Source organism: Sphingorhabdus sp. Alg239-R122, assembly GCF_900537065.1.
GTDB lineage: Bacteria > Pseudomonadota > Alphaproteobacteria > Sphingomonadales > Sphingomonadaceae > Alg239-R122.
The window spans coordinates 1-230,686 of sequence record NZ_UNRC01000003.1 but is presented as its reverse complement, the minus strand read 5'-3'; the positions used below and the strand labels follow the sequence as shown (position 1 = coordinate 230,686).

Genomic DNA, 230,686 nt, shown 5'->3' with positions numbered 1-230,686 from the left:
GGAACGAACACATTGTCAAATGTCGCCGGCTCCGGATTTGTCACAACCACCTCAAACTGCCTCTTAACCTCGGCCATGGAGGCCTCAAACGCTACCGGGAACAATTCTGCATCCAGCTTGTCCCACGCGGGAACACCTTCAAAGGGACCCGTCCATTCTTCGGTCAGGATATTGCCAGCAGGCTGCACCATTTGCGGATCAGCCGATGCAGTTTGAGTATCAGACACAGATGCTGTCTCCTCTGTATTGGGCACGCATCCCGCCACACCCAATGCAAGGGCAAGCGTAGATACGGTAGCAATGATTGATGTATATTTGGGCGACGAACGCATAAATGTCTCTCCTAATTATAGAACGCAAACCTTTACCAGGCGCGAGATGAACGGAGGTTTAGCCATATTTGCGCGCCAGCGCAAAGGCTGGATGCATATGCAGCGATCAGTAAACCATATATTTCGACAAAAACCGGCAGAATGGCCTATTTGGGCCGCTCGGCGATCAGGCTGCGCACCAGAGGTTGCATTTTCGCATCATAACGGGCCAGCATTTCATGCTCTTCGGCTGTATTGAAATGACTGATAAGCTCACGCCCATTCCACCAATGCAGCGCATAGGCGGGCGGCGCGGCGACTATCATGTCGCGGTTATCCGGTGCCTCTGGATCAATCGGTTTCAGATTCAGCGCCACCTGCGGTGCAGTGGAAGGACATACGGACAGTGCCATCCCTTCCCATTTACTCATGATCGGCCGATGAACATGGCCGCATAGCATGGCAATCACATTATCGCGGCCTTGCAGGCATTCAGAAAGCCGTGCCACCCACGGCTCACAAGGATGTGTATTCATCCAGGCTATGCCCACCTCAACCGGCGGGTGATGCTGTACAATGATGGTCGGTATATTTGCCTTTTCGGACAACCGCGCATTCAACCAGTTGGCCCGTGCCTGACAAAAAGCGCCGCCATGGCGGCCTTCCTCCAGGGTATCAAGCACCAGGAAGCGCAGCCCATCGGCGACAATTTCATATTGCAGATAATCATCATGAAAGCCCTCGTCGCCAAACACCTTGCGGAAATTAAACCGCATATCATGATTGCCCAGACACATGTGCACTGGAAAGGGTAATACTAAAAAAGCCTCCTGCAGACGGTGATAGCTTTGCTCATCACCGCGATCGATCAGGTCGCCCGTGGCAAAAAGAAGATTCGGCTGCGGATCAAGACTGACCAGTTCAGCGAGTGTCCGGTCGAGCCGTTGGCGGTTAAACTCGCGTGGGTTATCGGGGTCAAAGCCCAGATGGATATCAGTTATCTGCGCGATTAACATGGCATCGTCTCGCGCCATATTTCATGCCATATTTCATGAATATCAGCCTCCCGAACGATCATTTCGCACCCCCCCCTGTCTGCGCGCCACTTTTTCGGTCTGGCCGCGCGGTGCGGCCTTTTTATCTGGTGCACTGATTGTTTTCGGCTTGTTCTGATTGCGGATCAGCCATGGTGCGCCTTCATCGGCGTGATAGTCATGGCACATGGCGCAGCTTGATGGCACGTCGCTGCTGGAAGCTTCACCACCATGGCATTCGCGGCAGGTGGAAATGCCGGGCAACAACAGGTCGCTTGCCTTGCCCGATGTCGCGGCCACATGACAGCTTTCACAGCTTTCGTCATTATGCGCCTTATGGCTGAACCAGCCCTTGTGCATATAGCGATCTGTCTGACTGACCGGCATGATGCCATAATTGAGCCCGCTGCGCGATGTTGGCTGCGTCACTCCGTGACAGTCATAACAGGCACCCCCGCGCGAAAATACCGCACGGATGGCCTGTGCCGCCCGTGTTGGACGGAAACGGACAGCACGTGCATAGTCGGACGCCGTACGCGCGGCATTCACGTCTCCGGGTCTTCTGCGCGGATTATTGCTATTCCCGCGGCTACCCAGGTTGATGGGCCGGTTGGGCCGGGTGGAGCGGAAATAGGCGCGCAGGTCCGCGCGCACCAGATCAGGCTTGCCATGTGGAAGTTGCCGGAATGTGCCGCCAATCTCATCAAAAGCAAGGCTGTGGCACATTGAACAATTCTTCTCCATATCCACTGGCTGGAAACGCACATTGTCATTGTCGGGCGTATGGCAATCCTTGCATTCAAGTGATGCGCCAAAGCCATATTTGCCCGCAAGCCGCCGTCCCATCTGCGCAACACCACCGGTTTTTGACAGATGCAGGTTATGCGGGAATTTCAGGCCATTATCCTCGGTAGGATTATCATCGAGTGAAATACGGCGAGTCGGCGGATTATCTCCACCTGGCTTTGTCATCACCGCAGGACGGAATTGGGGATGGGAATCCCCGAAGTCTGCGGCATTGAGAAGCTTTGTATCTGTCAAACGCGTATCCATCCCGTCATGGCATTCAGCGCAAAATTGCTGCGCAGTGGGTTGCATAGCACCTGCACCCTCATGCTCGGTGTGACATTCCACACACCTGCCGGGTGGTTTATTGAATGTGATGGCCACGTTGCGGCGGAATTTGGCAAAGCCTTTCAGCTCACCACGGCTCACAAGCTGGCGATCAGTGGGCGCATGTTCATGCGCATCTTCTGTATGGCAAGTCAGGCAGGCATTGTCGCGCACCGACACGAACGCATCGACATGACATGCCTGACAGTCATCCTTCAGGCTTTGGTGCGCCAGGCTCAACTTGCCGCTCGACCACATGGTGTCAGCATGGAATTTGTCCGGGCGTTCCTCGACCCCGCGATATGTCGCCCATGTGTAAATCGGCCAGGCCAGACAGGCCGCAAGCACCAGTATCACAAACCCCCATGCGCTCAGCCGCTTGCTGGGCAGCTTGCCGGTCAGTGAATATATTTTCGCCTGGTCCTTTTCTTCCGCGCTGTCAGACAATGCCTCGACGCGGCGCACGGTACAGACAATACCGCTTGTTTCCGCATCTTTCCCCACCGCGATCACATGCCCGCCAAAACGCAGCTCCCCACCGCGTGCCGGGTCAATTGTACCTTTGGAGACACTGCGGCCATTCAGTTCAAATTTCAGATCAGAAACAGATTGAACCTGTACTTTGCCATCATCATCGCGTGTGATGGAAGCATGCACCGGATTAACGGCAAGATCAGGCAAATGAATCTGGTTTTCGCTACTGCGTCCAACGAGGATTTCATCCTGCACATGGTTTTCGGCACGGACAATTTCACTGCCATCGCTCTTGAGCGCAATCTGGCGGACGATGAAGCTCATGCCGCCCTTCCCCGCTTCATGCTCCATAAAGGGTCATATGATATTTTCTTCATAAGCCCCTCACCAATAGAAAAATACGCTGACAATATGCGCTGACAGCGCCGCGATCAGCGCAAATGTCATTGGCACGTGGATATAAAGCCAAACCTGCAGCATCGCTTTGATCTGCAGGTGTTTGCGCAGCCGCCACATCGTGTCTTCCTTGCGCTCCAGCAACTGTTCGACTTTTTCGGTCGGATTATCATCAGTGCGCGGCGCATAGGTGCGCGCGCGGCGCAGCTCAGCAATGGCATAGCGCGTCTTGCAGCCCGGATATTTACCGGTAATCCGCTTGAAGAACCCACCGCTGAACGGATCCTGTTCAAGCGAACCCTGCACCAGTGCGGCATGCTCCGGTTCCAGCGGCTGCGCGGCATCATGCAGCTGCCGGTCAAATGACCGCAGCGCCTCAATCATCTGCGTTTCGGTCATCTCTTCACGGTTGCTGCTGAGCTTTTGTGGCTGTGTCGCATAAAGATAGATGCCAAACATGCCCGATATGATGACAATCATCATCAATGCATAAGCAAGCGTGTGGATATTCCAGCCTAATTGGAACCCGGTGTGCAGCGTGCCGATAACGATCAGACTAAGCCCCAGATAGACATGCGCGGAAGTCCATGCCTTTAACGACCAGCTACCCGCAGTCATCGCACGTTTGCGAAGGCCCAGCATGGTGAGCCACAGGATCAGCAGCGCGCCGATCGTACCCAGCGTATAGCCGTACCAGCTGCCGCCATTATGACGCGGCTGCACATCAATCCAGAAATAGCTGGCAATCGAGACAAGGCAGATCAGCACAAATATCTTGAGCCAGCGATAACCTGCATGGCGCAGGAAACCGTCATGCGCACTATTACGCTCACGGCCTGCGGTTTTTTGCCGCTTTTTCGGGCCAGTCAGATTGGCGAACAAGCTAGCCATTAGCCATCCTCCCTTTCCAGTCGCGCAACAGTCAGGAATTCATCGGGTGCCACGCGGATAGCCGCGCCGGTCGGGCATGCCCGTACACAGGCCGGACCACCGCGTATTCCGGCGCACATGTCGCACTTGATCGCCTTTTTGGGCTTTTCTACGTCAGGATCGGATTTCTTTTTCACCCATGCCTTGTCCGGTTCACCAGGGCCCGGGCCAAGGCCAAAGAACAACCAGTTGAGCAAGCCCGGTTTTTTGGGCGGCACCTTGTCCATGCGGATCACACCATAGGGGCAGTTGCGCTGACAATTGCCACAGCCGATACAGGTATCATCAATAAAGACTTCACCGTCGGGGCCGCGGTGAATGGCATTGGGCGGGCAGTCGGCCATGCAGTGCGGATGTTCACAGTGACGGCAGCTGGTAGGCACATGCAGGTGCGCATAGCTGCGCCCCGCTTCACGGTCGAGCCGGGACAGTCCTTCATGGCTGTCCGCACATGCTTTCTCACAGTTGTCACAGCCGACGCACAGGTTTTCGTCGATCAGCAGCACATCGGTCGCTTCACCTATGCCATTTTCAACCAAGAAATTGGCAACTCCCGAATACATGTCAACAACGCCCGAAAAACTATCCTTTTTGGATTCGACATAGGCATTGATGTCCTGCCGCGAAGCCATATCCCGTTTCGCACGCTCCATAAGGCCGGGATGCTGGTCGAGCACTTTTTGAAACGCCTCTCCGTCAATACGGATGACTTCGGACTTGATAGCCGCTTTCACAGTCGCCGTGCGCTGCCCGCCCGCGATCAACGCCATTTCACCGACATAGGAACCGGCAGGAAGATAGGAGAGGAAGACCGGTTTGCCGCCAATTTCCTTCTCGACAATCATAGAACCGACGCGGATCACGTAAATGTCTTTACCTTCCTCGCCTTCCGTGATGATTGCCTCACCTGCTTTGACCTGCCTGATTTCACTGGTGTCCACCACTTCGGCAATGTCATCTGGCGTCAGGCCAGAACCAAACATCTGAAGTAATTGCCTTTCCGTCGAAATCCGCTCAATCGCCGCTTTTGCTGCCGGCACCTGGCTTTGCAGCTTCAGCGCCGCCGTGCGCGAAATTTCGACACAGACACAGTCTTCAGCCGCTACAATGGTCGCCCCGCGTTTCCGCCCGGAAATCAGGCCGACTTCGCCAAAAATAGACCCTTGTTCAATCGGAACCGTTATAGAGGAGTTTGTCAGATCAACCTGTACTGCAACGCTACCGTCAGCAATTCCGAACAGTGATGAGCCAGGTTCATTGCGTTTGAAAATTACATCGCCCTTGCGATAATAATGGACGTTGCTGTCAAGCATGAATTCACGCATTTGCAGCGGGTTCATGCCGTTCAATATGCTCACGTTCTCGCGCAAGAATTCCAGCCATTCTGCCACGCCCCGTTTGCCAGGAAGATTGGCAAACTTTTCCTCAAGTATCGGTTCATCCGCCGGTTTCAGTTCGCTATTGCCATTGATGAACTCGATAACATCATAGCCCTGGTTCATGCAGTGCTTGATCAATGGATAGCCAGCCAGTGCACCAATGATAAAAATGCCTGGCGCAGTCGATTCAAACACAGGCGAGAGCTTCGGAAAGGCGAGACGGTCATCGCTGGCAAACTCAATGCCGCACTGTTCGACAAAGGCACGCGGCGGGGCAGAGCCAATCCGCGCAATTACCCGGTCGCACTGTATTTTTTCTTCACCATCTCGGGTGTTGAGCGTAATCCAGCCCGGCTCAATCGACGCGGTTTCGGTTTCCAGGCGAACGTTAAGCCTACCCGCCTCACCATCGGCCAGAAGCGCCTTAACATTGGCGTCCTTTGCCGTAGCAAAATCGGTCTTGCGATTGAGAATGGATACAATATTGCGCTGCGCAGAATCTTCGGCCAGCCCGCGCGCATTTTCGATACCCGCATCGCCCGTTCCCACCACGATAATATGCTCGTCAATATATTCGGTCGGGTCATCCAGCTGATACTGCACATGTGGCAGGTCGCCGCCGGGACAGCGCATACGATTGGGATTGCCCTGCGTACCAATCGCAAACACAACGGTCTCGGCAATGATTTTTTCACCGTTCGTCAGTTCCAGCTCATACGGTGCTTCGTGCCGCTGTATCTCCTGCTCGTTCGTGCTGCCATCGCGTTTACGTGTCACGATTTTATGGATGCTGCCGGGGATTGCCGGTCCAGTGCCCCGGATCGCCTTGACCTCGGCACTATATTTCACATTAACTTTCAGCGCTGCTGTCTGTTCATCCCAAGCACCCAGAATTTCTTCACGCTTGCCAGCATCAAAATCCATGTCAGAGCGCAGGATGAGCTGACTGGGCGTCGCCATCACATGCTTACCCTTTTGATATTTATAAATTGTATCAGAGAGGTGGTCGGTCTTTTCAAGCAGGATATGCGGTATGCCAAGCTCAGCTGCGCGGCCTGCGGCACTCATGCCCGCTGGCCCCGACCCGATTATGGCAACGCGATATATCTCGCTCACAAGTCCGCATCCCCCAATGCCCTGTCAAGGGCGCAAACACCGGCGCTATTGCCAGCTCTTGGCCCTTCAGTCCGGTTTTCCGGATACTGGGCGGGGCCAATCCAAATAATATCGTGCGAACCCTAGAGTGCTTTTTTACTGCAAAATGTGATCAATGCCACTTATTATTTTACAAGTGTCTCACATAGCCGGTTGTCAGCCGCCGCAAATTGCGGGATGTTAGTGGGATACAGGTCATTTGAACATGACCGTTTACAGGAGCAAGAAATGGCGAATGAAGAAGGTGCATCAGGTATAAAAAGACCATCTTTGGGCCTGATAATATTGATTATTGCTGCCCTTGTGGCAGCGGTGGCAATAGCAATCGCCCTTACCCGTAGCGATGATATTACACCTTCTGATGCTACCGCAAACGCTCCTGCGGCAGAAGCCCCTGACGTGGATACAGTCATTGCAAACCTTGAAAAGAAATTACAGGAAGAGCCGGATAATGCCGAAGGCTGGCGTATGCTGGGCTGGTCCTATTTCGAAACCGAGCGGTTTGCCGAGGCAGCCACTGCAATGAAGCGGGCCACCACACTTGACCCTGAAAATGCTGAATATTTTTCCATGTTAGGCGAAGCACTGGTTCTAGGCGGCAATAACCCCAATATCGCGCCTGATGCTCGCGCCGCCTTTGCCCGCGCGCTGGAACTTGATCCGGAAGATGCCCGTGCCCGGTATTTTGTTGCTGCCGCGAAGGATATTGATGGCAAGCATACAGAAGCAATAGACGACTGGTTTGCGCTGCTCGCTGATACACCGGCTGATGCACCCTATGCTGAGGATATTCGCCGCGTCATCCGCAATGTCGGCAAAGAACGTGGTATTGAGGTCGAAAAACGCCTTGCGGGAACCAGCAATGCGCCGCCCCCGCCGCCTTTCAAAACCACCGGCCCGGATGTGGCAACGGGCGCTATTCCGGGACCAACACAGCAGCAAATGCGCGATGCCGCGCAATTACCGCAGGGACAACAGGAAAAAATGATCCGCGACATGGTGGAAGGCCTTGATACGCGTCTTTCGAAAAATCCCAATGACGCACGCGGCTGGATCATGCTGATGCGCAGCCGGGTTGCGCTGGGTGAAACAGCCAAGGCACAAAAAGCCTATACAGATGCGCAACGTACCTTTCGAAACAATGGTGCTGAGTTGAAACAGATAAAGGAAGCTGCAGCGGCTCTCGGAATCGAATAGAACTCGCTATTTTTTGGGGACTTTACGAACTTCTTCGCCTGCACTGCTTTTCCATGGCAGCGCCGCCATATCCGACTTGGCCAACTGATTGACAAAAGCCTGCGCTGTGCGAGCATCTTCAAATGGTCCGGCAAGCAGGCGGTTGGTCTGGTTGACCGGCACCATCCAGCCTCCCACACCCTCAAACGCCTCCGGTGCCTTGCGTGACAGGCGGCGCCATTCAGACGGAAAAAGCGATGTTTTCTGGCCTATGGCTATCTGTACCCAGTGCCGCGCAGGATGTTGTGGCGGCGCAGTTTTGGCAGGTACGGGTTTTGGTTTCGGCTTGGGTTTGGCCGGCGTGATAGTCGCAAGATCAACAGCCCGGCTATCGCGCTTCAACTCTGTCTCAGGCACATTTATATCCGACATAAGCGTTTCGAAACTGGGGCGCTTTGCTGCCAAAGACTGTTCGCGTTTAACTTTATCCAGCGCAGAAGCTGACGGAGTGTAACCCGCATTCGTGCTGGAACTCGGTGTAGTTGCGAGATCAAAACTATTTGCCGAAGAAGCTACTCTGACGCCGGACGCCACCGGCTTTTTGCCTGCACTTTCGTTGCCACGCTTTACGGTCTGTGCAGTCTGCACTGCTTTGTTTTCAAAGGGTTTATCCTTGACAGCCGCTACTGCCTTGGCAAGATCATTGTTCGGTTTCGAAGCTGTGTTGGCATTCTCCGTTACCGGTTTGTCCATGACATCAGCAACAGCAGTGGAAAGCGATTTCGGTTTTGCAATAGCCTGACCCGGTGGCGGCACTGGAACGGTTGTGGCTACGGCCGCTGTCTGCTGCCTATTGCTGCGGTTCTGCTGATTGGTTGACCGTGTACTTTCGCTCTTGCTGCGCCGCCAGCTTGCCCGGCGATCACGCCCAGGTCTGCGCCGTTTCTTCTTGCTTGCCTTTTTCTTTGCGTTCCGGCCCTTTGGATTTGCTCCGAGCGGTTCACCGGCGGGTATCAATCCGGCATCGGCACCGGTTCCGCCGCGCACACCCGCATATCTGGCATTACGCGGATCTTGCCGGCCTATATTTGCGGTTTTCGGGAAATGGCCAAAATGCGCTGCTGCTGCCTGCTGCGGTTTGGTCAGTTTCGGCATATAGTCAAGATAGGGTTGAACAGAGGCGGCAAGACGCGGGGGCATAGTCCCGCGTGCCACCTTGCGGGCTTCGCGGCGATCGCCATTAATCGCCAATATGAATGCGCGCATACGCCAGGCCGCAGCGTTATTTTTCCGCAGCATGGGGTTGAGCAACCTTGCGGCACCATCTGTGTCTCCGGTTATGCCCAGCGACAGTGCATAGCGCAGCTTGACCTCGTCCCCGCCCCCGCGGTTAAGTGCAAGCGTATAATCGCGCTGTGCCTGCGCATTATTGCCAACCAGGTCATAGGCTAGCCCGCGATCCGCAGCGATAAAGCTTTCTGCCATGCCGAGCCGCAATGCCTCGTCAAACAGCCGCAATGCTTCATATGGGTTTTCAGTGCCGAGCAGCGCCGAAGCAAGCCCTGCTTTCACGCGCGCATTGCGCGGATTCAGTCGCTCTGCACGCGCAAAAAAGCCCAGCGCTCCATCTGCATCCTTAAGGCGGAGAGCGGCATTGCCAGCATCAATCAGCGCATCCAGGTCTTTCGAATTACGAGCAAGGCGATTCAAGGCATTGCTGAGTTCGACAGTGCCACTACCCTGAACAAGCAGCACTGGCAGGGCAGGCATATTGCTTTGCTGTGCATGGAGCGGCGCAGAAGTAACTGCGGCAACACCTGCCATTAACAGTGCCGGCTTCCATCTGCCTTGCCTAATAATCTGCTGCAACTGCATAAATCCCAATACCCATATCGCCTTAGTGCGATAATCCTGAAAGATTCACCCTGAACAATCGCTGAGTCACCGCCATATGATCGGCAGTCTCACACGATATTCCATGTTTCTTTTTCAAATAGAGAGGGGGCCGCAAAGCCCCCTCCCCATATACTCTTACTGGTTGTTTTGCCGGTTAAGGAAGCGCGGGATATTGAGCGGATTGTCGTCATCGCTGTCTTCCTCATCCTTTTCCGCTGTCTTGCTGCCACCGCGTGACAGATTGGCCATTCTTTCAAACAGAGTGCCTCCGCCAGAGTTGCCCGTATTTATGCGCGGAGCGCGGGGCTCTTCAACCGACTGGGATGCGTCAAGCAGGAGGTCATCGCTATCGTTTGCGCTGCTTTCTTCCAATGCATCATCAACATATGTCGCAATGGCAGGTTTTTCAGTCTCTGCTTCAGCTTCAACTTCGTTTGCAGCTTCTGTTACAACACCTTCATCTTCCGCATCATCCGCCGGAAATGTAAGATCAAGCGGTTCTTCCTCACCTGCATTGTCCAGTGACTCCATACCTGGTGCAGCAGTTTCGGCTTCTTCCGCAACCACTTCGGGCTCGTCCAGACTTACAGGCTCATAATCACTCGATACCGTCTCATCAGCGGGCATGTCATCAAGAGACGTCTCCGGGGCATTCAATTCCACCATTTCCGGTTCGGGAGCAGGTGCAATTACCGGCTCCGGTTTCTCTTCGGTTTTTGTACCGGACATGCTGTTAAGTGAAAATGCGCGCGCAGGTTCAGCCTGCACACTGCCATCATTATCAATGCCGGTCGCCACAACAGACACACGAATTTTACCTTCCAGATCATCATTAAAGGCACTACCCCAAATGATGTTTGCATCGGCATCGACCAGTTCACGGATATGGTTGGCAGCTTCGTCGACTTCCATCAGGCGCATGTCCTCACCACCCGTAATCGAGATGATCACACCTTTGGCGCCCTGCATCGACACACCGTCAAGCAATGGGTTGGCAATGGCTTTTTCGGCTGCTTCAAGCGCGCGGTTGTCGCCTTCGGCTTCACCTGTACCCATCATCGCCTTGCCCATTTCACGCATAACCGAACGGACATCGGCAAAATCAAGGTTGATAAGGCCTGGCATCACCATCAGATCGGTGATCGAACGTACCCCCTGCTGCAATACTTCGTCCGCAAGGTGGAATGCTTCCTTGAACGTGGTGTTCGGGTTGGCAACCAGGAACAGGTTCTGGTTTGGAATGACGATCAAAGTATCGACATTTTTTTGCAGCTCATCAATGCCTGCATCTGCCGAACGTGCACGGCGTGTGCCTTCAAACGTAAACGGCTTGGTCACAACACCGACAGTCAATATGCCTTTTTCGCGTGCCGCCTTGGCAATCACAGGCGCTGCGCCAGTGCCAGTGCCACCGCCCATGCCAGCAGCGATAAAGCACATATGCGCACCTTCCAGCGCGGCATCCACATCAACAATGGTCTCTTCTGCAGCTGCACGGCCAACTTCCGGCCGCGATCCTGCGCCTAACCCCTGTGTTATTTCAGGGCCAAGCTGGATCCGCCTTTCGGCAGGTGAACTGTTCAGTGCCTGTGCGTCGGTATTGGCAACGATAAAATCAACGCCTTCAACGCTGGCGGCGATCATGTTGGCGATGGCATTACCACCCGCCCCGCCAACGCCGATTACGGCAATGCGCGGGCGCAATTCATCAACTGTGGGTGGTCCGATATTGATACTCATGTGCTCTTTGTCTCCCCTGCTTCAGCTATTCATACGAAGCAAATTTTTTACAGTCCCTTATTGGCACAGAATGATTCACCGAATCACCTAAAAAATTAACCTTTTTTACAAAAACCGGCTTTTTTCCCCAGTTCATCGGCGAACCGTTCAAAAATAGGCCTTAATCGCATTCAACACACGCTGAAAAAGCGCACCGCCAGCCATTTTATGAACGGATTGATATCCCTTTGGTATCGTGCGGATATCAACCGGCGCATGAACCGCGAACTGCACCAACCCGGCCAGGGTTGTGAAAGCAGGACCGCCATGCGCTTCAGGCAATCCGCCAAGCCCGCGCGGCCTACCCACACGCACAGATCGGTCAAGTGCCGCCTGGACGTAATCGGCAATGCCTTTCATTTCCGCACCGCCGCCTGTCAACACGATCTGCCGGCCGCCATTTCCGGTAAAGCCCAGCTCTTTAAGGCCTTTGCCAATTTCGCCTATGAGATAATCCAGCTGTTGCTTGATAACTGAAATAAGCTCTGCACGGGCGATGCGGTTCTGATCGTCGCCGGCCGCCACCGGTTCATTGGGGCCGCCAACGGGTATCATGTCACGGTGGTCGGTACGGCTGGATGTAGCCGAACCATAAAAACACTTCATCCGTTCAGCCTGATTGCGGCGAATACCAAATGCCGATGCAATCGCATCCGTAATATCGTTGCCTCCATAAGGAATGGCGAAAAGCCCGACCAGCATATCACCCGCATAGAGCGAAATATTGGTGATACCGGCACCCATTTCGACCAGCGCGACGCCAAGCTCACGTTCTTCTGTACTTAGGCTAGCCATACCTGCCGCAATTGGCGATGCGACAATCGACTCCACGTTCAGATGCGCGGCGCGAACACATGTGTCCATGTTACGCAGCGGCGCGCCATCAGCAAGTATCACATGGATATCAACTCCAAGTTGATCGGCATGCAAGCCTTCAGGATTTTTCACACCTGACAGGCCATCCAGCGTATAAAGCGTAGGCTGTGCATGCAGCACCGTGCGACCGGCAGGGTCAATTGTTTCACGCCCGGCATCAAGCAGCTGGTTGATATCGTCTTTTTCAACGCGTCCGCCGCCCAGGTCAATCTCAACACTGGCCACGCTGCTTGACAGGCCGCCGGAGGAGCAGCCCACCCAGACGTCCTCAATATTCACGCCAGCAATTCGTTCCGCCTGCTCCACAGCCGTGCGCACAGCCAGCTCGGTGCGTTCCATATCGGCAATATAACCGCGCTTCACACCTTCACTCGCGCGCTGCCCGGTGCCCAGCACAACCAGTTCACCGCTATCTGTCTGCCCCGCGATCATCGCGGACACTTTGGATGATCCAATATCCAGTGCCGTAAAAATCTTTTCAACGCGCTGCGTTGCCATTTGCCCTTACCCCTCTTGCGTCGTTTGCGACCGGCCTGAACGTTTTTCCGGCGCCTTATCATCTTCTTTTTCCTTGCGCGGCATCCGCAGGTAAGCGCGCTCCGGATCGCGCAGGTCGAAATACGTCACACCCTTGCCCAAAAGCCGGTTTATTCCATCCATCCGTGCAAAATTAATCCATGCGGCGGCGGCTTCCGCCCTGCCCTCTGGCAAGGCCAGCGTTTCGCCTGATTTGAAACTGATATTCCAGCGGCGATTGCCAATCCATTCGGCCTTTGTAACCAGTGGAATAAGCGCGGGTGCTTCTTCAAGCAGCGCGGACAGGTCCTCTGCTCGCTCATTTGCGCGGTAACCGGCGATAAGCGGAAATTCGCGCGCTTGCGCCGCACTTACTTCGCCCAACACCGCCCCGCCCTTGTCGATTAACGTCAATGACTGGCCATTATCCCATGCTGCATGCGGCACACGCTCGACAATATCGACAATCAGTGTGTCGGGAAGCTGGCGTGACACGCGTGCATCCTTGATCCAGCCAAATTCCATCAGATCACTGCGCAGCTTTTCCACATCAACCAGCGGCATGGCCCGATCTTTTTCATTCAACACGATTTCATAGACTTTAAGCTCGTTGACACGGTCCACGCCGCGTACTTCGATACGTTTGACTTCAAACCCTGCACGGCCTGCGGCTTCTGCAAATTCCTGACGTGCAGCTGCTGGCGCGCCAAAAAATTCTGCCACACCATAACCGACAACAGCAATCAGCAGCAAAACACCCCAGGTCGCGCCGCGCTGTATCTGGCTTTCTGTGAAAGGCAGCATCTGCAGCAGCTTGTCCAGCGGTGAAGCCTTCCGGACCTTTTTCCTGGGCGCTGCACGTTTACGCGGTGCGACTTTCTTACGGGTGGTCTTCGCCTTGGCCATATGCTTTTGCGTCACGCTTTCGCGAGCGCCTCCTCCACAATTGCCTCTACCAGATCGGCATAGCTCATACCCATATGCTTCGCCTGTTCAGGCACAAGGCTATAGGGTGTCATGCCGGGCTGCGTGTTGGTTTCCAGAAGGAACAGACCGTCTGATCCCAGTTCATCATCCCACCGAAAATCGGACCTTGAAGTACCTTTGCACCCAAGTAACCGGTGGGCCTTCAGTGCATATTCGCGGCACAGCTCCGCTATATCTTCGGGAATATCCGCCGGGCAGATATGCTCGGTCAGTCCATCCGTATATTTGGCATCATAATCATAGAAGCCCGATTTGACCTGCAGCTCCGTCACGCACAATGCCTTGTCGCCAATAACAGCGGTCGTAAGCTCACGGCCCTTAATGAAAGGCTCGGCCAGCAAATGGTCAAAATCCTGCCATGGTCCCTTGCTGTCACGCGCAATAGGAGAACCGTAATTGCTGTCATCACGGACTATCGCAATGCCGACAGAAGACCCTTCATTTACGGGCTTAAGTACATAAGGCCGTGGCAGTGGATCGCCCTTGTACAGCGTCGCGCACTCCACAACCTTGCCTTCGGGCATGGGGATACCTTGCGGCACCAGCGCCTGCTTGGTAAGCTCCTTGTCAATCGCAATCACTGATGTCACCAGCCCGCTATGCGTATAGGGGATCTGCATCAGGTCGAGCATGCCCTGCACCGTGCCATCTTCACCCGGCGTACCGTGCAGCGCATTGAACACCGCATCGGGTTTTATGCCATCCAGCACCATGGCCAGGTTGCGGTCCATATCGACCCGCGTCACTTTATGTCCGCGCGATTCCAGTGCATCGGCCACACCATTCCCGCTCATAAGCGACACTTCACGTTCGGCGGACCACCCCCCCATCAGCACTGCGATATGCAGTTTGGAAAGGGTCATGGCTTTTCCCCCACACGCTGGATTTCCCATTGCAGTTCAACGCCCGAGTGGGCTTTGACGCGTTTGCGCACTTCCTCACCCAACGCCTCAATATCCGCCGATGTCGCTTCGCCCAGATTGAGCAGGAAGTTACAGTGTTTTTCCGATACCTGCGCATCGCCAATCCGCAGGCCGCGGCACCCGGCCGCGTCAACCAGCTGCCATGCCTTGTGTCCCTCAGGGTTTTTGAATGTCGATCCGCCCGTGCGCGAGCGCAGCGGCTGCGATGCTTCGCGTTCGGCGGCGATGCGGTCCATCTCCGCGCCGATTTCTTTGGGGTCGCCAGCAATCCCTTTGAACGTTGCCCCCGCCACAATCGCGCCCTTGGGAAGTTCGCTATGGCGGTAGCTATAGCCCATATCTTCCAACTGCACCGTGGCCAGACTGCCATCGCGCAGCACCAGATCGGCACTCACCAGTATGTCGCAGACTTCACGGCCATAAGCGCCCGCGTTCATGCGCACCGCGCCGCCCACCGTGCCAGGTATACCCCGCAGGAATTCAAGGCCCGCAATGCCATTGTCACGCGCCTTGCTTGCCACCGAAATACCCGGGGCTCCTGCGCCGCTAGTCAGTACAAGCTCATCCGCGTAGCTCGTATCAATAGCAGCAAAAGCTTTGCCGAGCCGGACCGTCACGCCGCGCTTGCCGCCATCGCGAATAATCAGGTTGGAACCAAGCCCCAGCGGCCACGCCTCAATATCATTATCCAGATTGGCAAGAAAATCCTGTAAATCAGCCACGTCTTTCGGTTCAAACAGCCAGTCCGCCCGGCCGCCGCTTTTGAACCAGACAAGCGGTGCAAGCGGGGCTTCCGGCTTTAACTTGCCGCGCACATCGGGCATAAAGGCGGTATCAACACTCATCCGCGCTTCGCCTTGATCGCATCGGCAAGGCCTGCCGCCCATTTCGTGATATCCCCCGCGCCCAGGCACACGACCATATCACCTGCCTGCACCGTATCGGCAAGCTCTTTGGCCAATGCATCAGCATCGGCTATGGTTGCCGCCGAACGCAGCCCACGCTGTTTCAGGCCCGCAACCAGAGCTTCGGCATCAACACCTTCAATCGGATCTTCGCCCGCTTCATAGACTGGCGTTACATAGACAATATCAGCATCGTTAAAACACTGCTGGAACTCATCCATCAAATCACGCAGGCGGGTATAGCGGTGCGGTTGAACCACAGCGATAATGCGGTTTTGGGCGCCCTCACGCGCCGCGGCCAGAACGGCTTTAATCTCGACCGGGTGATGGCCATAATCATCAATAATGACTGCGCCATCCACCTCACCCACTTTGGTAAAACGGCGCTTGACGCCGCCAAAAGTGGCAAAGCCGTTCTGCACATCTTCGTCGGACATGCCCATTTGCAGGCCGATCGTGACGGCGGCCAATGCATTTTGTACATTATGCCGCCCTGGCATCGGTAATTCGATGCCTTCAATCTTGCGGCTGGTACCATCTGTTTCACTCACGGTCACATCAAACCGGTTGCCGCCCGGAATTGGTGTCACGTTTTCACCGCGCACATCTGCCTGCGCACTAAAACCATAAGTGATAATCCGGCGGTCTTTCACTTGCGGCAAAATCGCCTGTACTTCGGGATGATCGAGGCACAATATGGCTGCACCATAAAAAGGTACGTTCTCGACAAATTCGATAAACGCCTTTTTGAGGACATCAAAGCTGCCATAATGCTCCATATGTTCAGGATCGATATTGGTGACGACGGCGAGCGTGCCATCAAGCCGCAGGAAACTGCCGTCGCTTTCATCAGCTTCAACCACCATCCAGTCGCCATCGCCCAGCCGCGCATTGGAACCATAAGTATTGATGATACCGCCATTGATAACCGTCGGATCAATCCCGCCATGGTCAAGCATCGCCGCCACCATTGACGTCGTTGTCGTCTTGCCATGCGTGCCCGCGATGGCAATGGTAGATTTCAGCCGCATCAGCTCGGCAAGCATTTCCGCCCGCTTCACGACAGGGATGCGGTTTTCCAACGCATAGACGACTTCCGGGTTGGTACGCTTGATCGCGGTGGATGTGACAATCACCGCCGCGCCTTCGACATTTTCGGACCTTTGCCCGATCATCACCTTGATGCCGCGATCGCGTAAACCCTCGACCACATAGCTTTCGGCTATATCGCTGCCCTGCACATCATAGCCAAGATTGTGCATGACTTCGGCAATGCCTGACATGCCTATGCCGCCAATGCCCACAAAATGGATTGTGCCAATATCGGTGCCTACCGCCTTCATGCGCTGTGTCCTTCAACTGTATCTTTTGCAAGTGACGGGCTACCGGTAGCGCGCCTCTCGCGCTCCGCTCCGCTTATCCTGATCACATCTGTAAGCGGTGCACCACCCATGCTTTCCACCAGATCGGCAAGGTCGCGCACCGCATTGGGCAACCCGCAATTCCACGCCCCGCGCGCTGCATTGGCCAGTGTTTCGGGGTTAAGCGCCATCTTCTGTATCTGCTTGGCAAGCTCGGTCGCGGTAAAATTGGGTTGCCGGATCGCGCGCGCACCGCCTGCTGCCACCATTTCGCGCACATTGACAGTCTGATGGTCATCCATGGCACCGGGCAGCGGGATTAATATCGCAGGACGCCCCGCGGCCGTCAGTTCGGCTATGGTCGACGCGCCTGCACGGCCAATCACCAGATGCGACCAGCCCAGTTTGTCAGGCAGGTCCTCAATGTAAGTGGCAAGCTGTGCTGGAATATCATGATCAGCATATTTCGCGCGAACTGCTTCGATATCCTCAGCACGGCATTGCTGTGTCACCTGCAGCCGCTGCCGCAGGTTTACAGGCAGCATGGCGAGACCATCCGGCACAACCTCTGATAAAATTTTTGCGCCCTGACTGCCACCTGTTACCAAAACGCGAAACACACCGCCTTCAAGAAACGGCGGATAATCTTCACCGCGCAGCGCCAGCACTTCTTCACGCACAGGATTGCCGACAAGATGTGTTTTTGGCAGATATTTGACGTCAAGCCGCTCGACATCCTGATAGGACGTGGCAATTGCATCCACCTTGTGCGCCATGAAACGGTTCACCCGGCCCAACACCGCATTTTGCTCATGAATCACGGTCGGGATTTTCGCCTTTTGCGCGGCGAGTAGCGTTGGTAGCGCCGGATAACCGCCAAAACCCACTACAGCAGAGGGCTGAAAATTCTCAAATAATTGCCCCGCCATTTTACGACCCGCCATAATGCCGCGAAAGCCGCGCAACCACCCGAGCAGGCCACCCGCCATCCGGCTTTCAGGCAGGATATGCATTTGTCCTTTTTCAAAAATCCCAGGGATCTTGGCGCCGCGATCATCGGTCATCAGTGCGACATGGTGACCGCGTTGCATTAGCTCCGCACCGAGTGCATAGGCCGGAATCATATGTCCCCCGGTCCCGCCTGCCGCTAAAACAAAATGCTTTGTCACTGTCATTTTGATTCCCCGCTCGTTTGGCCGCTTATATGACTGCCTTTCTGGCCATTCATCTGAAATCCATCTTTCGCATAGGATGAACGGTTCAGATAGGGGTTTCGCCGCGTCAGCGCCAGCAGCAATCCAGTGCCAAGGCACAAAGCAATCATTGAAGAACCGCCATAACTGATGAATGGAAGCGTCATACCCTTGGATGGGAACAGCTGAAGGTTGACGGCCATATTGATAATCGCCTGCCCGCCCAGCTGCGTTGTCAGGCCCGTCACTGCCATAATCGTGAACACATCTTCTTCATCAAGCAACCGCATCAGCACGCGCGCGATGATGGCAAAAAATACAATCGCAACGCCTGCACAGGCCAGCAAGCCAAATTCTTCGCCGATGACTGAGAAGATATAGTCAGTGTGCGCTTCGGGCAGTTTGAATTTTTCCGTACCCATGCCTGGGCCCTTGCCAATAAAACCGCCACTGGTCAGTGTACGGTGTGCAAAGGCAACCTGGTCATATTCCCCGCCGCCAAATATCCATGTATTGATCCGCTGTGTAGCAACAGGATAAAAGAAATAGGCGAGCACCAGCCCACCTAGCCCGCCGGCAATTGATATACCTATAATCTGCGCCGACAGGCCCGCGAGCAGGATCAGCACGAACCAGATGCCGCAAAAAATAATGGTCGCACCCAGATTGGGCTGCATCATCAATAATATACCAATCGTGCCGGTCAGGATCATCGACAACCCCACTACAGGCATAGTTGCATCCTTGGCCTTCCAGGATAATACCCATGCCAGCGTCACCGCGAACACAGGCTTCAGAAATTCTGAAGGCTGAATGGTCAGGCCATAGCCGATCCAGCGCCGCGCGCCATTGACCGATGTCCCGATAAGCGGAACGAGCAGCAGCAGAAACAGGAAAACCGCACACAATATTATGGCCAGACGCCGCGCCTGTGTCTTGGGCAGCATGGACACGAACAGCATGACCGGCACACCCAGGATAAGCCAGACAAGCTGCTTATAAAAATAGAGAAGCGGATTGAGCGTGGTTGTCGTATCGGACAGACGCTGAGCCGTTGCGGGAGATGCAGCGGCCACCGCAATCAGGCCAATCGCCATCAGCACGAATATGAAAGTCAGCAGCACACGGTCAAGTTCCCAAAACCAGACCGCAAGGTGTGACCGGTCCGAGCGTCCCAAACGCCCCGACAGGTTAAGCTTGCGCTTATATTTGAGGACGGGAGATTCAGGGGCAATTGTATGTTCAGGGGCGCTGGCCATTATGCCGCTTCCCCATTTGCCGACCCATTTATTGGCCCCGGCATTTCGCCATCTTCATCCGGATTGATCAATGCATTCACAATCTGCCGGAAATGCTCACCGCGCGCCTCAAAATCGCGGAACTGGTCAAAGGATGCACAGGCGGGCGATAGCATGATGACATCACCGGAGGATGCATTTTCCAACGCCTGAATAACCGCCGTACACAGCATTTCGGATGCGTCTACCGCAACACCTTTCTGCGCCAGTAGCTTTGCATAGGCCGGACCCGCCTCACCAATCGTATAAGCATGTTTCACATTACCAAAATATGGTTCGCACTCATCAAGCCGCTCACCCTTGGGCAAGCCTCCGACTATCCAGTGTATATTTGTATAAGCAGCAAGAGCCGGCGCGGTGGAGGCAGGATTTGTCGCCTTGCTATCGTTGATAAACAAGATGCCTTCATGTTCCGCCATACGTTCCATGCGGTGCGGCAATCCAGTGAAGCTTCCCAGCGCTGGCCGCCACTTTTCCTCACCTATGCCCAGCGCCTCTGCTGTGGCAATAGCAATAGCAGCGTTTTCAGCATTATGCGGTCCCTGCAACGAAGACCATTCATCTTGCCCCTTGAGAGTATCGGCGTTGATACGCGTTACTTTGGGGTTCTGTTCGCGCGCTGCGACGTCCGCGGCAATGCCCTGTGTTACATCGTCTCCATTACCGAATATCGCGTTATGGCCAGAAGACTGCATATCAAAAAGCCGGGCCTTGGCCGCTGCATAATCCTCAAAACCATCATAGCGGTCGAGGTGATCAGGCGTAACGTTAAGCAATACCGCAACTTCACAATCCAGCGTCCGGGTAATGTCAATCTGGTAGCTCGAAAGCTCAAGTACGTAGACACCGCCATCAGCAAGCGGCTCCTGACTCATGATCGGCAGGCCTATATTTCCGCCCATCAGTGACGGCACGCCCGCTTCTTTCAGAATGTGATAGATGAGCGCAACCGTGGTCGATTTACCATTAGTGCCTGTTACGCCTACCACGCGATGCCATGGCAAGGCTGCGCGTGCCTGCGCAAACAGTTCAATATCGCCAATCAATGGCACACCGGATGTTTCGGCCTTCTGCGCTATCGGGTGTGTGTTGATCGGAACACCGGGCGATACGACTATGCCATCATAACCTGTCAAATCTGCCGTTAATGGATCTGCAATCTCAGCCTTACCTGCAGCGGCTTCACGTGCTTCCTCCCGGTTATCCCAGGCCATGCAGTGTGCGCCGCTCGCCACCAGCGCATCAAGCGTTGCCATGCCCGAGCGCGCCAGCCCCAGCAGGGCATATTTTTTATGGGCAAAGGCGAGGCTGGTAATCATCTGAGCTTCAGCGTCGCCAGTCCGGCCAGTGCAAGCACAAGTGAAATAATCCAGAAACGGATAACAACAGTAGATTCCGCCCAACCCAACTGCTCGAAATGATGGTGAATAGGGGCCATTTTGAAAACCCGCTTACCCGTACGCTTGAAATAGAACACCTGGATAAAGACCGACACCGCTTCCAGAACAAACAGCCCCCCCACAATGGCCAGTACGATTTCGTGGTGCGATACCACAGCAATGACGCCCAATGCCCCGCCCAGTGCCAGACTGCCGGTATCCCCCATGAAAATCGCAGCGGGCGGTGCGTTGAACCACAGGAATGCAAGGCACGCGCCAATAACTGCAGCGCAGAATATCGCCATCTGCCCCGCGCCTTCCACATAAGGAATGCCTAGATATTCGGAGAAGTCCTCACGCCCGACAAGGTAAACAATCGCCATGAAAGTGCCCGTTGCAATCACAACTGGCATGGTCGCAAGGCCATCTAGGCCATCAGTCAGGTTGACGGCATTGCCCGCGCCCACAATCACGAACGCAGCAAAGGGTATGTAGAAATAACCAAGATCGATCGAAATATTATTGAAAAACGGGACATAGAGCATGGTGCCTGTCTGCCGCAGGATGAACCAGCTGGCCGCACCTGCGATGATGAATTCCAGCAGTAATCGAGTTCGGCCTGAAACGCCCTTATGGCTGTTTTTCGTAACCTTGTCATAGTCATCCATAAAGCCAATCAGGCCAAAACCAAAAGTCACCGCGAGGCAGGCCCAGACAAATGTGCTGGTCAAATCCATCCAGAGCAGGACAGAAATAACCAGTGATGTCAGTATCATGAGTCCGCCCATTGTCGGTGTACCCACTTTTGCAAGATGCGTTTGCGGACCATCTTCGCGGATCGGTTGCCCCTTACCCTGACGCACACGGAGCATGGAGATAAAGCGCGGGCCGATAAACAGGCCGATAATGAGCGCGGTGAAAATCGCCGCACCGGAACGGAAGCTCAAATAGCGGACAAGGTTGAATATCCCTTCAAATTCCATCCATTCGCCAAGCCAATAGAGCATATCTTTCCCAATCCTATCCCGCGCGCTTCAGGCCCGCATCTGTTAGCGAACCGACCACAGCTGCCAAACCCATGGCATTTGAACCTTTGACCAGCAATGCATCCCCGGCGCATAATTGAGTTTTCAACAGCTTTTCTGCTTCCAGCGCGTCCGCGACATGCACCGCCTTGGTTGCATGATCCGGATCCGCGGCAATGGTGTCCGCCAGGATTTTCATTTCATCGCCGACCAAAATAGCAAGATCGACCTGCGCCGCACGGAGCGGCACGGCGAGTTCGGCATGATAGGTATCGCTGGCCGCACCCAGTTCCTTCATTGCACCTAGTAGCACGATCCGCCGGTCAGCGGCCTCTGCGCCCAGTGCGGCAATGGTCACGCCCATCGACGCCGGGTTGGCATTATAGCTTTCGTCAATGACAAGTGCCGTGCCGCCTTCAATTGCGATTTTGTGCCGTGCACCGCGCCCTGCCATGCCGGGAAGTTCTGCCAATGCAAGGCCCGCCGCAGCCATATCGCCGCCGACTGCCTGCACCGCCGCCAGAACGGCAAGTGAATTGAGAACCCAGTGCTCACCCGCCTCTGCTACTGTATAGCAAAGATTGGCGTTACGGATTTTCGCGGTTACGAGTGTGCCACCACCTATCGCGGGCACCATATCTATTGCGCGCGCATCTGCATCAGCATGCAGGCCAAATGTGACGACTTCGCCAGCATGCTTTTCCGCAGCCTTGCGCAGACGTTCATAATGCGGACTGTCGTGCGGGATAATGGCAGTGCCGCCTTCTTCAAACCCTTCAAAAATCTCTGCTTTCGCGTCCGCAATTTCCTCTTCGCCCGAAAAGTGGCCGATATGTGCGGGGGCAATGGTCGTGACTATCGCGACATGCGGCCGCACCAGCTTCGTCAACTGAGACAGTTCGCCTTTATGGTTCATGCCCATTTCGAAAATGCCGAAGCTGGTGTCAGCGGGCATACGTGACAGGCTGAGCGGGACTCCCACATGGTTGTTATAGCTCTTAACTGAACGGTGCGCTTTGCCGTGCGAGGAACGGTTGAGCGCAGCAAAAAGGGCTTCTTTCGTGCCAGTCTTGCCTGCAGAGCCCGTCACGCCGATAATTTTGGCATTAACACGCGTCCGCGCGGCTTTGGCCAGATCATCCAGCGCTTTCGTGCTGTCCGCCACACGGATATGCGGGTGCACGCAATCCTGCTCACTCACTGCGCCATTGGCACCATTTTCAAAAGCTTTGTCCAGATAGAGATGCCCATCGCTCTGTTCACCTTTCAGCGCCAAAAACAGATCGCCTTCGCTCACTTCGCGTGAATCAAATTCCACACCGGTTACATCAAAATCCATGCTGGCCTTTCCATTTATCGCTTTTTCAATGTCGGATGATTTCCATAGAGTCATTGCGCGTCATCCTTATCAGAGCGGGATGCAGCACCACTCCGCGCAATCTCCATCAAGCCGCGCAACGGGAGCGTCAAAAGGCCCAGCGCAGTAGTTGCACGGCGCACACGGCCCTTTCTGATTTCCGAACCTTTTGGATAGGACGCGTAAAAATTATATTCCATCATGCCGCACACTCCCGCGCTACTTCCACGTCATCAAACGGGAGCACACGGTCTCCCACAATCTGTCCCTGCTCGTGCCCCTTGCCCGCCAGCAAAATGATATCATCGCCTTGCGCCAAAGCGATGGCATGCGCAATCGCCGTGCGGCGATCAGCAATTTCCTCTCCATTGGTAACCGCCGCCATGATTTCGGCGCGTATGGCCGCCGGATCTTCACTGCGCGGATTATCATCAGTGACAATCACGACATCGGACATTTCACTGGCAATCTTGCCCATTTCGGGCCGCTTGCCAGTATCACGGTCGCCGCCAGCCCCAAATAATGTGATGAGCCGCCCTTTCACATGTGGACGCAGCGCCTCAATGGCGGATTTGAGTGCATCGGGCGTATGTGCATAATCGACATAAACAGGCGCGCCTGATTTACAGATAACCGCACGTTCGAGCCGCCCGCGCACCGGCTGCAGGCGGCCAACATGGTCGAAAACCTCATCTGCCCTGCCGCCTGTTGCCAGTGCCAGTCCTGCCGAAGTCAGCGCATTGGCGGCCTGATACGCGCCGATAAGCGGCAATGTGATACGCCGCGTTTGTTCCTCGTGCTCAACCATCAGGACCTGGCCCAATTGTGTCGGCGTACGCGACAAAAGCTGGATAGTGTCGCCTTTTTCGCCAACCGTAAGCAGCTTCAGTCCATGATCTTTGACAATATCAATAACCTTGTCCGACCATGCATCATCGGCCCAGATGACCACGCTGCCATTATCCTCTACCACTTCACGAAACAGCCGCATTTTTGCGTTGAAATAACTGTCCATATCGCCGTGATAATCGAGGTGATCACGGCTCAGATTGGTGAAACCAGCGGCATGTACCGGCAGGCCTTCGGTACGATATTGCGACAGGCCATGGCTTGACGCTTCAAATATCGCATGGGTCACGCCTTCGCGCGCCAATCCAGTCATATTTGACAGGAAAGTGACAATATCTGGCGTGGTGAGGCCCGTGTAATTTTGGTCCTTGGACGTGGTGATGCCCAATGTACCGATGGATGCCGCTACATTGCCGTCCATGTGCCAGAGCTGCCGTGTCATTTCCGCGCAACTGGTCTTGCCATTGGTACCTGTAATCGCAGCGGTCATTTTCGGAACTGGTGTGAAAAAGCGTGCAGCCAGCTGTGCAAACGTACGGCGCGGTTCTTTCGAAGCAATATGCACCGCGCCTTCTACAGTAGCTTCCGGGCGTGCGATAATGGCAATTGCACCGCTCGTTACAGCCGCCTCTATAAAATCTTCGCCGTTGAATTTTGCACCCTGAAATGCGCCAAATACTGTGCCCGGTGCAACTTTCCTATGGTCAATGGCGAAACCGGTGACAATGCGTTCGGCATCATCGCCAATGGCCAGCGATGACAGGCTCGACAGTTTCATCAGCTTTCCCCTTTTGGCCGCCAGAGCAGCGGGGTAAGCTCAGACACATCGACATCGCGGCTTTCATCAGGCACAACGCCCAGCATCGGCCCGATACGCGGCACGAGGCGCTTTACAACCGGTGCGGCAGTCCAGCCTGCCGTGCGCTGGCCAAATGTCTCGGCAATACCCTTAGGTTCATCGAGCATGGTGATGACCACATATTTTGGATCGTCCATCGGGAACGCTGCCGCAAAAGTCGATACCAGAGAGCTTTTGCTGTAACCGCCACCTTTGGGCTTTTCGGCAGAGCCTGTTTTGCCGCCAATCCGGAAACCAGGTGCATCCGCCTTGCGACCCGTGCCGTCGGACACGATCATACGCAGCAGCTGCCGTATCCGAGCGCTGGTCGACGCCTTGAACACACGGCGGCCCGGATCGGCTTTGTCAGGACCCACTTTCTCCAGAGTAGCGGGACGCCAGATACCGCCATTTACCAGCGCAGCATAAGCGCTCGCCAAATGCATGGGTGTAACAGCGATGCCATGCCCATAGGACACGGTCATGTTTGTGACACGGCCCCAGTTTTGCGGCCAGAGCGGGCGGCCTGCTTCAACCAGTTCAATTTCCGGACGATCATCGAAATCCAATTTGCGGAACATTTCCTCCATCCGCTCCTTGCCCAGATTGTCCGCCAGGCGCGCCGTCACAATGTTCGAGCTGTGCACGAGCGCTTCAGGAACATTGAGATAGCGCCCCTGCGCGTGGTCATCCTTGATCCGGAAACGACCGACTTTGAGAGGTTCAGTTGCATTATAGCGTGTGGCGAGATTGGTCACGGTCCCAGCGTCCAACGCGGCCGCTACTGTAAGCGGCTTGAATGTAGAACCAAGCTCATACACGCTATAGGTCACGTCATTGACCTGATGGCGCAACGCAGTCGCATCAATCTTGTTGGGGTTGAATTCAGGCAGCGAGGCCATCGCCAGCACTTCACCAGTATGCACATCCAGCACAACACCGGTCGCGCCGCGTGCCGAGTGTTTTTTCATGGTTGCGCCCAACTCGCTTTCCAGCGCGGCCTGCACGCGGATGTCAATGGAAAGCGCCGCTGGCTCAGCCAGCTTGGCAGGATCTACAAGGCGTTCTTCCAGTGCTTTTTCCATGCCCATAACGCCCTTGCGGTCAGCATCGACATAACCCAGTACATGCGCGGCCAATCCATGCTGCGGATAGAAGCGCTCATCCTCACGCGGGAATTCAAAGCCGACTTCGCCGAGCGCATGCACTTTATTGGCATCCTCTGGCACAAGACGGCGACGCAGATAGCTGGGCCGATCCTTTTTCATTGCCTTTAGGAAGGTCGAAGCAGGTGTATCCGGAAAAATCTCGGCCAGTTGCATAGCCAGCTTATTCTTGTCCCCCAGTATCTTTTCGGGAATGACACGCAATGCACGCATTTTCATATTGCGCGCCAGCGGAACGCCATTGCGGTCCACAAGGTCAGCCCGCACCGGAATGACATCGGTGGAAACCAAGCTACGCTGAACCTGCCCTTCGAAAGCACCATAATAAAATAGCCGCAGCAGCAATGTTGTGATCGCCAAGGCGAAAAGGCCCAAAACGACAATCAGCCGCACTTGCGCGACCAATGTGACTTTCTGTTTGATGTTGGCGAGGCGGGGGCGTCCGCCATTCCCGACCAGCGCCGTCATTCACTAGTCTCCTTTTCAAGAGGAGAAGGTTTTTGCGTCAGCAGGTTGATATCCATCTTCGCGGCAAACTGCTCGCGCCGCTGCGTCGCCTTTTGCGCTTCAGTAAGCGGCTCTGCTTTTGGCGCCTCGGCCTGGATGACCTCAGCCAGATCCCTGCCCACCACATCGTTCGTATCCGATGCGGTGGGCGTATCGGCCACAACCGGCGCAGAATCGATATCTACACCGTCCCCAAAAGGAGAGCCGATAATGCCCGCGGGGCTAACGCCATCAAGCGTCAGCGATGCGACCCGGACGGGCTTTTTGATATTCTCATGCCCCTGCCCCAGATTGGCAAGCGCGCGCTCGCCATCCAGATATTGCGCCGCAGTGGGCGCGACATATCCATAATCCAGCATGTTCCACTGCTCGAGCTGTTGCATGCTGGCGCGGGTGGCAAATTCGGTTTCAAGGTAGCGCATTTCCTTTTTCACACGCACTATCTCTCGTTCGGTCTGGCGCAGGTCACTGCGCAGCGCCCCCACACTAAGCGAAAGCGGATAAAGTGAAATGAGCACAATGGCGACCAGCGCAACCCAGCCAAGGTTTTTCAGGCGTTTCACTGCAAGTATCATGCTGCCATCCTTTCACTGTCATTTGGCTGTCCATCCCACGGCGCAGCGTCACTGCGCACCGCCCAACGCAAGGTTGCTGAACGTGCACGGGGGTTGCGTGCGCATTCACCCTTGTCGGCGCGAATAGCCTTGGAAGGTTTTTCAAATGTCGGCGCAGGACCAGCGTCCGCCATGACCGGCATATGCCGCGACTGATTACCGGTGGAGCCGCTGCGCATGCGCAGGAACCGCTTGACGATGCGATCTTCAAGGCTGTGGAAACTCACCACAACCAACCGGCCACCAGGACGCAGCATACGCTCAGCCGCCTCCAGCCCCTGTTTCAGTTCATCCAGCTCCTGGTTGATATGAATACGAATGGCCTGAAATGTCCGGGTGGCAGGATCCTTGGGTGCGCCAGGGCGATGTCCGAGCGCTTTGCGCACGACATTTGCCAGCTCGCTCGTGCGGCCAAGCGGACGTGCAGCGACAATTGCTCTTGCCACACGCCGTGATTTACGTTCTTCGCCATAGAGATAAATAATGTCGGCAATTTCGCTTTCGTCAGCTTCATTCACGAAATCCGCCGCGCTCATGCCATCCTGTGCCATGCGCATATCGAGCGGTCCATCTGACTGAAACGAAAAGCCCCGCTCGGCCTGGTCAAGCTGCATAGATGATACGCCAATATCAAATACGATGCCATCAACCTGCTCAACACCTGCTTCCTCAAGCACAGTGTCAAGGCAGGCAAACCGGTGCGGGTGGAGCACCAGTTTGCCGTCTCGTGAAGCGGCCAAAGCCGCGCCGTTCGTTATTGCATCAGGGTCACGGTCAAATGCGTGCACCAATGCACCATGATCCAGCATAGCCAGCGTATAACCGCCTGCACCGAAAGTCGCGTCAACATGACGCTCGCCAGGGGTGATGGCGAGAGCGTCAAGCACTTCTTCAAGCAAGACGGGAATATGCGGAGCATCTGTTTTAGGCATGTGCGTCATTTTTTCTTCTTCCCGCCTCCGGAAGACTGGCCAGCGAGAAACTCACGCACATTCATCATCGGTCCCGCATACGTTTTCTCATCCTGCTGCAGGAAAATTTCGGGATTCCAGATGGTGATGGTTTTCATGCTGCCAAGGAAAACGGCCGTTTCGTCAATATTGGCAAGCTTGCGCAGCAGCGGCGGGAAGGTGAATCGGCCGCTGGCATCAAAGCTTACTTCTTCGATCATCGAACCCATATTGATTTCAGCGGCGTCACGGTCAAAATCGAGGCCCTGCGCAATCGCGCGCGCTTCTGCCTTGTCAATCTCCGCCTCCATAAAGCCGATATAACTCTCGCCAAATGCCGTCAGGCAGGGCTTATTGGGGTGCTGAGAAAGAAAAAGATAACGGCCGCCGCTGCTTTCAGTGACAATCTTGCGGAAACTCGCAGGCAGCACAAAACGGTCTTTTTCCCCGCGTACGGAGAAACTCGTGCCCGTATAATTATGCTTCCTTTGCTGCACTTACCAGATCCACCCCGAATACAGGCGAACTTCCCCGACCGGAAAAGCGCAGAAACACGCTTCCGGCACGCCCGTCTGGCATGCGGAAATATTCACCCCTTATTTAAGTTAGGGGTATCAAGTTATGGTGCGGGATAAAAGGGGAAAATCTGTGAAACTACGTTCTGAAATTTTAACACATTGTTTTACAACAAAATTTATTTTCCCCGTTTAAAGGGTTTTACAGTTAGATTTGTACGTTCGCATAATGTTCTATATGTTTCAGGTGCTTGCTGGAAATTCCTGCGACTGTTTTTATAGGGAAACAGGCGAATCATGGGAATCCCAAAAATAGGCAGTATTAAAATTCAGGCCGGCTGGCTGTCCTATTTGCTCTTGTCTGCGTCCATCTGCACTTCCTGCAGCAACTGTGCGACAAAAGCACCATTGTCGGATCGAGCCATCAGCTCGTTATCAAGCATATCAGCATCAGCAACCAAAATAACCCTGCCCTTGCCGATATCGCAGCGTGCCATCACAGCGAGAGAACCGACCTGACAATCGGCAATTGTGATATCCTGCTTGGCACGGCGGACATAGCCACCGACATCGACTGCAAGTATCTTATGGGGTCCGGCTTCCAGGGTGATCGGGCCCGTACCCTTCACTTCATCAAATACGAAATCGAGACCCCAGCGCTTAAAAAGTGGGGTCATCAGCGAAACAGCCTGTGGGCGGCGCTTGTCTCCAATTGGATAACGGCTTTCCATGCGAAGCATCGGATCCGCGAAGATCAATGCCCTGCCCCCGGAACGCACCCAGCCATCAACTGCCACCAGCTCTTCAGGCGTCAACGGACGCGGCTGCGCCAGCAGCAATACGTCAGGATTGGATACTGCCAATTGATAGCCACCCTCAACCAGGCTGTCGGTAGGTGTTACGTCATAATCCTGGGATAACTGGGTATAAAAAGGATGCTGCGTGGTATCGCCAGACAGCATTTCTTCCATACTTTGCGCCTCGCCCCATATGAGCGGCAGGCTGGTCATTAGCATGAGACTGGATTTGGCACCGCCATTCGTGGCAGGTGCGCCGCGTACAGACATATGGTTATATAGCCCGGCCAGCAACGCTATGCCCGCCAGTATAGCCAATATCCAGATTGCCCTGACACGCATTAGAGTGTCAGCCACCCGTTATTGCGGGTCATTGGCTATATCCGATTTCGGTTCCAGGTCGGGAACCAATTGGCCACTTGGGATAGCTTCCTCCTTGGAAGCTTCCTGCTCCTCTTCGCTCGCGGGCAGGTCAGGCACCACGCCCAGTTCGGCAAGCGGTTCGGTATTGCCATCATCCTGCGCAACCGGATTGGGTTCTGTCGCCGTTCCGCCATCGCTGACCGCAGTTTCAAACGGTTCCTCATTGCTGGCCCGGTTCAACAGCATGGATGCACCACCTGTCAGGACAGTTACAATCACAAGCCCTGCGATACCGATGCGCAACCTGTGCATCGCCTGTCCTTTGGGTTCACTGTCACCTTGTATATTAATAGCCATATCAATCCTTAGAGCTATCTAGAGCCATGGCAGCACGGGCAGGTTTTTCGACTTGAGCCAGTCTGCATTATAAAGTGTCGACAGATAACGAAATCCCGTATCGCACAATATCGTGGCAATGCGCTTGCCGGGGCCCAGCTGCTTTGCCAGTGCCACTGCCCCTGCAACATTTATACCCGATGACAGGCCCAGACACAAACCTTCCTCAGATAGCATGCGGCGGACCCATTCCAGGCCTTCCTCATCACTAATGCGGAACTGTGTATCTATCGGTGCACCTTCCAGGTTGGCGGTTATGCGCCCTTGTCCTATGCCCTCTGCAACGGAAGAACCTTCCGATTTCAATTCCCCATTGGCAAAATATTCATACAGAGCCGCGCCATGCGGGTCGGTCAGCGCTATCGTTACTTTTTCGTCTTTTTCTTTCAAACCAAGTCCGACACCCGCAATCGTACCACCTGTGCCCGCTGCACAGGTAAAACCGTCAACCTTCCCGTCGAGCTGGGTCCAGATTTCCTGCGCAGTTGTTTCAATATGCGCTTTGCGATTGGCTATATTGTCAAACTGATTGGCCCAGACAGCTCCATCGGTTTCCTCGGCGAGACGGCGTGAGGTATGTACGAAATGTCCAGGATTGGCATAGGGAGCCGCCGGTACAGTTACCAGTTCCGCGCCCAGCGCGCGCAATGTATCCATTTTCTCTTTCGACTGCGTTTCCGGCATGACAATAACGGTTTTATACCCCAAAGCATTCGCCACCAGCGCCAAGCCAATACCAGTATTTCCTGCCGTCCCTTCAACAATCGTCCCGCCGGGCTTGAGAAGGCCGCGCGCTTCTGCATCGCGCACGATGTACAGCGCGGCCCGGTCTTTTACCGAAGCGCCCGGATTGATATATTCGCATTTGCCGTAAATGTCACAGCCAGTTTCCTCACTGGGCCCTTTCAGGCGCACCAGCGGCGTATTCCCGATCAGGTCCAATGTATTTGATATCATATTCATGGCATCAAGATAGGCGCCGCACGCAGCAGCGGCAAGCTATCATCTCTTTGGACGGACCAAAGTTCAGCTTTCTGCACCAGCCACCCAGCGCTCAAATACTGCTATTTCCTCATCGTCCATATGCAGTCCGCATTTGGTACGCCGCCACAATATATCTTCGGCATGACGCGCCCATTCATGGGCCATCAGGTAGCGCGCTTCGGCTTCGTACAGGCCCGCACCAAAATATTGACCCAGCTGCCCCGCCGATGTGCAATTGCCAATCACCGCATGCAGCCGCGTGCCATAACAATGCGCCATACGTTCGAGATGCGCCGGGTTCATCCATGGATAACCCGTTTGTACCTCAGCAAAAAATGCATCAAAGTCGGCGTTCGGAATATGCCCACCGGGCAAATGTGCCTCCGATGTCCATGGTTCACCGCCATCGTCCAGATAGACACCCAGTTTCTGCATCGCATGTTCGGCAAGGCGGCGGCAAGTCGTGATCTTGCCGCCAAAAATTGAGAGCAACGGCGCGCCCTCGCCATCTGTCTCGCTGTCACGCGTGTTGAGATCGAACACATAATCACGCGTCACGGTCGAGGCATTGTCGCTCTTGTCATCATAAAGCGGCCGTACCCCGGCATAGGTCCATACTATATCACCGCGCGTGACTGGCTGTTTGAAATATTCGCTCGCCACGTCGCACAGATAGTCAGTTTCTGCTTCGGAGATTTTAACTTCTCCGTCCGAGAGTTTGTATGGCGCATCGGTAGTGCCGATCAGTGTAAAGTCATTCTCATAGGGAATGGCGAACACGATCCGCTCATCGGCATTCTGGAACATGTAGAGATGGTCACCATCATACAGCTTGCGCGTGACGATGTGACTACCCTTCACCAGGCGCAGGTTCTGTCGTCCGTCGCCTGGAAGTGCGCGGTCCAGTATATTGTCCACCATCATCCCTGCCGCATTGACGGCGATGCGGGCACGGATTGTTTGCGCTGTTCCGCCTGGCTGCATCAGTGTTGCCGTCCAAAGTCCTTCCTCACGGTGCAGCGCGGTGCATTCGGTCCGGGTCCGGATCTGCGCACCTTTTGCATGCGCATCAAGCGCATTGAGCGCCACCAGCCGCGCATCATCGGCCCAGCAATCGGAAAACTCAAAACCTTTGGTGAGCCGGTTCTGCAATATCCCAGCATGGGGCGCTTTGGACAGTTTGACTGTTTTTGTGCCCGGCAGGATTTTGCGCGTACCCAGGTGGTCATAGATAAACAGACCGAGCCTGAGCAGCCAGGCAGGACGCAGCCCCTTGTCATGTGGCAGCACGATACGCAGCGGCCAAATGATATGCGGCGCAGACTTGAGTAATATCTCACGCTCCTGCAGTGCTTCGCGCACCAGCCGGAATTCCATATGCTCCAGATAGCGAAGTCCCCCATGCACCAGCTTACTGCTTGCCGAGCTGGTTTCCCCTGCCAGATCGCCTTTTTCGCATAGCAGCACGGAAAGCCCGCGCCCCGCCGCATCGCGTGCGATCGCTGCGCCATTAATGCCACCGCCAATAATCAGCAGGTCGTAAATTTTATCTGTCATATCATTCCCGTAATGCACGTATCGCCGCGCCTGCTGCAAACGGCGCAATGGCAACAAGCACCAGTGACGCCGCCGCTAGCAAGAGCAACCCGTTTTCACCGTCCGGGAGCACGCTTCCCGCTCCGAAAATCAGCATTGGCACGGCAAGCGGCAACAGCATCAGCCCGCCCAGCGCAGATCCGCCCTTCAGCCCCGCAGTCAGCGCCGCAATCATCACGCCCAAAGCCGCCAGGCCAGGTGTCCCAAGCGCCAGCCCGGCCTCCACAGTGCGCAGCTGCGCTGCATCCAGCCCAAGCAAGCCCGCAGCGATTATGGTCGCGAGCATAAGCGGCGGCCCGAAAGACAGCCAGTGCGCGACAATCTTGGCCAGCATAATCCATTCTTCTGAAAGTCCGCGCACTGCCCACTGGTCGAAAAACCCGTGCTCAACGTCAGGCTGAACTAACCGGTCAAGCGGCAGTATCGCCGCCAGCAATGCCGCAACCCATATCACACCGCCACCCGTGCGCGCCAAAAGCTGCGCATCCGAACCCACGGCAAAGGGATAGATGGCTGCCACCGCCAGAAAGAATATGACCGGCAATATGAAACCGCCACGCCGCGTCCCGGCTTTTGCTCCCTGTGAGCCGCCAAAGCCATAAGCATGGGAAAGGTCACGCCAGATCAATATGCCAAGCAGCTTCATCATGGCCGGAAATCCTCAAGCGGAAGCTGGATCGGATGGGCCAGCGGCAATGGCTGATGCGACGCGGCGATTATGATGCCGCCACCATCCAGATGCGCCTGCATGAGCGTGCCCAGCCGCTCCACTGAAGCAGTGTCGAGCCCGTTGGCAGGCTCATCAAGCAACCAGATGTCCGCGCCGCTCACCATCACCCGCGCCAGTGCCGCGCGTTTGCGCTGCCCCGTTGAGAAATAACGTACGGGTACATCGGCAAGGTCCGGCATATCAACGGCCTCAAGTGCTGACGCAATTTTCATTTTATCCGCACCATCAATCTGCGCCCAGAAGCCCAGTGCGTGTTCCAGTGTCCAATGCGTGTCGAGCGCCAGGCGTTCATCGCTAAGCGCCAGTGGCCCAGCCGTATGCACAGCCCCTGCATAGGGCCTCAGCAGGCCAGCCAGAAGCCGCATCAGGCTGGATTTACCCGTGCCATTTGCGCCCGTAACATGCAGCGCGCTTCCCGCTTCACAGGTAAAATTCAGGTCGCGAAAAAGTAGCTTTTCGCCGCGTACACAGGCAAGGTTTTCGGCCGCAATATGCGCGCCGCCGCTGCTTTCGCCCTTGGCAAGTGAAGACAAATTCCCCATGTCTGTGACGCATAGGCCGAAACATGTCGGCGCGACAAGACAAGACAGCATGGCGGAGAAATTTAATGGTCACAAAACTTGACGATGCAGCACGCAAGGCGGCCTTTGCCGAACTGCCTGATTGGACGCATGAACCTAACCGTGACGGCATTACCCGTACGTTTGAATTTGACGATTTCGTGAACGCTTTCGGCTTTATGTCATCCGTCGCGCTGCTGGCTGAAAAAGCCGATCATCATCCCGAATGGTCGAACGTCTATAACCGGGTCGAAATACTGCTTACCACCCATGATGCCGATGGCCTGTCACAGCGTGACATTGACCTGGCCCGGCAGATTGAGGCGTTGGTTTAGGGCGTATCGCTTTCCACCACATCTTCAAGCCCGCTTGCCAGTCCTGCAGCGCGTTTGCGTAACAATTTGGGGAACCAGCGCGCCATGAATGCAAGCTGTTTTGCGGTTTTGTTGACAGTCGTGTGCAATTTTTTACCATGTACCGCATCCCATGCTGCCTGACCGATAATTTCGACCGGGCTGACTTCAATGCCCACCGATTCCAGTTTTTCCTTGCCTGTCTGGTTGCTGCCATTCGGCACTGCGCTCAGGATATTGGTGTCAATAAAGCCGGGCATCAGCGAGCGCACCTTGATGTCAAATGGCTCCCATTCAATATCCCATGCCTCGGTCATGCCGCGCACCGCGAATTTCGTGCCGCTATAAACGCTCAGCCCTGCCGAACCGTAAATACCCGCTGCCGATGCGGTGTTGAGCAGGCATGATCCGGGCGTCGCCTCAAGCATTTTGAAACAGGCTTGCGCACCGCTCACCACGCCAGTGAAGTTGACCGCGATCATTTTATCGATTTCTGCCGGCTCCATATCCTGAATCGGGCCACCGCTACCAATACCGGCATTGTTGAACATGACATCCATACGTCCGTTCGTGGCGGCACCAAATTCCTCCACCGCACGCGCCCACTGGTCCCGGTCAGTAACGTCGAGCAGATGCCGTGAACTCATGCCATCCGGTAGCATGGCCGCGGTTTCCGCTATGCCCGCTGCATTGATATCGGCAATCCCGACAAACCAATCCTTGTCCGCAAAATAGCGCGCCACTTCGCGGCCCAGCCCTGATGCGCCCCCGGTGATAAAGATGGTTTTTGTAATGGACATCGGCATGCTCTCATTTTGTTATTAACACTGATGCAAGTATCTATAGGCTAGCCAGCCGCACACGACAATGGTTATAGTGCCGCTCACATGCCGGACACACTCCTAAAAAAACGCGGACCTTCGCTCGAATTTATCGGACTGTCACGCCATTACGGCAATGTTGTCGCAGTCGACAATATCAGCCAGCATATCGAACCAGGCGAATTTATCGCGCTCGTTGGCGCATCGGGATCAGGCAAGTCCACGCTGCTCAAAATGGTCAATCGCCTGATCGAACCGACATCAGGCCAGGTCGAAATTGGCGGTGAGGATGTGACGACGCACGAAGTGCATGAGCTACGCCGTTCCATCGGTTATGTATTCCAGAATATCGGCCTGTTCCCGCATATGGATATTGCGCATAATATTGCCATCGGTTCGCGTATTGGCAGCCGCCCGGTCCTGCCCACAGGTGAAATTACCGAGTTGCTCAAACTCGTAGACTTGCCCACTGAAATGGCGTCACGCATGCCCGACCAACTTTCCGGCGGGCAACAGCAGCGCGTCGGTGTGGCCCGTGCACTATCGACAAAACCGGGATTAATGCTGATGGACGAGCCTTTTGGCGCGCTTGATCCGATTACCCGTGAAAATCTGGCGACAAGCTACCGCGCACTGCATGACCGGCTCGGCCTCACCACCATCATGGTGACGCACGACATGGCCAAGGCCTTGCTTATCGCAGACCGTATCTGGGTAATGTCAGCAGGCAAGATTGCAGCTGATGCCAGCCCCGCGCAATTGCTAGCGGGCGGATACGGAGATGAGGCCGAAAGCCTGGTTGCGGTGCCGCGCGGACAGGCCGAACGATTGCTCGCCAGAAAGGCAGACGGCTGATGCATGAATGGCTGAATAATATCGCTCCCGCATTTCAGCGTGTACCCGAATTGCTCGCACAGCATCTGCAGCTCAGCTTTGCCGCGCTCGCGCTGGCACTGCTTATTGCGCTGCCACTGGCGGTCTGGGCCTCGCGCAACCGGCATGTCGCGAATGTCGCACTCGGATTTGCCAGCCTTGTTCAGACAATCCCCGCACTGGCCCTGCTTGCCCTGTTTTACCCACTGTTGCTCGCCCTCACTGCCCTGTTTGGCGACCTGATACAGCCGCTTGGTTTCCTGCCCTCCCTGCTTGCACTGACGCTCTATGCCCTGCTGCCCATATTGCGCAACGCAGTGACTGGCCTGAACGGCGTGGATGCGGCCATTGTTGAGGCTGCGGACGGGGTCGGCATGACCCGGGCACAGAAATTGCGGTTGGTCGAAGCACCGCTCGCCGCACCCACCATCATGGCAGGTATCCGCACGGCGGCGGTATGGACCATCGGCGCGGCCACGCTGTCCACCACCGTAGGCCAACCGAGTCTGGGCGATCTTATCTTTGCCGGACTACAGACACAGAACTGGTCGCTGGTACTTGCAGGGTGCCTGACATCGGCGGCGCTTGCCATCATTGTCGACATGCTGCTCGGCACAATCGAAAATGCGATTGCCACACGGCGCAAACGCCGCGGCTGGACCGCGGCGGCATTACTGGCGGGCGGGCTTGTCTTTGCGCTCGCGCCTATAGGGGCCAGCGGCGATGGTAAAGATACTGTCATTATCGGTTCAAAACGGTTCGGCGAACAATATATATTGGCCAAACTCATCGGCCATAGGCTGGAAGATGCGGGCTATAATGTGCGTTACCGCGAAGGCCTGGGTAGCGCAGTCATGTTCCAGGCGGTAACCAATGATGACGTAAATATCTCGATCGACTATGCTGGCACGGTCTGGACCAATGAAATGGATCGGACCGACAGCGTACCGCGGCCCGAAATGATCGACACCATCACTCGTTGGTCGCGCGACACATATGGCGTCAATGTTGCAGGGCCACTGGGTTTTGAAAACACCTATGCGTTTGCGGTGCGCCCGGATGATGCAGAAAACCTCAATATTAAAACAATGGATGACCTTGCCCGTGTCTCTCCCGATTTCGTATTCGGCACTGATCTGGAGTTCCTGGAACGTCCTGAATGGCAGATGGTGAAAGACGCCTATCCACTCCGGTTTAAAGGTGAACGCGCGTTTGAACCGACATTTATGTACAAGGCATTGTCGAGCAGGCAGGCAGACGTCATTTCCGCCTTTTCCAGCGACGGACGTATTGCCGCCAATAATTTTGTCGTGCTGGATGATCCCAAAGGCGCCGTGCCCGCTTATGATGCATTACTAATGGTCTCCCCCAAATATGCGAACGATGCAGAATTTATCGCCACTATCCAGCCGCTCTTAAATGCGATTTCAGTGGAAAAAATGCGCAAAGCCAACTACATGGTCGATCGTGAAGATGACAAGAAAAGCCCCGCCGAATCTGCCCGCTGGCTGGCGGGACAACTGGAAAACAAGGAATAATATGCGCACCTGGATTTATGCTGCCCTGATTTTACCGTTTCTGCTTTTTGCACATACGGCGCATGCAGCTGTCACCATCACTTTTTACAGCCATGATTTTGGCAGCCACTTTCCGCACGCCTTTATCGTACTGAAAGGTACTCTCGACAGCACGGGTGAGAAAGTGGACACCAATTACGGCTTTACCGCCGTCAACATCTCCCCCGGAATCCTGTGGGGCCGGGTCAAGGGCAAGATAGAAACTTCCAAACCCAAATATGTTGCGGACAGCAACCGGCATTTCTCCATCGTGCTCACCGATGCACAATATGCCCGCGTCATTGCCAAGGTTGAGGAATGGCGGAATAGAAAGCAGAAAAGCTATAGCCTGAACAAAAGCAACTGTGTCCATTTCGTAGGTGAGGTCGCACGGTTATTGGGCCTGAAAACCAACCTGAAAAGCAAGTATTTCAAAAAGCCCAAAACGTATCTGCGCGAAGTGGAAAGCCTGAATCCTGATCTCAGCACCTAGGCAGGACAAACCTGCCTAGGCAAAGCCGCGCCGCACCGACACTACTGTACCCACAACAAAATATACGGAAAGCATAACGAGAACGACATCAAGCGGATTGAAGCTGATGCCGAAACCGAAAATTGACGCTGCAGCCCATAAAATAATGATCATTTCAATCAATATGTAGGAAATACCAGCGGTTTCACGCATGATAGCTTTGTATAATTCATCGTGCCGTATCCATAATAATATATTTACACCCAACTGCACTGCAACCATGACCGCAATGATCAGTAGATGGCCCAGATGCGAAGAACCATTCACATCACCTGAAATAGTGCTGAGCAGCCACAATATGACGGCATATGCGCTCATGGCCAATGCACTCAGGCGGAGCATGGGAGTCATTTCCTTCAATTCGGCTTCGTCCAGCTCTTCGCCATCGGGCAGGTTTGCAGATAGGGCTTTTGCGCTAAAACTCAGTGCCAGTAAAATAACTGCAATGAGCACGAACAGCACGGACATCAGCATCGCCAGAAGCTGGGCGGTGGAATAGCCCTGCATAGCTGCCTTTATGTCTACACCAACGACATTATCCAGTAACCAGATCGCGGAATAGCCGAAAATTGCACCAATTATCATCGGGATCAACCATCTGCGCAGCCACGACTTTTTTGTGTTCTCGGTACTCATCTCAATCCTCCTCAGGCTGCCAGTAGTCGATGAATATTTCATCAACAGGCACACCGAATAATTTTGCCATATGCAAGGCGAGCGGCAGGCTGGGATCATATTTGTCGGTTTCCACCGCGTTGATCGTCTGGCGCGATACACCCAGGCGGCGAGCCAGTTCTCCCTGGCTCCATTCCCGCTGCATGCGCAGATCTTTCAACCGGTTTTCCAACCTGACCTCCTATCGAATCGACCTGTAAAGAGTTCTTTACTGTAAAGAACTCTTGTCTGTCAATAACTCTTTACAATCACTATGCTTGGTAACAGTAACTACAGCGCCGGATTATTATAGCTGTGCCAGGTGAATATCGCGACTGCCCCGCGGTGCGGAGACCAGGGTTCAGCAAGCGCGCGCGCTTCCTTTTCGCTGGGGCGTTCGGGCAGGTTCAGTATTTTACCAATGCCCGCCTGCACGGCAAGATCACCGGCGGGCCATATGTCGGCACGGCTTTCAGCAAATAACAGGTAAATTTCAGCGGACCAACGCCCGATACCCTTCACTCTGGTCAGATATTCAATGGCCTTTTCATCATCGGCCGGCAGATTATCCAACGGCAATTCACCCGTGGTGATAAGCTCCGCCAGCGAACGGGCATAGCCCTGTTTCTGGCGTGACAGACCGCAGGTGCGCAATGCATCAAAATCGGACTCCAGCACAGCTTCAGCCGGACAGCCATCCCCCAGATGCGCCTCCAACTTGTTCCACACTGATGATGCCGCCGCGACGCTAACCTGCTGACCCACAATGGTGCGTAGCAATGTCTGGTATCCCCGCTCCCTGATACGCGGCTCAGGATAGCCGGTGCGCTCAATCGCATCCGCCAACAAGGGTTCGTTTTTGGAAACTGCGGTTAAACCGTCAATTATCTGTTGTTTGCTGAGCCCCATTGCCTTGCCTTTCCCGGCACAAGACACTCTTGCCATTTGCCGCACAAAAAGTCATAGCAGCGGCAAGTACGCAATTGAAACTTTATTCGAACAAAGGCCCAACCATGCCCAATATTATCGTCGTCAGCCGTGACGGAACCGAAAAGACAATCGAAGCCGAAAACGGCCTGAGCGTGATGGAAGTTATCCGCGACAATGGCTTTGATGAGCTACTTGCGCTGTGCGGTGGCTGCTGTTCCTGCGCCACGTGCCATGTCCATGTGGATCCGGATTTCAATGACAGGCTGACACCCATGGACGAAGACGAGAATGACCTGCTCGACAGCAGTGACCACCGCAATGAACAGTCACGGCTGAGCTGCCAGATCACGGTCGAAGATAAACTCGAAGGTTTGCGTGTGCAAATTGCGGAGGAAGATTAAATTCCGTCCGGAAAAGTCTCATATCCGTCGTCATTCAATCCCTTGATAAGCGCGATCAAGCACGCTTCCATATCGTCTTGCGAGGTCGAACGGACCACGAAATTGGCACCGACCTTACCTTCGCGAAAGAAGGGGTAGCTGCCGATCTGGCATGTTTCATACGCTTTTTCGGTTTTGCGTAGCAGGCTCGCCACTTCACTTTCAGGAATCCAGCAACCGACCGTGGCGGACAATAGCGGTGCACCGCCCTTCAGCTTGCCAGTAAGGGCATCCAGCATGCCTGCCGTGATATGCGGTACACCTGCCATGATAAACATATTCTCAATCTGAATACCCGGCGCACCCGACATGCGGTTTTCAATGAGGTCGGCGCCATCGGGCACACGCGCCATACGCAGACGGCCTTCATTCACACCGCCCTTGTCAGCATAATATTTTTCCAGCACGGCCACCGCTTTTGGATGATGCACAACATCCACGCCCAACGCTGCAGAAACAGCATCCACGGTAATATCATCATGCGTCGGTCCAATGCCGCCTGTCGTGAACAGATAGTCATTGCGCGCACGCAATATGTTCACCGCCTCGACAATTGATTCCTGCACATCAGCCACTACCCTTACCTCGGCTAGACGGATGCCCTGTACATTGAGCCAGGTCGCAATCTGCGCGATATTCTTGTCCTGTGTCCGTCCGGAAAGGATTTCATCACCAATTACGATCAGTGCGGCGGTGTAGATGCGGTGTGCTGTCATGCAGTGACACTAATTAACCCATGCACCGTGGTAAAGCGCCAAGTGCATTTACCGTGCACGATAAAGTGGATACGAATGCACCCCCACCTACGCTGCCTGTCAAAGCTGTCAGGGCGTTATTCGGTGTCCTGGCGCACAGCCATCAGGATAGCAATGCCGCCGATAAAGGCCGCTGCCGTGCCCGTCGCCCCTGCCGGGAAAACCAGCCCCGTTCCCTGCGGCAGGGCAATGATATTGACAATTGTGGCAGCAACACCGCTGAGCAGCGCCAACCCGCCAACAGTTTTGGCAGCGATGCCCGCACTGCGTAGCAGGGACATTCCAAATCCGGCGGCGGCAAGGCCGATGAGCACTTTGGCAAGAAAGTAAAAGAAAAACGCACCGGCCACAACAACACGAAACAGCGGGAAAAATTCTTCACCTGCACTGATTATGGCAGGGAAGAACGATAGGCCCATGGCAACCTGTATCGCATTGAACACACCTGAAAGCGCCAGTGCCGCCCATGCCGCTGGCATAGCGCATTGTCGTGCCAGAGCGGTCAGCGCCGCGACTGTCACAAGCGTGAACGCGGCAAGTTCAATCATCCACACCGTGCCAATTTCAGCACCGCGCTCCGCAAAATAGGCTGTATAACCGGCATGCGTAGGCTCATCTGCCCCGCCCAGCGTCATCATGTAAACAATCTGCGTAACAACACTGACAATCAGTGCACCACCCGTTAGCAAGCCTGCATTTTTTAAAGTAGACGACATATTCCCTGCTCCCCTTATAATGTTTGGTCAAAGTTATTCGCTCGCTACGGCGCGATGGTTACAAAGGGTACATAAAACCGGGCGAGCCATCCTGCGGTCAACATGTCTCCATTATCACATAACTATCTTCTCGCAATTCGTGCGTAACGGCATTATATCGCTTGGCATGAACGAATATCAGATTGTAGATACAGACACCGATGTCACCCGTGATGGGACCATTAAACTGCACGGACCAGACGGTTTTGAGGGCATGCGCAAGGCAGGCCGCCTGGCCGCAGAAGTGCTCGACGCGCTGGTCCCGCATGTTGTCCCCGGCGTTACCACAGGTGAGCTGGATGACATGGTGCGAGACCATATGCTGCGCGAAGGCGGTGCACCTGCAACGCTCGGCTATCGCGGCTTCACGCATAGTTGCTGCATCTCGCTTAATCACGTTGTCTGCCACGGCATCCCGTCTGACAAAAAACTGAAAAAAGGCGATATTGCCAATATCGATGTGACTGTCATCATTGATGGCTGGCATGGTGACACTTCGCGGATGTTCCTGGTGGGTGATGTGCCGATCAAGGCACGGCGGCTGGTCGATGTGACCTATGAAAGCCTGATGTTGGGCATAGAGCAGGCCAAGCCCGGCAACCATCTGGGCGATATCAGTCACGCAATTCAGACATATGCAGAAAAACACCGTTATGGCGTTGTGCGTGATTTTTGCGGGCATGGCCTGGGCCGCCTGTTCCATGATGCGCCCGAAGTGGTGCATGTGGGACGGCCAGGCACAGGGCCCGAGCTGAAACCAGGCATGTTCTTTACAATCGAACCGATGATCAATGTCGGCAAGCCGGGCGTCAAATTGCTGGATGATGGCTGGACAGCGGTTACGCGTGACCGCTCGCTGTCTGCGCAGTTTGAACATAGCATCGGCATTACTGAAACCGGCTGTGAGATATTTACCGAAAGCCCCAAGGGCCTTCATAATCCGCCCTATTGAGCGTTGCTGATCTGGCAAGTGATAGCGGTGGATAATGTAAAATAACGGCTGGACCTTTACCCCGCATCATGGCTAAGCTTTTCCCCTGAAACACAGGAGAAGCAGGCATGCCCAGCGGGCGCGGCATTTTAGTTGGCATGATGGCGGCGGCGCTTGCGCTGACAGGCTGTGAAAAAGTACAGCAGACACAGCAGGAACGTAGCGAAACCACCACAGTCGATGCTGCTTATCTTGCGAATCCAGGTGATGGCAAAAACTGGGCAGCGACCGGTTACAGCTATGATGAACGGCGCTATAGCCCGCTGACGCAGATCAATACCGACAATGTCAGCGAGCTTGGCATAGCATGGTATGCTGACCTGCCTGATGCGCGCGGACAGGAAGCCACGCCAGTCGTAGTGGATGGCCGGATGTATATTTCCACTGCCTGGTCAAAAGTGTTCGCCTATGATGCAAAAACTGGTGAGGAACTATGGTCCTATGATCCCGAAGTGCCGGGTGAAACGGCAGCCAAGGCGTGCTGTGACGTTGTCAATCGCGGCGTCGCATTCTGGAAGGGCAAGATTTATGTCGGCACGTTGGATGGCCGGCTGATTGCGCTCGACGCGCTCACTGGCGCGCAGTTATGGGTGAGTGAAACGACGCCAGAGGACGGCAATTACACCATCACCGGGACGCCGCGTGTGGTGAAAAACATGGTGCTGATCGGTAATGGCGGCGCGGAATTTGGCGTACGCGGTTATGTCAGCGCCTATGACGCGAATGACGGCACACTCAAATGGCGGTTTTATACAGTTCCCAATCCGACCGGCGAAGCCGATGGTGCGGCCAGTGATGATGTATTGCAAACCGCACGCAGAACATGGTCGGAAAGCGGCGACTGGGTTGAATCAGGCGGCGGCGGAACGGTGTGGGATGCCATCGTTTACGACCACAAACTGGACCAGATCTATATCGGCACCGGCAATGGTAACCCATGGAATCACGGTGCACGCTCCAATGGCGAAGGTGACAATCTTTTCCTCTCTTCCATCATCGCGCTGAACCCTGAAACCGGTGAATATATCTGGCATTATCAACAGACACCGGCAGACAGTTGGGACTTCACCGCTACCCAGCCGATAATCCTGGCCGACCTTACCTATGAAGGCGTGGCCCGCAAGGTATTGATGCAGGCACCCAAAAACGGGTTTTTCTTTGTGCTCGACCGCGCCGATGGATCGCTGGTTTCCGCCGAACCGTTTATCGACGGTATCAACTGGGCGACAGGATATGATCTGGAAACCGGACGCCCCATCGAAAACCCTGATGCGCGCTATTACCGGACGGGCAAACCTTTTCTGGCCATGCCGTCCGCGCTTGGCGCGCATAACTGGCATCCAATGAGCTACAGCCCGGACACAGGCCTAGTCTATATCCCGGCGCAGCAGATTGCGGCGGCATACCTGCCGCCGATGAATGATCTGGACAAGGCACGCAAGCCGATCGGTTTCAATACCGGCGCGAGCGGCGAAGGCTTTACCCTGCCCGATGACCGTGCCGCCGTGAAGGCTGCTATCGCGGCAACAACAGGGCGGCTGGTCGCCATCAATCCGGTTACAGGAGAGATAGCATGGAAGGTTGACCAGGAAACGCCATGGAACGGCGGCACCATGACAACAGCTGGCAATCTGGTGTTTCAGGGTACAGCGCTGGGTCAAATGCGCGCTTATGCGGCCGATAGCGGTGAACAGCTCTGGTCCTATAACGTACAATCGGGCGTGCTGGGCGGGGCATCCACCTATATGGTGGACGGCGAACAATATATCGCTTTTCTGACCAGCAAAGGCGGCGTTTATCCACTCACTATCGGTGAAGGCGGCGGCGCGGCCAATGCCATTCCCAGTATTCCGCGCCTTATTGTCATGAAGCTGGGCAGCAGTGCCCAATTGCCTGCCCTACCCGCGACTGAACCTGCAGAATGGAACCCACCCGAACGGATAGGCGGAGATGCACAGGTTGCACAGGGACGCCAGTTATATATGCGTTATTGCTCGGTATGCCATGGCGGCGGTGCAGTAGGCGGCGGCGTGCTTCCCGATCTGCGTCGTTCAGGTACGCTTGCCGATAAAGACACATGGGACCGCGTCGTGCTGGAAGGGCTGCTGAAACAGGGCGGCATGATCAGTTTTGCCCCGGTGCTGTCAGAGACAGAAAGTGAGGCAGTGCGCGCCTATGTCATTGACCGCGCTCATTACGGCGCTGAGCATAGCGAAGCACCGGCCGCAGAATAACACATATCCCTGCCCAAATAATAGGCAGGGATAGGATATGACTGCCTATTATTCGTGCACAAAATCCATGTATCAGAGCCCGAAACCCTGCATTTCCGCTTACCACGCATTTGGCATGCTATTTGAAAGGGAATGACGCATCAGGCGCGGGCGCTTCATGCGCGCGCGGATTTTTTGCAAGATTCGGGCGGCTGCGTGGTTGCCACATAGAGAAACGAGGCCATCAGATGAAAAAAATTGAAGCGATCATCAAGCCATTCAAACTCGACGAAGTAAAAGAGGCGCTGCACGAAGTCGGCGTGTCCGGCATTACCGTGACCGAGGCCAAGGGTTTCGGGCGACAAAAAGGTCATACCGAGCTGTACCGCGGCGCAGAATATATTGTCGACTTTCTACCCAAGGTAAAACTTGAGGTTGTGGTGGATGATGAACTTTCCGAACGTGTTGTCGAAGCCATCGCAAATGCAGCGCAAACCGGGCGTATCGGTGACGGCAAGATTTTCGTGATTCCGATCGAAGCCGCCATGCGCATCCGCACCGGCGAACGCGATTCCGACGCAATTTAAGTTTCCAAATCTCAACCAGCAGGCAATGCCGACAAAAAAAGGCACTGCACAGAAAGGGCTAACATGGGCAAATCGCCAGCAGACATAGTAGACTTGATCAAGGAAAATGACATTGAATGGGTCGATGTCCGTTTCACCGACCCGCGCGGCAAGTGGCAGCATCTATCTATGTGCGCGGATGCCATTGACGAAGACGCGCTGGAAGATGGCCTGATGTTCGATGGATCCTCCATCGCAGGCTGGAAAGCGATTAACGAATCCGACATGATCCTGCGCCCTGACCTGGATGCGGCCTATATGGACCCGTTTTCTGCAACGCCAATGCTTATCCTGTTTTGCGACATTGTCGAACCTGGAACCGGACAGCTTTACGCGCGCGACCCGCGTTCCACCGCAAAACGTGCAGAGGCCTATCTCAAATCCACCGGGATTGGTGATACAGTCTATGTTGGCCCTGAACCTGAATTCTTTATGTTCGACGATGTCCGCATCGAAGATGGCTATGCGGGGTCGGGCTTTCAGCTTGACGATATAGAGCTGCCGACCAACACGGCTACCGAGTATCCGACCGGCAATATGGGCCACCGCCCGCGCGCCAAGGGTGGATATTTCCCGGTCGCGCCTGTTGACAGCGCCGTTGATATTCGCGGTGAGATGGTTGCGACCATGATGGAAATGGGCCTGCCGATGGACAAGCATCATCACGAAGTCGCCGCGGCGCAGCATGAACTCGGCCTGACATTCGGCACACTGGTTGAGACCGCCGACCGTATTCAGGTGTACAAATATGTAGTGCATCAAGTCGCCCATGCTTACGGTAAAACCGCGACTTTCATGCCTAAGCCTATCAAAGATGACAACGGCAGCGGTATGCATACACATATGTCGATCTGGAACGGCAGCAAGCCTCTATTTGCAGGCAATGGCTATGCCGGCCTGTCCGATATGGCGCTGCATTACATTGGCGGCGTGATCAAGCATGCCAAGGCATGTAACGCGTTCACCAACCCCGCGACCAACAGCTATAAGCGCCTCGTTCCAGGTTTCGAAGCACCGGTGCTGCTCGCCTATTCGAGCCGCAACCGCTCGGCCTCTTGCCGCATTCCCTATGGCAGCGGTGAAAAGGCCAAGCGTGTCGAATTCCGCTTCCCTGATCCGCTGGCTAACCCCTATCTTTCCTGCGCCGCATTGCTGATGGCCGGGCTGGACGGTATCCAGAACAAGATTCATCCGGGCGAGGCAATGGACAAAAACCTGTATGATCTGCCGCCTGCTGAGCTGGCCGAAGTACCGACTGTATGCGGTTCTCTCCGTGAAGCTCTTGAAGCACTCGAAGCCGATCATGAATTTCTGCTCAAAGGTGATGTATTCACAAAAGATCAGATCGATGCCTATCTCGAACTGAAATGGGAAGAAGTCAGTCGGTTGGAAACAACGCCATCACCGGTTGAATTCGATATGTATTATTCGTCGTAAGCACGGCATTACCTAATATTGAAAGGCCTCGGTTTGCATTCTTGCAGACCGGGGCTTTGCTTTGTCACGCTTCATTCTTTGGTACATATGCCATGGACAAGACATGCATACACGGTTTATCTTCTTTACACGCATTAAGATGCGTGGGGGTACAGATGGGTATTTGGAAATATGCGATTACCGGTGCCGCAAAATCAACCATGGCAGCCGCGCAAATGCCCGATTTCAAACCGCACCCGTTTTTGACCTTTGATACGGCGAAAAACTACACTGTCGATGTCGAATTGGCCGACGTGGATGGTGATCTTGACATCTTGGCAGCCCATGGCCGCCATTATCGAGGGCAGTGAACTAACCAACGCCTCTTGAACTTGTTATTCACTATTCTCTGTAAAATAACAGTTATGATTATAAAGTAGTTATTTAAATTTCATTACATAGATAAATATTCACATAGCATGAAGTATTATTCTATTTTTAAATAACATTAAAAATTTTTAATTAAATGTTATGTAAAAATACGATTAATAAGGATTATGTTATGCATGACATAACTTAAATTATAAAGAAAATCATTCAGGTCGCATATTAAAATTAATTTAGTCAGGAGAATTACCTTGTCTGAATTCGATGATTTGCGCGAATGGTCTGACGTACAAGAAAAAGACGTTTTGGTACTTAATACTACCATGACATGTCCGCTTAGCTGCGATTTTTGCTGCTATGGCTGCAATCCTAAACGTAAAGAGAAAATGCCTCTCGCAGAAGCTTTACGGCTTATCGATCAGGTTGCTGAACTGGACTGCTTTTCATCGATAGGTTTCACTGGCGGTGAACCATTATATTACCTGGACGAGTTCCTTAAGATGACCGATCGAGCTGCGCTGCATGCCATTCCCTACACTGTTGCAACATCTGGTTTTTGGGGGGCGGACTCTGCACAGGCAAAAATAACTGCAGCTCATTTGAAAGCAACTGGCTTACGCCGCCTCAATATAAGCTGCGATCCCTCCCATGCAGAGTTTGTTACGCCTGAAGCGGTTAGCACCGCAGCCAAATTGGTCGCCGCAACTGGCATCCCTGTTTATATTGTAGGAACTTTCACAAACCCGGAAGATACCCTAAAGAATTTTGTGCCTGATCTGACCGAAGTCAATAATGTCCATCTGGTAGACAAGATCGTTGCGAAAGTGGGCCGCGCTACCAAATGGGACGTTAATTATGGTGCAGCCGCCACAGATAAAGTGAAGACATGTTACCGCAGAGTATATCATGATCTAGTAGTTTTTTGGGATGGGAAAACCTATCCTTGTTGCTCGACATTTAATCGAGCAACACCAGGGCTCGTTGTCGGCAATGCATTTGAAGAAGGCCTTTCGGCGATCAGAACACGGGTTGAGGCCTCGCTCCTGTTCCGGGTTATCAAACGCGAAGGTTTTCCTGAACTCTACAAGATAATCAAACGACTTGATCCTGAGCTATTTGCCAGAATGCCAAAATTCGATGAATATCCAGGAGCTTGCAGTGCATGCAATGCCATCTTTAAAAAAGATGATATCGCGCAGAGGGTTTACAAGGTTTTTGATCTTTATCGTACACAGGAAATCTTGAAATCAATGGACAAGGTTGACCAGATTCTTGGGAAGGAGAATGCTGCTGCCTTCTTCGAGAACATGTTGGTTGAATGCAGCTGATTACACAGGAGAGAAAAATGTCTAGATCACGGAAAATATTGCGTACAAAATTGGAAACAAGCCCAACCGCCAGAGTAACGTTCATGAGCAGTTTTTTGAACTTGCTCAAAGAGCAGGGTGTCGATGTCGATGATGATGCGACAATAGCTGACTTTGGCCTGCATTTGGACCTGACAGACGGCAAAAGATGGTTCAATGGCTCTGCAGCATCATCAGCTATCATTACGATAACCGAATAATGCACCTGAAGCAGAAAACCTGAAATACGCCAGCTATCAGTCTATTATTTCTGTACATATATAGACGGCGTACCAATATCGGCGGCACCATGGTTAAACGATGCCAATCCAGGATACGGGCCGTAGTTCGTATGAAAACCGCTGGCGAGTTGAAACAAAAAGTCCGGAACACAGCAATGTGAACCGGGTTTTTTGCATTCTTGAAACCTGATACTATCCCACTAGAGTCATGCCGGTGACGGGTTAATGTCGCCTTCGTGTCGTGGTAGGCGCACGCTCCAAAAGTCATAAGGTTTGCACCAGCACAGAAAGGTAAAACCGATGAGTATTCAAAAACGACGTCTTGATAGCGGGTGGTCACAAGAAGACCTAGCCCTGCATTCCGGCCTAAGCGTGCGCACAATCCAGCGTATCGAGAACGGGAATCATGCGAGTCTGGAATCTCTAAAATGCCTAGCTGCTGTTTTTGAAACCAGCGTCAGCGAACTGATACAGGAGCAAACCATGACGAATACATCTATAGCCAATCAAATTGACACGCAAAAGACCGAAAAAGAGGCCATAACCTATGTGCAGAATTTAAAGGCATTCCATATGAATTGGATTGTCTTTATCATCTTGATGCCGTGCCTTTACATTTTGAACATCAAACTCAGCCCTGACTTTCTCTGGGTCATAATTGTGGGCTTGGCTTGGGCTTTTGCAATTGCACTACACGCGCTTGTGATATTCGGTCTATTTTCAGTGTTCAACGGAAAATGGGAACAGCAGCAATTTCAAAAGTTTATGAGCTCGCGTAAAAATTAAACTTTCATCACAAATGCGGCATATATCGCAAGGCAAGGTCCGCCAGTAATATTACTGGCGGACCTTGTCATTTATTCGTGACCTGGATGATTATGCTAGATCAAAACGGTCCAGGTTCATCACCTTGTCCCATGCCGCCACAAAAGCGTGTACGAATGCTTCTTCTGCGTCCGCTTCGGCATAGGCTTCGGCCAGAGCGCGGAGCTGTGAATTGGACCCGAAAATCAGATCCACACGGCTGGCACTGTGCTTTTGCGTGCCATCCTTGCGGTCATGCGCGGTAAATGTGCTGTCATCCTGCGCTTCCCATTTCATGCTCATGCTGGTTTCCAGCAGCTTTGCAAAAAAATCGTTGGTCAAAGCGCCGGGACGATTGGTGAACATGCCAAGGTCACTGCCACCATGGTTGGCGTCCAGCGCGCGCATACCACCGACAAGAACGGTCATTTCCGGCGCGGTGAGCGTCAGCAACTGTGCCTTGTCAACCAACATTTCCTCTGCCGAGCGACCAAGAGCATCGCCGCCAGCCCGCATGTAATTGCGGAAACCATCTACTTTGGGCTCCATTACGTCAAAGGATTCGGCATCCGTCTGCTCATCGCTGGCATCGGTACGGCCCGGCGCGAACGGGACAGTCAGGTCATAACCCGCATCTTTCGCCGCTTTCTCCACCGCCGCACAGCCGCCAAGCACAATGATATCTGCGAGCGATACTTTCTTGCTGCCGCTTTGTGCATCGTTAAATGCCGTCTGTACGGCTTCCAGCTTTGCAAGCGCATCAGCCAGTTCAGCCGGCTCATTGGCTTCCCAGTCCTTTTGCGGGGCAAGACGGATACGCGCGCCATTGGCGCCGCCGCGCTTGTCACTACCTCGGAAGGTGGAGGCAGACGCCCATGCGGTTGCCACCAGACGCGATACAGATAGGCCGCTATCCAGCAGTTCCGCTTTGATATCCGCAATGTCGGCATCGTCGATGAGGCCGTGATCTACCGCTGGTACAGGGTCCTGCCAGATACGTGCATCGGGCACTTCATCGCCCAGGCAGCGTGACACCGGTCCCATGTCGCGGTGCGTCAGCTTGTACCAAGCCTCCTGATACGCGGTGCGGAACTCGTCCGGGTTCTCATAAAAGTGGCGTGAGATTTTTTCATATTCCGGATCCATGCGTAGCGCGAGATCCGCTGTCGTCATCATCGGCGCATTGTGTTTGTCCGGGTCATGCGCGTCGGGAACGGTGCCATCGCCTGTCGCGCCAACGGGCTTCCACTGTTGCGCACCGGCAGGGCTTTTTGTCAGTTCCCATTCATAGCCGAACAGGTTTTCAAAAAAACCATGGTCCCATTTCGTCGGGTCGTTGGTCCATGCGCCCTCGATGCCACTGGTGATCGTGTCACCGGCATTACCGCTGCCTATGGAATTGAGCCAGCCCTGCCCCTGCGCTTCAATTGGCGCGCCTTCGGGTTCAGCGCCCACATATTTACCCGGATCGCCCGCACCGTGCGCCTTGCCAAACGTATGTCCGCCCGCAACCAGCGCCACGGTTTCATAGTCATTCATCGCCATCCGGCCAAATGTGTCGCGGATATCATAGGCGGATTTGAGCGGATCTGGTTCACCATTCGGGCCTTCGGGATTGACGTAGATCAGGCCCATCTGCACGGCGGCAAGCGGTCCGACCATTTCACGGTCGCCTTCATAACGCTCATCCTTGGTGGCGAGCCATTCATTTTCCGGTCCCCAATAGGTGTCGGCTTCCGGTTCCCACACATCTTCGCGGCCACCGGCGAAACCGGCCATTTCCAACCCCATGGATTCATGCGCGACATTTCCGGCAAGCACGAGCAGGTCGGCCCAAGAGAGCTTTTTCCCATATTTCTGCTTGATCGGCCAAAGCAGCAACCGTGCCTTGTCAAGATTGCCATTGTCGGGCCAGCTGTTGAGCGGCGCAAATCGCTGCTGCCCCGAACCTGCGCCACCGCGGCCATCATGCGTGCGGTACGTACCCGCCGCATGCCACGCCATACGGATGAAAAAACCACCATAATGGCCCCAGTCGGCAGGCCACCAGTCCTGCGAATCCGTCATCAGCGCGGTCAGGTCTTTCTTGACCTCGGCAAGCGGAAGTTTGCTGAACTCCTCGGCATAATTGAACTTCTTGTCGGTCGGACGTCCCTCGACCGGGTTCTGATGCAGCACCGACAGATCTAGCCGATTCGGCCACCAAAGTTCATTTGTCATTTGCGAAACCACGGCGTTGATGCTCGTTCCGTGACCCATCGGGCATTTGCTTTCGGCGTTCATAATGTCTCCAATCCAGCTAGGGGTTTTGTAATGATGACAAAATGGAGCATATACATTGATTTGTCCAATCACTTAATTTTGTGATTGTAATCGATTTTATGAAAGTCATTTCCTTCAAGATGCAGCGGCCACTGCACAGAGATGCAGTTTTCTGTGCAATACGGCTATGTAGGTCATGGTAGAATCAGAGTGTTATTGCTGCCAAGAAAAGGACTCTCGGTAGCCGCTCAGCAAATTGTCAGGTGACCTTGGCCGCTTCGCTATATTGCGGTTTCTGCCACTCGTCACTATCCATAATCCCGCCAAGAATATCCACCGTGCGCCAGATATCTTCGAACCCCAGGTAGAGCGGCGTCAGGCCAAGACGGAGTATGTCGGGCGCACGGAAATCGCCAATCACGCCATGCGCGATCAGGGCATTGTTGATCGGCCATGCATGTTCGTGCGCAAAGCTGATATGGCTGCCACGTTCAGCCGCATCGGTTGGTGAAACCATCTGGAACTGCGGGCAGCGTGCCGCCATGAGGCCGGCCATGTAATCGAACAGCGCCTGCGATTTCTCCCAGAGCGCCTGCATATCGGCGTCTGCCATAATATCCACGCCTGCCTCCATCGCCAGCATCGACAATATGGATGGAGTCCCCACCAACATCCGATCCAGCCCGGATGCGGGCTCATAAGCATCTTCGAACGCAAATGGTCTTTTGTGCCCCATCCAGCCCTGCAAAGGGGAGCGCAGCGCTTCCTGATGGTCCTTTGCCACATAGATGAAAGCGGGTGCTCCCGGACCGCCGTTCAGATATTTATATCCGCATCCCACGGCATATTGTGCGCCATCACGCGGCAGGTCGAGCGGGACAGCGCCGGTACTGTGGCTCAGGTCCCATATAACCGGTACGCCTTTTGCCTTTGCAGCAGCCGTCACGGCCGCCATATCAAAACGCGTGCCGGTTTTATAATGGACATGGGTGAGCAGTAGCATCGCTGTATCATCTGCGATGGCACTCACAATCTCGTCACGTGGCAAAAGCTTAAGTTCCAGCCCCAATATATCTGCCGCACCCGCCGCGACATGCGCGTCTGTCGGGAAATTGCCGGTCTCACTGATAATGTGGGTGGTGCCGCCACGCTGCCGGACTATCGCGGTAATCAGCTTGAAGATATTGACCGACACACTGTCGGCGACAATCACCTCGCCCGCTGCCGCACCAATCAGGCCCGCAATCTTGCCGCCAATACGTTGCGGCGCGCCAATCCAGTCATTGCTGTTCCAGCTGCGGATCAGGTCATGACCCCATTGCCGCTCCACTGCATCCTGCATGACCGATTTCGCCTTTCGGGGAAGCGGCCCAAGCGAATTGCCGTCAAGATAAGTCACATCTTTTGGCAGTTCGAAATGCTTCCGCCACTGGCCCAGCGGATCTGCTGCGTCGCGTGCTCTTGCTTCTTCCAAGCCACTCATTTCAGGCCATATTCCTTCAGGATAAGTTCGCGCTGCCGGGCCCAACTTTCGCTATCCGGCGCGACCAGTTCGACATGGCCTTCATCCGGCGTTTCAATAAGTTCAGGAGACGCACCATCCAGCAAGCCAATATAACGCTGCGCAAACTGTGGTGGCGCAATCTTATCCAGCGTGTTGTGGAACAATACCTGCCGCACATCCCCCTGCGCCATTTCCGGCGGCGATGTCAGCGCAAATTCACCTGCTGACATCTTTGCTGGTGCTTCCGTACCGCAAGGATGGCCTTCACGCTTCATACCTTCACGCAAGTCAGGCAGACCGCCCTGGCTGATGGCAAGGTCCAGCGTTACCGGGGCATCACCGCGCAATTGACCGGCAGGCATGGCAGGACGGTTGGCGAGCCAGAGCGTCAGGTGCCCGCCCGCACTGTGGCCAATGCCGATAATCTTGTCGGTGCGAAGACCATATGCTTCCGCCTGTGCCACAAACATGTCAGCGGCTAATCCCACATCCTCGAACGTGCCCGGATATCCGCCGCCATCCCGGTCCACGCCGCGATATTCGATATTCCACACGCCCACGCCATGTTTGCGCAGGTCGTCGGCAATCCAGTTCATGATATCACGCTCGGCAATGTCGGTCTGCCAGCACCCGCCATGGATCATGATGACCGCAGGGTGCGTGCCCTTGCCTGCCGGTTTCCACACATCAATCAGCTGTAATGGATCATCGCCATATTTTATGGTGTCGTCAGGCTTGGGCTGCTCCCGCTCCAGCAGGTCCGGCCATTCCATGATCGCTGTTTCCGCTTCTTCCGCCATCGGCTGCCCCCTTTCTGATCCACCACATGCTGATAACAAAGCTATCGGCAGCAATAGATGCCAGCAACGCATATCAGTAATCTTTCGATATACGCACATTGACGCTTTCCCGGCCCAATGTCGAGATGCTGGACAGGATGGAAAGCCAGCGGGTGATCTGGAATTCTACCTGTGTCGCACTGTAACCGCGCCCGTCCGTTACAACCTCCACATAGGCGCGGCGGGTAATATATTTACCCGCCGCGATCGATGTTTTCTGACCTGTCGCGGCATCGGCGCCAATGATGCGCAGCCGGTCCAGGCCAACGGCGGTACGCAGCTGATTGATAGGATCAAGCCCGCCACCTGTACGCAATGAAGCCACAGCGGCGGCCAACTGCACCGCTTCGGCGGCACTGATATCGTTGATGGACGTGCCAAATAGCAACCTTGCGAGTAACTCTTCCTCAGGCATGGCAGGTACAGAGTTAAACGTTATTTCAGGGCGCAATCCCGTGCCATTTACATTGATGGTAGCGTCCAATCCCTGCACATCAGCAATGGCAACAATGTCCAGCCGCGGATCGGGCGGAGAATTGCTGCGGAATGAAATGCGCCCGCGTTCCAGTTCAAAACTGCGTCCGGCAAAGATGTAATCACCACGCACAAGATCCGCCCGCCCGCTTATACGCGGCGCATCCACCGTACCCTTGAGCCTGATATCCGCACCCCATTCACTCTCCAGGCCAAGGCCCGTGACATCCAGCCGGTTGCGTGCCTTGGCGGTAATATCATAACGCCATGGACTGCTGGCCACTCGCGGTGGCAGTTCGTCAGCACGGCGATTGACTTCGCGGTACGCAATATTGGGTAGTTTATTTTCAATTTCCGAATTGCCCAGCCGGAAACGACCCTTGTTGATCGTCACATTGCCGCCCAATACGCCGCCATTGCCGCTGGACCTGACTGTGATTGGCCCGGTGACAGTCGCGGCAATATCATCGCGGTTCAGCAGCTGGGCACGATTGGCACGCAATGTCAGGTTGACGCCCACACCCTGCTCGGTGCCCAGATCGACAGTTCCGCTGCCTGTAACAGTACCGCCGCCGGGGGCGGAGCCTGTAAAACCTGTCAGGGTCAGTACGGACCCGGAGAACCGGCCGCGTGCCTTGATATTCTCAACAACCGTGCCGGAAAGCGCACTTTCCAACCGCGCATTGCCTGTGGCAAGGGAGCCTCGAATTTGCGGGTTTTCCAGGCTGCCCGTAACATCTGCCGCAAGGTCGACCTTACCTGTCAGGTCGAACACTTCAACTTTGACCAGCCGCCATAACGCATCGGCTGGGCCCGCATAACGCACCTGGCCAAATAGGCGTCCACGCTCCAGCCGCTGCACCAGCGAACCCGAAACAGGCAACGCCGAAATCCGCGCCTGGAAACGGCCCAGACTATTGTCCTTGTCGCGCAGCACACCCCGCAATGACATAGCGTTTGCTCCCAACGCGGCATTGACCGCCACATCCACAGGTCGCGAAGTGAGCACCAGGCCCGAACGCGTAAGCTGCTTAATCTGCAGCTTGGCCGTACCGGTCGGCGCCGCGCCATTTTCCTGTCGGTATTCAATGATACCCGAAGCTGTGCCGCCCAGCCCAAGTTCGGCCACGCCCAGATCGGCCAGCGCAAGCGGCATTTTCGACATCTGAAAATCCATATCGGTTACACCGCCGCCAAAACGCCCGGAGAGCACCGTTGCCCCCTGCCCTACATTGATACGGGTTTGCGCAAGATTCCACCCGCCATTTTTCAATCGGCGCAGCACACCGTTGCGCGGCATGGAAATCTTGCGGCGGCCATATTTCCCGTTCGCTGTGAACCGGACGGTGTTCGGCGCAATATTCGCGGCGGTGCGCAGCTCAAAACGGCTTCCACGACGCCCGGCAATATTTGCCGTCACACGCCCTGCACCATTGGTGAGCTTTGCCGCAGCATCCACCTTGCCGATAAACAGATTGCCGCGCCTCAGACCCTGAGCGTTCAAGGTGGCGTCAATATCGCTGCGTCCTGTAACCAGAAATGCAGTGGCATCCAGCTTGCCCTGACTCACTGTGATGGGCGTATCACCTTCAAATCGCGCGTTGCGGGCTGTTAAATCAGCTGTGATACGCTGTCCTGCGCCTTGCGGACTGATAGCCAGATTGCCATTGATCCCGCCGCCCGATGCAGCCAGATTGCCGCTAAGTGCCATGCCATCAGCAATCAGATCGCCGCGCAGCCGGGTTTTTGATACCAGCAGATTATCAATACGGATCAGCGTTTTGCCCTGTGGCTGCGCGAATATCTGTGCCAGGCCGCTGAAAGGTCCCAGAGTTGATCCACCTTTCGCGTTGATTTCAAATCCATCTGCAATCGGTGCCAGTGCCAACCTGACCTGTTTAAGACCAAGTGAAGGCAGTGGGTCGTCAAGCAGCAACTCCGCATTCGCCGTATCGGGCTTACCCGCAAAATTAAGCGCGAATGGGCCATATTGTTCATGAGTGCCCTTGGCGACAAGCTCGATATTGCCATCTGCAAGGCGGCGTCCAGAACCCGTTGCACGCAATTTGCTTGCCGATAGCCGCAACTGATCCAGAAGCAGCGGCAAGCCCTGCCCAATGTTGAAATTGGTTGCAATACGAATATTTTCTCCCGCAATGCTGACAAGTGTCTTGTTTTCTATCCACTGCATCAATGCAGTGGCATTACCACTGAGCCTCCATGGATTTCCGCCACCAAATACCAGGCGCAGTTGGCTGTTCACGTTGGCTGCACCCACATTTTCGATTGCCAGCGCCGGGAACAATGCATTGCCCGAAAGCGCATAGGCACCGCGGCGCTCCATGCCCCGTAGTTTCAGGTCCGCTTTCATGCCCTCTGCCGTGACCGCGATATTGTCGGACAGGAACCGCCCATTTCGCCAGATAATATCACCCTGTGCGGCAAGTCCGCGCAAAGTGCGTTCCACAAGTTCATTATCATTCCCGACGCCAGCAGAACGCAGTTCCACGGGAATAAGTGCCCGGGTCCCGTTCCAGTTCGCCGTCCCGCTGATAATAGGCTCTGTCAGCACAAAACCCGAAGCCTCCAGTCCATCTGCACGCGCCGTATAATCAGCATCCAGGTCACTAAAAGGTCCGTCCAACACAGCATCAAACCGGGTGCCGCGCAGTGCAATGCCCTCTCCCAACAGGTTTTCACCGCGCAGCCGGCCGTCAACCTGCATGGCGTCAAAAATATTTTCGCCCAGATCTACGGCCCCGACAGCGCGGGCGACCAGAGCTGGTGACTGGATACGCATCGTACCATCCAGAACACGGCCCTCTATCGTGCCAGTGCCATTGAAGCTCACCACCTCGCCCAACAATTGCTGCGTCACGCCAGATACAAATGACCGCGGATAGGCCTGACCAATAAGCTGCCCTTCGCCATCACGCAGATAAAGCTTGGCCGCAGTGAGCATGGCCGGGCCGGAATCAATACGGATTGCCCCTTCCCATTGTTGCCAGTCTCCATCACCGGTGATACGGCCGCGAAAGCTAGCATCCAACCCTGCTATCGCACCGATAACACCGCCCTTTGGCGCATTTACATCCGCATTCAGCGACAGTTTGTTGGCATCAGGGACAGCGTCAAGATGCACCAATATGCGATCATCGCCTCCCTCCACACCGGCCAGCACATTCATCCTGACAATACCCGAGGCAACTTCTGCACTAATATCTACGTCCGCAATCTGCCTGCGGCCGGCGACCTGCTCTTCAATCACAAGATCTTCAGCATGCAGTTTTGCTATTGATATATCAAAACCCGGTAATAGCGGGCTGTCTTCATCCAGAACGGTGAATTTAGGACGCTTGACCAGACGTCCGCGATCAATGATGAGTTCGCGGATATCAAGTTTATTGCCAACCCAGGCCAGCGGCTTCCAGTCTAGCTGCGCACCTGGCGTTTCAAAAAACAGTCCTTCCGGGTCATAGGCGCGTACACCTTTCAGCGTGCTCTTGCCATAAACCGAGCCGTTAATTTCATCGATTTCAATGCGCAATCCGTTGGCAAATTCATAAGAACTAAGCTGTTCTGTCAGGAAACGGCGGCCAATGGAGGTATCAAGTAACAGGGCCGCTGCAACAAGCAGGGCAAGCGCCATGAACAATGCAACAGCCAAACGCCTTGGCCAGCGCCACCAGCTTTTGGGCGGCTTTACCTTTTCAGCATCCGTATATCCCATCAGAAAGCTTGCCCAAGCGAAATATAGACGCCGATACGGCTATCGCCAGGTTGCGGATTAATGGGTGTTCCCACATCAACGCGGATGGGACCAAAGCTGCTATAGTAACGCACGCCAATACCGGCGCCGAAGCGCAGGCTGGCCTTGTCGGGGAAAACATCGCTGTAGATGTTGCCCGCATCAATAAATGGAACCACACCAAAATTACCGAAACGCACCCGCGTTTCAAGCGAGAATTCCACCAGGCTACGCCCTCCGATCGGGTCATTGTTTATATCGCGCGGGCCAATCTGTTGAAACCCGAAACCACGCACTGACCCACCACCGCCGGCGTATAGCCTACGCGACGGGGCCACCTGTAAAAGATCTGCGCCGATGATACTCGCCACACGCGCGCGCCCTGCGATCACGACATTGTCAGAAACCGGTTGGTAATAGCTCGTGTCCAGTTGTGCTCGTACATAGGTGAAAGTTCCGTCCTGCAGCGAAATTTCGGGTGACAATTGCCCGCCTAAGCGAAAGCCTGTAGTCGGATCAAGCAAGTCATTACTGCCATCATAATTGAGTGTCGCCGGTAAAGCGCCGATGAAAAATGTCTTGCGCTGCGTCCCCAGATTGTCCGCCGTGATGTCTCGTTCATCAGTGGCCAGAATTTCAGCTCCGATCGACCATGTCCACTTTTTCTGGAAGATCAGGTTAGTCTGCCGCTCAAGCCCGGCGCGCAGCAATATGGTACTTGCTTCAAATGCATCGCGGTTGATATTGCTTACCAGCAACTGTGCCGTCAGCACTTGGTCGCGTTCCTTGAAATTATTACGCCGAAATAGCAGGCTGACCAACTGTTCCTGTGTACCTGCAACGCCGCGCGCGCGCACCAGGCCTTCAGATGGGAAGAAATTACGGTGCTCCCAACTGACTTCGGCCCGGAATCCTTCACCCGAACCATAGCCGAGCTCCCCCGCAATTGTCCGCAGCGGCGCTGCGACCGCATCCACCTGCACATTGACGGTTTTTATATCGCCTTGCGTATTGCTGTCTTCAGACTTTACAGGCGTAAGTGTCAGTGAAGATACAAGGCCGGTTGCCAATATGGCACGGCGCAGGTCGTCCATGCGCGAACGCTGATAAACATCCCCCGGCTCAAACCGCGCGATCCGCTGATAATGCCGCGCACTCATCAAAGTTTCATCAGGCGCAATTATCTGCCCGAACTGATATTTATCTTCCGGCGTTACGGGCACCGTCAAATCACCTGTGTTATCCGCATGGTCAATCAGCAGATCTGGTTCACCAATAGCCGCAAAGGCATACCCATTTTCCGCCAGGCTTTCGTCAAGCCGCAAATTGGCGGCTACAATCTCGTCTGAATTAATCGGTGTGCCGGATTCAAGGCCAAATGCGTCACGCAGCATAGGGTAATCATCTTTGATGGTGAGCAAGCTGCCGAGGTTAATGTCGTCCAGCGTGTAAACCGGCCCAAGTTGCAGGCCAAACTCTACTTCGAGTTCACCCGCTGTGCCGCCGCGTTCGATCAGCTGGTAAATTTCTGAATCATAATAACCATAATTACGCAACAACTGGTCCAGCAATTTGCGATCTTCACTCGCGCGGCGTGAAATTTGCGCAATATTAGCATCGTCATCATCAAGATTGCGTAATTTGGAGAGCTGGTTGAACCGGCTTTCAAACTCGCCACGTTGATCGGCCACAAATTCGGTGGAATCGAGATAATCGAATTTCACCTGGTAACTCAGGTTGCTGTCACCCAAATCCACAAAATTGGCCGCGCTGGCCGCTTCTTCGCGCTCGCGGAAGCGTTCCTCCTCCTCAGTGACAAGCTGCTCCACAGGCTGATCAGTTTCTATTTCACCTGTTGCATCACTCTCATTTTCAGCCAGCGGCTGCGGACCAGGCAAAGGCGGCAGATCCTCAAAACCAGGCCAGTCCACTTCCATGTCGGGCATCGGAGCCAAAGGCGCATCGGGATCAAGCGCTTCAGACAAAAATGCTTCATCTGAGTTATTCAGCCTGTCCTGTACTTTGTTGTTTTCGGTTTCTGTGTCGGTGGCCTGTTCTTCAACCGCCTGTTCCTGCTGAGCAACCACCATTGACGGTGTCACCAGTGCCCCACCCCAAACAGCGACAGAAAGCGCGCGCATCGCAGCAGATGCGTATAGAGATTTCGGGAATGTTGACGTGATAATTTTACTTCTTCCCGATTATGGCCAGAAACTAGTCCCTATTGCCATCTGCAAAAGGATGCCATCCTTCCGGTCCCAGCCTTTCAAGCGGCTTATAGCGCGTTTTATATTGCATCCGCGCTGCCCCCTCAACCCAGTAACCCAGATAGACATAGGGAAGTTCTGCCTGTGCAGCACGTAAAATATGATCAAGAATGATAAAATTGCCCAGGCCCGAACGCGCAGGATGGTCCGGATCAAAAAAACTATAGATCATCGAAAGGCCGTCACCCTGCCTATCGGTCAGACAAGCACCCACCAACCGTCCGGCTTCACCATTCTCATCTGGTTCACGATATTCGATAATATAGCTGCTGACTGGGGTTTGTTCGACCATATCGGCATAATCGACATCGTCCATTTCCGTCATACCGCCACCCGGGTGACGTGCCTCCAGATATTCCTGCAACAACGCATATTGTTCCTGTGTCGACCATGGTTTGCATGCCGTTGCAATCAAATCACTATTACGGCGCAGCGCACGGCGCTGTGATGCGTTCGGCCTGAATTCATCCGCAACCACACGCACGGAAACACATGCCTTGCAATCCACGCAGCTTGGACGATAGGCCACGTTCTGGCTGCGGCGAAACCCGATCCGACTGAGCGCATCATTCAGCTCATCCGCATGTTCACCCGACAGTTCGGTGAATACCTTACGCTCGCTTTTGCCAGGCAGGTACGGGCATGGACCCGGACTGGTCACGAAAAAACGGGGAAAACGGGCAGGTGCACTCACGTAATTTTCAGGCCTTATTACTGTTGATGTAATTGTTAAGCATCAAAACAGCCCTGCTTATGGCAAAAAATCAATTCCGCGCAAAGCGGATTAACCATCAAATCTGCATTTGGTGCGACCAAATAACAGGGCATCACGCAATGATTAATCTATATCAACGCTGCGTTATGCCAGTTCAACCTGTGTGACACGGTAATCATTATCACGCAGCGCCTGGATCAGGCCGTCAAGCTGCGCCTTGTCACGTGCTTCGCACTCAATATCGGTGATCAGGCCTTTGGCCGGCAGGTTCGTAAAAACCCGTTGGTGATAAATTTCGATGATATTTACATTATGCGCATCAAATTGCCGCATCACACGGAACAGCGCACCTGGCCTGTCCTGCAGCTGAATCTGCAACCGGGCGAGACGACCCGACCGTGCCAGGTCACGCAACAGCACATTGGCAAGCAACCGCGTATCAATATTACCGCCGCATAGTACAATGCCAACCTTTTGCCCTTCAAAAATGCCGCGATTGCTCATCACAGCGGCCAAACCCGCGGCGCCCGCACCTTCAACAACGGTCTTTTCAATCTGCAGCAACAAGCTGACGGCAGTTTCCAGCTGGCTTTCGCTTACCAACACAATGTCATCGGCCAGGCTGCCCACTATTTCAGACGTGAAGCTGCCCGGTTTTTTCACAGCAATACCTTCGGCCAGCGTATCGCCTTCACAGGCCATGTCCCGCCCCTTTACCTTGGCAAACATGGAAGGATAGAGCTCTGCCTGAACACCGGTCAGGTTGATATCAGGGTTGATCCCGCGCGCCGCCGTACCCATGCCTGAAAAAAGCCCTCCGCCGCCAATCGGGATAACCAGATGGTTTAATTCCGGTTCATCTTCCAGCATTTCTAGTGCGACTGTCCCCTGCCCTGCGGCGATTACCGGATCGTCAAAGGGGTGCACAAATGTCAGACCGCGTTCTTTTTCAAGTTCACGGGCATGTTCATAGGCATCGTCGAATTTCTCACCGAATAAAATGACCTTGCCGCCATTGGCCTCTGTCTGCTGCACTTTGATTGTGGGTGTGGGTTTCGGCATCACGATTGTCACCGGTACACCAAGCCGCGTGCCATGATAGGCCAAGCCCTGGGCATGGTTGCCAGCTGATGCCGCAATGACCCCACGCGCACGGCTTTCTTCGTCCATCTGGCTAAGGAAATTGAGCGCGCCGCGCTCTTTATATGCTGCCGTAAACTGCAGATTTTCGAACTTTAGGTAAATCTCGGCACCGGTGATTTTGGATAGCGTTTTGCTGTGCAGTGTCGGCGTGCGTACAATGGAATCGGCAACGCGTTTATGCGCATCACGAATATGGTCCAGTGTCAGGCGAGAGGCAGGTTCGGTTTTCATGGGAAAATGCCCTATCTTATGTGGCACTTTTTGCAAACAGTGTTTAAGCATGCCTCATGGCAAGAATAGCTTTTATCGGAATCGGAGTCATGGGCGGCCCCATGGCGCGGCATTTATCCAACGCAGGGCATGAACTGGTGCTGTTCAACCGGACACGTTCCAAATGCGAAGATTGGAGCGTGCAAAATACAGATACCGAGGCATCCATTGCAGATACACCTGCAGATGCAGCACGCGAGGCCGAAATCGTAATAAGCTGCGTCGGCAATGATGACGACCTTGCCGATGTGATTTTGGGCCGTGATGGCGTTTTCAAAACGTTGAAACAGGGCGCACTGTTTATTGACCACACCACCGTATCAGCGCGAATCGCTCGGCAAGTCTCCGTAGAAGGAAAATCCGTAGGCGTGCACTGCGTCGATGCCCCGGTTTCAGGTGGCCAGGCAGGTGCCGAAAATGGCCAGCTTTCGATCATGTGCGGCGGTACTGATAAAGCCATGCAGGCGGCACGTCCCATCATGGCCCCCTATGCCGCGCGCATAGTTCATGTTGGTGGTCCAGGTGCGGGGCAGCAAACGAAAATGGCAAACCAGATTGCCATAGCTGGTATATTAGGTGGCCTGTCAGAAGCGCTGCGTTTCGCACAGGCGAGCGAGCTCAATATCGAAAAAGTGTTTGAGGCAATTTCCGGCGGTGCGGCGCAAAGCTGGCAAATGGACAATCGCTGGCATTCAATGGCGGAAGACCGCTTCGATTTCGGTTTCGCCATTGACTGGATGCGAAAGGATCTGGGCCTCGCACTGGAAGAGGTGCGCAATGTGGGCGGTAGCGCGCCTGTCGCCGCGCTGATTGACCAATTTTATGCCGAAGTACAGGCCATGGGTGGCAACCGGCAGGATACGAGCGCACTGGTGCGCCGGATGCAGCATAAGGGAAAATGATGAAAACGACATTCACCAGACAGATGCACAAGCTTAAGTGCATCGCTTCATTATGCATAGCTATTGCCATGGCAGCAGTGTCCGCCCCTGTGTCTGCCGATACACTGGTCGACAATGTCAACGGCTTTACATTGAATGAAAAAGGCGAAACTGTCGAATTTACCGGGCTGATCATCGACAATGAAGGGCGAGTGAAGCAGCTTCTCTTGCGCAGGGACAAAAGGCCGAAAAAAGTGACCTATACGGTCGATGGCAAGGGGCGGAACCTGATGCCCGGCCTTATTGACGCGCATGGCCATGTCATGGGTATTGGTTTTCAGGCACTCACGCTAGACCTTTCCGGCACAAGATCATTGGCAGATGCTCAGGCAAAAATTGCCAGCTATGCCGCCGAAAATCCTTCGCTGCCATGGATATTGGGTAGTGGCTGGAACCAGGAGAAATGGGGATTGGGCCGCTTTCCCACAGCGGCGGAAATTGATGCGGTGGTGCCGGACCGTCCCGTATGGCTCCAGCGCATTGACGGACATGCCGGCTGGGCCAACAGCCGTGCAATGTCGACCGCAGGTGTAACTGCAGCATCAAAAAGCCCGCCGGGCGGACGCATTGAGAGGTCGGGTGGGAAACCAAGCGGCATTTTTGTCGATGCGGCCGAAACACTGGTGCAAAAAGCGGTCCCTGCCCCGCGCCCCGCCGACCGTGACCGTGCTTTGGCAAAAGCACAGCAAATCCTGCTCAGTCAGGGCGTTACCGCAATTGCCGATATGGGCACTACGATGCAAGACTGGCAAAGTTATCGGCGCGCTGGCGATAATCGTTGGCTGCGTATCCGCATCATGTCCTATGCTGCGGGAATCGAGCAGATGGTGGCCATTGGCGGGACCGGCCCTTCACCGTGGCTTTATGATGACAAGCTTCGCCTGAATGGTGTGAAGCTTTATCTGGATGGTGCCCTTGGATCACGCGGAGCCTGGCTCAAGCAACCCTATGCTGACAAGGCTGGAGAAAGGGGGTTGGCCTTTACCGACGACACCAAGCTGCTCAACCAGATGAGCCGTGCTGCAATGGATAATTATCAGGTCGCCGTGCACGCTATCGGCGATCAAGCCAACGCGCAGATATTGGGAGCGATTAACGAGCTATCACAAAGTTTTCAGGGTGATCGGCGCTGGCGTGTTGAGCACGCGCAGATTGTCGAGCCTGCCGATATTGCCGCTTTTGGCCGAAACGGAATCATCGCCTCTATGCAACCTGTGCACCAGACATCTGACCGCCTGATGGCTGAAGCGAGGCTGGGCCTCGAACGACTTGCCGGAGCTTATGCATGGAAATCAATACGCGACGCGGGCGGGAAGCTGGCATTTGGCTCAGACGCGCCCGTCGAATCATCCAATCCCTTTCCGGGAATCGCAGTCGCCATGACCCGCGAAGATGCAGATGGAGAACCGTTTGGTGGCTGGCAACCACAGGAACGGCTTACCCGGCTACAGGCACTAGCAGGCTTTACGCATGATGCCGCCTATGCCGGATTCGCCGAAAAACGATTCGGTACATTAATGCCAGGGATGCGCGCAGATTTCGTAATTGTTGACAATGATATCCTGTTCGCATCACCGCGCGATATCAGAAAAATACAGGTTCTCGAGACATGGGTGGGCGGCGAAAAATTGTATGAAAAAACAAATTAGCCATTCATTTCCAAAGGAAAATGTGGCTCCTTTGCAACACAATCACCGCAATCGTGCGGCATTGAGAAAACAACATTTACGCGTTTTTTGAAGGATTTGCACCAATGCTCCCGATAGAGAGTTTGCAAATTGAGGTAAAACGTTATGCCCCAGCTGCTTTGAGGGTTGCGCATGGCTGCGCTGCACAATAGAAGGAACTTAAGTCGGGTTGGTACGTTATTGATTCGCACAGAGATTTTGAGTCGGGTTTCCGATCCGGCAAGAATATTTGTTTTAAGGGTTGTTTTAAGTAGCTAATTCCATTAACTACTTGAGACGAAATGTGAGCTCAAGAAGGAGGCCATATAATGAAATTACGTTCAATCGCCACTGCAGTTGCGGCAGTTGCACTGACAACATCGCCAGTACTGGCACAGGCAGCTCAAGCTGATCAGGCTGAAGCGGTTCGTGCTGTTGAAGCATCTGACGAACAGTCTGAACTCGAAGGTGGCAGCGGCATCATCATCGCTATTCTGGCAGCAGCAGCAATTATTGCTGGTATCATCATCGCTGTAGGCAATGACGATGACGAGCCAACAAGCCCCTGAGCTTGATTAATGATTTTCTAAAAGGCGGGATTTTATCCCGCCTTTTTTTTGCTCATTTCCTGTGTAACTTTACCATACGAGCTCTTTTATAGGCATAGAGCGGTGATTCCATAATTCACCACCTTCATTCCGCAAGATCATAATTTTAAAAAAACTTGTTTTTTGTGGAACTAAATCTCACGCAGTGGGTTTCCTATTCAGAATGGCAATACGCCCCTCCCTGCCATTCTGCTAAATAGTGCCCGGACGCGCGACCTCCCCCTTCTTTTGCCGTCCGGGCCTATGCATTTTGATTAAAGAGGATGGTCAGCCATGAATATTTCAACCGCCCTGAGCGTAAAGATTGCCGCAATATTAGCTGCGACGTTTCTTGTCGCGGGATGCAACACCGTGAAAGGTTTGGGAGAAGATATTGAATCAGTCGGCAGAGCCGGCGAAGAGGCAATTGATTAATCTGAGCCGACCACAGCATCATTCCGTTATTCTTTAAGGTAGTCAGCTCCCCCAGCGACTGCCTTTTTCTTTTTCCGTTCGGTTATGCGCATAATCAGAAGCGATGCCTCGAACAGCAAAATCAATGGCAGCCCAAGCATAAACTGCGAAATGATATCGGGTGGGGTCAGGATTGCCGCCAATGCGAAAGATGCAACGATCATATAGCGGCGCAGTTTGGCGAGCTGCTCCCGCGAGACAAGGCCTGCACGATTGAGTAACAACAGCAAGACAGGCAGCAAAAAACAGATTCCAAATGCAAGAATAAATTGCATGACCAACGATAGATATTCACCCGCTGCAGGTAATGCCTCCAACTGCAAACCACCTGTCGTGCCTTCAAATTTCAGAAAATAGGTGAAGGCGAGCGGCATCACCACAAAATATGCAAGCGCCGCCCCAGCGATGAATAATAAGGGTGTGGCAATAAGGAATGGCAGGAAAGCACGTTTTTCCTGGGTGTAGAGACCGGGTGCAACAAACGCCCATAACTGGTTGGCGATGATAGGAAATGATACGAAAAACGCGGCGAACAGCGCAACCTTGATCTCAACAAAAAACGCTTCATAGAGCTTAGTATAAATAAGCTTGCCATCAGCTCCTTCGCCAAAGGCATGTGTCAGGGGTTGCACCAGTAAACCGAAAATATCATCAGCAAAATACAGGCATATGCCAAACGTAACCGCCAATGCCGCAATACACCATAACAGCCGCTGCCGTAGTTCCAAAAGATGCTCGAGTAGCGGTGCCTTGCTTTCATCAACGCCGTTCATGTGGGCTTATCCCCTGCATCGGCTATATTGCCAGACGTCCCGACATCATTATCGGAAACATCTATGGTAGTTTTACCGCTATCAGGCTCGACCTTCTCTTCGGGCGGCAATGGCAGCATTTCCTGATCTGCGCTTTCGCGCATAATGCGTTCATTATTCTCCGCCCACTTTTTTTCCATCTCTTCCATTTCGGCTTCACGCACCATAGAATCGAAACCGCTGCGAAGCTCACGCATCATGCCGCGTGCCTTGCTCACCCATTTGCCAGCAAAACGCAATGCCACCGGTAAATCCTTTGGACCGATAACGATAATCGCAACAATGGCGATAAGCAGAATTTCCGGGGCACCAATGTCAAACATTGCGGACTCGCTTTACAGATGACGAAAGGAAAAGCGCAGGCAGAAACACCTGCACCGGGAAAGAAAGCTATTTCTTTTCCGACATTTTCTGCGCAGTCTGATCCTCTGATACAGCAGTGCTTGATTCTATCTGCCGGGCCGGTTTATCGGCTTCATCCTCTTCGGAAATACCTTTTTTGAAACTGCGGATGCCTTTTCCGACATCACCCATCATTTCCGATATGCGGCCACGTCCAAATAATATCAGCACGAGCGCCGCAACGATTAAAAGCTGCCATAAGCTCGGTTGCATGTCATTTCTCCTTTGCGGGTAAGTTTACGCGCTATTGGCCGCACTTTCCAGCATCTTTATTCTTCTTCGCCAGATTCAAAGCCCAGCTGTTCCATGGCCTCATCAACAGGATCCAGCAAGCCCGCAGCCTTCAAATCGTCAATTCCCGGCAAGTCGCGGCGGCTCGCAAGGCCAAACTGGACAAGGAATTCGGGCGTAGTCGCGTAAATCAGCGGGCGCCCCGGCACTTCACGACGCCCCGCGGGCCGTATCCAGCCTGCTTCCATCAGCACATCAAGCGTGCCTTTGCTCGTCTGTACCCCGCGAATGGATTCAATATCCGCGCGGCTGACGGGTTCGTGATAGGCAATAATGGAAAGCGTTTCCGTCGCCGCGCGCGACAATTTACGCGTGTCCACCCGCTCCCGGCGCAGCATATGTGCCAGATCGGCGCTTGTCTGGAAATGCCAGCCCTGGCCGCGCCGCACCAATTCTATGCCGCGACCTGCGTAATCATTTTCCAGCTGTTTGAGCGCCGCAGTGACATCAACCTGATCACCGACATAGGCGCGAATCTGATCTTTCGTCATTGGCACTTCGGAAGCAAATAGTGCAGCTTCTACAGCGCGCGCACCATCATCATCCTCAAACACAATCAAGTCTTCTTCGGTGCTAGCGCTATCGCTTTCTTCAATCAGATATTCGCTCATCTGGATGTCCTTATCATCAATGGCGCAAATGCCTCCTCCTGCGCCAACTCAATCTGCCCCTGCTTGGCAAGTTCCAGTACAGCAAGAAAACTGGATGCCAGCGCCGAACGCCGCAAATCCTCCGACGCATCAGACGGCAGGAAACGTTGCAAATCAGTCCATTGTATCGCCGTACCCACCATGGCTGACACCCGCGCCAAAGCTTCCTCCAGCGTCATGACATGGCGTTTTTTGACCATGTGTACGGCAGGCATGCTACGCATTTTTATCTGCGCATAGGCACTAATGAGGTCGAAATAGCTGCATTCCCATTTCTTGCTGGCAATGACTTTCAGGCCTTCCGGATCTCCGCGCATGAAAACATCACGTGCCATGCGGTCCCGGGCCATAAGCCGAGCGCCTGCCTCCCGCATCGCATTCAGCCGCTGCAATCGCATCTGCAGCCGTAGCGCCAGCTCTTCGGGTGACGGATCAATTTCGGGATCCTTGGGCAGCAGTAACGCGGATTTCAGATAGGCAAGCCACGCCGCCATCACCAGGTAATCGGCCGCCAGTTCCAGCTTCAGCGCGCGCGCATTTTCAATAAACTGCAGATATTGCTCGGTCAGTTCCAGTATCGAAAGTTCGCGCAAGTCGACTTTCTGGTTACGCGCCAGAGCCAGCAGAAGATCAAGCGGGCCTTCCCAGCCATCTATATCAATATGGAGTATATCCTCGCCAACAGCGCTATCCAGCTCGTCAAACGAAGCCGTGTCGGGCGCAGTTCCCAGATCAAGGATATCCAACTCGTTCATGCCAGCTCCAGCAGTTCATCACGTTTGGCAATACACTCGCTATGCCGTTCCCGCGCTGCATCTGGCGCGACAAGCCGCAGTGCCCCACCCAACCGCACTTTCGAAGCCTTGCTTATTTCGGGTAACAGGTCCGCAATCCCCTGCATCTCATCCATGCGTCCCCAGCAATTAAGCGCGATGTCGCAACCCGCCTCCACTGACTTGAGTGCACGGGTGGGGACATCCCCTTTGAGCGCTTTCATGTCGAGATCATCGGACAGCAGCAACCCGTCAAAGCCGATTTCACCGCGGATAATCTCGTCAATAACCATAGGCGACTGGGTTGCAGGGCGCACATCATCCCAGGCACGATATACAATATGCGCGGTCATCGCCATCGGCGCATCGTTCAGTGTTTTGAACGGTGCAATATCGCTTTCCAGCGCCGCTGCATCCGCATCGACATGCGGCAATTCCATATGGCTATCAACCACCGCGCGGCCGTGGCCTGGCATATGCTTGACAATCCCCTCAACGCCGCCGCGACGCAAGCCATCCAGCGTGGCCCGGCCCAGTGCAGCCACTCGCAACGGTTCACTGCCCAGTGCGCGGTCGCCAATGGCAGATGTCGTTTCTGCTTGACGCACATCAAGCAGCGGCAGGCAATCGACATTAATACCCACCTCATTCAGGTCGAGCGCTATGGCTTCAGCATTCAGGCGTATCGCCTCAATCGCGCTTGCAGGGGCAATGTGGTATAGTGCGTCGAACTGCGCACCTGCCGGATAGGTGGGCCAGTGCGGCGGCTGCATTCGAGCCACCCGTCCGCCTTCCTGATCAATCAGGATCAGCACATCATCACGGCCATGCAGTTCGCGGATACTGTCGGTCAAAGCGCGTAACTGTTCGTGCGTGCCGATATTGCGCCCGAAAATAATATAGCCCGCCGGATCCGCCTCGGCAAAAAATGCACGTTCGTCAGCCGTCATGGTAAGGCCCGATAGCCCGAAAATAACCGGTTTCATGTTTTCATCCTGATAAAATCGGTCAACATAAGCGATAGTGTGACGCGATATATGGTGTAGGTAAAGGGCCAAACCCCCTATATTGTGGAAATATGGTGAATTTGGTGTTTTTTAGGGTAGCAGCCAGATCACTGTCCCATTCTGAGTCAAAACGAAGCATCAACGCCTGATATAGCACGCCCCACCCGAAGCTTTCAGCCGGTTGCACACATTATTGGCGGTTGCATTGTTTGGCGCGATTGCACTCAGGCGATAGACAGTGCCGCCATCGACATTGGCAGCAACAATGGTTTTGGGCAGGCTTGCAATATAATCATATTTACGTGCCAGCCCGGTCCATCCCGTTTTTGCTTTTGCTTCACTGCTATACGCACCCAGTTGCACGATTACGCCTTTGGGCGTGGTAGCTTTTGGCGTATCAGCAGCGCTTTTTTCTTCCAGTGCCGAAAAAGCAGGTTTGGGCGCTTCTTTCGTCTCGGGCTTCGGCGCCTGTTTCACGGCTTTTGGCGCGGCTGGTGCGGCTTTTTTGGGTGCAGGCTTGGCCTTGGTCTCGCGTGGTTTTTCTGCCGCTTTTTTGGCCGCTGTTTCGGAATCACCGATTGCCGCCTGTTTCGGCACACCTTCGCTTGCGCTAAAGCTGGCATCACCAGTGCCTTCAAATTCCTTGCCCTGCGGATCTTCGGGTGGAATCTTGTAATCGTCTTTTTCAGCAGTGATCAGCGCACCACCGCCATCGCTGCCAGCGCCCGCTGAACTGTTCTGATACCAATATGCACCGCCCGCAATCGCGGCAAGCGCAATCAAGCCCATGAGAACGAAGCCCAGAATACGGCCTATATTGCCGCCTTCAACCTCATCATAGTCTTCGGCAGATTCCAGCCATGGCAGGCTATCATCTTCATCAAAGCCCAAACTGTCATTTTCGCCCGTCATATTGTCACCCGCCATCTACGCATTCCCTTTGGAACGGGGGCAAAATCACATCTCATTGGCTGCCTCTACCCCCATAATCGACAAGCCATTGGCAATAGTCTGCCCTATATTTTGCGCTAAGAAAAGCCTTGCCGCTGTCATTTCGGCATCATCGACCAGTAAAATGCGTTTTTCAGGGGCATCATTGCCCAAATTATAAAAACCGTGAAATGCCGCAGCCAGGTCATTCAGGTAAAATGCAATCCTGTGTGGTTCGCGGCTTTGTGCTGCAGATTCTACAATACGCGGGAATTGTGCAGCCTGCTGGACAAGTGCGATTTCTTCCTCACCCAGCCGGTCAAGATTGGCATCTGAAGGCGCAATACCGTCCGCCTCTGCTTTGCGTAGCATGGTCTGGATACGCGCATGGGCATATTGCACATAGAATACCGGATTATCACGGCTCGCCTCTACCACCTTGGCGAAATCAAATTCCATCTGCGCGTCGGCTTTACGCGTCAGCATGGTAAAACGCACCGCGTCCTTGCCGACTTCATCGACTACTTCTTTCAATGTCACGAATGTCCCCGACCGTTTCGACATTTTAACAGGCTCGCCATCGCGCAGCAGCTTGACCATCTGTACAAGTTTCACATCAAATTTTGCGTCTTCCCCGGCCAGTGCCGCAACGGCTGCCTTGATCCGCTTGACCGTGCCCGCATGATCCGCACCCCATATGTCGATCAGTTCATCAGCTTTTTGCAGTTTTTGAAAATGATAGGCGAGGTCAGCACCAAAATAAGTCCATTTCCCGTCCGACTTCCTGATCGGCCGGTCCTGGTCATCGCCAAATTTTGTCGAGCGGAACAACGGCAACTCGACCGGCTCCCAGTCTTCAACAGTTTTGCCCTTGGGCGCTTCCAGAACACCATCATAAACCAGATCACGGCTGCGCAATTCCGCTTCGGCAGCTTCCGCCTTACCTTCGACATGCAACTGTGCCTCGGATGCAAAAACATCGTGCCTGATCCCGAGTAGCGCCAGATCAGCGCGGATCATGTCCATCATGTCATTCACGGCTTCTTCACGGAACAGGACAAGCCATTCGGATTCACCCGCAGATGCATAGGTGTCGCCATATTTTTCCGCCAGCCGCTTGCCGGTAGGGATAAGATAGGACCCCGGGTACAGGCCTTCGGGTATATCCCCGATATCCCCGCCCAGCGCTTCGCAGTAGCGCAGATGCACGGAACGAGACAGTGTATCCACCTGTCCGCCGGCATCATTGATATAATATTCACGCACGACCTTATGCCCGGCAAATTCGAGCAAAGAAGCCAGTGCATCGCCAACCACGGCACCACGCACATGCCCCATGTGCATCGGACCCGTCGGGTTTGCAGATACATATTCGACATTGACGGTGCGGCCCTTGCCCATGTCAGAGCGGCCATAACCATCACTCAGTCGCGCAATTTCAGTCAACTCTGACACCCAGCACCGGAAACCAAGCCGAAGATTGATAAACCCAGGTCCCGCGATTTCAGCAGACGTCACGTCTTCCAGCTTTTCCAGTCCAGCGGCTATTTTCACCGCCAGTTCGCGCGGATTGGTTTTTGCCTGGCGCGCCAGTACCATGGCTGCATTTGTGGCAAGGTCACCATGCGACGGATCACGCGGCGGCTCTACGGTTACGCCCGTAAACTGCATATCTGCAGGCAGCTCACCAGCCGCCGCCAGATTGTCGAGCACCGCATCCACATGATCGGCAAAGCGTTTATAAATAGTCACTTTTGTGTATCCTGACATATACTATAGGCTTGCACCCGGCGGGTGCTTAGCAGCCTGTCGCATGGCGTGAATAGCCTAACTCCCATATATGTAAAAGAGTTTGGCGGCAGGCCGGTATTGATTTTACCGAAAGACGGGTTCTGGCTGAACCCTTATCGCGTCACATTATATCGCAACTGGTCACCTGAAAGCTGGAAGCCGACCAGCAGTTCAAAGCTGGTCCGGGCCAGCGCCGCACGTACAGCTGGATCCGACAGCGGGTCCACAGCTGCATCCACGTCACCGCTTTTACGCTTGCGCGTGATTTTCTCACGGATATCGGCGGGTAGTGTCGCTGCCACCTTGTCAATATAGGCCGCGCCCTGCCCCTGGGCCTGGGCGCGATATGAACCATCTGCAAAGTTGAGCGTGACAGAACCAATGCGCTTGGAAATCACGGATGTGCCACCACGAACAACAGTGGAGAAGTAAGGCAGTGTCACCTGCCGCGCTCCACTGGCGTTGCTGCGGCGGGCCTGCACATCAAATGTCGCCACAGCGTAAATCTTTTCCGACGCTTCATTACAGCTACTGCGCAGGTTGGTAACATTTGCGACAACATCAATGGCACTGGCGTCGGTGCTGCTGGCAGGGTTGAACAGTGTTATGTCACCTGTATTGTCAGGAATGGCCACAGATGGGCATGCCGATAAGGTAGATGTGACACCTACACCCTGGCCAATACGGAGTTCATTATCACCGGCACAACCGCCCAGAACGATCAATGGGGCGACAATAGCCATGGATTTAGCGCGCAATGTCATCATAATCTCGACTTTTCCTTCAATAGGTGTTTACTGGCTTCATATCCGTCCCATATGGGAAGCGCAACGCCCGTGATTGCCATGGCAGGTTGATAAAGTGCATAAAATGAACGGTAACCGAATATGAAACAGCATCTTCAGCTTTTAATTGCTGCTCCACGCGGATTTTGTGCCGGCGTGGACCGTGCGATTGATATTGTCGAAATTGCCCTGAAAAAATACGGTGCGCCTGTCTATGTGCGTCATGAAATCGTGCATAATAAATATGTCGTCGACAGCCTGAAAGCAAAAGGCGCCGTTTTTGTGGAAGAACTCGATAAAGTACCCGATGGCGTGCCGGTCGTTTTTTCCGCACACGGTGTACCCAAGGCCGTGCCGCACAAGGCGGCCCAGCGCGGCCTCACCTATGTTGACGCCACCTGCCCGCTTGTTTCAAAAGTGCACCGGCAGGCTGAACGGCAAGTCGAAGCAGGGCGGCATATTATTTTTATAGGCCATAAGGGCCATCCAGAGGTAATCGGCACTTTCGGACAGGTGGAAGAAGGCCAGATGACATTGGTGGAAACACCTGATGATGTGGCAGCACTGAACGTGGAAAATCCGGAAAGCCTGGCTTTCCTTACCCAGACAACACTTTCAGTGGATGATACGCGCGGCGTTATTGAAGCGTTGAAGAAACGCTTTCCGAGTATCGTCGGGCCAAGGGGTGAAGATATCTGTTATGCAACATCCAATCGGCAGGCTGCAGTCAAATCCATCGCTTCTTCCTGTGACCTGGTACTGGTAATTGGTGCGCCAAACAGCTCCAATTCGCTTCGCCTTGTCGAAGTTGCCGAGCGTGCAGGTATCCGTGCCCGCCTGATCCAGCGCGCAGATGAAATTGATTTTGCATGGCTAAAAGGCGTCGGGACACTCGGCCTTACCGCCGGAGCCTCTGCGCCAGAACTGCTGGTGCGTGAAGTGGTGGAAAAACTTGGCACAAAATTCAACGTGCAGGAAGAAACCGTCATCACTGCCGAAGAAAAAATGGTGTTCAAACTTCCCCGCGAACTGATGGCAGATAGCGCCTGATGGCTGTATATACACAGGTCAGTGCAGAGGACATGGCGGCATTTCTGTCACGCTATAGTGTTGGTCAGTTACGCAGTTTCAAGGGCATTGCCGAGGGCGTTGAGAACAGCAATTACCTCGTCGAGACTGAAACGGGGCGCTATATTCTCACGCTCTATGAAAAGCGTGTGAACCCTGACGATCTGCCGTTTTTCATATCACTCCTCGACCACCTTGCAGGTAAGGGTATGCCCGTACCGCGTGCCATTGCCGATAATGATGGCATGCAACTGCAGGAGCTGGCGGGGAAACCGGCCTGCCTGATCGAATTCCTGCAGGGTGTGTCGGTTACCCAGCCATCAAGTAAGCAGGCCATGGCAGCAGGTGCATCGCTTGCAGAGTTGCATGTGGCCGCCGCCGATTTCAAAACCCGGCGTCCCAATAGCATGGGCATCGCCAGCTGGAATGAAATGGCTGCGCAGTGCGGTGATTCGCTCGCACATATTCATGGTGAATTGCCAGACATAGTGAATAGTGAGCTTGCTTATCTTGAGCAAAATTGGCCCGAGGGTTTACAGCACTCGATCATTCATGCTGACCTGTTTCCCGATAATGTGCTGATGCTGGGCAACCAGGTTAAAGGCGTAATCGATTTCTATTTTTCCTGCACGGATATCCGCGCATATGACCTTGCCATCACCCATGCTGCCTGGTGTTTTTCTCCAAACGGGGAGAAGTTTGACCGCGCATTGTCAAACGCACTTTTAAATGGCTATCGCGAGCATCTGGAGCAGGACGATGCGGAAATATATGCGATGCATGTGCTGGCACGCGGGGCGGCTCTGCGCTTTACGCTCAGCCGCGCCTATGATTGGATCAACACTCCGTCCGATGCACTTGTAACGCGCAAGAATCCTATGGATTTTGTCAGACGCCTGCAATTTTACCGCGACCCGAAAAATACGGTGATGTTCGCATGAGTAAGGCAGTGGAAATTGCCACTGATGGCGCATGCAAGGGCAATCCCGGTCCGGGCGGCTGGGGCGCTTTGATTCGTTATGGGACAAAAGAAAAGGAAATATCCGGCGGAGAAGCGGATACAACCAATAACCGCATGGAGCTTATGGCCGCCATTCGCGCTTTGCAGGCGTTAAAACGTCCTTGCCGTGTGACACTGTCCACGGACAGCAGTTACGTGAAAGACGGCATTACCAAATGGATATATGGCTGGCAGAAAAATGGCTGGAAAACAGCGGCCAAGAAACCGGTCAAAAATGCCGACTTATGGCAGGAATTACTTGAAGCGGTGGCACCGCATCAAATTGAATGGAAATGGGTGAAAGGCCATGCGGGCGACGTAGATAATGAACGCGCCGATATGCTGGCCAGCGACGCCGCTATGGCAATTGCCAGCGGCGTCGCTGATCAGTTCTGATTAGCTGTTATCGACTGTGTCGGCACCAGGGCCGTTCTTCTTGATTGAATCAATAGCATTTTGCGCGCCGGCTTTGTTCGAATATCCCTCGGTAGAAAACATGATTTCGTCATTGTATTTGAAGCGAACACGAAATTCGCCAGCTTTATCTTTATAAATTTCAAAATGATGTCCCATTTTTTTCTCCTTCAGGGTTAATTTCGTAAATGACACTAACGATCTTGCTCGCCTTATACCAGAGCGCCGACTGCAAAACCTCTTTATAAAAGATTTTATGCACAAAAACGTGCAGGCGCATATGGGGCCGGGTTAATTTCCTCGACCATCGCCTTCGCGGGTTCTTCCAGTATCTGCATGCGCGCAATTTTCGCCGCAGCGGGCGCTGTCTGAATACCAAAACCGCCCTGTCCGGCAAACCAGAAAAAACCAGGATTGCCGGAATCAAATCCGTAAACAGGTAGCCGGTCAGGCGCAAAGGAACGTAAACCCGCCCACGCTTTTTCCAATCTGACAACTTTCCAGTTCACTATTTTCTCAAACCGGTCAATCGTGGTGGCGATGTCCAGCTCTTCGGGAGCTACATCTCCGGCAGCAGTTTCGGTTTCGTCATGCGGGCTGAGCCAGAGCCGGCCATTTTCAGGTTTGAAATAGAAGTTGCCATTTATATCGAGCACAAGTGGCAGGTCCCGTGAGACTGTCGGGGCCACCTGCAGCTGCAACACAGTACGGCGATAGGGTGTGATATTCAGCGGCGCCACAGACGCCATTTGCGCGATATTATCCGCCCATGCCCCTGCTGCATTGACGAGAATTGCAGCGGTGATAGTTTCACCGCCCAGCCCAAGATGCCATTGCCCGTCCGCATATTGTGCACTTTCCAGCGCCGTCCGCGTACGCAGCTGCGCACCCTGTGCCCTGGCATGGCGCAAATACCCCTGATGCACGGCGGCGACATCAATGTCGCAGCAGTCAGGCTCATAAACGCCGTGCTGATAATCTGCATCCAGCCCGCCGACATGTTGTTCCAGAACATCGCGGCCAACTTCATGAATATGCGACACGCTCCCGGCAAATGTCTCATAAAAATCCTTGAGCGCTGCCTTGTCTGATGCTTTGCCAATGGTAAGTGCACCGCGCTTCACAAGCAGGCTGTGCGCACTGATATGGCTGGGCGGGTTGGCAAACCACGGGCCTGATGCGCTGGTAAGCGGCTGCACCTGCGGGCCACCATAGCTTTCTGTCCAGAAAGCCGCAGAACGGCCGGTACTGTGGTAACCGGGAAATTCTTCCCGCTCGGCAACCATGACTTTTGCACTGCCCGCAAGCTCGGATGCCAGGCTGGCGCCCGCTATACCGGCGCCGATAATGACGATATCAAAATCGCTCATTCTGGTGCAGTTGCCCGGTCCAGAAATACATCGATGCCAGCCAGCGCCCGATCACGTATGGCATCGACCTCACGCAATATTTCATGTGCTGCTTCCTCACCAAATTCCAGCATCTCGGCCTTGGGCATGCGCTCCACGGCTTCTTCGATATTACGATGCCGTACCAGCTCGTCCGCCGAGGTGGCGACTATATATACGGGTGTATCGACACTTTCCCACTGCCTCTTTGTCCTTATATGCCGCGCGGAAGCATAGGCACGTTCGACCCAGTTCCAGCTGGCCGGTCCCATGACCAGTTCCGGCCGCTTGCCCCACCAGAACAGCTCATCGGCATAGCGGTCATCGTCATTGGTGAGCAGGCTTTGCCGGATTTCGAGCGGTGACGCGGGCTTTTCGCTCACTTTCCAGGCGGGCCGCTTGGGATTGCCAATCCATTTCATGATCCGCGTCAGGAAGTGGCCGATAGGCAATGGCAGGTTAAGCCCACGCATACCCAGCATCGGCGCAATCAATATGGCCGCATCCGGGTCCACCGCTTTTTCGATAAGTGCCCGTGCAATCAAATGCCCGCCCATCGAATGCGCCATGATAGCATGCGGCCCTGGTGTGCTGGCTTTCCATTGTTCGAAGAAGAAGCGGATATCGTCGATCCAGACAGAAAAATCCTCAATATGACCGATATACTGGCTATCGGTCATACGACCGGATCCCGCCTGCCCGCGCCAATCGGACGCGGTTATGTTCCAGCCAGCCTTATGGAAATGCGCAAATGTCTCCAGATATTTTTCATACAAATCGCCGCGCCCCGCCATGAATAGCATCGAACCACGCGCGATCGAATCATCAGGCAGCTCGGCAGGCCAGTCGAAGCGGCGAATTTTCCATCCGTCCTGCGCTTCCCAATAGCTTTCACTAGCCCCTTGCGGAATTGCCCTTCTGTCAAAGGTTTCCATATCCGTTCCCGGCTCGGTCACATCTTCACGCCCCAAAATTCATCCTTTTTTCATAGTGATCGTTAAAAAAACGGCATGGTTACTATTTGGTAAGCCATCGTTGTTATACCAATACCCATGACAGGGGAAAATCTTACTTACGGGCTCTTGGCCGCATTGGCAATCGGACTATTGCATGCTGCATATACCGATATTAAACGCCGCGAGATTGAGCATTATCTCAATGCCATGATTGCCTTGGCCGCACCCGCCTATTGGTGGGCAACAGGCATGCAGTTCTGGCCAGATATCGCCATTCAGCTGGGACTGGCTTTTGGCGTATTCGCATTTTTTACCATCATGCAAATCATTGGCGCCATGGGCGGCGGTGACGTCAAACTTCTTGGCGCACTCGCCCTGTGGTTCCCGTGGGAGATCATGTTGACCGTGGTCATCATCATGTCTGTGGCTGGCGGTCTGCTGACCATCTTCATGGCGATGATCCACACGATCAGGAGATCCAAACATAAACTCGAAATTCCCTATGGCATGGCAATCGCGTTTGCCGGCCTGTGGGTCATTGGCGAACGATATATTAACCATTTTGCCTGAAATACATACCGACAAGAAACCGTATCTGCATGGAGGCAGTATAAACCATGGATAAGAAAAAGCTGATATTACTGGTAGGCGCGCTGGTCATAGCGATAGGTACCGCCTTTCTGGCCAAGGCCATGTTCTCCGGCGCCGCTGCCCCAAAGGTAGAAGCCGCCGCACAACCGGCCCAGGGACCCAAAGTACTGGTCGCTGCCCGTTCGCTGCCCGTGGGCACAATTATCACGCCCGACAGTTTTTCCTTCCAGCCCTGGCCGGAAGACCTGATTGAAAAAGCATATTATCTGAGCGGCCAGACCGATCAGGCATCGCTGGTGGGCACAGTTGTACGCCATCCGATCACGGCAGGTCAGCCGCTGACCCAGGGTGCCATTGTGCATCCGGGTGACCGCGGGTTCCTTGCAGCAGCATTGGGCGCTGGCATGCGTGCCGTGACGGTTCCGGTATCTGCGCGTACGGGCGTGGCCGGCTTTGTTTTCCCTGGTGACCGTATCGACCTTGTCCTGACACAGACCGTGCCAGGTAAGGATGGCGGAGCGGCACTCAAGGCGTCTGAAACCATCATCCGCAACCTGCGCGTGCTGGCAACAGACCAACGTGTAAATGCGGTGAATGAGGACAATAAGTCTGTGGTTCGTACATTCAGCACGGTGACCGTTGAAGCCACACCAAAACTGGCCGAAAAAATCGCTGTAGCGCAGACAATCGGTACATTGAGCCTGTCGCTGCGGTCCATTGCGGATAACGAGGCCGAACTGGAACGCGCCATTGCATCTGGCGAAGTGGAAATCCCCGATTCCGATGACCCGGAAGCGGAAGAAAAATTCCTGCACAGTGTCGCCAATCGTCCAGTTGATACCGACAAGACCTATTCCACTGGTGGCGATGTATCGCGTTTCCAGCGCCGTACCGTCCCGCGTGCAACAAAAGCGCCCGCACCGCCAGCCGCACCGGCTGTAGGGGGGGCACCGGTACGCGCAGTGCAAGTCAGCAATCAACCCAGTGTCCGTATCTCACGCGGCAAATCAGTGACCGTTGTTCCGGTTGGAGGTAAATAAGATGACCAAAGCAAAAAAATTCAAAAGGTCGGTTATGGGCCCGGCATTGGCCAGCATGATTGCGGCAACCGCATTCACCGCTCTGACCGCCACACCCGCAGCGGCACAGGCACGTGTTGAAAAACCCAGCAACGAAATAGTGCTTTCCATTGGCCGTGGCCAGCTTATCAGCCTGCCTTCGGGTATCAGCGACCTGTTTATCGCGAATGAAGGCATCGCCGATGTGCAGGTCAAATCGAACCGCCAGCTTTATGTCTTTGGTAAAAGCACGGGTGAGACCACGCTTTACGCCAGCAATGCCAGCGGCGCGATTGTTTATTCGGCAACAGTGCGTGTCGGTGCAAACCTGGACTCAGTTGACCAGATGCTTGGCCTGGCCATGCCGAACGCCAAAATCAACGTCAACACCATGAACGGTGTTGTACTGCTTACCGGAACGGTTGCGGCACCCGAAGACGGCGCTGAAGCAGAACGGCTGGTGCAGGCCTTTGTAGGTGACGATACCCAGGTAATGAGCCGACTTCGCACTGCGACGCCGCTTCAGGTGAACCTTCAGGTACGCGTAGCTGAAGTCAGCCGCACGCTGGTGAAAGCGATGGACGGCAACTTTACCACGGTTGACCAGACGGGTGGTTTTGGCTTTGGCGCGATCCGTGGCCGTGACGCTGTTGTGTTCGACACTAATACCGGATCTGCAACCATCAACGGACAATCGGGACAGACAACAATTGCCGCCATTGCCAGTCTTTTTGGACTGGATCTCGGTCTTGCATTTGACCTGGGCGAACAGGCTGGCCTGATCACGACGTTGTCGCAGCCAAACCTGACAGCCCTGTCGGGTGAAACAGCCGACTTCCTGGCCGGCGGCGAATTCCCGATCCCAATTTCTCAGGGGCTGGGCACTACAACTGTCGAGTATCGCAATTTCGGCATTTCGCTATCATACACGCCAACCGTTTTAGCCAATGGGCGTATTTCCATGCGCGTGAGCCCCGAAGTATCGGAACTTTCTTCCGCTGGTGCAGTATCGCTCAACGGCTTTGAAATTCCGGGACTGACGATCCGCCGCGCAGAAACGACAGTCGAACTTGGCTCTGGCCAAAGCATGATGATTGCTGGCTTGCTCAGCAATAACTCGCAAAACTCGGTCGATAAGACACCGGTACTTGGCGATATCCCAGTGCTGGGCAACCTGTTCAAATCGCGCAGCTATCGCCGCGGTGAAACCGAATTGGTGATTATTGTTACACCGTATCTAGTCAAGCCGATCAATGCCAATGACATTGTCCTGCCCACCGACGGATACCGCGCACCAAATGATGCCCAGCAATTGCTGCTGAATCAGCAAAGTGACGGCGTCACAGGCGGCGATCGTCCAAAACCCGGCGTTGAAAATTCAAACCCGGCTGCACCCGAACTTGGAAGCCTTGATACAAAATATAAAGCACCCCCAAGTCAGAAGCGTGCATCGAAAAAGGGCAAGAAAGTGAAAACTGCTTCCGCTGAGCCCGGCTTCAGTTTTGAATGAGAAAGGTCGTAAGATGAAGGAATTACACATGAACAAGCTATCATCAGGCGTAATACTCGCCCTTGCCCTTTCCCTCACAGCATGCGCGGGCGGCATGGCAGATAACCGTACGCTCAATTCTGTACATCAGCCTGTTGTGTCACGCGCCAATTATGCGCTGGACCTGTCCCTGACACCTGGCGGCAGCCTGCCAGTGCAACAGCAACAGGTTCTGTCCGAATGGTTTGATGCGATGGACCTGGGATATGGCGACCGTGTTTCGCTCGACAATCCCGGCGGCAGTCTGGCCGCACGCTCCATGGTTGAGGCCGTAGCATCACGTTATGGTCTGGAAGTTGCCGATGCAGCTCCTGTTACAACAGGCAATATTGCACCTGGCGGGCTTCGCGTGGTCGTAAGCCGCTCCAGCGCCCGTGTTCCTGGCTGTCCTGACTGGGCCGGCAAGCAGGAAAATAATTTCAACAACGCCACAAGCCGCAATTTTGGCTGTGCACTGAACAGCAATCTGGCGGCCATGATAGCCGATCCGGAAGACCTGGTGCACGGCAAGGAAAGTGACGGCACGGCCGATGTCTCACATGGTGCAAAAGCGGCCAAGAAATACCGTGAAGCAGCACCGGGGAGCGGCAGTCTTGGTGGCAGCTCGGCAACAGGGGGAGGCGAATAATGAACGCACCATTTAACCCGGCATCCACGGGTGTCCGTGATCCATTTAACGCTTATGTCTGCGATGATGCGACACTTGATGTCGTACGCGAAGTTGCAGTTGACATGGGTTGGCAGCCTGAAAAGTGCAATCAGGGTGGATTGCGCAATGCAATCCAGTCGCTGTCGATCACGGCGAGCCCCAATATTTTATTGGTGGACTTGTCAGAATCAGGTGATCCGCTCAATGATATCAATGCGCTTGCCGAAGTCTGCGAACCCGGCACTGTGGTCATCGCGATGGGTCAGGTCAATGATGTACGGCTTTACCGTGACTTAATCGTAAGCGGACTGCAGGACTATCTACTCAAGCCCGTTACAGCGGACCAGCTGCGCGATACACTCGCGCAGGCACAGACCATTTTCAATGCGCCGAAAACAACTGAAGGCAACGCTGAGCACCAACATGTCAGCACTGCTGTCATTGGTACGCGTGGCGGTGTGGGAGCCAGCCTGGTTGCAACTTCGCTGGCATGGTATTTCAGTACGCAAAACGCGCGCGATACGGCGCTTTTGGACCTTGACGTCCACTTTGGCACCGGCGCACTTACCATGGACCTTGAACCAGGCCGCGGCCTGACCGACGCAATCGATAATCCCAGCCGTATTGACGGGTTATTTATCGAACGCGCGATGATCAAGGCGAACGACAAACTGTCACTGCTGTCTGCGGAAGCACCATTGAGTGCGCCGCTGATGACAGATGGTGCGGCCTTTTTCCAGCTTCAGGAAGAATTCAAGCAGGTGTTTGAATGCACCGTGACTGACCTGCCGCGCAACATGGTAGTCGATTATCCGCACCTGATGGGTGATGTAAACGTCACCGTCGTGGTAGCGGAACTGACACTGGCCTCCGCGCGCGATGCAATCCGCATTCTTTCATGGCTGAAAAGCAACGCGCCGCATTCCCGTGTCATACTGGTCGCCAATAAGGTGCAGCCAGGCAATCTGGAAATCAGTAAAGCCGATTTTGAGGCTTCGGTTGAACGCAAGGTGGATTTTGTAGTGCCGGCTGACTTTAAAGCCGTCGCCAACGCCGCAAAGCTTGGGCAGCCATTTATTGAGGCCAATAAGAATCACAAGGCCAGCGCTGTCCTGAAAAACCTGGCGGAATATGCGCTTGGCGTGGCTGAAATTGAAGAAGATGAAGAAGATGAAAGCGGTGCGAAAAAATCGCTTCTCGGAAAATTCGGAGACTTTAAGAGCCTTCTGCCCAGCAAACCGAAAAAATAAGTGAACAGGCATTTATTCGCGCACAGCTATCTGCCCGCGTGAATATGGCCACAGCCAGACAGGAATGAATATGCCGGATATTTTGCAATATATATTGCTGGTAACGGGAATCGTCTCGCTTGCCGCGCTATTGATTTTCGCTTTTTCCGGGCCATCAAAGAACAAGATTGGCGCTCGCCGCCTGCATGATATGAAGCTGCGGCACAGCGATAGCACGCAGACGACTGTCGAGGCGCAGATGCGCAAGGCCGTGGCCGCACGCAAACCGCGTATGGTCAATGAAGGTGAAAAGCAGAGCCGTATCGATATACTGGCCAATCGAATTCATATGACCGGTAAATCGTGGACCATTGCCCAATATGCTTATGTCAGCCTGGGCATCGCCATCACGTTCATGATCCTGGTGTATACGCGTTCGGGTAACCTGATGCTGTCCAGTGCAGTTGGCATCATGCTTGGCCTTGGCCTTCCCCATCTGGTGATCGGCTTCCTGATCAAACGCAGAGTGAATCAGTTCACCAGCAGTTTTCCTGACGCCATTGAATTGCTTGTGCGCGGTTTGCGTTCCGGCCTGCCTGTAACAGAAACACTGACTGTGGTTGCGCAGGAGATAGAAGGTCCGGTTGGCGAAGAATTCAAGAGCGTGACCGAACGGATCAAGATTGGCCGTTCGATGGATGAAGCTTTAGAAGAAACAGCCAAAAAACTGGGTACGCCTGAATTCAACTTCTTTTGCATCACCATTGCCATCCAGCGTGAAACCGGGGGTAACCTGGCTGAAACACTGGCCAACCTTGCCGATGTGCTGCGCAAGCGTTCACAGATGAAGTTGAAGATCCGGGCCATGTCCTCTGAATCCAAGGCCTCGGCCTATATCGTTGGCGCATTGCCCTTTATCGTATTCGGTATGGTCTGGTGGATCAATCCTACGTATTTGGGCGGCTTTTTTACCGATGACCGGCTTATTATTGCCGGCTTGGGCGGTGCTGTCTGGATGAGCATTGGCGCTTTCATCATGGCCAAAATGGTCAATTTCGAAATTTAAGGGAAGGCAGATATTATCATGAACATAGCCGGACCTCTCATCATCGCCGCATCAGGCCCGAAACTATTGGGTGTTGACGTATTGTGGGTTGCCACATTGCTATCTGCAGTTGCCATGTTTGCAGTTCTGATTGCAGTCTATGCTGCAACAACTGTCAAAGACCCGATGGCCAAACGCGTCAAGGCGCTCAACGAACGGCGTGAGCAGTTGAAGGCGGGTATTACCGCCTCCACAACCAAAAAGCGCGCTAGCCTGATCCAGAAGAACGAAACCACTGACAGAATGCGTACGTTCCTCTCATCAATGAGCGTATTGCAGGATGAGCAGCTCAAAATGGCGCAGCAGCGTCTCGCACAGGCGGGTATCCGTTCAAAAGAACTTGCCGTTGCCGTCATTTTCGGCCGCCTGGTATTGCCCATTGTTTTCGGTGGTCTGGCTGCACTGTATATCTATGCCTTTGATATGCTGCCCGATTGGTCACCGTTCAAGAAATTCGGTGCTTTCGCGCTTGTCGTTGGGCTCGGTTACAAATTTCCCGATCTTTATGTGACGAACAAGGTTACCAAACGTACCGATGCCATCCGTAAAGGCCTGCCTGACGCGCTCGACCTGCTTGTCATCTGCGCAGAGGCTGGTCTGACTGTAGATGCGGCATTCAACCGCGTAGCCAAGGAGCTGGGCCGCGCCTATCCTGAACTGGGTGATGAATTTGCGCTAACCGCAATCGAACTCAGTTTTTTGACCGAACGCCGGCAGGCTTTTGAAAACCTGGCATACCGTGTCGACCTGGATGCCGTCAAAGGTGTGGTGACAACCATGATCCAGACCGAAAAATACGGTACGCCACTGGCGTCCGCACTACGCGTACTTTCGGCGGAATTCCGTAATGACCGGATGATGCGCGCCGAAGAAAAAGCGGCGCGCCTGCCCGCAATCATGAGTGTTCCGCTTATTCTGTTCATTCTGCCAGTGCTGTTTATCGTGATCCTTGGCCCTGCGGCCTGCTCGATCAACGACGCCCTGATGAAATAGGACGTATAAGCATTACCGGAACAAAAAATGGCGGGGAATGGCCATGGCCTTCCCCGCCTCTCCTAAACTTTGAGTTTTCGGGCCGGGCTATCAGGCCTGTTCGACAGTCTGTTTGATAATGCCGAAAATGCTGTGACCATCATCATCCTTGACTTCAATACGTACCGTATCCCCATAGCTGAGGAACGACGTTTTCATTTCACCTTCCAGGATTTTTTCCACCATCCGCACTTCGGCCAGGCAGCTATAACCCAGGCCGCCATCTTTTACCGGTTTGCCCGGGCCGCCATCGCTATCACGGTTCGATACAGTGCCAGAACCAATGATCGAACCCGCCCCAATATTGCGCGTCTTCGCCAGATGCGCAATCAACACACCAAAATCAAACGTGCAGTCATCAGATGCAACTGCGCGTCCAAATGGCTCGCCATTCAGATCGACATGTAGCACACGGTGTAATTTGCCATCCTGCCACAGATCACCCAAAGCATCAGGCGTCACGAATACAGGCGAAAATGCGCTAGCCGGTTTTGATTGTACAAAACCGAAGCCTTTGGCGAGCTCGCCGGGGATCAGGTTGCGTAAGGATACATCATTGACCAGACCAACAAGCCGAACATGTTTCAGCGCTTCTTCGCGCGTTACACCTTGCGGGACATCACCGGTGACAACAACGATTTCCGCCTCAAGGTCACAGCCCCATGCTTCGTCAGCGAGTTTGATGGTATCACGCGCACCGATCATATCGTCGCTGCCGCCCTGATACATTAGCGGGTCTTCCCAGAAGCTGGCGGGAATTTCCGCGCCGCGTGCTTTGCGGACCAGCTCCACATGGTTCACATAGGCGCTGCCGTCCGCCCATTGATAGGCGCGCGGCAACGGCGCAGCGGCTTCGCGTTCGTGAAACCGTTCTTTGGGAATCGCATCATGTTCGAGGTCGCGTGCCAGCACTTCAAGCTGCGGCGCAATCGTGTCCCAGTCATCCAGCGCCGACTGCATCGTGGGCGCGATATGACTGGCATCTGCGTAAAAGGCGAGGTCATTTGATACGACTACAAGCTTGCCATCACGGCCATGTTTTAACGATGCAAGTTTCATATATTCCCTTACTTTAATTTCCCGCTTCGGGGTCATTGTGCAGCCAGTCGGCGTGCCGCGGCGCTTTTTTCGTCTTGCTCCATTCGTCCAGCATCAATGGTGCTACGCGGCGCAGCTCTTCATGCTGCGCGTCGGTACCAATGTTGCAGGCGAGTTCGAGCCTGTGGCCATTCGGATCAAAGAAATAGATCGAACGGAAAATACCGTGATAGGTCGGACCGACCACGTCAATCCCTTTCGCCTCAATATGTTCTTTTGCAGCCAGCAAGGCTTCCACGCTCGGCACTTCAAATGCGATATGCTGCACCCATTCTGGCGTATTCGTGTCGCGGCCCATTTCGGGCTGGTTCGGCAATTCGAAAAACGCAATCACATTACCGCCGCCGCAATCGAGAAAAATGTGCATATAGGGGTCATATTCCCCCGTTGACGGCACATGGTCCTCGGAAAACGCCGTGGTGAATTCCATGCCGAGAAGATCGCGGTAAAACTCCGCCGTTTCCTTGGCATCACGGCATCGATAGGCGACATGGTGAATGCGCGAGAGGGAAAATGGCAATGTCATTCCGCGGGTTCCTTTTCATCCACATTCAGCACCCCGCGACTGACCTGATCCCGCTCAATCGATTCAAACAGCGCCTTGAAATTACCTTCGCCAAAGCCGTCATCACCCTTGCGCTGGATAAATTCAAAGAAGACAGGACCAACCTGTGCTTCCGCAAATATCTGCAACAGCAGACGCGGCTGACCACCTTCGGTTGTACCATCCAGCAGGATACCGCGCATCTTGAGTGCTTCGGCATCCTCACCATGGCCCGGGAGGCGTTCGTCCAGCATGTCATAATAGGTCGCCGGCGGCGCAGTCATGAACGGGACGCCAAATTCTTTCAGCCGGTCCCAGCATTCGACAAGGTTTTCACAAATCAGCGCGATATGCTGAATGCCTTCGCCGTTAAACTCGCGCAGGAACTCTTCGATCTGGCCCTTGCCGCCTTCACCCTCTTCATTGAGCGGGATACGGATCTTGCCATCCGGTGCGGTGAGCGCTTTCGATGTCAGGCCGGTATATTCGCCCTTAATATCGAAGAAACGGATTTCACGGAAATTGAACAGTGTCTCATAATAGTCCGCCCAATATTTCATGCGTCCGGTGTATACATTGTGTGTCAGATGATCGATGGTATGGAAACCTGCGCCTTCCGGCTCTTTTTCGACGCCAGGCAGATATTCAAAATCAATGTCATAAATGCTCAGGTCATCGCCATAACGGTCGACCAGATAAACGATCGCCCCGCCAATGCCGCGAATGGCGGGAATATGCAGTTCCATCGGGCCGGTTTCAACCTGCACAGGCTCTGCGCCTTTTTCAATAAGCAGGTCATAAGCCTTGCTGGCATCCTTGACGCGAAATGCCATGCCGCAGGCAGAGGGACCATGTTCGCGCGCAAAATACCAAGCCGCGCTGCGCGGTTCATAATTGGCAATCAGGTTGATACCGCCCTGCCGCCACAGATCTACGTCCTTGTTACGGTGCTTCGCCACCAGTGAAAAGCCCATGGCTTCAAACACAGGCTCAAGCTGGCCCTTTTCAGGCGCACAAAATTCGACAAATTCAAAGCCGTCAAGGCCAACGGGATTTTCAAAAAGATCGGCCATGGAATATTTCCTTCTAAAAAGCTGAAGCGCGGAGAATCGCGCTATCTGAATGATAAAATATAGTAACAATTGAAACTAGTTTGCGCAAGGACCGATTTTACAAACCCCGCTAAGGCTCTGCAATTTCATCTGCCTGAACCATAAGCCGGTCAAGCAGGTCGGCCAGGGCCCGTTGCTCGCCATTGGTCAGGGCCGATAAAAGCCGTTTTTCCATATCCACCGCATGCGGCATGATCTCGTCATATAGTTCATGGCCCGTTTTGCTAAGCTGCAGATATTGTGAGCGCCCATCAGCGGCATTGGGGTTACGCTTGATAAGCGCACGTGCCGCCAATGCCTTGACTGACCGGCTCACCGCAACCTTGTCCATGCGGGTAGCGGTGACGAGCTCGCGCTGCGTTGCGCTGCCCACATCGCCCAGTATCGCCATAACACGCCATTCCGCGATTTTCAGGCCAAAACGGTTTTGGTACTCGCGCGCAATCAGGTCGCTGACCGCATTGGATGCGATTGACAGGCGATACGGCATGAATTCGGCAAGGCGGGGCGATTTGTCAGCCATCACCGCGCAGGTTAATCGAGTTTCACCCTGACGCCAAGCCAGAATGTCTGCGGCTGTGCACGTTCAATAATCCCGCTACTGCTGATCGCGGTCTCTACCCGCGCATCAAGCATGTTTTCCCCGCGCAGTTCCAGAGCCAGATTATCGGTCAGGTCATAGGCCGCGAACGCATCCACGGTAAACGCATCGTCCAGCAACCGGCTACTTCCGTCGTCGTCGAACTGGCTGCCTGTATAGCGTCCGGTGAACGAAAAGGTGGCGCCCATATCACTGTCCCAGCGGAAAGACCCGCTGGCATTGTGCCGCGGCACCTGTGCCGGGCGCAGGCCAGTCAGGAAAGCGGAATCACCAACCCCGCGCACTTCCGCATCGATATAGGCATAACCAAGTGTAATATCCGCATCCTCAAGGCCGACCATATCTTCAAGGTAGAATGTGGCATCAAGCTCAAGGCCTCTGGATGTGATATCGTTCAGGTTCTGCCGTTGGCGATACACACCTGCGCCTGACACAAAACCGACACCGGGAAAAAGGCCAGGGCCGCTATCCAACGTGACATTGGCAATCGCATTGTCGAGACGGTTGTGGAACAGCGTCATGCCAAGATCGACACTGCCCAAGTCGAAATCAGCACCGATTTCCGCTCCGCGCAACCTTTCAGGGGTGAGGTTCTCGTTCGCCGCCGTGGCATCCGGCCCGACACGGAATGGGCGAAACAGCTCATTTAACGTCGGCAGGCGCCAGCCCATATATGCCGCACCGCGCAGGGAAATAGCATTGCTCGCTTCATAAGTGAAACCTGTTCGTCCGGTCGCTTCCCAGTCACTGCGGCCTGTAAACTGCGCATCAGAGCGCACGCTGCCACCAATATTCACTTCGCGGCGGAAACCACCCGATACCCACCAGCGATCAAGCCGGCCGCTACCAGTCAATATCAGCCTGTCAGTTGCCTGCCAGCTTGCCTCAACATAACCGCCCAGCGTATCGGTCCGTCCACCCGCAAAACGGTTGCGCAGTGGCTGCCCGTTCTGGAAAAAGAAATTTTCTTTCGTCTCGCCACTCGTGCGCCGCCAGTCGCCGCCAATGCGCAGTTCCAGATCATCACCAACTGCCGGGCGCAGTTCAAAACGCGCGCCAATACCGGTGGAAGGCACATTGAACTGCTCAAACACACGGCGGACAGAATTCCGGCCTGCCGCAACCCCGCCAAAACTTGTCTGCAGCGAACGTATCTGCACATATCCCAGTGCCGACCATTGCCAGCCATCACTACTGCGGTTCACCAGCCTGATACTGGCATCGGCGCCATCATTGCTGTTTTCGCTGAACGCAAAACCGCGTTCCCGTGCGTCGGTGAAAGCGCGGACACTGGTTTGCAATTCAGTGTCGTTGGAAAGCGGCACAACAAATCGTGCAGCCAGTCCGGCATGCTCGTAGGCTGCGGGCCGGTCAACGCTACCTCGCTGACTCGCGATAACCGGAACAAACCCATTCCCACTCTGATAACTTGCCCCGATGGAAAGATGCCCTGCGCCCAGTTTCCACCCTATGGCAATATCCGCATCAATACTGTCACGGCTGCCATAAGCCAGTGCGGCAGATACGGCCTCGCTATTCCCATCGTTCAGCAATTCCACTGTTCCAGCAATTGCACCGGAACCTTCCGCTCCGCTGCCGCCGCCGCGCCTTACGCGCACAGATGACAGTGTCAGTGCATCATATCCCGGCCAGCTTACATAACCGCCAAAAGGATCGGATTGCGGCACACCATCCAGCATTACCAGCGCCCGCGATGACGCATTGCCGCCCAAGCCGCGCAATGTGATACCCTGGCTGGTGGGGTTGGCCGAACGCGCATCGCTGCGCCTGAACTGCTGCAGGCCGGGAACATCACGTAGCGCATTTTCCAAACGGAAACCGGGTACCTGCGCTACATCCGCATAGCTGGTGGAAAAGGCACGCTCGCTGACCGGGCGCGCCAAAGGTTCACCCAAAATAACGATATCCTCACACAAATGGGTAAGGCCATCTCCTTCGAACATATCCTGTCCGTAGCAGACCGTAACGGGCCGGATCGCTTCAACCGGAAGACGGCGTGATACACCCGAATAATTGCATCCTTCCACATAGAGGGTACATTCTTCAAAGTCAGGATCATCCTGTGCCGGGGGCGGCGCAGAATCCGTTTCCTGTCCCCAGACAGGCGCAGCCATTGCCAGCAGTGGTAAAGCAGTCCATGCCCATTTTCGCATCCTGTCTATCGCATCCATTTCTGATGCACGGGCATGTCATCGGGCAACCGGTGAAATGACTGCGCATCGCTCGCGAAATTGGCGCTGTCCGCCTTGCCGAACATCGACGGATCATCCAGTGTGCCAACTTTCAGGATAACGCCCTGCGGAAAGCGCGGCGTTGTCGTCATCAAATGCGTACCGCAATTGTCGCAAAAATGACGTGTAACAGGGTCATCGATATCGCCGCGCGCAAAACCTTTGGGCGCGCCCTTGGTGATTTCAAAATTATCGCCAGGCATTGCCATCGCGAGCAAGTTCGCACCACCCGTAATATACTGACATTCGCGGCAATAACATTCCGCTTTGAAAATTGGTTCACCCTCTGCCTTGTACCGGATTTCACCGCAATAGCAGCCGCCTTCTACTTTCATCACCCGTTCTCCATATTATCGGGGTGCGATGCCTTAAATGCATCCAGTTCACCCAATTCTTGATGTATCCGCGCCAGTTTCGGGAATTTATCCATCGGCAGCTTAAACCGCTCCGCATTATACATCTGTCCAGTCAGGCAGATATCGACCAGGTCAGGCGCATCACCGCCAAAAAAACCTCTCTCAGGCGCGGCCTGTTCCAGCGCACTATAGCCGGTATGCATCCAGTGGTGCATCCATTGCACCACATCACCTTGATCATGACCGAACGGGTCTTTCAGATATTGCCAGACGCGCAAATTGTTGATTGGATGCACATCGGCGATAATCACCATCGCATAGGACAGGGTCTTTGCCCGCTCGGCAGGGTCGGCAGGCAACAGCCGCGGTTCTGGAAAACGTGTGTCGAGATAATCGACAATCGCCAGTGACTGAGTCAGGTCATGACCGTCAATCGAAAGCATCGGCACCAGACCCTGCGGATTGCGCCCTGTATAAGCGTCACCTTTCTGCTCGCCGTGCAACAAATTGACGCTTTCGCTGCGGTAATCGATACCCTTCAGATTAAGTGCCAATCTGACACGATAAGCCGCAGTTGAACGGATATAATCATAAAGAATAATATCGGACATTGGGGAGCTCCGTTTGTTGTCGCTGCACCATGATTTGGGCGGCTCACAAAAGCAACCCTTGTTTCCGCACATGCAACAGGTAATGCTGTTGCAGCATGTCAAACGCCACACTTATCCTTTTTGCCAAATATCCTGTGCCAGGCCGCGCCAAGACACGGCTTATTCCAGCCCTGAGCGCGGATGGAGCAGCTGCACTGCACCGCAGGCTGGCAAAGCGCACATTCAATACAATGCTTGCCAGCGGCCACAGGGTTGAAGTGCAATATGACCTTGCCAGCGAGGCGGAATTTCGTGACTGGCTGGGCAATGATGCAGATTATATACAACAGCCAGAAGGTGATCTAACAGACCGCCTGCTTGCCGCGACCCGCGATACACCACATGTGTTTTTTGGTGCAGATACGCCCGACCTAACTGTGGAGGTTGTCCAAAGTTCAATCGATCTGCTGATCCATTCGCATGACGTGGTGATCGGCCCGGCGGAAGATGGCGGCTATTACCTGATTGGCATGAAATATCCGCTGCCTCAGCTGCTGACAGATATGCCATGGAGCACCGATAAGGTGCTGCCCACCACATTGAAGCGGTTGCAGGAGCTTGATATCGAGCCGTTCATGCTGCCCATGCTGGCCGATTGCGACAGACCGGAAGACCTGAAACGCTGGCCTGACCTCGTGGTGGGGTTATGAGCAAGCGCAAAGTTACCATATTGATCCCGGCATGGAACGAAGAAAGCGCCCTCCCCGCCACACTCGCCAATATTGCTGCCATGGAGCCTGCGCCCGACGAAGTCCTGCTGGTCGATGGCGGCAGTGATGATGATACAGTGGCCATTGCCACGGCAGCGAATGCACGCGTGGTGCAAGCGCCCAAGAAGGGCCGCGGGCCACAAATTAACTGTGGCGTGCAGCAGGCAAAAGGTGAACTGGTGTGCGTGCTCCATGCCGACAGCCTGCTACCCATTGATGCGGTTGCGCATATCCGCGCGACTATGGTTGACGAAAAAATTGCTCTCGCCAGCTTTACCCCGCGTATCATGGGTCCGGGGCGCAACGGCAAACCGCGCACGCGTTGGGGCACGACATTGCACAACTGGATCAAGACCTGGTATGCGCCTGCGCTCACAAGGCCGCATCTATTCGCGCGCGGCGTGCGCTTGCTATTTGGCGATCATGCCATGTTTTTCCGCCGCGCCGACTATTTGAAAGTCGGCGGTATCCCGGATAGCGCCACGATTATGGAGGAAGCCGATCTATGTATCGGTCTTACCCGGCTTGGCAAAGTGAAGATGACCCCGCGCTGGGTGATTACCTCGGACCGGCGTATTACCGAATGGGGCGCGCTCAAGGCCAATTATATCTACCTGAAAGTCGGGATTATGTGGTGTTTCGGCGCACGAAACCGACTCGGCGATATTTACCCCGACGTGCGCTAGGTTTCACCAATCCAAAAACCCGGTTGCAACACAGTAATCAATCATCCGCCGTAGTGCCGCGCTATCAACAGGAGGGCACTTTATGCCAGATTTTTGCTCAAGAATATCCGTCTCAAACTGCGGCGTACGCTGGAAATATTCAAAATAGAGCGGTCCGATGCGCCTGTGCATCCGCTGTTGTGACGTGGTGAGCCCCGAGGAATCAAACTCACTTTTTACGGCGAGCCTCACCGGATCGGCGTTCGCATAGCCGGCAATCGCATCTATCAAAACAGATGCCACGACAGGTTTCGGCGCGGCAAGATGCACCGCTTCACCCGCAAAACCCGATATATCGCCCGCCATCGCCGCAAGCCCCGCCACTACATGGTCAATAGGCACAAAATTAAACGCCGCATCGCCGCGGGCAGGTATTGTGCCCAGCTTGTCACTGCCCATCAGGCGAAACAGCTGGTAGAAATTATCCATCTGCGAAATTTTGCCATCGCTATGCCGCCCGACAATGATGCTGGGCCGGGCAATGGCGGCCACCAACCCCTGACCGGCAGCCGCCATAACAATTCGTTCGGCAGCCGCTTTGGACGCTTCATATCCATTGGTGAAATCATTCTGATCGCCCAGCGGCGCTTCTGCAACCACGCCATCCTGCCGTCCGCAGACATAGGCAGTGCTGACATGCAGCAACGGACAGCCCCACGCTCTTGCCAGATCAATGGCATGCACGGTCCCGGCAATATTTATCGCATCATAATCCGCCTGATGTGCGGCAAAATCGGTAAGTGCGGCACAGTGGACGAGCAAATCAATTTTGTCCGGCACGGTTTCCATACCAAAGTCCGGCAATGTGATATCACCGTTTACCCGGCTGACCTCATCACTGCGGTCGCGGCCATCCATATCCGTCACGCTGCCCTGACCGCGCATAAGCAAGCAGAGGTCGCACCCGGCGTCTAGCAGTGACCCCACCAGCGCGCCGCCGAGCAGCCCCGTACCTCCTGTCAGAAATATCCGCATGAAACCCGGTCGCCCGTCAGCAGCAAAACGCCGCTTCAAGCTCACTGCCTTTGCCTTCAACGTCATAAGGCATACCGCCACCGCAGCCTGCGAACACACCGTAATGCACCGCAAAATCGCCAACAAATTCAAAATATTCGGCAAAACGCGTATCGGCGAGCATTTTCCAGCTATTGCCGCAGATCGGGAACACGCGGCCTTTTTCGATCATATGCCCCTTATCGAGTTCGAAAACACGTTCCTGCCCCTCGATACCGCCTTTATAGATGACCGCCTGCCCGTAATCCTCACACTCCGTTTCCAATTCGTCCAGTTTGAACAGGCGATATGTCGCAGAGAAGAAATTGATGCCGTCCAGCATTTCCTGAATCCGTGTATCGCCAATCCCCATGGGGCGGTCTTTAACGACCCGCGGATCGGCAAAACCCGCCTCTTTGGCAAGCCGGTCGAAATCGCCCCAATATAGCGCACCCGACAGGCATTCTCCATGCAGCACGGGGTCATTCAGCAGATGTGCCGGCACGCGGCGGTCGCAATAGACATCGGAAAAATACATTTCCCCCCCTTGCCCCAGCAATCTGTGCGCATCACGGAACACCTTGCCCTTGTCCGCAACCAGATTGATGACGCAATTGGACACGATAATATCGAAACTCCCGGGCTCCAGACCCAGTTCATCCAGTTTTTCGATATCACCTTCTACAAAGCTCACATTGGATTTTGCGTAACCGAACGTTTCACGATGCCATTCCAGATGGCGGTCCGCGACTTCGAGCTGCTCGGGCGTAGTGTCAACGCCAACAACACTGCCTTTCTCACCCACCAGCTGCGCCAGAATATAAGCGTCCTGTCCGCTACCTGAGCCCAGATCGAGCACCCGCGCACCTTCGATAGCCTGCGGCGCGATCAGTCCACATCCATAATAACGCGATTTCACTTCTTCATGCACATTTTTCAGCGCGTCACGCACAGCTTGCGGCGGCGCTTCGGTAGTTACACATGCATCCGTTTTCAGGTCATCTGATCCCTGCAGAACGGACCCATAATAATCACGGCTATTTTCAATGTTCATCAATACTTCCCAGGGTCAAAATGCTGTTATGCCTTGTCATTCGCGACCAAAACATGTTTGGTTACACACATTAAATGAGCGATTAAATGTAACCTTGTCGCAAATCCAGCGAATAATGTAACAGAATTAACGGCCCGGGGATAAAAATGAAATATACGCATGACGCACTTGTGATCGGCGCGGGATCGGCGGGGCTGGTTTCATCCGGCGGTCTTGCTATGCTGGGGCTAAACGTTGCGCTAATCGAACGCAGTGAAATGGGCGGAGATTGCCTGAACTATGGCTGTGTCCCCTCTAAAGCCATTATCAGCGCCGCACACCGCGCCGATGATATGCGCAAAGCCGTTAAATTCGGCATCAACGCCGCTGATCCCAAAGTCGATTTCCAGGCAGTACATGATCATATCCATGGCGCTATTACCACAATCGCCCCCGAAGACAGCCAGGAACGCTTTGAGGAAATGGGCGTCGATGTGATGCGCGGCGAAGCATCCTTCGTAAATGACCGGACATTAAGGGTTGCCCTAAACAGCGGAGACACAAAAGAAGTATCCGCTCCCCGTATCGTCATTGCCACCGGCAGCCGTGCCTTTGTCCCGCCGATGGAGGGCATAGAGGATGTGGATTACCTCACCAATGAGAACCTATGGGATCTAACCGAGCTGCCTGAACATCTGCTCGTCGTGGGCGGCGGGCCTATTGGCATGGAAATGGCCCATGCATTTCGTCTATTGGGCAGCAATGTGACTGTAGCAACTATTGGTCGCCCCTTTCCAAAGGATGATAATGAAGCGGCGGAAATTGTTATCGAGCGACTGAAAGCCGATGGTATCACCATCCATGAGGATGCACGCGGCAGCAAAGTGTCGCAGGCGGACGGAACCATCACACTGACACTGGAGGATGGCCGTGAACTGGCAGGCTCGCACCTGCTGATCGCCACAGGGCGCGAAGTCAATTTTGACGGTCTGGACCTGGAAAATGCCGGCGTCGATTATGACCGCAAAGGCATAAAGGTTGATGCGCGCCGCCGCACAAATAAAAAACACATATATGCCATTGGTGATTGCCGCCCGGGGCCGCGCTTTACCCACGCATCGGGCTATGAAGGGTCCAATATGGTATTGGAAATCGGCATGGGTCTGCCAAGCAAGGTTGATTATTCGGCGCTGCCATGGGTCACATATATTGACCCCGAACTGGCACATGTAGGCATGACCGAACAGGAAGCGCGCAAAGAGCATGGCGACAGAATCACGGTGTGGAAATCCGAATTTTCGCATAATGATCGCGCAATTACTGAACTCGAAACCGAAGGCTTTGTAAAAATCGTCAAGAAGGGCGGTAAAGTGCTGGGTGCGACGATTGTCGGCAAGCATGCGGGTGACCAATTGCTGCCATGGTCGATGGCGATCAAGGGTAAATCCTCCACATTCGGCATTGCCGCACTGATCCTGCCCTATCCCAACAGATCGGAACACAGCAAGGACGTCGCATTCAAATCGGATGAAGCCAAGGTGTTCAACAAATGGTCGCGCGGATGGGCCGGGTTCTTGGCCAAACTGCGGCGTTAAGCCCTGCACACACTTCGGAGATATAAAATCGCTACCGCCCTTCAAGAAAACAGCCCGTTCGAAATAAACGAGCGCACGCCGCTGGACCCTGCCAAGTTTCGCGACCCTGATATCACCGCCAAGGGCGAAAGACGGGCGTCCGTTGATCTGCATGCGCTGGAGACACTCTGGATCAACACTGGCACGCTCTGCAACCTTGCCTGTATATCCTGCTATATTGAGAGCAGCCCGCGCAATGATGCGTTGGTCTATATCAGTCACGCAGAAGTCGCGGAATATCTAGACGAGATTGCACGTGAAAACCTGCCCACACGTGAAATTGCATTTACCGGTGGCGAACCATTTATGAATCCCGATATGCTCGCCATACTCGAAACCTGCCTTGCCCGCGGTTTCAATGTACTCGTATTGTCTAACGCGATGCGGCCAATGCAGCGGCATAATGATGCGCTGCTGGCGCTGCGCAAAGTTTATGACGACAAACTTACCCTGCGCGTCAGCCTCGATTATTACACCCAGCAAATCCACGAACAGGAGCGCGGTCCCAATAGCTGGAACAGAGGTATTGCAGGCCTGAAATGGCTATCAAACAACGGGTTCAGCATCGCCGTGGCGGGTCGCCATCTGGGCAGCGAGAGCGATGCAGATGCGCGGCGCGGTTACGCTGAGCTATTCGCAGACGAAAACATCAAAATCGACACCGACGATATGGAGCGGCTGGTGCTATTCCCCGAAATGGACGCGAGCGCCGATATTGCCGAGATCACCACCGAATGCTGGGGCATATTGGATGTAAAACCCACGAGCATCATGTGCGCTTCCAGCCGCATGGTGGTAAAACATAAAGGTGCGGAAAAACCCACCGTGGCAGCGTGCACATTGCTGCCCTACGAGGCAGAATTTGATATGGGACAGGCACTGAAAGAAGCATCGCGCCCGGTCAAACTCAACCATCCGCATTGCGCACGGTTCTGCGTCCTGGGCGGAGCAAGCTGTTCGGCTTAGGCGTTATTTAATACCCGCCCTGCCACGGCATCTAGCTTTGCTAGCAATGCCGGGGCACGGGCATCAGGCGCAGTAATCATCGCAAAATCCAGGCAAGTATCAATCGGGCTCGCTTCGCGTTCTTCCGGCAGGATTTCGGACAGCTTTATCACTATCTGGCGCGCGCGGTCGCTATTGGCCTGCATCTGCGCAATTACCGCGTTCACTTCGACCGCATCCTCGCCTTCACGCCAGCAATCGTAATCGGTCACCATCCCGATCAAAGCATAGGGCAGCTCCGCCTCGCGTGCGAGCTTGACCTCGGGCATGGCGGTCATACCGATGACATCGCAGCCCCAGCTGCGATACATATGGCTTTCCGCGCGTGATGAAAATTGCGGGCCTTCCATCGCCAGATAGGTCCCTCCGCGATGCACATCTGCACCCGCCGCCTGTGCCGCCTGCTCTGCCAGGTCGGATATGCGCGAACATACAGGATCGGCCATCGATACATGCGCTACCATACCGCTGCCGAAAAAGCTTTTTTCCCGGTTCACGGTGCGGTCGATAAACTGGTCCACAACCACGAATTTGCCCGGTGCCAATTCCTCACGCAGCGAACCTATCGCAGATATCGCCAGCACGTCAGTGCAGCCCGCACGCTTGAGCACATCAATATTGGCGCGGGCATTCAGGTCTGTCGGTGATATCCGGTGGCCCTTGCCATGGCGCGGCAGGAACACGAATTTATGGCCGTTCAGCGTGCCGATGGTGAGCGCATCGGAAGCCTCGCCAAACGGACTGTCGACACGGATTTCCTGTACATTTTCAAGACCGTCAATCGCATAAAGGCCAGATCCACCGATCACCCCGATTGTCCATTCGCTCATTCAGTCATCGCTTTCTATATCTATGCTTCCATCCGCATTCATGACGGATATCCATTCACGGATCAGCGCAACACCTTCGTCATGTACAATCGAACGCCCGAGTTCAGGCATGGCAATGCCCGGGTCAGTGTTGTCCATGCGATAGGTGAAGATGGATGCATCAGCGTCACCCGGTACTATCGCGAATTCACGCCCTCCGCTACCGCGTCCGGCCGCGACCGGGCGTTTTCCGATACCGAGCGCTGTACTATCGGTTTCTTCAAAGCCCAAAAACAATCCCGAATTGCTCGCGGGACCGTCACGGTTATGACAATGGGCGCAGTTAATATCCAGATAGGCACGTGCGCGGTCATTCAATGAAAATTTCTTGTCTGAAAAGTCCGGCATCATCGCGAATACCGCCATACCCTTGTCCAGCCAGCCGCGGTCCTGCCATACGCCAATCTGCACACCATCATCCATATTGCGCAGTTTGGGACCAATGGGCACAAGTTTACCGCCCAGTTCGTGACAGCCCTTGCACTGGTTCTTGTTGGGTACAGCGTAACTGATATCCCGTTTTGCGCCGGAAGGATCGGTAAAGCGCACTGGCATGCGCCGGCCCGCAACCTTGAGCGTCGCGTCCTTGCCGTCGGCATCCCAAACATAAGGCAGGGCAACCCAGCCATCAGCGCGATGCAACAAGACCCGGGTCTCCAGTAGCCTGACATCATCGCCACCGGGATCATCATAACCGAAACTCTTGATAAGCGCACTGCCCACCGGAAACAGCAGGCGGCCATTATCGCCTGCTTCCACGCGCCCGCCCGCCGGGACATAGGCATAACGAAACTTGCGTGCATAGTCGGTGAAAAGCGGGGCATTCAGTTCATAGGGCTGCACCATGGCAACCGGTTGTTTCGCAGCGCTATCGGCGAAAAAGCCAAAATCCGACAGCTTGCGCGGCAGCTTATCGCCAGTAATAAGCGCATCGTTCACTTTGGGAACCGGCTGCGCCGTCAACGCCGCGCTCACCAACGCTACACAGGCAGCCAAAAAGACAAGAAACCGTATCACCTGATCACTGCCTCCATTGCTTCAGGCATGGTGATAGCGGGCAATGCACGCGCAGTGTTGCCTTCAAGCTCCACCACATCGGGTTTTGCCTGCTCCAATGGCGTGTCAGGTGCGGCCAGGCCCAGCGTCAGCACCTGCACTGCGTCATCGCTCGCAATCTTGCTGCCCGACCCATCCCAAAGGATTGGCGGAATAGTACCGCCCATCGCCTTTGCAGCCTGATCCAGTCCGCGATATCCGGGTTGGTAACCTGCCTTGCCATGCTGGTTCATACTGATCCGCACATTGGCCGGCACAGGCTGGTAGTTTTCATCATCAAATTCAAAACGGTAACCGGTGATAATGATATTGGATGTTGCATTGCCACCCAGAACGTTGCCGAAAATCTCGACATTATTGTTCGCCATGACCATCACGCCCGTTCCCATTGGTACACCCGCGACAATATTGCCTGCAGGTGCAAAATTTGGTGTATCATTTTTGGTCGCACGGTTAGAAAAAACCCGCACATTGCGCCCGCCCTGCTGCGGCAGATTTGGCAGGTCAAACACCAGAATGCCGCCGGTATTATGCATCGCGATATTTGAAAAGACATCGGCGTCGTAACTGTTTTCAATTTCTATGCCCGCTACATTGAACAGCGCCTTGCTGTTCCGCACGATGATATTCCGCGACTGACCTACATAGATACCCGCATCGGACGCGCCGATCGCAACCGCTTTGTCAATTAGCACATTTTCCGATTCCACCGGGTAAATGCCATAGGCGCCATTGGTTTCTTTCGGCCCACCCGTCCATTCAACGCGCACATTGTAATAGACAATATTATCCGCGCCTTTGGATTTAATGCCATCACCGCGCGTATCCTCTACCGCAAAATCGCGTAGTACCACATTATCCGATGTTACAAGCAGGCCTTCGCCCGCGCCCTGTTGATTTTTAAAGCTCAGCACTGATTTACCGGGACCGCTTCCGCGTACCGTGACATTGTCTATATCCAGCGACAGGCCGTCGGTCAGGTCAAACCGGCCCTCGCCTATCACAACAACATCTCCAGGCTGCGCCAGTATCAATGCTTCCTGCAAGCGCTCCTGCGCATTTTCGCCAGCCTCCACCATTATGTCTTTTGCACAGGCGGGCTGCGCCATAGCCATGGCGGCCCCGGCCATAATGGCGCCTTTCCAAACAATCTGCATTGAGCCACTCCTTGATTATTTTTCGCACGCGCGTAACCATAGGTTCAGCAGCGCCGTATTATCACTGCAAGCTATACCGTAATACCGACAAGGACAATGCCCGTATGCTGAAACACCTGCTTCCCGCCAGCTTTGCCGTTGCTGCGGTCATGGCCATATCAACACCCGCAGCAGCCAAGGCGCCAATTGAAGGCCGCTGGGTGACTGAGGACAAGGACGCAATTATCGAGATCAAGCCGTGCGGCAGCACCATCTGCGGACGGATTATCCGTTTCCTGGTCGCGCCACCAACGCCAAATCCGAAAGATACCGAGAACCCCAACCCTAAACTGCGCAAGCGCCCTATCATGGGCCTAGCGGTACTATCCGGATTCAAGGCCGAAAAAGCCGGTAAGTATCGCGGCAAAATTTATGATCCCAAAGTAGGCAAAACTTACAAATCGTTCCTGTCAGTACGCAAGAATGGAACGCTAAAAGTACAGGGATGTATAGGCCCGTTTTGCCAGTCACAGACATGGCGGCGTGCGCGCTAGGTTTTTGGAAACTTGACTACTTTCTTGCGTTGAAGCGCACGGCACCGTGCCCACGCTCCCGCAGGCTTTTCGTGAAACGAAAAATAGCCACGAAGGATAGAAAACACCAGTGCCGTGCACTTCAACGCAAGAACGCCGTTAGGCCAATATCCCCGCCATGATGATATCAATGGTATGCTGGCGATAGGCATCACGCATCGCCTCTGTCACACCTTCCTGATCATAGCAGTGCCTGAGCACCAGGCGCGCGGAAAAGAAACGGTCGGCCGCACCTGTTACGGTGAAATTGAACAGTTGCGGATCAATATCGCGAAACACACCAGTTTTCACACCTTCACTGATAAGCGTGCCATAAATCTCCGAAATGGGGCGTAGATATTTGCTGGCAATTTCCTTCGCCTCTTTGGGTGCCGCATCGCGCACCATCCGCATCAACAGGCGGTTGAGATAAGGATAATTATAATAGGTGTCGATTACCGCACCGATATGCAGGCGGATCTTGTCCTCTGGCGGCATGTCTTTTGCTACCAACGCATCAAGCCCTGTGATGATATTATGCATATCCCGGTCAAGCAGCGCCAGCATAAGCCCCTGCTTGTTACCAAAATAATATTTGACCAATGCACTATTCAAACCGGCACGCAGTGACAGTTCACTCAGCGAAATATCCACCGTGTCGCCGTCGCGCATAATCATGCTCGCGGCTTCCAGCAACTGTTCGCGCGCGCCTTCCTGCGCCGCATCTTTTTTCCTGCTATTTTCCGTTACGGCCAACTGCCACTCCCCTCATATTGATGCGCATAGTGGCGGCTAATTGGTGGCTAGTCAATGCATGTTAAACGCTCGGTTAAATCAGTTCGTAACGGTCCATGGTGCCACCGATATGTTTTACCGCGGTGCCATACGGATGCCGCCGTCAAGCCGCACATCTTCGCCATTAAAATAACCGGTTTCAATCATGCACAGCGCCAGCTTTGCATATTCAGGCGGCTGACCGAGCCGTGCAGGGTGCGGCACCATCGCGCCCAGCGCATCACGCACATGATCCGGCGCACCCGCGAGCAATGGCGTGTCGAAAATACCCGGCAATATGGTGTTCACGCGAATGCCCTCGCGCGACAGGTCACGGGCGATGGGAAGCGTCATGCCAACCACGCCGCCCTTGGACGCGCTATAGGCCGCCTGCCCGATCTGACCATCTTCCGCCGCCACCGATGCCGTGTTCACCATCGCGCCACGATCACCGCATTCCAACGGGTCGAGCGTCAGCATGCCTGCTGCTGATTTAGCGATGCAGCGGAATGTACCGACCAGGTTGACCTGTATGACCGTGTTGAATGCATCGAGTGGATAATGCTTGATCGACCCGTCTTCTTTCGACCGGCTCGCGGTTTTCATCGCCCCACCAATGCCTGCGCAATTGACCAATATGCGTTCCTGCCCGTGCGCTTCACGTGCCTTGGCAAAACCGGCATCAACGCTGTCATCATCGGTCACATTCACTTCACAAAAAACACCGCCCAGCTCAGTAGCAAGCGCTTCGCCTTTTTCTGCATTCAGATCGAACAATGCGACTTTTACGCCTTTTTCGGCCAATGCCGCCACGGTTGCAGCGCCCAGTCCAGATGCACCGCCCGTAACCACTGCCGATATTGATGAGTCCAGTTTCATAATTATTTCCTATCCCAAACGTTCGATAATAGTGACATTGGCTTGCCCGCCACCTTCACACATGGTTTGCAAGCCGTACCTGCCGCCTCGTGTTTCCAGCGCATTGACGAGCGTCGCCATCAATTTTGTGCCCGAAGCGCCCAGTGGATGGCCAAGTGCGATGGCACCGCCATGCACATTGAGCTTTGCATGGTCACCGCCTGTATGTTGCATCCACGCCAATGGCACGGGCGCGAAGGCTTCGTTGACTTCATAGAGATCAATATCACCGATCTTCATGCCCGCGCGCTCCAATGCGCGATCGGTTGCAAACAGCGGTTCTTCCAGCATAATGACCGGATCGCCTGCTGTTACCGTAAGATTATGGATGCGTGCTCGCGGCGTGAGGCCATGGTCTTTCAATGCCTGCTCGCTCACCACTAATACAGCAGAGGAACCATCACAAATCTGGCTGGCATTGGCCGCCGTGATAGAACCGCCTTCCTGCAACAATTTGACACTACCGATGCTTTCCATGCTGGCGTCAAAGCGGATGCCCTCATCGACTATATGTATTTCACGACCTTCAGGAATGTCGATCTCAACGGGTACGATTTCATTTTCAAAATACTCTGTTTCAGTCGCGGCAATGGCACGTTTATGGCTTTCCAGCGCATAGGCGTCTAAATCATCACGCGACAGTCCATATTTTTTTGCTATCATTTCGGCGCCCATAAACTGGCTGAAATGGATGCCGGGATAGGCCTGTTCCAGACGCGGACTTTTATTGGTGCCCATATCAGCTTTTTTGAACAGGATTGCCGTCGATCCCATCGGCACGCGCGTCATACTTTCAATGCCATGCGCAAGGACAATATCCTGCGTTCCGCTCATCACTGCCTGCGCCGCAAACTGGATTGATTGCTGCGAAGAACCGCACTGTCGGTCAATGGAAACCGAAGGAATGCTATCGGGTAGTTTCGATGCCAACACTGCATTACGGCCAACATCACCCGACTGTTCGCCGCCCTGCATCACACAGCCGGTAATCACATCCTCAATAGCTGCCGGGTCGAAATCATTGCGATCTGCAATCGCGTCCAGTGTTGCCGCACCTAGGTCCACTGGATGCACGCCGGCAAGGCGGCCACCCCGCCGGCCCCCTGCTGTCCGCACCGCATCAACAATATAGGCTACACCCATGACTCGTTCTCCATTATTATTTAATCAAACGATTAAATTATGGCGAAGTGCGGGTCAAATAAAAAGGGCAGCACTCACATACTTGAGAGCCGCCCATTCATGGTTTCTGCTGCCAAGATTAGGCGGGCACATTGTCTCTTTTCACCGTAATCACCTGCGGATAGGTGAACTCGGTTAAACCTTCCTTGCCATATTCAGCGCCAAAGCCCGATTGTTTATGGCCCCCAAAGGGCGCGAAAGGTGACAGGTGGAGATATTCATTCACCCACACCGTTCCGGTTTCAAGCTGCTCGGCCACTTCCACGCCCTTGTCTGGATCAGCTGTCCAGACCGCGCCCGCAAGGCCATATTCACTGGCATTGGCACGTGCGATAGCTTCTTCAGTGGTTGAAAATTTCATGAGCGGCATAACAGGGCCGAACTGTTCTTCGGCCACGATCCGCGCATCTTCGGGCGGGTTGTCCAAAATGGTGACCGGTACGTAATAGCCGGGAATATCATCCTGCGCGCCTTCACCGCCGACCAGGAATTTATAGCCATTGTCTTTTGCATCCTGGATCAGTTCCAGCACGCGCTCATATTGCTTTTCATTCTGAATCGGCCCGACAGCAGTGCCTTGCTGTGACCCATCGCCAACTTTCACGGTTTTCGCATATTCAGCAATCGCGGCGGACAGCTCATCATAAATATCCTCATGGATATAGACGCGCTTGGCCGCGATGCAGACCTGCCCTGCATTCATAAAACTGGACCAGAACAGTTGCTCGGCCACTTTTTCGACATTGGCATCAGGCAACACGATCGAAGCATCATTGCCGCCCAGTTCGAGCGTGATGCGTTTCAGGTCTTTTGCCGCACCCTCCATGATATGCTTGCCAGTAGCGGTCGAGCCTGTGAAGGTGATCTTGTCGATATCCGGATGCGCGGTAATCATCGGCCCCAGGTCATCCTCACCAGTGATGATATTCACCACGCCTGCCGGTACGATATCTGCAATCAGTTCGGCCACACGCAAAGTCGCAAGCGGCGTGAATGGCGAAGGTTTGAGCACAATGGTGCAGCCCGACAGCATAGCGGGCACGATTTTCTGTACCGCCATAGATACCGGGAAGTTCCACGGCACGATACCGCCCACCACACCGACCGGCACACGGCGGGTGCGGCTCAGGCGTTTTTCGCTGTCTTCGGTGATTTCGTCTTCCAGTGTCAGTGTCGACTGCGCTGCAGCCATGCCCGCAGCACCGTAAATCTCGCCCTTGGCTTGCGCATGCGGCTTACCCTGTTCACTAGTCAGCAAGCGATACAGTTCGTCGGCATTTTCCTTGATCGCGGCAGATATGGCCATGACAGCGGCCTGGCGTTCTTCCACTGGCGTTTTCGACCATGTCCTGAATGCAGCACGGGCAGCAGAAACAGCGGTATCAAGTTCATCCTGTCCGCAAGCAGGTACCTGTCCGATGACCTCTTCATTGGCCGGATTGACGACATTGAGCCATTCGCCGGTATCAACCATCTCACCGTTAATCAGGTTATTATACTGCGTCACCATAATCTGCTTCCTTTTCTATCTCATGTATCAAATGGCCTTTATGCGCGGCAAATCAAGCGTCTGGCAGGTTATCAAACGATGCTACTGTCCGCTTTGCCCCAATATTCGTCGCGCAATAGGCGTTTATAAAGCTTGCCCGTGGCATGACGCGGCAATTCATCACGAAAGTCTATCTGTTTGGGCAGCTTCACGCCCGAGAGTGTTTCGCGCATAAATGCGTCCAGTTCGCCGCGCAACTCTTCACCCACAGTCTCAGGGTCAAGCGGCTGAATCACTGCCACGACTTTCTCGCCCAGATCCGCATCCGGCGCACCTATTACCGCAGCGTCAGCCACCTTGGGATGCGTCACCAGCAGGTTTTCTATCTCCTGCGGATAGATGTTCACCCCGCCCGAAATAATCATGAATGACTTGCGATCGGTCAGGTAGAGAAAAGCTTCCGCATCCTGCCATCCGACATCACCCAGGCTGGTCCAACCGTGTTTGTTGGCCGCCTTTGCGGTTTTTTCCGGGTCGTTGTGATAGGTAAATTGCGGACCACCCTCAAAATAGACCGCCCCTTCAGTGCGCGGCGGCACTTCATCGCCATTATCATCGCAAATGCGGATTGTGCCAAGCAAGGCGCGGCCTACAGAGCCCTTATGTTCAAGCCAATCCGGGCTGGAGATAAAGGTAAAGCCATTACCCTCTGTCCCGGCATAATATTCCATCAGCACGGGACCCCACCAGTCGATCATCGCTTCCTTTACAGGAACGGGACAAGGCGCGGCTGCATGCACGGCAGATTTAAGCGAAGACACATCATATTTGACCCGCGTCTCTTCAGGTAATTTCAACATGCGCACGAAATGCGTCGGCACCCACTGACTGGTATTGACCTGATATTTCTCAATCAGTTGCAGCGCGCGTTCGGGATCAAATTTATCCATGATGATCACGGTCCCGCCCAGCTTATGCACAGCCATGCACCAGCGTAGCGGCGCGGCGTGATAGAGCGGCGCGGGTGAAAGATAGATGCTGTCTGCGTTAAAACCAAACACTCCCTGTGCCAGCATGATCAACGCATTGGTCGCAGCGATGTCACCATTTTCTGGTAGTGGCAGACGAACACCCTTTGGCCGCCCGGTCGTACCTGAGGAATAGAGCATATCCGTTCCCGCGCGTTCATCTGCGATCGGACCGTCAGGCATGGCGGCCAGTACCTGCTCTGCACCGCCGGGATTCTCACCACCATAAACAAGCTGGCTGATACCCGGCGCGATACGCTCCAGTTCAGCCAGTTGTGACGCCATGACAGCGGAACTTACCAGAAGCTGCGCACCGCTATCTTTCAGGATATAAGCAATTTCAGGAGCAGTAAGCCGGTTCGATACAGCCACATAAACAAGCCCGCTGCGCTGTGCGCCCCAGACAATGTCAAAATAATGCGCATGATTTTCCATGCAGATGGCAATAGTGTCGCCCGTATTCAGCCCGATGGAACGGAAATATTGCGCGGCGCGGTTTGAACGGCGGTCCAGCTGGGCATAGCTGATATGCTCATCATTCGCGGCCATGATAACGGCTGGTTTGTCGCCTTGTGCTTCGGCATGCACCTTGGGATGCATAATCTTCTCCTGCTGAACTGACCTTTTGGGGTTCTATTCTTGATTCTTACAGAAGGGTATAGCTGATTTAACTGAACGATTAAACGAAATTGCGTGATATTTCCTGCGCAATAAAAAGGCCGCTCTGTGGCGGCCCTTTCAAAATCAATATACGGAGGAGTTATTCACCTGGACCGCCTTGTGCTTTTTCAAACGCGAGGCGCTGTTCCATATTGCTCACATATTCGGACGCGCGCATATATGGTAGCGGGTTGACCGCTTTTCCGCTGACACGAACTTCATAGTGCAGATGGCTTCCCGTGGAACGACCCGAAGAACCCATATATCCAATGACTTCACCTTTTCTTACGCGTTGGTTGGCGACGACATTGAGCCGTGACATATGACCATAGCGTGTCTGCATCGCGCCGCCATGTTCGATCTGGATGTACCGGCCATAACCACCAAACCACTGCGCCTTGGAAACTACGCCATCGGCAGTTGCATAAATTGGTGTGCCGATAGGACCAGCCAGATCAACGCCCTTATGGCCACGGCGTGTACCGCGAAAAGGGTCGGAACGCATGCCGAAGTTGCTGGAAGTGCGCACCCGCGATGCATCGACTGGCATGCGGGACGGAATGGAAACCGAACCGCGCTCTGATGTATCCAGTGAACGCCAATCGGCAAATAATGTGCGGAATTCGCCATTGGCTTCACCCAGCGCAGTCGCTTTGGACTTGCTGTCGGAAGAACCCCGCTCAACGGGAATATCCGCAGAACTGTTGGCTGTGGCAGGAGTGGCAGCCATGGCGATTGCAGCGCCAGCCACAATTGATAACCTGGCAATAGTCTTGGAGCGTGTAATCACAAAAATCCCTTCTTCCTTAAGTTCAGGTAACAACCCAGACTTAAAAAATGGTTTACTGCCATTTCATCCACCCCAGCGAAATGACGGTATGACCATGTTTAATTTCCCGGAAAAATCCGGTGCGACCTCGTATTTGTCATGTAAAATTATCTAAACTTGGTTGGCAAGCACCATATAGTAATCGCGCGTTAAACCGGCTGACTTGCGCGCCGAGTTGTTGAATGGGGGTTTAAGTGACCCTCTAAAATACCGATTTACGAGACTATGCCATGTTTTATGGCGATCCAGATTCACCTCTTGACAGCCAAATTCAAACCAGCGCGTTCCGAACCAAACATGCCTGATTTCATCATGATAGATGCGATTCAGAATCTTTGCAGAAGGCAAGTCACCCTGATTTTCGAATCGGGTGACAGTGGCAGGCGTTATATCCAGCCCGCGCGCCTCCAGCACCATCGGCACAATCGCCAGGCGGGCCAGAACATCATGCCGCGTATCGTGCGCAGCTTCCCAAAGCCCGGCATGTGCCGGAAGCGCACCGTAATAGCTGTCCATCTGTTTCAACCGCCGGTCAAGCAGTGCAAAATGCATCGCTTCATCGGCCCCGACACTGATCCAGTCATCGACAAATTCGCGTGGGAATTGCGCGCCGAACCGGCCAATCAGGTCAAACGCGAGGTCGATGGCAGAAAATTCGATGTGTGCAAGCGCATGCAGCAGTGCAATCCGGCCATGCAGTGAACCCTTGCCCCGCCGCGGCATCTTGTTGGGGGCGAGCAGTTCCGGCTGATCCGGACGCGCCGGTTCATCTGGTAGGTTCGTATCAAATTCATGCGCCAGATCGCCACACCGCCAACTCCGCGCCACCGCGCGTGCGGTTTTCATCTTGCTGCTAGTATCGCTGGCACTCAAAACTGCAAGCGCGCCCTGACCAATAGTGCTGATATTTTGCATGGCGGAGATGCTAGAGTGCCTTCGCTGCTTCCAGCACGGCCTCGGCATGCTCTTTAACCTTTACCTTGCGCCATACCCTGGCGATTTTACCGTCACCATCCACCAGATAGGTTGTGCGTTCCAGCCCCATATATTTGCGGCCATACATATTTTTTTCGACCCAAATACCCAGCGCCTCGGCCATTTCATTCTCGTCTGAGGCAAGGTCGATTTTCAGGCCATATTTGTCCGTAAATTTCACATGCTTGGCCGGCGGGTCCTTTGAGACACCAAGTATCGCTGCGCCCAGATTGTCAAACTCGCCGCGCAGTTCGGTAAATTGCAACGCTTCTTTGGTGCAGCCCGGTGTATCGCCTTTCGGATAGAAATAGAGCACCAATGGCTTGCCATGATAATGCTCCGGCTTCACCTGTGTGCCATCGGGCCGCATTATATCAATTTGCGGCAATGTGTCGCCTTCGCCAATACGTGTGTCTTCGCTCATTTCCAACCTTTCCAGAATCCAGTTAATTCATACCGTGCAGGTCCGTGCCGAATATGCGCCGCCATTCATCCCTGACCGTTTGCTGTACCCTACTTAATGCTTTCATCACGCTTTGCCAGTCCTGCATATGACATCCCAGCGCAATTAACGCCTTCGCCGCTTCAGTTGGTTCCTGGCAATCCGGAGCCACCAGCCGCACAGCAAGCAGCATCCGCGTCATCAGTGCATGGGCTTCGCCAAGGCCCGGAGACAGCAATCCCGCCTGCCCCAATTCCGCAAGCGCCCGGCCAAGCGAAGGGTGTAATCCCTCCCCATGGGTCAGTTGCACAGCATGAAGGATGAATTCAAGGTCAACCAGCCCTCCAGGTGCCAGTTTGATGTCGAGCGGCCCTTTGGGCTGTTTGTGTGCCGCCATGTCGCGGCGCATCACAGATGCATCGGTCAAAACCTTTTCATTTTCGCGTTTTTCGGCCAGAAATGCGGCGATATCATGTGCAAGACCGGCCCGCACATCAGCGGGACCGTAAACCGTCCGCGCGCGGCAAAGCGCCATATGTTCCCACACCCAGGCCTGTTCCCGCTGATATTGCCAAAAACTGTCCAGCGTGACACATAATAGCCCCTGCATCCCCGATGGCCTAAGCCGGGTGTCAACTTCATAAAGCGCACCAGATGCGGTCGGCACGGATAACGCCGCAATAACGCGCTGCGCGAGCCGATTGAAATATTGCGTCGCGCCAAGCGGCCGCTTCCCGTCCGATGTGCCGCCAATCTCTCCGGTAAACAGGAATATGAGGTCAAGGTCAGACGCGTGGGTGAGCGCCTGTCCACCAAGGCGGCCCAGCGCCAATATGACGAGCTCGCACCCTGATACACGGCCATGCGTCTCTTCAAACTCGGCAACCGTGGCATCAGCCAGGCTGGTGAGCGCTGCTTCGGCAACATGGCTATAGCCGCTGGCAACAGTCAGCGCATCTGTCCCGCCTTCGATCAGCTGTACGCCCAGTGCAAAGCGTTTCTCACCCACCCGCAGTCGGACATTGTCGAGCACACGCTGATAATCATCGTCCTGCTCCCGGTGCGCGAATACGTCCGCCAGCTCTTCCACCTCACCCAGTGGATCAAGCGCGCTGGCATCAATCAGCCCGTCAAGCAGGTCACTGCGTCGCGCCAACTCATCCGCCAGAACAGGCGTCAGGCTCAATATATCCGCCAGCATCTGCATCAATGCTGGCCGCGCCTCAAGCAGGCGGAAGAAATTGATCGCACTTGGCAATGCCGCAATAAGGCTGCCAAAACGCCGGACCGCATTTTCCGGGTCGGGGGCACGGCCGAGCACCGCCATTAAGTCTGGCAGGATGATTTCAAATGCACGTTTGCCGGATGTGCTGCGCAGCGAACGTATCGATCCACCCCGCCATTTCTCTATGCTCGCGGCCAGCCCATTGGCATCGGCAAAACCCAGATCAGCCAGTTGCCGCGCCAATTTGACCCGGTCTTCGCTTAATCTGGGCCTGTCTTCTTCTGCGTCCTGATCTGCCGCGATCAGCCGGTCATAAACCTGTCCCACATATTCGATCGGCTTTTCAAGCAGTCCGATCAACGCCCTACGATCATTCAACCCATGCAATCGGGCCACATTGTCCAGCGCATCCGCATCTTCGGGTAGTTCATGCGTCTGCCGATCATTCACCATTTGCAACCGGTGTTCAATCGTACGCAGTAGGCGGTAATGCTCGCTAAGCTGTTCTGCTTCGCTGGCATCGATAACCGCTGCGTCCGCCAAAGCCGAGAGTGCCTGCACTGTGCGATGTGTGCGCAGATCACGGTTGCGCCCGCCATGGATCAGCTGGTGCGCCTGTGCAAAAAATTCGATTTCACGAATACCGCCACGCCCACGTTTCAGATCAAAACCACCGCCCAATATCTGTCCTGAGGCATAATGGTCGCGGATTTGTGAAGTAAGTCTGCCAATTTCATCAATTGTCCCGAAGTCGAGCGAACGTCGCCATACAAATGGCCGGATGCTGTCCATGAAATACTGTCCCAATTGTGCATCACCAGCCGCATGACGCGCACGAATAAAAGCCGCCTGCTCCCATGGCAAAGCGCTTGATTCATAGTGGGTAATCGCCGCCTCCACCGGTATGGCGAGTGGACTGACTTCGGACGCAGGACGCAGTCGCATATCGACACGGAATACATAGCCATTTTCATCATGCCCCGACAGTGTGTCTATAACTGTCCGGGCCATACGCTGCGCTGCATCGGCGGGTTCATCGCGCGGACGGCGCGGCAGTGTTTCGGGGTCATAGAGAAATATCGGATCAATATCGGACGAGTAATTCAGCTCCTGCCCGCCATGCTTGCCCAGCGCAATAATCGCAAATCCGCATGGACCCGCATCTGGCATACGCCGCTGTATCGCATATGTGATGGCCCGGTCGCAGGCAGTATCGGCAAAATCCGATAAGGTGCCCGAAATTTTTTCAAAGTCATACACACCCGCCAGGTCGCCAATAGCGAGCACCAGGGCCAGCGCCTGACGCTGCCCTCGCAGCGCTGCGGGAACATCTTCTCCCTTGCCGCACGCCCAGGCCGCCTCCAGTGCATCGTCCAGCCTGTCAGCTTCAAGCAGTGCCGTTATTTCGCCGTGCCGCTCCATGACATGCGCCAGAAAGGGAGCATGGCGGCGTGCACGGTCAAGGGCGACGTTCAGGCGGGGCATGGATACCGTTTACGCCCCCCTGTCCTTGCCTTCCAGCCCTTCTGCCAGCTCATCCACTTCGGCCATGATCTCACCCATTGGATCGGCTATTTCGGGAGCATCGTCGGGCCGCGGATCAAGTTCATCCCCCTCAACAATCGCTTCCAACGCCGCACGGCCGCGCGCGACCCGGCTTTTGATCGTACCAATCGCCACACCACAGATTTCGGCTGCCTCTTCATAGGAAAATCCGCCCGCCCCAACCAGTATCAACGCCTCACGCTGACTATCGGGCAGCATCATCAGCGCGCGCTGCACATCACCCAGGTGCAGTTTCCCGTCCTGCGATGCCGGTGTGGACAATATCTTGTCGGCGACATTTTCATCCCAGTCGCCCTTGAATTTCGCACGGCGCATCTGCGACAGGAAAACATTGCGCAATATGGTAAAGGTCCATGCCCGCATATTGGTACCCGCAGCAAACCGATCACGCGCATTCCATGCCTTTAGCATCGCCTCCTGCACTAGGTCATCCGCCATATCAACGCTGCCAGCCAGCGAACGGCTATAGGCACGCAAATGCGGAATCGTCTCACCAAGCTCCCGCTTGAACGCCGCGTCGGACAAAGTTTCAATGTCCTTTCTCCGCGTACCAGACTCTGATGGTGGCTCTTCGTTGATTTTCAGTCTCCGCATTATCCACCGCAAATCTGCGGCGAATAGCGCGCATCGTTAACAGCAATTTTTTATGAAAGATACGATCTCGTCATATTGCGACAATGTTACTGTAAACTATCTTTCAAAAATCTGAAAATACTAGCGAGCATGTGCGTGCGAACATCATTGTCAGGCAGATTATGGTCGAGCCCCTTGTATTCATGATATATTACCGGTTTGCCCACATCCTTGAGGGCATCTTCCATAAGACGTGATTGCCTGACGCTGACGTTCAGGTCTTTGTCTCCATGAAAGAGAATTACCGGTACGGAGATTCTTTCTACATTCCTAAGTGGTGATCCCTGGGTGATATGCGCTCCGCTGCCAATCATGTTTCGCACCAGGTGATAATTGGTGAAATTACGGCTTTCATTAATTGTATCCTGGAAATCCGTAACGGGAGCAACCGCACCCACTGCCTTGAAAAGGCCAGGCTCCAGCACAGCTGACTGCAACGCCGCATAGCCTCCATATGACCATCCTATAATTGCCATTTTGTCGGGATCGGCGATCCCCTGACTTACCAGCCAGCGACCACCCGCATTAATATCTCCAATCGCTGTACGCCAGCTTTGGAAACCGTTTTGGATGTACCATTGATCGCCATAGCCGTATGAACCCCTGTAATTGGGTTGCAACACGGCATAACCCTGATTTGCAAAAAACTGTGCAAACCAATCAAACCCCCAAACATCGCGCGCGGACGGACCGCCATGCGGCATGACAATGGCAGGGAGATTTTTTGCGTCATCTTGCGTCATGCCAGGTGGTAGTGTGAGATAGCCTGGAATATTTACATCCGGCGCAACCTGATAGGAAACCGGCACCATCTCGGACAGCGTAATATTTTCCAGCAGTTTTCGGGAAGCGACCATTTGGTTCAGCTTTTTCGTTGTTTTGTCAAAAACGTAGTAGCGGCCAGGGTCGCTATCGCTACCTGCATATATAAGTAGCCTGTTTTCATCCGTAGACGCATCCAGGAAGTCCACGATCGGCAGTTTGGGCAAAGCCTTTGAGAGTTTTTTGGAAAGGCCGGCAAGATAGGTATCGAAATAGACTGTTTCGGGCCTGTCTACAGCAAAATGCACCCCGACAACCCGTCCGCCTTCCCCGAACCGAACTATGCCGCCGACATCTACCTTGTCATGAGCGAATATAAGCTTGCGCGTTTTGGCTTCATCCAGACTCACAGAATATAGTGCTTCGCGTCCGTCTTTTTTCTGCAGACCGAAAACACTATTCGTTTTCGCATCAACAGCCATAGGCCAGAAGTCGTCTCCGTCACTGCCATTATATCGGCTGAAATCCAGCCATTTACGATCGCCCTTCAAACGATACGCAATTTTGGATTCTCCAGTAGAATAGCCGCGGGTGTTCTCCTTTATGCCGTAGCTGACCATACGAACATTGCCCTGGCCATCGCTCAGATAGCGTTGCGCCGCTGAATTGGCGGATTCGACTTTTTTGCTCTTGTTATTGGCAATATCGACCTCAACAACAGCTAGACCATCGTCCCTGCGGACTATATTTGAGTTTTTCTTTATCTCGGGAATAAATTCCTGCGCCATCAGGACTTTGCCTTCCACCCCGCTCAGCCAGTCGATAATATTCCCGTTATTTTGGCGTAAGCGGGTACTGTACCTGCTGTTAGACTGTCCCAGTGAAACAACATCACTGCCATCCAGATTGATGGCGAACAGGCGGCTGAACCCCAGTAACAGCGTACCTGTAGAATCAATCATGTTGGCCCTGCAGACAAGTCGTTCATTGGTGACGAAATCACACCAGCTCAGTCTATTTGGATCCCCATTTGTCGCAGTGACAACTTTCATTTCCCCGCCCGACACTGCCGCCCATGACGCGATCGTTGTCCGGCCTGGCCCGGCTGTTATGAAAACCACCTTTTGTCCATCAGGGGAAAGTGCCGCGTGCAGAATATCTGATCTTTTGCCAAATTTTTGCGCCATTTCACCAGTGCCAGAAACGGCCTCTGACGATTGGTTCGCATATGTGTTCGTGGGGAGAATTAGCGATATTGCAGCCGCAATGATTGTTATGCCCCTGCACATTCGAAAATCAGCCATTTATACATATAACTTTCAATGATTATTCTACACTTAACTGCACATAGCGCAGCGGGTATATCCTTCATGTTAAGCAATTTGTCCGCGGGAGCAAGCAGAAACAGGCCATTCAATGAGCACCGTCTGCTTGCCTTGCGTCCTCCATTCTGCCAGATAAGCGCCAGCATTAGGAACAAAGAGGATTATTATGCGCAAGATTTTATGGGGCCTTGCCCCCGTCATGGCTTTGACGGCCTGTTATTCAGGCGGAGAAGGCACCGGCAGTTCTGCAGAAATGAACATTCCTGAAGTTGCAGAAGGTGAAATTTCCGCCGGCACACTGAAGGATATTACCCAGCAGTTGTCTTCAGACGAATTTGAAGGCCGTGCGCCTGGCACCGCGGGTGAGGAAAAAACACTCGCGCTGCTGACCGAGAAATTCGCCGCCGCAGGCCTTGAGCCCGGCAATGGCGATAGCTGGTTCCAGGACGTGCCCCTAGTGGGCATTACCGCCACACGCTCATCGCCGCTGACTGTAACAGGCGAAGGCATTGATCTGAGCTTTGAATCGGGCAAGGATTATGTCGCCACCAGTTATCAGGAACAGACCAGTGTCAACGTCGAAAACAGCGACGTGGTATTCGTGGGTTACGGCATTAACGCTCCTGAACGCGGCTGGAACGACTATGAAGGCGTCGATGTCGAAGGCAAGACTGTCATCATCCTGGTCAACGACCCCGATTATGAAACCGAAGGGCTAGAAGGCGATTTTGGCGGACGCGCAATGACCTATTATGGCCGCTGGACCTATAAATATGAAGAAGCCGCGCGTCAGGGTGCTGCGGCCGCGCTGATCGTTCATGACGAATTCCCGGCTGCCTATGGCTGGAACGTGGTGGAATCAAGCTGGACAGGTGAACAGTTCTATCCGCAAACCGAAAATGGCGGCAGCGACCAGACCAAAGCGAATGGCTGGATCCAGAAAGACGTGGCTTCGCAAATTCTCTCCGCTGGCGGGCAGAATCTCGAAGAGCTCATGACCAGCGCAAAGGAAAAAGGGTTCAAAGCCATTGACCTGGGCGTGAAAGCCTCGCTGGATATGGATAACAGCATCTCTAAAACCATGTCGAAAAACGTGGTCGGCATATTGCCAGGTGCAAAAAACCCTGATGAATATGTGCTCTACACTGCGCACTGGGATCATCTGGGTCGCTGCAAGCCGGCACCGGACGGCGATGATATCTGCAACGGCGCGGTCGACAATGCCACTGGCACAGCTGCTCTCGTGGCTCTCGCCGAAGCACACAAGAAAGCCGGCGCACCTGATCGCAGCATCGTATTCCTGGCGGTCACAGCCGAAGAATCCGGCCTGCTGGGTTCCAAATATTATGCCGATAATCCAATTTATCCGCTGTCGCAGACAGTGGGTGGCGTGAACATGGATGCTTTCCAGATGGCGGGCCCTGCCAAGGACGTGATGGTCGTGGGCGGCGGCAAGTCTGAATTGGACCAGTATCTGAATGCTGCGTTGAAAGAAGTCGGTCGCACTGCGACACCGGAACCGACACCGGAAAAAGGCTATTACTACCGCTCTGATCATTTCAGCTTTGCCAAACAGGGTGTACCAATGCTCTATGTTGATGGCGGCGAAGACCTGGTCGAAGGCGGTGTTGAAGCTGGCGCAGCCGTGGCCAAGGATTATACCGAAAACCGCTATCACGGGCCAAAGGACGAGTTTGACCCCGACTGGAATTGGGACGGCGTGCTTGCCGATGTCCAGCTTTTCTATCGCTTGGGCCGCATGCTCGCCATGTCGGACAGCTGGCCGAACTGGGTCGAAGGCGACGAATTCAAGGCCAAGCGGGACGAAAGCCGCTCGGCGGAATAAGCATAAAGCCATTTGAACGGAAACGCCGTGCTGATATCATGTCAGCACGGCGTTTTCATATCCAGCAACCTTTTGGAATATTATCACCATGACCTATCGCCAGCCGCCCGAATGGGCTTCGCATGACTTTGTCTGGATCGGTTTTCCGCATGACAGCGCGGAATGGCCAGGTCAGCTCAAAAATGCACAGGCTGAAATCGCAGCCTTTGCAAATGCGGTACAGCAAAGCGGTGAACAGGTGCGGCTGGTGTGCAGGGACATGGCCAATGCTGATGCAGCGCGCACGCTGGTCGGTGATCACATTCACATCCGCATCCACCGCTATGGCGACATCTGGCTGCGTGACACGGGGCCGCTGGTGGTACGCGATGCACGCGGGCGTGTCGAAGCGCGGTTGTTCGATTTTAATGGTTGGGGCGGTAAGTATGACATGGATGGCGATCGTGAGATCGGCGCGGCGCTGGTACGCGAAGCGGGGCTGAACGCACGCAAATCAGGTTGGGTACTCGAAGGCGGCGCGATAGATGTTGATGGCAGCGGGCTTGCAGTCACCACTGCGCAGTGCCTGCTAAACCCCAATCGCAATCCGAAGCTGGGACGCGAGGATATTGAGGCACGGCTGCGCGATGACCTTGGCTTGCAGCGCATCTTATGGCTGGGTGATGGATTGGAGGGCGACCATACCGACGGCCATGTCGACAATCTGGCACGGTTTGTAAGGCCGAACCTACTTGCCCTGTCCGCCGCATCGGGTGAGGATGACCCCAATGCCGCCATCTATGCCGATACTCAGGCGCGCGCTGCGTGTTTTGGCGTAGACACTGTGCTTATCCCCTCCCCCGGCCGCGTTGTGCAGGATGGCGAAATACAGCCAGCCAGCCATATGAATTTCTATATCGGCAACCATGCCGTCATCGTGCCGGTCTATGGCACGCCTTATGATGCCCCGGCGCTGGAGGCTATCGGCGCGATCTTCCCGGGCCGCCAAACTGTGGGCCTGTCCGCAAAAGCAATACTGTCAGGCGGCGGCAGCTTCCACTGTGCCAGCCAGCAGATGCCCGCCTGATATTGAGTTTTCGGCATTCCATGTAACATTTTTGTTTCTGGCACGAATAGGATAGGTAATAACATGTTGGACATTGAGGGGAGCTAACCAGCCATGAGCGACAATATTCTGGGCGTACTGAGTACGCTAACCTATGTGTTCGTTTTTTTCCTTGGTCTCGCATTCCTGGCCATTGCCGTTATGTTCATCATCGACATTACCCAAAGCGGCGATGCCGTTCGCAGAAACTATCCGGTGATAGGTCGCTTTCGTTCACTTTTTACAGAGCTGGGAGAGTTTTTCCGGCAATATTTCTTTGCCATGGACAGGGAAGAAATGCCTTTCAACCGTGCCGAACGGGACTGGGTGGCGCGTGCGGCAAAGGGCAAGGATAATACCATTGCCTTTGGTTCAACCAAGAACCTGCATCCGGCGGGCACCCCGATATTCGTAAACTGCCCTTTCCCGACGATGAAAAAGGATGCGGCGAAAACCCAGCCCATGACCATCGGCCCCTATTGTGACAAGCCCTATGCTGCGCCCTCTTTTTTCAATATTTCTGGTATGAGTTTCGGCGCATTGTCGCAGCCTGCCGTGCAGGCATTGTCGCATGGCGCAAAAATAGCTGGGTGCTGGATGAATACAGGCGAAGGCGGCGTATCGCAATATCACCTGGAAAGTGGATGTGATATCGTGTTCCAGATGGGAACTGCCAAATATGGAGTTCGCAACCTTGATGGCAGCCTGAGTGATGCAAAGCTGCGTGAAGTGGCCACGCATGAACAGGTCCGGATGATCGAAATCAAGCTGTCACAGGGCGCAAAGCCTGGCAAAGGCGGGATTTTACCCGGTGAAAAGGTCACGGCGCAGATTGCTGAAATACGCGGCATAGCCGAGGGCGAGGATTCCATTTCCCCCAATCGCCATCCTGAAATCAACAATATTGACCAGTTGCTTGATTTCATCGCCCATGTCCGCAAAGTCAGCGGCAAGCCCACAGGTATAAAGGCCGTGGTCGGCGCCTATGGCTGGATTGAGGAAATGTGCGTCAAAATTCATGAACGCGGCATCGAAAGTGCGCCTGATTTCTTCACACTGGACAGCGGTGATGGCGGCACCGGCGCTGCACCCATGGCACTGATGGATAATGTGGGACTTACCCTGCATGAAAGCCTGCCCATGCTGTCGGACATTTTCCATAAATACGGCCTGCGTGACAGGATAAGGATTATCGCATCGGGCAAACGCATTACCCCCAGCGACGCGGCATGGGCAATTTGCGTCGGCGCTGACTTTGTCAACGTGGCGCGAGGCTTCATGTTCTCACTGGGCTGTATCCAGGCACTGAAATGCAACAAGAATACATGTCCGACAGGCGTTACGACACATAATCCGCGCCTGCAAAAAGGGCTTGATCCGGATAATAAAAAGGCAAAAGTCGCCAATTACGCGCTCAACCTTATCCATGAAGTGGAGGTTATCGCCCATAGCTGCGGTGTGGATGAGCCGCGTGGGCTCCGCCGCAAACACATCCGGATCGTACAGGATGACGGCCAGTCCATTCCGATGGACGTGCTGCATCCGCGGCCAGAAGTTTTGGAACGTTATCGTAGCTCCGGCGTTGGCGAAGCAGGGTAGTTCCGCCGCACCGTCCGATACAGAATGCAGACATGATATATTAATCACCAACTTTGAACCTGGGGACCTAATTGATGAAAAGACCGCTTATTTTGACCGCATTTTGCACCACCATAATCGCACCTGCCGCGCTCATCAGTAGCGACGTGGATGCCAAACAGCATGCAGAGTCCGCTGAAATGAAAGGCCTGGATGTTGTGCTAGCCAATGCGGACCGGGCTGAAGATGCCCCGCGCGACCAATATCGCCGCCCCAGAGAAACGCTCCAATTTTTTGGCTTAGAGCCCGACATGACCATTGCCGAATATGGGCCGGGCGGCGGCTGGTACACCCGCATCCTGCTGCCTTATGTTGCACCAAAAGGAAAATATATCGCGGTCGGCACAGACAGTGATGTTCTGGAATTCAGCAACCGCGCCCGCGAAGCGCGCAGCAAGAGCTGGCCCGAACGCTTCCCCGGGAATGCGGCCGAATGGACTGGCATCAGCGCCGAAAGCATCAAGGCCTATGAAAGCGACGAAGTCCCCGAAGAGATGCTGGGCACAGTGGACCGTATCCTGATATTCCGCTCATTGCATGGCATGATGGGTGGCAACCGCGCTGACAGCGAACTGAGATCACTGCGCAAACTTTTGAAAGATAATGGCAAGATTGGCGTGGTACAGCACCGCGCCAATGCCAATGCGCCCTTTGCATATGCCAATGGTTCGAAAGGTTATCTGAAGCAGAAAGACGTGATTGCCCTGTTTGAATTGAATGGTTTCGAACTGGTCAAATCATCGGAAATCAACGCTAATCCGAAAGACACCAAGGATTATGAAATTGGCGTATGGACTCTGCCCCCGCGCCTCGCCACTGCGGACGATAACCCGTCAGACAAAGCCAAATACGACGCTATCGGCGAATCCGACCGCATGACATTGCTGTTCAAAAAAGCACCATGACTTGAAAAACCCCTTACCCTGCGGGTAAACTTCCAGCGGATAATCCACAGGGAAAGGCCTATGCCATGACCAATATCACCGTCGCCGCAATGCAGTTGTCCTTAAGCGGCAGCGAAGCCGAGAATATTGACGCTGTCAGCGAGCTTGTTGCCCGCGCCGCGTATGAGGGTGCAGATATTATCCTGCCGCCTGAGCTTTTCTCCGGACCATATTTCTGCGCACGTGAAGACGAGGCGCTGTTCGCGCTTGCCCATCCCACAAATGAGCACCCCTCAGTCCGCGCCATGACAAAACTTGCCGGGCAGCTTGGCGTCGCCATTCCCACCAGTTTTTTTGAGCGCGATGGGCAGCATTATTATAACTCGCTGGCAATGGTCGGCCCCGATGGCGATGTCATGGGCGTCTACCGCAAATCGCATATTCCCGATGGCCCGGGCTATGAAGAGAAATTCTATTTCCGCCCCGGTAATTCAGGGTTCAGGGTGTGGGACATGATGGGCGCACGCATTGGTGTCGGCATATGTTGGGATCAATGGTACCCTGAATGCGCACGCACCATGGCTCTGATGGGTGCAGAGCTGCTGCTTTACCCTACTGCCATCGGCAGCGAGCCTTATGACGCGGACCTCGACACCAGCGCCATGTGGCGGCGCGCGATGCAGGGCCATGCGGTCAGCAACTGCATGCCCGTAATCGCGAGCAACCGGATTGGCATAGAGACGCAAGGCGCAGATAGTGGCACATTTTACGGCCACAGCTTTATAGCCAATGAATGGGGCGATCTGGTCGTTGATTATGGCGCAGAGGAAACCGGTGTGCTCGTCGCCACGCTCGACCTGGAACAAGCCCGTCAACACCGCGCGGGCATGGGATTTTTTCGTGACCGGCGGCCCGAATTATACGGGCGGCTGGTCGAAGACAGGTAGAAACCAAGCCGTTGCCGTTAGTTAATGTCAAGTATTACACGATTTCACAAGACCCTGTTCTACACGGTGCCACACCACTATAGTAGAGCGGTGCATGCTCGTCCTTTCTTGTCCATGTCGCAAATCTGCACCCGTCACGGCAACGAGAAAGGCCCATAGGTGTGATTTTCGCGACTTTCATAATAAAATTACGTGATAACTTCATTTAATTGTAGCGCCCGCATGAATACCGCACCAAACATTTCCGTCGTCAACCGGCCCGTATTCATGTTGTAGCGGCTGCAGTGATAGCTATCGATGAGGATTTTATCATTTGGCAACTGGTGCTCGGCAAGGTGGCCGAACGGGCGCTCCGCGAGCCGCATCCCAAAACCGCGCACCAAACTATCATGCGCCACCTTGCCGAGCGCGATAATGACACGCAGGTTCGGCAAGGCAGCAAGTTGCCGCATCAGATAGGGGCGGCAATTATTCAATTCGGCCCCTATCGGTTTATTCTGCGGCGGCAGGCATTTGACAGCGTTGAAAATCATCGTGCCGTCCAGCTTCACGCCATCCTCTGGGTCATTGGCAAAACTGCCGCGGCTCAGCGCGAAACGATCCAGAGCGGCGAACAGCACCTCACCCGACTGGTCCCCAGTAAAAGGCCTTCCGGTCCGGTGTGCACCATGCTTCCCGGGGGCAAGGCCGACAATCGCGAGCCAAGCCGATGGATCACCCCAGGTCGGTACCGGCGCGCCGTGCCAATCCGGGAATTCGCATGCAATTTCCCGGCGATAATCGGCAAGCCTCGGACATTTCCGGCATCCTGGTCGCGGCTCGGTCCCAGGCAGGAACTGTGATTGGGGGCTTTTTTGGAGCATGAACATAGGATAGGCACATGCGCATGACGGACGCAACCAAACATGAATATCTGATTGCCGTGGGGTCAAACCGGCGTAATGGCATTTATGCATGTCCCCGGCAGGTTATTGCGGGTGCGGTTGAGGCATTGCATGGCAATTATCATGTCAGGGCCGTATCGCACACCATCATCACACAGCCCGTCGGCCCATCACAGCGCCGCTATGCCAATGCCGCCGTACGGCTGAAAACGAATCAGATGCCAGATCTATTGCTGGATTCGCTCAAAAGGCTGGAGCGTGAATTTGGTTCCCGGCGCGGAGAGCGCTGGAGCAGCCGGGTGCTTGATCTTGATATCATCTTGTGGAGTGGAGGTATCTGGCCCAGACCAGCCCGTGCAACACATGTGCCGCAAAGCACAGGAAATGTAGGCCATAAGCGGCTTGTTATTCCCCACATATCCTTTCGCAACCGCAGCTTTGTGTTGGAACCGGCCGCGCAGATAGCGCCCGGCTGGCGCGATCCGGTGACGGGACGGACGATCCGCCAGCTCATGTTTCTGCAAAAAATGGGTAAAGCCGCTTGACCCGCAGGCAAAGCGTGACTAGGTGAGCGTCTGCACCAACGCACGGTATATGTCCCTTGCGTGATATGGGGCCCTTAGCTCAGTCGGTAGAGCAACTGACTTTTAATCAGTAGGTCGCTGGTTCGAACCCAGCAGGGCTCACCATTATTTCAAATGTTTATGGAATATGCGTGAGGCGCGAAATGCGCATGGATGCCAGATGGCATTATAAAACGAGATGTGTTTTCCCCAACTTCCATATCATTACAGGACATGGAAACATGTGGGCATGTTCGCACAATAATTCTATTATATGATAGTAGCTCAATCATAATTTGATTCGATAGGTTAACAGTGCTGTACGAGGCATCTGTATGTAGAGGAGTATCCATTATTTCTAACACAAAAGCCCATTCCTATGCACTGGCGCTACATGGCGGTGCGGGGGCCAAAACCGGTGAAAATTATACTATTGTTGAGCAGCATCTGAGCGAACTTGCCGCACAGGGCGAAGCCATGCTGAATCAGAGCAAGGCTGCAGTTGATGTGGTGGAAGAAATGACCCGCGAAATGGAAGCATCCGGGCTTTATGTAGCTGGCAAGGGTTCTGCCCCGAATGTGTCGGGCCAGGTGGAACTGGACGCGAGCATTATGGACGGCACGGCGCAGCAGGCCGGCGCCGTGGCCGCGATCCGGGACGTTGTGCACCCCGTTGCAGTTGCACGCGCCGTTATGGACCAGTCGCCCAGTGTGATGTTGGCAGGCGAAGGCGCCAATGATTTTGCACAAGGGCATGGGTTTGCCACAGTGGACAATCCATCCGCCTATTACGTGCTGCCAGTCGGGGTAAGCGAAGAGGATGTTACGGTCAGCGACATGCAGCATGGCACGGTCGGCGCGGTGGCACTTGATATGCACGGCAATCTTGCGGCGGCCACATCTACCGGCGGTGTTTTTGGCAAACCTGCGGGCCGGGTCGGCGATACCCCGATCATCGGTGTCGGGACATGGGCGGATCAGGACATCGCCATTTCCTGCACCGGGACGGGGGAATATTTCATCCGTGCAGGCGGGGCGCTGACAGTTGCCAACCGCTATAAACTCGCAGGCGATACTCTGGAACAGGCGCTCTGGCACATGCTGGATGATGTCGCGGCACTGGGCGGCGATGGCGGCGTGATTGCGGTTTCCAGCAGCGGTGAGATTGCAATGGCTTTCAACAGTGATGGTATGAAGCGCGCCTCTGTTTCAAATACGGCTCCGCCTGCTGCGACCACTTTTGCACCTTGCCGATAACGGTGGCACGTTTTTTGTTTCAGTCCTGTACGGCCCGGATCAGCTCGAACACCCGATCCCGGTCGGACAGCGCCAGAATCAGTGCAACATCACCGTCGCGTAATTGACCCAGAATATGTGCCGTTCCTTCGCCTGGTGACACCGCCATCCGGACTGCGTCTGCCGCAATTCCGCAATCTGTACATTCACTGGCAATTAATGCGGGAACTTCGCCCGGCTCACGCCCGCGGAGATAATCCTCCAGTTCGGCAATGACAACAAGGTCCGGGTCAAAGCCGACAGCGCCTCTGGTCAGGTCTCTTATTTCCTGGTCAGACCGGTCTCCAGCATGACCGAGCAGCAGATATTTGCGGTTGGCGGGCAGGTTTTCGATCAACGCTGACATAGCGGAAATGGCATGCGGATTATGCGCGAAGTCGACAAATACCCTGGCGCCGTTCACCATGAATTCGTTGCAGCGCCCCGGGTTCTGGTCAGGGGATGCGGTGAACTGGGTCAATCCTGTCACGATGGCATCGTTATCGATACCCATAGCCCTGGAAAGACCGATTGCCCCCATAATATTGTGGATATTGAAACGCGCCGATCCACCCATCGTGATAGGAATGTCCGCTGCTGCAATGCGCAGTGCGACTGCCGCGCCATCAAAATAACAGATATTTTCCCCGTCATACCAACAGCATGGATCTCCCGCCTCCCGGGCCTGCCGGATATGCGTGTTGTCTTGCGACAGGGAGAACCAGCACTTGGTACGGTCAAATGCCTCACCATTGACGACAACCAGCGGGTCATCGGCATTGAGCACCAGCACACCATCGCGCGATACCGCACGGGCAACCGCAAACTTGGCCTGCGCCAGTGCCTCAACCGTATTGACTCCGTATTGCCCCAGATGATCTGCCGCAATATTGGTGACAAGCGCTGCCCTCGCCTGAAACAGTGGTAGTCCGCGCCGCAATATCCCGCCGCGCGCAGTTTCAAGGAAAGCAATTTCCAGACGTTTGTCACGCAGCAGCATGCGCGCACCCCCAGGGCCCGAATAATCGCCATAGTCGAGCACGTCATTGCCCAGTTTTACATAATCGGTTGACGTGGAACCTGCGACCAAACCGGCCGCTTCGCCTATAGCGGTCGCGAGCCGTACACTGGTTGACTTGCCATTGGTGCCTGTGATCAACGCAACCGGTAAATTGTGCAGCCTGTTCCAGTCGATTTCAGATGGGTCAGGGATATCATTCACTCCCCAGACTTCAGATCCCTTGCCATGACCAAGCGATACGAAATCATCGTCACTCAATATATCGATATTCCTGGCATCCGCCGCCTGTTGCAACCGGATCAGTGCCGGATTTTTCTCAAGCGCGATCACCTCTTTCAGGCCTGCGGTCAGTTTCCCAAAATTTTCAGGCTCCTGCCCCAGCAGCCTGCAGGCGGCCAAATGCCAACCTGTTTCAATAACGAACACAGCAGAATAAAGCAGGTCTGCCGGCGCTGAAATAAGCAGTGTCACCCCATTTTCGAAAATTCGGTGCGCAGTCAGGCTATCATCCCAGCCCAGCGCAGACAGAACCCGGGCGATTTCCGCTTCCCAGACCGCAACCACTTCCGCACTGTCGAAACCATCCACCAGCACATCAATCAGTGCGCCGCGCCGGTCCCAGATCATGCCAGGACCTGTAATGCGGCGACTGTCATCCAGTACCAACTGTATAGATTCAGGCTGCGGGACTGTCAGATAGTTTTCGATTGTCTCAATATCTGCCGGCATGATGGCTATTCTCCCGTGCTGTTATTCAATCGCCATCTTCCTCAATCTCTTTTGCAAGCCGAACGCCGCGGTCATCGACAATCAGCGACTGGTCTTCATTGACCAGATCCTCATATGCCGATGACATTGTTGGCTTGCTGTCCGCCGGTGCCTGCTCCCGCAATTCCTCACCGCCAAAATGGACAATCTGTTTCCAGGACCGGGTGACGTTATCGCCAATAACAATCAGCAGGTCTTTCTCCCGCCCCATTTCCAGCGCGTGCTGGATCGCCTCCTGCTCGTCGGGAATGATGCTGATTGCATCTTCCGACACGCCATTTTTCAGTAGAAGCTGCTTCATCATCTGCGGGATTTCGTCTTCACCGCGTCCCCGGCGATTATCATCTGCTTTCAGCACATAATGGTCATAATGACCGGCCAGTATTTCAGCGGATTCAGCGATATCTTCATCACGGCGATCGCCGGGGCAAGATACAGTGATTATCTTACGGCCATATCCGTCGAGCTTGTCGACCAGCCCGGTAAGCTCACCAAATGCCGCCGCATTATGGGCATAATCCAGAATGACGCGGAAAGGCAGTTCATCAAACACGTTCATCCGGCCCGGTGCCTGACTGAATGTCGTGTTGAAGGTTTTCAGCCCCATGCGGATCTGGTCAATATCCTCACCAAAGCTATAGGCAATCGCAGCGGCAAACATGGCATTCTGGACATTATGTGCCGCCTTGCCCTCGATTGTTGCGGGGATAAGGTGCGTCCAGAGCAGCGAGATATGCGTGCAGTTATCATAAATGGTGATCATGTCACCATTCATCCCCTTTTCAAGGACAGCCGCCTTGCCGCCCGCATCGATATGCTGCTTCACCAGTGGATGGTTATGGTCCATCGTGACGTAAAAGATATTTTCCGCATCACAATGATCCGCCATCAGCAGGCAGTTCTTGTCATCGGCGTTGAGGACAACGGTATCAGTTGCCGCTTCCACCACGATACGCTTGATCTTGGCCAGATCCTCCAGTGTATCCACACCCCCCAGCCCGAGATGATCCGAAGCAACGTTCAGGCATGCCGACACGTTGGTGCTGTCATAGCCGAGGCCGCTGCGCACCAGGCCACCGCGTGCGGTTTCCAACACCGCGAAATCAACCGACGGGTCACGTAGCACCATCTGTGCCGATTTGGGCCCGGTTGTGTCGCCCTTCACAGTCTGTTTGCCATCAACATAGATGCCGTCAGTGGTGGTCAGACCAACCGTACGGCCACAGGTTTTCAGGATATGCGCCAGCATGCGTGATGTCGTGGTCTTGCCATTTGTGCCGGTAATCGCGGCAATCGGAATGCGGCTGGGCGTACTCGCCGGAAACAGCATGTCGATGACCTTACCCGCGACGTCGCGTGGCTCGCCTTCACTGGGTGCGACATGCATGCGAAAACCTGGTGCCGCATTTACCTCGACAATCGCACCGCCAATATCCTTGTACGACTGCGAAATATCATCAGTCAGAAAATCCACTCCACCAACATCGAGTCCGACTGCGCGGATGGCCCGCACAGCCATTTCCCGGTTGTCGGGATGCACCGCATCAGTCAGGTCAATCGCTGTGCCGCCCGTAGACAGGTTGGCGGTGTCGCGCAGATAGAATATCTCACCCTTTTCAAGCACCGTACCCTTGTTATAGCCCGCCTTGTCCATCAGTCGCCGGGCCTGATTGTCCAGTTCGAGCCGGGTCAGCACTTTTTCATGGCCAACACCGCGCCGGGGATCCTCGTTCACTTCGTCAATCAACGCGCCGATATTCTGCTTGCCATCACCCACAACATGACCCGGAACGCGCTTGGCAACGGCCACCAGTTCATTGCCAACGACCAGCATGCGGTGGTCAAACCCGGTAATATAGCTTTCCACCAGCACGGCCCGGCTCGTGCCCTGTTCCCGGGCGACATCGAATGCAGTAGCCACTTCTTCATCGCTGGACAGATTGATGGAAACTCCGCGACCGTGATTGGCATTGAGCGGTTTGACAACCACCGGATATCCGACACGCCGGGCGCCGCGCACGGCTTCACGTGCACTGTAGACCATATATTGCTGCGGTACCGGCAGGCCGAGGTCATTGAGCAGGTTGTGCGTGTCTTCCTTGTCACAGGATATTTCCACCGCAATGTGCCGTGTCTCACTGGTGATCGTCGCCTGGATACGTTGCTGGTGCCGGCCATGGCCAAACTGGACCAGGCTGTATTTGTTCAGCCGTAGCCATGGAACGCCGCGCTCTTCCGCCGCGGCGACCAGCGATGCCGTGCTGGGGCCGAACGCGTGACGCTGCGCGCGTTTGATGAAACTGCGCAGTTCGTCATCCCAATCCCAGTCTTCGTCCAGTTCATAGCCGGTCTGCTTTTGGACTTCGTCCGGCAGCAGGTGCATCAACAGCTTGATCGCAAGCTTGCACGCCGCGAGGCCAACATCGCGGTGAATATAGGCGAAAACCATATTATACTGGCCCGTCTCGCCAGCCGAACGCGTCCGCCCGAATGTGACCTCGTTACCCGCCACACATTGCAGCTCAAGCGCGACATGTTCAATAATATGCGCCATCCAGGTGCCTTCATCCTCACGAAGCCGGCGTACAAAGCCGCCCGGCTCACGGTAGGAACAGCCATGTTCCTCAAGGCCTGGAAGCGCCGCTAGCAGGCCGTCAATAAAACCCGTACCGAGCTTTGCCGATGGCCAGTCTTCGAGCACGCCAATATCGAGCACATGCCGGATAACCCGGAATTTGGCATATTGATTGGGCCCCACATAAAGGTTTGTCTTCAGTATTTTCATGGGTTGTTCCCCTTACCTGTTAGCCCCGATATTTGTGCGCTTTTTATAGACTGCAAACGCGGTGATCGTCCTCTACCGGTGGAAATGCCTCACGCATGTTGAGATCATAGTGACATCCCTCATGCAGGATATCCAGTTTCAGCCCCAGCATACTGAGACCCTGGCTGCGCCCCGCCGAATGCGCCGATGAATAGCTCATATCGCTACCATCAACGATAGTGACCGTACCGCTGCCGACAATATCCATCACACTGTCCGGGCCAATAAATGCCGCCGTGTCCTCGTCTATCCCCATGCCAAGCAGGAAGGGGTTGAGCGAAACCGCCGACAATAGCCGGCCCAGCCGGTTGCGTTCGGAAAAATGCTGGTCAATCACCGCCGCATTGGTGAGCCCAAGGCCCGGTGCCAGCGTCGCGCCGCCTTCGGACGGCCCCTGGTCGGAAGCGCCACCTGCCATCATGTGTTCGGACATAATCGACGCGCCCGCAGACGTGCCCGCTACCGGCACACCGCTGGCATTGCAGGTCCGGATCATCTGCGCGACCGCTGTCCCGCCCAAAATGGTGCTGAGCCTCAGCTGGTTTCCGCCGGTGATAAATATCCCGGTTGCCTGCGAGCAGCGTTCGGCAAATTCAGGGTTGTTGCAATCCTCACGACTGGAAATCGGGATACTGCTGACAGTCCCCGCACCCAGTTTTTCGAATATCTGTTCATAGAGCAGGCCAGTGTCTTCCAGACGTGAAGCAGTTGGAAAGACAACAATATTCGCATCCTGCCCACCGGCGATTTCCACAAACCGTTCCAGGATGACCGGGTTGGCATCCTTGTCTTCGCCACCGCCTATCGGGATAATATATCCGCGCTGGCTCCCTTGGCTAACTATCGCAGGGCACATTTATTTTTCCTAGCCTACTCAAAAATACTGGTCACGCCAGCTGTTGTGATTCTGCCAGATTTACAGAGCATTCTGGAAAAGGCCAAGCCAATAGTAGCTAGGTGCAGCATTTCTGTTCGAACAGCCCCTTTGCTGTGCGGGGTTTATATCCAATAAGGCAGGCTAAAATTACACTTAGGCTCGTTTTCCATCCGGGACTGTCCTATATACTTACGAAATATATATGAGGGGGCATCATGATCATTGTTATTGGCAGCGTCACATCATCTCGGGAAACGCATGCCCGGATATCACAGCTCAGCCTGGAGCATGTTGTGCGCTCACGCGCCGAACCAGGGTGCATCGCGCATAACGTTCATGTCGACCTTGAAGATGAAAGCAGGTTTGTCTTTGTTGAATATTGGGCCGATATGTCTGCACTGATGGCCCATTTTGCCGTCCCTGCATCGCGCGAATTTGCGGATGCATTAATACGATTATCGTCTGCGCCGCCTGAGTTAAAAATTTACAGTTCCGATGAGGTAAATCCTGGCAATTCCTGATCTGTTGCACATATCCATAAATTATAACGCTTTGGAGCACTGCCAGGCTATAAGCCATTGAGAGACAGTATTATCTACTGTGCATTCCTTAATCCTAAAAGGGCCTTGAACGAATGACTCTATCCGTTTTGTCAGTCATAGCCGGACTTTTGCTATTATTTGGCGGGGGAGAAGTGCTGGTGCGCGGATCAGTGCAACTGGCGGAACGCATGGGTGTATCACCGCTTATCATCGGATTGGTTGTCATTGGTTTCGGCACTTCGATGCCTGAACTGGTCACCAGCCTGCAGGCGGCGATTGACGGAACGCCCGATGTTGCCTGGGGCAATATTGTCGGCTCCAATATTTCGAACAGTGTATTCATATTGGGCGCAGCCACCCTTGCGGCACCGATTGTGCTGGACGCGAACGGGCTGAAACGCGACGCAGCTTTTGGTTTTGCCATATCCATATTGCTCTGGCTGTTGGCTGTATCCGGCCTGATATCGGTCATGACAGGTATTGCGCTGATATGCCTGTTATTCGCATATTTAGGCTATGCCTATTATGAAGAAACCCATGATGCGCCAACCCATGGTGCTGCCTATGACAAGGGTGCGGCACATTCGATCACCCTACCCGAAACCAATCTGGAAGCTACCGGGTGGACCAAGCCGGTGCTGATGACAGTCGCAGGGTTGGTGTTGCTTATCCTGGGCGGCAAATTACTGGTCAGCGGCGCTGTTACCATTGCAACCTATATCGGATTGTCGCAAGCCGTTATCGGGCTCACCATAGTTGCGATCGGCACCTCGCTGCCCGAAATGATTACGTCAGTTATTGCCGCATGGCGCGGTGAAGGTGAAATTGCACTAGGCAATATAGCTGGATCGAATATCTATAATATATTGGGTATAGGCGGCGCGACAGCAATTGCCAGCCCAGGCCCCCTGCCGACAGCCGTTGTTGGTTTCGACGTGCCGATACTGCTTGCTACCAGCCTGACATTGCTGCTGATCATCAGCACCCGGAAAATTATTGGCCGTATGTCCGGCGCTATATTACTGGCCGCCTATGCAGCCTATCTTGCGCTAACCATCGCAAATTCGACCTGAGACACCAATATATGTCGTAAAATTTCCTATACAATTGTAACAGTTAGCAACATAAGCTGGAATTTCACGCTTCATCACGCTATAAGCACATACGAGCGCGTGACCAAACGGTTCTGCTTGATATGCAATTTGTATCGCGCCTAGGGGGAATACTCCCCCTCTCCATCAGATAAAACTAAGGATTATCCATGGCTTCGCGTGCAAATGACAATCGGCTATCCAGCGCGTCTGCGCCCGGCGAGCCTTTGCTGGCATTTTCCGCGGGCGAAGACTATGATGGCCACGTGCTTAATCCGGAAACACAGGTGGCCGTTCAGTCAAGGGGCAAGGGGAGAAAGCGCGTTGCCCTCTCGCTGCTTGCTGCGACGCTGGACCTTACCGCGATAATTACCGCATTTACGATTGCCTGCATTGTCCGTCTGGGTGGTATTAATACAGATCAGCTTTTCAACCTGCTGGTTGTCACAATTCCTATCTATTTTGGTATAGCTTTCAACAACCGCGCCTATAATATCCGGGCGCTGGTCAAGTTTGGTACCAGCTTGCAACGTGGTACATTGTCCCTGATTTTTGCAGTGGCAGCCGTGATGCTGATGCTTTTCTTCCTGAAAGTGGGGGCAGAGTTTTCCCGTCTTATCTTTGCCATGGGCACCGTCGGTTCGATTGTCCTTATCGCATGCGGGCGGTTGCTGGTCCGTCAAATCGCATGGAAGATGCTGGGCAGAAATCCCATGTCGGAGCTCGTCATTTACGACCGTGTTGAAATGAAAGAGCAAGATAGCGCGGACGCGATAGATGCCAAAGTTAATGGTATCCACCCCGATTCATCCAATCCGCTCAACATCCAGCGGCTTGGCCTTGCCGTACAGGACATGGATTATGTCATTGTCCGCTGCAAACCCGAACACCGTAATGATTGGGCGCATGCACTAAAAGCGCTGGACGTGAACGGGCAAATTATTATGCCCGAACTGGCTGTACTCGCGCCACTATCCATGACAAGGTATGATGGACAAGTCGCTTTGACAGTGTCAAGCGGACCGCTCAAATGGAACCAGCGCTTGCTGAAGCGTGCTTTCGACATTGCCTTTGTTTTTGCGGCGCTTCCTGTTCTCGCCATCCCGATGCTGATTACGGCGATAGCGATCAAACTGGAATCACCCGGCCCTGTGCTTTTCAAACAATCGCGCATTGGCCTTGGCAACCGACCGTTCAGTATATTGAAGTTCCGCAGCATGGCTGCAGAAAAATGCGACGCTCATGGTGAGCAGTCCACGTCACGTACGGACAGCCGTGTGACGAAAGTCGGGGCCTTTATCCGAAAGACAAGTATTGACGAGTTGCCACAGCTTTTTAACGTCCTAATGGGCGATATGAGTGTAGTCGGCCCGCGCCCCCATGCTGTGGGTTCGACAGCGGAAGATGCCCTGTTCTGGGATATTGACCATCGTTACTGGCATCGCCACACCATCAAACCCGGTCTCACCGGCCTGGCCCAGATACGCGGTTTCAGGGGTGCAACGGAAAAACGCTCTGATCTGGAAGGGCGCCTGCAGTCCGATCTGGAATACCGCACGACATGGTCGCTGTGGAATGATATTAAGATCGTTCTTTTGACCTTTCGCGTTCTGGTCCATAAAAACGCCTTTTAAGCGCCCTGCCCTTGCGGCTCAGACAGGATAACCGGCTTTGCAACTTATTGATACAAACGTGCGTGATGTGAAGATTATCGCGCCCAAACGCCATGGTGATGACCGCGGGTGGTTTAGCGAAACATTTCGCGACGACTGGTTCCGCGCGCATGTCGCAGATGTTACATTTGTGCAGGATAATCACAGCAAAAGCGCCGAGCTCGGCACATTGCGCGGCCTGCATTTCCAGACGCCTCCACATGGGCAGGCCAAGCTTGTGCGCTGCGTAACGGGCAGCATCTGGGACGTGGCGGTCGATATCCGTAAAGGTTCGCCCGATTATGGAAAATGGGCAGCAGCTGAACTAAGCGCTGAAAATGGACGGCAACTCTATATTCCGGTGGGGTTTGCACATGGCTTTGTCACGCTAACCGCTGACACAGAAGTCGCCTATAAAGTTACCGATTATTATGCCCCCGAATGCGATGGCGGCATTGCATGGAATGATTCCGGCATCGACCTGCCATGGCCATTGCCAGATAGCGGGCCAATACTGTCAGGCAAAGACGAAGAGCACCCTGGTCTGGCCGGGTTTGATAATCCTTTTATATTCTAAACGCTTTGCTATTACATCGCGCAATACCGGGCGATACGGATTCGCCTCCAAACCATTGAAGGCCATATGACAGAGAAAAGAAAAATTCTGCTTACCGGCGGCGCGGGCTTTATCGGTTCCGCGCTGGTGCGGCATCTTATCGAAAATACCGGGCATACGCTGCTTAACCTGGATGCGCTGACTTATGCCGGAAATCTCAGTTCACTTGACAGCGTAGCCGGCAATGACCGTTACAATTTCGCACAGGTCGATATTCGTGATGCAGAAGCAGTTGCAGAGCAGTTCAGGGCATTTCAACCTGATACAGTGATGCACCTCGCCGCCGAGAGCCATGTGGACCGCTCTATCGAAGGCCCGGCCGCATTTATCGAGACTAACCTGGTCGGCACGTTCAACATGCTGTCTGCCGCGCTCAATCACTGGCGCACGCTGGATGAAACAGGTCAGGCCGCATTCCGTTTCCACCATATCTCGACTGACGAGGTTTTTGGCGCACTGGGAGATAGCGGCTTTTTCACTGAAGAAACGGCCTATGACCCGCGCAGTCCCTATTCAGCTTCAAAGGCAGGATCTGACCACTTGGTGCAGGCATGGCACCACACTTACGGTCTGCCCGTTCTGCTTACCAACTGCTCAAACAACTACGGGCCATACCATTTCCCCGAAAAACTGATCCCGCTGATGATTATCAAATGCCTCGCGGGCGAGCCTCTCCCCGTATATGGCGATGGCAGCAACGTGCGTGACTGGCTTTATGTTGACGATCATGTCCGCGCCATGCTTGCCGTGATTGAGGGCGGAACTCCCGGTGAAAGCTATATGGTTGGCGGCAATAGCGAACAGACCAATCTGCGCGTGGTTGAGGTTATCTGCGATACGCTCGATCGCATCCGTCCGCGCGCCGATGGCAAAAGCTACCGCGAACAAATTAGCTTTGTGACCGATCGTCCCGGCCATGACTTCCGCTATGCTATTGATGCCAGCAAGCTCAAAAATGAGCTGGGCTGGGAACCATCCGAAACGTTTGAAAGCGGTATGGAGCGGACGATAGACTGGTATCTGGGCAATGAGAAATGGTGGCAGGACATTTTATCCGGCGCCTATCGCGGCGAGAGGCTTGGGCTCGATAAAGCAGGGCAGGCCTAGGCAATGCCCAATATCCTCATCACTGGCGGTACGGGGCAGGTCGGCATGGCGCTGTCGCGTATGGACTGGCCCAAGGGGAATTACCTCTACGTGCCAGGCAGCGATGAGCTGGACCTGTCTGATGAAATCGCCATACTTGATTATCTGGAAGCCAGCGCTCCCTTTGGCGCAATTATAAACTGCGCGGCCTATACCGCTGTCGACAAGGCGGAAAGCGAGCCTGATCTTGCCACCGCGATCAATGCGGATGCGCCTTTCCACCTCGCCTGCTACGCCGCAGACAATGATATCCCGTTCGTACATGTTTCGACCGATTATGTTTTTGATGGCACAAAAGATGCGCCCTATACCGAAGAAGATCCGACCGGGCCGCTAGGTGCCTATGGTGCATCCAAGCTGGCGGGCGAAGAGGCTGTAATTCGCAGCGGGGCCAAAGCCGTGATAGTGCGCACCGCCTGGGTGCTCAGCCCACAGGGGCAGAACTTTATCAAAACCATGCTGAAACTGGGGCGTGAGCGTGACGAGATAGGCGTAGTCGCGGACCAGATCGGCTGCCCAACAAGCGCCGCGGATATTGCAGAGACATTGCAGGCGATAGCGCTGCGCCTGCTCGCGCACAAGAAAGCGCCAACCGGCATCTACCATTTTGTAAATGGCGGTGAAACCAGCTGGCACGGCCTTGCCGAATATGTATTTGCGCGCGCAGCCAGAGCAGGACTGAAAACACCGAAACTGAACGCGATCACCACTGCCGATTACCCTACTGAGGCCAAGCGGCCCGCCAATTCACGGCTGAACACAGCCAAAATCGGCCATGACTTTGCTATCCAGCCCAGAAAATGGCAGGAAGCGGTTGATGACATTCTGGATATATTGATTAAGGAACGGCCATGAGAGGCATTATTCTGGCAGGCGGCTCCGGCACGCGCCTGCACCCTGCGACACTTGCGATAAACAAGCAGCTGCTGCCCATTTATGACAAGCCGATGATCTATTATCCTATGTCGGTGCTCATGCTGGCAGGCATTCGCGAAATACTGATTATTTCCTCGCCCGAATATGTGGATAATTACAAACGCCTGTTTGGTGATGGCTCACAGTTCGGTCTCGATATCCAGTACGCTGTACAGCCGAAGCCCGAAGGCCTGGCGCAGGCTTTCCTGATCGGCGAAGAGTTTTTGGCGGGCGGCCCCGCATGTCTGGTTCTTGGAGATAATATATTCTTCGGCGCGGGCTTGCAGAAGCTGCTGGGGAATGCCGCTGGCCGTAGTACCGGAGCAACAGTGTTCGGCTACCAGGTGGATGATGCCACCGCCTATGGCGTGGTTGAATTGAACGATGAAGGCCGGGCGCTCAGTATTGAGGAAAAGCCGGCCCAGCCCAAATCAGACATGGCTGTCACGGGTCTGTATTTCTACGACAGCGATGTGAGTGACCTTGCCAAGCAGGTGAAACCATCTGCCCGCGGCGAGCTGGAAATCACCGACCTTAACCGCATGTATATGGAACGCGGCGATCTGTTCGTTGAGCAGATGGGACGTGGTTATGCATGGCTCGATACTGGCACCCATGACAGCCTGCTTGAGGCGTCGGAGTTTGTGCGCACCATACAGCACCGTACCGGGCAACAGGTCGCAAGCCTTGATGAAATTGCCTATGAGCAGGGCTTTATTGACCGTGACCAGCTTATCGAACGCGGCAAATTTTTTGCCAAAACCGGCTACGGCCAATACCTGCTGAAATTGGCAAAAGCATAGCTTTACAGATTCTCAATCCCCCATTTCGCTCTGGCCTGATTACAGGAATCCGCAAAACTTGTGTCAATTTCGGCAAGAAGTGACTCATTGCCGGCTTTTTCCGACCTATCAATCAAACCACTATTCATTTGTTTGCCAAAGTCTTTCAGCTTGCGGAATATACCGGTATTGGGCAAATGCCGGGCCACCCTGCTTCCGACAATACGAAATGCACGGCTTTTTGTTACAACTGTCGGGTTCGCCTGTGACTGCGCTGTTTCCGGATATGCTGCCAGGTCTATGGCAAGAAAACTGGCAATTTTCGACAGCACTGCATTCTGATCCGCGATCAGGTCTTCCAGGCTGACGCACATGAATTTCTCCTTGCCTACCATTGCCGACCAATTGTCACACAAAGTAGCGTAATCAGTATCAGGCCATGCGTTATAAAGCATTGTCTGATCCCGTAATCGATCGTCTGGCCTGCCCCGGATGGCTTTAATAAAAGCCGGAAAATCTGAGATGAACGGGGTCGTCTTCTGATGGTATTTAGCATATTGGTACATCGAAAATAGCCGGTCAGATGGCCGCCGAACGATAATAAGAATATATGGCTTTTCAGCCAAGTCACTAACAACCTGATAGGCTGTTTTTTGATATTGATATTGTGGCGTTGCATCAATCCAGATTTTTGTACCCTGCCTTGCCTCACTGGGATAACGTGTCTGCCAGCCCTCAGTCCCATGTTTGTGAATGTCAGTTTCTCGCGGCTGCGTCTCATTTTCATCCATCAGGAATCTTACTTCCTTCTCAATACCGCTCTGCACCTGTGGATGCGCGGCCAATAGGTCATGCAGGGTAGTGGTGCCGCATTTTGCAACCCCTGGCATAATCAAGTTTGGTGTCCACGGCTGCTTACCCATTTTGTTCTCCACCTTGCCATTTTAACCCGCTTCCTAACATGCGGGCTTTGAGTATGATCCACAAAAAACGTCCATTTGTGGAAGCATAACGACGAAACATTTTGCGCGGCTCCTGCAAAAGCCGGTACGACCACTCCAACCCCGATTTCTGCATCCAGACCGGCGCACGTTTGACATGCCCGGCGAGTACGTCAACCGAACCCCCTACCCCCATGATGAAAGGTACATTCAGGGACTTTGCATAGGCCGCCAGAAACCGTTCTTTTTTCGGTGTGGGCATGGCAAGAAACAGACAGTCAGCATTGCTATCATTAATCTGCTTCACAATACCCGCCTCATCCTCCGGACCGAAGTATCCGTTGCGGCTACCTGCCATTTTCAGCCCTGGCCAGCGTGCGCTGGCATTGGAGATGGCCGTATCCAGAACTTCCTGTTTTGCGCCCAAAATAAATGGCTTATACCCTTTTTCAGCACTCAGATTCAGCATAGCGCTCATCAAATCAACCCCAGTAACGCGCGTCACATTGTTAACACCAAAAAACTTCAGCGCCCATGCGATACCCATGCCGTCAATACCTATAATGTCACCACCAGTGACATCAGCGCGCAGTTCCGCATCATCGCGCATCTTAACAAATTTCGCGACATTCAATGCCACATGCACACATTGTTCGCGCGAGATGATCGCTTGTTCCGCCTTGGCGACTGTCTTGTCGAAATCCAGAATGTCAACCGGTGTGCCAAGTAATTTAGTACGCATCAATTGTCCCTACTCGTGGCTGCATTCAGTCCGGCTATATAGCTCGCGGCTATCTGTTTTTTCTGGAAAAACGAAGCGCCCTCGCCGTGCTGCCATACCTGCAGTTCTTCCTTCAGCGCTGCATTATCCCGCACAAGTTTCTCAAACGCCTTGTTGATCGCGGCCTGGTTATTGGCCGGCACCGCTATTGCAAACCCATTGTCATCGAAATAGCCGTCAATCGCCGCATCTTCGGGATAAAGCACTGGGCACCCGGCCAAAAGCGCCTCCACAAACACCATGCCAAAACTTTCCCGGTGCGAAAGCATCGCAAGGCCAGCCGCGCGATTCATCACCTTTTGGATCTGGTCATGTGGAATAGCGCCCAATAGCCGAATGTTGGTAACACCTGATTTGGCGATCTGCCCTTCAACTTCGGCAATATGCTCCGCTTCACCGCCCCCAATGATGTGCAGTTCAAAATCCGGATTGGCAGATTGCATATGCACAGCAGCGGCGATGAGAGCTGGCAGGTTTTTAAGCCGCCAGTGCCGCAGGTGAAAAGCGCTGACAATAACGGGCTTGGTGTTGCGGGGTTCAATGATCACGTCTTGTCCGGTAATGCATGGCAGCATAACCGTAGGGGGAACCCTTTTACCGAGCACACTTTCCAGATATTTCAGTGCCCATGGCGTAAAGGGGAATATGATAGCCGCTTCGTGGAATATTTTGCGATACAATGGCCATAAATCACGCCGGACATTCAATATTGTCCGGTCACTATTGCCCTGCACCGATAGTGCAAAAGGCACCTGAAGCGCCTGTGCCACATGATAGGCAATAATGCCTTCCATACTCAGTTTATGCCCCTGTATCAGGGTCGGCTTTATCCCCCGTACCTGAATATCCCGTACAATATGTCTGGCAATGGCAGTCATAACTGATTTCAGGAATAGGCCCTTGGAGGGCGCAGTATATGTCAGACAGGCGATGCCATCCTGTCCGCTATCCACTTCGTCAATTTTCCAGCCTTTCAAGGCCGCCAGGCTAGCAGAACCCAGGGAGATATTTATCCGGTTCAGGCTGTAAATGAATTGCGCATAATCGCCGCTCGCCACATCCATAAGGTTTTTGATGGCATGCGTTTTTGCCGGAACAAATATATCCGGATAATCAGTCGAGATATGGACTATGGTCATTGGTAAAGGGCTACTCTAGCCGTTTTTGCCCTGAATTTTCTTACGAAACTTTTTATCTGATAATTTGGCTGCATCCGGGTCAGTTTCACGTAACTTACGTTCGTTCTCATCCGCGGCCACCAGTCTTCCAAATTTTTCCACTTCGATATTCTCTGCTATAATACGTGCGGGATTTCCCGCCACGGCGCAGCCATCCGGTATATCTTTGGTCACCACCGACCCAGCGCCAACTATACAGCCATTGCCAATTGTTACGCCCGGCAGAACAAGACTCTCACCGCCAATGAAACAGTTTTCACCAATGCGTGTATGCAGGTATAATCCGCGCGTAAAATCATGTGTCATAACGCGGGCATTGAATGCGATATAGCTATCTTTTCCAATATGAATTCCCGCCCTGAATGACTGGTCAATTTTTGCCGACATCGACATGCGTACCGTTGGATAGATATCCAGACCGCGTATCTTGCGCAGGTAAAATATCCTGATCCAGAGCAGAAATTCGCGAAGAAAAGCAATCCGGCGCATATTCTACCTTCTTATAGGCCGCGTGGTATTGCGCCGGTTTCGTGCAAGTGAAAGCGACAGGCCCAGCATAAAATTGAACCATGCAAGTATGGCACCCCAGAACGCCACGGTAAACATGACAATAATGATTGTGGAAAGTGCAATGGCAAGACCAACAAACACATCGCGCTGAGTTGACAATGCACTTTGCCGTGCAGCACGCGATAACAAAACAACTACCGCAATGGCGATCAGGAAATAAAGCAATGCCGGGACAAGGCCATATTTGACAGCCATTGACAGATAATGTGCATCAATGCTGTTACTGCCCCAGAACCAGGGCGGGCGTGTATAGGGTTCATACCCGATACCGAACCAGGGATTGGCCAAAACGTCATCGCTTGCATATTTCCAGATTTGAGTCCTGTACCACCCTGTGCCGGGGTTAAAGGTAAGGTATCTATATATTACTGATATAACGCCCCCCTCAGAGAACATCTGGATTAGGAACGCCATTGTCGCCGTAACAACCAATGCGAGTCTCCATCCTATATCGCGGACAATTTTCTGTAGCCAGTCATATCCAAGCAAAGCTATATTCAAGAGCATCGCCAAAAATCCTGCAGAACTCAGGGAGAAAAAGCCTAAAATCCCAAAACCGAAACCACTAAATTGGCGAATTTTATTCCGAAAGAGCATGAAAAATACCGGCAAAAATGCAGACATGAAAACACCTGCATGGATCGGATGTGAAAAGGGACCATAGGCCCTGACTAGCCCCAAACGCCTCTCAAAATTAAGATTGGACCCTACTTCTCCTGCCGCACCAAATATGGATTGCGCTGTTTGTCTGACAAAAAGAGAGCCACCAATGCTTTCACCGACAAGCAAAAGGCCTGCGATTAAAAGCCCGGGCGAAATTATGATCAGCAATCGGCGCAAACTTTCAAAATTATTCAATGAACAGCGTCCCACCAAATAGGCGAGCATCATGTCAATCGTCTGACTTCCTCCGGCTTCTATGCCAACGCTTACATCATAATTTTGCGCAAATGATACCGGTAACCAAAGTGCAGTAATCAACATCATCAAATCGATAAAACCGAATTTTATTTTTCCAGTCACAAGCTGCGTAAAAACCCAGGGAACCAAAAGGAACAGGGCAATACGATATGCGCCCATACGAAATGAACCCGCATAGAACGCTACTTCAGGCGGCAATAATGTCGCATATAAAAAGAAAGCGGCTGGCAATATCTGCACAAGACTAGCCGAACGCTGCGTCTTCCGTGTCATAGGCCTGGTAATGTCAATCGCAGCTGTTGCCAAAATCTTTTCCCATTGATCAGATCATCGCCTTAGCGGTTCGTGCTGGCGAATGAAATAGCGTCTATAACGCCATTTCCCCATCCCGTGTAAAATTATCTATGCGCCTTGATCCAGGCTCGCAGTTCGTTTTTCGTCCGCGCAATCAGGCTTGGCGGACTGTTAATCATTTTACCAAGAGCGCGCATATCCGTGTCCCGGCGAATGGAAAAACGGGGAAACGGCGCTATTCCCGTAATCTTTGCGGCACCATCGCTCGAATAAACTTCATGCACTCCGTTTTGCCTCAGGCTTTTGAGGACCCTGCCATCATATCTTCCAAAAGGCAGGCCCGCTGCAGTGATCGGTCTGCCACATATGTTAGACAAGACGCTTAGCGACTGCTCTATCTCGCGCGTCAGTTCATCATTATCAAGGTCAGGCCAGGGCTGATGGTCCATACCGTGCGTGCCAAGCGCCATCGCATCGTGATTATCTATTTCGCGTACCTGCTCCGCTGTCAGATATCCGCCCGTTCCTATTTTTCCCGCCAGCACGAAAAATATCGCGGACAGTCCCCGTTTTATTAATTCCGGATAGGCGATCAAATAATCGGAAGCATTGCCATCATCAAATGTCAGCATGACATCTTGATCGGCAGACTGCACAATATCAAGACATTCGCGAAAACGCAGCTCATCGATCCAATATGGCTCTTCGCCATCTTCATAGTCGCGCTGCACATTGCCGATGCCGTGAAAGTTCAGAATAAAGGCCATTTGGCTACCCCTTGATCTTTCGGTACAGATACTCTGCACCCTTTATGATCGCTGAATGGGGCTGCGCTGGCATTTTCTCGCAAATTACCAGATTTTCTACAAAAATCCCGCCCATACGCTTTTTGAAGCGGTGCACTGCCGGGTTGGCCTTTTCATCAACACCGCCAAGGTCATAGCGGGCCATGCCGAGTGATTTTGCATGTTCCATAACCGCCCATTGCAGGACATAGGATGCACGCAAATTGCGACCTTTATCGGTTGTTGCGCCTAGCAAATATACTGCCGTATCACCGGTGAAAGATCCAATATGGCCGCCCACCAATTCATCTCCGTTCCATGCCAGATGCACGGTAATATTGTCAGATAGCCCGGCCTGCGCCGCGACATTTTTGAAAAACTTCGCATCCTGCGGTGCTAAAAACCCTTTTTTATCAGCTAACTGCTCCAATAAAGGCGCGAAACGATCAAAATCCTCCGCTTCACTCGACCGGGTAATCCGCAGGCCTCCCCGCTCACCGCGGTTAAGATCGGTCCGCCATTTACCATTCAGTTTTTTGCGCAAGGTTTCCAAGTCGGGCGCAAGGTCGATCATGAAAGTCTGATATCCATTGCCAGCCTGCCGCGTAAAACCGGCATTTGCAAAACCCGTTTTGACCGCATCGCGCAGGGCATCTGCATATACATGCGGCTCAATACGCAGGCATAGCTTGCGTGTTTCAGAATAATATTCCGACAATTTACGCAGCACAGCGCAAAAAACAACGCCATCAAATTCGCCGCCTTTGCGCACCACCATCGGTCCATGGCTGATAAAGGCAATACCCGTCCCCACCACTGGCAGTTTTTTAATACGAACATTGGCAAGCGCCACCAGTTCATCACCATGCGTAATTTTTACATATTCGCTCACAGCGCGAATTTGCGCGGCGGCGGCGCAGGCATAGGCCGGGCATTGCCGCCAGCTTGCATCGGCAAATTCGCCAATCAGCGTATCGGCCTGCGAATCATCTACTCGCGAAAGGATAAGGCTGTTTTCAGACATTAGGGCGCGCATAGCCGATGCGGAAAGCTATTGAAATAGCGCGCTGCCTCCCATATCGGGGCTGTGAAACACATTACCGCACGATTTTAAGGGCTGGAGTATTATTTTGGAGCAGGCAGAAACAAAACTCGACCTGCCGCCCGTGTCTGCGGATATCGACCTGTCCGTCGTTATCGTCAGCTATAATACCCGGCAGATGACAATCGAATGCGTCGCCTCCGTGCTGGACCATAGAGGCGACCTGAATGTCGAGATTATCGTCGTCGATAATTGCTCTAAAGATGGCAGTGCCGCGGCTCTGCGAGAAAGCTTCCCGAATATCACGGTGATTGACAGCCCGGCCAATGGCGGGTTTGCATTTGGCAATAACATCGGATTTGAAAAGGCCAGTGGCCGCTACATATTACTGCTCAACCCCGATACACGCGTGCATCCGGGCGGTCTGGAAACGGCCATACGTTATATGGAGGAAAATGCGGATATTGGCATCATGGGACCTCTGGTGCGGTTGGATGATGGCACCCAGCAATCAAGCATGATCCGCTATCTAAGCCTGACACAATTGTTTTTCATTATTTTCATGCCCAGCCTGTGGATGCGTAAAACCAGCCTGTTTGGAGACTTGCGCTATGCCGATCTATCACGCGGCGAAATTAACAGTGTTGATGCAGTTTCTGGCTGTTTCATGCTGGCGCGCAGAAAAATATTTGAAGATATCGGCGGGCTGGACCAACGGTTTTTCATGTATGGCGAGGAAAGCGAATGGTGCCGCCGCACCACACGCGCGGGATGGGACATTCATTATAACCCGAACGTGGAAATATTGCACCACGGCGCCGCCAGCACAGCACATATGAGCGAGTGGAAAGCGGTTGAAATGACGCGCGGGCATATTTTGTTCCTGCGCTTTACACGCGGCGCATTTGCCGCATGGATCGGTACATTATTCATGCTTGCCCGCGATCTTGTGCGCCTGCCCTATTACGGATTCAAAGCTATTTTGAACGGGTTTCGCTGGGACGAAAGCGCAAAGCCTTGGCTCGCCCGCCTAAAATTTGAAATGCGCTCAATCGTGAACCTTCCCAAAGGACAGGCCATTTCCCGCCCCGCTCCTTCGGAAATTTCGTAATGAAAAAATTTGCCATATCCATCATAAGGTTCGTGGTGCATCTGGCTTTGTTTCCACTGGAGTTGATTTTACGCGCGGCGGCGCCAAAAAACAGCTCACCGCCGATATTCATCATCGGTGCACCCCGGTCGGGCACTTCTTTGCTTTATGAGCTGATGATAACCCGGTTTCACTTCAGTTATATTTCCAACCTTGCCCACCGGTTTTACCTGATGCCGCTTGCCGCGACATGGCTGGGCAAGTCGCGCATCACAGCATGGCGCGGGAATTTTACCAGCCGTTTCGGCCATATCGCGGGATGGGGCGCACCCAATGAAGGTGGCTGGGTCTGGCGGCGCTGGCTTGCCGATGGCGACTGGACCGATGGCAGTGATTTTGATGAAACGCATATCCCGGATCTGCGCGCACTGACGGGCGGGTTGGCGGGCATTATGGACGCGCCGTTTCTCAACAAAAATGTGATGCATTCCAACCGGCTCCACCTGATGCACAAAATCTGGCCCGATGCCATTTTCATCCATGTCCGCCGCGATGTGGCAAGCAATGTTCGGTCAATTGTACGTGCAGAACGCAAGGAAGGCGGCCCCGCACATGACGGCGACCATTGGTGGTCAGTGCGCCCGTCCATTGCACGAGATTACATTGGCGAGAATGACGTTGCCCGCGCCACGGCACAAGTCATCGGTGTTGATCAGGACATCAACAGGGACATTGTGGCTGTCGGCGCGCAAAAGCTATTGCGCCTGGATTATGCGCAAATATGCAATGATCCTGCGGCCACGATGGATAAAATCGCTGACTTTCTATCCAACAATGGAGTGGAGCTTGCTCCCAGGCACACAATCCCGGAAAAATTCTCTCCTCCGCCATCCCGGCATCTTGGCGAAGAGGAAGAGATGGCAATTGCAAAAACGGGTAACAATATCATCGATAGCTGATTGAAAAGTCAGAATCGTTTTGCATTTGACCGACGTGCTAACTAAGGGAGCCAGTATGAAGAATACTCCTGATACCGAATTTCGTACAACATATCACGACCACATACGTAACGATGTACTGCCGCATATACCAAAAACCGGCGGACAACTGCTGGACCTTGGCGGCGGCGTCGGCGCGACAGCGTTTGCGGCGAAGGAAATGGGGTTGGTTGACCAGGTCGGAGTTGCGGATTTGGTGGACAACACGGATTCGAAAATCGATCTCGACTTTTCATTTCAAGGCAACCTGGAAGACGCGTCTTTCATCGACCATGTTATCTCGCAAAGAGGTAAAATGGACGTGATACTTGCCCTCGATATCCTCGAACATCTTGTCGACCCATGGGCAACAGTCAAGAAATTGCATGAAAGCCTCAAACCTGGCGGTGTGCTTGTTGCGAGCATTCCGAATGTGCGCAATTACCGTGCGCTCTTCCCTCTCCTGTTCAAAAACCAGTGGACATATCGTGACGCCGGCATATTGGATCGTACGCACTTGCGTTTCTTTGTCCGCGCAACAGCCATGGAGCTTGTATCGTCATCGGGGTTGAAGGTGGAAAACACAGTCAGTTCAGCAGTTGGCGGAGGCAAGATCAAATTGTTCCGTACAATGACATTGGGTCTATTCAATAGCTTTACAGACAGACAGTATATTGTAGTTGCCAGAAATGAAGCTAGCTAAACCACGGGCTTTGCTGCTCTAGACTTCTCCAGCCTCAGCGGCTTTTAGGAAAGCGTCGATGTCAGTATTTAACAAATAAGCCATCGCATTTGAAACTCTGTCTTCTGGCCAGTCCCACCATGCGATTTCAAGCAGTTTTGCGATGGTTTTTTCATCAAATCGATATTTGATCAACTTGGCCGGATTGCCGCCTATTATCGCATAGGGTGGCACGTCTTTTACCACCAATGCGCGTGCAGCAATTACCGCGCCTGTCCCAACCGTAACGCCTGACATTATAATTGCTTCGCGGCCGATCCAGACATCATCGCCGATAACAACATCGCCTTTGCTCGCTGGATGCCCGGTAAAGGCGCTATGCCGTTCATCAACCACATTGAACGGATAGGTAGTCACCCAGTCATGCCGGTGTTCACCGCCAAGCATTACCTGAACCTCTGCCGCGAACGAGCAATATTTCCCGATGTTCAAGCCCGTCACATCGTCAAATTTGCGCACCTCCAGCCCGCCATAGCTATGCGCACCAATGTCATATTCGGGAAAGGCCTGCTGTAACAGGCGTACACCCGTCTTTTGGCCGAAGCGCCGTGCTATCTTTGCTTTCAGTTTTTTCAGCATGTCATCGAAACCTTATACGGCGCATCAGGAAAGCCGGGGCAAATTTTGCAATCAGGGGCTTCAGATCGGCGGGCATGTACCGCATCGCGGCAAATACCACAGCGAGCCCTGCTATCAAAAATGCCGCCCACCATTGCACCGAAAGGCCGGGAAGATACACGATCGCGAGTACCGAGAGGAGCACAATAAGCGCGCAATAACGCATGATTTTCGACATTTGCGGCCTCCCGTCTGAAATCCACGATAGTATGACATAGTCGATGAGGCAACGGACAGAAAAAACTGCTGCTGCGCCTAAAAGCCCATAGTGTGTAAGCCCAAAGTACATGGCAATGAGATAGAATGGCAACTGCGCGAGCAATGCCTTTGTAACAAGGTCCGGCCGACCCATCGCCTGAAGCCGCGAATACGGAATGATAGCAAAGGCATTAATCCAGTAACCCAAAAGCAATATCCAGCCTATTGGTGTCGCCTGCTCAGCAATTTCAGGCCCAACCCAAATGTTCAAAAACGGACCTATAACAAATATAAGAACGAGAACAGGCGGCGTAATGAGGAGGCTCATTATAGAGAGGCCACGGCGCGATAATTGGCGGCTCTCTTCCGCAGTAGCAGAGGCCATGCGCGGAAAGAGCGCATTACCCAGTGAACGCGGCAATAACGATATACGCTGTACGATCTCAAACGGGACGGTATAAATTGTAACCGCAACAGCCGAAATCATGGCCCCTATCAAAAACCGGTCAACGACGACGAGCAAGGGACTTATAATGGAAATTATAGTAACCCAGCCGCCATATTTCAGCAGTGCAAGCCATTGGCTCTTGTCAAAACGCGGCGTAATACCGGCGAGCAGGTTTTTATGAACGCGGGACAGGAATATCAGCAATCCGATAATTCTTGCGGCAATCGCGCCAAGTATGAGCCATTTGAGCGTCGGCCCGTAATATAGCGCAATCATCAACGGCAATAGCTGAAACAAAGAAGTGCCAATGATGGTGACGGCATTCACTTCCAGAAACTTTTCGCGCCCTTGCAATGCGCCAGACGCCACGCCCGTTAATGTGGCAACAGGAACAGCCAGCGCCAGGAATGGCACTGCCTGCATGACTTCAGGACGTAAATTCTCGTCAATTTTAAACTGCACTTCGAAAAAATAACGTGCCGCGAAATATAGGATCACTGCGCCGGCAAGACCCATGCCAATATTGACAACAACCGCAGTCCAGAAAACGTCCGACCTTTCCTCTGCACTACCATGTTTTAAGGCAGCAATACGCTGTGCAGTGGCGCGGCCAAGGCCCAGGTCGAAAAGCCCGAAATAACCCAGAATCAACCATGCGATGGCCAACGCGCCGTAACGTTCTATCCCGACAAGGTCGATATATATTGGTATTGTGAGCAATGCGAGCGCTAGCGGCACGACCGCGCCTACTATATTATACGCCGTATTTTTCCCAATGCTCAACGCCACATCCTTCTTTTGCGCCCCTTTTGTTTGTTTTTCTTCCGAGCGCAAGTGCAATCTTATATTCAGCTTTGCTTGTTTATGCACTTCCTGCAAAATTCAATACAGGAATTGCATATCGGGGAGCGCCCCACTAAGAGAGCTGAAAACTGGCCCTGAAACAAGTGATGAACGATAATATTTCTTTTCCTATCAATGATAAAAAGCGCCCTGTAATAGCGGGACGAAGCCATGCTTTCTGGGCATCGGGCTTTCTGCTTGTCATGGCACTGTTGTTGGGCGGAGGAGGGAGCCGGACGGCGCTTTTCGAAATGCTTGTGCAACTCGCCGCGATTCCGGCATTGGTGATTGGCTTGGGTAATATGCGTTCAGCCGAAAACTGGCCTACATTCAGGGGCCTTGTAATATTACTGGGTGCGGCGGCGGTGCTGGTGATAGCGCAGCTTATCCCCCTCCCTCCCGCTCTTTGGCAGACGCTTCCCGGCCGTGAACTGCTGGCTGAGGCTTCGGGATTGCTATATGAAAGCCAGCCCTGGCGACCATGGTCGATTGACCCGGAAATGACCTTGCAGAGCGGGCTCAGCCTGGTCGTGCCGCTGGGGATAGTACTGGCAGCCATGCACCTGGACGTGCAGGAAAGAAGGCTGCTGCTCATGCTCGTGCTCATTATGGTTATTGTCAATCTTGGCGCATCATTCCTGCAAGCCATATCGGGCGGAAACAGTTTCTATCTTTACCAGACGTCTCATAAAGGCCTGCCCATCGGTCTGTTTGCAAACCGCAACCATATGGCGCAACTCCTGCTGATCGCCATTTTTGTTGCCGCGGAGCTGTTTGCCACCCGGCGGTCAGGCAATTCCAATCCCGGGCAGATCATGCTGCTATCGGCGGTGGTGCTGGTACTGGCATTCGCCATATTGGCCACCAACAGCCGCACCGTCACAGCCTTGTTGCTCCCAGCGCTCATATTTGTGGCATATACACTGCTGCCAGCGCGCTTTCGTAAAAAGGCGCTGTGGATCATTGGCGGCATAGCAGCGGCTATTGCGGCCCTGATCGCGGCCATGCTGTCTACCGGGCGATTTCAGGCCATTAATACGCTGGTGGAGCGTTTCAGTCAGAATGAAGACCACCGTTTTGAATTCTGGCCCGATGCGTGGAATGCAATGTGGCAGTATATGCCTTTCGGTTCGGGTTTGGGGACATTCGACACGGCATTCAGGGCAAATGAGACACTCGCCATTGTCGGCACGCATTATGTGAACAATGCGCATAACGAATATCTGGAAATTGGCATAGAAGCGGGTATATTCGGCCTCGCCATAACAGCGGGCCTGGTATTCTGGGCCGTACGGCGTGCGTTTCAGCTGTTTCGTAGCAGCCAGAACAAAGGAACATCGGGTATGGCAGGCTATGCCATCGCGGCACTGGCCTTTATTGCGCTACATTCATTGACCGATTATCCCTTGCGCAGCCTGTCCATCATGGCTGTCGCTTCCCTGCTACTGTCCATTATCGCCGCTTCCGGCAGGCGCAAGCGGCCTGAATCACGGCATCAGGCCGTGCATGCGGCCGACCATCCTGTCGCAGCGGAACAAGGATAAAACCCTTTTGCCTTTTACAACAAACATCTTTCAGCTAGAGACTGGAATCGAGATGGACGGGACAGTTGTGTCCGGCTTACCCCGGCATAACCACGTTCATGATAACAGAGAATTTAAAAACCGGACGGGAAAAAATTAATGCAATCGCTTTCCAAACGCACAGTGATGGCACGTTGGCTTGTGATGGCCAGTGCATGCACCGCGCTAACGGCATGTTATGGCAGCCGCGATGTAGTATCCGGCAGTGTCCCACAAACTGCGAACATCCTGACAACTTCCGCGGCATCCTCCCAATCTTTCCCCGATGCCTATCCAGCCTATCAGATTGGTCCCCAGGACGAACTGAGCGTCACTGTATTCCGCGAACCTGACCTTAGCCTGCAGCAAGTCACCGTCGATACCGGCGGACGTTTTGAAATGGCACTGATCGGACAGGTGAGCGCAGTTGGCAAGACACCGCAAGAGCTGTCCAGCGAGCTGGAGCGGCGTTATGGCGAGGATTATCTGGTAAACCCGGATGTCGCCGTAAATATCCTTAAGGTGAATTCACGGCGCCTGACCGTTGAAGGCGCGCTGGAACGGCCAGGTGTCTTCTCCATGACACAGAACACCACCCTTATTGGCGCGATTGCCATGGCGGGCGGCCCTACCTCTACGGCAAAATTGAAAGAAATTGCTGTTTTCCGTAAGGTTGATGGTGAAAACTTGGTTGCCGTTTTCGATTATACAGCAATCCGCGCTGGCGAAGCAGAAAACCCGCAGATCCTGCCGGGTGATATTGTTGTCGTTGGCTTCTCCGGCTTTAAACAGGGTTTCCAGGACTTCCTGAAAACGGCCCCGCTGCTGGGTATCTTTACCCGCTTTTGATGATTTATAAGGTTTTGTAAAAATGAACGACCGTTATGCAGCCAGTGACCTGGAAGACCGCTACGACGAGGAAAGCGGTGGCTTTTCCTTTAACTTAGGTGACTTGCGTTCAATGGCATACCGCCAGCGTTACGTCGTCCTTGCCAGTGTCCTCGCGGCGCTCTTGCTGGGAATTATCGCGACTTTCCTGATGACCCCGCAATATACGGCGGGCGTGTCAGTACAAATCGAGGCGCGCAATGATACGATCGTTGAGGAAGGTGCTATTGAACGCGAACTGCGCGGCGGTGAAGTCCAGCGCTATGTACAGGGCCAGGTAGACCTCATCAAAAGCCGTAGCATGGCAACCCGGGTAGCAAATGAATTACGCCTGACCGCAAATGACAATTTCCTGGTCGCCATGAATGTGGAGCCTGCGAGCGAAGCCGGTACGGGCGATAATGTGCAGCGTATTCGCCGGGCACAGGTGATTGAGGCACTGACCAGCAATGTTCAGATCACCCTGCCATTCAATTCGAATATCGCGAATATCACTTTTACCAGTCCTGACCCGCAAACTGCGGTCAAGGTGGCAAACTCCTATGCCGAAAACCTGATCACCGGCAATATCGAGCAGCGTTTTGAAGCAACATCCTATGCGCGCGACTTCCTGGAAAAAGAAATCGCCGATACCAAGAAACGGCTGGAAGAATCTGAAAAACTGGCCATTCTCTATGCGAAAAATTCGCAGATAATCGACGCCAGCGACGGGGTTTCGACATCTTCGGATGAAGCGGCGCCACGCTCGATTACAACTGCGAATCTTGTGCAGATGAACAATGATGTCGCAGCCGCCAAGACAAACAGGATTCTGGCTGAGGAAAAATGGAAACAAGCGCAGCGTACCCCGTTAATGAGTATGCCAGAAGTTCTCGGCAACTCCACAATTCAGGCATTGCAGAATGAACGTGCACAAAAAGAGGCGGAACTGCGCGAACTAACCGAACGCTATAAGCCTGGCCATCCTGTCATGCAGGATAAATCCACGCAGATGGCATCGATTGACAGCCAGATCCGCAACCTGGCCCAGGATATTCGCAATTCAATCCGTGATGCCTATGAAGTCGCACGGCGGCAGGAAGCATCACTCAGCCAGAGTCTGGGTGGCCTGAAAGATGCCACGCTGGCAGAACAGAACAAGCGTATTGAGCTGAACCTGCTTAGCCGTGAGGTTGACACCAATCGCACACTCTACCAGTCGCTGCTGGAACGCTATAAACAAGTCAGCACGAATGCAGATGCCGCGACCAACAATATTTCGATAATCGACACAGCGGAAGATGCCCGTAAAGTGTCTCCGCGGCCATTCATCAACATCCTGCTCTCCTTGTTTGCAGGCCTCGCTCTGGGCGCACTGCTTGCCTTCCTGCGTGAGACATTTGATGACTCGGTGCGTTCACCTGATGACGTCAAGCGCAAGCTTGGCCTGCCGTTGCTGGGCACTACACCGCTTTATGATACGGACATGACAATCATCGAGGCACTGGGCGACCGCAAGTCGGCAATCGCAGAGGCCTATGCCTCCGTCCGTTCCTCGCTTGATTTCAGCACTGCCGATGGTGCGCCTTCATCCATGCTGATGACCAGTAGCCAGCCGGCCGAGGGTAAAAGTACCAGCGCGATAGCAATTGCAGAAAGCTTTGGCCGTGCGGGCAAACGCGTGCTGCTTATCGATGCCGACCTTCGCATTCCATCGCTGCATGGCTATCTTGGCCTGCACAATAATGGCGGCTTTGTATCGGTATTGACAGGAAACAGCTCGCTGGAACGCGAAGTCCAGAATCCTGAAGGCGTCAGTTTCCAGTTCCTGTCCTGCGGTCCTATTCCGCCAGATCCGGCCGAGCTTATGGTCACCGGTACGATCCGTCGTTTCATGGAGCAGCATAAGGACCAGTTTGATGTTATCCTGATCGACGGACCGCCTGTGATGGGCCTTGCCGACAGCCCACAAATCGCACGCGCAGTCGACGGTGCCATTTTGGTGGTGGAAGCTGGCAAGGTGCATGGCGGCCAAACCAAGACAGCCATGCGCCGTCTGGGCGATGCAAACGCCAATATATTGGGCGTATTGCTCACCAAATTTGACGCTAGCAGCACCGGCTATGGCAATTATTATGGTTATGATTACACTTATGGTCGTACGAAGGCAGAGGGCAAGTAGCTTTCTTCCGGTTCCGGAAAAACCAGACAGGCCAGCAAGATGATAAGCAGTATAGTCAGGATATTGGCAGGTACCGCAATTGCAGCAGCGGTTATCAGCACCGGCCTGTCCGAAGCCGCCACCAATGGCAATCAATATATGACGGCCATTACTATCCCGGGTGACAGCGGCGAATCTCTGGCTCGCCTGTCATCTGATGCCTATGCCGCCGGTGAAAAGAAAATAGCCCGTGACCTGGCCCTGAAAGCACTGGGTAAATCGCTTGCCCATGTCGAAGCGCTACGCACGGTGGGCATAACTGATTTCGAAGCAGGTAAGGAAGAAACTGGACTTCGCCTCGTGAAAATCAGCGGTGAAATGAGCTGGCGCGACAGCGCAGGACAGGCATGGTTGCTACAGCAAGCCTTGCTTGGTGAAGATTATGGAACCGCCATTAAACACACCGATGCCTTGTTGCGGCGGCGCAAGGTGCAGGAGGAGATTTTCAGCATCTTCAACCTCGCGGGGCAGGAACCAAAACTTTCCGAGCCGCTCAAAGCGCAATTTGCCAATATGCCGAACTGGCGTGAAAATTTCTTTGCAACGCGCAAAAATACGCCTGCTAAGCAATATGATGGTTTTGAAGGTCTGGTCCGCGCACTAAAGGACAGCCCTGCACCTGCGACACGGCGGGAAATGACACCTTATGTCAACCTGCTTATCAGCAAGGGCCAGGAAAGCAGGGCACTCAGCCTGTGGACGGAATTTTTCCCAGAAGACGGCATCGCCGTAGAGTCGGGCAAAATGGCGCGTCTAAGTTGGCCCACAGGCGAACGTGTTGACAAGCCACTGCCCTTTGACTGGCGCCTCAGCACAGGCCGCTCAATATTTGCCTCTGTCGAAGAGGACGGAAATGGCAATCCCATGACACTCGACCTGGAGCTTGATCGCCGCGCCATTGGCGATCTTACATGGCGCAACCTACGCATTGCCTCTGGCACGGCGCGTCTGACCGCCGATGTGGATGGCGGCGCACTGCGTGATATGCATGACATGCGCTGGTCTTTGACATGCCTGGGCACCGAAGGCAACAAGCAGTATTTCCGCTCCAATGGCCCTGCGCAAAATGGCTGGACGATTCCTGTCTCGGGCACGTGCAGCGCCTATCGGCTGGCTCTCGAAACTCCTTTAGGCGGCGTGTCTAGCGCAAAACGTCTGCGCATCGGCGCGATCACGCTAAGCGTTGACTAACTGAATCGGCGCGCCGGCTGCCTACGGTCTTACCGTGACATCTGCAATAACGGGATGGTGATCCGCCCCCGCACTGGCCTGACCGGTAAATGCATTATGCACCTTCAGATCATTGCGTACGAAAATATGATCGATGCGGGCAAATGCGCCTAAAATGCCGCTGCGGCGGCCGCGTGCCGGAAAGCTGCTACCCTGCCCCAGCCCGGCGCTGGCCTGTGCATTTTGCATGATTGCATCCATAAGCACATAGCTGTCGTTCCATTGTGTGGCATTATAGTCGCCAACAACAAAATGCGGTTTTTCTTCGCGTGCGGAATTTCTCAAAGCGACAGAAAAAGCCCTGTTTTCTGCAGGGCGCGCATAGTTTTTAGGCGCGCGAATTGTCCATATGGCAAGCGGATTGCCCTTGTAACTAATCTGCGCTTTGAGGACGGAGTCCAACTCTTCGCCGGTGCTATATTCTACCGGTCCGCGCGCAAATATGGACAGCGGGCCTTTTGACACGCTCTGCCACTTCATTCCGCTCGCCTTTTCCAGCGCGCTTGACAGTTGCGCGAAATCCGACACTTCCTGTACCGCGATAATATCAGCATCATAGCTGGCAAGCCGCTCGGCAGCAGCCTCCATCTGCCGATTACGGCCGCGCAGTGATGCACTGACGACGCGTATGCTTCCGGCCTCTTTCGCGGCTTCGCCCGCCGACATGTTATATCCATTGCCATGGGACAGGACGCCCAGTGCAAGAACAGCCCCCAGCCCAGCCCAAATAAAGTCGCGACGAACCGCCATGATCACAGCCGCCAGCAACCCCATCAGGCCATATATGAATGCACCCGAATGGATAAAGCCCAGATAGCGCAAGCTATCGCCAATGGCGAACCAGCTGAGCAGCCATAGGGCAAGACCGATCACCGCAAGACGCGGGATCCAGTGCAAGTAAAAACCGGGCCTCCGCCATAAAGGCTGCCCGGCATGTGAAACACGGCCTGCTCTATCCATAACCATTTCCTGCCCACGCTTTGCCATAGGCCTGTACCGGCCTGTTCGCGCGCCTAGCCAATTGAGGTTGCACTGACAAGGCTTTCTTCATATAGCGGCGACCATATATTCCCGCCTTTTCAAACATGATGAGACCCTGTCTTGACTTATAAGATACTTACTATTTTCGGAACACGGCCTGAAGCTATCAAGCTATTCCCTGTTTTGCATGCATTTGCAAATACCGAAGGATTTGAACCCGTTACATGCGTAACAGCGCAGCACCGCGAAATTTTGGATCAAGTCCTGGAAATTGGTGGAGTCACGCCGCAATATGACCTTGACGTGATGCGTCCAGACCAGTCGCTCGATGCGCTGACAGCGCGCCTGCTCACTGGAATTGGTGAGGTCATGGATGAAGTAAAGCCAGATCGCGTGATAGTACAGGGCGACACTGCTACCGCGATGGTGGGGGCGCTGGCCGCTTATTATCGCAAGATACCTGTCGGGCATGTTGAGGCAGGACTGCGTAGTTACAATATCTACCACCCCTGGCCCGAAGAAGTGAACCGCAAGATTATCGGCAATATAGCCGACCTCCATTTTGCACCTACCGAAACATCTGCCGAGGCGCTGCGCAAGGAAGCGGTCAACCCGGACCATGTCCATATTACCGGCAATACCGTTATTGACGCTCTGCACTGGGTAACACAGCGGATTGAGGCAGAGCCGCAACTGGCATCCGGTCTGGACGAATTAAAATCACGTTTTGCGGGCAAACGTATCATCGGCGTCACCAGCCACCGGCGCGAAAACTTTGGCGGTGGCTTGGAAAATATTGCGGCCGCCGTGGCGGATATCGCCGCGCGTGATGATGTTGCCATCATCTTCCCAGTGCACCCAAACCCCAACGTTCGTGCAGTCATGGATGAGGCCTTGGCGGGACTGGATAATGTCGCGATGATCGAACCGCTGGATTACCCGCATTTCGTGCATTTGCTGTCGCTCGCAGACATTATGCTGACCGATAGCGGCGGTGTGCAGGAAGAAGCCCCTGCGCTCGGCAAGCCTGTGCTAGTTATGCGCGAGACGACTGAGCGCCCCGAAGGCGTTGCCGCAGGTACCGCCAAGTTGGTCGGGACAGATCGCGCCAAAATCGTATCGGAAACTTTCATATTACTCGATGATGCGGATGCCTATGCCGCCATGGCCAAGGCGCATAATCCATTTGGTGACGGCACGTCTGCCGCAAAAATCGCAGGAATTATCAAAAATGCAATCTGACACTCTTCCCAATGTCACTATGGTTGGGCTCGGCTATATCGGCCTGCCCACTGCTGCTGTTATCGCGCAATCCGGTTGCAATGTGCTGGGCCTCGACGTGAAACAGGACGTGGTTGACACCATCAATCGCGGTGAAATCCATATTGAGGAACATGATCTTGACGTGCTGGTCCGTGACATGGTTGCCTGCGGCCGCCTGTCCGCCTCGATGGAACCGCGCGCAAGTGATGTATTCCTTATCGCCGTGCCCACACCGTTTGTTGGCGACCATGTGCCTGATATCACTTATGTACTGGACGCAGCAAAACGTATCGCGCCTGTACTCAAGAAAGGTGATCTGGTCATACTGGAATCGACTTCACCAATTGGCACGACAGATAAAATGGCAGCATTGCTGGCCGAAGAACGCCCTGATCTGAAAATTGCCAAGGCTGGTGATGGCGATATGGATGTACATGTCGCCTATTGCCCCGAACGCGTATTGCCCGGGCAAATCATCGCCGAGCTTGTCTCAAACGACCGTTCAATCGGCGGCATTACACCGCATTGCGCCGAAAAAGCACGTGGATTTTACCAGATTTTCGTGAAGGGCGAGTGTATTGAAACCACAGCCGCCACTGCGGAAATGGTGAAACTGGTCGAAAATGCCTCGCGCGATGTCAGCATTGCCTTTGCCAATGAACTCTCGCTGATTGCTGATAAGATGGACCTGAATGTATGGGATGTCATTGAGCTGGCCAACCGGCATCCGCGCGTGAACATATTGCAACCCGGCCCGGGCGTGGGCGGCCATTGCATTGCGGTTGATCCGTGGTTCCTGGTTGACAGTGCGCCCGATGAAACGCCCCTGATCGCGACAGCGCGCCGCGTAAATGACGGCAAATCCGATTATGTCATTGGCCGCGTAGAGGCCATGGCTGATGCGCACCCTGATGCAAAAATCGCCTGTCTTGGCCTGTCTTTCAAAGCCAATATCGACGATTTCCGCGAAAGCCCGGCATTGAAAGTCGCACAGGCTATAGCTGCAAAATACGGCGAACGCGTCCAGATTGTCGAACCCTATGCCAGTGAATTGCCGCACCAGTTTGATGGGTCCGCTGCCAGGCTGGTGGACATAGACACGGCGATGCAAGATTGTGACATTGTCATCCTCCTGGTGGACCATAAGGCTTTTGCTGATATGGATAAGACCAAACTGGAGGGTAAAGAGGTGTATGACACACGCGGACAATGGCGGCACCTTGCATAAAGCGGGCATTTTGATCCCGCCGGGGCTATACAGGCTTCATGGCTGATCCGATATTGATAACGGGCGCCGCCGGTTTTATCGGCCACGCGCTGACAAAGGCATTGCTGGCGCGCGGCGACAGCGTGGTTGGTATCGACAATCTCAATGACTATTATGATCCGCAGCTGAAACAGGCGCGACTGGATGATATTGCCAGTATCGCAGGCGGTAATTTTCGCTTTCACAAAGTCGATTTTGCTGATCATCAGGCACTTGATACGGCACTTAAAGGTCATAATTTCAGCCATATCGCACACCTGGGCGCGCAGGCCGGGGTGCGCTATTCGATTGACAATCCCCGGGCCTATGCACAGTCCAACCTGGTTGGGCATCTCAATATCCTTGAGCTAGCGCGTGCGCGTAATGCGACGCACCTGGTCTATGCTTCCTCCTCATCGGTTTACGGCCATGCGGATAGCCTGCCGCTCAGCGTCGAAGACCGTGTCGATCATCCCGTATCGCTTTATGCCGCCACCAAAAAAGCCGATGAACTAATGAGCGAAACCTATGCGCATCTTTACGGCATACCGATGACGGGTTTGCGCTTTTTTACGGTCTACGGGCCATGGGGCCGCCCGGACATGGCGCTTTGGAAATTCACCAAGGCCATCTTGGCGGGCGAGCCTATCGACATATATAATAACGGCGATATGCGCCGCGATTTCACTTACATTGGCGACATTATCAACGGTGTTGTCGCTGCGCTCGACAATCCGCCCGCCGATAATGGAAAGCCCAAGCCGGGCGGCAGCATCAGCGCGCACACAATTTACAATATCGGTAATAATAAGCCTGAAAAGCTGGGTAATATGATCTCTGCGGTTGAACGGGCATCTGGAATGCAGGCGCAGAAAAACTATCTGCCCATGCAGGCGGGTGATGTGTACGAAACCTATGCCGATATCAGCGCAATTGCAGATAATCTGGGCTATGCGCCCACAACGGGTATCGACACCGGCATCCCGGAATTTGTAAACTGGTACCGCAAATATCACGGCATTTAAGCTGCCAGTCTTGCACTCATATGCGGCGCAACCCATATCCGTTTTCATGAGCAATAACGAACAAAGCTCCATGCCCACATGGCATGGCACCACGATTATCGGCGTCCGCAAAAATGGCAAAGCTGTCATTGCGGGCGATGGCCAGGTTTCCATGGGCCAGACCGTGATGAAACCCAATGCGCGAAAAGTGCGCCAATTGCACGATGGTTCCGTAATCGGCGGGTTTGCAGGTGCCACGGCAGATGCCTTCACGCTGTTTGAACGGCTGGAAGGCAAGCTGGAACGGCACAATGGGCAACTGATGCGCGCTGCGGTTGAACTGGCCAAGGACTGGCGCACCGATAAATATCTGCGTAACCTGGAAGCGATGATGATCGTTGCGGATAAAGAAGTGACGCTGATCCTGACCGGCAATGGTGATGTGCTGGAACCGGTCGATGGCATTGCTGCCATCGGCTCTGGCGGCAATTACGCGCTGGCGGCTGCGCGCGCACTGATGGAATATGAAAAAGATGCCGAAAAAATCGCGCGCAAGGCGATGGGCATTGCCGCCGATGTGTGCGTCTACACCAATGACCAGCTGACCGTCGAAGTGATGGATGCCAAAGACTAAGCCTGTAGATATTAGCCGTTCTGGCGAGAAAGATATATGACAAAACAACTTACCCCCAAGGCGATTGTCGCCGCGCTTGACGAACATATTATTGGTCAGAAAGATGCCAAAAAAGCCGTAGCGGTGGCGCTGCGCAACCGCTGGCGCCGCCAGCGTCTGCCCGAAAGCCTGCGCGATGAGGTTACACCCAAGAACATATTGATGATCGGTCCCACAGGCTGCGGCAAGACTGAAATTTCGCGACGCCTGGCCAAACTCGCCGATGCGCCATTCATCAAGATTGAAGCGACGAAATTCACTGAAGTCGGCTATGTTGGCCGCGATGTGGACCAGATTGCCCGCGACCTGGTTGAAGATGCTGTACGGCTGGAAAAGGACCGCCGGCGTGATAGCGTGCGTGAAGCGGCATCCGAAGCGGCCATGGAGCGGCTGCTCAACGCGCTGGTCGGCGACAATGCCAGCGAGGCCACCCGTGAAAGCTTCCGTGCACGCATTACCGATAACCATTTGAACGACACCGAAGTCGAAATCGAGATGGAAGATACGCCGGGCACACCTATGGAAATCCCCGGAATGGGTGGACAGGTGGGCATGATTAACCTGTCCGACATGATGGGCAAGGCATTTGGTAACAAGCCGATGAAATCACGCAAGATGCGTGTCGCCGATGCATGGGACAAGCTGGTCGAGGAAGAGAGCGAAAAGCGGATGGACCAGGACGATGTCGCCCGCGTCGCACTGGCCGATGCAGAGGCCAATGGCATTGTGTTCCTTGACGAGATTGACAAAATCGCCGTGAGCGATGTCCGCGGCGGCTCCGTCAGCCGTGAAGGCGTACAGCGCGACCTGTTGCCACTGATTGAAGGGACAACCGTGGCCACCAAATATGGCCCGATGAAAACCGACCATGTGCTCTTTATCGCCAGCGGCGCGTTTCACGTCGCCAAACCCAGTGACATGTTGCCCGAACTTCAGGGCCGCCTGCCCATCCGGGTGGAACTGCGCGCGTTGACCGAAGAAGATTTCGTGGCAATCCTGTCCGATACCAAGGCGAACCTGCCCGAACAGTATAAGGCACTGATTGGTACAGAAGATGTGACGATAGAATTTACCGACAATGCCATTGCCGCCATTGCGCGGACGGCGGCTAATGTAAACGAAAGCGTCGAAAATATCGGTGCACGGCGTTTACAGACGGTGATGGAAAAACTGATCGAAGAAATCAGCTTTACCGCCGAAGAGAAAGTTGGTGAAACCATCTCCATCGACGCCGACTATGTTGATGGCCAGCTTGGCAATATCGCAAAGGATACGGATCTCAGCAAATATGTGCTATAAACGCACATTATGACTGAATTGACCGGCAAATGCCATTGCGGCGTGATCCGCTACACAATCACTGCTGACCCCATAAACCACGTGCTTTGCCATTGTAGCGACTGTCGCAGGCATTCGGGTACACATATGGTTGGCTGGGCCATGTTGCCCCTTGGCAATCTGGATGTACGTGGGGCCCCAAGAATCTATGCTTCCTCAGAGCATGGAAGGCGGCATTTTTGCGGGGCTTGCGGCACAGGCCTTTTTTACAGCAATGCCGAATTCCTGCCGGATCTGATTGATGTGCAAACCGGTACACTCGATGATCCCGGCGCCTTGCCCGCACAGGTACATATCCAGGTCAAAGAGCGTGTGGACTGGATCCGTTCTATTCACGAATTGCCTGAATTTGAGGAATTTTCGGAGCAGATCGAGGAAGCGAAGTAAACAGGAAACAAGCCATATTTCATTTTGAATTGCCCATTCAGGTAATCTGGACGATATGCTAATATCATGGCCATCGAAACCATCCTGTTATTCTTTATCACGGACCTGTTATTCTGCCTGATCCCGGGTCCGGCAACGATGGTCACAGCAAGCCATGTTTTCGCCGGCGGTTTCCGCAATGGCTGGGGACCAATTGCTGGAATAAATGTCGGTAATTTCATCTGGTATGCCATGTGCGCCATGGGCCTGATTGCGCTTGCAACAACCATGCCTGACCTGTTCACGGCATTGCGATATGCTGGCACAGTCTATCTGGTCTGGATGGGCATTTCCATGATCCGTGCAGGCGCTTGGGTGACATCGAAACCCAAAGCCGTATCAAGCGGTGCGATAGGTTTCCTGAAAGGCTTTGGCAGCGGTCTTGCCGTGCATATGTCCAATCCCAAGGCGTTGCTTTTCTATACTGCTTTCCTGCCGCAATTTATCGACTCTGACCATGCCATTGTCCCGCAAATTCTTATTCTGGCGATCATCACGGTCTTTACCGAAACATTCGGGCTTTTGCTCTATGCCGTTGTTGCCGCACGCACGGCTGACATAGCGGTAAAATCAGGGAATGCCCGCTATCTAAGCCGGATAAGCGGTATTGTTCTGCTTTTGGTCGCAACAGCAATGCTGGTTATTAATCGTTAGATTAAATGGCTTGTCTTGCCGCGTCTGTTTCGGCATGAGATGCCAATGCGATGGATCATCATATTGGCAATTATATTTGCCGCTTTCGGGGCCGCTTATTGGTGGTTTACCTCCCTGCCCTCTGCGAAACAGCTGGACATGGCCGACAGTTTCTTCAGCGATGAAGGAAGCTATAAGCTGGTTGGTGACGATATTGCTTATGGGGATAACAACCGTAACGACCTTGATATCTGGGCAACCGAAGATGATACGCAAGTGCCGAAACCGGTCCTGATATTTTTCTATGGCGGATCATGGAACAGCGGTAACAAAGACCATTACGGTTTTGCTGCAAAAGCCTATGCTGCGCGGGGTTTCCTGGTCGTGCTGCCCAATTACCGGCTGCACCCGGAAACAGTTTTCCCGGCGATGGTAGAAGACAGCGCAGGTGCCATTGCCTGGACGCATGACAATATCGCCCAATATGGCGGCGATCCTGCAAAAATTTTCGTCGGCGGCCATAGCGCGGGCGCGTATAATGCCGCCATGGCCGCACTCGATCCGCAATGGTTGGGGCGACTTGGTAAAAATACCGATATTATCCGCGGCGTTATCGGTCTGGCCGGGCCATATGACTTTCATCCCTTCACATCCGACGCCACCAAGGCAAGCTTCGGGAACACCCCGCGCCCTGAAATCACACAGCCGATTAATTATGCGCACAAGGACAATCCACCGCTATGGCTGGCGAGCGGCGATACAGATGACGTGGTCCAGCCGCGCAACAGCAGAGTTCTGGCGCAAAAGGTCAATCATCTTGGTGGGCGAGCGGAATATAGGGAATATACAAATATTGACCATTACCGGATCATCATGGCCATTTCACGTCCGTTCCGCAGCAGTGCCGGCATATTGGATGACAGTGTTGCTTTCATGCAGGACGAGCTGGAGAAATAACGCCAAGGCCATGGTTAACGACGCTTTTACCATTTAACCCTATGCAGACATTCAGGAGAGATGAATGTCTGACGTCAAATCTGAACTGCTTGCGGTCCTCACCGCGCATTACCGGGGTATGATGCCCGAATTGCGGCAGTTGTTTTCAGGCAAAAAGAGCCATGATGATGCGCAGCTTAAATATGCGCAATTACGGGCCGTCGCACGCAATCAACTTGCCATTGCAACGCCCGCGCTGCTGTTTGCACCGGTTCTGGCCTATGCATTTTCCTCGGCCCCCAATGCTTCACTTATCCTGTCGATACTCGGCACATTGGCCGGCATTGTTTGCGTGTTCTTCTATTTCAACTGGAAACTGATTGTGTTCGGAGACAGAATTGCCGGTGATCCTGAGGCGCTTGGCCGTTATTCAGCAGCTTTTCTGGTCACCATTTCTGTCTGGGGAACAGGCTGGATGAGCCTGATCAGCGCGATATTAATGTCTGCCGATATCCAGATGCAAATGATGGTGATTGCCATGACTATGGCCATCATCTCCATAGGCGCAATCATCTATTTCCCGTCTCCATCTGCCAGTGCGATATGGTTCCTGACCACATCAGCGCTGACAGTCGTCACTTTTTCTTCCAGCAACATGGCATTACCCGGCCTGTTTTACCTACTTTTTCCGGCATATATTTTTATGTTGTGGCGCGCTGCCATGACACAGTGGACCGCATTTGGAGATGCCCAAAACCAGGCTGTCGCTCTGGCCGCAGCGGAAAAAGAGCAGATGGAGCTTGAACAACGCACCTACCGGCAGAAAATGGAGGAAGAAGCAAAATCACGTCAGCAGATCGAAAATAACCGTACCCACCAGGAACAGGCCCGCCTTGCAGATATGCAACGCCTCGCCAACGCTTTCGAAAAATCTGTTATGCAGGTAATCATGGTCACGGCGCGCGCTGCATCCGTGATGCGCACACATACTGACCGTTTGGGCGAAATTGGCGACCGCACCGAACAACGCGCAAAGCAGGTGGCAGAAAATGCCTCCAATGTCAGCAACGCCATTCAGTCGGTTGTGGCCGCCTCAAGCCAGCTGACACAAACGGCGAGTGACGTATCGGCGCAGGTCAACGAACAGCATGGCGCAACTGATTTTATCCGGCAATCTTCGCGCGAAGGACAAAATGCTGTCGAATCATTGGCGCTGGAGGCCGAAAAGGCCGCCGAAATCACAGCGCTTATCGAAACAATTGCCGCGCAGACCAACTTGCTCGCGCTTAACGCCACAATTGAGGCTGCACGCGCAGGCGAAGCCGGATCGGGTTTTGCAGTGGTGGCCGGCGAAGTCAAAAGCCTTGCCTCCCAAACCAGTGATGCGATTGTAACTGTAGGCGATACGGTGGAAAATATCCGGTCACGCATGACGCAGTCAGTCGAATCCATCGCATCCATTGCCGATCAAATTGACATGGTAAGCGAGGGTGCAGGTAATATCGCAGCCGCGATAAGTCAGCAGAAAGAGGCGACAGGCGAAATTGGCGGCAAGGCGCATAGTGTCGCGGACAATGCGGATAATGTGCACGAACATTCGCAGCATGTGCTGAGTTCTGCGCAGGAAATCCGTAATTTATCCAGCAACATGCAAACGCTGATGCAAGAATTGCAGGATAATATTTCGGGACTGCAAAGCGCCAGTACAAACTTTCTGAGCCAGCTAAAGACTGGATAATCAGGGCTATCACGCTCCATGCCAGAGATTCTGTCTGACAAATGATGCCGCATGATTTACCATGGGCCCATATTTTTCATATTGGGTTCAGGCGCGATCGGACAAATGCAGGACATGACACAAAATCCATCCGGACATTCCATGTCTTTGCCGACGGCAAAGCGCGTCATGCGACATATGCAACAGCTTCTAGCCCTGTTTGTGGCGATAGCGCTGACAGTGCAACCAGCAGCAGCGCAGTCGATCCTGCGTGATGCGGAAACAGAGGCTCTGTTTGATGATATGTCCGAACCGCTGATCCGCGCAGCAGGGCTTGACCCGCGCAATGTCGACATTATCCTGATAGGTGACAAAAGCATCAATGCGTTCGTTGCGGGCGGACAGGCCGTCTATATCCATAGCGGCCTGATCGAAGCGGCGGACAACGCCAATGAAGTGCAGGGTGTTATCGCCCATGAACTGGGGCATGTAGTTGGCGGCCATGTTATCCGCCATAGCGATGGTGTCAAACAGGCGACTGGCATAACTTTGCTCAGCCTGGTGCTGGGCGCAGCCGCTATTGCAGCAGGTGCCGGTGAAGCAGGCATGGGCATATTTGCCGCCGGGCAACAGGCCGCTTTGGGTAAATATCTGGCCTTTTCGCGTGTGCAGGAATCTAGCGCAGATATCGCAGGCGCCGACTATCTGTCCAAAGCGGGTATCAGCGGGCGTGGATCGCTGGCCTTTTTCAAAAAGCTGCAAAACCTGGAATTCCGTCTCGCAATTCCGCAGGACGACAGTTACGATCGAACCCACCCTCTGTCAGGTGAACGCATATCCGTGCTGCAGGATGTGTATGAAAAAGACCCGGCATGGGATGCATCTACGGATCCTGCCCTTGAAAAACGGTTCCAGCGTGTAAAGGCAAAGCTGAAGGGGTTTGTCGATGAACCCACGGCCACATTACGGGATTATCCGGAATATAAAACGAGCATCCAGGCACACTATGCACGTGCTTATGCCTGGCACAAATCCGCTTATCCTGACAAAGCTCTGGCCGAAGCAGATGCTCTGCTCGCCGTTGAGCCCGAAGATCCGTATTTTCTTGAGCTGAAAGGCCAGATCCTTCTGGAATCGGGACGACCTACCGATGCCCTGGAGCCTTTGCGTAAGGCAGTTTATCTTACCAATAACCAGCCTCTTATCGCCGCCCTGTTCGGACATGCGTTGGTCGCGACAGAAGATAAAAGCAATTTCGATGAAGCGGAAAAGGTGCTGAAAGCTGCTGTTTCGAAAGACAATGCAAACCCTTTCGCATGGTATCAACTGGGCGTTATCTATTCACAACAGGGCGATGAACCCCGGGCGCGGCTCGCATCGGCAGAAGGCTTTGTATTGCAACGTAATGCACCGCTCGCACTGCGCAATGCTCAAACTGCTATGCTGGGCCTGCCAGAAGGCAGTCCTGACTGGATCCGTGCACAGGATATTGCCATCCTGGCACGCGTCGCGGTTGAGGAGAACCGCAAACGGCGCTAATATACACCGGAATTTCCCCAATACAGGAAGCCAGAATTTGACCAGAACATCGATATTCCGCCCTGCTGCGATCCGCACGGCATTTTTTGCCAGCGCCATGATGGCGCTGACCGCCTGCGGAACCGCATCAAATGCGCAGACCGAAAAAACCGATACAGCCGAAGCGTTAAAGGCAGCCGGTTTGGATGCAAAGGATCGTACCGCCATGGAAGCGGTGGTGCGTGAATATATATTGGAAAACCCGGAAATCATCACCGAAGCGGTCCAGATATTGCGGCAGCGGCAGACTGCAGAGCGGCTAGGTTCTGTGCGCAGCGAGATAGAAACACCTTATGAAAGCGCATGGGCGGGCAATCCCAATGGCGATGTCACCATTGTCGAATACTCCGATTATGCGTGCGGTTTTTGCGCGCAAAGCGTGAGCGATGTCAGTCAGCTATTGGCGCAGGACAAAAATGTTAAAGTCGTCTTCCGCGAACTTCCGATCCTTTCGGAAGACAGTGCACGTGCAGCGGCATGGTCACTAGCAGCTGCGAAACAAGGCAAATTTTATACTTTCCACAAGGCGCTATTCGCTGCTGGAAAGCCCAATGCCGCAACCATCGAAACCGCCGCACAATCCGCTGGACTGGACATGACCACGGCCCGGGCATTCGCCAATGGGCCACAGGCGCGCCAATTACTTGAGAAAAACTTGCAAATCGCGCAACAGCTTGAGTTTTCGGGCACGCCTAGCTGGGTGATTGGTGACAGGACCTATAACGGCGCACTGGGCCTTGCCGGATTGAAGGACGCGGTGGCAACCGCACGGGCTGCCAAGGCCAAAAAATAGCATTTTCGGGGCAGATATGATCGAGGCAGGTCGAAAAACGGTTTTGATCCTTGCCATGGTGCTATGCGCGCTGCCACTTTCCCAAAGTGCGGCATTTGAACGCGCCAGGGTGGATGGTTTCAAATCGCTTCAGGCCAAGGATAACCGCTTGCTTTCCGTCGGATACCGGCTGGTCTCTGGCAGCGCCCCGTTTTGTCGCGACACAGAGATGCGGGCTGGCCTGGCCCTCCACGATATCGCCCAGTATCAGGACCGCAGCACTGCGCGTGAGGCTTATGGCTTTGCACGCGACATTGCGGTGCTGGCAGTGGCAGAGGGCAGTCCAGCACAAAAGGCCGGTATTGCCGCCAATGATAGTATTGTCGCCATCAATAATGCGGACCCTCTGCCAAACAGTGACACGCGGGGCAAACCTTCAGATAAAGCCAGCATAGCCCGTCTTGTGCGCGTGCGCGACGGGTGGGAAAATGCCCTTGCCGCAGGAAGTGTCAAACTCACGCTCGCAAATACTGACGGACAGCGTGATATCACCATATCACCTGTCAAAACCTGCCAGAGCCGGTTCCAGCTTATCCCTAGCAAAAAGTTTGAAGCGTCCGCAGATGGCCGCCTAGTCAGCATCAGTACGCGCATGGTGGATTATACTGCTGATGATGACGAACTGGCGGCCGTTATCGCGCATGAGCTGGCACACAATATATTACGGCATTTACAGCGACTCGAAGCAGCCGGACATAGTGACGGCCTGTTCGGGGCGTTTGGCCGCAGTGCGCGGCTCACCAAACAAACCGAGATCGAAGCCGATCGTTTATCGGTCTGGCTGATGGCCAATGCCGGTTATGATCCGCTGGGGGCTATACGTTTCTGGAATCGTTACGGAAAACAGCATGGCAAAGGCGTCTTGTCCGCCCCGACACATTACCGTTACAAAAAACGCGTGCAGTTGTTCGAAGAAGAAATCGCGAAGATGATCCAAATGGGCCGCAACCCGCAAGGCTACGCACCGCCGCTCCTCACCAGTGAATTTGCCATACTCGAATAGAGCCTAATCCCCGGCATATATTGAATTGATCGGCTGTGCCATAACACGCATTACCATGGGTTCGAAAAATTCGAGCGGCAGGCTGTCATACTCCGGGTCAAAAGCCGCCTGGTCATATTTTTCGCAGAATTCTGCGCAGGCATCAAAATATTTGTGCCCGCGATACTGCTCACGCATGTCCCGGTCCTGCCCCAGGTGATGGAAGAAATAATAGCCCTGGAAAATTCCATGCTTTTCAGTGATCCAGTGCAATTTCTCACTTACAAAAGGTTTCAGGATCGCCGCGGCAATGTCGGGATGATTATAGCTGCCTAGAGTATCCCCAATGTCGTGCAGCAGGGCCATGACCACATAAGGTTCATCGCGCCCGTCGCGATGTGCACGAGTCGCCGTTTGCAGGCTATGTTGCAGCCGGTCGATCGGAAAGCCGCCATAATCACCGTCAAGCAGCTTCAGATGTTCCAGTACGCGTTCCCCAACCTTCCCTGCAAACGGCCCAAAATGACTGGCTATCACCTGCCAGTCTTTGGCAGTTCCTTCTGTCATGGCAGAAAAACCCGCTTGCGCCTCGATATCACCTGTTTTCACCTGGTCGTTCATGTCCGCGCTCCTTATCCGCATGTTCGCCACGACATTATAGCAGAGCGGCAAAAATGGAAAATCATGCGTGACAAAATAGGTTCGATATTCCAAAAAGACTTTATGCCTTCTCATATGGCCGTTCTGCCAATAAAACCTGCCCCGTTTTTTGCTGATAAAAACCGGGCCTTCTGGTATCTGCAATTTGCCGGTTGGGCAGGTGCCATGGTGCTGCGCGCCGTATCGGGCATAGCCAATGGACAACAGGCAGATTTCCTGCTTGTCGTACTAGTTGCTACAATTACCGGATATTCGGCATCGCTGGTGCTGGCGGTCATATATCGCAATCTCATCAACCGTAGGCCGCTTGTGACATGGGGCGTAACTGGCCTGGTCCTGATCGCAATGGCATTGATCTGCGCGCTGATAGACGCCTGGGTGCTCACTATATACCGCCAGGGGTCAAACACGACGCTTACCGGCTTTGCCCTTGGAACCATGTACCTCAACCTTACCCTGCTCGGTGCATGGTCCGCGCTCTATTATGCTATTAATTATTTTCTGCAGGTCGAAGAACAGGCAGACCAGCTGTCCCGGCTGGAAAACCAAGCCACCAGCGCGCAACTTGCGATGCTCCGATACCAGCTTAACCCGCACTTTTTGTTCAATACACTGAACAGCATCTCGACACTTGTGCTGCTTAAACAGACTGAGCCCGCCAATGCCATGCTGTCGCGCCTGTCATCTTTCCTGCGCTATACACTGGCCAATGAGCCCACCGGGCGGGTGACTGTCGCGCAAGAGGTTGAAACTCTCAAGCTCTATCTCGATATAGAAAAGATGCGGTTCGAAGACCGCCTGCGCGCCTATTTTGAAATAGACGATGCCGCGAAAGAAGGCTTGCTGCCTTCATTATTACTGCAACCATTGGTGGAGAACGCCATCAAATATGCTGTGACGCCGCAGGAAAGCGGGGCTGATATCAATGTTATCGCTCAGCTTGTCGGGCCGAAACTTCGCATCACCGTCTCTGATACCGGCCCCGGATTGCAAAATACGGATGGAGCGAACATGGTGACAGAAGCAGGTCCGGCACATTCCGTTGATGCCTCAACAGGCGTGGGCCTTGCGAACATCCGCGACCGCCTGTCACAGGCTTATGGCGAGGACCATTTATTCGAAGCCCGCTCCTCCCCAAAAGGCGGTTTTTCGGTTATAATAGAAATTCCGTTTGAAAAGCGGGAACAAAGGCAATTGAAATGACGATACGCACAATTCTGGTTGATGACGAAAAACTGGCTATTCAAGGCATGGAGTTACGTCTTGAAAAATATGAAGATGTCGAAATTATCGACACCTGCCTGAACGGGCGCGAGGCCATTCGCAAGATCAAGACACTCAAGCCCGATCTGGTTTTTCTCGATATACAGATGCCAGGGTTTGATGGATTTTCGGTTGTCAAAGGCGTTATGGAAATCGAACCACCCCTATTCGTATTCTGCACAGCTTATTCCGATCACGCATTACGCGCGTTTGAAGCCGAAGCGGTCGATTATCTTATGAAGCCTGTCGAAGACGACCGGCTTGCCGACGCGCTGGAACGCGTACGGGTAAGGCTGACGGAAAAACGCGGCGCCGAAGAGGTCGAGAAGCTGAAAAACGTACTTGCCGAAGTCGCTCCTGAAGAAATGGAGAAATTTGAGGACGAAGACGATGTTGCAACATCAAGTCGTTACGAAAAACTCATCAATATCAAGGATAGAGGACAGATTTTCCGCGTCGATGTGGATACAATTGAACGTATCGATGCCGCGGGTGATTATATGTGCATCTATACGGCCGACAATTCACTGATCCTGCGCGAAACCATGAAAGATCTCGAAAAACGGCTTGACCCGCGCCATTTTCAGCGTGTTCACCGCTCGACAATCGTCAATCTGGGCCAGGTCCGGCAAGTCAAACCGCATACCAATGGCGAGTGTTTCCTGATCCTTGAATCAGGTGCGCAGGTGAAGGTGAGCCGCAGTTACCGTGATGTTGTTGCTCGTTTTGTGCATTAAAAAGCGCATTAAACACTACCGCCGCGCCGCGAAAAAACCCTTCAGCAGATCGGCTGCTTCATCCGCAAAAATGCCATCATAGACTTCCGGTCTGTGCAATGTCGTGTCCTGCTCAAATACACGCGGTCCATGTTCCACAGCCCCACCTTTGGGGTCTGAGGCCCCGTAGTAGAGGCGCCTGATACGCGCATGTGCGATTGCCCCTGCACACATGGCGCACGGTTCCAGTGTTACCCACAGGTCGCAATCGGTTAATCGGTCATTTCCCAATGCCAGCGCCGCGCTGCGTATTGCCCCAATCTCGGCGTGCGCAGTGGGGTCATGTAAAGCGCGCGGCGCATTGTGGCCCTGAGCTATGACTTCACCATTTCTGACGATGATCGCGCCAACCGGCACTTCCCCCATATCGGAGGCTTGCCTGGCCAGGCTCAGCGCTTGCGCCATATAATTTCGAGCGGTTTCTAGCGACATGACACGCAAGCTGTGGATGAAATATCGCGTTCCGTCCAGCCCTCAATCGCTGTCTATATACTGGTGCGCGCCGCCAAAAGCACATAGAGTGCAAATATGACGCCCGGAATATAGCCCAGTACCGTAAGCAACAGGCATATCCAGAAATTCTGGCTAATCCCTTCATTCACAGCTACGCCCAGCGGCGGCAGGAAAATGGCGAGTAATATTTTCAATATAATCATGATGCCTCCTGTTGTTTATATACTTGCGGGAAAAGAGCCGAAAAAGTTCCGCTTCATCGCATTTTAAGGTGACTCTAATGTTGACGTAGCGCCGCCTGGGCGCTATTGGACCGCTCTTTCTTACACAGATTATTGGGATTAGAACAATGTCGCGTATTTGCGAACTGACCGGCAAAGGCCGCATGGTGGGTAACAATGTGTCACACGCCAACAACCGTACAAAGCGGGTTTTCCTGCCGAACCTGCAGAAAGTGACCCTGCTGTCCGAAAAACTCGACCGCAGCATCAAATTCCGCGTGTCTACCGCGGGTTTGCGTTCAGTTGAGCATAATGGCGGACTGGACAACTGGCTGCTGAAAACAGCAGACAGCAAGCTCAGCAAAAATGCCCTTAAGGTAAAACGCGAACTGCAAAAAGCAGACGCTGCCTCCTAAAACCATATCAGGCTTTAAGCGAAAACGAATCGCGGTAATCCATCAGGGATTGCCGCGATTTTTTCGTATGCGCGTTCCAAAACACCTTCTAGCCATGAAGGGCACTGGCATATGGTGTGATAATTATATTAGCACCGTCAGCACACTATGGTTGATAAATATGCGATATAGCTGATAGCAGCGACAGGTTACCGGCGGGCGTAACATTTTTATGCGAGTCGCTTATGGCATCTTCTATTTCCTACCCGATTTCCTCCATGGCAGAGGCACGCGCAGAAATGCGCCGTCTGCATCGTTTATCCGAGCCCGATGTGCTGATGCCTCTGGTCGAACGTGCGCGCAACGGTGAAGAAGCCGAAGCCACAACACTCGATATTGCTTACGGCCTGCTTGCCGAACTGCGCGCCGCGCAGTCTTCCGGCTGGGTGAACCAGTTTCTGCAGGAATACCGGATGAACAGCGCGGAGGGGATTGCCTTGCTCTCGCTGGCCGAAGCATTTTTGCGTGTGCCCGATCCGGAAACGGCCGACCGGTTGATCGCCGACAAGATTGGTGATGCCGACTGGCGCTCACATAGCGGCAAGTCATCAAGCGCGCTGGTGAACAGCGCAACATGGGGGCTGGTTCTGGGCCGCGCCGTTCTATCGAGCGATCCGCAGGCAAGCACGTTGAAGCGTCTAATCTCTCGGAGCGGTGAGCCTTTCGTACGGCAATCGGTTGGCGCGGCCATGCGGTTGATGGGCGAGGTGTTCGTCATGGGCCGGACCATCGCAGAAGCCATGCAACGCATGGACAAAAAAGCCAATCGCGGTTTCACAGCCAGTTTTGATATGCTGGGCGAAGCGGCCCGCACTTATGAGGATGCAGAACGCTATTATGACGCCTATGCCGATGCGATTGATGCGATTGGCAAGAAAAGTACCAGTGGGCACGGCATTTCGGTCAAACTCTCCGCACTGCACCCGCGCTATGAAGCCGCACAATCGGATATTTGTGTACCCGCGCTCACTGACATGCTGACCGCATTAGGCCGCAAGGCAAAAGCGCACGACATTGCGCTCACGGTCGATGCCGAAGAATCCGAACGCCTCATTATGAGCCTGGACATTATCAAGGGTGCGGCTTCGCACGCGGACCTGAAAGGCTGGGATGGGTTTGGCATGGCGGTGCAGGCTTATTCCAAACGTGCCCGCGCCGTGTGCGGCTGGGCCAATGCACTGGGTAGAGACACAGGCAAGCGGATTAAAGTGCGGCTTGTCAAAGGCGCCTATTGGGACAGCGAAATCAAATATACGCAGGAAAAAGGCCTTAACGATTATCCGCTGTTCACCCGCAAGCCTGCGACCGACGTGTCCTACCTTGCCTGCGCACGCGACCTGCTGGATTACAGTCATATTGAACCCGCTTTTGCCAGCCACAATGCGCAAACGGTGGCCACTATCATCAACTGGGCAAATGAACAGAACACACCCAAGGATAGTTTTGAATTCCAGCGCCTGCACGGTATGGGCGAAGGCCTTTATGAAAATATGGTGCGGCAGGATGGCTATCACTGCCGCATCTACGCGCCTGTGGGCGGACATAGTGACCTGCTCGCCTATCTGGTGCGCCGCCTTCTGGAGAATGGCGCGAACAGCAGCTTTGTGCATCAGCTCGCAGATGAGAGCAAAAGCGATGTCGAACTGCTCGGTGATCCGCTTGACACGGTGGTCAAATATGGCGGTACGCGCCACCCGAGTATCCCCCTGCCCCGTGACCTGTTCCAGCCTGCGCGCGACAACAGCACCGGCATCGATCTGGATGACCGCAAGATACTGGCCGAAGTTGCAAAAGATGTGCGGCAGCAGGTTGATATTTCCATTTCCGACAGCGCCGATGTTGAGACTATGGTCGGCAGCGCCAAAGCAGCGTTCCGATCATGGGACAAGACTCCTGTAGAGGAACGTGCCGACTGTCTCGACCGGCTGGCAGCTTTGCTGGAAGAGCATCAACGCCCGCTCATGGCCGTGGCTACGCAGGAAGCAGGTAAAACCATTCCCGACGCGCTGGCCGAAGTCCGCGAAGCAATTGATTTTTGCTATTATTACGCCAATCAGGCGCGGGCGATGCAGCCTATTGAACTGCCCGGCCCAACGGGTGAAACCAACGTGCTACGTATGGACGGGCGCGGCGTATGGGCGGCAATCGCGCCGTGGAATTTTCCGCTTGCCATTTTCCTGGGCCAGGTGACGGCGGCACTGGTTACCGGCAATTGCGTGATCGCCAAGCCTGCACCGCAAACGCCCAAGATCGCGGCTTATGCTGTTCAGCTCGCACATGAAGCGGGCATTCCTGCCGATGTGCTGCAACTCGCCATTGGCGGTGCGGATATGGGCCGCGCGCTGACCGAACATACCGGCATTGATGGCATTGTTTTTACGGGATCAGTGCCTACGGCCAAGGCCATTGCCCGGTCACTCGTGACCGACGATCATCGCCCAATCGTACCATTAATTGCCGAAACCGGCGGATTAAATGCGATGCTGGTCGATTCCACCGCGCTGCCCGAACAAGTGGTTAGCGATATCATCATTTCCGGCTTTCAGTCCGCCGGACAGCGTTGCTCCGCTTTACGCCTTTTGTTGTTACAGGAAGAAATAGCGGACCGCACACTGGAAATGTTGTCGGGCGCCATGGACGCCCTGATTGTCGGCGACCCTGCCCTTTCGTCAACTGATATCGGTCCGGTGATCGACCAGCCTTCCTATGACAGGTTGATGACTTATCGCGCATCAATGCGGGACCATATCATCAAAACAGTGGATGTACCCGGGAAAGGCCTGTTCGTACCGCCCACTCTTATTCGGCTGGACAGCATGGATAACCTGAACGACGAATGGTTCGGGCCATTCGTCCATGTAGCGACATGGAAAACCGGACAGCTGGAAGCCACGGTAGAGGCCGTAAACGCCAAAGGGTTTGGCCTGACAATGGGTCTGCACAGCCGTATCGCCCGCGCCGGACAACTGGTGGAAGGCCGTACCCATGTCGGTAATCTATATGTAAACCGGTCAATGATCGGGGCCGTGGTTGGCAGCCAGCCTTTTGGCGGCGAAGGCCTGTCGGGCACCGGGCCAAAAGCAGGCGGGCCGCATTATCTGCACCGTTTCTGCGCCGAGCGTGTGACCACCACTGATACCACCAGTTCAGGCGGCAATGCCAGCCTGCTCAGCCTGGAGGATGAGGATATCTGAGCAAGCTGCAACTTGCATAATTTCAGCCCTGCCCCTAGCTAGACCGCATGAATCACATATTATCAGCCGCCAACAGCAAAACGATCATTGAACGCGTCGAAGAGCCTCTGGAATGGAGTCATATCGGGGAGTTTTTCGCCGGCAAAAAGCAATGGATAATCGAAAACCAGTTCGAGATACTGGTTGCGGTGGCAATCGGTACGCTTATCTACTTTGCGCTAGTCTTCCTGTGCAAATATGCCAAAAGCTATGCAGCGCGGCTTGACGATCCTCTCAGGTTCAGGGCTATTATCGGGCGTACGGTCGGCAAGACCGGTTATGTATTCATTCTCATACTCGCAATCCGGTTAGTCACTGGTTTTGCCAACACTCCGTCCGGCATAGAGAGAATTATTTCTTTCTTATTCATTATCATAGCTGCTTACCAGGTCGCAGTATGGGCACGCGAACTGATATTGGGCTTTGTCGAACGACGCGCTTCCGAGGGCGAGGATCACAGTTCGGAAACGCTGGTCAATGCAATGGCAATCATCAGGCTAATCGTAACCATTAGCCTGTTTGCGATCGCATCTATTGTCGTGCTCGACAATCTGGGAGTCGATGTTACCGGCCTGATTGCAGGCCTTGGTATCGGGGGCATTGCCATCGGCCTGGCAGCACAGGGCATCTTTTCCGACCTGTTTGCGGCGCTCGCCATTATTTTCGACAAGCCTTTCAAGCGCGGAGAAATGATCCAGTATGACGATACGATCGCTACCGTCGAAAAGACAGGACTGAAAAGCACATGGCTGCGCTCTGTAACAGGTGAGAAAATCGTCATTTCCAATACCAACCTTCTTGATAAGGAAATTATCAATTACACACGGCTCGAACATCGCCGTACACGTTTCAAAATCGGTGTAATTTACCAAACCTCTCCAGAAAAAGCGCGTAACATACCGCAAATCCTGAAAGAGATAGTTGAAGCAAATAATGCAAAATTCATCCGTGCAGGCTTTATCAGTTTTGGCGATAGTTCAATTGATTTCGAACTGGATTTCGACATTGTCAGTGATGATTTCGAGGTGGTATTCGAAGGTCGTCATATTATCGGGCTCGAGATACTTCAGAAATTCAACGAACTTGGTTACGAATTTGCCTATCCAACACAGACAACCTTTACCGCAGGCCCCGATGGCGCGATGGTCCTGCCATATCCTGAGGGTGGATATGGGACCAGGGATTAAGGTGTTACCGCTCTGTTGATGATTCGCATGAGGCACGATTTTCTGTTACATGGCCTAATGTTGATACACCTGTGATCCAGCATGCCGTAGCGGCTATGCACACCCCCTTGTGCGCACAGGGCAAACACGGCAAAAGCTTAAGCGAACAATTAAATCTGCAGGAAAGGAAAGGCTCTCACATGGCTGAAATCTCACCACAGGACATGACCGCGAAGGTTGGCGAAATACTGGGTTCATCAGAATGGATCACGGTTGACCAGGACATGATCAACAAGTTCGCTGACGCAACCGGCGACCATCAGTTCATCCATATTGACGAGGAAAAAGCAAAACTGACGCCGTTTGGCGGCACGATTGCCCATGGTTTCCTCACGCTATCCCTCTTCCCGTTGATGAGTGCAAAATCCAATATGCCCCGCGTTGCGGGTGTTAAAATGGGTGTCAATTATGGCGGCAATAAAGTCCGCTTTCTTGCACCAGTGCGCGCTGGCAAGCGCGTACGCGGCCATTTCAAACTGCTCGAACTCACCGAAAAACGACCCGGCCAGTGGCAACAGACACTGGAATTCACGGTCGAGATTGAAGGCGAAGACAAGCCTGCCCTCATGGCCGAATGGATCAGCCAGTTTTTCGTATAAACCTATCTCTCACCGCTCCAAAGCGGACAGCAAACAATAAGGATATTCCCAATCATGCGTGATGCAGTCATCGTCTCCACCGCCCGGACCCCTATCGGCAGAGCCTATAAGGGCGGATTTAACACCACACTCGGGCCAACGCTGGGCAGTTATTCATTCAAAGCCGCTGTAGAACGCGCTGGCATTGACCCTGAAAGCATTGATGATGTGATCTGGGGCAGCGCACTGCAACAAGGTTCGCAAGGCGGCAACCTGGCCCGTAACGTCAGCCTGCGCTCAGGCATGCCGATTTCCGTTTCGGGCATGACAATTGATCGCCAGTGCTCCTCTGGCCTGATGAGCATCGCCACCGCCGCCAAACAGGTTGTGATCGACCGGATGGACTGCGTTGTCGCGGGCGGTCAGGAAAGCATCTCGACTGTGCAGACCAAGGAAATGCGGATGCAGCCGGACAAGGAGCTGGTTGCGATGCATGATGATATCTACATGCCAATGCTGCAGACAGCCGAAACTGTGGCTTCGCGCTATGGCATCAGCCGTGAACGGCAGGATGCCTATGCCCTGCAATCGCAGCAACGCACCGCCGCTGCGCAGGAAGCGGGCTATTTTGATGACGAGATTGTTCCTGTTTCCACCACAATGGGCGTGATGAACAAGGAAACCGGTGAAGTTTCCATGCAAGATGTGACTATTACCAAAGACGAAGGCAACCGCCCGACCACCACGCTGGAAGGTCTGGCCGGCCTGAACCCGGTCATGGGCCCGGATGCTGTAATTACCGCGGGCAATGCTTCACAGCTTTCAGATGGCTCTTCCGCCTGTGTTGTGATGGAAGCAAAGGCGGCCGAAAAAGCCGGGCTTGCGCCGCTGGGCCGTTATGTCGGCATGGCAGTCGCAGGCACGAAACCCGATGAAATGGGCATTGGTCCCATCTATGCCATCCCCAAGCTGCTTGAGCGTTTCGACCTTAAAATGGATGATATCGGTCTGTGGGAACTTAATGAGGCTTTTGCGGTACAGGTTCTGTATTGTCAGGACACGCTTGGCATTCCAGACGAGCTTTTGAACGTCAATGGCGGTTCAATCTCGATTGGCCACCCCTATGGCATGACAGGCGCACGCTGCACAGGCCATGCCCTTATCGAAGGCAAACGCCGCGGCGCGAAATATGTCGTTGTGACCATGTGTGTTGGCGGCGGCATGGGTGCAGCCGGACTGTTCGAGGTTTTCTAAGGCTTCGGCACTGGAACAATAAAAAACCTTCGCAGCAATGCGAGGGTTTTTTATTGCCATATCAGTATATCAGCCTTGGCTAATCATGCCACCTTCAAATTTGAAACCGCCCTCACGGTCTTTCTTCAGCAGTGCAGGACCATCCAGGTCCGCCCAGTTCGCAACCTGCGCCAATGCAAATGCAGGACCGATAGCAAGCGATGTGGAAAGCATGCAGCCAACCATGATGCCCATATCAGCTTCTTTGGCTTTTTCAACCAAGCGAAGTGCTTCAGTCAGGCCACCTGTCTTATCAAGCTTCACGTTGATAACCTGAAAACAATCTTCAACACGCTCGATATCCTCGGATGTGTGACAGCTTTCGTCGGCGCATAGCGGCATCGGCGTTTCGACGCCCATCAACTCGTCTTCAAAACCGGCAGATACCGGCTGTTCGATAAGCTCTACGCCCAGTTCATGCATCGCCATCGCTTCGCTGACGATATCCAGCTCGTCCCATGCTTCATTGGCATCGACAATAATTCGCGCATTCGGCGCGCCAACCCGCACTGCAGCGACACGGGCACGGTCATTCTCACCATTCAACTTGACCTTGAGCAGAGCATAGGTCTCCGCCGCCTTGCGGGCATCAGCCTCCATCACCTCAGGCTCGCCGAGCGAGATTGTATAGGCAGTGACCAGCGGCTTGGGTTCAGGAAGACCTGCGAGTTCCCATACCGGCTTGCCTGTCTGTTTCGATTCAAGGTCCCAAAGTGCACAATCCAGTGCGTTGCGCGCCGCGCCTTCCATCATGCTATCCAGCAGGTCTTCACGGCTCAGTGGCCGGTTCTGCTTGCACCGCATATTTATGGCTTCAACGCAAAGTTCCGCAGTTTCGCCTTCATAGTAAATGGGCGTTCCCTCACCGCGTCCGACATGGGTGCCATCGGTAACTTCGCAGACGACAACATCGACATCGGTTTTTTCACCGCGTGAGATAATGAACGCGCCATCCACGGCAAAGCGTTCGACATGAGCTGATTGTAATGTGATCATGGTCGACTGTTTAGGCGAAGTCCGACCCTTCGGGCAAGTCCTCAAGATGCGGTGCGGCAGAGTTTTTGGGATCAACCCGTGCTACTTTGGCACACTTGCGTGTTGCAGCGCTTTCATGCGCCAATATCCATTCCTCCACAACAGGCGCAATATGCTCGCGCCACTTGCTGCCATTGAAAATGCCATAATGGCCAACGCCTTCCGCCATATAGTATTTTTTATGCTTTTCGGGCAGGTTTGGCGTGAGCATCAGTGCCGCCTTGGTCTGGCCAAGGCCGCTAATATCATCGCGTTCACCCTCAATGGCCAGCAGCGCAATATCCTTGATGGCAGACAGATCGACTTCACGCCCGCGATGCTTCATTTCACCGCGTGGCAGGGCGTGAGTCTGGAACACCAGATCCACCGTCTGCAGGTAAAATTCCGCAGTCATGTCGCAAATGGCGCGATATTCATCGTAAAATTCCTTGGTCGCGTCCGCGCTATCGCCATCACCATCGACCAGATGTTTAAACATTTCCCAATGGCTGTTGAGATGACCACCCAAATTCATTGACATAAAACCTGCCAGTTGCAAAAAACCGGGGTAAACCTTACGTCCCGCACCTGCATATTGAATTGGTACGGTCGCAACCACATTTTGTTCGAACCAACTGTGCGGGCGCTGTGTCGCCATGGTGTTGACTGCGGTCGGTGCTTCACGTGTGTCAATCGGTCCGCCCATCATGGTGAGCGTCTTGGGACGGCATTTATGCTTATCCGCTGACATAATGGCCGCCGCAGCAAAACATGGTACGGAAGGCTGGCACACGGCAAGCATATGCGCGCCGGGGCCCATATGTTCCAGAAATTCGACAAGATAATCTATATAGTCATCCAGATCGAATGAACCTTCAGACAAAGGCACGTTCCGGGCATCACGCCAGTCGGTAATATAGACCTCATGCTCAGGTATCATCCGCTCAACTGTGCCGCGAAGCAATGTCGCGAAATGGCCAGACATAGGCGCAACAATAAGTAGTTTGGGTTTACCTTCGTTGCCCGCATGGCTGAATTTCTTCAACTGGCCAAACGGTTTTTGCAGCACGATTTCCTCGGCCACACTGAGCAATTCCCCTTCATATTCGATTTTATCAAGACCGAAAGGCGGTTTCCCGCGCGGCGCCGCCGCATGTGCAAAAACTTCCAGGGCCGAGGCCATAATCGGACCACCCGCCATATATCCGAATATATTGGCCGGATTCTTGAGCATTTGTGCGCTCATATTGGCCCAGTTGCTCGCACTTGCGAGCAAGGTGCGCTGCATTTCATATCCGTTATAAAGCATTTTATTCAGTTCCCTGTCGGTACAGTTTGCCCATATTTGCCACCGCGGTAGCAGACGATATTGCGCTGCACCATATAAAAGCGCCATTTATCCACATTGCGGCTTCAGGTCAGCTGCAAAAGCAGATCGTAAAAACATTGAGCGCCCTGCCGCGGGCTGCTACGCGGGTGCGCATGAGCAATATAGAAAATCAATCCCAGACACAGCTGTCCATACCTGCTGAAACCGCCAAAATTCTCGATTCCGAAGAGCAGAAGGATAGCCCGGTGCGGCGTATCGGCAATTTGCGGATGGTTTGGGATTTTGCCTCCAACTATCCGCGCCAGATTATTTTTGCTGTTCTTTCTCTATTTACTGCGGCAATGGCTACGCTTGCCATTCCGGCGGGGTTCAAACGCGTCATAGATGACGGCTTTGGCAGCGCGGGCGGTGATATATCGCAATATTTCTATTATCTTTTCATGATTGTGGTGGTGCTGGCCATTGCGACAGCTCTGCGCTTCTATTTTGTGTCATGGCTGGGGGAACGCGTCGTTGCAGATATCCGCCTTGCGGTGCAAAAAAACCTTTTGCGGTTACCGCCGGGCTTTTTTGAACAAAACCGCCCCTCCGAAATCGCGTCTCGCATGACATCCGATACTGCCATTATCGAACAGGTCGTAGGCACTACTCTATCCGTCGCATTGCGCAATGTCGTGATGGGAATAGGCGGAGTGGTTTACCTGTTCACTCTTGCTCCCAAACTGACAGCGGCACTCCTGATCGGCATTCCCGTTATTGTTCTGCCTATCGTCCTGCTAGGTAGTAAATTACGTAATGTGTCGCGTACCAGCCAAGACCGTGTCGCTGATGTTGGCGCCATGATTGCCGAAACGCTGGGTGCAATGAAAATCGTACAGGCTTTCGGTCAGGAAAAGCGTGAGTCCGAACGATTTTCTGGTGCGGCAGAGGCGACATTTGACATAGCCAAGAAGCGCATCAGGCTACGTGCTATCATGACATCCATCGTTATCGCATTGATTTTTGGTGCCATTACAATGCTCATGTGGAAGGGCGCTGTTGATGTAGCGCAAGGCCGCCTGACAGGTGGTACGATTGCTGCTTTTGTGCTGACTGGCGGGCTTGTCGCAGGCGCATTTGGCGCACTGACCGAAGTATATGGCGATTTGCTGCGTGGTGCTGGCGCTGCCAGCAGACTAGCCGAGCTATTGCAAGAAGAACCGGATATTGCGCCTCCTGCAAAGCCGGTTGCGTTGCCCGAACCTCCGCGCGGACAAATCAGCTTTCGAGGCGTTTCCTTTTCCTATCCTACGCGTCCTGACATTGCCGCGCTCAAGGATTTTACGCTGACTGTCTCACCAGGTGAAACGGTCGCTATTGTGGGGCCTTCAGGTGCAGGTAAGTCGACACTCTTCCAGCTTGCACAGCGTTTTTACGATCCGCAAAGCGGCAGCGTCCGCATTGATGGTGTCGCGCTGCCTTCGGCGGATCCGGCGAATATCCGTCGGCGTATGGCCTTTGTTCCGCAGGAAAGCGTGTTATTCGCAGCAACAGCGCGTGACAACCTGCGCTATGGCAACTGGCAGACCAGCGATGAGGAAATCTGGGTCGCAGCAGAGGCTGCCAATGCAGCAGCTTTCCTGCGTGCCCTGCCCGAAGGATTGGACAGCTATCTGGGCGAGGCTGGCGCACGCCTTTCAGGTGGGCAGAGACAGCGTATGTCGATTGCCCGCGCATTGCTGCGCAACGCTCCAATATTACTGCTCGATGAGGCTACATCGGCGCTGGATGCGGAAAGCGAAAAACTGGTGCAGGACGCACTGGACAACCTTATGACCGATCGCACGACATTAGTTATTGCACACAGGCTTGCGACCATTCGCACCGCTGATCGCATTATCGTGATGGAAGATGGCCAGATTGTCGAAGAAGGAACGCATGATGAGTTGTCAGCACGCGGCGGTCTATATGCGCGCCTCGCCAGCCTTCAGTTCAGTGGCAATAGCGCCAACATAACCAAATAGAGACACAGTGGACGGTGAAAGCGGGCTTTGCACTCCCTTGCAGGGAATTTTCTGTCGAAGGTTTTTGTGATTATTGTGTGCCCAAACAGGTCTGACGGAGAAGCGTTCGCAAGCCCGAACCGGGCTGTAGCGTACGTATTCCTCCAACCGATGAATGCGCACATGCACAGCATCTATTTAGGAAAACAGGGCTCATATCAGTTGACACAGCTTGTTTGATTGCCCGTCTAAGCTTTTCTTTGAAAGCCAGTGGTTCTTTCCACTGAAAGCTCTGCCAGAGTTTTTGCCGCTGTTTCCAACTAAAAGAAAAAAAGGCGACCCATAGGCCGCCTTTTCAAAATCATATTATATTGATTTATGCACCTGGTACAGGTGGCGAACTGAAATTGCGATATTGCTCATTGCCAACAAAACCGAACTTATTCACGCCTGAATTTTCAATGGTACGCAATGTTTCTGCAACCAGGTCATATCGTGCACGTGGTTCCGGCTGGAACTGAAGCTCAGGCTCCACCGACATTTCCAAGGTCTGTGCCAGAAGGCGTTGAAGCGCTGGCTGATCAATAGTTTCACCGTTCCAGAGCAACTGGCTATTGGTATCAATAATCAGCTTGTTCTTGATCGGATCAACTGGCGGGTCATTCTGTGTATCCTGGCTCACAGGGAGCGGAATGTTCACAGCATGGGTCGCAATCGGAATGGTGATAATGAACATGATCAACAACACCAGCATCACATCGATGAGAGGTGTTGTGTTCATTTCCATCATTGGCTCGCCGTCGTCTTTGCCGCCGCTCATTGCCATAATGAAATACTCCTAAATAACTTTAAAAATTATAGTCACGCAGCCACGCTGCTTGCCAATTATGACGGGTTGGGGTCCTGCGGGTTCGAAATAAAACCAACTGCCGGATAACCTGCGGCCTGCATCTGGTATATCGCACCGCCAATGCACTGCCATGGTGTATTAACGTCAGAACGGATATGCACTTCTGGCACATCATCAGGATCAATATTCTCCACACCACCGCGTGATTCGATGAAGCTTTCCATACGCTTCAGGCTAAAATCATAAAGCTGCTGGGAGTCCACTGGCGTTACCTGTAAATAGACCATGCATTCGCCGTTTTGCGATGCTCCAGTATATCCAGGCGTGTTTGGTGCCCGCCCGGCATCGTCAGTCGCTGAGATGGAAAGCAGTACGTTTTCAGCACTGTCATCGGATTTTTCATTTTCCAGAATTGGAATTTCCAACTGGTCAACATTCTGAATTGCTACAGGAATTGCAATCAGGAAGATGATAAGCAGAACCAACATGACATCCACCAAGGGAGTCGTGTTAATGTCTGACATCGGCGTTTCATCGCCGCCACCGCCGGTACTCATTGCCATTGCTTTATATCCTATCCTTGGACAATCTGGCTTGCCTTATACGGCATATCCCAAACAGCCCTGTCAAAACTTACGGCCGTAAAGTCGCTGGCCAAACGATTGAATGCCGGGAGCACCTCAAAGATGCTCCCGAAATTCTTTATTTTTTAGGCGGTGTTTTTACGCCGCCGGCTGGTGCAGCTGCAGGCTTTTTAGGTGCCGCCTTGGCAGGAGCCGCTGCCAGAGTGGCAGGCTTTACGGAACCGCCTGAAGCCATGTAGCCAAGCACATCATTGGAAAATGTTCCAAGCTGCTGCGCCAGAACTTTATTGCGGTTTTGCAGCCAGTTATATGCAAGCACGGCAGGCACGGCCACAGCCAGACCCAGTGCGGTCATGATAAGCGCCTCACCAACGGGGCCAGCCACAACGTCAATCGATGCGGAACCGCTGGAGCCAATTTTGATCAGCGCGCGGTAAATACCAACAACTGTACCGAACAGACCGATAAACGGTGCAGTAGCACCCACGGTTGCAAGGAATGGCAAGCCGCCAGCCAACTTCGCGTTAATAGCGCTCTCACTACGTGCGAGCGAGCCGTGCAGCCAGTCATGAGCTTCTACAGGATCGGTCAGCTTTTCATGTTGTTCCTGAGCCTGAATGCCGTCGTCCACGATCTGACGGTAGGCGCTATTCTTGTCTAGCTTGGCAGCGCCTTCTTTCAGGCTGTTCGAACGCCAGAATGTCTGGCGCACAGAACGACCCTGCTTGAAAATTTTCTGCTGTTCAAAAAGTTTGGTGAACAGGATGTAGAAAGAACCAAAAGACATAATGGCAAGGATGATAACGGTGGCATATGCAATGACACCGCCTTCATTAAGAGCTTCCCAAAAACCAAACTTTGCTTTTACCTCGGCCGCTTCGGCAGCAGCTGCTAGAACTTGCATATACATAATCTTTACCTCTCAAGAAAAATCAAAAATCATACAGGATAATTTATATTATCTGACATTGTCCAATTCATATCGGACACGGCTATTCCAACTCCCTGTCGTTGGATTACCGGCATCATCCAGTGCAGGCCTGAACCTCGCGACACGTCGCATGGCCTTACATGCCGCCGCATCAAGATCAGAGTGACCACTGGAACTGGTGACAGTACAGTTAGTCGCCCGTCCCTTGGCACTGACGGTGAGACGGAAGCCAACCGTACCCTCGCGCTCCTCACGGATAGCCCGTGAAGGATAACTGCTCTGGGCCTGGGCACCCCAGCGGCCAGTATTACCGCGTGGTGTTGCCCCTTTCGCTTTTGAAGGCGGCGGTGGCGGTGGCGGTGGTGCAGCTGGCGGTGGCGGTGCAGGCGGGGCAGCCACTTCCACTACGGGGGCCTGCTCTGGTATTTCCTGCTGCTGCTGTATCTGCGGCCTGTTCTGCTGCGGCACCTGAATAGGTGGCGGAGGCACCACAACTGGTGGCGGCTGAACATCCGGAATCTCTTCAGGTGGCGGAGGCTCTTCCTCTGGTGGAGGCTCGTCCTCAGTGATTTCGATGGTGGTTATTTCTTCTTTCACTTGCTCATATGCTTGGTAAGCCAGACCCGAAATAAAGGCATAGCCAACAACAATATGTAACAGTGCAACGACGATCAGGGAAACAATCTTGTTTCCGCTCATCTCTTGATCAGCATAAGCCATTCAGAAACGTCACTCCTTACCCTATTTCATTTACCGTCCCGAGTCCGCTACATTTTGCAGGTGACATCAGGCCGTGCAATTTTCGTTATGACAAAATATCCAACAGGACCGCAAGAAAATTATTTATGTTTTTTTATTTGCAAATGATATTTTATGTCACTCGGCCACTGTGGATGCACATATCGCCGGTTCACTCCCAATTCACCGGCCACACGGTAGCCGGATTGCAAATACCGCTCAAACACGAAAGAATGCGCAATGATATATAAGTACATCAGAAACAGCTTTATCGCAAGTTTGTGCTGTTTTCCTTTAATATTTTGTACGCCATTAGCGCATGCACAGGGTAGTTTTGCGCGCGCCGATTATGTTGCGCTGACGAAGCTTTCTACAACAGCCCCTCTCGTCGCCCGGGTTCGAGTAAAAGATTCGATTCCGCTACCGGCCGAGCGAGCACCTGGCATCCCTCCGGACAAGGTTCGCCTGTATATTGAAGCTGAAGTCATCTCCCTCATCCGAGGCAGAAGCGGTATTGGCGAGTCGATTCGCTATCTTGTCGATGTCCCGCGCAGCGACCGTGGCAAAGCACCCAAATATAAAAAACGTGAGTTCCTTATATTCGCAAAGCCCGTGCGTGGCCGTCCCGGGGAAATCCAGCTTGTCGGCAAAAATGCACATATGGCCTGGACGCCTGACACCGAACAGCGGACCAAAAATATCCTGCGGGAAATTGTCAGCCCGGATGCGCCACCCGACATTACAGGTATAAGGGAAGCCTTGCACGTCCCCGGCAATCTTCAAGGCGAGGGCGAAACCCAGATCTTTTTGAAAACCGAAAGTGGCGCCCCTGCCTCCATCACCATATTGCGCCGTCCAGGCATAGTGCCGCAATGGGCCGTATCACTGACGGAAATCCTGGATGAATCTGCACGTATTCCCGAACGCAACACTCTATTATGGTATAAGCTCGCATGTTTCCTGCCGGAAAAACTGCCATCCGAATCGCTCATCAGCGATAATGCACGGGCCAATGCACTGGCCCGCACAGATTATCAGTTTGTGCGCAGACAGCTTGGCCCCTGCGGCAGTTAAGGCGAAACAAGACAACTGGTTTATTAGTTGTCCGTTCAGGAAGCGGAGTCTGCGCAAGATTACGTGCACGTCACGCAATGAAGTTTCACTTCATTTTGCAGAAGCAAATTTATCCTGACGAAGGGCTGGTATTTGCGCACTTATAAGGTATGGACCGCGTTAGAGACTGCGGCCGTGACCGTATGATAGCGTAAATGAACGGACGATCCTGATGGCAAAAACATTGAATATCGCACTTGCGGGCCTGGGCACGGTCGGCACAGGTGTTATCCGCCTGCTAACGGAAAATGCTGATTTAATTACACGCCGCGCAGGCCGCCCCATCAAAATTACGGCCGTCACTGCGCGCGACCGTTCCAAGGATCGCGGAATCGATCTTTCTGTCTATGACTGGGAAGATGACATGTCCGCGCTTGCTGCCCGCGATGATGTCGATATAGTTGTCGAACTGGTTGGCGGATCGGACGGCCCTGCCCTCACATTGGCACGTGGCAGTTTTGCAGGCGGCAAATCCTTTGTCACCGCAAACAAGGCAATGGTCGCTCATCACGGTTTATCACTCGCAAAAAGCGCGGAAGAGGCTGGATTGAGTTTCAAATATGAAGCCGCAGTCGCAGGCGGCATTCCAGTTATCAAAGGGTTGCGCGAAGGCGCAGCAGCAAATGCGATTGAGCGGGTTTATGGCATCCTCAACGGCACCTGCAATTACATTCTTTCCACCATGGAAAAAACGGGACGCGGTTTTGACGACGTCCTCGCAGAAGCGCAGCAGCTAGGATATGCCGAAGCCGACCCCGGCTTTGATATTGATGGTGTTGATGCCGCGCACAAGCTCTCCATCCTATCTAGCCTTGCCTTTGGTGCGGAAATCGATTTCGACGCCGTTGAACAGACAGGCATCCGGAAAATACTGGCAGCCGATATCGCCCAGGCAGATACGCTGGGATATCGCATCCGCCTGATCGGCATTGGTGAGATTGACCGCAAAAGCGGCGATGCAAGGTTGTTCCAACGCGTCCACCCATACCTGGTCCCGCTTTCCAATCCATTGGCGCATGTTTCCGGGTCAACCAACGCCGTTGTCGCCGAAGGCAATTTTTCAGGCAGGTTATTGTTTCAGGGCGCGGGCGCAGGTGACGGCCCCACAGCGTCTGCTGTTGTCGCCGACATCATAGACATTGCACGCGGTGAAATTGGCCCGGCCTTTTCCATGCCGGTGGCCAGTCTTGACGCGATGGATAAAGCCGAATCGGGACATCGGATGAGCAAGGCCTATCTCCGCTTTGAAGTCAGCGACCAGCCTGGTGTTCTGGCTGAAATCACCGCTGCCATGCGTGATGCGAATGTTTCTATTGAAAGCCTGATCCAAAAGGGCCGCAACAAGGATGGCGCGGTGCTGGTGGCAATGGTGACGCATAAAGGGCCAGAGGCCAATATTACTGCATCACTTGAGGCGTTAAAAGGCTCCAAAAGCCTGGCCGGTGACCCTATGGTGATTCATATACTAGGCGCCTGATACGGGTTTAAGCCGAACATTAGGATAGATAAAATTTATTCGGGCTGCGCCTGGCTTTCGGCTTGTCGTTTGCGCTCATCTTCTGCTGCCTTGCGCGCCAGCTCAAGATATTCCTGATCAACGACCGGCAACTGGTCGGCTGTATATGGCACAATAGGCTCTTTTGGGCACGGCCCAAGAAAACAACCGCGCGCCACAACAGGCCCGTGATTAGGTATTCCAAATACGTTTGGTGCATCGGGCACTCCACCCTTGATAGCTGTGCGTTTTTCACGAAAACCCTCGGCCTGCCTGTATTTTGTGTTTATGTCGCGCTCGCCGCATATGACAATTTCATCGACACTCTCGCGTTTGCAACGGTCACGAATCGCCGTTGTTTTTGCTTTGCCGCGCGCAACGATATCAGAGACTTTCGCATCAATTTCACTTTGTTCGCGATCAGGTGATTGGGCAGCGGTAACCATTAGCAGCATGATCGGAAGGAAAGTGAAAATCTGTAATCTCGACAAGGAAACATCCCTCCCCTAAAGAGCATCATATTTGATTGCTGCGGATCAACAGTATCGCGGCCATATGTAACACCAGATGAATGGAAACCCATGACCGACCAATCCCAAATGCCTAATAGCGACCTTCTTGACCGCGTCCTTGTCCTTGAAATGGTGCGTGTTACCGAAGCCGCCGCAATTGCCGCAGCAAAGTTGATCGGACGCGGCGATGAGGATGCCGCCGATGCTGCTGCGGTAGAAGCGATGCGCGCATCGCTGAATAAGCTCTATATTGACGGCACTGTTGTTATTGGTGAAGGCGAACGCGATGAAGCACCGATGCTCTATATCGGTGAAAAAGTCGGCACGGGCGAAGGCAAAGCGCCGAAAATTGACATTGCGCTTGACCCGCTGGAAGGGACAACCATCACCGCCAAGGCAGGGCCAAATGCGCTCGCGGTGCTTGCCATTGCCGAAGAAGGCAACCTGCTCAACGCCCCCGATGTTTACATGGACAAGATGGCTGTTGGCCCAGGCTATTCTCCCGATATCATCGACCTGGACAAATCAGTCCGTGAAAATGTCGAAGCCGTGGCAAACGAAAAGGGCGTTTCACCTGCGGACATTATCGTCTGTGTACTTGATCGCCCCCGTCATGAAAAACTGATTACAGAGCTGCGCAAAATCGGCTGCGGTATCATGCTTATTCCCGATGGCGACGTTGCGGGTGTTATTGCCACCACCGACGAAGACACCACGGTCGACATGTATATGGGTTCTGGCGGCGCACCTGAAGGCGTGCTTGCGGCCGCGGCGCTACGCTGTGTGGGCGGGCAGTTCAAGGGGCGGTTATTGTTTCGCAACGATGACGAACGCGCGCGGGCCGCCAAATGGGGCATTGAAGACCTCGACAAGATCTATGATCTTAAGGAGCTTGCCAAGGGTGACTGCATATTCGCAGCCACCGGTGTGACGGACGGATCGCTTCTTGATGGCGTCAAGAAACTGCGCCGCGGTGTCATGACCACCGAAAGCGTCGTAATGCGCGCATCCAGCGGCACGGTGCGCTGGGTCAAGGGCGAGCACCGGACCTAAAACTCAAACACGCATTCATGCATAGTGGTTTGGGGAGGCTGCTGTACGAAAGGTTATTCCATGCAACACACCTTCTTACCGCTACGTATGGCGCCTCTGACAGCATTGCTATTTCTTTTGTCGGCCTGTGTTTCCGGCGTGGATTATGGTCCTGTTCCGCATGGCGACTATGTTGCCGAACCGCGCTGTAATCCGGTCAGCAGCAATCCGCAGGCCATGGCAGGAAAAGAATATTTCTTTGCCACCACCCGCCTGCCCGACTGCCGCACACCAAGCATCACGCTGACCAACAAGCGTACAGACAGGATGCGTTTTGGTCGCTTTGCCGAAGCCACAAAGGCCGTCAATGCAAAGGGAAATAGCCAACGCGTAATCCCGCTTGCGTTTGAACCAGAGACATCATGGTGGGACGCATTGGGCAAAAGAGCCGGCAAAAATGGCCGCGTACTGCTTTATGTCCATGGCTATAAGGAGCGGTTCCCGCGCACTTCACGCGATACAATTCAGATTGCGCGGCTTACTGAGTTCGAAGGACCGATGGTCCTCTACACCTGGCCCAGTCATGGCTCAGTACTCAGCTACGCTGTGGATGAAGCCAATATGTACTGGGACGAACGCAACTTTCGCCGGTTCCTCAACAAAATGGCACAGCAACCATGGATTAAGGAAATTGTGCTTGTCTCGCACAGCATGGGCGCACGGCTTGTCCTTCCAGCCGTAGATTATGTCGATCGCAACTCATCCAGCGCGGATTCGAGTAATATCTCCAACATCATCCTCGCCTCACCCGATATAGACCGGCAAAAATTTGAACGCGATATTGCCGAAGAAGTGCTTTCCGCACGCCGCGTCAATAATGACCGCCGCCTTACAGTCTATGTTTCCGCCAAAGACCGCGCCCTGGAAACGTCACGGCGTATCCATGGCTATCCACGCCTCGGCACGCCCTATTGTTTCGATCCGTTTCGCGCGACGGAACTCAGACAGCAAGGACGCCCTGAACGTTGTTATGCCTTGGAAGCGACATATGACGCACCGCCTGCCAAGAAGGGCATGACCATTGTCGACACGACCGAAGTCAGTGACAGCAATTTCGGTCATTCCGACTTTATCCAAAGTGCAGCAGTCTGTGCGGATTTCAAGCAGGTTGTGAAAAGCGGTATGCGCGGAGCCAACCCAAACCGCATTTCAACACACCTTGACTATGTATTCAGGTTGCGGCCGTTGGAAGAAACGGAAAACAGCAATTTGTGCATGGCAGGCAAGAAGAACAAAAACCGGTTAGAGGCAGAGGCGGATTAAAAAACGCCAAGCGCAAGCCCTGTAGCTAATGCCTTGCCGGTTTCCCTGCATTTCATCAGGTCAGCTTCCCCAATGGTCTTGGTCTTTAATATCTGTTCAGGGGTTTGTGCATGGGTGCACACAATCTGTGTATCAGCGACTTTCCTGAGCCGCCATCCAGTAGCAATCCGTTCCAGCTGTTGCATCGCATTTTTACCATCTGACCCGGCACAGATCATTGCTGCGTATGGTCGCCCTTGGATACGGCCCAGTACCGGGTAATAACATTCGTCCAGAAACAGTTTCATGCCGCCCGCAATTGCTGCCAAGTTTTCCGGGCATATGAATAGATAGCCATCTGCGGCAAGCATATCCTCCGGTCCAGACTCGCCTGCGTGCCTCAGGATAACCCGCACATCCGGTTCGTCCTGCGCCGCCTGTGCTGCCGACCTTGCCATCGCCGCGCTACCACCGGTCTTGCTGTAATAGACGATAAGCAGCGTTTTCATCGATTGCATCTCCTACTTGCTCAAAGACAAGCTATCAGAAACATGCAGCCTATGGGACCCATTTTACCGCTTGCCCCGCAGGCCTCACTCCTCCTAGGTTGCACGAGTATATTGGAATGACAGGGAGCAGACGCACATGCCACATATTCTGAGACGGACATGGCTGTTTATCGGCTGCACTGCGTTCACCCTCACCGGATGCCAGGAATTACAAGCGCCTTCTGAACAAACAGCCACAGCGCAAATCCCCGAACTGCGTACAGGCATTACCACTGACCGTTTCGCCATAATGGCGCTGCAATGCGTCCACCGCAAATATCCCAATAAGGTCAGCCACGTGCTCGCCGGTGATGAAGATGCCAGGCCCCCACACGCGCTCTACCCCGCATTTTACGGCTGTTTCGACTGGCACAGTTCAGTGCATGGCCACTGGTTGCTTACGCGCATATTGAAAACCGATGCCAACAGCCCGATGCGCGATGCCATATTGGCGGCACTGAATAAAAGCTTCACACAGAAAAATATTGCTGCGGAAACAGCCTATTATGCCGCCGAAGGTCGTGCCAGTTTTGAACGGCCTTATGGCATTGCGTGGTATCTGCAACTGGTCACTGAGCTGCATGAAAGCGATGATCCCCAACTACGTAGGTACCGTGAAATCCTGCGCCCGCTGGAGGAGTCTATTGTGGAACAGGTTACAGGCTGGTTGCCCAACCTTGCCTATCCAATCCGGCTTGGCACACATAACCAGAGCGCCTTCGCATTTGGCCTGATGCTCGATTACGCACGCACTGTGGGCAATAAAGGGCTCGAAAACATGCTTATTGACAAGACGCGCGAATTCTATGCTGGCGATGTGGATTGCCCGCTCGCTTATGAGCCATCAGGCGAAGATTTCCTCTCTCCCTGCCTGATGGAAGCCGACTTGATGCGCCGCGTAATGGATAGCAGCGAATATGCCAGTTGGCTCAGCGGCTTTTTGCCAAGTATCCCGTCAAATGGCAGCGCAGATTGGTTGGAGCCGGGCATTGTCCGTGATGCCACTGATGGCAAGCTGGTTCATCTTGACGGTGTCAACTTGTCGCGTGCATGGGCGCTGGAAGGCATCGCTTCCGCGTTACCCGAAACCGATGCCCGTCGTACCGCGCTGCTAGCCGCTGCCACAAAGCATGAGAAGATCGGCATAGCCGCCGTTAGTGACGAACATTATGCTGGCAGCCACTGGCTTGCGAGCTTTGCCACCTATCTTGAAACGAAGCGGGGAATTATAGTCGCCGAATAACCGGTCCTAAATACATGATATTTATATCACCACCTGCACTAGATGCTTTCAATGTATGAATCTGCTTGCTATTCCTGCCCCATGACTTGCTGCAACCACCCCCAGTTTTACGTAACCATTGTTACCTTTTTCAGGTAAAACTGACGATGCATGACACCCTGCCAACCGCGCTTAATATCGAACGATCCATCACCGGACAGACATGGCAGTGGCGCGGCGGCAATGGCGATGTACGCTCTTCGCAGGATTTCAGGCCCGATGACCTTGTTACCCAGCTTTTGCTGAGCCGCGGTGCACCACGAGCAGAACTGGAGCAATACCGTAATCCCACCATACGCGGCTTCATGCCTGACCCGGCAGTATTCCGCGACATGGATGCAGCTGCGGAGCGGCTGGCGCAAGCCATACTGACCAGTGAAAAAGTGACAATTTACGGCGATTATGACGTTGATGGCGCCACCAGTGCGGCTGTGCTGATTCGGCTGCTCCGTGAGCTGGGGCTGGCCGCCGGGGCCTATATTCCAGACCGGCTAATGGAAGGTTACGGCCCGAGTGGTGCTGCCTTGGTCAAACTTGCTGAACAAGGCTCAACACTGATTGTCACAGTCGACTGCGGTGCCATGGCTTTCGATGCGCTGGCACAGGCCAAAACAGCGGGCGTCGATGTCATTGTGGTCGACCATCATAAATGCGCGGCCGAGCTTCCGGAAGCCCTTGCACTGGTTAACCCGAACCGGCTTGATGAAAGCGATGCGGGCGCCGTGCACGGCCATCTTGCCGCTGTGGGCATGGTTTTTCTGCTGGGTGCGGCACTGATCCGCACGTTGCGCGGCCATGGCTATTTTTCGGATCGTGCGGAACCCAAACTGCTCGAACTGCTGGACCTTGTCGCTCTGGGAACCGTAGCCGATGTTGCCAAGCTGCAGGGGCTGAACCGGGCTTTTGTCGCGCAAGGCCTCAAAGTCATGGGGCAAGGCCGAAATACCGGTATGAACGCCCTGATCGAAGCGAGCCGTCTCACCCGCAAACCGATCTGTTCCGACCTGGGCTTCGCACTTGGTCCTCGCATCAATGCCGGGGGCCGTGTCGGAAAATCGGACCTGGGCGTGCGCCTGCTGACCACAGAAGATGCAGAAGAGGCGCGACAGATTGCCGGCGAGCTGAACCAGCTCAACGAGGAACGCCGCGCGATAGAAGCGCATGTGCAGGAACAGGCCGAAGAAATGCTCGCTGCCCAGCATAACCGCGCGGTTATGGTGCTATCCGGCAAAGGCTGGCATCCAGGCGTCATCGGCATTGTGGCGGGCCGCATCAAGGAGAAAACAGGCAAACCCTCGCTTGTCATAGCGGTGGACGATAATGGCACAGGCAAAGGATCGGGCCGTTCGATTTACGGTGTCGACCTGGGCGCGGCAATTATCGCGGCCAAGGATGAAGGCTATCTGGTCGCGGGTGGCGGCCACGCCATGGCGGCTGGACTTACTGTTGAAGAAGACAGGCTGGCAGATTTTGCCGATTATCTGGACGACCGGCTGGGCCGCGATGTGAGTGAAGCTTCCGCACATAAATCCCTGTTGCTCGATGCTGTCGTCGCCCCTGGCGGCGTCACACCCGACCTTGTGACAGCAATGGACACTGCCGGTCCCTATGGCATGGGTTGGCCCGCCCCGCGTATCGCCACAGGCCCCGTGCGCATTATCAAATGCGATGTGGTCGGCACCAACCATCTGCGCACCATTGTTGCCGGTGATGATGGCCGTTCGATCAAAACCATTGCTTTCCGGCAGGCAGATTCCGAATTGGGTCAGACTTTGCTGGCCGCGCCGCGTGACCGCAAGCTTTGGATTGCAGGCCGCGTAAAAATCGATGACTGGGGCGCACGCCCGGCCGCAGAATTGCATCTGGAAGATGCGGCCTGGATAGAATAAAAAGAAATCCAAAAAAACCGATAGAATCACTTGACCTAGGCAAAACTACCCCCTAATTGCGCAGTTCGCTGACCAAGCAGATTGGTATGGCCCCTTCGTCTAGCGGTTAGGACGCGGCCCTTTCACGGCTGAAACACGGGTTCGATTCCCGTAGGGGTCACCATTTTTCAATATATCTACAGCAACCTTCCTGCAGGCCATTTGGCTTGCCTGTACGCGCGCAGACAATATGTTCGGGATAACCATTACATCTGTATTTGAATGTCATAGCTTTCGGGGCTAATCATGCCGTGTCCACACACAGCATGGAGTCGACATTGCCCCGCACATATATCCTGTCCGATATAAAGATCGCACCTTTCATATCAAAGGGCAGCGATGAATATGTTGGCGATGGCATTATTGCCGTGGATGGCGAGACGATTGGCTTTATCGGCGATGCGGATGACTTGCCGCAGCAATACCGGGAGAGCGAAGTGCGCGCTCTGGGCGGGAGGCTGGTGACACCGGGCCTGATCGATTGCCATACGCATCTGGTTTACGGCGGATCTCGCGCCCGCGAATTTGAAATGCGGCTGACCGGCGCGAGTTACGAAGATATCATGACGGCGGGTGGCGGCATATTTTCCACTGTGGAGGCCACCAGACGAGCATCAGAAAGTGGGTTGCTGGCATCAGCCCTGCAGCGGGTGGATAACCTGATCCGTGAAGGCGTCACGACCATTGAAGTCAAGTCAGGCTACGGACTGGACACAGAGACCGAGCTGAAAATGTTGCGTGTTGCGCGCAGACTGGGCGAGGAACGGCATATCCGGGTGCGCACGACATTTTTGGGTGCACATGCCTATCCCAAAGATATGGGGGCGGATGACTATCTAGAACAAATATGCCTTCCCACCATGGAAGAGGTTGCTGCCGAAGGCCTCGTCGATGCAGTGGACGGGTTTTGCGAAACAGTTGGTTTTACTCCGGCGCAAATAGAACGCGTGTTTAATGCGGCAGAAAAATTAGGTTTGCCCGTAAAATTGCATGCTGAACAACTGTCCGACCAAGGCGGTGCGGCCTTGGCGGCAAGCCATAATGCGCTTTCCGCAGATCATCTGGAATATTTAAGCGATGCGGGCATTGCTGCCATGGCGGATGCGGGAACAGTGGCGGTGTTATTACCCGCAGCCTTCTATGCGCTCAGGGAAACGAAACTGCCGCCTATCCAGAAACTGCGCGATGCAGGCGTACCTATGGCATTGGCCACTGATAGCAACCCCGGCACATCGCCTATGACATCGCTACTGCTTACCATGAATATGGGTGCAACTTTGTTCGGCATGACACCTCAGGAATGCCTTGAGGGTGTGACGGTCCATGCTGCGCGGGCGCTGGGCCTGAACGATTGCGGGCAGATCAAGGCAGGTAAGCACGCAGACCTTGCGATATGGAATTTTAGCGATCCTGCTGAAATGAGTTACAGAATAGGAGATGCGCCTTTGCATATGCGGATTTTTGGAGGAGAGACATGCTGACATTATCCCCCGGCAATGTGAGCCTGAAACTGCTCGAACGTATCTGGCGCGAGGAGTTGCCGGTTACGCTGGATGCGGACGCCCGTATGCGGATTGATGCGTCGGCAGCGCGGATTGATGCGGCCGCAAGCGGCAATGAAGCGGTTTACGGCGTAAATACCGGATTTGGCAAGCTTGCCTCTATCCGTATCGCGGCGGAAGATACGGCGACGCTGCAACGCAATCTTATCCTGTCACATTGCTCTGGCGTTGGCCCGGATACACCGCGCGCCATTAAGCGGTTGATGATGGTGCTCAAACTCATCTCGCTGGGCCGGGGTGCATCAGGCATACGGCCAGAAACGGTAGACTTGCTCGAAGCAATGTTGGCGAAAGTTGTAACACCTGTCATTCCTGCACAGGGGTCTGTCGGTGCTTCAGGCGATCTGGCCCCACTGGCGCATATGGCCGCCGTGATGATGGGTGAAGGCGAAGCGGAATTTCAGGGTGAAATCCTTTCCGGTGGCGCGGCGCTTGAAAAAGCAGGACTCACCCCCGTCACACTCGGCCCGAAAGAGGGTTTAGCGCTTATCAATGGTACACAGTTTTCGACCGCCCATGCGCTGGCAGGGCTTTTTTCTGCGTGGCAGGCGGGTTGTACGTCGCTGCTTTCGGCCTCCATGTCGATAGATGCAGCCATGGCTTCGACTGCGCCGCTAATCGAGGAAATTCATACCCTGCGCGGACACCCCGGACAGATTGGCGCAGCAGCCACAATGCGCACACTGCTCCATGATAGTGAAATCCGCGAAGCGCACCGCGCCGACGACCCGCGCGTACAGGACCCCTATTGTATGCGTTGCCAGCCTCAGGTGGCAGGCGCGGCGATGGATATGCTGGTCCATGCCGCCATTACGTTGCGCCGCGAAGCCAATGCGGCAACCGACAACCCCCTGGTCCTATTGTCCGAAGACCGTATTGTTTCAGGTGGCAATTTCCATGCCGAGCCCGTGGCTTTTGCCGCGGATATGATTGCGCTGGCACTGGCCGAGATTGGGTCGATATCGCAGCGGCGCATTGCCCTGCTTGTTGATCCCACGCTCAGTTTCGACCTACCCCCTTTTCTCGCTGAAGATCCCGGTCTCAATTCGGGCATGATGATTGCCGAAGTAACCAGCGCCGCATTGATGAGCGAGAACAAGCATCTCGCAAACCCCTGCTCGACCGATTCCACGCCAACCAGCGCCAATCAGGAAGATCATGTCTCCATGGCCGCGCATGGCGCGCGCCGTCTGGGTACTATGGCGGAAAACCTGTTTCGCATACTCGGCATTGAGATATTCTGCGCTGCCGAAGGCATCCGCTTCCGCAGCCCCCTCAAGACAAGCTCTCCGCTCGCAAATGTATGTGACAGGCTCCATGAGGATATTGCCCCGCTCACCAAAGATCGTTTCCTCGCACCCGATCTTGAGACCGCTGCACAGCTTGTCGGGCACGGTGAGCTGCTTGATAAAACAGATATAGATTTCCCTTGCCTTGAGGAGATGATGCATGACTGACCGTACCCATAACAGCCGCGCCGTTTATCCCCCGACCGGAACTAAGCTCAACACCAAAAGCTGGCTTACCGAAGCACCGCTCAGGATGCTGATGAACAATCTACACCCTGACGTTGCGGAAAATCCCGATGAGTTGGTTGTCTATGGCGGCATTGGCCGTGCAGCCCGCAACTGGGCCGCATTTGATGCGATTGTCGAAAGCCTGAAAACACTGGAAACCGATCAGACTCTGCTGGTGCAGTCAGGCAAGCCGGTTGGCGTGTTTCGTACGCATGCCGACGCACCGCGTGTGCTGATCGCCAATTCCAACCTTGTCCCACACTGGGCCAATTGGGACCATTTCCACGAGCTCGATAAAAAAGGTCTGGCCATGTATGGGCAGATGACCGCGGGGTCATGGATATATATTGGTACGCAAGGGATTGTGCAGGGCACATACGAGACTTTTGTCGAAGCCGGGAGGCAGCATTATGACGGCAACCTTAAGGGACGCTGGATACTCACCGGCGGCCTGGGCGGAATGGGCGGTGCACAGCCGCTTGCCGCTGTGATGGCGGGGGCATGTTGTCTCGCCATAGAATGCGATGAAACTCGTGCCGATTTCCGCCTGCGTACGCGCTATGTCGATGAGAAAACGCACGACCTGGATGAAGCACTGGCGATGATCGATCGCTGGACAGCGGCGGGTGAAGCCAAATCGGTGGCGCTTATCGGCAATACCGCAGAAATCGTGCCAGAGCTGTTTCGGCGCGGCGTCCGCCCCGATATCGTAACCGACCAAACCAGCGCGCATGATCCTGTGCATGGCTATCTACCCATCGGCTGGAGCGTGGCTGAATGGCGCGCCAAGCAGGAAAGCGACCCCAAGGCCGTAGAAAAGGCCGCGCGGGCCAGCATGAAAACCCATGTCGCGGCAATGGTTGATTTCCATAAGGCCGGTGTCCCCACCGTCGATTATGGCAATAATATCCGCCAGGTCGCACTGGAGGAAGGGCTGGAAGATGCTTTCGCCTTCCCCGGGTTTGTCCCTGCCTATATCCGGCCGCTGTTCTGCCGCGGTATCGGTCCATTTCGCTGGTGTGCACTTTCCGGCGACCCGGAGGATATTTACAAGACAGATGCCAAGGTGAAAGAACTTATCCCCGATGACCCGCACCTGCATAACTGGCTCGACATGGCGCGTGAACGGATCAGTTTCCAGGGGCTGCCCGCACGGATATGCTGGGTGGGCCTGGGGCAGCGGCACAGGCTGGGCCTCGCCTTCAACGAAATGGTGCGCAATGGTGAACTGAGCGCGCCGGTCGTGATTGGCCGCGACCATCTTGACAGCGGGTCGGTCGCTTCTCCCAACCGCGAAACCGAAGCGATGCAGGACGGATCGGACGCTGTGTCCGACTGGCCATTGCTGAACGCGCTGCTCAATACAGCGAGCGGTGCAACATGGGTCAGCCTCCACCATGGCGGCGGCGTCGGCATGGGCTTTTCACAGCATAGCGGCATGGTGGTATGCTGTGATGGCAGCGAAGATGCGGATCGCCGCATTGGCAATGTATTGTGGAATGATCCGGCGACTGGCGTGATGCGCCATGCCGATGCAGGCTATGAAATCGCGTTGGACTGCGCGCGCGAGCATGAGCTTGACCTTCCTGGCATTTTGCCAAAAGGGTAAGACACAGCCATGCCGGTAAACATCATCCCTCCCCAGCCCTGGACCGGACGCTCTGACCCCGAAGACGGACCAGATGCACTGCGGCTTCATCACCTTGCTGGCAAGGGCGATGCCAACCGCGCCGTGATCGGTTTTGCCAGCGATGCCGGCGTTGCCCGCAACAAGGGGCGTATCGGCGCACATGATGGACCGGCTGCAATGCGAAAAGCGATGGCAGGCCTTGCTGCGCCCCAGAACCCGGTGCGTTTTACCGACCTCGGCGATATCGAGGTGCTGGGTGATGATCTTGAGGCAGGGCAAATCGCACTGAGCGAAAAGCTGCATCAAAACCTGACACAGCATGGGCGCATCATTGTGCTGGGCGGCGGGCATGAAACTGCGTTTGCAAGTTATAGCGGCCTGGCAAAGGCTTATCCGGATAAACGGATCGGCATCATCAATCTGGACGCGCATCTTGATTTGCGGTTGCCGGGTGGAAACGGCCCTTCATCGGGCACACCCTTTGCACAGATCAGGGCACTTGCCCATGAAAAGTTCGATTATCTGTGCATTGGCGTTGCCGAAGAATCGAACACACAGGCACTTATGGACCGTGCCCGGGAATGGAATGTCGGTACTGTGTCCGATCACGCGTTAATCGCGGACAAACATGCCGCAGACGACGCGGTCTCCGCCATTATCAAACGCTCCGATCTTGTCTATCTCACCATAGACATCGATGTGCTTCCACATTTTCAGGCACCCGGCGTCAGTGCGCCAGCCGCGCGAGGTGTCCCGCTCGAGATCATAGAGTATTTGGTTGTCACAGTTCTGACAGAATGCAAAAAAACCGCTACGCCATGTCCATTGGCCGATATTGTCGAATTGTCCCCGCCACACGACATGCAGAGTGTAACAGCAAAAAGCGCTGCGCTGCTTGCAAGACGGCTGCTTATGTCCGCCAGCTAATATGCCCTCAGGTCAGGCGGATACAATCGACAATCGCGCCTTCATCCTGTGCGGCCATATCCGGCGGACAGCGGATCAGGCAATTGGCAGTGGAAAGGCGCGATAGCAGGGAACTATCCTGATTATCCGCAGGGCTTACAGTGACAATCCCGGAATCTGAGACTTCATATGTCCCGCGCATATAATTTTCCCTCTGTCCATTGGCTTTCAGCGGACTGGCAAGTCGGGCCTGTAATGATGCCGGTCTATCATCACTGCTGCCGCCCAGCCGGTTTATCAGCGGCTGCAAAAACAAGGTCGCGCATACAAGTGCGGATGCAGGATTGCCGGGCAGGCCGAGAACATGAGTTTCCCCCAATGCGCCGAACCATGTTGGCTTGCCGGGTTTCATCGCAATTTTCTGAAACAGGAACTGGCCATTCATCCGCTCAAACGCCGTACGGACATGGTCATGGTCACCAACCGATGCTCCGCCAACCGACATGACAATATCAGCATCCAGACCCGCTTCAAATTTTGCCACGACTTTTTCCAGCGTATCCCCTGCCTTGCCCAGATATACCGGCTCTCCGCCCCACTCCCGGATCATTCCGTCGAGCGCAAAACGGTTGGAACCAATTATCTGCCCGTGCTGCAATTTCGACCCGAGCTCGACCAGTTCATCACCATTGTCGAAATAGGCAATTACGGGCCGCCTGAAGACACGAACATCGGCGATGTTGGCGGCGGCAAGCAAGCCGACATCAATAGCGTTCAGGCGCGCACCCCCACGTTTAAGGATATCGCCTTCACAAAAATCAATGCCCGCCCTGCGGATATTTGCGGACACGGCCTGATCCGCACACGTGGTTATGGTGCCGCCTTTACGTTCCACATTTTCCTGGATAATGACATGGTCAGCACCTTCCGGCACAACGCCGCCGGTGAAAATGCGGATCGCGGCCTCTGGATCAAGCAATTGGCCTGCCGCTTCACCTGCCCGGGATTCGCCAATGACCTTCAGTTTTGCGCCAGCATGGCGGACGTCTTCGAGCCGGACAGCATAGCCGTCCATCGCGGAGGCCCTGAATGGCGGATGTGTTATGCGTGCAGGAATATCAGCCGCGCAGATCCGGTCCAGTGCCTGATCCACCGTGACGGTTTCCACCTGTCCCAGCGCGCTGATCGCGTCAATGATATGGCGTGCTTCATCAGCCGAAATCATGATACTGGCCGTTCAAAATCACCCGATTTCCCGCCTGTTTTCGAAACGAGCTGAATATCCGCAATCGTCATATCCTTATCAATCGCCTTGGCCATGTCATAGATGGTCAGGCAGGCCACAGATACTGCCGTCAGCGCTTCCATTTCCACGCCTGTCTGTCCGGCCGTCCTGACAGAGGCGGTAACATCAATCGCGGACGCCTCATCATTGAAATCAGTCTGCACTTTTACGCTGCTGAGAGGTAGCGGATGACACAGAGGTATCAGTGTCGCTGTCTGTTTAGCGGCTTGTATCCCCGCCAGTTCGGCAATCACGCGGACATCCCCTTTCTTCACACCCTTGCTGCGCAAGGTGCGATAGGCAGCCTCCGTAAAGAGCACCCTGCCCCGCGCAGCCGCCGTCCGGACATTTTCAGGCTTGCCGGATACATCAACCATCTGCGGACGGCCTTCGCCATCGAAATGTGTCAGTTCATCTTGTCGTTTTTCCTGCATTGTCACTCCAAACCCCTGATCGCCACGAAATTCCCGATAACTATATCAGCCTCTTCCATCACAGCCATGTCCTTACAAGCAGGCGGACAGCCACAACAAGTATTAGTGCCGCCGTAGCGCGTTTGATGAATGTCTGGCTCAGCGAAAAACTGCCCAGCCGCGACCCTATCTGTCCGCCAATCAGGACCGCAATAAACAGCGGAAGATATTCGCTGATATTGCCCGTCGCTGTCTCTAACCCCGTTTTCATGATCTGTCCTGTAAGACCCGCCAGTGAGTTGACCAGGATGAACAGACTGCACGTGGCGGCAATCAGTCTGGCCGAGCCCCAGCGTGTCAGATAGAGAATGGGCGCAAGGAAAATCCCGCCACCAATACCCACTATGCCGGAGAGAAAACCTATCCCGCCGCCCACAAGCAACGTGGCCGGTGTCGGCACGTTCCGGCTTTCATCCCCAGCTTCAACAGGTTTCCAGTTAAGCAGCAAATGGGTGCCTGCAGCCACCAGCGCGAAGCCCAACAGCGTTACCAGTAGTTTTTCAGGTATCACAAGGTTCCCGCCCAGCCATGCCGCTGGCACTGAAATCAGGATGAGCGGCCAAGTACGCGCAAGATTAATATGCCCTGCCCGTGCAAATTGCCAAACACCGCCGGTAACCACGATAATGTTGCATATAAGCGAAAGTGTGGGAACAGACTGATAAGTGATACCTGACAGGATCAACAGCGCGGTATAAGTCGATCCGCCGCCGAAACCCACTGAAGAGTAAAGCAAAGCCACCAGGAAGAAAAATACCGCTAGCCATATAATAGCAGCCATCAGCGTTTAACTCCAACGCGACCGGTCGTGATGATCTTTCGCACCCGGCTCAACCCAACGTTCGCCTTGCTGCGAGAACTCTTTTTTCCAGAAAGGCACATCGGTTTTGAGGAAATCCATCAGCATGTCACAGCTTTCAAAAGCATCGCGCCGATGCTTGGCGGCGGTTGCAACCAGTACTATCGGCTCTCCCACCTCCACACGGCCGATTCTGTGTACGATGCGCAGATCCAGCAGGTCCCATTGCCGCCGCGCCTTTTGCACAGCCTCTTCAATGGCTCCCCGCGTCAGCGTAGAGTGATGCTCCAGAATCAGGGCTGAAACACCCACATCACCCTCACCGCGCACAAGACCGGTAAAACTTGCCACGGCACCCACCCCATCTACGCCTTCGGTAAATTCCCGTAATAGCCGGTAAGGGTCAAATGCTTCCGCGCTCAGCGTAATCAACTTACCCTCCACTAAAGGGCGGCAGGAATTCTATCCTGTCCGCGTCCGAAATCGGCATGTCTGTCTGTACAATAACATCATTCAGGACAATTTTCGTCCGTGCGTTCAAAACCATTTCGGAAAACCCCGCATATAGCTTGCCAAGATACGACACCAATTCCTTCAGGCTTGTAACCCCTTCAGGTAATCCCAGCTCCAGGCTGGGACCAATAATATCTTGAAACTTCCCGTAAAAAATGATCTCAGCCATTCAACCTCCGGTCAGCGACATGGTGCGCAGGACGGCGGGTTTCTGCGCCTGTCGGTCAATAGCAAAGTCATGACCCTTGGGCTTTTGCAATATGGCCCGATCAAGTGCAGCGTTGATTGCCACCGAACCTTGATCACGTAGCACGGCGCGCAGATCCATACGATCTTCCTGCCCCAGACACATGTAAAGCTGTCCCGTGCAGGTCAATCGCACACGGTTGCAGCCATCACAGAAATTGTGCGTGAGTGGCGTGATAAAGCCTAATTTCCCGCCTGTTTCTTCTATCTCAACATATCGAGCAGGTCCGCCTGTGCGCATCATCAACGGTTTCAGCGTCCAGTTTTCTTCCAACCCGGCGCGCACTTCGGAGAGCGGCAGATACTGGTCATACCTATCTGCGCCGACATCTCCCATCGGCATGATTTCTATCAACGTCATATCGTGGCCTTGCGCATGTGCCCATGCGATCATTGCCGGCAGTTCATCCTCATTTATGTCCTTAAGCGCAACGGTATTCAGCTTTATCCTGATGCCTTCAGCCTGTGCTGCGTTAATCCCGCGCAGCACATCCGCCAGCGCGTCACGGCGCGTTATTTCATGAAACTTGCGCGGATTGAGCGTATCGAGCGAAACGTTGATACGTTTGACACCTGCTCTCGCCAATCTGCGCGCATGTCTGGCAAGCTGCGTGCCGTTTGTAGTCAATGTGATTTCTTCCAGAACCCCTGAAGCTACCTGCTCTCCCAAACGGTCGATTAGCGTGTCTATGCCTTTGCGCACCAAAGGCTCGCCGCCGGTCAGCCGTATCTTGCGTACGCCGCGTAAGATAAAGGCTGTAACAAGCTGCTCCAGCTCTTCAAGCGTCAGCAGATCTGCGCGCGGCAGGAAGCGCATTTTTTCCGGCATGCAGTAATTGCAGCGCAAATCACACCTGTCCGTTACCGAAACCCGCAAATAGGTAATTTCACGTCCGAACCTGTCAATCAGCGGCCTGTTATCGCGCGCGCCGCTTTCAACCGAGATAATATCGGGCTGCCGATCGGAGTCGGGAGGAAAAGAAGCGTGCTTGTTCAATTATGTGTCCTTGCCTTGAAGTGGTAACAGTCACGCCGAAACAGGCATTGATATATATCAAGAATGCCGTGTATGCACAAACTTATATCATATCCCGGTCCAGACGAACCGAAAGAACAGCATATGCGCAAAATAATGATCATATTAGCAGGCGGCCAGTCACAGCGCATGGGCGGAATTGACAAGGGTGAAATGCTTTTGGGTGAAATGCGGTTAATTGATCACACTGTCAAAAAAAGCGTAACTCAAGCTGACCAGGTCATAATTTCAGGCACGTATGATTATGGCACAGGATTAAAGACCATTCCCGACCACAAGGGCGGCCCAAAAGGTCCAGCGGCAGCTATATATGCTACACACATATGGCTGAAAGAGCATAATCCACAAGCCCACGGTTTCTTCACGGTTCCAGTGGACGGGCCTTTCGTTCCAGAGGACCTTGTTGCCAGGTTAAGCGGGACTGGCGTATCCGCTATTGCCGCCGGCGATGATGGTCTGCACCCTACATTCGCATATTGGTCACTGGTCGCACTTGAAAAAGCATGGCCTGTTTTAATTGAGCAGGAATCCCTGTCATTGCGCGCACTCGCAAGGACATGTGATGCAGCCCATATTCACTGGTCAAATGCAGATATGTTTTTCAATATCAACACGCCGTCAGATCTGAAAGAGGCCGCAACACGGCTGGAACCGACTACAGATTGATTATTGCACCAAAAGGCCGTCACTGCCTGCCATATCAAGTCCTGATATATCTGCCCTTCCCACCAGTATCTTGATGTATTGCGCCACACCGCGCCGCCAGCTCGCTTCTTCCAGATAATCTGCGATTCTTGGTTTGACTGCCTCAAAGGGCATGGTCTCACCAGAGATCTTCCGGCCAGCCTTTATCACATGTGCGCCATAAGGCGTCTTTACCGGAACAGGACAAAGCTGATCGGCATCCAGGTTGAACAGGTAAGTTTCAAATTCACTGACTGTCTGGCCAGGGCCAATCTGGCCCAGATTGCCCCCTTGTTTAGCGGATGGACAGGCAGATAGTGCTTCGGCAAGCGCAGCAAATCTGTCGGAATGCTCCTGCAGCTCGGAAATTGCCTGTGCCGCATCGGCAACTGCATTGTCATAGCGTGGTTCATCATCCTTGGGCGCGGCGAACAATATATGCGATGCCTCAACCAGATCCGGACTGCTAAACTGCTCAATATGCTGATCATAATAACGCTGGCACGTTACCTCATCTGCCCGTGGGATACTGACTTCCTGCTCCAGCAGCGCTTCAATCCGCGCATCATCTTCGACCAATGGCCGGTTTTTGCTGTCAGTATATTTGCCAGGCTCGACACCCAACCGGTCCGCTTCTGCAAGCAGCAATGTCTTGATTGCCAGCGCACGCGCCGCCTCTGACCAAGCCATTTCGGGATTATCCGCCGGATGATTCTGCGCTTCGGCAGCAATCACCTCAGCCGTTATTTCCGTGCCATTCACTATCAGGGTAGCCGCTTCGGATAACTGAGTCATAACGCGGCCTTCTTGCTGCGTACAATCTGATACCCGGAGCGCCAGATGTAGCGCACAGGAGCAGAGAACATGTGCACAAGCCGTGTGAACGGAAAGACCAGAAATATAGTCAGGCCCAGGAACAAGTGTGCCTTGAAGACCGGATGCACATCCATGACAAAGGATGATGCATCCGCCTGGAACGTGAAAATACCCCGCGCCCATGACATGAATTTCACCATTTCATGCCCATCCAGATGATCCAACGATACAAATATCGTGGCCAGTCCCAGCACCAGTTGCAACCAGAGCAGGAACAATATGGCGATGTCCGAAAAGCTGGATGAGCGCCTTATGCGGGGGTCAAACAGGCGGCGATGGAGTAACAGGGTGGCGCCGAAAAATGCGAATATGCCAGCTATGCCGCCCACAACAATCGCAAGTGTCTGTTTCACGCCATGACTGATGCCCATAGCGTCAAACAGCTCAATCGGTGTCAGCAACCCTCCTAGATGCCCGAAGAAAATAATCAGTACGCCCAGGTGAAAACACAGCGAGCCCACCATCAACTGCTTGCGCCGCAAAAGCTGGCTGGATCCTGATTTCCAGCTATAGGGTTCACGATCATAACGGATGACCGACCCAATCGCGAGCACAGACAAAGCGATATAAGGATAGATGCCGAAAACGAGATGGTTCAAAAATTCAGCCATTTTTCGTACCTCCGTTAGATGTCGTTTCCTCAGGTTTGGCTTCGCCCTGCGGCGGAATATCTGTCAGCATTTTACTCAGCATATCTGATGCTTTCGGGCAGCCTTCATCGGGCGTCCCGGGGCCAAAGCTCACTTGTTCCGCTTCCCACGCCGCATCAAGCGCTTCCAGATCTTCGGGATCATCATCGGGTTCTTTAAGCAGCGCTTCTTTGACCTTTTCATCAGCCGGACCTGATAGATGCCCCAGCGCCTCGAGCACAGCGGCATAGCTGCTGCCACGCTTGATTAACCGCTCGCCGATAGCGGCAATGACATGCGCAGGTTCGCCCAGCAGCTCCAAAGCCTCAGTTTGCGACAGGATGGACAGATATTCAAGGAACAGCGGTAGGAAATCAGGCAGTTCGGTCGAGCTGATCGTCAGGCCTTTGTCTTCGTACATAGCTTTCAAATCAACCATCGCCTGGCCGCGATCCCGGCTCTCGCCGTGCACGTGTTCAAACAAGTGCAGCGAGAGCGAACGGGTGCGGTCGAACAAGAGAACATAACGTTCCTGCAAGTCGAGCAAATCACGCTCCCGATATTCCGTAATCAGTGCCTGCAAACGTTTCTGAAAAGGGGCGGGAACCAGCCCTTCTTCTTTCAATGCTGGCAGAAAATCTTCAACGGCCTCCTTAATCTCTACAGTCGGATATGTCAGCAGCGCGGCCAGTACTTTGAATGTCTTCATCATGACCGCTCTCCTTCCGTTAGAAACGCCGATGGTGACTGGACTTTCTTCTTTTTCGGTGTGCCGAACATATTGGTTTCGGTGGAACCGCCCGAACAGCCGTTGCCGAATGAGAAACCGCACGATCCGCGCTCATCAAACGCATCTTCGGCTTCTTCGCGGTGGGAAGTTGGAATGACAAAACGGTCTTCATAATTGGCAATCGCCATCACATGATACATCTCGTCTATTTGTCCAGCTGTCATGCCAACGCCTTCGGCAATATCGGTCGCAATGACGCCATCAACTGTTTTGGCACGCATATAGCTTCGCATCGCCATCATCCGTTCTAGGCAAAGCGCAATCGGCTCCTCCTCTCCCGCCGTCAGCAGGTTGGCAAGATAACGCAGCGGAATACGCAGTGAGCGTACGTCGGGCATGTCATCCTTGAACGCCATTTTACCTGCACTTGCCGCCGAATTAATCGGTGACAGTGGCGGTACATACCATACCATTGGCAATGTCCGGTATTCAGGATGCAGCGGGAATGCGACTTTCCATTCCATCGCCATTTTATAGACCGGCGACTTGCGGGCGGATTCGAGCCATGCTTCGGGCACGCCATCCTTGCGCGCCTGGGTGATGACTTCTGGGTCATTGGGATCCAGGAAAATATCAAGCTGTGCCTGATAGAGGTCCTGCTCACTTTCCGCCGAGGCGGCTTCTTCGATGCGGTCAGCATCATAGAGCATCACGCCCAGGTAGCGGATACGCCCGACACAGGTTTCAGAGCACACTGTCGGTTGACCCACTTCAATACGCGGATAACAGAATGTGCATTTTTCCGATTTACCGCTATTCCAGTTATAATAGATTTTCTTGTACGGACAGCCCGACACGCACATCCGCCAGCCACGGCATTTTTCCTGGTCAATTAGAACAATACCATCTTCTTCTCGCTTGTAGATCGATCCTGAAGGGCAGGCCGCCACACAGGTCGGGTTGAGGCAATGCTCGCATAACCGCGGCAAATACATCATGAAAGTGTTTTCAAATTCGCCGTAAATCTCTTTTTCGACGCCTTCGAAATTATAATCTTCGCTGCGCTTGGAAAATTCTCCGCCCAGAATTTCTTCCCAGTTCGGGCCCCATTCGATTTTCTCCATCCGTTCGCCTGACACCAGCGAACGCGGCCGCGCGGTCGGCATCGCCTTCATTTCGGGCGACTTTTGCAGATGTTCATAGTCGAACGTGAAAGGTTCGTAATAATCGTCAATTTCCGGCATATCGGGATTGGCGAAAATCTTGGCCAGCAACCGCCATTTCCCGCCCATTTTCGGTCGGATGCGGCCATTTCTCTGCCGCTCCCAGCCGCCATTCCAGCGGTCCTGGTTTTCCCAGTCCTTAGGAAAGCCGATGCCGGGCTTTGTTTCAACATTGTTGAACCATGCATATTCCATGCCTTCGCGGCTGGTCCATACATTTTTGCACGTGACCGAACAGGTGTGGCAGCCAATGCATTTGTCGAGGTTCAGGACCTTGCCTATTTGCGCACGTACTTTCATTCTGCCGCCTCCATATCATCCGGGTGTAACCGGTCTTTTTCCCCGTCCAGCCAATCGACATCGGCCAGCTTGCGGACAATCACGAATTCATCGCGGTTTGAACCGACCGTGCCGTAATAGTTGAAGCCATAGCTTTGCTGCGCATAGCCGCCGATCATATGGGTGGGTTTCAGGATGGCGCGGGTGACACTGTTATGAATGCCCCCGCGCTGCCCGGTTATTGGCGACCCGGGAACATTTACGATTTTTTCCTGCGCATGATACATGAACAGTGTGCCTTCTTTCATACGCTGCGACACCACCACACGGGCCACAAGAGCGCCGTTCGAATTAAACGCTTCGACCCAGTCATTATCGACCAAACCTGCCTTGACTGCGTCCACTTCGGACATCCACACAATCGGACCGCCACGTGATAGCGTCAGCATCAACAGATTGTCGGTATAGGTCGAGTGAATTCCCCATTTCTGGTGCGGGGTGATGAAATTGAGTACAACATGCTCCTGCCCCTCGGCACGGTCGAGCATCGGCTTTACCGCCTTGGTATCAATTGGCGGGCGATAGACGCAGAAACCTTCACCAAAGGCGCGCATCCACAGATGGTCCTGATAAAGCTGTTGTCGCCCGGTCAATGTGCGCCACGGGATCAATTCATGCACGTTGGTATAGCCCGCATTATAGCAAACCTTCTCGCTCTCAATGCCCGACCATGTCGGTGAGGAGATAATTTTGCGCGGCTGTGCCACGACATCGCGGTAACGGATTTTTTCATCCTCTTTGGGCAATGCCAGATGCGCATGTTCGCGTCCGGTAAATTCTTCCAGAGCTTCCCATGCCTTGACCGCGACTTCACCATTGGTTTCGGGCGCAAGCATCAGAATGACTTCGGTTGCGTCAATGTCTGACTCGATCTTGGCCATCCCTTTGGTTGGACCCTCTTCGGTGACGACACCGTTAAGCTCTTTCAGATGCTCAACTTCCTCTTTCGTCTTCCAGGCGATGCCCTTACCGCCATTGCCGACATTTTCCATGAGCGGGCCCAGCGCGGTGAAGCGTTTGTAGAGGTTCGGATAATCGCGTTTCACAACCGAAATCTGTGCCATGGTCTTACCCGGGATTGGTTCCACATCACCGGTTTTCCAGTCCTGAACATCCATGGGTTGCGCAATTTCACCTGGCGTATCGTGCAGGATAGGCGTCATCACCACATCCTCTTCTTCGCCGAGAACCTCTGGAGCGATTTCAGAGAATTTCTTGGCGATTGCCTTGTAGATTTCCCAGTCCGATTTGGATTCCCATACAGGGTCCACCGCCGCCGAAAGTGGGTGAATAAACGGATGCATATCCGACGTGTTCAGGTCGTTTTTCTCATACCAGGTTGCTGTCGGCAGGACGATGTCTGAATAGACGCAGGTCGTCGACATACGGAAATCCAACGTAACAACAAGATCAAGTTTTCCTTCTGGCGCTTCGTCATGCCAGACGACATCTTCTGGTTTTTTGTGCCCCATTTCCCCGAGGTCTTTGCCTTGCACGCCATGTTCGGTGCCGAGCAGATGTTTGAGGAAATATTCATGCCCCTTGCCCGACGAGCCCAGGATATTGGAGCGCCAGACGAACATGTTGCGCGGCCAGTTTGCCGGATCATCGGGATCATGGCAGCTAAGCTTCAGGTCGCCTGATTTCAAACCATCAACCACATAGTCTTTGGGTTCTTTGCCAGCATCGCGTGCAGCTTTTGCAACCTCTAGCGGATTGGTTTTTAGCTGCGGCGCAGACGGCAGCCAACCCATACGCTCCGCGCGGACATTAAAATCAATCAGCGATCCACTCATTTCCCCTTCGGGCGCGGTAGGCGACAGGATTTCATCGACATCAAGAGTCTCATAACGCCATTGATCGCTATGCGCATAAAAGAAGCTGGTTGAGTTCTGATGCCTCGGCGGGCGCGCCCAATCGAGCGCAAATGCCAGCGGCTGCCACCCGGTTTGCGGACGCAGTTTTTCCTGCCCCACATAATGCGACCAACCGCCACCCGACTGGCCAATACAGCCGCACATGATCAGGAGATTGATAATTCCCCTGTAGTTCATGTCCATATGATACCAGTGGTTGAGGCCTGCCCCCAATATCACCATCGACTTGCCGTTCGTTTTTTCGGCATTGTCCGCAAATTCGCGAGCTACGGTGATTATCTGATCGGCGGGTGTACCGGTTATTTGCTCAGCCCATGCCGGTGTATAAGGCTCATTCTCACTATAATCGCTGGCGATGTTTTCACCGCCAAGGCCGCGGTCCAGACCATAGTTTGCCATGAAAAGGTCATAGACAGAGGCAACCAATACGCCGCCTTTTGCAAGCTTAACATTACGGGCAGGTACGCGCCGGATCAGCGTATCGGGATGATCCGTACCTTTGAAATAATCATGCTCGCGGTTGCCGAAATATGGGAACGCGACATCGACCACTGTATCATGATCGCCGTCCAGTATGTTGGTCAGCTTGAGCTTGGTATCATTACCGTCGGTTTCTTTTTCTTCAAGGTTCCATTTGCCCTTTTCGCTCCAGCGTGAGCCGATGGTGCCATTGGGTACGACTATTTTTTCACTCAGTTCATCAAAGGCAACGGTTTTCCATTCGGCATTTTCTTTTTCGCCCAGATTGTCTTTGAATTCAGAGGCTCTGAGCAAGCGCTCGGGAATGAAATGCCCATCTTTTTCCACCAGCCGCACCAGCATGGGCATATCGGAATATTTGCGCGCATATTCCTCAAAATATTCGGCTTGGCGGTCAAGATGATATTCGCGCAAAATGACATGGCCCATCGCCATAGCCAGCGCAGCATCTGTGCCCTGTTTAGGATGCAGCCACATATCAGAGAATTTCGCCGCTTCGGAATAATCGGGCGATACCACAACTGATTTGGCGCCTCTGTAGCGCGCTTCAGTGTAAAAATGGGCATCCGGTGTCCGTGTCTGCGGCACATTGGAACCCCAAAGCATCAGGAAGCCTGCATTATACCAGTCGGCGCTTTCGGGAACATCGGTCTGTTCCCCCCATGTCATGGGCGAAGCTGGTGGCAAATCGCAATACCAGTCATAGAATGACATGCATGTGCCGCCCAGCAGGGACAGATAACGTGAACCCGCTGCATAGGACACCATTGACATGGCCGGAATGGGCGAGAAACCGATAACGCGGTCGGGGCCGTATTTCTTTGCGGTATAGGCATTGGACGCAGCGATAATCTCTGTCACTTCGTCCCACGCCGCGCGGATAAAACCGCCATGGCCGCGGATTTTTGTGTAACTGTCGCGTTTCGCCTGATCTTCAACGATAGATTTCCATGCCGCAACCGGCTCCATGGTTTCGCGCGCCTTGCGCCACAACCGTACCAACCTTGACCGGATAAGCGGATATTTCACGCGGTTGGCGGAATAGATGTACCAGCTATAGCTCGCACCGCGGGAACAGCCGCGTGGTTCATGATTGGGCAGATCAGGCCGTGTGCGCGGATAGTCTGTCTGCTGCGTTTCCCATGTGACGATCCCGCCCTTCACATAGACTTTCCATGAGCATGAACCCGTGCAGTTCACGCCGTGCGTGGAACGGACGATCTTGTCATGCTGCCACCGTTTTCGATAGCCATCTTCCCAGCGCCGATCTTCGCTGGTCGTAATCCCGTGCCCGTCCGCATAAGGGGCTTTGGTCTTGCTGAAAAAGTTCAATCGATCAAGAAGATGGCTCATTTTTCAGGTCCTCATATTATGCTGTTGTCGGGATAGGAGATGCAGCTTCACGTCCGCGTTCAATGTCGTGGAGCAGGCCGCCTTGGCGGGTATAAACAAACCAAGTCATGGCAGCGCAGGCGGCGTAGAAGATCAGGAAACCCCAAAGCGCCGCATTGGGTGCGCCCGTCATCGAAATCGACGTTCCGTATGATTTCGGGATGAAGAACGCGCCATAGGCTGCGATTGCCGAGGTAAAGCCGATAATCGCCGCAGATTCTTTCTCTGCATTGCGCAGCTGCTCATTCGCAGGTAGTCTAGGCATGAGCCGCCCGATTTCCTTGCGCATTATGATCGGGATCATCTGGAAGGTCGAAGCATTGCCCACCCCCGTTGCAAAGAAGAGCAGCATGAACATTGCGAAGAAACCCCAGAATGCGCCTGGCTGGTCCTTGATGCCCAGGAAGTAGAGCACACCGGCCACTGCCGCGATCATCAGGAGGAACGTCCAGAATGTAACGCGGCCGCCGCCCCATTTGTCAGATATCCAGCCGGTCGCCGCACGCGATATCGCACCGACAAGAGGGCCAAGGAACACATATTTGAGTGAATCCACATCTGGAAACGCGATTTTCGACAAGAGCGGGAAGCCGGCCGAATAGCCGATGAAAGACCCGAAGGTGCCAGTATACAGGAAACACATGATCCAGTTATGCTTGCGCTGAAAAATCACCGCCTGATCGGCAAAGCTTGCCTTGGCTGAAGCGATATCATTCATACCAAACCACGCAAGTGCTGCGCTGATCAGGATAAACGGTACCCAGATAAAGCCGGCATTTTGGATCCACAGTGAGCCACCATCCGAAGTGGCTTGCGGTTCGCCGCCCATAAAGCCGAAAACACCGGCGGTAATGACGATCGGCACCAGAAACTGCATGACCGATACGCCCGCATTGCCAAGGCCAGCATTGAGTGCCAGCGCATTACCCTTTTGCCGTTTCGGGAAAAAGAAGCTGATATTCGCCATGGAGGAGGCAAAATTGCCGCCGCCAAAACCGCAGAGCAGCGAGAGTATCAGGAAAATGAAATAGGGTGTTTGCGGATTCTGTACCGCATAGCCGATACCGAAGGCTGGAATAAGCAATGAAAGTGTCGTTAAAGTTGTCCATAGCCTGCCACCGAAAATTGGCACCATAAAGCTATAAAATATTCTTAAGGTTGCCCCTGAAAGCCCCGGCAAGGCGGCCAGCCAGAAGAGTTGATCGGTCGAATAATCAAAGCCGATAACGGGCAGTTTTGCGACCACCACTGACCAGACCATCCAGACCGAAAAGGCCAGCAGCAAACAGGGAATGGAAATCCACAAATTGCGCTGCGCAATCTTTGCGCCTTTATCGGCCCAGAATTCCTCATCTTCAGGCTCCCAGGTTTCAAGCAGCTTAGAGGGAGCATGGGTCTCCTTGTGGATGGTACTATCCTGAATATCCTGCATTTCAGGGAATTCAGGCAGTTCGGACAATTGTGTTCCGACCGCTCTCTGTTCCATCTGGCGCACCGAAAAATGCATCCAGGCAAGCGCAACGGCGACCAGGAAAAACAACAGCATGAAGCAGCTGGTCCAAATGCCGGTAAGGTCATTCATCGCGCCAAACGCGATGGGAAGAAAGAAACCACCCAGGCCGCCAATCATCCCGACCAGACCGCCGACCGATCCAACATTGCCCGGGTAATAGACAGGGATATGCTTGTAAACTGCAGCTTTGCCCAGCGACATAAAGAAACCGAGGATGAAAATCGCAATAACGAACGGGACCAAACCCATCGAAGTGGAAAAGGCAATCGGTCCTTCGATACCGTGAATGATATAATCGGTTTCAGGGTAGGAAAGCATGAACAGGCAGATGAGCGACACGCCAAAGGTCGCATACATCACCTTGCGCGCGCCATATTTGTCCGACAGATGACCACCATAGGCGCGAAATAAACTGGCCGGAACCGAATAAGCCACAGCAATCATACCCGCCGTTTTGATGTCCAGTTTGTAAACATCAATCAGATAGTGGGGGAGCCACAAGGCAAGGGCAACAAATGCCCCGAATACGAAGAAATAGTAGAGCGCAAACCGCCAGACCTGCTGATTTTTAAGCGGCTCCAGCTGCATTAACGCCGAACGCGGTTTTTCGCCGCTCTGACGCCGTGCCTTAAGCACTGGATCATCTTCTGTAGAAAGCCAGAAGAACACCGCCACTGCCGCCAGGACCGCCGCCCAAACCTGAGCCACAGTCGTCCAGCCAAATGCTACCAACACCAAAGGCGCTACAAAACTTGTGATCGCGGCACCGACGTTACCAACCCCAAATATCCCCAAAGCTGTGCCCTGCTTTTCTTTGGGATACCATGTGGAAACATAGGCGATACCAACGGCAAAACTGCCGCCCGCCAAACCTACACCAAGGGCTGCAAGCAACATTACCGGGTAGCTCGTAGCCATGGAGAGCAGGAATGTTGCGATCGCCGCACACAACATGGTCAGCGTGAGAACCAGCCGCCCGCCATATTGATCAGCCCAAATGCCCAGAAAAATGCGTGATAGGGAGCCGGTCAAAATAGGCGTGCCGACGAGCAAACCAAATTGTGTGTCAGACAGGCCCAGATCGGCCTTGATCTTGATCCCGATGATCGAAAAAATTGTCCAGACGGCAAAGCAGGTGGTGAAGGCGAACGTGCTCATCCCCAGTGCTTTGTATTGCTGGCCCGAACTTGCCACTGCTGCGTCTTGCATTTCCCCTGACTCCCTTGTCATTCGGGGTGTTCACCCCAATTTCTGGATCAGGTTTCACGCTAGGCTGTGGAGCAACCTTGATTTATGTCAAATCAAAGGAAAAGCCCCGTATTTAGGAAAAAGGTCGCCCTGTTGTTTGTTCTATTCCGCGCACATATTTAGCGTATAGCAAAGTTATGCTTGATATTTATCAATTAAATAGGTGATATGTATATATAGCGAATCAGGGGGTTTTCGATGCGTGCACAAGATATGCCGGCAGTCCGTGACCTGCCCCTGTTCGCCGGGGTAGAGGACAGCAATTTCGAAGAGCTTGTATCGGCCGCGCTCCTGCAGCATTTTCCCCCGCAGGTGCAGCTTATACATGAAGGTGACAGTGCCGATTTCCTCTATATTCTGGTGGAAGGTTCGGTCGAATTATTTGCCTGCAACAATGGCCGCGAAACCAGCATGGCCATCATCGAACCGACATCCGCCTTCATTCTGGCGGCGGTGCTGAGCGATGCGGTGTGCCTGATGTCAGCGCGTACATTAACGCCGTCACGGCTGCTGATGATACCGGCCGAACATATCAAGCGGCATTTTGCCGAAGACAAGATGTTCGCCGTGGCCATCGCGAACGAATTGTCAAAGGCTTACCGGCAGCTTGTGAAAATGCACAAGGAAGCGAAACTGCGCCCGGCAACCGAGCGGCTCGCCAATTACTTGCTCCGCCTCGCTGCAAGCCATGATCACGCGTCCAGCTTTACCCTGCCTGCCGACAAACGGACCATTGCCGCCCTGCTCAGTATGACTCCGGAAAACCTGTCGCGTTCCTTTGGCGCGCTCAATCCGCATGGCGTACGCATTCAGGGGCCGGTGGTGCATATTGACAAGCCGGATGCACTGGCTGCTTTCGCAAAGCCCAACGCGCTCATCGATGATCCAGAAATAGGCCTCAGCAGCCGCTAGGCTTTACCGGCGTTTGGTGAAAAACAGCGGGGCATATAATATTGCAAACAGCAAAAATGCGCTGGCCCACACGATGCCCGCGATGGACATACCAAGCGCGTAGCCCATACCCGTAAAAGGGAATATCATCCGAAGTAAGGCACCGGTAAATGCGAGTATATAGATCGCTATTGTACCCGCACCGGCCCGCAATTCACGCCCGCCATGGCCCAGACTGGCTCGCGTCATAATGGCCAGAGTAAGCTGTCCGGCCGCACCCGCTGTCAATGCGTGCATGGCATGTGCGGCTGTCAGCGCTTCAGGCCGCAATATCGCAAGTCCCATCAGCAGGAAAGCCGCCGGTATCCATGCATAAGCAATGTGCAGCACCAGCATGAGTGGATCGCGGGCCGTCTGCCAACCACGCCAGCGCCGCAGCCGTACAAAGTGCATTATAGCGACAGCCACCAATCCATAACCGACCAGTGCAGCATTGGGCGCGATAACCCAACCGACCAGTGTCAGCGCCGCCACCAGCATTGCGATTTTGTCATAGCCCCCAAACGGTGCGGGCTCAGGCAATATACCCTGTTTACGCATCCAGTTCGTGGTGAAGGAAGGGATAATCCGCCCGCCAATCAGCATCATCAGCACTGTCACCACAGTGATACCCAGCCGCATGCCGGTCTGATAAGGGAGCCCCAGCGCCTCCTCAAAATGAAACAGGACATTGCTAAGCGCAAACAGGCTGAGCAGCAGGCATATGGGCAGATTGCGCTTGTTTTTACCGGCCAATATTTCGCGCCAGGCAAAACCTGCCACAATCACCAAAAACAGACTGTCCACGATCGGGGTTACCATTCCATAATCGCTGCCGAACATCAGCATGCGTCCCGCGAGCCAAAGCAAAACCAGCAAAGCTAGCGGCAGTCCCATCACCGGCAGTCGCCCGGTCCAGTTGGGAATGGCCGTCATCACAAAACCGGCAATTGCGGCCGCCAGATAACCATAGATCATTTCATGTATATGCCAGGTCAGCGCATTTCCGCCCGTACCAATGCCGTAACCATGCGAAAACGCCGCCATCCATGCGGGTATAGCCAGGCCAGCGAATAATGCCGCGCAAAAGAAGAAGGGACGAAAGCCGTGGCTAAAAAGCGCCGGCCCGTTATAGGCCCGGCGCTTTTCGCCTGGTGCAGAACGCTCCCCTTTCCGCACTAGAACTTCAGCTGCGTGGTAAACCAGAATTTTTGCGTATCGGTAGCAAAGCCATCGCTGTCATAATCCGCATATTTGAGTGACAGCGATACATGCTTGCCAACTTTACGCGCGATCAGGAAATCCCATTCCTGGCCATAATTCAGATCGCCACGGGTGGATTTAAAGTCATGATAGACGGCTCTGAATACCGTACCTTTCAGCCATTTCGGGCTCGCGGGTTTTAGCGTGACATCGCCATATATATCGCGCAGTCCATTGGCGGGCGTGGACAAAAACTTGTCCGCCCAGCCATTAAAGGCATGCAGCGTTGCAAACGGCGTCCTGAGTGCTGTTACGCCATCGCCTTCCAGTTTTTCATATCCGAATTTTACCGTCACTGGGCCCGCCGCAATGCCGGGTTCGAGCAACAGATAATCATGACCAAAGCGCGCCGGGTTATTGCCATAATCGGACTGTCGGGCATATTCAGCGGCATAAAGCAGTTTGGCCCCGCCCAGACCCTGTTTACCCGACAGGCGCACGCCGAATGTCTGCGAGGATGCCCCCGGCGCATCGGGCACGTCGAACAGATAGGCATAGGCCGTGACATTGCCGGCGACCGGCACATTATAACCCGCCCGTACAAAATGCATATCATTATCGCGAAATGTACCGCGCGGAGAATCCGGTCCAAAAATGCGGTTGGTGCGCCAGCTATAGCCATAGGTTACAGATGGCCCGCCCGGCGAATTTACTGTCCCGACCACGGCATCGAACGTCTGGTCATTCTGCCGCCAACCAACCGAACCAACCCAGCGCTGGTTATCAAAATTAATCACCTGACGCCCGGCGCGCAAATCGACAGTATTATCATGCCGCCAGCGCACATAGGCCTGATTGAGAGCGATATCTTCAGGATCAGCTACAACCGGAAATTGTGTTTTGCCGTTCAGTGTATCATTGAACTTTTCTGCACCGACATTGGCAATGGCCTCGCCTTCGACTTTCAGGCTAAAACCTTGCCATTCATCGGTTTCAAAGCCAGCCTTGACGCGCACCGTCGAAGCGGTCGCATCACGCGGCAGACCGTCCTGATCCACCGTTTCCAGCCGGTAGCGTATATCGACATATGGATCAATGAACAGGTCGTTTTCTGCAGCTTTATCATCTGCAGCGACTGCATAAGATGATAACATACATGGAATCGCCGCCGCGACAGACAATAGAAATTTGAGAGACTTGTGTGCCATTTGACCACTTTCGAGAACTATCTTCGAGAGTGGCTAGAACAGAGCCCCTGAGTTATCATTGATATATATCAAACAAATGACATATATCAATTATGGTTCAGGTCAATCAGGCCAACCCAGTGCCGTACGCATGATATTATAGATATAATTCTGCTCGATAACGCCCCGCGCTTTTGCCGCACCGGGGCCTTTTACATAGAGTGCCACATCTTCACCGCCATGCGTTTCATAAGGACCGGGAATGGCTGCCTGCTGCTTTGCCTTTGGTCCGGTTTCGGGCATCGTGCGCTTGCCATTTATCGCTCCTGGTCCATTCGCATAGCCCAGGGTGGTATAAGGCAGATTGTCCGCAGCTAATACCGGTTTCCCCGTTGGCTCACCACTGTCATCATTGCCCATGGCAAGCCCGAGTATAGGGTTACCACGCGTAGGATAACCGGCGATTGTAAACACATGGCTATGGTCAGCAGTTACCAATATGAGTGTTTCTTCCGGATCTGTATTTGCCGCAGCATAAGCAACGGCCCGTGCAAACTCACGTGCCTCTTCCAGTGCATATCCTGCCTTGCCATCATGATGGCCATGGTCGATGCGCCCGCCTTCAACCATCAGGAAATATCCATCGTCATCGCGCGATACGCGTTGCAGCGCCGCCCCTGTCATGTCGGTCAGTGTCGGTTCACCGCTGTCACGGCCGCGATCCAGCATATAAGTCATATGGCTGGATGAAAACAGACCGAGTACCGGTTTATCCTGCGCTGCGGCATTCATTGCTGTCATATCCTCAACATAGCTGCCGCCTGTCCGTGCGGCCCATTGCTGCCCCAGATTGGCCGAGGCCGCATTGCGCCGCCCGCCTTCAGCCTGGCCCAGGAAATTCCGGCGACCACCACCTAGTGCGACATCAAACGGGAATTCCATGAGCTGCGCGGCAATATCGCGGCATCCTTGTGTTACGGCAGCTTCGGGCAGGTTGCTATCCGCCTCCCACTCCCGCTCCGGGCTGTGCGCATATACGGCTGCAGGTGTAGCATGTGTAAGGCGCGCCGTGCTGACAATACCAACCGCAAGGCCGCGCGCTTTTGCCTGCCCCGCAAGTGATGGCAGTTTTTCATTCTGTGATGCGGCACAATCGCCGCGCCGGGAAACCGGCCCGGTGCCAATAACACCCGCGCGTGTTTTCACCCCGGTGTTGATTGCCGTTGCCGTGCCGGCGCTGTCGGGCACCTGTTGGTTAGTATTATAAGTCTTGACCAGCGCGACATTGGGAAACCGTTCGAACGACAGATAATTCTCTTCACCGGTCTCTCCGCGCTGCTGCCCCTCATAGATGCGCGCCGCAGTGACCGTTGAGATACCCATGCCATCACCGATAAACAATATGATATTCTTCGCTTTAGCAGGGGTATCTGGCGTTACCGTCGAAACAGCCGCAACAGGTCGCTGAGAACCGTCTGTGCAGGCTGTAAGCGGTAGAAACAGGGCAGATATTGCAAGGATGGAAGGGGCGAATCTGGTCATGGGTTTCTCTCCGTTTTACCTCGATATTCCCGCACTATCAGCTATCCTTTTCCAACCCAACAGCAACGTTACTGTTCACGCCGGTTTTTCACGGCAGGTTTGGTGGATCATAGTCCGGGCATAGTTTAATCCTGTCATACACACTGGAATGAATGTTGGCATCCGCCGCTATATAGCGGCGTTCGCCGAGCGGCAGATATACACCCCACCTATTTCTGCGTTCCGGCCATTCGCTGCGCCTATTGCGTTTGGGAATAACCTCAAGCAGGCACCAAAACCCCTTGAGCGAGGGATGCAACTTCCCGGCCGGGTCTGGCTCCGGATACAGATAGCGCGTCGTGTCGCTATAGGGCTCAATGCCGCTCACATAACGGGCCATGCGGCCAAATACCCTGAGCCCTGCCTTCTCCGCTTCACTGATCATCCAGATCAGCGGGAATTGGGAAGTGCCGCTTTCGGCGCGCTTATGTCCGCCACCAACATCGCTATGATATCCGGCAAACCAGACTTGCCGCGCATCCTGCGCATCCGGTTCGCCCAGTGAATGTATATTGGGTTTGAAAGGTTGCCCCTCCTCCCATCCATCCAGCCGGAACATCCGCCGCCGCTCATCAATCGACGCTGCCTGCCGGAACATACGTACTGCCGGATTATATTTGGTATGGGGCAGGTCCTCCCGCACGATCGGCGGAAAATATGTTTTAACATTAGGCACAAAAACAGAGCTGACTGTGTCCCATAACCCCAAAAAGCGGACGGCCGCCGTGCGCGGCTGCGCCACGCGGCGGAAATTTGCGCCTTCGCCTTCATACACATCCTCACCAATCGCTTCGCCGATGTCATGGCGTGCCCTTGGTGCCTGTTTATAAGCAGTCAGCGCCGCGCCGCTCAAATGTATCTGGTGCGCGCGCAATATGCCCACTTCATATATCATCCCGGCTAATACGCGGGCAGTATGCGCGCCCCGGCTGAAACCGAAAATATAGATATTGTCATAGTCCTCATAGTTCTGGACAATAAACTCATAGGCCTTGAGCACATTGCGATCGAGCCCCAACCCAAAGGCCAGGCCCAGCCCGTTTTTCAGCTTCTGTTTCAACCAGCCCCAGGTGTAGATGCGACCGAGCGTTCCCACCCCCTGGTCATAAAACACAAGCTGCTCGCTGCTCTTATCGACTGCCCGGTAAAGCTTCAGTACATTGGAGATATTCTCTTCGATCTGGTTGCCCGTTCCGTCCAGACAAATCACAATATTCTTTGGCATATTTCCCCCGATATTAAGGCATCATGCAGCCTTGCACTTGGCATGCCTGATAGCACAGCGATTGTAGCGCAAAATGCGGCAAAACCGGAATCCAGGCTCAGCAACACCCAAAACTGCAAGCTATATCGAAATGGATTTGGCTTGAAATTTGTCCGCTACGGACAAGCAGGTCAGCTTAAAGGTAAATTGCGAACGGTTTCACCTTGACAGCGACTCTATATCACTGAAAAGATGCTCTATATATTCCTAGCATAGCGGCACGCCGCGTTTGCCATTTTTTCACAAGGGGCAATGTTTTGGGCGCGGATAGAGCTCTAAACTATATTAATGAAATGTTGTGGCAGGCGATGATGGTCGCTGGACCAGTTCTGGTTGCTATTCTGGTAGTTGGGCTGCTGGTCAGTGTTTTTCAGGTTGCAACGCAAATTCAGGAAATGACGCTCAGTTTTGTACCCAAATTGATGATTACAGCCTTCCTGCTCATCGCATTTGGTCCGTGGATGATAAACAGCATTACACATTTCGCCACATCACTTTATCTGACCATTCCCAGCATTGGTGGCAATTAAGCAAATATGTCCAACGAATTTGCAAATTGGATAATGGCAATACTGCTATTGAGCTTGCGAATTGCTCCTGTCTTTGCCTTTGCACCACCTTTCACTCTGATCCGCGTACCAGCGGTAATACGCGTGCTATTCGGCCTTGGCCTGACTGCATGGTTGGTGACCAGTTATCCTGAACAGACCTATCTGCTCAATCTTGCCGAAAAGGGTTTGGTACAAATTGCATCCATGGAATTGCTGCTAGGGCTGACAATCGTGCTTGCATTTCAGATCGCCTTTGCCGCGCTATATACGGCGGGAAGGACACTTGATGTGCAAGCCGGATTTGGTCTGGCGCTTCTTGTGGACCCGACAACGCGGGCACGCACGCCTCTTGTCGGCACATTATTCGCCTATGCGGCGGCGGCTATTTTCTTTGCTATGGAGGGGCCTGCAGAATTGATCGCCATATGGTCTGCTTCGGTGGAAAATATTCCACTTGGAGTAGCGCAAGGACCATCCAGTCTACTACCGCTCTTTTCACATATATCGATTACCTTCCTGCTCGCTTTCGGGATAGCCGCCATTCCGATGCTGGCTCTTTTCCTTACCGATATCACCATCGCAGCCATGTCGCGAACATTGCCCCAAATGCATGTCCTGTTGCTCGGTTTTCAGGCGAAAGCAATGATGCTTCTTTTATTCCTGCCTATAGCCTTTGCAGTTTCATCTGCTCTTTTTCTGCAGATCATGCGCACTACGCTCGATATCATTCCGAGGTTGCTGTAACTTATGGAAGATTCAGATCAGGATAAAACCGAAGAACCAACTCCGTTCAAATTGCGCAAGGCCCGAGAAAAGGGAACAGTCGCACGCGGCATGGATTTGGGTTTTCTATCGGTGCTTGCCGCGCTTTGTGCTTTCATCAGCATATTCGGTGCGATGGCAGCCCAAAATATGATTGGCATTATGCGTAAGTCAGTGGCGATAGAGGTCAATAGCGCTACGACAAGCTCCGAAATACTTGCTTTATCAGCTGCAAAACTATGGCCCGCATTCTACCCCCTGCTACTGCTAATGGGCATTGCCGTTGTCATCATCATTTTCTTTGAAATGCTGCAGTTGCGTGGTTTTATTTTCTCCACACATCCGCTGAAACCAGATTTCAGCCGTATGAACCCGGCTAAAGGATTCAAGCGCGTATTTTCACTGAAAATGCTTAAGGAAACCTTGAAAAATGTCATCAAGCTGGCTGCCTATTCGGGGTCTGCATATCTGTTCATCCATTATAGCATTGATAATTACGGTGCCGCCGCAAGCGATGCGAAAAAACTGGCCAGCATCATGCTGCTGACCGGGTTTCGCCTGCTGCTTGTCTTTATGGGCCTTGCCTTTATTTTCATGGTTATCGACCAGATAATCGTACGCAAGGAATATCACAAGCAGATGCGTATGTCAGGCCGCGAGGTCAAACGCGAAACGCGTGACCGCGAAGGTGATGCCCGGCTCAAGCAGAAACGCAAGCAACTGCACAAGGAATTTGCACAGCAAAGCGAAAGCATGGGCGGTGTTGCAGGTTCTGACGTTATCATCACAAATCCGCATCACTACGCCATTGCCCTTAGCTATAAAGCGGAAATCATGAATGCCCCACAGATTCTGGCAAAGGGACGGAACAATTTTGCCCTCATGATAAAAAGAAAAGCCCTCCTGCATGGGATAACAGTCATCGAAAACCGGAAGCTCGCCCGCGCATTATATGACGGTGGCCGCGTAGGGTATGAAATACCTGATGCTCTTTTCCACGAAGTTGCAGACATATACATACAGATACGGCAACTCGCACAGGGTGATGAGGCACATCGGCAAGGGCAGGTAAACCATGCTGGATAAACTTTCTTCAAACGGCAAGGATTTATTCCTGGTCATCGGGACCATATTAATCCTGCTGATCTTGTTTTCACCAATTCCACCATTCCTGCTGGACTTTGCGATTATCGTGAACTTTGGCCTGGGTCTCACTATATTATTGCTGACATTTTACGTCGCAAAACCAGTCGAGTTTTCGACCTTCCCTTCCCTGCTTCTCGTGGCCACATTATACCGGCTTTCACTCAATGTCGCCGCGACCCGGCTCATCCTTACAGGGGGTGATGCAGGTGAGGTTATCGGCGCTATTGGCGACTATGCTGTCCAAGGTAACTTCGTGATTGGTCTTGTCGTATTCTTCATATTGGTTGTTGTGCAATATGTTGTAATTACATCAGGCGCGCAGCGTGTATCAGAAGTTGCTGCACGCTTCACGCTTGATTCCATGCCGGGTCAGCAAATGAGTATCGATGCCGACCTCAACATGGGCCTTATCGACCAGCATGAAGCTGCAGCCCGGCGGAAAGAACTTGAAAAGGAAGCGTCCTTTTATGGCTCGATGGACGGCGCCAGCAAATTTGTGAAAGGTGATGCCATCGCCGGCATCATCATTTTGCTCATTGACATTATTGCAGGCTGGATCGTGGGTGTGGTGCAGATGGGTATGACCTGGCTTGATGCCTTGCAACATTTCACATTGCTGACAATTGGCGACGGGATTGCAACACAATTGCCCGCACTGATTATTTCAGTGGCGACTGGCATTATCGTAACCCGCTCTTCTGCCGACAGGGAGCTTAGCACCGAAGTGCTGAAACAACTTGCCTCCGTACCTCGTATCCCATTGATCGTAACCTGCTCGTTACTCATCCTGCTGCTGCTGCCGGGCATGCCTAAATGGCCAATTTTTATAATAGTCGCATTTGCTCTATTTGTATGGATATCACTGAAAAACAGGCCGCCTGTTCCCGGGGATGACAAGTTTGCCACCGATGAGGCAGACGAAGAAAGTCATGCCAGTTCCATGCCGGCCCCTATTGAAGTTACGCTAGGCGGTGAGCTTGCCGAAAAATGGAAACCCAAAGAACCAGTAATTTTCGAACGCATTGCAAGTCTTCGCAAAAGTCGCCTGCAGGCCAATGGATACCGTTTCCCTGCCGTAAAATTCCGGGATGACACAGCGCTTGGCACAAATCAGTACAACATTGCAATATTCGGGACAAGTCATGGAAAAGCAGATATTTTCCCTGAAATGACACTTGCTGTCCGCAGCGATATCTCACGCCATAGGCTTAGCGGAATTGAAACAACTGATCCCGCCTTCGGCTTACCAGCCATATGGATCGAAAACGAGCATTCGGAACACGCAAAGTCCGAAGGATATACACTTATCGATCCGTTGACAGTATTCGTCACGCATTTGAGCGAAGTCATCAAAAGTGGTACCGAATACCTGTTTACCCGTAACGATATAGTGCAGATGCTTGATGGAGTGCGTACAAGGCAACCCGGCCTAATTGAAGATCTGGTCCCCAACATCATGTCAGTGGCTGATATACAGAGAGTCCTTCAGAACCTGCTCGCGGAAAATGTATCAATCGCTAATGTTGACCTTATTTGTGAAACTTTGGTGGATGCCGGGCGGCATATCAAGGATACTGCAACGCTTACCGAAACAGTACGGCAACGTTTAAAGCATGCTATTTGCCAAAACCTGCGTGGTACACATGATGATCTGGCCGTTCTAAGTCTTGATCCAAGAATTGAAAACCAGATCATGTCGGGTGTGAGCACGAATGATGGTAACAACCCTGTTGTCATCGAACCGGAACTTGCTGAACATATTATTCGGACACTCTCAAAAATGTCCGACGAAATGGTTAAACAGGGACGTCATCCGGTATTATTGTGCGGCGCAGAACTCAGGCGTCACATGCACAACCTGACCAGGCGCAGCGTACCAAAACTCGCCATTTTATCAGTGAACGAAATCCCGCTGAACATAAACCTCACCTCATATGATGTAATCAAAGCCGAAGGATAGTAACCCACATAAGCAGACAATTACCGAAAAAGGTTTTCTTTACAGGTGCAAGGGCGCATAATTAAATAACAGGCGAAAAGCCTCACAGACCGGGAAATTCTATAATGCCAGACAATAATGGACAAAAAGGCGAAGACGCACTCCCACGGCTATTGGGCTGGTTAGAGCAAGACCCGGAAAACACCGCATTGCTATCAGACGCTATCGAGGCCGCCATTGCATCAGGAGAACTGGATGCGGCAGAGCGACTTGGCGAACGTTATGCCCAAATAGAAACGCCGCCGCCAGCAATCCGCAATCTGTTTGGTATTATTGCCATACAGCAGGGTAAGCATGAAAAGGCTGCTGAAAGATTCCAGCAATTGATTCAGGATGGTCACAACAACCCAGACATACGTTTCAATCTAGCCTGGTCATACGCAGTTTTGAACAAAGGTGACGACGCGCTGGAAATGATCAACACCGAAACGGCAGAGCAGTTGCCGCAGGCGGCAGCATTACGTGTTCGGCTGATGCATAGTGCGGGTCATTTTGACAAGGCCATGGAAGAAGCAAAGATGCTGGCAGATATCCATCCGGAAGATCCTGGCCTGATGGCCGCCATCTCCGTCTTGGCCCTGGATGTTGAAGATATTGATCTGGCGCGCAAAGCTGCTGCGAAGGCCGAAACCATACCGGATGCCATCACTACACTGGGAACCCTCGCACTCGCAGACAGCGACCCCAGCAGTGCGCTCGAACATTTCAACACAGCGCTTGAGCAGCAGCCCGAAAATCCGCGCGCATGGCTCGGCCGCGGTATGGCAGAGATGGTTCGCGGCAATAACAGCAAGGCGGCAAGCGATATCGACAAGGGAGCTGAAATATTCGGCGACCATCTCGGTTCATGGATTGCTGCAGGCTGGGCTTATTTCGTGCAAGGCGATTATCAAACAAGCCGAGCACGTTTCGAAACCGCGATGGCAGTCGACCCGACATTTGCCGAAAGCCAAGGTTCATTGGCAGTCATCAATGTCGTGGAGGGCAATATGGAGGAAGCGGTCAAATTGTGTGAAACTGCACTCCGGCTTGATCGACAGTGCTTCTCTGCCGCACTGGCAAAAAGTTTGATCGAACGCTCGAAAGGCAATGAGGCGGCGGCAGACCGCATCGTAAAAATCGCCATGAACACGCCTATTGATGCAAATGGCCGTACAATGGGTGAAGCACTGATGAGCATGAACACAGGCATTAAAAATGCGCCGAAAAGTTAACTTGCTACCTGTTTTCCTGTTCCAGGCCTAAACCTTTACCCCCCTCACCTAATTCTCTTGTTGCCTCAGCAAATAGGCCGCGCAGTTCAGGGTCACGATTAATTATTGCAACTACCTGGCTTACGATCTGCTGAAACTTTGCATCATTGACTAGTCGATCCCCAAACTCCTGAGACAATATGCCTTGAATCAATGCATGCTGGACATCATTTTCGGTAAAGTTTCCGGACCCCAGCAAGTCCTGTACGATATCAACATCCCGTGTATTTGTTGGCGCCGCTGCGCGTCTTGCTTTACTGCTCTTTCCGCTCTTTTTCAGGCGTGAGGCGGCCTCCAGCTTCTCACGCAGGATAAGCACAAGTTGATCAACATTGTTGATCCGGGTCATAATATCACTCGCATAATTGCTGGTATCCTAATGCTTAGTCTTCGGCCCGGGGAACTGGTTCAACAATGCGGAAGTAGAGGATATAGCCTGTTCGCTTTTTGAACCCTGCTCTGCTGAAGACGCCAAATCAGCGGTTTTATCGATAATCAACTGCATATCATGGTTGAGAGGCGGATTCTCCTGGTTCAGGGCGATACCCTGGCGCAGTTCCGTTATTGCGCTGTCAAATTCATCATGGATCATGTGCACCAGTCCGCGCACAAACCGCCTTATGTAATGGTCTTCCGGCAGATCCTCCAAAGGCTTCCAGTTTCCCATGGCACTTTGCGCATTACCGGACGACAGTTCGAAAAAGCCCAGCTGGAAACGCGCAATCACAAAGTCCGGCGCTATTTCCACTGCTTGCTGCATGGACTCATAAGCCTCAACCAGCCGATTTCCGCTAGCCAGCACTGAGCCGCGCAGGAAATGCAGCCGCGGATCCTGGGGATATTCCTCCAGCAATGTATCTATGGCTGCCACATCATTGCCATTATCGGACTGCACAGCTTGCAAAAGCTGCGTAATTTCCTCTTCGCTGCACAATTCGTTCATCTCGTTTCCCTTCTAAAATCTTCCCAGCCTTTTGCGTAGCGACTGCAAGGCTTCGCCATGCAATTGCGAAATCCGTCCCTTGCTCAATCCCATCAGCTCAGCAATCTGGCTGAATTTTACGCCATGGCCATAATACTGTTTTAATATAACAGCCTGTTTCTCTGGTAGCTTTTCCACTTCAGTTTCAAGACGCTGGATAGCTTCTTTCCATACCAGACTGTCATAAGCATTGGGCTGCCGTTCGTCTTCAGTATCATCACCATAAAAACATGTGCCCTCAAGCATCAATCCAAAAGCAAGGCCTGTTGCCAGTTTCGCAAGCTGTTCAAGCGCCGTTTCGTCCTGCCCTTTTTGAGCAAGAGAAATCGACCTAAGCCGCTCCTGTTCGATCTTATGCCGCGTTCGAATTTGCCTGTTAACTTCACTTATCGCCGCAATCCCATCGGCAATATTGCCTGCTATACGCCGCCTTGCATACCCTTTGAAATGACCACTGCGACGCGGATCAAACTTGCCAATGGCTTCCAACAGTCCCTCATAGGCCAATTGTTCTATTTCGATGCGCTCAACATTCTGCCGCAAACGTTTAAAATATTGCTCCTTGGCTATCTTCCTCGCCAATGACTGATATATGCTGAAAAGCGCTTGTTTTGCGCCCACATCACCTTCATTAATGAATTTTCGCCACAAGATAGCTTCGACCCATTTCTGGATACGCAGAATGGCAAGACCGTTCTTTTTGATGCTTCCCTTCATCTGAAACTGCCAAGCACTCCTTCAAGCACCAGCGCCCAGCCATCAATCAGTACAAACATCAAGACCTTGATGGGCAGTGATATAGTGGCAGGTGGTACCATCATCATGCCAAGCGAGAGCAATACGCTCGAAACAATAAGGTCAATCAGCAGGAATGGTAGCAATATTACGAAGCCGATCATGAAGGAAACCCGCAATTCATTGAGAATAAAAGCAGGCACCAGCTTCGGTAAGCTAACCTCTTCCGGACTACCGGGCAGGTCCTCCCCTGCTATTGCGTAGATGGTTTCAAGGTCCTCATCACGCACCTGTCGCAACATAAACTCGCGCAGTGGTTCGCTTCCCTGCTCCATGGCCTGCTCAAGCTGAACCTCACCCGCAATATACGGCTGTAACGCATCTTTATTAAGTGCTTCGAAAGTTGGGGACATTGCAAAAATTGTTAAGAACAATGCCAAACTAATCAAAACCTGATTGGGCGGAGTTTCAGGCATGCCGAATGCATGACGTACCATAGCCAGCACAACGATTATCC

Annotated in this window: 214 protein-coding genes, 2 tRNA genes and 1 pseudogene (1 of these 217 cut by a window edge); 95 read left to right on the top strand and 122 right to left on the bottom strand. The window is 53.7% G+C overall.

What is annotated here, in order from left to right; translation table 11 throughout:
• The 5 genes from G6Q15_RS04990 to G6Q15_RS04970 form a co-directional block, all read right to left on the bottom strand.
• A protein-coding gene (locus G6Q15_RS04990) for a M3 family metallopeptidase (protein ID WP_164116295.1) crosses the window boundary here: on the bottom strand, positions 1-332 show its 5' portion. It extends 1,867 nt beyond the left edge of the window; 332 of the gene's 2,199 nt are visible here — the first part of the coding sequence; the start codon lies at positions 330-332; the stop codon falls past the left edge of the window.
• Positions 333-478: 146 nt separating this feature from the next.
• The gene (locus G6Q15_RS04985) at positions 479-1,327 is read right to left on the bottom strand and encodes a phosphodiesterase (protein ID WP_164116527.1); all 849 of its coding nucleotides are present in this window, start codon (positions 1,325-1,327) and stop codon (positions 479-481) included.
• Between the two features lie 42 nt (positions 1,328-1,369).
• Positions 1,370-3,256 (bottom strand): cytochrome c3 family protein, encoded by a 1,887-nt coding sequence (locus G6Q15_RS04980; protein WP_164116293.1) that lies wholly within the window; start codon positions 3,254-3,256, stop codon positions 1,370-1,372.
• 60 nt (positions 3,257-3,316) lie between these two features.
• Complete coding sequence (locus G6Q15_RS04975; RefSeq protein ID WP_240330753.1) at positions 3,317-4,219, bottom strand: hypothetical protein; 903 nt, start codon at positions 4,217-4,219, stop codon at positions 3,317-3,319.
• A complete protein-coding gene (locus G6Q15_RS04970) occupies positions 4,219-6,753 on the bottom strand; it encodes a cyclic nucleotide-binding domain-containing protein (RefSeq protein WP_164116291.1) in 2,535 nt (844 codons plus the stop codon). Before G6Q15_RS04970 ends, G6Q15_RS04975 begins: the two co-directional genes overlap by 1 nt.
• 267 nt (positions 6,754-7,020) lie before the next feature.
• Between G6Q15_RS04970 and G6Q15_RS04965 the strand changes: the two genes are divergently transcribed.
• On the top strand, positions 7,021-7,989 hold the full coding sequence (locus G6Q15_RS04965; protein ID WP_164116289.1) for a tetratricopeptide repeat protein: 969 nt from the start codon (positions 7,021-7,023) through the stop codon (positions 7,987-7,989).
• A gap of 6 nt (positions 7,990-7,995) precedes the next feature.
• Here G6Q15_RS04965 and G6Q15_RS04960 read toward each other — a convergent pair whose 3' ends face one another.
• From G6Q15_RS04960 to ccmA, 24 genes are all read right to left on the bottom strand, one after another.
• Positions 7,996-9,792: a hypothetical protein gene (locus G6Q15_RS04960; RefSeq protein ID WP_164116287.1), complete on the bottom strand. Its 1,797-nt coding sequence runs from the start codon at positions 9,790-9,792 to the stop codon at positions 7,996-7,998.
• Between the two features lie 207 nt (positions 9,793-9,999).
• Positions 10,000-11,604, bottom strand: coding sequence for a cell division protein FtsZ (ftsZ, locus tag G6Q15_RS04955; RefSeq protein WP_164116283.1), 1,605 nt, complete (start codon positions 11,602-11,604; stop codon positions 10,000-10,002).
• Positions 11,605-11,751: 147 nt separating this feature from the next.
• Positions 11,752-13,017: a cell division protein FtsA gene (gene ftsA, locus G6Q15_RS04950; RefSeq protein WP_164116282.1), complete on the bottom strand. Its 1,266-nt coding sequence runs from the start codon at positions 13,015-13,017 to the stop codon at positions 11,752-11,754.
• A gap of 6 nt (positions 13,018-13,023) precedes the next feature.
• Positions 13,024-13,956 (bottom strand): FtsQ-type POTRA domain-containing protein, encoded by a 933-nt coding sequence (locus tag G6Q15_RS04945; RefSeq protein WP_205518088.1) that lies wholly within the window; start codon positions 13,954-13,956, stop codon positions 13,024-13,026.
• On the bottom strand, positions 13,953-14,885 hold the full coding sequence (locus tag G6Q15_RS04940) for a D-alanine--D-alanine ligase (protein WP_164116278.1): 933 nt from the start codon (positions 14,883-14,885) through the stop codon (positions 13,953-13,955). Before G6Q15_RS04940 ends, G6Q15_RS04945 begins: the two co-directional genes overlap by 4 nt.
• On the bottom strand, positions 14,882-15,790 hold the full coding sequence (murB, locus tag G6Q15_RS04935; RefSeq protein ID WP_164116276.1) for a UDP-N-acetylmuramate dehydrogenase: 909 nt from the start codon (positions 15,788-15,790) through the stop codon (positions 14,882-14,884). The genes G6Q15_RS04940 and murB overlap by 4 nt, the downstream gene beginning before the upstream one ends.
• Positions 15,787-17,193 carry a UDP-N-acetylmuramate--L-alanine ligase gene (gene murC, locus G6Q15_RS04930; RefSeq protein ID WP_164116274.1) on the bottom strand — a complete coding sequence of 469 codons (1,407 nt, stop codon included), beginning with the start codon at positions 17,191-17,193 and terminating at the stop codon, positions 15,787-15,789. Before murC ends, murB begins: the two co-directional genes overlap by 4 nt.
• On the bottom strand, positions 17,190-18,386 hold the full coding sequence (gene murG, locus G6Q15_RS04925) for an undecaprenyldiphospho-muramoylpentapeptide beta-N-acetylglucosaminyltransferase (RefSeq protein ID WP_164116273.1): 1,197 nt from the start codon (positions 18,384-18,386) through the stop codon (positions 17,190-17,192). The genes murC and murG overlap by 4 nt, the downstream gene beginning before the upstream one ends.
• A complete protein-coding gene (locus G6Q15_RS04920; RefSeq protein WP_164116271.1) occupies positions 18,383-19,663 on the bottom strand; it encodes a putative peptidoglycan glycosyltransferase FtsW in 1,281 nt (426 codons plus the stop codon). The genes murG and G6Q15_RS04920 overlap by 4 nt, the downstream gene beginning before the upstream one ends.
• On the bottom strand, positions 19,663-21,021 hold the full coding sequence (murD, locus tag G6Q15_RS04915) for a UDP-N-acetylmuramoyl-L-alanine--D-glutamate ligase (RefSeq protein WP_164116269.1): 1,359 nt from the start codon (positions 21,019-21,021) through the stop codon (positions 19,663-19,665). Before murD ends, G6Q15_RS04920 begins: the two co-directional genes overlap by 1 nt.
• Entirely contained in the window at positions 21,018-22,088 is a 1,071-nt protein-coding gene (gene mraY / locus G6Q15_RS04910) for a phospho-N-acetylmuramoyl-pentapeptide-transferase (protein ID WP_164116267.1), read from the bottom strand. The genes murD and mraY overlap by 4 nt, the downstream gene beginning before the upstream one ends.
• 13 nt (positions 22,089-22,101) lie before the next feature.
• On the bottom strand, positions 22,102-23,499 hold the full coding sequence (murF, locus tag G6Q15_RS04905; protein ID WP_164116265.1) for a UDP-N-acetylmuramoyl-tripeptide--D-alanyl-D-alanine ligase: 1,398 nt from the start codon (positions 23,497-23,499) through the stop codon (positions 22,102-22,104).
• The gene (locus G6Q15_RS04900) at positions 23,496-23,666 is read right to left on the bottom strand and encodes a hypothetical protein (protein ID WP_164116263.1); all 171 of its coding nucleotides are present in this window, start codon (positions 23,664-23,666) and stop codon (positions 23,496-23,498) included. Before G6Q15_RS04900 ends, murF begins: the two co-directional genes overlap by 4 nt.
• Positions 23,663-25,090 carry a UDP-N-acetylmuramoyl-L-alanyl-D-glutamate--2,6-diaminopimelate ligase gene (locus G6Q15_RS04895; protein ID WP_164116261.1) on the bottom strand — a complete coding sequence of 476 codons (1,428 nt, stop codon included), beginning with the start codon at positions 25,088-25,090 and terminating at the stop codon, positions 23,663-23,665. The genes G6Q15_RS04900 and G6Q15_RS04895 overlap by 4 nt, the downstream gene beginning before the upstream one ends.
• The gene (locus tag G6Q15_RS04890; RefSeq protein WP_164116259.1) at positions 25,090-26,784 is read right to left on the bottom strand and encodes a penicillin-binding protein 2; all 1,695 of its coding nucleotides are present in this window, start codon (positions 26,782-26,784) and stop codon (positions 25,090-25,092) included. Before G6Q15_RS04890 ends, G6Q15_RS04895 begins: the two co-directional genes overlap by 1 nt.
• The gene (locus G6Q15_RS04885) at positions 26,781-27,398 is read right to left on the bottom strand and encodes a hypothetical protein (protein ID WP_164116257.1); all 618 of its coding nucleotides are present in this window, start codon (positions 27,396-27,398) and stop codon (positions 26,781-26,783) included. The genes G6Q15_RS04890 and G6Q15_RS04885 overlap by 4 nt, the downstream gene beginning before the upstream one ends.
• Positions 27,395-28,378 (bottom strand): 16S rRNA (cytosine(1402)-N(4))-methyltransferase RsmH, encoded by a 984-nt coding sequence (gene rsmH / locus G6Q15_RS04880; protein ID WP_164116255.1) that lies wholly within the window; start codon positions 28,376-28,378, stop codon positions 27,395-27,397. The genes G6Q15_RS04885 and rsmH overlap by 4 nt, the downstream gene beginning before the upstream one ends.
• Positions 28,375-28,884 (bottom strand): division/cell wall cluster transcriptional repressor MraZ, encoded by a 510-nt coding sequence (locus G6Q15_RS04875; protein WP_164116253.1) that lies wholly within the window; start codon positions 28,882-28,884, stop codon positions 28,375-28,377. The genes rsmH and G6Q15_RS04875 overlap by 4 nt, the downstream gene beginning before the upstream one ends.
• Positions 28,885-29,249: 365 nt before the next feature.
• Complete coding sequence (locus G6Q15_RS04870) at positions 29,250-30,056, bottom strand: DUF4350 domain-containing protein (RefSeq protein WP_205518087.1); 807 nt, start codon at positions 30,054-30,056, stop codon at positions 29,250-29,252.
• A gap of 3 nt (positions 30,057-30,059) precedes the next feature.
• The gene (locus G6Q15_RS04865; protein ID WP_164116249.1) at positions 30,060-30,419 is read right to left on the bottom strand and encodes a hypothetical protein; all 360 of its coding nucleotides are present in this window, start codon (positions 30,417-30,419) and stop codon (positions 30,060-30,062) included.
• 18 nt (positions 30,420-30,437) lie between these two features.
• On the bottom strand, positions 30,438-31,421 hold the full coding sequence (locus tag G6Q15_RS04860; protein WP_164116247.1) for a cysteine synthase A: 984 nt from the start codon (positions 31,419-31,421) through the stop codon (positions 30,438-30,440).
• A gap of 63 nt (positions 31,422-31,484) precedes the next feature.
• Positions 31,485-32,999 carry a glycerol-3-phosphate dehydrogenase gene (gene glpD, locus G6Q15_RS04855; RefSeq protein WP_164116245.1) on the bottom strand — a complete coding sequence of 505 codons (1,515 nt, stop codon included), beginning with the start codon at positions 32,997-32,999 and terminating at the stop codon, positions 31,485-31,487.
• 1 nt (position 33,000) lies between these two features.
• A complete protein-coding gene (locus G6Q15_RS04850; RefSeq protein ID WP_164116523.1) occupies positions 33,001-33,684 on the bottom strand; it encodes a heme exporter protein CcmB in 684 nt (227 codons plus the stop codon).
• Positions 33,684-34,310 carry a heme ABC exporter ATP-binding protein CcmA gene (ccmA, locus tag G6Q15_RS04845; RefSeq protein ID WP_164116244.1) on the bottom strand — a complete coding sequence of 209 codons (627 nt, stop codon included), beginning with the start codon at positions 34,308-34,310 and terminating at the stop codon, positions 33,684-33,686. The genes G6Q15_RS04850 and ccmA overlap by 1 nt, the downstream gene beginning before the upstream one ends.
• 65 nt (positions 34,311-34,375) lie before the next feature.
• Here ccmA and G6Q15_RS04840 point away from each other — a divergent pair, with 65 nt between their 5' ends.
• Entirely contained in the window at positions 34,376-34,663 is a 288-nt protein-coding gene (locus G6Q15_RS04840; RefSeq protein ID WP_164116242.1) for a 4a-hydroxytetrahydrobiopterin dehydratase, read from the top strand.
• Here G6Q15_RS04840 and G6Q15_RS04835 read toward each other — a convergent pair.
• A complete protein-coding gene (locus G6Q15_RS04835) occupies positions 34,660-35,481 on the bottom strand; it encodes an SDR family oxidoreductase (RefSeq protein ID WP_164116240.1) in 822 nt (273 codons plus the stop codon). The genes G6Q15_RS04840 and G6Q15_RS04835 overlap by 4 nt on opposite strands.
• 87 nt (positions 35,482-35,568) lie before the next feature.
• Between G6Q15_RS04835 and G6Q15_RS04830 the strand changes: the two genes are divergently transcribed.
• From G6Q15_RS04830 to G6Q15_RS04820, 3 genes are read left to right on the top strand one after another with little or no spacing between them, the layout of a single operon-like run.
• Positions 35,569-36,357 (top strand): ATP-binding cassette domain-containing protein, encoded by a 789-nt coding sequence (locus tag G6Q15_RS04830; protein ID WP_164116238.1) that lies wholly within the window; start codon positions 35,569-35,571, stop codon positions 36,355-36,357.
• Entirely contained in the window at positions 36,357-37,913 is a 1,557-nt protein-coding gene (locus G6Q15_RS04825) for an ABC transporter permease/substrate-binding protein (RefSeq protein ID WP_164116236.1), read from the top strand. Before G6Q15_RS04830 ends, G6Q15_RS04825 begins: the two co-directional genes overlap by 1 nt.
• A 1-nt stretch (position 37,914) precedes the next feature.
• Positions 37,915-38,424 carry a hypothetical protein gene (locus G6Q15_RS04820; protein ID WP_164116235.1) on the top strand — a complete coding sequence of 170 codons (510 nt, stop codon included), beginning with the start codon at positions 37,915-37,917 and terminating at the stop codon, positions 38,422-38,424.
• Between the two features lie 15 nt (positions 38,425-38,439).
• Here the strand turns inward: G6Q15_RS04820 and G6Q15_RS04815 are convergent, their stop codons facing one another.
• The 3 genes from G6Q15_RS04815 to G6Q15_RS04805 all read right to left on the bottom strand — a co-directional run bounded on the left by G6Q15_RS04815 (position 38,440) and on the right by G6Q15_RS04805 (position 40,026).
• Complete coding sequence (locus tag G6Q15_RS04815; RefSeq protein ID WP_164116233.1) at positions 38,440-39,099, bottom strand: hypothetical protein; 660 nt, start codon at positions 39,097-39,099, stop codon at positions 38,440-38,442.
• 1 nt (position 39,100) lies between these two features.
• On the bottom strand, positions 39,101-39,310 hold the full coding sequence (locus tag G6Q15_RS04810) for a helix-turn-helix transcriptional regulator (protein WP_164116230.1): 210 nt from the start codon (positions 39,308-39,310) through the stop codon (positions 39,101-39,103).
• Between the two features lie 98 nt (positions 39,311-39,408).
• The gene (locus G6Q15_RS04805; RefSeq protein WP_164116228.1) at positions 39,409-40,026 is read right to left on the bottom strand and encodes a DNA-3-methyladenine glycosylase 2 family protein; all 618 of its coding nucleotides are present in this window, start codon (positions 40,024-40,026) and stop codon (positions 39,409-39,411) included.
• 104 nt (positions 40,027-40,130) lie between these two features.
• Here G6Q15_RS04805 and G6Q15_RS04800 point away from each other — a divergent pair, with 104 nt between their 5' ends.
• On the top strand, positions 40,131-40,448 hold the full coding sequence (locus G6Q15_RS04800) for a 2Fe-2S iron-sulfur cluster-binding protein (protein WP_164116521.1): 318 nt from the start codon (positions 40,131-40,133) through the stop codon (positions 40,446-40,448).
• On the opposite strand, the gene G6Q15_RS04795 is transcribed toward G6Q15_RS04800, so the two are convergent.
• Both G6Q15_RS04795 and G6Q15_RS04790 read right to left on the bottom strand, forming a co-directional pair.
• Positions 40,445-41,203, bottom strand: coding sequence for a molybdopterin-binding protein (locus G6Q15_RS04795; protein WP_164116226.1), 759 nt, complete (start codon positions 41,201-41,203; stop codon positions 40,445-40,447). The two genes, G6Q15_RS04800 and G6Q15_RS04795, sit on opposite strands and share 4 nt — an antisense overlap.
• 116 nt (positions 41,204-41,319) lie before the next feature.
• Entirely contained in the window at positions 41,320-41,958 is a 639-nt protein-coding gene (locus G6Q15_RS04790) for a hypothetical protein (protein ID WP_164116224.1), read from the bottom strand.
• A gap of 166 nt (positions 41,959-42,124) precedes the next feature.
• On the opposite strand from G6Q15_RS04790, the gene map reads away from it, so the two are divergent.
• The 8 genes from map to G6Q15_RS04750 all read left to right on the top strand — a co-directional run bounded on the left by map (position 42,125) and on the right by G6Q15_RS04750 (position 50,004).
• Entirely contained in the window at positions 42,125-42,949 is an 825-nt protein-coding gene (gene map, locus G6Q15_RS04785) for a type I methionyl aminopeptidase (RefSeq protein WP_164116222.1), read from the top strand.
• Between the two features lie 107 nt (positions 42,950-43,056).
• Positions 43,057-45,222, top strand: a complete 2,166-nt coding sequence (locus tag G6Q15_RS04780) for a PQQ-dependent dehydrogenase, methanol/ethanol family (protein ID WP_164116220.1) — start codon at positions 43,057-43,059, stop codon at positions 45,220-45,222.
• A 227-nt stretch (positions 45,223-45,449) separates the two neighbouring features.
• A complete protein-coding gene (locus G6Q15_RS04775) occupies positions 45,450-45,788 on the top strand; it encodes a P-II family nitrogen regulator (RefSeq protein ID WP_164116218.1) in 339 nt (112 codons plus the stop codon).
• Positions 45,789-45,851: 63 nt separating this feature from the next.
• On the top strand, positions 45,852-47,264 hold the full coding sequence (gene glnA, locus G6Q15_RS04770) for a type I glutamate--ammonia ligase (protein WP_164116215.1): 1,413 nt from the start codon (positions 45,852-45,854) through the stop codon (positions 47,262-47,264).
• A gap of 155 nt (positions 47,265-47,419) precedes the next feature.
• Positions 47,420-47,614 (top strand): hypothetical protein, encoded by a 195-nt coding sequence (locus G6Q15_RS04765; RefSeq protein WP_164116213.1) that lies wholly within the window; start codon positions 47,420-47,422, stop codon positions 47,612-47,614.
• Between the two features lie 267 nt (positions 47,615-47,881).
• Complete coding sequence (locus G6Q15_RS04760) at positions 47,882-48,958, top strand: radical SAM/SPASM domain-containing protein (protein ID WP_164116211.1); 1,077 nt, start codon at positions 47,882-47,884, stop codon at positions 48,956-48,958.
• Between the two features lie 83 nt (positions 48,959-49,041).
• On the top strand, positions 49,042-49,197 hold the full coding sequence (locus G6Q15_RS04755) for a hypothetical protein (protein ID WP_164116208.1): 156 nt from the start codon (positions 49,042-49,044) through the stop codon (positions 49,195-49,197).
• 321 nt (positions 49,198-49,518) lie between these two features.
• Positions 49,519-50,004 carry a helix-turn-helix domain-containing protein gene (locus tag G6Q15_RS04750; protein ID WP_164116206.1) on the top strand — a complete coding sequence of 162 codons (486 nt, stop codon included), beginning with the start codon at positions 49,519-49,521 and terminating at the stop codon, positions 50,002-50,004.
• A gap of 90 nt (positions 50,005-50,094) precedes the next feature.
• On the opposite strand, the gene katG is transcribed toward G6Q15_RS04750, so the two are convergent.
• From katG to G6Q15_RS04715, 7 genes are all read right to left on the bottom strand, one after another.
• A complete protein-coding gene (katG, locus tag G6Q15_RS04745) occupies positions 50,095-52,305 on the bottom strand; it encodes a catalase/peroxidase HPI (protein WP_164116205.1) in 2,211 nt (736 codons plus the stop codon).
• 238 nt (positions 52,306-52,543) lie between these two features.
• The gene (gene kynU / locus G6Q15_RS04740; protein WP_164116203.1) at positions 52,544-53,767 is read right to left on the bottom strand and encodes a kynureninase; all 1,224 of its coding nucleotides are present in this window, start codon (positions 53,765-53,767) and stop codon (positions 52,544-52,546) included.
• Complete coding sequence (locus tag G6Q15_RS04735) at positions 53,764-54,588, bottom strand: alpha/beta hydrolase (RefSeq protein WP_164116201.1); 825 nt, start codon at positions 54,586-54,588, stop codon at positions 53,764-53,766. The genes kynU and G6Q15_RS04735 overlap by 4 nt, the downstream gene beginning before the upstream one ends.
• 73 nt (positions 54,589-54,661) lie before the next feature.
• The gene (locus tag G6Q15_RS04730) at positions 54,662-58,831 is read right to left on the bottom strand and encodes a translocation/assembly module TamB domain-containing protein (RefSeq protein WP_164116199.1); all 4,170 of its coding nucleotides are present in this window, start codon (positions 58,829-58,831) and stop codon (positions 54,662-54,664) included.
• A complete protein-coding gene (locus G6Q15_RS04725) occupies positions 58,831-60,990 on the bottom strand; it encodes a BamA/TamA family outer membrane protein (protein ID WP_164116197.1) in 2,160 nt (719 codons plus the stop codon). Before G6Q15_RS04725 ends, G6Q15_RS04730 begins: the two co-directional genes overlap by 1 nt.
• A gap of 73 nt (positions 60,991-61,063) precedes the next feature.
• The gene (locus G6Q15_RS04720) at positions 61,064-61,810 is read right to left on the bottom strand and encodes an arginyltransferase (RefSeq protein WP_164116195.1); all 747 of its coding nucleotides are present in this window, start codon (positions 61,808-61,810) and stop codon (positions 61,064-61,066) included.
• A gap of 165 nt (positions 61,811-61,975) precedes the next feature.
• A complete protein-coding gene (locus tag G6Q15_RS04715) occupies positions 61,976-63,205 on the bottom strand; it encodes a threonine ammonia-lyase (RefSeq protein WP_164116192.1) in 1,230 nt (409 codons plus the stop codon).
• 56 nt (positions 63,206-63,261) lie between these two features.
• Here G6Q15_RS04715 and G6Q15_RS04710 point away from each other — a divergent pair, with 56 nt between their 5' ends.
• The 4 genes from G6Q15_RS04710 (at position 63,262) to G6Q15_RS04695 (ending at position 66,874) form a co-directional block, all read left to right on the top strand.
• Positions 63,262-64,146: an NAD(P)-dependent oxidoreductase gene (locus tag G6Q15_RS04710; RefSeq protein ID WP_164116190.1), complete on the top strand. Its 885-nt coding sequence runs from the start codon at positions 63,262-63,264 to the stop codon at positions 64,144-64,146.
• Positions 64,146-65,834 (top strand): amidohydrolase, encoded by a 1,689-nt coding sequence (locus G6Q15_RS04705; RefSeq protein ID WP_240330765.1) that lies wholly within the window; start codon positions 64,146-64,148, stop codon positions 65,832-65,834. Before G6Q15_RS04710 ends, G6Q15_RS04705 begins: the two co-directional genes overlap by 1 nt.
• A gap of 347 nt (positions 65,835-66,181) precedes the next feature.
• A complete protein-coding gene (locus G6Q15_RS04700) occupies positions 66,182-66,421 on the top strand; it encodes a hypothetical protein (RefSeq protein WP_164116188.1) in 240 nt (79 codons plus the stop codon).
• A gap of 312 nt (positions 66,422-66,733) precedes the next feature.
• Positions 66,734-66,874, top strand: coding sequence for an entericidin A/B family lipoprotein (locus tag G6Q15_RS04695; RefSeq protein ID WP_205518086.1), 141 nt, complete (start codon positions 66,734-66,736; stop codon positions 66,872-66,874).
• Between the two features lie 26 nt (positions 66,875-66,900).
• On the opposite strand, the gene tatC is transcribed toward G6Q15_RS04695, so the two are convergent.
• The 9 genes from tatC to G6Q15_RS04650 form a co-directional block, all read right to left on the bottom strand.
• The gene (tatC, locus tag G6Q15_RS04690; RefSeq protein WP_164116186.1) at positions 66,901-67,686 is read right to left on the bottom strand and encodes a twin-arginine translocase subunit TatC; all 786 of its coding nucleotides are present in this window, start codon (positions 67,684-67,686) and stop codon (positions 66,901-66,903) included.
• Positions 67,683-68,048, bottom strand: a complete 366-nt coding sequence (gene tatB / locus G6Q15_RS04685; protein WP_164116184.1) for a Sec-independent protein translocase protein TatB — start codon at positions 68,046-68,048, stop codon at positions 67,683-67,685. The genes tatC and tatB overlap by 4 nt, the downstream gene beginning before the upstream one ends.
• A 67-nt stretch (positions 68,049-68,115) precedes the next feature.
• Complete coding sequence (locus tag G6Q15_RS04680) at positions 68,116-68,340, bottom strand: twin-arginine translocase TatA/TatE family subunit (protein ID WP_164116182.1); 225 nt, start codon at positions 68,338-68,340, stop codon at positions 68,116-68,118.
• A gap of 56 nt (positions 68,341-68,396) precedes the next feature.
• A complete protein-coding gene (scpB, locus tag G6Q15_RS04675) occupies positions 68,397-68,975 on the bottom strand; it encodes an SMC-Scp complex subunit ScpB (protein ID WP_164116515.1) in 579 nt (192 codons plus the stop codon).
• A gap of 50 nt (positions 68,976-69,025) precedes the next feature.
• The gene (locus G6Q15_RS04670; protein ID WP_164116180.1) at positions 69,026-69,823 is read right to left on the bottom strand and encodes a ScpA family protein; all 798 of its coding nucleotides are present in this window, start codon (positions 69,821-69,823) and stop codon (positions 69,026-69,028) included.
• Entirely contained in the window at positions 69,820-70,827 is a 1,008-nt protein-coding gene (gene nagZ / locus G6Q15_RS04665) for a beta-N-acetylhexosaminidase (protein ID WP_164116178.1), read from the bottom strand. The genes G6Q15_RS04670 and nagZ overlap by 4 nt, the downstream gene beginning before the upstream one ends.
• Before the next feature lie 159 nt (positions 70,828-70,986).
• The gene (locus G6Q15_RS04660; RefSeq protein WP_164116176.1) at positions 70,987-71,775 is read right to left on the bottom strand and encodes an SPOR domain-containing protein; all 789 of its coding nucleotides are present in this window, start codon (positions 71,773-71,775) and stop codon (positions 70,987-70,989) included.
• A 30-nt stretch (positions 71,776-71,805) separates the two neighbouring features.
• A complete protein-coding gene (gene argS, locus G6Q15_RS04655) occupies positions 71,806-73,530 on the bottom strand; it encodes an arginine--tRNA ligase (protein WP_164116174.1) in 1,725 nt (574 codons plus the stop codon).
• Between the two features lie 152 nt (positions 73,531-73,682).
• Positions 73,683-74,333, bottom strand: a complete 651-nt coding sequence (locus tag G6Q15_RS04650; protein WP_205518097.1) for a hypothetical protein — start codon at positions 74,331-74,333, stop codon at positions 73,683-73,685.
• Between the two features lie 123 nt (positions 74,334-74,456).
• Here G6Q15_RS04650 and ispH point away from each other — a divergent pair, with 123 nt between their 5' ends.
• Genes ispH through rnhA form a run of 3 tightly spaced genes read left to right on the top strand, consistent with a single transcriptional unit; the run spans position 74,457 to position 76,818 of the window.
• Complete coding sequence (gene ispH / locus G6Q15_RS04645) at positions 74,457-75,404, top strand: 4-hydroxy-3-methylbut-2-enyl diphosphate reductase (RefSeq protein ID WP_164116170.1); 948 nt, start codon at positions 74,457-74,459, stop codon at positions 75,402-75,404.
• Positions 75,404-76,363: a homoserine kinase gene (gene thrB / locus G6Q15_RS04640; protein WP_164116168.1), complete on the top strand. Its 960-nt coding sequence runs from the start codon at positions 75,404-75,406 to the stop codon at positions 76,361-76,363. Before ispH ends, thrB begins: the two co-directional genes overlap by 1 nt.
• Positions 76,360-76,818, top strand: a complete 459-nt coding sequence (gene rnhA, locus G6Q15_RS04635; RefSeq protein WP_164116165.1) for a ribonuclease HI — start codon at positions 76,360-76,362, stop codon at positions 76,816-76,818. Before thrB ends, rnhA begins: the two co-directional genes overlap by 4 nt.
• Here the strand turns inward: rnhA and G6Q15_RS04630 are convergent, their stop codons facing one another.
• The 3 genes from G6Q15_RS04630 to G6Q15_RS04620 all read right to left on the bottom strand — a co-directional run bounded on the left by G6Q15_RS04630 (position 76,819) and on the right by G6Q15_RS04620 (position 79,195).
• Positions 76,819-76,995 (bottom strand): YegP family protein, encoded by a 177-nt coding sequence (locus tag G6Q15_RS04630; RefSeq protein ID WP_164116163.1) that lies wholly within the window; start codon positions 76,993-76,995, stop codon positions 76,819-76,821.
• 95 nt (positions 76,996-77,090) lie between these two features.
• A complete protein-coding gene (locus G6Q15_RS04625; protein WP_164116161.1) occupies positions 77,091-78,206 on the bottom strand; it encodes an FAD-dependent oxidoreductase in 1,116 nt (371 codons plus the stop codon).
• A complete protein-coding gene (locus G6Q15_RS04620) occupies positions 78,203-79,195 on the bottom strand; it encodes an alpha/beta hydrolase (protein WP_345940287.1) in 993 nt (330 codons plus the stop codon). The genes G6Q15_RS04625 and G6Q15_RS04620 overlap by 4 nt, the downstream gene beginning before the upstream one ends.
• Before the next feature lie 81 nt (positions 79,196-79,276).
• On the opposite strand from G6Q15_RS04620, the gene G6Q15_RS04615 reads away from it, so the two are divergent.
• From G6Q15_RS04615 to G6Q15_RS04585, 7 genes are all read left to right on the top strand, one after another.
• Complete coding sequence (locus tag G6Q15_RS04615) at positions 79,277-79,750, top strand: prepilin peptidase (RefSeq protein WP_164116158.1); 474 nt, start codon at positions 79,277-79,279, stop codon at positions 79,748-79,750.
• A 47-nt stretch (positions 79,751-79,797) separates the two neighbouring features.
• Positions 79,798-80,811, top strand: coding sequence for a Flp pilus assembly protein CpaB (gene cpaB, locus G6Q15_RS04610; protein ID WP_164116156.1), 1,014 nt, complete (start codon positions 79,798-79,800; stop codon positions 80,809-80,811).
• 55 nt (positions 80,812-80,866) lie between these two features.
• Positions 80,867-82,339, top strand: coding sequence for a type II and III secretion system protein family protein (locus G6Q15_RS04605; protein WP_240330764.1), 1,473 nt, complete (start codon positions 80,867-80,869; stop codon positions 82,337-82,339).
• Positions 82,340-82,367: 28 nt separating this feature from the next.
• Positions 82,368-83,006, top strand: coding sequence for a CpaD family pilus assembly protein (locus G6Q15_RS04600; protein ID WP_240330752.1), 639 nt, complete (start codon positions 82,368-82,370; stop codon positions 83,004-83,006).
• Positions 83,006-84,277, top strand: coding sequence for a pilus assembly protein CpaE (locus G6Q15_RS04595; protein WP_164116151.1), 1,272 nt, complete (start codon positions 83,006-83,008; stop codon positions 84,275-84,277). Before G6Q15_RS04600 ends, G6Q15_RS04595 begins: the two co-directional genes overlap by 1 nt.
• A 70-nt stretch (positions 84,278-84,347) precedes the next feature.
• Complete coding sequence (locus G6Q15_RS04590) at positions 84,348-85,322, top strand: type II secretion system F family protein (protein WP_240330751.1); 975 nt, start codon at positions 84,348-84,350, stop codon at positions 85,320-85,322.
• Positions 85,323-85,340: 18 nt separating this feature from the next.
• Positions 85,341-86,354, top strand: a complete 1,014-nt coding sequence (locus tag G6Q15_RS04585; RefSeq protein ID WP_164116146.1) for a type II secretion system F family protein — start codon at positions 85,341-85,343, stop codon at positions 86,352-86,354.
• Positions 86,355-86,444: 90 nt separating this feature from the next.
• Here G6Q15_RS04585 and G6Q15_RS04580 read toward each other — a convergent pair whose 3' ends face one another.
• The 7 genes from G6Q15_RS04580 to maiA all read right to left on the bottom strand — a co-directional run bounded on the left by G6Q15_RS04580 (position 86,445) and on the right by maiA (position 92,967).
• Positions 86,445-87,452 (bottom strand): fumarylacetoacetate hydrolase family protein, encoded by a 1,008-nt coding sequence (locus tag G6Q15_RS04580; protein WP_164116143.1) that lies wholly within the window; start codon positions 87,450-87,452, stop codon positions 86,445-86,447.
• Between the two features lie 13 nt (positions 87,453-87,465).
• Positions 87,466-88,017: a VOC family protein gene (locus tag G6Q15_RS04575; RefSeq protein WP_164116141.1), complete on the bottom strand. Its 552-nt coding sequence runs from the start codon at positions 88,015-88,017 to the stop codon at positions 87,466-87,468.
• Positions 88,014-89,108: a 4-hydroxyphenylpyruvate dioxygenase gene (gene hppD / locus G6Q15_RS04570; protein WP_164116139.1), complete on the bottom strand. Its 1,095-nt coding sequence runs from the start codon at positions 89,106-89,108 to the stop codon at positions 88,014-88,016. Before hppD ends, G6Q15_RS04575 begins: the two co-directional genes overlap by 4 nt.
• A 109-nt stretch (positions 89,109-89,217) precedes the next feature.
• The gene (locus G6Q15_RS04565; protein WP_164116137.1) at positions 89,218-89,670 is read right to left on the bottom strand and encodes a MarR family winged helix-turn-helix transcriptional regulator; all 453 of its coding nucleotides are present in this window, start codon (positions 89,668-89,670) and stop codon (positions 89,218-89,220) included.
• A gap of 11 nt (positions 89,671-89,681) precedes the next feature.
• Complete coding sequence (locus tag G6Q15_RS04560) at positions 89,682-91,922, bottom strand: TonB-dependent receptor (RefSeq protein WP_164116135.1); 2,241 nt, start codon at positions 91,920-91,922, stop codon at positions 89,682-89,684.
• Between the two features lie 5 nt (positions 91,923-91,927).
• A complete protein-coding gene (locus tag G6Q15_RS04555; protein ID WP_164116133.1) occupies positions 91,928-92,335 on the bottom strand; it encodes a GFA family protein in 408 nt (135 codons plus the stop codon).
• On the bottom strand, positions 92,335-92,967 hold the full coding sequence (maiA, locus tag G6Q15_RS04550) for a maleylacetoacetate isomerase (protein WP_164116131.1): 633 nt from the start codon (positions 92,965-92,967) through the stop codon (positions 92,335-92,337). The genes G6Q15_RS04555 and maiA overlap by 1 nt, the downstream gene beginning before the upstream one ends.
• Before the next feature lie 95 nt (positions 92,968-93,062).
• Between maiA and G6Q15_RS04545 the strand changes: the two genes are divergently transcribed.
• Together G6Q15_RS04545 and G6Q15_RS04540 are read left to right on the top strand one after the other, a co-directional pair.
• Positions 93,063-93,656, top strand: a complete 594-nt coding sequence (locus G6Q15_RS04545; protein ID WP_164116129.1) for a TIGR04282 family arsenosugar biosynthesis glycosyltransferase — start codon at positions 93,063-93,065, stop codon at positions 93,654-93,656.
• Positions 93,653-94,402, top strand: coding sequence for a glycosyltransferase (locus G6Q15_RS04540; RefSeq protein ID WP_164116127.1), 750 nt, complete (start codon positions 93,653-93,655; stop codon positions 94,400-94,402). The genes G6Q15_RS04545 and G6Q15_RS04540 overlap by 4 nt, the downstream gene beginning before the upstream one ends.
• Positions 94,403-94,405: 3 nt before the next feature.
• On the opposite strand, the gene G6Q15_RS04535 is transcribed toward G6Q15_RS04540, so the two are convergent.
• Positions 94,406-95,455, bottom strand: a complete 1,050-nt coding sequence (locus G6Q15_RS04535) for an SDR family oxidoreductase (protein ID WP_164116125.1) — start codon at positions 95,453-95,455, stop codon at positions 94,406-94,408.
• Positions 95,433-96,488 carry a methyltransferase domain-containing protein gene (locus G6Q15_RS04530; RefSeq protein WP_164116123.1) on the bottom strand — a complete coding sequence of 352 codons (1,056 nt, stop codon included), beginning with the start codon at positions 96,486-96,488 and terminating at the stop codon, positions 95,433-95,435. The genes G6Q15_RS04535 and G6Q15_RS04530 overlap by 23 nt, the downstream gene beginning before the upstream one ends.
• 146 nt (positions 96,489-96,634) lie before the next feature.
• Between G6Q15_RS04530 and G6Q15_RS04525 the strand changes: the two genes are divergently transcribed.
• Both G6Q15_RS04525 and G6Q15_RS04520 read left to right on the top strand, forming a co-directional pair.
• Positions 96,635-98,062 carry an FAD-dependent oxidoreductase gene (locus G6Q15_RS04525; RefSeq protein WP_164116121.1) on the top strand — a complete coding sequence of 476 codons (1,428 nt, stop codon included), beginning with the start codon at positions 96,635-96,637 and terminating at the stop codon, positions 98,060-98,062.
• A 63-nt stretch (positions 98,063-98,125) separates the two neighbouring features.
• The gene (locus G6Q15_RS04520) at positions 98,126-99,067 is read left to right on the top strand and encodes a radical SAM protein (protein ID WP_164116511.1); all 942 of its coding nucleotides are present in this window, start codon (positions 98,126-98,128) and stop codon (positions 99,065-99,067) included.
• Here G6Q15_RS04520 and G6Q15_RS04515 read toward each other — a convergent pair.
• The 3 genes from G6Q15_RS04515 to G6Q15_RS04505 are packed head-to-tail and all read right to left on the bottom strand — an operon-like array spanning position 99,064 to position 102,188.
• Positions 99,064-99,936, bottom strand: coding sequence for an S-methyl-5'-thioadenosine phosphorylase (locus G6Q15_RS04515; protein ID WP_164116119.1), 873 nt, complete (start codon positions 99,934-99,936; stop codon positions 99,064-99,066). The genes G6Q15_RS04520 and G6Q15_RS04515 overlap by 4 nt on opposite strands.
• Positions 99,937-100,992, bottom strand: a complete 1,056-nt coding sequence (locus tag G6Q15_RS04510; protein ID WP_164116116.1) for an SO2930 family diheme c-type cytochrome — start codon at positions 100,990-100,992, stop codon at positions 99,937-99,939.
• A complete protein-coding gene (locus G6Q15_RS04505; protein ID WP_240330750.1) occupies positions 100,989-102,188 on the bottom strand; it encodes a parallel beta-helix domain-containing protein in 1,200 nt (399 codons plus the stop codon). The genes G6Q15_RS04510 and G6Q15_RS04505 overlap by 4 nt, the downstream gene beginning before the upstream one ends.
• An 11-nt stretch (positions 102,189-102,199) precedes the next feature.
• Here G6Q15_RS04505 and G6Q15_RS04500 point away from each other — a divergent pair, with 11 nt between their 5' ends.
• Positions 102,200-102,721, top strand: coding sequence for a DUF2147 domain-containing protein (locus G6Q15_RS04500; RefSeq protein WP_240330749.1), 522 nt, complete (start codon positions 102,200-102,202; stop codon positions 102,719-102,721).
• 138 nt (positions 102,722-102,859) lie between these two features.
• On the opposite strand, the gene G6Q15_RS04495 is transcribed toward G6Q15_RS04500, so the two are convergent.
• The 6 genes from G6Q15_RS04495 to G6Q15_RS04470 all read right to left on the bottom strand — a co-directional run bounded on the left by G6Q15_RS04495 (position 102,860) and on the right by G6Q15_RS04470 (position 109,520).
• Positions 102,860-103,495, bottom strand: coding sequence for a TetR family transcriptional regulator (locus G6Q15_RS04495; protein ID WP_240330748.1), 636 nt, complete (start codon positions 103,493-103,495; stop codon positions 102,860-102,862).
• Between the two features lie 114 nt (positions 103,496-103,609).
• Positions 103,610-104,392, bottom strand: a complete 783-nt coding sequence (locus G6Q15_RS04490) for an SDR family NAD(P)-dependent oxidoreductase (protein ID WP_164116114.1) — start codon at positions 104,390-104,392, stop codon at positions 103,610-103,612.
• A 9-nt stretch (positions 104,393-104,401) separates the two neighbouring features.
• Complete coding sequence (locus G6Q15_RS04485; RefSeq protein ID WP_164116112.1) at positions 104,402-105,574, bottom strand: acetyl-CoA C-acetyltransferase; 1,173 nt, start codon at positions 105,572-105,574, stop codon at positions 104,402-104,404.
• A 118-nt stretch (positions 105,575-105,692) separates the two neighbouring features.
• Positions 105,693-107,123, bottom strand: a complete 1,431-nt coding sequence (locus G6Q15_RS04480) for an aldehyde dehydrogenase family protein (protein WP_164116110.1) — start codon at positions 107,121-107,123, stop codon at positions 105,693-105,695.
• Between the two features lie 71 nt (positions 107,124-107,194).
• Positions 107,195-108,730, bottom strand: a complete 1,536-nt coding sequence (locus G6Q15_RS04475) for an acyl-CoA synthetase (RefSeq protein WP_164116108.1) — start codon at positions 108,728-108,730, stop codon at positions 107,195-107,197.
• Between the two features lie 160 nt (positions 108,731-108,890).
• A complete protein-coding gene (locus G6Q15_RS04470; protein WP_164116106.1) occupies positions 108,891-109,520 on the bottom strand; it encodes a M23 family metallopeptidase in 630 nt (209 codons plus the stop codon).
• Between G6Q15_RS04470 and G6Q15_RS04465 the strand changes: the two genes are divergently transcribed.
• Positions 109,519-109,734 carry a hypothetical protein gene (locus G6Q15_RS04465; RefSeq protein WP_164116104.1) on the top strand — a complete coding sequence of 72 codons (216 nt, stop codon included), beginning with the start codon at positions 109,519-109,521 and terminating at the stop codon, positions 109,732-109,734. The genes G6Q15_RS04470 and G6Q15_RS04465 overlap by 2 nt on opposite strands.
• Here the strand turns inward: G6Q15_RS04465 and G6Q15_RS04460 are convergent.
• From G6Q15_RS04460 to G6Q15_RS04440, 5 genes are all read right to left on the bottom strand, one after another.
• Positions 109,731-110,534 (bottom strand): ferritin-like domain-containing protein, encoded by an 804-nt coding sequence (locus tag G6Q15_RS04460; RefSeq protein ID WP_164116102.1) that lies wholly within the window; start codon positions 110,532-110,534, stop codon positions 109,731-109,733. The two genes, G6Q15_RS04465 and G6Q15_RS04460, sit on opposite strands and share 4 nt — an antisense overlap.
• Positions 110,535-110,544: 10 nt before the next feature.
• Positions 110,545-111,018: a peroxiredoxin gene (locus G6Q15_RS04455; protein ID WP_164116100.1), complete on the bottom strand. Its 474-nt coding sequence runs from the start codon at positions 111,016-111,018 to the stop codon at positions 110,545-110,547.
• A 22-nt stretch (positions 111,019-111,040) separates the two neighbouring features.
• Positions 111,041-113,746 (bottom strand): bifunctional [glutamine synthetase] adenylyltransferase/[glutamine synthetase]-adenylyl-L-tyrosine phosphorylase, encoded by a 2,706-nt coding sequence (locus G6Q15_RS04450; protein WP_164116098.1) that lies wholly within the window; start codon positions 113,744-113,746, stop codon positions 111,041-111,043.
• 9 nt (positions 113,747-113,755) lie between these two features.
• Complete coding sequence (locus tag G6Q15_RS04445; protein WP_164116096.1) at positions 113,756-114,421, bottom strand: sigma-70 family RNA polymerase sigma factor; 666 nt, start codon at positions 114,419-114,421, stop codon at positions 113,756-113,758.
• An 86-nt stretch (positions 114,422-114,507) separates the two neighbouring features.
• Positions 114,508-116,409, bottom strand: coding sequence for a prolyl oligopeptidase family serine peptidase (locus G6Q15_RS04440; protein ID WP_164116094.1), 1,902 nt, complete (start codon positions 116,407-116,409; stop codon positions 114,508-114,510).
• A 304-nt stretch (positions 116,410-116,713) separates the two neighbouring features.
• Here G6Q15_RS04440 and G6Q15_RS04435 point away from each other — a divergent pair, with 304 nt between their 5' ends.
• The 5 genes from G6Q15_RS04435 to aguB all read left to right on the top strand — a co-directional run bounded on the left by G6Q15_RS04435 (position 116,714) and on the right by aguB (position 122,946).
• Positions 116,714-118,393, top strand: coding sequence for a M28 family metallopeptidase (locus tag G6Q15_RS04435; protein WP_164116092.1), 1,680 nt, complete (start codon positions 116,714-116,716; stop codon positions 118,391-118,393).
• Positions 118,394-118,481: 88 nt separating this feature from the next.
• Positions 118,482-119,459, top strand: coding sequence for an agmatine deiminase family protein (locus tag G6Q15_RS04430; protein ID WP_164116090.1), 978 nt, complete (start codon positions 118,482-118,484; stop codon positions 119,457-119,459).
• A gap of 93 nt (positions 119,460-119,552) precedes the next feature.
• Positions 119,553-121,076, top strand: coding sequence for an FMN-binding glutamate synthase family protein (locus tag G6Q15_RS04425; protein WP_164116088.1), 1,524 nt, complete (start codon positions 119,553-119,555; stop codon positions 121,074-121,076).
• A gap of 74 nt (positions 121,077-121,150) precedes the next feature.
• Positions 121,151-122,020: a class I SAM-dependent methyltransferase gene (locus G6Q15_RS04420; RefSeq protein ID WP_164116087.1), complete on the top strand. Its 870-nt coding sequence runs from the start codon at positions 121,151-121,153 to the stop codon at positions 122,018-122,020.
• A 65-nt stretch (positions 122,021-122,085) separates the two neighbouring features.
• Positions 122,086-122,946, top strand: coding sequence for an N-carbamoylputrescine amidase (aguB, locus tag G6Q15_RS04415; protein WP_164116084.1), 861 nt, complete (start codon positions 122,086-122,088; stop codon positions 122,944-122,946).
• Positions 122,947-123,134: 188 nt separating this feature from the next.
• Here aguB and G6Q15_RS04410 read toward each other — a convergent pair whose 3' ends face one another.
• The gene (locus G6Q15_RS04410; protein ID WP_164116082.1) at positions 123,135-123,809 is read right to left on the bottom strand and encodes a uracil-DNA glycosylase; all 675 of its coding nucleotides are present in this window, start codon (positions 123,807-123,809) and stop codon (positions 123,135-123,137) included.
• A gap of 23 nt (positions 123,810-123,832) precedes the next feature.
• Here G6Q15_RS04410 and folK point away from each other — a divergent pair, with 23 nt between their 5' ends.
• From folK to G6Q15_RS04395, 3 genes are all read left to right on the top strand, one after another.
• Positions 123,833-124,375 carry a 2-amino-4-hydroxy-6-hydroxymethyldihydropteridine diphosphokinase gene (folK, locus tag G6Q15_RS04405; RefSeq protein ID WP_164116080.1) on the top strand — a complete coding sequence of 181 codons (543 nt, stop codon included), beginning with the start codon at positions 123,833-123,835 and terminating at the stop codon, positions 124,373-124,375.
• A gap of 68 nt (positions 124,376-124,443) precedes the next feature.
• Positions 124,444-124,519: transfer RNA gene (locus G6Q15_RS04400), tRNA-Lys, on the top strand.
• 189 nt (positions 124,520-124,708) lie between these two features.
• Positions 124,709-125,650 carry an isoaspartyl peptidase/L-asparaginase gene (locus G6Q15_RS04395; protein WP_240330747.1) on the top strand — a complete coding sequence of 314 codons (942 nt, stop codon included), beginning with the start codon at positions 124,709-124,711 and terminating at the stop codon, positions 125,648-125,650.
• Between the two features lie 19 nt (positions 125,651-125,669).
• On the opposite strand, the gene G6Q15_RS04390 is transcribed toward G6Q15_RS04395, so the two are convergent.
• The 3 genes from G6Q15_RS04390 to G6Q15_RS04380 are packed head-to-tail and all read right to left on the bottom strand — an operon-like array spanning position 125,670 to position 131,137.
• Positions 125,670-127,418 carry a Mur ligase family protein gene (locus G6Q15_RS04390; protein ID WP_164116078.1) on the bottom strand — a complete coding sequence of 583 codons (1,749 nt, stop codon included), beginning with the start codon at positions 127,416-127,418 and terminating at the stop codon, positions 125,670-125,672.
• 25 nt (positions 127,419-127,443) lie between these two features.
• Positions 127,444-130,242 carry a cyanophycin synthetase gene (gene cphA / locus G6Q15_RS04385; RefSeq protein WP_164116076.1) on the bottom strand — a complete coding sequence of 933 codons (2,799 nt, stop codon included), beginning with the start codon at positions 130,240-130,242 and terminating at the stop codon, positions 127,444-127,446.
• Between the two features lie 43 nt (positions 130,243-130,285).
• Positions 130,286-131,137, bottom strand: a complete 852-nt coding sequence (locus tag G6Q15_RS04380; protein ID WP_164116074.1) for a cyanophycinase — start codon at positions 131,135-131,137, stop codon at positions 130,286-130,288.
• Positions 131,138-131,373: 236 nt separating this feature from the next.
• On the opposite strand from G6Q15_RS04380, the gene G6Q15_RS04375 reads away from it, so the two are divergent.
• From G6Q15_RS04375 to rfbA, 7 genes are all read left to right on the top strand, one after another.
• Entirely contained in the window at positions 131,374-131,679 is a 306-nt protein-coding gene (locus G6Q15_RS04375; protein WP_164116072.1) for a putative quinol monooxygenase, read from the top strand.
• Between the two features lie 113 nt (positions 131,680-131,792).
• Positions 131,793-132,773, top strand: a complete 981-nt coding sequence (locus G6Q15_RS04370) for a calcium/sodium antiporter (RefSeq protein WP_164116070.1) — start codon at positions 131,793-131,795, stop codon at positions 132,771-132,773.
• Positions 132,774-132,961: 188 nt separating this feature from the next.
• A complete protein-coding gene (locus tag G6Q15_RS04365) occupies positions 132,962-134,425 on the top strand; it encodes an exopolysaccharide biosynthesis polyprenyl glycosylphosphotransferase (protein ID WP_164116068.1) in 1,464 nt (487 codons plus the stop codon).
• Positions 134,426-134,462: 37 nt separating this feature from the next.
• On the top strand, positions 134,463-135,020 hold the full coding sequence (gene rfbC, locus G6Q15_RS04360; protein WP_164116060.1) for a dTDP-4-dehydrorhamnose 3,5-epimerase: 558 nt from the start codon (positions 134,463-134,465) through the stop codon (positions 135,018-135,020).
• 66 nt (positions 135,021-135,086) lie between these two features.
• Positions 135,087-136,166, top strand: a complete 1,080-nt coding sequence (rfbB, locus tag G6Q15_RS04355) for a dTDP-glucose 4,6-dehydratase (RefSeq protein ID WP_164116058.1) — start codon at positions 135,087-135,089, stop codon at positions 136,164-136,166.
• 3 nt (positions 136,167-136,169) lie between these two features.
• A complete protein-coding gene (gene rfbD, locus G6Q15_RS04350; protein WP_164116056.1) occupies positions 136,170-137,060 on the top strand; it encodes a dTDP-4-dehydrorhamnose reductase in 891 nt (296 codons plus the stop codon).
• Complete coding sequence (rfbA, locus tag G6Q15_RS04345; protein WP_164116054.1) at positions 137,057-137,923, top strand: glucose-1-phosphate thymidylyltransferase RfbA; 867 nt, start codon at positions 137,057-137,059, stop codon at positions 137,921-137,923. The genes rfbD and rfbA overlap by 4 nt, the downstream gene beginning before the upstream one ends.
• 2 nt (positions 137,924-137,925) lie before the next feature.
• Here the strand turns inward: rfbA and G6Q15_RS04340 are convergent, their stop codons facing one another.
• The 7 genes from G6Q15_RS04340 to G6Q15_RS04310 all read right to left on the bottom strand — a co-directional run bounded on the left by G6Q15_RS04340 (position 137,926) and on the right by G6Q15_RS04310 (position 144,396).
• Positions 137,926-138,825 (bottom strand): sulfotransferase domain-containing protein, encoded by a 900-nt coding sequence (locus G6Q15_RS04340; protein WP_164116052.1) that lies wholly within the window; start codon positions 138,823-138,825, stop codon positions 137,926-137,928.
• Complete coding sequence (locus G6Q15_RS04335; RefSeq protein ID WP_164116050.1) at positions 138,818-139,585, bottom strand: WecB/TagA/CpsF family glycosyltransferase; 768 nt, start codon at positions 139,583-139,585, stop codon at positions 138,818-138,820. Before G6Q15_RS04335 ends, G6Q15_RS04340 begins: the two co-directional genes overlap by 8 nt.
• A complete protein-coding gene (locus G6Q15_RS04330; RefSeq protein WP_164116048.1) occupies positions 139,585-140,763 on the bottom strand; it encodes a glycosyltransferase in 1,179 nt (392 codons plus the stop codon). Before G6Q15_RS04330 ends, G6Q15_RS04335 begins: the two co-directional genes overlap by 1 nt.
• A gap of 15 nt (positions 140,764-140,778) precedes the next feature.
• Positions 140,779-141,291, bottom strand: a complete 513-nt coding sequence (locus G6Q15_RS12275) for an acyltransferase (RefSeq protein ID WP_164116046.1) — start codon at positions 141,289-141,291, stop codon at positions 140,779-140,781.
• A gap of 3 nt (positions 141,292-141,294) precedes the next feature.
• Positions 141,295-142,566, bottom strand: coding sequence for an O-antigen ligase family protein (locus G6Q15_RS04320; RefSeq protein WP_164116044.1), 1,272 nt, complete (start codon positions 142,564-142,566; stop codon positions 141,295-141,297).
• Positions 142,567-142,691: 125 nt separating this feature from the next.
• Positions 142,692-143,354: a polysaccharide deacetylase family protein gene (locus tag G6Q15_RS04315; protein ID WP_164116042.1), complete on the bottom strand. Its 663-nt coding sequence runs from the start codon at positions 143,352-143,354 to the stop codon at positions 142,692-142,694.
• Between the two features lie 4 nt (positions 143,355-143,358).
• Complete coding sequence (locus G6Q15_RS04310; RefSeq protein WP_164116040.1) at positions 143,359-144,396, bottom strand: peptidoglycan bridge formation glycyltransferase FemA/FemB family protein; 1,038 nt, start codon at positions 144,394-144,396, stop codon at positions 143,359-143,361.
• 106 nt (positions 144,397-144,502) lie between these two features.
• Here G6Q15_RS04310 and G6Q15_RS04305 point away from each other — a divergent pair, with 106 nt between their 5' ends.
• The 3 genes from G6Q15_RS04305 to G6Q15_RS04295 are packed head-to-tail and all read left to right on the top strand — an operon-like array spanning position 144,503 to position 147,184.
• A complete protein-coding gene (locus G6Q15_RS04305) occupies positions 144,503-145,525 on the top strand; it encodes a glycosyltransferase family 2 protein (RefSeq protein ID WP_164116038.1) in 1,023 nt (340 codons plus the stop codon).
• The gene (locus tag G6Q15_RS04300; RefSeq protein ID WP_164116036.1) at positions 145,525-146,463 is read left to right on the top strand and encodes a sulfotransferase; all 939 of its coding nucleotides are present in this window, start codon (positions 145,525-145,527) and stop codon (positions 146,461-146,463) included. Before G6Q15_RS04305 ends, G6Q15_RS04300 begins: the two co-directional genes overlap by 1 nt.
• A 55-nt stretch (positions 146,464-146,518) precedes the next feature.
• On the top strand, positions 146,519-147,184 hold the full coding sequence (locus tag G6Q15_RS04295) for a methyltransferase domain-containing protein (protein ID WP_164116034.1): 666 nt from the start codon (positions 146,519-146,521) through the stop codon (positions 147,182-147,184).
• 102 nt (positions 147,185-147,286) lie between these two features.
• Here the strand turns inward: G6Q15_RS04295 and G6Q15_RS12310 are convergent.
• Positions 147,287-147,595, bottom strand: a pseudogene (locus G6Q15_RS12310) (CatB-related O-acetyltransferase); the annotation flags it as partial.
• A gap of 208 nt (positions 147,596-147,803) precedes the next feature.
• Positions 147,804-149,270 (bottom strand): flippase, encoded by a 1,467-nt coding sequence (locus G6Q15_RS04285; RefSeq protein ID WP_164116031.1) that lies wholly within the window; start codon positions 149,268-149,270, stop codon positions 147,804-147,806.
• A 167-nt stretch (positions 149,271-149,437) separates the two neighbouring features.
• Between G6Q15_RS04285 and G6Q15_RS04280 the strand changes: the two genes are divergently transcribed.
• The 4 genes from G6Q15_RS04280 (at position 149,438) to G6Q15_RS04265 (ending at position 155,171) form a co-directional block, all read left to right on the top strand.
• Positions 149,438-150,874, top strand: coding sequence for an O-antigen ligase family protein (locus G6Q15_RS04280; protein ID WP_164116029.1), 1,437 nt, complete (start codon positions 149,438-149,440; stop codon positions 150,872-150,874).
• A gap of 138 nt (positions 150,875-151,012) precedes the next feature.
• On the top strand, positions 151,013-151,741 hold the full coding sequence (locus tag G6Q15_RS04275; RefSeq protein ID WP_164116026.1) for a polysaccharide biosynthesis/export family protein: 729 nt from the start codon (positions 151,013-151,015) through the stop codon (positions 151,739-151,741).
• A 22-nt stretch (positions 151,742-151,763) separates the two neighbouring features.
• The gene (locus tag G6Q15_RS04270; protein WP_164116024.1) at positions 151,764-153,941 is read left to right on the top strand and encodes a polysaccharide biosynthesis tyrosine autokinase; all 2,178 of its coding nucleotides are present in this window, start codon (positions 151,764-151,766) and stop codon (positions 153,939-153,941) included.
• Between the two features lie 39 nt (positions 153,942-153,980).
• Positions 153,981-155,171, top strand: coding sequence for a hypothetical protein (locus G6Q15_RS04265; protein WP_164116022.1), 1,191 nt, complete (start codon positions 153,981-153,983; stop codon positions 155,169-155,171).
• Positions 155,172-155,192: 21 nt separating this feature from the next.
• Here the strand turns inward: G6Q15_RS04265 and G6Q15_RS04260 are convergent, their stop codons facing one another.
• On the bottom strand, positions 155,193-156,170 hold the full coding sequence (locus tag G6Q15_RS04260; RefSeq protein ID WP_164116020.1) for an endonuclease/exonuclease/phosphatase family protein: 978 nt from the start codon (positions 156,168-156,170) through the stop codon (positions 155,193-155,195).
• A 141-nt stretch (positions 156,171-156,311) separates the two neighbouring features.
• Here G6Q15_RS04260 and wecB point away from each other — a divergent pair, with 141 nt between their 5' ends.
• The 12 genes from wecB to G6Q15_RS04200 all read left to right on the top strand — a co-directional run bounded on the left by wecB (position 156,312) and on the right by G6Q15_RS04200 (position 168,840).
• Positions 156,312-157,433 carry a UDP-N-acetylglucosamine 2-epimerase (non-hydrolyzing) gene (gene wecB / locus G6Q15_RS04255; protein ID WP_164116018.1) on the top strand — a complete coding sequence of 374 codons (1,122 nt, stop codon included), beginning with the start codon at positions 156,312-156,314 and terminating at the stop codon, positions 157,431-157,433.
• A complete protein-coding gene (wecC, locus tag G6Q15_RS04250) occupies positions 157,423-158,682 on the top strand; it encodes a UDP-N-acetyl-D-mannosamine dehydrogenase (protein ID WP_164116016.1) in 1,260 nt (419 codons plus the stop codon). The genes wecB and wecC overlap by 11 nt, the downstream gene beginning before the upstream one ends.
• 38 nt (positions 158,683-158,720) lie before the next feature.
• The gene (locus G6Q15_RS04245) at positions 158,721-159,725 is read left to right on the top strand and encodes an NAD-dependent epimerase/dehydratase family protein (RefSeq protein WP_164116014.1); all 1,005 of its coding nucleotides are present in this window, start codon (positions 158,721-158,723) and stop codon (positions 159,723-159,725) included.
• A 46-nt stretch (positions 159,726-159,771) separates the two neighbouring features.
• A complete protein-coding gene (hslV, locus tag G6Q15_RS04240) occupies positions 159,772-160,338 on the top strand; it encodes an ATP-dependent protease subunit HslV (protein WP_164116012.1) in 567 nt (188 codons plus the stop codon).
• 36 nt (positions 160,339-160,374) lie between these two features.
• Positions 160,375-161,676, top strand: a complete 1,302-nt coding sequence (hslU, locus tag G6Q15_RS04235; RefSeq protein ID WP_164116010.1) for an ATP-dependent protease ATPase subunit HslU — start codon at positions 160,375-160,377, stop codon at positions 161,674-161,676.
• 9 nt (positions 161,677-161,685) lie between these two features.
• Positions 161,686-162,102: a GFA family protein gene (locus G6Q15_RS04230; protein ID WP_164116008.1), complete on the top strand. Its 417-nt coding sequence runs from the start codon at positions 161,686-161,688 to the stop codon at positions 162,100-162,102.
• A 66-nt stretch (positions 162,103-162,168) separates the two neighbouring features.
• Entirely contained in the window at positions 162,169-162,795 is a 627-nt protein-coding gene (locus G6Q15_RS04225; RefSeq protein ID WP_164116006.1) for a LysE family translocator, read from the top strand.
• Between the two features lie 45 nt (positions 162,796-162,840).
• A complete protein-coding gene (locus G6Q15_RS04220; protein WP_164116003.1) occupies positions 162,841-163,731 on the top strand; it encodes an alpha/beta hydrolase in 891 nt (296 codons plus the stop codon).
• A gap of 64 nt (positions 163,732-163,795) precedes the next feature.
• A complete protein-coding gene (locus G6Q15_RS04215) occupies positions 163,796-165,448 on the top strand; it encodes a methyl-accepting chemotaxis protein (RefSeq protein WP_164116001.1) in 1,653 nt (550 codons plus the stop codon).
• A 168-nt stretch (positions 165,449-165,616) separates the two neighbouring features.
• Complete coding sequence (locus G6Q15_RS04210; RefSeq protein WP_164116502.1) at positions 165,617-166,966, top strand: M48 family metalloprotease; 1,350 nt, start codon at positions 165,617-165,619, stop codon at positions 166,964-166,966.
• Between the two features lie 37 nt (positions 166,967-167,003).
• A complete protein-coding gene (locus tag G6Q15_RS04205) occupies positions 167,004-167,798 on the top strand; it encodes a DsbA family protein (protein ID WP_240330746.1) in 795 nt (264 codons plus the stop codon).
• A 16-nt stretch (positions 167,799-167,814) separates the two neighbouring features.
• A complete protein-coding gene (locus tag G6Q15_RS04200; protein WP_164115999.1) occupies positions 167,815-168,840 on the top strand; it encodes a M48 family metallopeptidase in 1,026 nt (341 codons plus the stop codon).
• 3 nt (positions 168,841-168,843) lie between these two features.
• Here the strand turns inward: G6Q15_RS04200 and G6Q15_RS04195 are convergent, their stop codons facing one another.
• On the bottom strand, positions 168,844-169,440 hold the full coding sequence (locus G6Q15_RS04195) for an HD domain-containing protein (RefSeq protein WP_205518084.1): 597 nt from the start codon (positions 169,438-169,440) through the stop codon (positions 168,844-168,846).
• A gap of 114 nt (positions 169,441-169,554) precedes the next feature.
• Between G6Q15_RS04195 and G6Q15_RS04190 the strand changes: the two genes are divergently transcribed.
• Both G6Q15_RS04190 and G6Q15_RS04185 read left to right on the top strand, forming a co-directional pair.
• Positions 169,555-170,682 (top strand): histidine kinase, encoded by a 1,128-nt coding sequence (locus G6Q15_RS04190; protein WP_164116497.1) that lies wholly within the window; start codon positions 169,555-169,557, stop codon positions 170,680-170,682.
• Entirely contained in the window at positions 170,679-171,479 is an 801-nt protein-coding gene (locus G6Q15_RS04185) for a LytTR family DNA-binding domain-containing protein (protein WP_164115997.1), read from the top strand. The genes G6Q15_RS04190 and G6Q15_RS04185 overlap by 4 nt, the downstream gene beginning before the upstream one ends.
• Before the next feature lie 15 nt (positions 171,480-171,494).
• On the opposite strand, the gene tadA is transcribed toward G6Q15_RS04185, so the two are convergent.
• Positions 171,495-171,950 (bottom strand): tRNA adenosine(34) deaminase TadA, encoded by a 456-nt coding sequence (gene tadA, locus G6Q15_RS04180; RefSeq protein WP_205518083.1) that lies wholly within the window; start codon positions 171,948-171,950, stop codon positions 171,495-171,497.
• Positions 171,951-172,003: 53 nt separating this feature from the next.
• Complete coding sequence (locus tag G6Q15_RS04175) at positions 172,004-172,174, bottom strand: YqaE/Pmp3 family membrane protein (protein ID WP_164115992.1); 171 nt, start codon at positions 172,172-172,174, stop codon at positions 172,004-172,006.
• 146 nt (positions 172,175-172,320) lie between these two features.
• On the opposite strand from G6Q15_RS04175, the gene rpmB reads away from it, so the two are divergent.
• The 5 genes from rpmB (at position 172,321) to G6Q15_RS04150 (ending at position 178,938) form a co-directional block, all read left to right on the top strand.
• Positions 172,321-172,608 carry a 50S ribosomal protein L28 gene (gene rpmB, locus G6Q15_RS04170; protein ID WP_164115991.1) on the top strand — a complete coding sequence of 96 codons (288 nt, stop codon included), beginning with the start codon at positions 172,321-172,323 and terminating at the stop codon, positions 172,606-172,608.
• A gap of 257 nt (positions 172,609-172,865) precedes the next feature.
• Positions 172,866-175,841, top strand: coding sequence for an L-glutamate gamma-semialdehyde dehydrogenase (locus tag G6Q15_RS04165; protein WP_240330745.1), 2,976 nt, complete (start codon positions 172,866-172,868; stop codon positions 175,839-175,841).
• Positions 175,842-175,888: 47 nt separating this feature from the next.
• Positions 175,889-177,067: a mechanosensitive ion channel family protein gene (locus G6Q15_RS04160; protein ID WP_164115988.1), complete on the top strand. Its 1,179-nt coding sequence runs from the start codon at positions 175,889-175,891 to the stop codon at positions 177,065-177,067.
• 179 nt (positions 177,068-177,246) lie between these two features.
• Positions 177,247-177,705 carry a MaoC family dehydratase gene (locus tag G6Q15_RS04155; protein ID WP_164115986.1) on the top strand — a complete coding sequence of 153 codons (459 nt, stop codon included), beginning with the start codon at positions 177,247-177,249 and terminating at the stop codon, positions 177,703-177,705.
• A gap of 54 nt (positions 177,706-177,759) precedes the next feature.
• A complete protein-coding gene (locus G6Q15_RS04150) occupies positions 177,760-178,938 on the top strand; it encodes an acetyl-CoA C-acyltransferase (RefSeq protein WP_205518082.1) in 1,179 nt (392 codons plus the stop codon).
• Between the two features lie 69 nt (positions 178,939-179,007).
• Here G6Q15_RS04150 and dgcA read toward each other — a convergent pair whose 3' ends face one another.
• Together dgcA and phaZ are read right to left on the bottom strand one after the other, a co-directional pair.
• Positions 179,008-179,973: an N-acetyl-D-Glu racemase DgcA gene (gene dgcA / locus G6Q15_RS04145; protein WP_164115984.1), complete on the bottom strand. Its 966-nt coding sequence runs from the start codon at positions 179,971-179,973 to the stop codon at positions 179,008-179,010.
• 10 nt (positions 179,974-179,983) lie between these two features.
• Entirely contained in the window at positions 179,984-181,300 is a 1,317-nt protein-coding gene (phaZ, locus tag G6Q15_RS04140; protein WP_164115982.1) for a polyhydroxyalkanoate depolymerase, read from the bottom strand.
• Between the two features lie 173 nt (positions 181,301-181,473).
• On the opposite strand from phaZ, the gene G6Q15_RS04135 reads away from it, so the two are divergent.
• The gene (locus G6Q15_RS04135; protein WP_164115979.1) at positions 181,474-183,324 is read left to right on the top strand and encodes an ABC transporter transmembrane domain-containing protein; all 1,851 of its coding nucleotides are present in this window, start codon (positions 181,474-181,476) and stop codon (positions 183,322-183,324) included.
• Positions 183,325-183,679: 355 nt separating this feature from the next.
• Here G6Q15_RS04135 and G6Q15_RS04130 read toward each other — a convergent pair whose 3' ends face one another.
• From G6Q15_RS04130 to G6Q15_RS04115, 4 genes are all read right to left on the bottom strand, one after another.
• Positions 183,680-184,129: a biopolymer transporter ExbD gene (locus G6Q15_RS04130; RefSeq protein WP_164115977.1), complete on the bottom strand. Its 450-nt coding sequence runs from the start codon at positions 184,127-184,129 to the stop codon at positions 183,680-183,682.
• A 59-nt stretch (positions 184,130-184,188) separates the two neighbouring features.
• Positions 184,189-184,716: a biopolymer transporter ExbD gene (locus tag G6Q15_RS04125; protein ID WP_205518081.1), complete on the bottom strand. Its 528-nt coding sequence runs from the start codon at positions 184,714-184,716 to the stop codon at positions 184,189-184,191.
• Between the two features lie 139 nt (positions 184,717-184,855).
• Positions 184,856-185,647 carry a MotA/TolQ/ExbB proton channel family protein gene (locus tag G6Q15_RS04120; protein ID WP_164115976.1) on the bottom strand — a complete coding sequence of 264 codons (792 nt, stop codon included), beginning with the start codon at positions 185,645-185,647 and terminating at the stop codon, positions 184,856-184,858.
• Positions 185,648-185,695: 48 nt separating this feature from the next.
• Positions 185,696-186,388 carry an energy transducer TonB gene (locus G6Q15_RS04115; RefSeq protein ID WP_164115974.1) on the bottom strand — a complete coding sequence of 231 codons (693 nt, stop codon included), beginning with the start codon at positions 186,386-186,388 and terminating at the stop codon, positions 185,696-185,698.
• Positions 186,389-186,646: 258 nt separating this feature from the next.
• On the opposite strand from G6Q15_RS04115, the gene G6Q15_RS04110 reads away from it, so the two are divergent.
• Positions 186,647-187,480 carry a hypothetical protein gene (locus G6Q15_RS04110; protein WP_240330744.1) on the top strand — a complete coding sequence of 278 codons (834 nt, stop codon included), beginning with the start codon at positions 186,647-186,649 and terminating at the stop codon, positions 187,478-187,480.
• 211 nt (positions 187,481-187,691) lie between these two features.
• Positions 187,692-188,996: a homoserine dehydrogenase gene (locus tag G6Q15_RS04105; protein ID WP_164115972.1), complete on the top strand. Its 1,305-nt coding sequence runs from the start codon at positions 187,692-187,694 to the stop codon at positions 188,994-188,996.
• Between the two features lie 35 nt (positions 188,997-189,031).
• Here the strand turns inward: G6Q15_RS04105 and G6Q15_RS04100 are convergent, their stop codons facing one another.
• Entirely contained in the window at positions 189,032-189,505 is a 474-nt protein-coding gene (locus G6Q15_RS04100; protein ID WP_164115970.1) for a hypothetical protein, read from the bottom strand.
• Between the two features lie 90 nt (positions 189,506-189,595).
• Here G6Q15_RS04100 and glpX point away from each other — a divergent pair, with 90 nt between their 5' ends.
• Both glpX and G6Q15_RS04090 read left to right on the top strand, forming a co-directional pair.
• Complete coding sequence (gene glpX / locus G6Q15_RS04095; protein ID WP_240330743.1) at positions 189,596-190,579, top strand: class II fructose-bisphosphatase; 984 nt, start codon at positions 189,596-189,598, stop codon at positions 190,577-190,579.
• Positions 190,580-190,639: 60 nt separating this feature from the next.
• A complete protein-coding gene (locus tag G6Q15_RS04090; RefSeq protein WP_164115967.1) occupies positions 190,640-191,881 on the top strand; it encodes an alpha/beta hydrolase in 1,242 nt (413 codons plus the stop codon).
• Here the strand turns inward: G6Q15_RS04090 and G6Q15_RS04085 are convergent.
• The gene (locus tag G6Q15_RS04085) at positions 191,878-192,369 is read right to left on the bottom strand and encodes an NAD(P)H-dependent oxidoreductase (RefSeq protein WP_240330742.1); all 492 of its coding nucleotides are present in this window, start codon (positions 192,367-192,369) and stop codon (positions 191,878-191,880) included. The genes G6Q15_RS04090 and G6Q15_RS04085 overlap by 4 nt on opposite strands.
• Before the next feature lie 136 nt (positions 192,370-192,505).
• On the opposite strand from G6Q15_RS04085, the gene G6Q15_RS04080 reads away from it, so the two are divergent.
• The 7 genes from G6Q15_RS04080 (at position 192,506) to hutG (ending at position 201,254) form a co-directional block, all read left to right on the top strand.
• Entirely contained in the window at positions 192,506-193,651 is a 1,146-nt protein-coding gene (locus G6Q15_RS04080; RefSeq protein ID WP_164115963.1) for a DUF2891 domain-containing protein, read from the top strand.
• A 158-nt stretch (positions 193,652-193,809) separates the two neighbouring features.
• Positions 193,810-195,579: a single-stranded-DNA-specific exonuclease RecJ gene (recJ, locus tag G6Q15_RS04075; RefSeq protein WP_164116484.1), complete on the top strand. Its 1,770-nt coding sequence runs from the start codon at positions 193,810-193,812 to the stop codon at positions 195,577-195,579.
• Between the two features lie 88 nt (positions 195,580-195,667).
• A tRNA-Glu gene (locus G6Q15_RS04070) sits at positions 195,668-195,742 on the top strand.
• A gap of 154 nt (positions 195,743-195,896) precedes the next feature.
• On the top strand, positions 195,897-197,099 hold the full coding sequence (hutI, locus tag G6Q15_RS04065; RefSeq protein WP_240330741.1) for an imidazolonepropionase: 1,203 nt from the start codon (positions 195,897-195,899) through the stop codon (positions 197,097-197,099).
• Positions 197,093-198,637: a histidine ammonia-lyase gene (hutH, locus tag G6Q15_RS04060; RefSeq protein ID WP_164115958.1), complete on the top strand. Its 1,545-nt coding sequence runs from the start codon at positions 197,093-197,095 to the stop codon at positions 198,635-198,637. The genes hutI and hutH overlap by 7 nt, the downstream gene beginning before the upstream one ends.
• On the top strand, positions 198,630-200,306 hold the full coding sequence (hutU, locus tag G6Q15_RS04055; RefSeq protein WP_164115956.1) for a urocanate hydratase: 1,677 nt from the start codon (positions 198,630-198,632) through the stop codon (positions 200,304-200,306). The genes hutH and hutU overlap by 8 nt, the downstream gene beginning before the upstream one ends.
• Positions 200,307-200,315: 9 nt before the next feature.
• Entirely contained in the window at positions 200,316-201,254 is a 939-nt protein-coding gene (hutG, locus tag G6Q15_RS04050) for a formimidoylglutamase (protein ID WP_164115954.1), read from the top strand.
• 7 nt (positions 201,255-201,261) lie between these two features.
• Here the strand turns inward: hutG and glp are convergent, their stop codons facing one another.
• The 6 genes from glp to moaA are packed head-to-tail and all read right to left on the bottom strand — an operon-like array spanning position 201,262 to position 205,495.
• Positions 201,262-202,458 carry a gephyrin-like molybdotransferase Glp gene (gene glp, locus G6Q15_RS04045; RefSeq protein WP_164115952.1) on the bottom strand — a complete coding sequence of 399 codons (1,197 nt, stop codon included), beginning with the start codon at positions 202,456-202,458 and terminating at the stop codon, positions 201,262-201,264.
• A complete protein-coding gene (moaC, locus tag G6Q15_RS04040) occupies positions 202,455-202,952 on the bottom strand; it encodes a cyclic pyranopterin monophosphate synthase MoaC (RefSeq protein ID WP_164116481.1) in 498 nt (165 codons plus the stop codon). Before moaC ends, glp begins: the two co-directional genes overlap by 4 nt.
• A 58-nt stretch (positions 202,953-203,010) precedes the next feature.
• Positions 203,011-203,772, bottom strand: a complete 762-nt coding sequence (locus G6Q15_RS04035) for a sulfite exporter TauE/SafE family protein (RefSeq protein WP_164115950.1) — start codon at positions 203,770-203,772, stop codon at positions 203,011-203,013.
• A gap of 6 nt (positions 203,773-203,778) precedes the next feature.
• A complete protein-coding gene (locus tag G6Q15_RS04030) occupies positions 203,779-204,222 on the bottom strand; it encodes a molybdenum cofactor biosynthesis protein MoaE (protein ID WP_164115948.1) in 444 nt (147 codons plus the stop codon).
• A gap of 1 nt (position 204,223) precedes the next feature.
• Positions 204,224-204,472 carry a MoaD/ThiS family protein gene (locus G6Q15_RS04025; RefSeq protein ID WP_164115946.1) on the bottom strand — a complete coding sequence of 83 codons (249 nt, stop codon included), beginning with the start codon at positions 204,470-204,472 and terminating at the stop codon, positions 204,224-204,226.
• On the bottom strand, positions 204,473-205,495 hold the full coding sequence (moaA, locus tag G6Q15_RS04020) for a GTP 3',8-cyclase MoaA (RefSeq protein WP_205518093.1): 1,023 nt from the start codon (positions 205,493-205,495) through the stop codon (positions 204,473-204,475).
• Positions 205,496-205,669: 174 nt separating this feature from the next.
• On the opposite strand from moaA, the gene G6Q15_RS04015 reads away from it, so the two are divergent.
• Positions 205,670-206,251, top strand: a complete 582-nt coding sequence (locus G6Q15_RS04015) for a molybdenum cofactor guanylyltransferase (protein ID WP_164115941.1) — start codon at positions 205,670-205,672, stop codon at positions 206,249-206,251.
• Here G6Q15_RS04015 and G6Q15_RS04010 read toward each other — a convergent pair whose 3' ends face one another.
• From G6Q15_RS04010 to G6Q15_RS03985, 6 genes are read right to left on the bottom strand one after another with little or no spacing between them, the layout of a single operon-like run.
• Positions 206,252-207,064 carry a peptidylprolyl isomerase gene (locus G6Q15_RS04010; protein WP_164115939.1) on the bottom strand — a complete coding sequence of 271 codons (813 nt, stop codon included), beginning with the start codon at positions 207,062-207,064 and terminating at the stop codon, positions 206,252-206,254.
• Positions 207,061-207,756 carry a respiratory nitrate reductase subunit gamma gene (gene narI, locus G6Q15_RS04005; RefSeq protein ID WP_164115937.1) on the bottom strand — a complete coding sequence of 232 codons (696 nt, stop codon included), beginning with the start codon at positions 207,754-207,756 and terminating at the stop codon, positions 207,061-207,063. The genes G6Q15_RS04010 and narI overlap by 4 nt, the downstream gene beginning before the upstream one ends.
• Positions 207,749-208,486 (bottom strand): nitrate reductase molybdenum cofactor assembly chaperone, encoded by a 738-nt coding sequence (narJ, locus tag G6Q15_RS04000; protein WP_164115935.1) that lies wholly within the window; start codon positions 208,484-208,486, stop codon positions 207,749-207,751. Before narJ ends, narI begins: the two co-directional genes overlap by 8 nt.
• Positions 208,483-210,027: a nitrate reductase subunit beta gene (narH, locus tag G6Q15_RS03995; RefSeq protein ID WP_164115933.1), complete on the bottom strand. Its 1,545-nt coding sequence runs from the start codon at positions 210,025-210,027 to the stop codon at positions 208,483-208,485. Before narH ends, narJ begins: the two co-directional genes overlap by 4 nt.
• Positions 210,024-213,776 (bottom strand): nitrate reductase subunit alpha, encoded by a 3,753-nt coding sequence (locus G6Q15_RS03990; protein WP_164115931.1) that lies wholly within the window; start codon positions 213,774-213,776, stop codon positions 210,024-210,026. The genes narH and G6Q15_RS03990 overlap by 4 nt, the downstream gene beginning before the upstream one ends.
• Before the next feature lie 16 nt (positions 213,777-213,792).
• Positions 213,793-216,537, bottom strand: coding sequence for an MFS transporter (locus G6Q15_RS03985; RefSeq protein ID WP_164115929.1), 2,745 nt, complete (start codon positions 216,535-216,537; stop codon positions 213,793-213,795).
• Between the two features lie 237 nt (positions 216,538-216,774).
• Between G6Q15_RS03985 and G6Q15_RS03980 the strand changes: the two genes are divergently transcribed.
• Positions 216,775-217,488, top strand: coding sequence for a cyclic nucleotide-binding domain-containing protein (locus G6Q15_RS03980; protein WP_164115927.1), 714 nt, complete (start codon positions 216,775-216,777; stop codon positions 217,486-217,488).
• Between the two features lie 3 nt (positions 217,489-217,491).
• Here G6Q15_RS03980 and G6Q15_RS03975 read toward each other — a convergent pair whose 3' ends face one another.
• From G6Q15_RS03975 to G6Q15_RS03960, 4 genes are all read right to left on the bottom strand, one after another.
• Positions 217,492-218,685 carry an NnrS family protein gene (locus G6Q15_RS03975; protein ID WP_164115925.1) on the bottom strand — a complete coding sequence of 398 codons (1,194 nt, stop codon included), beginning with the start codon at positions 218,683-218,685 and terminating at the stop codon, positions 217,492-217,494.
• Positions 218,685-219,863, bottom strand: coding sequence for an alginate export family protein (locus G6Q15_RS03970; protein WP_164115923.1), 1,179 nt, complete (start codon positions 219,861-219,863; stop codon positions 218,685-218,687). Before G6Q15_RS03970 ends, G6Q15_RS03975 begins: the two co-directional genes overlap by 1 nt.
• Positions 219,864-220,019: 156 nt before the next feature.
• Positions 220,020-221,438 (bottom strand): alkaline phosphatase, encoded by a 1,419-nt coding sequence (locus tag G6Q15_RS03965; RefSeq protein ID WP_164115921.1) that lies wholly within the window; start codon positions 221,436-221,438, stop codon positions 220,020-220,022.
• Between the two features lie 88 nt (positions 221,439-221,526).
• Positions 221,527-222,702: a DUF2235 domain-containing protein gene (locus G6Q15_RS03960; protein WP_164115918.1), complete on the bottom strand. Its 1,176-nt coding sequence runs from the start codon at positions 222,700-222,702 to the stop codon at positions 221,527-221,529.
• A 42-nt stretch (positions 222,703-222,744) separates the two neighbouring features.
• Here G6Q15_RS03960 and G6Q15_RS12165 point away from each other — a divergent pair, with 42 nt between their 5' ends.
• The 6 genes from G6Q15_RS12165 (at position 222,745) to G6Q15_RS03935 (ending at position 228,413) form a co-directional block, all read left to right on the top strand.
• Positions 222,745-222,909: a hypothetical protein gene (locus tag G6Q15_RS12165; RefSeq protein WP_205518080.1), complete on the top strand. Its 165-nt coding sequence runs from the start codon at positions 222,745-222,747 to the stop codon at positions 222,907-222,909.
• Positions 222,910-222,998: 89 nt separating this feature from the next.
• Positions 222,999-223,271 (top strand): flagellar biosynthetic protein FliQ, encoded by a 273-nt coding sequence (locus tag G6Q15_RS03955; protein WP_164115916.1) that lies wholly within the window; start codon positions 222,999-223,001, stop codon positions 223,269-223,271.
• A 6-nt stretch (positions 223,272-223,277) separates the two neighbouring features.
• Positions 223,278-224,036: a flagellar biosynthetic protein FliR gene (locus G6Q15_RS03950; RefSeq protein WP_345940286.1), complete on the top strand. Its 759-nt coding sequence runs from the start codon at positions 223,278-223,280 to the stop codon at positions 224,034-224,036.
• Positions 224,037-224,039: 3 nt separating this feature from the next.
• Positions 224,040-225,140 carry an EscU/YscU/HrcU family type III secretion system export apparatus switch protein gene (locus tag G6Q15_RS03945; RefSeq protein ID WP_164115912.1) on the top strand — a complete coding sequence of 367 codons (1,101 nt, stop codon included), beginning with the start codon at positions 224,040-224,042 and terminating at the stop codon, positions 225,138-225,140.
• Positions 225,130-227,160, top strand: coding sequence for a flagellar biosynthesis protein FlhA (locus G6Q15_RS03940; protein WP_164115910.1), 2,031 nt, complete (start codon positions 225,130-225,132; stop codon positions 227,158-227,160). The genes G6Q15_RS03945 and G6Q15_RS03940 overlap by 11 nt, the downstream gene beginning before the upstream one ends.
• 104 nt (positions 227,161-227,264) lie before the next feature.
• Positions 227,265-228,413 carry a tetratricopeptide repeat protein gene (locus G6Q15_RS03935; protein WP_164115908.1) on the top strand — a complete coding sequence of 383 codons (1,149 nt, stop codon included), beginning with the start codon at positions 227,265-227,267 and terminating at the stop codon, positions 228,411-228,413.
• Between the two features lie 4 nt (positions 228,414-228,417).
• On the opposite strand, the gene G6Q15_RS03930 is transcribed toward G6Q15_RS03935, so the two are convergent.
• The 4 genes from G6Q15_RS03930 to fliP all read right to left on the bottom strand — a co-directional run.
• Positions 228,418-228,801 (bottom strand): hypothetical protein, encoded by a 384-nt coding sequence (locus tag G6Q15_RS03930; protein WP_164115906.1) that lies wholly within the window; start codon positions 228,799-228,801, stop codon positions 228,418-228,420.
• A 27-nt stretch (positions 228,802-228,828) separates the two neighbouring features.
• Positions 228,829-229,395: a hypothetical protein gene (locus G6Q15_RS03925; RefSeq protein ID WP_164115904.1), complete on the bottom strand. Its 567-nt coding sequence runs from the start codon at positions 229,393-229,395 to the stop codon at positions 228,829-228,831.
• 12 nt (positions 229,396-229,407) lie between these two features.
• Positions 229,408-230,151 carry a sigma-70 family RNA polymerase sigma factor gene (locus tag G6Q15_RS03920; protein WP_164115902.1) on the bottom strand — a complete coding sequence of 248 codons (744 nt, stop codon included), beginning with the start codon at positions 230,149-230,151 and terminating at the stop codon, positions 229,408-229,410.
• On the bottom strand, positions 230,148-230,686 hold a 539-nt coding region (gene fliP / locus G6Q15_RS03915; RefSeq protein ID WP_164115900.1), incomplete at its 5' end, for a flagellar type III secretion system pore protein FliP. The genes fliP and G6Q15_RS03920, both read right to left, overlap by 4 nt.

What these genes read in the sequence shown, in the direction of transcription:
- G6Q15_RS04985 (WP_164116527.1), bottom strand. Translation starts at nt 1,327, where the DNA reads ATGTTAATCGCGCAGATAACTGATATCCATCTGGGCTTTGACCCCGAT.
- G6Q15_RS04715 (WP_164116192.1), bottom strand. Translation starts at nt 63,205, where the DNA reads ATGAAAACCGAACCTGCCTCTCGCCTGACACTGGACCATATTCGTGAT.
- G6Q15_RS04630 (WP_164116163.1), bottom strand. Translation starts at nt 76,995, where the DNA reads ATGGGACATCATTTTGAAATTTATAAAGATAAAGCTGGCGAATTTCGT.
- G6Q15_RS04215 (WP_164116001.1), top strand. Translation starts at nt 163,796, where the DNA reads ATGTCTGACGTCAAATCTGAACTGCTTGCGGTCCTCACCGCGCATTAC.
- G6Q15_RS04555 (WP_164116133.1), bottom strand. Translation starts at nt 92,335, where the DNA reads ATGAAAGTAGAAGGCGGCTGCTATTGCGGTGAAATCCGGTACAAGGCA.
- G6Q15_RS04805 (WP_164116228.1), bottom strand. Translation starts at nt 40,026, where the DNA reads ATGGGGCTCAGCAAACAACAGATAATTGACGGTTTAACCGCAGTTTCC.
- G6Q15_RS04960 (WP_164116287.1), bottom strand. Translation starts at nt 9,792, where the DNA reads ATGGCAGGTGTTGCCGCAGTTACTTCTGCGCCGCTCCATGCACAGCAA.
- rsmH (WP_164116255.1), bottom strand. Translation starts at nt 28,378, where the DNA reads ATGACGCACATGCCTAAAACAGATGCTCCGCATATTCCCGTCTTGCTT.
- narH (WP_164115933.1), bottom strand. Translation starts at nt 210,027, where the DNA reads ATGAAAGTACGTGCGCAAATAGGCAAGGTCCTGAACCTCGACAAATGC.
- aguB (WP_164116084.1), top strand. Translation starts at nt 122,086, where the DNA reads ATGACCAATATCACCGTCGCCGCAATGCAGTTGTCCTTAAGCGGCAGC.
- G6Q15_RS04435 (WP_164116092.1), top strand. Translation starts at nt 116,714, where the DNA reads ATGCGCAAGATTTTATGGGGCCTTGCCCCCGTCATGGCTTTGACGGCC.
- G6Q15_RS04335 (WP_164116050.1), bottom strand. Translation starts at nt 139,585, where the DNA reads ATGCGTACTAAATTACTTGGCACACCGGTTGACATTCTGGATTTCGAC.
- G6Q15_RS03935 (WP_164115908.1), top strand. Translation starts at nt 227,265, where the DNA reads ATGCCAGACAATAATGGACAAAAAGGCGAAGACGCACTCCCACGGCTA.
- G6Q15_RS04820 (WP_164116235.1), top strand. Translation starts at nt 37,915, where the DNA reads ATGCGCACCTGGATTTATGCTGCCCTGATTTTACCGTTTCTGCTTTTT.
- G6Q15_RS04860 (WP_164116247.1), bottom strand. Translation starts at nt 31,421, where the DNA reads ATGAATATGATATCAAATACATTGGACCTGATCGGGAATACGCCGCTG.
- G6Q15_RS04455 (WP_164116100.1), bottom strand. Translation starts at nt 111,018, where the DNA reads ATGAGCGAAGACACACGTATTGGCGAAGGCGACACATTGCCGCAAATT.
- G6Q15_RS04470 (WP_164116106.1), bottom strand. Translation starts at nt 109,520, where the DNA reads ATGGCTGCCACTCCTGCCACAGCCAACAGTTCTGCGGATATTCCCGTT.
- G6Q15_RS04150 (WP_205518082.1), top strand. Translation starts at nt 177,760, where the DNA reads ATGCGTGATGCAGTCATCGTCTCCACCGCCCGGACCCCTATCGGCAGA.
- G6Q15_RS04710 (WP_164116190.1), top strand. Translation starts at nt 63,262, where the DNA reads ATGGCAAGAATAGCTTTTATCGGAATCGGAGTCATGGGCGGCCCCATG.
- G6Q15_RS04825 (WP_164116236.1), top strand. Translation starts at nt 36,357, where the DNA reads ATGCATGAATGGCTGAATAATATCGCTCCCGCATTTCAGCGTGTACCC.
- G6Q15_RS04920 (WP_164116271.1), bottom strand. Translation starts at nt 19,663, where the DNA reads ATGGCCAGCGCCCCTGAACATACAATTGCCCCTGAATCTCCCGTCCTC.
- G6Q15_RS04120 (WP_164115976.1), bottom strand. Translation starts at nt 185,647, where the DNA reads ATGTATATGCAAGTTCTAGCAGCTGCTGCCGAAGCGGCCGAGGTAAAA.
- murB (WP_164116276.1), bottom strand. Translation starts at nt 15,790, where the DNA reads ATGAGTGTTGATACCGCCTTTATGCCCGATGTGCGCGGCAAGTTAAAG.
- G6Q15_RS04090 (WP_164115967.1), top strand. Translation starts at nt 190,640, where the DNA reads ATGCAACACACCTTCTTACCGCTACGTATGGCGCCTCTGACAGCATTG.
- G6Q15_RS03920 (WP_164115902.1), bottom strand. Translation starts at nt 230,151, where the DNA reads ATGAAGGGAAGCATCAAAAAGAACGGTCTTGCCATTCTGCGTATCCAG.
- G6Q15_RS04480 (WP_164116110.1), bottom strand. Translation starts at nt 107,123, where the DNA reads ATGGTGACGCAGTATAATAACCTGATTAACGGTGAGATGGTTGATACC.
- G6Q15_RS04105 (WP_164115972.1), top strand. Translation starts at nt 187,692, where the DNA reads ATGGCAAAAACATTGAATATCGCACTTGCGGGCCTGGGCACGGTCGGC.
- G6Q15_RS04490 (WP_164116114.1), bottom strand. Translation starts at nt 104,392, where the DNA reads ATGAAACTGGACTCATCAATATCGGCAGTGGTTACGGGCGGTGCATCT.
- G6Q15_RS04530 (WP_164116123.1), bottom strand. Translation starts at nt 96,488, where the DNA reads ATGAACATTGAAAATAGCCGTGATTATTATGGGTCCGTTCTGCAGGGA.
- G6Q15_RS04420 (WP_164116087.1), top strand. Translation starts at nt 121,151, where the DNA reads ATGAAAAGACCGCTTATTTTGACCGCATTTTGCACCACCATAATCGCA.
- G6Q15_RS04780 (WP_164116220.1), top strand. Translation starts at nt 43,057, where the DNA reads ATGCCCAGCGGGCGCGGCATTTTAGTTGGCATGATGGCGGCGGCGCTT.
- narI (WP_164115937.1), bottom strand. Translation starts at nt 207,756, where the DNA reads ATGGCTGAATTTTTGAACCATCTCGTTTTCGGCATCTATCCTTATATC.
- G6Q15_RS04545 (WP_164116129.1), top strand. Translation starts at nt 93,063, where the DNA reads ATGTCAAACGCCACACTTATCCTTTTTGCCAAATATCCTGTGCCAGGC.
- G6Q15_RS04015 (WP_164115941.1), top strand. Translation starts at nt 205,670, where the DNA reads ATGCGCAAAATAATGATCATATTAGCAGGCGGCCAGTCACAGCGCATG.
- dgcA (WP_164115984.1), bottom strand. Translation starts at nt 179,973, where the DNA reads ATGATCACATTACAATCAGCTCATGTCGAACGCTTTGCCGTGGATGGC.
- G6Q15_RS04265 (WP_164116022.1), top strand. Translation starts at nt 153,981, where the DNA reads ATGATAAGCAGTATAGTCAGGATATTGGCAGGTACCGCAATTGCAGCA.
- G6Q15_RS04660 (WP_164116176.1), bottom strand. Translation starts at nt 71,775, where the DNA reads ATGGCGGGTGACAATATGACGGGCGAAAATGACAGTTTGGGCTTTGAT.
- G6Q15_RS03960 (WP_164115918.1), bottom strand. Translation starts at nt 222,702, where the DNA reads ATGCCAAAGAATATTGTGATTTGTCTGGACGGAACGGGCAACCAGATC.
- G6Q15_RS04210 (WP_164116502.1), top strand. Translation starts at nt 165,617, where the DNA reads ATGCGACATATGCAACAGCTTCTAGCCCTGTTTGTGGCGATAGCGCTG.
- G6Q15_RS04115 (WP_164115974.1), bottom strand. Translation starts at nt 186,388, where the DNA reads ATGGCTTATGCTGATCAAGAGATGAGCGGAAACAAGATTGTTTCCCTG.
- cpaB (WP_164116156.1), top strand. Translation starts at nt 79,798, where the DNA reads ATGGATAAGAAAAAGCTGATATTACTGGTAGGCGCGCTGGTCATAGCG.
- katG (WP_164116205.1), bottom strand. Translation starts at nt 52,305, where the DNA reads ATGAACGCCGAAAGCAAATGCCCGATGGGTCACGGAACGAGCATCAAC.
- G6Q15_RS04130 (WP_164115977.1), bottom strand. Translation starts at nt 184,129, where the DNA reads ATGGCAATGAGCGGCGGCAAAGACGACGGCGAGCCAATGATGGAAATG.
- rfbD (WP_164116056.1), top strand. Translation starts at nt 136,170, where the DNA reads ATGCCCAATATCCTCATCACTGGCGGTACGGGGCAGGTCGGCATGGCG.
- G6Q15_RS04275 (WP_164116026.1), top strand. Translation starts at nt 151,013, where the DNA reads ATGCAATCGCTTTCCAAACGCACAGTGATGGCACGTTGGCTTGTGATG.
- thrB (WP_164116168.1), top strand. Translation starts at nt 75,404, where the DNA reads ATGGCTGTATATACACAGGTCAGTGCAGAGGACATGGCGGCATTTCTG.
- G6Q15_RS04800 (WP_164116521.1), top strand. Translation starts at nt 40,131, where the DNA reads ATGCCCAATATTATCGTCGTCAGCCGTGACGGAACCGAAAAGACAATC.
- G6Q15_RS04370 (WP_164116070.1), top strand. Translation starts at nt 131,793, where the DNA reads ATGACTCTATCCGTTTTGTCAGTCATAGCCGGACTTTTGCTATTATTT.
- G6Q15_RS04890 (WP_164116259.1), bottom strand. Translation starts at nt 26,784, where the DNA reads ATGACGGCGCTGGTCGGGAATGGCGGACGCCCCCGCCTCGCCAACATC.
- G6Q15_RS03950 (WP_345940286.1), top strand. Translation starts at nt 223,278, where the DNA reads ATGTCCAACGAATTTGCAAATTGGATAATGGCAATACTGCTATTGAGC.
- G6Q15_RS04160 (WP_164115988.1), top strand. Translation starts at nt 175,889, where the DNA reads ATGAATCACATATTATCAGCCGCCAACAGCAAAACGATCATTGAACGC.
- G6Q15_RS04165 (WP_240330745.1), top strand. Translation starts at nt 172,866, where the DNA reads ATGGCAGAGGCACGCGCAGAAATGCGCCGTCTGCATCGTTTATCCGAG.
- G6Q15_RS04195 (WP_205518084.1), bottom strand. Translation starts at nt 169,440, where the DNA reads ATGAACGACCAGGTGAAAACAGGTGATATCGAGGCGCAAGCGGGTTTT.
- G6Q15_RS04615 (WP_164116158.1), top strand. Translation starts at nt 79,277, where the DNA reads ATGACAGGGGAAAATCTTACTTACGGGCTCTTGGCCGCATTGGCAATC.
- G6Q15_RS04815 (WP_164116233.1), bottom strand. Translation starts at nt 39,099, where the DNA reads ATGAGTACCGAGAACACAAAAAAGTCGTGGCTGCGCAGATGGTTGATC.
- G6Q15_RS04440 (WP_164116094.1), bottom strand. Translation starts at nt 116,409, where the DNA reads ATGGCGCAAAAATTTGGCAAAAGATCAGATATTCTGCACGCGGCACTT.
- moaC (WP_164116481.1), bottom strand. Translation starts at nt 202,952, where the DNA reads ATGCAGGAAAAACGACAAGATGAACTGACACATTTCGATGGCGAAGGC.
- glp (WP_164115952.1), bottom strand. Translation starts at nt 202,458, where the DNA reads ATGATTTCGGCTGATGAAGCACGCCATATCATTGACGCGATCAGCGCG.
- G6Q15_RS04315 (WP_164116042.1), bottom strand. Translation starts at nt 143,354, where the DNA reads ATGGCCTTTATTCTGAACTTTCACGGCATCGGCAATGTGCAGCGCGAC.
- G6Q15_RS03940 (WP_164115910.1), top strand. Translation starts at nt 225,130, where the DNA reads ATGCTGGATAAACTTTCTTCAAACGGCAAGGATTTATTCCTGGTCATC.
- G6Q15_RS04515 (WP_164116119.1), bottom strand. Translation starts at nt 99,936, where the DNA reads ATGAGCGAATGGACAATCGGGGTGATCGGTGGATCTGGCCTTTATGCG.
- G6Q15_RS04410 (WP_164116082.1), bottom strand. Translation starts at nt 123,809, where the DNA reads ATGCTCCAAAAAAGCCCCCAATCACAGTTCCTGCCTGGGACCGAGCCG.
- G6Q15_RS04125 (WP_205518081.1), bottom strand. Translation starts at nt 184,716, where the DNA reads ATGGCAATGAGTACCGGCGGTGGCGGCGATGAAACGCCGATGTCAGAC.
- G6Q15_RS04330 (WP_164116048.1), bottom strand. Translation starts at nt 140,763, where the DNA reads ATGACCATAGTCCATATCTCGACTGATTATCCGGATATATTTGTTCCG.
- tatC (WP_164116186.1), bottom strand. Translation starts at nt 67,686, where the DNA reads ATGAACGGCGTTGATGAAAGCAAGGCACCGCTACTCGAGCATCTTTTG.
- murF (WP_164116265.1), bottom strand. Translation starts at nt 23,499, where the DNA reads ATGACTCTATGGAAATCATCCGACATTGAAAAAGCGATAAATGGAAAG.
- G6Q15_RS04465 (WP_164116104.1), top strand. Translation starts at nt 109,519, where the DNA reads ATGGCGATTGCAGCGCCAGCCACAATTGATAACCTGGCAATAGTCTTG.
- G6Q15_RS04540 (WP_164116127.1), top strand. Translation starts at nt 93,653, where the DNA reads ATGAGCAAGCGCAAAGTTACCATATTGATCCCGGCATGGAACGAAGAA.
- wecC (WP_164116016.1), top strand. Translation starts at nt 157,423, where the DNA reads ATGCAATCTGACACTCTTCCCAATGTCACTATGGTTGGGCTCGGCTAT.
- G6Q15_RS04085 (WP_240330742.1), bottom strand. Translation starts at nt 192,369, where the DNA reads ATGAAAACGCTGCTTATCGTCTATTACAGCAAGACCGGTGGTAGCGCG.
- G6Q15_RS03925 (WP_164115904.1), bottom strand. Translation starts at nt 229,395, where the DNA reads ATGAACGAATTGTGCAGCGAAGAGGAAATTACGCAGCTTTTGCAAGCT.
- G6Q15_RS04750 (WP_164116206.1), top strand. Translation starts at nt 49,519, where the DNA reads ATGAGTATTCAAAAACGACGTCTTGATAGCGGGTGGTCACAAGAAGAC.
- murD (WP_164116269.1), bottom strand. Translation starts at nt 21,021, where the DNA reads ATGATTACCAGCCTCGCCTTTGCCCATAAAAAATATGCCCTGCTGGGG.
- kynU (WP_164116203.1), bottom strand. Translation starts at nt 53,767, where the DNA reads ATGAGTGGCTTGGAAGAAGCAAGAGCACGCGACGCAGCAGATCCGCTG.
- G6Q15_RS04270 (WP_164116024.1), top strand. Translation starts at nt 151,764, where the DNA reads ATGAACGACCGTTATGCAGCCAGTGACCTGGAAGACCGCTACGACGAG.
- G6Q15_RS12165 (WP_205518080.1), top strand. Translation starts at nt 222,745, where the DNA reads ATGCCTGATAGCACAGCGATTGTAGCGCAAAATGCGGCAAAACCGGAA.
- G6Q15_RS04225 (WP_164116006.1), top strand. Translation starts at nt 162,169, where the DNA reads ATGGCCATCGAAACCATCCTGTTATTCTTTATCACGGACCTGTTATTC.
- G6Q15_RS04310 (WP_164116040.1), bottom strand. Translation starts at nt 144,396, where the DNA reads ATGTCTGAAAACAGCCTTATCCTTTCGCGAGTAGATGATTCGCAGGCC.
- G6Q15_RS04755 (WP_164116208.1), top strand. Translation starts at nt 49,042, where the DNA reads ATGAGCAGTTTTTTGAACTTGCTCAAAGAGCAGGGTGTCGATGTCGAT.
- rnhA (WP_164116165.1), top strand. Translation starts at nt 76,360, where the DNA reads ATGAGTAAGGCAGTGGAAATTGCCACTGATGGCGCATGCAAGGGCAAT.
- G6Q15_RS03990 (WP_164115931.1), bottom strand. Translation starts at nt 213,776, where the DNA reads ATGAGCCATCTTCTTGATCGATTGAACTTTTTCAGCAAGACCAAAGCC.
- ccmA (WP_164116244.1), bottom strand. Translation starts at nt 34,310, where the DNA reads ATGGGGAATTTGTCTTCACTTGCCAAGGGCGAAAGCAGCGGCGGCGCG.
- rfbA (WP_164116054.1), top strand. Translation starts at nt 137,057, where the DNA reads ATGAGAGGCATTATTCTGGCAGGCGGCTCCGGCACGCGCCTGCACCCT.
- G6Q15_RS04830 (WP_164116238.1), top strand. Translation starts at nt 35,569, where the DNA reads ATGCCGGACACACTCCTAAAAAAACGCGGACCTTCGCTCGAATTTATC.
- G6Q15_RS04725 (WP_164116197.1), bottom strand. Translation starts at nt 60,990, where the DNA reads ATGCGCGCGCTTTCTGTCGCTGTTTGGGGTGGGGCACTGGTGACACCG.
- G6Q15_RS03930 (WP_164115906.1), bottom strand. Translation starts at nt 228,801, where the DNA reads ATGACCCGGATCAACAATGTTGATCAACTTGTGCTTATCCTGCGTGAG.
- G6Q15_RS04430 (WP_164116090.1), top strand. Translation starts at nt 118,482, where the DNA reads ATGACCTATCGCCAGCCGCCCGAATGGGCTTCGCATGACTTTGTCTGG.
- G6Q15_RS04575 (WP_164116141.1), bottom strand. Translation starts at nt 88,017, where the DNA reads ATGACATTGCCATTTTCCCTCTCGCGCATTCACCATGTCGCCTATCGA.
- cphA (WP_164116076.1), bottom strand. Translation starts at nt 130,242, where the DNA reads ATGAAAATACTGAAGACAAACCTTTATGTGGGGCCCAATCAATATGCC.
- G6Q15_RS04200 (WP_164115999.1), top strand. Translation starts at nt 167,815, where the DNA reads ATGATCGAGGCAGGTCGAAAAACGGTTTTGATCCTTGCCATGGTGCTA.
- G6Q15_RS04885 (WP_164116257.1), bottom strand. Translation starts at nt 27,398, where the DNA reads ATGATACTTGCAGTGAAACGCCTGAAAAACCTTGGCTGGGTTGCGCTG.
- G6Q15_RS03970 (WP_164115923.1), bottom strand. Translation starts at nt 219,863, where the DNA reads ATGTTATCATCTTATGCAGTCGCTGCAGATGATAAAGCTGCAGAAAAC.
- G6Q15_RS04840 (WP_164116242.1), top strand. Translation starts at nt 34,376, where the DNA reads ATGGTCACAAAACTTGACGATGCAGCACGCAAGGCGGCCTTTGCCGAA.
- G6Q15_RS04190 (WP_164116497.1), top strand. Translation starts at nt 169,555, where the DNA reads ATGGCCGTTCTGCCAATAAAACCTGCCCCGTTTTTTGCTGATAAAAAC.
- G6Q15_RS04835 (WP_164116240.1), bottom strand. Translation starts at nt 35,481, where the DNA reads ATGTCCATTACAAAAACCATCTTTATCACCGGGGGCGCATCAGGGCTG.
- G6Q15_RS04895 (WP_164116261.1), bottom strand. Translation starts at nt 25,090, where the DNA reads ATGAAACTGTCGAGCCTGTCATCGCTGGCCATTGGCGATGATGCCGAA.
- G6Q15_RS04680 (WP_164116182.1), bottom strand. Translation starts at nt 68,340, where the DNA reads ATGCAACCGAGCTTATGGCAGCTTTTAATCGTTGCGGCGCTCGTGCTG.
- G6Q15_RS04795 (WP_164116226.1), bottom strand. Translation starts at nt 41,203, where the DNA reads ATGACAGCACACCGCATCTACACCGCCGCACTGATCGTAATTGGTGAT.
- glpD (WP_164116245.1), bottom strand. Translation starts at nt 32,999, where the DNA reads ATGACAGATAAAATTTACGACCTGCTGATTATTGGCGGTGGCATTAAT.
- tadA (WP_205518083.1), bottom strand. Translation starts at nt 171,950, where the DNA reads ATGTCGCTAGAAACCGCTCGAAATTATATGGCGCAAGCGCTGAGCCTG.
- G6Q15_RS04425 (WP_164116088.1), top strand. Translation starts at nt 119,553, where the DNA reads ATGAGCGACAATATTCTGGGCGTACTGAGTACGCTAACCTATGTGTTC.
- G6Q15_RS04460 (WP_164116102.1), bottom strand. Translation starts at nt 110,534, where the DNA reads ATGCAAAATATCAGCACTATTGGTCAGGGCGCGCTTGCAGTTTTGAGT.
- G6Q15_RS03965 (WP_164115921.1), bottom strand. Translation starts at nt 221,438, where the DNA reads ATGACCAGATTCGCCCCTTCCATCCTTGCAATATCTGCCCTGTTTCTA.
- G6Q15_RS04295 (WP_164116034.1), top strand. Translation starts at nt 146,519, where the DNA reads ATGAAGAATACTCCTGATACCGAATTTCGTACAACATATCACGACCAC.
- G6Q15_RS04525 (WP_164116121.1), top strand. Translation starts at nt 96,635, where the DNA reads ATGAAATATACGCATGACGCACTTGTGATCGGCGCGGGATCGGCGGGG.
- phaZ (WP_164115982.1), bottom strand. Translation starts at nt 181,300, where the DNA reads ATGCTTTATAACGGATATGAAATGCAGCGCACCTTGCTCGCAAGTGCG.
- G6Q15_RS04590 (WP_240330751.1), top strand. Translation starts at nt 84,348, where the DNA reads ATGCCGGATATTTTGCAATATATATTGCTGGTAACGGGAATCGTCTCG.
- murG (WP_164116273.1), bottom strand. Translation starts at nt 18,386, where the DNA reads ATGACAGTGACAAAGCATTTTGTTTTAGCGGCAGGCGGGACCGGGGGA.
- narJ (WP_164115935.1), bottom strand. Translation starts at nt 208,486, where the DNA reads ATGATGAAGACATTCAAAGTACTGGCCGCGCTGCTGACATATCCGACT.
- hslU (WP_164116010.1), top strand. Translation starts at nt 160,375, where the DNA reads ATGACAAAACAACTTACCCCCAAGGCGATTGTCGCCGCGCTTGACGAA.
- G6Q15_RS04900 (WP_164116263.1), bottom strand. Translation starts at nt 23,666, where the DNA reads ATGATGGAATATAATTTTTACGCGTCCTATCCAAAAGGTTCGGAAATC.
- mraY (WP_164116267.1), bottom strand. Translation starts at nt 22,088, where the DNA reads ATGCTCTATTGGCTTGGCGAATGGATGGAATTTGAAGGGATATTCAAC.
- rpmB (WP_164115991.1), top strand. Translation starts at nt 172,321, where the DNA reads ATGTCGCGTATTTGCGAACTGACCGGCAAAGGCCGCATGGTGGGTAAC.
- G6Q15_RS04790 (WP_164116224.1), bottom strand. Translation starts at nt 41,958, where the DNA reads ATGTCGTCTACTTTAAAAAATGCAGGCTTGCTAACGGGTGGTGCACTG.
- G6Q15_RS04965 (WP_164116289.1), top strand. Translation starts at nt 7,021, where the DNA reads ATGGCGAATGAAGAAGGTGCATCAGGTATAAAAAGACCATCTTTGGGC.
- G6Q15_RS04625 (WP_164116161.1), bottom strand. Translation starts at nt 78,206, where the DNA reads ATGAGCGATTTTGATATCGTCATTATCGGCGCCGGTATAGCGGGCGCC.
- map (WP_164116222.1), top strand. Translation starts at nt 42,125, where the DNA reads ATGAACGAATATCAGATTGTAGATACAGACACCGATGTCACCCGTGAT.
- glpX (WP_240330743.1), top strand. Translation starts at nt 189,596, where the DNA reads ATGACCGACCAATCCCAAATGCCTAATAGCGACCTTCTTGACCGCGTC.
- G6Q15_RS03945 (WP_164115912.1), top strand. Translation starts at nt 224,040, where the DNA reads ATGGAAGATTCAGATCAGGATAAAACCGAAGAACCAACTCCGTTCAAA.
- G6Q15_RS04245 (WP_164116014.1), top strand. Translation starts at nt 158,721, where the DNA reads ATGGCTGATCCGATATTGATAACGGGCGCCGCCGGTTTTATCGGCCAC.
- G6Q15_RS12275 (WP_164116046.1), bottom strand. Translation starts at nt 141,291, where the DNA reads ATGCGCCGGATTGCTTTTCTTCGCGAATTTCTGCTCTGGATCAGGATA.
- G6Q15_RS04220 (WP_164116003.1), top strand. Translation starts at nt 162,841, where the DNA reads ATGCGATGGATCATCATATTGGCAATTATATTTGCCGCTTTCGGGGCC.
- folK (WP_164116080.1), top strand. Translation starts at nt 123,833, where the DNA reads ATGACGGACGCAACCAAACATGAATATCTGATTGCCGTGGGGTCAAAC.
- G6Q15_RS04300 (WP_164116036.1), top strand. Translation starts at nt 145,525, where the DNA reads ATGAAAAAATTTGCCATATCCATCATAAGGTTCGTGGTGCATCTGGCT.
- G6Q15_RS04175 (WP_164115992.1), bottom strand. Translation starts at nt 172,174, where the DNA reads ATGATTATATTGAAAATATTACTCGCCATTTTCCTGCCGCCGCTGGGC.
- G6Q15_RS04450 (WP_164116098.1), bottom strand. Translation starts at nt 113,746, where the DNA reads ATGCCCCGCCTGAACGTCGCCCTTGACCGTGCACGCCGCCATGCTCCC.
- hppD (WP_164116139.1), bottom strand. Translation starts at nt 89,108, where the DNA reads ATGGCCGATCTTTTTGAAAATCCCGTTGGCCTTGACGGCTTTGAATTT.
- G6Q15_RS04670 (WP_164116180.1), bottom strand. Translation starts at nt 69,823, where the DNA reads ATGAACGAGTTGGATATCCTTGATCTGGGAACTGCGCCCGACACGGCT.
- G6Q15_RS04320 (WP_164116044.1), bottom strand. Translation starts at nt 142,566, where the DNA reads ATGACACGGAAGACGCAGCGTTCGGCTAGTCTTGTGCAGATATTGCCA.
- hutG (WP_164115954.1), top strand. Translation starts at nt 200,316, where the DNA reads ATGCCGGTAAACATCATCCCTCCCCAGCCCTGGACCGGACGCTCTGAC.
- G6Q15_RS04695 (WP_205518086.1), top strand. Translation starts at nt 66,734, where the DNA reads ATGAATATTTCAACCGCCCTGAGCGTAAAGATTGCCGCAATATTAGCT.
- murC (WP_164116274.1), bottom strand. Translation starts at nt 17,193, where the DNA reads ATGAAGGCGGTAGGCACCGATATTGGCACAATCCATTTTGTGGGCATT.
- G6Q15_RS04605 (WP_240330764.1), top strand. Translation starts at nt 80,867, where the DNA reads ATGATTGCGGCAACCGCATTCACCGCTCTGACCGCCACACCCGCAGCG.
- G6Q15_RS04280 (WP_164116029.1), top strand. Translation starts at nt 149,438, where the DNA reads ATGAACGATAATATTTCTTTTCCTATCAATGATAAAAAGCGCCCTGTA.
- G6Q15_RS04010 (WP_164115939.1), bottom strand. Translation starts at nt 207,064, where the DNA reads ATGACTCAGTTATCCGAAGCGGCTACCCTGATAGTGAATGGCACGGAA.
- G6Q15_RS04850 (WP_164116523.1), bottom strand. Translation starts at nt 33,684, where the DNA reads ATGAAGCTGCTTGGCATATTGATCTGGCGTGACCTTTCCCATGCTTAT.
- G6Q15_RS04380 (WP_164116074.1), bottom strand. Translation starts at nt 131,137, where the DNA reads ATGTGCCCTGCGATAGTTAGCCAAGGGAGCCAGCGCGGATATATTATC.
- G6Q15_RS04705 (WP_240330765.1), top strand. Translation starts at nt 64,146, where the DNA reads ATGAAAACGACATTCACCAGACAGATGCACAAGCTTAAGTGCATCGCT.
- G6Q15_RS04585 (WP_164116146.1), top strand. Translation starts at nt 85,341, where the DNA reads ATGAACATAGCCGGACCTCTCATCATCGCCGCATCAGGCCCGAAACTA.
- G6Q15_RS04975 (WP_240330753.1), bottom strand. Translation starts at nt 4,219, where the DNA reads ATGGCTAGCTTGTTCGCCAATCTGACTGGCCCGAAAAAGCGGCAAAAA.
- G6Q15_RS04595 (WP_164116151.1), top strand. Translation starts at nt 83,006, where the DNA reads ATGAACGCACCATTTAACCCGGCATCCACGGGTGTCCGTGATCCATTT.
- G6Q15_RS04940 (WP_164116278.1), bottom strand. Translation starts at nt 14,885, where the DNA reads ATGACCCTTTCCAAACTGCATATCGCAGTGCTGATGGGGGGGTGGTCC.
- G6Q15_RS03985 (WP_164115929.1), bottom strand. Translation starts at nt 216,537, where the DNA reads ATGCAAGACGCAGCAGTGGCAAGTTCGGGCCAGCAATACAAAGCACTG.
- G6Q15_RS04700 (WP_164116188.1), top strand. Translation starts at nt 66,182, where the DNA reads ATGAAATTACGTTCAATCGCCACTGCAGTTGCGGCAGTTGCACTGACA.
- G6Q15_RS04765 (WP_164116213.1), top strand. Translation starts at nt 47,420, where the DNA reads ATGGGTATTTGGAAATATGCGATTACCGGTGCCGCAAAATCAACCATG.
- G6Q15_RS04110 (WP_240330744.1), top strand. Translation starts at nt 186,647, where the DNA reads ATGATATATAAGTACATCAGAAACAGCTTTATCGCAAGTTTGTGCTGT.
- G6Q15_RS04155 (WP_164115986.1), top strand. Translation starts at nt 177,247, where the DNA reads ATGGCTGAAATCTCACCACAGGACATGACCGCGAAGGTTGGCGAAATA.
- G6Q15_RS04730 (WP_164116199.1), bottom strand. Translation starts at nt 58,831, where the DNA reads ATGGGATATACGGATGCTGAAAAGGTAAAGCCGCCCAAAAGCTGGTGG.
- G6Q15_RS04260 (WP_164116020.1), bottom strand. Translation starts at nt 156,170, where the DNA reads ATGGATAGAGCAGGCCGTGTTTCACATGCCGGGCAGCCTTTATGGCGG.
- G6Q15_RS04485 (WP_164116112.1), bottom strand. Translation starts at nt 105,574, where the DNA reads ATGGGTGTAGCCTATATTGTTGATGCGGTGCGGACAGCAGGGGGCCGG.
- G6Q15_RS04650 (WP_205518097.1), bottom strand. Translation starts at nt 74,333, where the DNA reads ATGACATTGCGCGCTAAATCCATGGCTATTGTCGCCCCATTGATCGTT.
- hutU (WP_164115956.1), top strand. Translation starts at nt 198,630, where the DNA reads ATGACTGACCGTACCCATAACAGCCGCGCCGTTTATCCCCCGACCGGA.
- G6Q15_RS04865 (WP_164116249.1), bottom strand. Translation starts at nt 30,419, where the DNA reads ATGGCTATTAATATACAAGGTGACAGTGAACCCAAAGGACAGGCGATG.
- glnA (WP_164116215.1), top strand. Translation starts at nt 45,852, where the DNA reads ATGGGCAAATCGCCAGCAGACATAGTAGACTTGATCAAGGAAAATGAC.
- G6Q15_RS03980 (WP_164115927.1), top strand. Translation starts at nt 216,775, where the DNA reads ATGCGTGCACAAGATATGCCGGCAGTCCGTGACCTGCCCCTGTTCGCC.
- nagZ (WP_164116178.1), bottom strand. Translation starts at nt 70,827, where the DNA reads ATGAAACCGGTTATTTTCGGGCTATCGGGCCTTACCATGACGGCTGAC.
- G6Q15_RS04035 (WP_164115950.1), bottom strand. Translation starts at nt 203,772, where the DNA reads ATGGCTGCTATTATATGGCTAGCGGTATTTTTCTTCCTGGTGGCTTTG.
- G6Q15_RS04505 (WP_240330750.1), bottom strand. Translation starts at nt 102,188, where the DNA reads ATGCAGATTGTTTGGAAAGGCGCCATTATGGCCGGGGCCGCCATGGCT.
- hslV (WP_164116012.1), top strand. Translation starts at nt 159,772, where the DNA reads ATGAGCAATAACGAACAAAGCTCCATGCCCACATGGCATGGCACCACG.
- maiA (WP_164116131.1), bottom strand. Translation starts at nt 92,967, where the DNA reads ATGTCCGATATTATTCTTTATGATTATATCCGTTCAACTGCGGCTTAT.
- G6Q15_RS04600 (WP_240330752.1), top strand. Translation starts at nt 82,368, where the DNA reads ATGAACAAGCTATCATCAGGCGTAATACTCGCCCTTGCCCTTTCCCTC.
- G6Q15_RS04080 (WP_164115963.1), top strand. Translation starts at nt 192,506, where the DNA reads ATGCCACATATTCTGAGACGGACATGGCTGTTTATCGGCTGCACTGCG.
- G6Q15_RS04980 (WP_164116293.1), bottom strand. Translation starts at nt 3,256, where the DNA reads ATGAGCTTCATCGTCCGCCAGATTGCGCTCAAGAGCGATGGCAGTGAA.
- G6Q15_RS04365 (WP_164116068.1), top strand. Translation starts at nt 132,962, where the DNA reads ATGGCTTCGCGTGCAAATGACAATCGGCTATCCAGCGCGTCTGCGCCC.
- ftsA (WP_164116282.1), bottom strand. Translation starts at nt 13,017, where the DNA reads ATGGCAACGCAGCGCGTTGAAAAGATTTTTACGGCACTGGATATTGGA.
- G6Q15_RS04390 (WP_164116078.1), bottom strand. Translation starts at nt 127,418, where the DNA reads ATGCCGGCAGATATTGAGACAATCGAAAACTATCTGACAGTCCCGCAG.
- ispH (WP_164116170.1), top strand. Translation starts at nt 74,457, where the DNA reads ATGAAACAGCATCTTCAGCTTTTAATTGCTGCTCCACGCGGATTTTGT.
- G6Q15_RS04135 (WP_164115979.1), top strand. Translation starts at nt 181,474, where the DNA reads ATGAGCAATATAGAAAATCAATCCCAGACACAGCTGTCCATACCTGCT.
- tatB (WP_164116184.1), bottom strand. Translation starts at nt 68,048, where the DNA reads ATGTTTGACATTGGTGCCCCGGAAATTCTGCTTATCGCCATTGTTGCG.
- rfbB (WP_164116058.1), top strand. Translation starts at nt 135,087, where the DNA reads ATGACAGAGAAAAGAAAAATTCTGCTTACCGGCGGCGCGGGCTTTATC.
- G6Q15_RS04475 (WP_164116108.1), bottom strand. Translation starts at nt 108,730, where the DNA reads ATGCATCCCAAGGTGCATGCCGAAGCACAAGGCGACAAACCAGCCGTT.
- G6Q15_RS04185 (WP_164115997.1), top strand. Translation starts at nt 170,679, where the DNA reads ATGACGATACGCACAATTCTGGTTGATGACGAAAAACTGGCTATTCAA.
- G6Q15_RS04445 (WP_164116096.1), bottom strand. Translation starts at nt 114,421, where the DNA reads ATGCGGAGACTGAAAATCAACGAAGAGCCACCATCAGAGTCTGGTACG.
- hutH (WP_164115958.1), top strand. Translation starts at nt 197,093, where the DNA reads ATGCTGACATTATCCCCCGGCAATGTGAGCCTGAAACTGCTCGAACGT.
- G6Q15_RS04735 (WP_164116201.1), bottom strand. Translation starts at nt 54,588, where the DNA reads ATGGCGGAAGAAGCGGAAACAGCGATCATGGAATGGCCGGACCTGCTG.
- G6Q15_RS04580 (WP_164116143.1), bottom strand. Translation starts at nt 87,452, where the DNA reads ATGAAACTTGCATCGTTAAAACATGGCCGTGATGGCAAGCTTGTAGTC.
- G6Q15_RS04375 (WP_164116072.1), top strand. Translation starts at nt 131,374, where the DNA reads ATGATCATTGTTATTGGCAGCGTCACATCATCTCGGGAAACGCATGCC.
- G6Q15_RS04565 (WP_164116137.1), bottom strand. Translation starts at nt 89,670, where the DNA reads ATGGCTGACAAATCGCCCCGCCTTGCCGAATTCATGCCGTATCGCCTG.
- G6Q15_RS04230 (WP_164116008.1), top strand. Translation starts at nt 161,686, where the DNA reads ATGACTGAATTGACCGGCAAATGCCATTGCGGCGTGATCCGCTACACA.
- G6Q15_RS04340 (WP_164116052.1), bottom strand. Translation starts at nt 138,825, where the DNA reads ATGGGTAAGCAGCCGTGGACACCAAACTTGATTATGCCAGGGGTTGCA.
- G6Q15_RS04560 (WP_164116135.1), bottom strand. Translation starts at nt 91,922, where the DNA reads ATGCGAAAATGGGCATGGACTGCTTTACCACTGCTGGCAATGGCTGCG.
- G6Q15_RS04025 (WP_164115946.1), bottom strand. Translation starts at nt 204,472, where the DNA reads ATGGCTGAGATCATTTTTTACGGGAAGTTTCAAGATATTATTGGTCCC.
- G6Q15_RS04775 (WP_164116218.1), top strand. Translation starts at nt 45,450, where the DNA reads ATGAAAAAAATTGAAGCGATCATCAAGCCATTCAAACTCGACGAAGTA.
- ftsZ (WP_164116283.1), bottom strand. Translation starts at nt 11,604, where the DNA reads ATGAGTATCAATATCGGACCACCCACAGTTGATGAATTGCGCCCGCGC.